Source organism: Sneathiella aquimaris, from assembly GCF_026409565.1.
Classification (GTDB): domain Bacteria; phylum Pseudomonadota; class Alphaproteobacteria; order Sneathiellales; family Sneathiellaceae; genus Sneathiella; species Sneathiella aquimaris.
On sequence record NZ_CP112881.1, the window covers coordinates 3,524,317 to 3,751,309 of the forward strand.

At 49.6% G+C, this 226,993-nt stretch carries 236 protein-coding genes, 2 tRNA genes and 2 riboswitches (2 of these 240 running past the window's edge); of the genes, 101 read left to right on the top strand and 137 right to left on the bottom strand.

All coding sequences use genetic code 11. From position 1 onward, the window contains the following. Positions 1-613 carry the beginning of a chromate efflux transporter gene (gene chrA, locus OIR97_RS16575; protein ID WP_169543325.1) on the bottom strand. The gene continues 755 nt to the left of window position 1, outside the view, so the window shows 613 of its 1,368 coding nt (coding positions 1-613); it begins with the start codon at positions 611-613; the stop codon falls past the left edge of the window. Between the two features lie 94 nt (positions 614-707). Continuing rightward, complete coding sequence (locus OIR97_RS16580; RefSeq protein ID WP_169543326.1) at positions 708-1,061, bottom strand: MarR family winged helix-turn-helix transcriptional regulator; 354 nt, start codon at positions 1,059-1,061, stop codon at positions 708-710. A gap of 107 nt (positions 1,062-1,168) precedes the next feature. Between OIR97_RS16580 and OIR97_RS16585 the strand changes: the two genes are divergently transcribed. Continuing rightward, on the top strand, positions 1,169-1,783 hold the full coding sequence (locus OIR97_RS16585; protein ID WP_169543327.1) for a LysE family translocator: 615 nt from the start codon (positions 1,169-1,171) through the stop codon (positions 1,781-1,783). A gap of 15 nt (positions 1,784-1,798) precedes the next feature. Here OIR97_RS16585 and OIR97_RS16590 read toward each other — a convergent pair whose 3' ends face one another. The 9 genes from OIR97_RS16590 to OIR97_RS16630 form a co-directional block, all read right to left on the bottom strand. After that, positions 1,799-3,178 carry a leucyl aminopeptidase family protein gene (locus OIR97_RS16590; RefSeq protein WP_407696685.1) on the bottom strand — a complete coding sequence of 460 codons (1,380 nt, stop codon included), beginning with the start codon at positions 3,176-3,178 and terminating at the stop codon, positions 1,799-1,801. 117 nt (positions 3,179-3,295) lie between these two features. After that, a complete protein-coding gene (locus OIR97_RS16595) occupies positions 3,296-4,348 on the bottom strand; it encodes a TAXI family TRAP transporter solute-binding subunit (RefSeq protein WP_169543328.1) in 1,053 nt (350 codons plus the stop codon). 126 nt (positions 4,349-4,474) lie between these two features. Further along, positions 4,475-5,356 carry a response regulator gene (locus tag OIR97_RS16600; protein ID WP_169543329.1) on the bottom strand — a complete coding sequence of 294 codons (882 nt, stop codon included), beginning with the start codon at positions 5,354-5,356 and terminating at the stop codon, positions 4,475-4,477. 66 nt (positions 5,357-5,422) lie between these two features. Continuing rightward, entirely contained in the window at positions 5,423-5,821 is a 399-nt protein-coding gene (locus tag OIR97_RS16605; protein ID WP_169543330.1) for a PilZ domain-containing protein, read from the bottom strand. 194 nt (positions 5,822-6,015) lie between these two features. Continuing rightward, entirely contained in the window at positions 6,016-6,504 is a 489-nt protein-coding gene (locus OIR97_RS16610; RefSeq protein WP_169543331.1) for a GFA family protein, read from the bottom strand. Between the two features lie 174 nt (positions 6,505-6,678). After that, complete coding sequence (locus OIR97_RS16615; protein WP_169543332.1) at positions 6,679-7,383, bottom strand: hypothetical protein; 705 nt, start codon at positions 7,381-7,383, stop codon at positions 6,679-6,681. 17 nt (positions 7,384-7,400) lie between these two features. Continuing rightward, entirely contained in the window at positions 7,401-8,018 is a 618-nt protein-coding gene (locus OIR97_RS16620) for a hypothetical protein (RefSeq protein ID WP_169543333.1), read from the bottom strand. 177 nt (positions 8,019-8,195) lie between these two features. Continuing rightward, the gene (locus tag OIR97_RS16625; protein ID WP_169543334.1) at positions 8,196-8,378 is read right to left on the bottom strand and encodes a hypothetical protein; all 183 of its coding nucleotides are present in this window, start codon (positions 8,376-8,378) and stop codon (positions 8,196-8,198) included. Positions 8,379-8,653: 275 nt separating this feature from the next. Next, positions 8,654-9,262 carry a cysteine hydrolase family protein gene (locus OIR97_RS16630; protein WP_169543335.1) on the bottom strand — a complete coding sequence of 203 codons (609 nt, stop codon included), beginning with the start codon at positions 9,260-9,262 and terminating at the stop codon, positions 8,654-8,656. A gap of 93 nt (positions 9,263-9,355) precedes the next feature. On the opposite strand from OIR97_RS16630, the gene OIR97_RS16635 reads away from it, so the two are divergent. Then, complete coding sequence (locus OIR97_RS16635; RefSeq protein WP_169543336.1) at positions 9,356-10,231, top strand: LysR family transcriptional regulator; 876 nt, start codon at positions 9,356-9,358, stop codon at positions 10,229-10,231. On the opposite strand, the gene OIR97_RS16640 is transcribed toward OIR97_RS16635, so the two are convergent. Together OIR97_RS16640 and OIR97_RS16645 are read right to left on the bottom strand one after the other, a co-directional pair. Continuing rightward, positions 10,228-10,701, bottom strand: a complete 474-nt coding sequence (locus OIR97_RS16640; RefSeq protein ID WP_169543337.1) for a MarR family winged helix-turn-helix transcriptional regulator — start codon at positions 10,699-10,701, stop codon at positions 10,228-10,230. The two genes, OIR97_RS16635 and OIR97_RS16640, sit on opposite strands and share 4 nt — an antisense overlap. 205 nt (positions 10,702-10,906) lie before the next feature. Continuing rightward, positions 10,907-13,075, bottom strand: coding sequence for a malate synthase G (locus OIR97_RS16645; RefSeq protein ID WP_169544323.1), 2,169 nt, complete (start codon positions 13,073-13,075; stop codon positions 10,907-10,909). A 131-nt stretch (positions 13,076-13,206) separates the two neighbouring features. Between OIR97_RS16645 and OIR97_RS16650 the strand changes: the two genes are divergently transcribed. Further along, entirely contained in the window at positions 13,207-14,022 is an 816-nt protein-coding gene (locus OIR97_RS16650) for an IclR family transcriptional regulator (protein ID WP_169543338.1), read from the top strand. On the opposite strand, the gene OIR97_RS16655 is transcribed toward OIR97_RS16650, so the two are convergent. Together OIR97_RS16655 and guaD are read right to left on the bottom strand one after the other, a co-directional pair. After that, positions 13,953-15,200, bottom strand: coding sequence for an ATP-binding protein (locus tag OIR97_RS16655; protein ID WP_169543339.1), 1,248 nt, complete (start codon positions 15,198-15,200; stop codon positions 13,953-13,955). The two genes, OIR97_RS16650 and OIR97_RS16655, sit on opposite strands and share 70 nt — an antisense overlap. A gap of 156 nt (positions 15,201-15,356) precedes the next feature. Then, positions 15,357-16,694, bottom strand: coding sequence for a guanine deaminase (gene guaD, locus OIR97_RS16660; protein ID WP_169543340.1), 1,338 nt, complete (start codon positions 16,692-16,694; stop codon positions 15,357-15,359). 201 nt (positions 16,695-16,895) lie between these two features. Between guaD and OIR97_RS16665 the strand changes: the two genes are divergently transcribed. Next, positions 16,896-18,014: an acyl-CoA dehydrogenase family protein gene (locus OIR97_RS16665; RefSeq protein WP_169543341.1), complete on the top strand. Its 1,119-nt coding sequence runs from the start codon at positions 16,896-16,898 to the stop codon at positions 18,012-18,014. A 20-nt stretch (positions 18,015-18,034) separates the two neighbouring features. Here OIR97_RS16665 and OIR97_RS16670 read toward each other — a convergent pair whose 3' ends face one another. Together OIR97_RS16670 and OIR97_RS16675 are read right to left on the bottom strand one after the other, a co-directional pair. Then, positions 18,035-18,958 (bottom strand): DMT family transporter, encoded by a 924-nt coding sequence (locus OIR97_RS16670; protein WP_169543342.1) that lies wholly within the window; start codon positions 18,956-18,958, stop codon positions 18,035-18,037. Beyond that, positions 18,948-19,541, bottom strand: coding sequence for a nitroreductase family protein (locus tag OIR97_RS16675; RefSeq protein WP_169543343.1), 594 nt, complete (start codon positions 19,539-19,541; stop codon positions 18,948-18,950). Before OIR97_RS16675 ends, OIR97_RS16670 begins: the two co-directional genes overlap by 11 nt. 114 nt (positions 19,542-19,655) lie before the next feature. Between OIR97_RS16675 and OIR97_RS16680 the strand changes: the two genes are divergently transcribed. The 4 genes from OIR97_RS16680 to OIR97_RS16695 all read left to right on the top strand — a co-directional run bounded on the left by OIR97_RS16680 (position 19,656) and on the right by OIR97_RS16695 (position 23,801). After that, positions 19,656-20,171 (top strand): MarR family winged helix-turn-helix transcriptional regulator, encoded by a 516-nt coding sequence (locus OIR97_RS16680; protein WP_169543344.1) that lies wholly within the window; start codon positions 19,656-19,658, stop codon positions 20,169-20,171. Between the two features lie 451 nt (positions 20,172-20,622). After that, on the top strand, positions 20,623-21,624 hold the full coding sequence (locus OIR97_RS16685) for an ABC transporter substrate-binding protein (RefSeq protein ID WP_169543345.1): 1,002 nt from the start codon (positions 20,623-20,625) through the stop codon (positions 21,622-21,624). A gap of 73 nt (positions 21,625-21,697) precedes the next feature. Beyond that, complete coding sequence (locus OIR97_RS16690; protein ID WP_169543346.1) at positions 21,698-22,597, top strand: ABC transporter permease; 900 nt, start codon at positions 21,698-21,700, stop codon at positions 22,595-22,597. Next, positions 22,590-23,801, top strand: coding sequence for a quaternary amine ABC transporter ATP-binding protein (locus OIR97_RS16695; protein ID WP_169543347.1), 1,212 nt, complete (start codon positions 22,590-22,592; stop codon positions 23,799-23,801). Before OIR97_RS16690 ends, OIR97_RS16695 begins: the two co-directional genes overlap by 8 nt. Here the strand turns inward: OIR97_RS16695 and OIR97_RS16700 are convergent. The 10 genes from OIR97_RS16700 to OIR97_RS16745 form a co-directional block, all read right to left on the bottom strand. Continuing rightward, entirely contained in the window at positions 23,798-24,637 is an 840-nt protein-coding gene (locus tag OIR97_RS16700; protein WP_169543348.1) for a hypothetical protein, read from the bottom strand. The two genes, OIR97_RS16695 and OIR97_RS16700, sit on opposite strands and share 4 nt — an antisense overlap. A 30-nt stretch (positions 24,638-24,667) precedes the next feature. Then, complete coding sequence (locus tag OIR97_RS16705; protein WP_169543349.1) at positions 24,668-25,333, bottom strand: class I SAM-dependent methyltransferase; 666 nt, start codon at positions 25,331-25,333, stop codon at positions 24,668-24,670. Positions 25,334-25,434: 101 nt separating this feature from the next. After that, a complete protein-coding gene (locus tag OIR97_RS16710; protein WP_169543350.1) occupies positions 25,435-26,286 on the bottom strand; it encodes a glycosyltransferase family 2 protein in 852 nt (283 codons plus the stop codon). Positions 26,287-26,318: 32 nt separating this feature from the next. Beyond that, positions 26,319-27,212, bottom strand: a complete 894-nt coding sequence (locus OIR97_RS16715) for an NAD-dependent epimerase/dehydratase family protein (protein WP_169543351.1) — start codon at positions 27,210-27,212, stop codon at positions 26,319-26,321. 37 nt (positions 27,213-27,249) lie between these two features. Then, positions 27,250-27,777, bottom strand: a complete 528-nt coding sequence (gene rfbC, locus OIR97_RS16720) for a dTDP-4-dehydrorhamnose 3,5-epimerase (protein WP_169543352.1) — start codon at positions 27,775-27,777, stop codon at positions 27,250-27,252. Continuing rightward, positions 27,774-29,012 carry a class I SAM-dependent methyltransferase gene (locus OIR97_RS16725; protein ID WP_169543353.1) on the bottom strand — a complete coding sequence of 413 codons (1,239 nt, stop codon included), beginning with the start codon at positions 29,010-29,012 and terminating at the stop codon, positions 27,774-27,776. Before OIR97_RS16725 ends, rfbC begins: the two co-directional genes overlap by 4 nt. Further along, a complete protein-coding gene (rfbG, locus tag OIR97_RS16730; protein WP_169543354.1) occupies positions 29,009-30,085 on the bottom strand; it encodes a CDP-glucose 4,6-dehydratase in 1,077 nt (358 codons plus the stop codon). The genes OIR97_RS16725 and rfbG overlap by 4 nt, the downstream gene beginning before the upstream one ends. Further along, on the bottom strand, positions 30,085-30,858 hold the full coding sequence (rfbF, locus tag OIR97_RS16735) for a glucose-1-phosphate cytidylyltransferase (protein ID WP_169543355.1): 774 nt from the start codon (positions 30,856-30,858) through the stop codon (positions 30,085-30,087). Before rfbF ends, rfbG begins: the two co-directional genes overlap by 1 nt. A 68-nt stretch (positions 30,859-30,926) precedes the next feature. After that, the gene (locus tag OIR97_RS16740) at positions 30,927-31,739 is read right to left on the bottom strand and encodes a glycosyltransferase family 25 protein (protein WP_169543356.1); all 813 of its coding nucleotides are present in this window, start codon (positions 31,737-31,739) and stop codon (positions 30,927-30,929) included. A gap of 59 nt (positions 31,740-31,798) precedes the next feature. Continuing rightward, a complete protein-coding gene (locus OIR97_RS16745) occupies positions 31,799-32,086 on the bottom strand; it encodes a DUF1330 domain-containing protein (RefSeq protein WP_169543357.1) in 288 nt (95 codons plus the stop codon). A 142-nt stretch (positions 32,087-32,228) separates the two neighbouring features. On the opposite strand from OIR97_RS16745, the gene OIR97_RS16750 reads away from it, so the two are divergent. From OIR97_RS16750 to OIR97_RS16815, 14 genes are all read left to right on the top strand, one after another. Next, complete coding sequence (locus tag OIR97_RS16750) at positions 32,229-33,545, top strand: ArgE/DapE family deacylase (protein ID WP_219821581.1); 1,317 nt, start codon at positions 32,229-32,231, stop codon at positions 33,543-33,545. A 206-nt stretch (positions 33,546-33,751) separates the two neighbouring features. Next, on the top strand, positions 33,752-35,047 hold the full coding sequence (gene urtA / locus OIR97_RS16755) for an urea ABC transporter substrate-binding protein (RefSeq protein ID WP_169543359.1): 1,296 nt from the start codon (positions 33,752-33,754) through the stop codon (positions 35,045-35,047). 75 nt (positions 35,048-35,122) lie between these two features. Then, on the top strand, positions 35,123-36,736 hold the full coding sequence (urtB, locus tag OIR97_RS16760; protein ID WP_169543360.1) for an urea ABC transporter permease subunit UrtB: 1,614 nt from the start codon (positions 35,123-35,125) through the stop codon (positions 36,734-36,736). After that, complete coding sequence (urtC, locus tag OIR97_RS16765) at positions 36,733-37,896, top strand: urea ABC transporter permease subunit UrtC (protein ID WP_169543361.1); 1,164 nt, start codon at positions 36,733-36,735, stop codon at positions 37,894-37,896. Before urtB ends, urtC begins: the two co-directional genes overlap by 4 nt. After that, positions 37,893-38,642: an urea ABC transporter ATP-binding protein UrtD gene (gene urtD / locus OIR97_RS16770; protein WP_169543362.1), complete on the top strand. Its 750-nt coding sequence runs from the start codon at positions 37,893-37,895 to the stop codon at positions 38,640-38,642. Before urtC ends, urtD begins: the two co-directional genes overlap by 4 nt. 1 nt (position 38,643) lies before the next feature. Next, entirely contained in the window at positions 38,644-39,345 is a 702-nt protein-coding gene (urtE, locus tag OIR97_RS16775) for an urea ABC transporter ATP-binding subunit UrtE (RefSeq protein WP_169543363.1), read from the top strand. Then, complete coding sequence (locus tag OIR97_RS16780; RefSeq protein WP_169543364.1) at positions 39,320-40,174, top strand: urease accessory protein UreD; 855 nt, start codon at positions 39,320-39,322, stop codon at positions 40,172-40,174. Before urtE ends, OIR97_RS16780 begins: the two co-directional genes overlap by 26 nt. Before the next feature lie 17 nt (positions 40,175-40,191). Then, entirely contained in the window at positions 40,192-40,494 is a 303-nt protein-coding gene (locus OIR97_RS16785) for an urease subunit gamma (RefSeq protein ID WP_169543365.1), read from the top strand. 11 nt (positions 40,495-40,505) lie between these two features. Then, on the top strand, positions 40,506-40,811 hold the full coding sequence (locus OIR97_RS16790; protein ID WP_169543366.1) for an urease subunit beta: 306 nt from the start codon (positions 40,506-40,508) through the stop codon (positions 40,809-40,811). Then, complete coding sequence (gene ureC / locus OIR97_RS16795; RefSeq protein ID WP_169543367.1) at positions 40,811-42,523, top strand: urease subunit alpha; 1,713 nt, start codon at positions 40,811-40,813, stop codon at positions 42,521-42,523. The genes OIR97_RS16790 and ureC overlap by 1 nt, the downstream gene beginning before the upstream one ends. Positions 42,524-42,538: 15 nt before the next feature. Continuing rightward, complete coding sequence (locus tag OIR97_RS16800) at positions 42,539-42,982, top strand: urease accessory protein UreE (protein ID WP_169543368.1); 444 nt, start codon at positions 42,539-42,541, stop codon at positions 42,980-42,982. After that, positions 42,972-43,667, top strand: coding sequence for an urease accessory protein UreF (locus OIR97_RS16805; RefSeq protein WP_169543369.1), 696 nt, complete (start codon positions 42,972-42,974; stop codon positions 43,665-43,667). The genes OIR97_RS16800 and OIR97_RS16805 overlap by 11 nt, the downstream gene beginning before the upstream one ends. Further along, positions 43,664-44,317, top strand: a complete 654-nt coding sequence (gene ureG / locus OIR97_RS16810) for an urease accessory protein UreG (protein ID WP_169543370.1) — start codon at positions 43,664-43,666, stop codon at positions 44,315-44,317. Before OIR97_RS16805 ends, ureG begins: the two co-directional genes overlap by 4 nt. A gap of 140 nt (positions 44,318-44,457) precedes the next feature. Beyond that, the gene (locus tag OIR97_RS16815; RefSeq protein WP_169543371.1) at positions 44,458-45,252 is read left to right on the top strand and encodes an HAD-IIB family hydrolase; all 795 of its coding nucleotides are present in this window, start codon (positions 44,458-44,460) and stop codon (positions 45,250-45,252) included. Here the strand turns inward: OIR97_RS16815 and OIR97_RS16820 are convergent. Then, complete coding sequence (locus tag OIR97_RS16820; RefSeq protein WP_169543372.1) at positions 45,244-46,611, bottom strand: sigma-54-dependent transcriptional regulator; 1,368 nt, start codon at positions 46,609-46,611, stop codon at positions 45,244-45,246. The two genes, OIR97_RS16815 and OIR97_RS16820, sit on opposite strands and share 9 nt — an antisense overlap. Next, entirely contained in the window at positions 46,611-49,007 is a 2,397-nt protein-coding gene (locus OIR97_RS16825) for an ATP-binding protein (protein ID WP_169543373.1), read from the bottom strand. Before OIR97_RS16825 ends, OIR97_RS16820 begins: the two co-directional genes overlap by 1 nt. Positions 49,008-49,410: 403 nt before the next feature. Here OIR97_RS16825 and phnD point away from each other — a divergent pair, with 403 nt between their 5' ends. The 4 genes from phnD to phnE (OIR97_RS16845) all read left to right on the top strand — a co-directional run bounded on the left by phnD (position 49,411) and on the right by phnE (OIR97_RS16845) (position 52,974). Then, complete coding sequence (gene phnD / locus OIR97_RS16830; RefSeq protein ID WP_343052795.1) at positions 49,411-50,370, top strand: phosphate/phosphite/phosphonate ABC transporter substrate-binding protein; 960 nt, start codon at positions 49,411-49,413, stop codon at positions 50,368-50,370. A 185-nt stretch (positions 50,371-50,555) separates the two neighbouring features. Then, complete coding sequence (phnC, locus tag OIR97_RS16835; RefSeq protein WP_169543375.1) at positions 50,556-51,359, top strand: phosphonate ABC transporter ATP-binding protein; 804 nt, start codon at positions 50,556-50,558, stop codon at positions 51,357-51,359. Then, positions 51,356-52,150, top strand: coding sequence for a phosphonate ABC transporter, permease protein PhnE (phnE, locus tag OIR97_RS16840; protein ID WP_169543376.1), 795 nt, complete (start codon positions 51,356-51,358; stop codon positions 52,148-52,150). The genes phnC and phnE (OIR97_RS16840) overlap by 4 nt, the downstream gene beginning before the upstream one ends. Continuing rightward, positions 52,147-52,974 carry a phosphonate ABC transporter, permease protein PhnE gene (phnE, locus tag OIR97_RS16845; protein WP_169543377.1) on the top strand — a complete coding sequence of 276 codons (828 nt, stop codon included), beginning with the start codon at positions 52,147-52,149 and terminating at the stop codon, positions 52,972-52,974. The genes phnE (OIR97_RS16840) and phnE (OIR97_RS16845) overlap by 4 nt, the downstream gene beginning before the upstream one ends. Positions 52,975-53,057: 83 nt before the next feature. On the opposite strand, the gene OIR97_RS16850 is transcribed toward phnE (OIR97_RS16845), so the two are convergent. The 9 genes from OIR97_RS16850 to OIR97_RS16880 form a co-directional block, all read right to left on the bottom strand. After that, positions 53,058-54,473: a cryptochrome/photolyase family protein gene (locus OIR97_RS16850; protein WP_169543378.1), complete on the bottom strand. Its 1,416-nt coding sequence runs from the start codon at positions 54,471-54,473 to the stop codon at positions 53,058-53,060. Positions 54,474-54,701: 228 nt separating this feature from the next. Then, positions 54,702-54,965, bottom strand: coding sequence for a hypothetical protein (locus tag OIR97_RS16855; RefSeq protein WP_169543379.1), 264 nt, complete (start codon positions 54,963-54,965; stop codon positions 54,702-54,704). A gap of 1,995 nt (positions 54,966-56,960) precedes the next feature. Continuing rightward, complete coding sequence (locus OIR97_RS16860) at positions 56,961-57,425, bottom strand: hypothetical protein (protein ID WP_267177739.1); 465 nt, start codon at positions 57,423-57,425, stop codon at positions 56,961-56,963. A gap of 360 nt (positions 57,426-57,785) precedes the next feature. Continuing rightward, positions 57,786-58,250: a helix-turn-helix domain-containing protein gene (locus OIR97_RS16865; protein WP_169543381.1), complete on the bottom strand. Its 465-nt coding sequence runs from the start codon at positions 58,248-58,250 to the stop codon at positions 57,786-57,788. Further along, the gene (locus OIR97_RS18830; protein ID WP_343052738.1) at positions 58,231-58,533 is read right to left on the bottom strand and encodes a winged helix domain-containing protein; all 303 of its coding nucleotides are present in this window, start codon (positions 58,531-58,533) and stop codon (positions 58,231-58,233) included. Before OIR97_RS18830 ends, OIR97_RS16865 begins: the two co-directional genes overlap by 20 nt. Positions 58,534-58,780: 247 nt before the next feature. Continuing rightward, complete coding sequence (locus OIR97_RS18835) at positions 58,781-58,990, bottom strand: helix-turn-helix domain-containing protein (protein ID WP_181017837.1); 210 nt, start codon at positions 58,988-58,990, stop codon at positions 58,781-58,783. A gap of 126 nt (positions 58,991-59,116) precedes the next feature. After that, the gene (locus OIR97_RS16870) at positions 59,117-60,139 is read right to left on the bottom strand and encodes a hypothetical protein (protein ID WP_169543382.1); all 1,023 of its coding nucleotides are present in this window, start codon (positions 60,137-60,139) and stop codon (positions 59,117-59,119) included. A gap of 30 nt (positions 60,140-60,169) precedes the next feature. After that, positions 60,170-61,405, bottom strand: a complete 1,236-nt coding sequence (locus tag OIR97_RS16875) for a tyrosine-type recombinase/integrase (protein WP_169543383.1) — start codon at positions 61,403-61,405, stop codon at positions 60,170-60,172. Positions 61,406-61,550: 145 nt separating this feature from the next. After that, positions 61,551-61,641, bottom strand: a tRNA-Ser gene (locus OIR97_RS16880). A gap of 183 nt (positions 61,642-61,824) precedes the next feature. Here OIR97_RS16880 and OIR97_RS16885 point away from each other — a divergent pair. Both OIR97_RS16885 and OIR97_RS16890 read left to right on the top strand, forming a co-directional pair. After that, a complete protein-coding gene (locus OIR97_RS16885; RefSeq protein WP_169543384.1) occupies positions 61,825-62,145 on the top strand; it encodes a hypothetical protein in 321 nt (106 codons plus the stop codon). Between the two features lie 2 nt (positions 62,146-62,147). Further along, positions 62,148-62,516, top strand: a complete 369-nt coding sequence (locus tag OIR97_RS16890) for a GFA family protein (protein ID WP_169543385.1) — start codon at positions 62,148-62,150, stop codon at positions 62,514-62,516. Here OIR97_RS16890 and lepA read toward each other — a convergent pair. From lepA to rpmI, 6 genes are all read right to left on the bottom strand, one after another. Next, complete coding sequence (gene lepA / locus OIR97_RS16895; protein WP_169543386.1) at positions 62,513-64,315, bottom strand: translation elongation factor 4; 1,803 nt, start codon at positions 64,313-64,315, stop codon at positions 62,513-62,515. The two genes, OIR97_RS16890 and lepA, sit on opposite strands and share 4 nt — an antisense overlap. A 62-nt stretch (positions 64,316-64,377) precedes the next feature. Beyond that, positions 64,378-64,827 carry a PaaI family thioesterase gene (locus OIR97_RS16900; RefSeq protein WP_169543387.1) on the bottom strand — a complete coding sequence of 150 codons (450 nt, stop codon included), beginning with the start codon at positions 64,825-64,827 and terminating at the stop codon, positions 64,378-64,380. Between the two features lie 64 nt (positions 64,828-64,891). Continuing rightward, on the bottom strand, positions 64,892-67,297 hold the full coding sequence (gene pheT / locus OIR97_RS16905) for a phenylalanine--tRNA ligase subunit beta (protein ID WP_169543388.1): 2,406 nt from the start codon (positions 67,295-67,297) through the stop codon (positions 64,892-64,894). Next, positions 67,294-68,370, bottom strand: a complete 1,077-nt coding sequence (pheS, locus tag OIR97_RS16910; protein WP_169543389.1) for a phenylalanine--tRNA ligase subunit alpha — start codon at positions 68,368-68,370, stop codon at positions 67,294-67,296. Before pheS ends, pheT begins: the two co-directional genes overlap by 4 nt. A gap of 115 nt (positions 68,371-68,485) precedes the next feature. After that, positions 68,486-68,848 (bottom strand): 50S ribosomal protein L20, encoded by a 363-nt coding sequence (rplT, locus tag OIR97_RS16915; RefSeq protein ID WP_169543390.1) that lies wholly within the window; start codon positions 68,846-68,848, stop codon positions 68,486-68,488. A 12-nt stretch (positions 68,849-68,860) separates the two neighbouring features. Continuing rightward, on the bottom strand, positions 68,861-69,058 hold the full coding sequence (gene rpmI / locus OIR97_RS16920) for a 50S ribosomal protein L35 (RefSeq protein WP_169543391.1): 198 nt from the start codon (positions 69,056-69,058) through the stop codon (positions 68,861-68,863). Between the two features lie 224 nt (positions 69,059-69,282). On the opposite strand from rpmI, the gene OIR97_RS16925 reads away from it, so the two are divergent. After that, the gene (locus tag OIR97_RS16925) at positions 69,283-70,287 is read left to right on the top strand and encodes a hypothetical protein (protein WP_169543392.1); all 1,005 of its coding nucleotides are present in this window, start codon (positions 69,283-69,285) and stop codon (positions 70,285-70,287) included. Positions 70,288-70,330: 43 nt separating this feature from the next. Here the strand turns inward: OIR97_RS16925 and OIR97_RS16930 are convergent, their stop codons facing one another. From OIR97_RS16930 to OIR97_RS16950, 5 genes are all read right to left on the bottom strand, one after another. Next, positions 70,331-71,191 carry a crotonase/enoyl-CoA hydratase family protein gene (locus OIR97_RS16930; protein ID WP_169543393.1) on the bottom strand — a complete coding sequence of 287 codons (861 nt, stop codon included), beginning with the start codon at positions 71,189-71,191 and terminating at the stop codon, positions 70,331-70,333. Positions 71,192-71,315: 124 nt separating this feature from the next. Continuing rightward, positions 71,316-71,858 (bottom strand): translation initiation factor IF-3, encoded by a 543-nt coding sequence (gene infC, locus OIR97_RS16935; protein WP_169544325.1) that lies wholly within the window; start codon positions 71,856-71,858, stop codon positions 71,316-71,318. 120 nt (positions 71,859-71,978) lie between these two features. Further along, positions 71,979-73,919: a threonine--tRNA ligase gene (gene thrS / locus OIR97_RS16940; RefSeq protein ID WP_169543394.1), complete on the bottom strand. Its 1,941-nt coding sequence runs from the start codon at positions 73,917-73,919 to the stop codon at positions 71,979-71,981. A gap of 149 nt (positions 73,920-74,068) precedes the next feature. Continuing rightward, positions 74,069-75,010: a glycosyltransferase family 9 protein gene (locus OIR97_RS16945; protein ID WP_169543395.1), complete on the bottom strand. Its 942-nt coding sequence runs from the start codon at positions 75,008-75,010 to the stop codon at positions 74,069-74,071. A 3-nt stretch (positions 75,011-75,013) separates the two neighbouring features. Further along, on the bottom strand, positions 75,014-76,228 hold the full coding sequence (locus OIR97_RS16950; RefSeq protein ID WP_169543396.1) for a glycosyltransferase family 4 protein: 1,215 nt from the start codon (positions 76,226-76,228) through the stop codon (positions 75,014-75,016). Between OIR97_RS16950 and OIR97_RS16955 the strand changes: the two genes are divergently transcribed. Next, positions 76,220-76,987, top strand: coding sequence for an alpha/beta fold hydrolase (locus OIR97_RS16955; RefSeq protein ID WP_169543397.1), 768 nt, complete (start codon positions 76,220-76,222; stop codon positions 76,985-76,987). The genes OIR97_RS16950 and OIR97_RS16955 overlap by 9 nt on opposite strands. 208 nt (positions 76,988-77,195) lie before the next feature. Here OIR97_RS16955 and OIR97_RS16960 read toward each other — a convergent pair whose 3' ends face one another. Next, entirely contained in the window at positions 77,196-77,396 is a 201-nt protein-coding gene (locus OIR97_RS16960) for a DUF2842 domain-containing protein (protein ID WP_169543398.1), read from the bottom strand. A gap of 182 nt (positions 77,397-77,578) precedes the next feature. Here OIR97_RS16960 and OIR97_RS16965 point away from each other — a divergent pair, with 182 nt between their 5' ends. From OIR97_RS16965 to OIR97_RS16985, 5 genes are all read left to right on the top strand, one after another. Continuing rightward, positions 77,579-78,163 (top strand): bactofilin family protein, encoded by a 585-nt coding sequence (locus OIR97_RS16965; RefSeq protein WP_169543399.1) that lies wholly within the window; start codon positions 77,579-77,581, stop codon positions 78,161-78,163. Positions 78,164-78,370: 207 nt separating this feature from the next. Beyond that, the gene (locus OIR97_RS16970; RefSeq protein WP_169543400.1) at positions 78,371-78,904 is read left to right on the top strand and encodes a sigma-70 family RNA polymerase sigma factor; all 534 of its coding nucleotides are present in this window, start codon (positions 78,371-78,373) and stop codon (positions 78,902-78,904) included. After that, a complete protein-coding gene (locus OIR97_RS16975) occupies positions 78,901-79,350 on the top strand; it encodes a hypothetical protein (protein ID WP_169543401.1) in 450 nt (149 codons plus the stop codon). Before OIR97_RS16970 ends, OIR97_RS16975 begins: the two co-directional genes overlap by 4 nt. Continuing rightward, positions 79,337-79,813 (top strand): periplasmic heavy metal sensor, encoded by a 477-nt coding sequence (locus OIR97_RS16980; protein ID WP_169543402.1) that lies wholly within the window; start codon positions 79,337-79,339, stop codon positions 79,811-79,813. The genes OIR97_RS16975 and OIR97_RS16980 overlap by 14 nt, the downstream gene beginning before the upstream one ends. A 15-nt stretch (positions 79,814-79,828) precedes the next feature. Then, entirely contained in the window at positions 79,829-80,455 is a 627-nt protein-coding gene (locus OIR97_RS16985) for a DUF938 domain-containing protein (RefSeq protein ID WP_169543403.1), read from the top strand. A gap of 53 nt (positions 80,456-80,508) precedes the next feature. On the opposite strand, the gene groL is transcribed toward OIR97_RS16985, so the two are convergent. Both groL and OIR97_RS16995 read right to left on the bottom strand, forming a co-directional pair. Further along, positions 80,509-82,164 (bottom strand): chaperonin GroEL, encoded by a 1,656-nt coding sequence (gene groL / locus OIR97_RS16990; protein WP_169543404.1) that lies wholly within the window; start codon positions 82,162-82,164, stop codon positions 80,509-80,511. A 55-nt stretch (positions 82,165-82,219) separates the two neighbouring features. Next, a complete protein-coding gene (locus OIR97_RS16995) occupies positions 82,220-82,507 on the bottom strand; it encodes a co-chaperone GroES (RefSeq protein ID WP_169543405.1) in 288 nt (95 codons plus the stop codon). A 288-nt stretch (positions 82,508-82,795) separates the two neighbouring features. Between OIR97_RS16995 and argS the strand changes: the two genes are divergently transcribed. After that, the gene (argS, locus tag OIR97_RS17000) at positions 82,796-84,565 is read left to right on the top strand and encodes an arginine--tRNA ligase (protein ID WP_219821582.1); all 1,770 of its coding nucleotides are present in this window, start codon (positions 82,796-82,798) and stop codon (positions 84,563-84,565) included. A gap of 111 nt (positions 84,566-84,676) precedes the next feature. On the opposite strand, the gene ggt is transcribed toward argS, so the two are convergent. The 3 genes from ggt to OIR97_RS17015 form a co-directional block, all read right to left on the bottom strand. Next, a complete protein-coding gene (gene ggt / locus OIR97_RS17005; protein WP_169543407.1) occupies positions 84,677-86,266 on the bottom strand; it encodes a gamma-glutamyltransferase in 1,590 nt (529 codons plus the stop codon). 108 nt (positions 86,267-86,374) lie between these two features. Then, positions 86,375-86,596 (bottom strand): DUF4170 domain-containing protein, encoded by a 222-nt coding sequence (locus OIR97_RS17010; protein WP_169543408.1) that lies wholly within the window; start codon positions 86,594-86,596, stop codon positions 86,375-86,377. A 152-nt stretch (positions 86,597-86,748) separates the two neighbouring features. After that, a complete protein-coding gene (locus tag OIR97_RS17015) occupies positions 86,749-87,327 on the bottom strand; it encodes a hypothetical protein (RefSeq protein ID WP_169543409.1) in 579 nt (192 codons plus the stop codon). A gap of 176 nt (positions 87,328-87,503) precedes the next feature. Here OIR97_RS17015 and OIR97_RS17020 point away from each other — a divergent pair, with 176 nt between their 5' ends. Continuing rightward, complete coding sequence (locus OIR97_RS17020) at positions 87,504-89,342, top strand: adenylate/guanylate cyclase domain-containing protein (protein WP_169543410.1); 1,839 nt, start codon at positions 87,504-87,506, stop codon at positions 89,340-89,342. An 18-nt stretch (positions 89,343-89,360) separates the two neighbouring features. Here OIR97_RS17020 and OIR97_RS17025 read toward each other — a convergent pair whose 3' ends face one another. Beyond that, complete coding sequence (locus tag OIR97_RS17025) at positions 89,361-90,173, bottom strand: NifU family protein (protein WP_169543411.1); 813 nt, start codon at positions 90,171-90,173, stop codon at positions 89,361-89,363. A gap of 106 nt (positions 90,174-90,279) precedes the next feature. Between OIR97_RS17025 and OIR97_RS17030 the strand changes: the two genes are divergently transcribed. From OIR97_RS17030 to folE, 7 genes are all read left to right on the top strand, one after another. After that, positions 90,280-91,050: an enoyl-CoA hydratase gene (locus tag OIR97_RS17030; RefSeq protein WP_169543412.1), complete on the top strand. Its 771-nt coding sequence runs from the start codon at positions 90,280-90,282 to the stop codon at positions 91,048-91,050. 145 nt (positions 91,051-91,195) lie between these two features. Next, positions 91,196-92,365, top strand: a complete 1,170-nt coding sequence (locus tag OIR97_RS17035; RefSeq protein ID WP_169543413.1) for a GGDEF domain-containing protein — start codon at positions 91,196-91,198, stop codon at positions 92,363-92,365. 12 nt (positions 92,366-92,377) lie between these two features. Beyond that, positions 92,378-92,548 (top strand): hypothetical protein, encoded by a 171-nt coding sequence (locus tag OIR97_RS17040; protein WP_169543414.1) that lies wholly within the window; start codon positions 92,378-92,380, stop codon positions 92,546-92,548. Between the two features lie 89 nt (positions 92,549-92,637). Next, positions 92,638-92,715: riboswitch (SAM riboswitch) on the top strand. 47 nt (positions 92,716-92,762) lie between these two features. Further along, on the top strand, positions 92,763-93,953 hold the full coding sequence (metZ, locus tag OIR97_RS17045; RefSeq protein WP_169543415.1) for an O-succinylhomoserine sulfhydrylase: 1,191 nt from the start codon (positions 92,763-92,765) through the stop codon (positions 93,951-93,953). A 127-nt stretch (positions 93,954-94,080) separates the two neighbouring features. Beyond that, positions 94,081-94,887: an OmpA family protein gene (locus OIR97_RS17050; RefSeq protein ID WP_169543416.1), complete on the top strand. Its 807-nt coding sequence runs from the start codon at positions 94,081-94,083 to the stop codon at positions 94,885-94,887. 110 nt (positions 94,888-94,997) lie between these two features. Beyond that, complete coding sequence (gene apaG, locus OIR97_RS17055; RefSeq protein WP_169543417.1) at positions 94,998-95,405, top strand: Co2+/Mg2+ efflux protein ApaG; 408 nt, start codon at positions 94,998-95,000, stop codon at positions 95,403-95,405. Between the two features lie 37 nt (positions 95,406-95,442). Next, on the top strand, positions 95,443-96,048 hold the full coding sequence (gene folE, locus OIR97_RS17060; protein ID WP_169543418.1) for a GTP cyclohydrolase I FolE: 606 nt from the start codon (positions 95,443-95,445) through the stop codon (positions 96,046-96,048). 19 nt (positions 96,049-96,067) lie between these two features. Here folE and OIR97_RS17065 read toward each other — a convergent pair whose 3' ends face one another. The 8 genes from OIR97_RS17065 to OIR97_RS17100 all read right to left on the bottom strand — a co-directional run bounded on the left by OIR97_RS17065 (position 96,068) and on the right by OIR97_RS17100 (position 105,943). Beyond that, positions 96,068-99,187, bottom strand: coding sequence for an efflux RND transporter permease subunit (locus tag OIR97_RS17065; RefSeq protein ID WP_169543419.1), 3,120 nt, complete (start codon positions 99,185-99,187; stop codon positions 96,068-96,070). Continuing rightward, positions 99,187-100,431, bottom strand: coding sequence for an efflux RND transporter periplasmic adaptor subunit (locus tag OIR97_RS17070; RefSeq protein WP_169543420.1), 1,245 nt, complete (start codon positions 100,429-100,431; stop codon positions 99,187-99,189). Before OIR97_RS17070 ends, OIR97_RS17065 begins: the two co-directional genes overlap by 1 nt. Further along, complete coding sequence (locus tag OIR97_RS17075) at positions 100,432-101,106, bottom strand: CerR family C-terminal domain-containing protein (protein WP_169543421.1); 675 nt, start codon at positions 101,104-101,106, stop codon at positions 100,432-100,434. A gap of 142 nt (positions 101,107-101,248) precedes the next feature. After that, entirely contained in the window at positions 101,249-101,842 is a 594-nt protein-coding gene (locus tag OIR97_RS17080) for a hypothetical protein (RefSeq protein ID WP_169543422.1), read from the bottom strand. A gap of 65 nt (positions 101,843-101,907) precedes the next feature. Beyond that, positions 101,908-102,834, bottom strand: coding sequence for an Hsp33 family molecular chaperone HslO (locus tag OIR97_RS17085; RefSeq protein ID WP_169543423.1), 927 nt, complete (start codon positions 102,832-102,834; stop codon positions 101,908-101,910). A gap of 18 nt (positions 102,835-102,852) precedes the next feature. Then, positions 102,853-103,788, bottom strand: coding sequence for an ornithine carbamoyltransferase (gene argF, locus OIR97_RS17090; RefSeq protein WP_181017838.1), 936 nt, complete (start codon positions 103,786-103,788; stop codon positions 102,853-102,855). Further along, entirely contained in the window at positions 103,788-104,957 is a 1,170-nt protein-coding gene (locus OIR97_RS17095) for an aspartate aminotransferase family protein (protein WP_169543424.1), read from the bottom strand. The genes argF and OIR97_RS17095 overlap by 1 nt, the downstream gene beginning before the upstream one ends. Before the next feature lie 149 nt (positions 104,958-105,106). After that, positions 105,107-105,943 (bottom strand): ABC transporter permease, encoded by an 837-nt coding sequence (locus tag OIR97_RS17100; RefSeq protein WP_169543425.1) that lies wholly within the window; start codon positions 105,941-105,943, stop codon positions 105,107-105,109. A gap of 116 nt (positions 105,944-106,059) precedes the next feature. Between OIR97_RS17100 and arsC the strand changes: the two genes are divergently transcribed. From arsC to OIR97_RS17125, 5 genes are all read left to right on the top strand, one after another. Further along, positions 106,060-106,407 (top strand): arsenate reductase (glutaredoxin), encoded by a 348-nt coding sequence (gene arsC / locus OIR97_RS17105; RefSeq protein WP_169543426.1) that lies wholly within the window; start codon positions 106,060-106,062, stop codon positions 106,405-106,407. A 20-nt stretch (positions 106,408-106,427) separates the two neighbouring features. Then, entirely contained in the window at positions 106,428-107,354 is a 927-nt protein-coding gene (gene meaB / locus OIR97_RS17110; RefSeq protein WP_267177834.1) for a methylmalonyl Co-A mutase-associated GTPase MeaB, read from the top strand. A gap of 127 nt (positions 107,355-107,481) precedes the next feature. Further along, positions 107,482-108,666, top strand: coding sequence for an acetyl-CoA C-acyltransferase (locus OIR97_RS17115; protein ID WP_169543427.1), 1,185 nt, complete (start codon positions 107,482-107,484; stop codon positions 108,664-108,666). A 313-nt stretch (positions 108,667-108,979) separates the two neighbouring features. Further along, positions 108,980-109,471, top strand: coding sequence for a hypothetical protein (locus tag OIR97_RS17120; protein WP_169543428.1), 492 nt, complete (start codon positions 108,980-108,982; stop codon positions 109,469-109,471). Between the two features lie 118 nt (positions 109,472-109,589). Beyond that, on the top strand, positions 109,590-110,492 hold the full coding sequence (locus tag OIR97_RS17125; protein WP_169543429.1) for a DMT family transporter: 903 nt from the start codon (positions 109,590-109,592) through the stop codon (positions 110,490-110,492). A gap of 66 nt (positions 110,493-110,558) precedes the next feature. Here the strand turns inward: OIR97_RS17125 and OIR97_RS17130 are convergent, their stop codons facing one another. From OIR97_RS17130 to OIR97_RS17150, 5 genes are all read right to left on the bottom strand, one after another. Continuing rightward, entirely contained in the window at positions 110,559-111,431 is an 873-nt protein-coding gene (locus tag OIR97_RS17130) for a 3-hydroxybutyryl-CoA dehydrogenase (protein ID WP_169543430.1), read from the bottom strand. A 65-nt stretch (positions 111,432-111,496) separates the two neighbouring features. Then, positions 111,497-112,426, bottom strand: coding sequence for an electron transfer flavoprotein subunit alpha/FixB family protein (locus tag OIR97_RS17135; RefSeq protein WP_169543431.1), 930 nt, complete (start codon positions 112,424-112,426; stop codon positions 111,497-111,499). After that, complete coding sequence (locus tag OIR97_RS17140) at positions 112,426-113,175, bottom strand: electron transfer flavoprotein subunit beta/FixA family protein (RefSeq protein WP_169543432.1); 750 nt, start codon at positions 113,173-113,175, stop codon at positions 112,426-112,428. Before OIR97_RS17140 ends, OIR97_RS17135 begins: the two co-directional genes overlap by 1 nt. Before the next feature lie 199 nt (positions 113,176-113,374). Further along, positions 113,375-113,938 (bottom strand): cob(I)yrinic acid a,c-diamide adenosyltransferase, encoded by a 564-nt coding sequence (locus tag OIR97_RS17145; protein WP_169543433.1) that lies wholly within the window; start codon positions 113,936-113,938, stop codon positions 113,375-113,377. A gap of 8 nt (positions 113,939-113,946) precedes the next feature. After that, entirely contained in the window at positions 113,947-114,141 is a 195-nt protein-coding gene (locus OIR97_RS17150) for a twin transmembrane helix small protein (RefSeq protein WP_169543434.1), read from the bottom strand. Positions 114,142-114,212: 71 nt separating this feature from the next. On the opposite strand from OIR97_RS17150, the gene OIR97_RS17155 reads away from it, so the two are divergent. Genes OIR97_RS17155 through OIR97_RS17170 form a run of 4 tightly spaced genes read left to right on the top strand, consistent with a single transcriptional unit; the run spans position 114,213 to position 117,044 of the window. After that, complete coding sequence (locus tag OIR97_RS17155; protein WP_169543435.1) at positions 114,213-115,385, top strand: NAD(P)/FAD-dependent oxidoreductase; 1,173 nt, start codon at positions 114,213-114,215, stop codon at positions 115,383-115,385. A 12-nt stretch (positions 115,386-115,397) separates the two neighbouring features. Further along, positions 115,398-115,592 (top strand): 2-hydroxymuconate tautomerase, encoded by a 195-nt coding sequence (locus tag OIR97_RS17160; RefSeq protein WP_169543436.1) that lies wholly within the window; start codon positions 115,398-115,400, stop codon positions 115,590-115,592. 31 nt (positions 115,593-115,623) lie between these two features. Continuing rightward, positions 115,624-116,493 (top strand): YhjD/YihY/BrkB family envelope integrity protein, encoded by an 870-nt coding sequence (locus OIR97_RS17165; RefSeq protein WP_169543437.1) that lies wholly within the window; start codon positions 115,624-115,626, stop codon positions 116,491-116,493. Next, the gene (locus tag OIR97_RS17170) at positions 116,490-117,044 is read left to right on the top strand and encodes a nucleotidyltransferase family protein (RefSeq protein WP_169543438.1); all 555 of its coding nucleotides are present in this window, start codon (positions 116,490-116,492) and stop codon (positions 117,042-117,044) included. The genes OIR97_RS17165 and OIR97_RS17170 overlap by 4 nt, the downstream gene beginning before the upstream one ends. A 71-nt stretch (positions 117,045-117,115) precedes the next feature. Here OIR97_RS17170 and OIR97_RS17175 read toward each other — a convergent pair whose 3' ends face one another. Both OIR97_RS17175 and ccrA read right to left on the bottom strand, forming a co-directional pair. Then, positions 117,116-118,795, bottom strand: a complete 1,680-nt coding sequence (locus OIR97_RS17175; protein ID WP_169543439.1) for an acyl-CoA dehydrogenase family protein — start codon at positions 118,793-118,795, stop codon at positions 117,116-117,118. 58 nt (positions 118,796-118,853) lie between these two features. Further along, positions 118,854-120,158 (bottom strand): crotonyl-CoA carboxylase/reductase, encoded by a 1,305-nt coding sequence (gene ccrA / locus OIR97_RS17180; protein WP_169543440.1) that lies wholly within the window; start codon positions 120,156-120,158, stop codon positions 118,854-118,856. A 252-nt stretch (positions 120,159-120,410) separates the two neighbouring features. Between ccrA and OIR97_RS17185 the strand changes: the two genes are divergently transcribed. Continuing rightward, a complete protein-coding gene (locus tag OIR97_RS17185) occupies positions 120,411-122,426 on the top strand; it encodes a protein meaA (protein ID WP_169543441.1) in 2,016 nt (671 codons plus the stop codon). A 48-nt stretch (positions 122,427-122,474) separates the two neighbouring features. Here OIR97_RS17185 and gluQRS read toward each other — a convergent pair whose 3' ends face one another. Then, on the bottom strand, positions 122,475-123,326 hold the full coding sequence (gene gluQRS, locus OIR97_RS17190) for a tRNA glutamyl-Q(34) synthetase GluQRS (RefSeq protein WP_169543442.1): 852 nt from the start codon (positions 123,324-123,326) through the stop codon (positions 122,475-122,477). A gap of 129 nt (positions 123,327-123,455) precedes the next feature. On the opposite strand from gluQRS, the gene OIR97_RS17195 reads away from it, so the two are divergent. The 4 genes from OIR97_RS17195 to OIR97_RS17210 all read left to right on the top strand — a co-directional run bounded on the left by OIR97_RS17195 (position 123,456) and on the right by OIR97_RS17210 (position 126,881). Next, positions 123,456-124,736 (top strand): S41 family peptidase, encoded by a 1,281-nt coding sequence (locus OIR97_RS17195; protein ID WP_169543443.1) that lies wholly within the window; start codon positions 123,456-123,458, stop codon positions 124,734-124,736. Positions 124,737-124,776: 40 nt separating this feature from the next. Beyond that, on the top strand, positions 124,777-125,370 hold the full coding sequence (locus tag OIR97_RS17200) for a DNA-3-methyladenine glycosylase family protein (protein ID WP_267177740.1): 594 nt from the start codon (positions 124,777-124,779) through the stop codon (positions 125,368-125,370). Between the two features lie 133 nt (positions 125,371-125,503). Continuing rightward, complete coding sequence (locus OIR97_RS17205; protein ID WP_169543445.1) at positions 125,504-126,055, top strand: HNH endonuclease; 552 nt, start codon at positions 125,504-125,506, stop codon at positions 126,053-126,055. A gap of 97 nt (positions 126,056-126,152) precedes the next feature. After that, positions 126,153-126,881, top strand: coding sequence for a hypothetical protein (locus OIR97_RS17210; RefSeq protein WP_169543446.1), 729 nt, complete (start codon positions 126,153-126,155; stop codon positions 126,879-126,881). A 20-nt stretch (positions 126,882-126,901) separates the two neighbouring features. Here the strand turns inward: OIR97_RS17210 and OIR97_RS17215 are convergent, their stop codons facing one another. Genes OIR97_RS17215 through OIR97_RS17225 form a run of 3 tightly spaced genes read right to left on the bottom strand, consistent with a single transcriptional unit; the run spans position 126,902 to position 128,614 of the window. After that, the gene (locus tag OIR97_RS17215; RefSeq protein WP_219821583.1) at positions 126,902-127,480 is read right to left on the bottom strand and encodes a demethoxyubiquinone hydroxylase family protein; all 579 of its coding nucleotides are present in this window, start codon (positions 127,478-127,480) and stop codon (positions 126,902-126,904) included. A gap of 45 nt (positions 127,481-127,525) precedes the next feature. Then, the gene (locus OIR97_RS17220) at positions 127,526-128,011 is read right to left on the bottom strand and encodes a disulfide bond formation protein B (RefSeq protein ID WP_169543448.1); all 486 of its coding nucleotides are present in this window, start codon (positions 128,009-128,011) and stop codon (positions 127,526-127,528) included. A 21-nt stretch (positions 128,012-128,032) separates the two neighbouring features. Next, entirely contained in the window at positions 128,033-128,614 is a 582-nt protein-coding gene (locus OIR97_RS17225) for a YqaA family protein (protein WP_169543449.1), read from the bottom strand. A 347-nt stretch (positions 128,615-128,961) separates the two neighbouring features. Here OIR97_RS17225 and OIR97_RS17230 point away from each other — a divergent pair, with 347 nt between their 5' ends. Then, complete coding sequence (locus OIR97_RS17230) at positions 128,962-129,672, top strand: response regulator (protein WP_169543450.1); 711 nt, start codon at positions 128,962-128,964, stop codon at positions 129,670-129,672. Between the two features lie 90 nt (positions 129,673-129,762). Continuing rightward, a tRNA-Leu gene (locus OIR97_RS17235) sits at positions 129,763-129,848 on the top strand. 139 nt (positions 129,849-129,987) lie between these two features. Here OIR97_RS17235 and OIR97_RS17240 read toward each other — a convergent pair. The 6 genes from OIR97_RS17240 to OIR97_RS17265 form a co-directional block, all read right to left on the bottom strand. After that, entirely contained in the window at positions 129,988-130,761 is a 774-nt protein-coding gene (locus tag OIR97_RS17240) for an SDR family NAD(P)-dependent oxidoreductase (RefSeq protein WP_169543451.1), read from the bottom strand. A gap of 30 nt (positions 130,762-130,791) precedes the next feature. Next, the gene (locus OIR97_RS17245) at positions 130,792-131,190 is read right to left on the bottom strand and encodes a Zn-ribbon domain-containing OB-fold protein (protein ID WP_169543452.1); all 399 of its coding nucleotides are present in this window, start codon (positions 131,188-131,190) and stop codon (positions 130,792-130,794) included. Positions 131,191-131,195: 5 nt separating this feature from the next. Beyond that, a complete protein-coding gene (locus tag OIR97_RS17250) occupies positions 131,196-132,365 on the bottom strand; it encodes a thiolase domain-containing protein (RefSeq protein WP_169543453.1) in 1,170 nt (389 codons plus the stop codon). Positions 132,366-132,494: 129 nt separating this feature from the next. Then, the gene (locus tag OIR97_RS17255; RefSeq protein WP_169543454.1) at positions 132,495-132,917 is read right to left on the bottom strand and encodes a response regulator; all 423 of its coding nucleotides are present in this window, start codon (positions 132,915-132,917) and stop codon (positions 132,495-132,497) included. A 15-nt stretch (positions 132,918-132,932) separates the two neighbouring features. After that, positions 132,933-133,469 (bottom strand): hypoxanthine phosphoribosyltransferase, encoded by a 537-nt coding sequence (gene hpt, locus OIR97_RS17260; RefSeq protein WP_169543455.1) that lies wholly within the window; start codon positions 133,467-133,469, stop codon positions 132,933-132,935. A gap of 46 nt (positions 133,470-133,515) precedes the next feature. Next, positions 133,516-134,238: an MJ0042-type zinc finger domain-containing protein gene (locus OIR97_RS17265; RefSeq protein WP_169544328.1), complete on the bottom strand. Its 723-nt coding sequence runs from the start codon at positions 134,236-134,238 to the stop codon at positions 133,516-133,518. A 125-nt stretch (positions 134,239-134,363) separates the two neighbouring features. On the opposite strand from OIR97_RS17265, the gene ftsE reads away from it, so the two are divergent. The 8 genes from ftsE to OIR97_RS17305 all read left to right on the top strand — a co-directional run bounded on the left by ftsE (position 134,364) and on the right by OIR97_RS17305 (position 141,583). After that, on the top strand, positions 134,364-135,062 hold the full coding sequence (gene ftsE / locus OIR97_RS17270) for a cell division ATP-binding protein FtsE (RefSeq protein WP_169543456.1): 699 nt from the start codon (positions 134,364-134,366) through the stop codon (positions 135,060-135,062). Then, positions 135,059-135,946, top strand: a complete 888-nt coding sequence (locus OIR97_RS17275; RefSeq protein WP_169543457.1) for a cell division protein FtsX — start codon at positions 135,059-135,061, stop codon at positions 135,944-135,946. Before ftsE ends, OIR97_RS17275 begins: the two co-directional genes overlap by 4 nt. Before the next feature lies 1 nt (position 135,947). Next, entirely contained in the window at positions 135,948-136,499 is a 552-nt protein-coding gene (locus OIR97_RS17280; protein WP_169543458.1) for a D-glycero-alpha-D-manno-heptose-1,7-bisphosphate 7-phosphatase, read from the top strand. Next, a complete protein-coding gene (locus tag OIR97_RS17285; protein ID WP_169543459.1) occupies positions 136,496-137,104 on the top strand; it encodes a YdcF family protein in 609 nt (202 codons plus the stop codon). Before OIR97_RS17280 ends, OIR97_RS17285 begins: the two co-directional genes overlap by 4 nt. 53 nt (positions 137,105-137,157) lie before the next feature. After that, entirely contained in the window at positions 137,158-137,829 is a 672-nt protein-coding gene (locus tag OIR97_RS17290; protein WP_181017840.1) for a lysophospholipid acyltransferase family protein, read from the top strand. A gap of 104 nt (positions 137,830-137,933) precedes the next feature. Further along, the gene (locus OIR97_RS17295) at positions 137,934-140,255 is read left to right on the top strand and encodes an adenosylcobalamin-dependent ribonucleoside-diphosphate reductase (RefSeq protein ID WP_169543461.1); all 2,322 of its coding nucleotides are present in this window, start codon (positions 137,934-137,936) and stop codon (positions 140,253-140,255) included. Between the two features lie 51 nt (positions 140,256-140,306). Continuing rightward, positions 140,307-140,484, top strand: a riboswitch (cobalamin riboswitch). Between the two features lie 49 nt (positions 140,485-140,533). Continuing rightward, positions 140,534-141,229 carry a 5,6-dimethylbenzimidazole synthase gene (bluB, locus tag OIR97_RS17300; RefSeq protein WP_169543462.1) on the top strand — a complete coding sequence of 232 codons (696 nt, stop codon included), beginning with the start codon at positions 140,534-140,536 and terminating at the stop codon, positions 141,227-141,229. A 129-nt stretch (positions 141,230-141,358) separates the two neighbouring features. Then, a complete protein-coding gene (locus OIR97_RS17305; RefSeq protein ID WP_169543463.1) occupies positions 141,359-141,583 on the top strand; it encodes a DUF1127 domain-containing protein in 225 nt (74 codons plus the stop codon). Positions 141,584-141,694: 111 nt separating this feature from the next. Here OIR97_RS17305 and OIR97_RS17310 read toward each other — a convergent pair whose 3' ends face one another. Then, entirely contained in the window at positions 141,695-142,288 is a 594-nt protein-coding gene (locus tag OIR97_RS17310; RefSeq protein WP_169543464.1) for a gamma-glutamylcyclotransferase, read from the bottom strand. Then, positions 142,288-143,190: a DMT family transporter gene (locus OIR97_RS17315; RefSeq protein WP_169543465.1), complete on the bottom strand. Its 903-nt coding sequence runs from the start codon at positions 143,188-143,190 to the stop codon at positions 142,288-142,290. Before OIR97_RS17315 ends, OIR97_RS17310 begins: the two co-directional genes overlap by 1 nt. Positions 143,191-143,292: 102 nt before the next feature. Between OIR97_RS17315 and OIR97_RS17320 the strand changes: the two genes are divergently transcribed. After that, a complete protein-coding gene (locus tag OIR97_RS17320) occupies positions 143,293-144,330 on the top strand; it encodes a DUF2125 domain-containing protein (RefSeq protein ID WP_169543466.1) in 1,038 nt (345 codons plus the stop codon). On the opposite strand, the gene OIR97_RS17325 is transcribed toward OIR97_RS17320, so the two are convergent. The 3 genes from OIR97_RS17325 to OIR97_RS17335 are packed head-to-tail and all read right to left on the bottom strand — an operon-like array spanning position 144,327 to position 147,267. Continuing rightward, a complete protein-coding gene (locus tag OIR97_RS17325; RefSeq protein WP_169543467.1) occupies positions 144,327-145,271 on the bottom strand; it encodes a prephenate/arogenate dehydrogenase family protein in 945 nt (314 codons plus the stop codon). The two genes, OIR97_RS17320 and OIR97_RS17325, sit on opposite strands and share 4 nt — an antisense overlap. Before the next feature lies 1 nt (position 145,272). Next, a complete protein-coding gene (gene hisC / locus OIR97_RS17330; protein WP_169543468.1) occupies positions 145,273-146,367 on the bottom strand; it encodes a histidinol-phosphate transaminase in 1,095 nt (364 codons plus the stop codon). 36 nt (positions 146,368-146,403) lie between these two features. Then, positions 146,404-147,267, bottom strand: coding sequence for a chorismate mutase (locus OIR97_RS17335; RefSeq protein ID WP_169543469.1), 864 nt, complete (start codon positions 147,265-147,267; stop codon positions 146,404-146,406). 222 nt (positions 147,268-147,489) lie between these two features. Here OIR97_RS17335 and metX point away from each other — a divergent pair, with 222 nt between their 5' ends. Beyond that, a complete protein-coding gene (gene metX, locus OIR97_RS17340; RefSeq protein ID WP_169544329.1) occupies positions 147,490-148,575 on the top strand; it encodes a homoserine O-acetyltransferase MetX in 1,086 nt (361 codons plus the stop codon). 62 nt (positions 148,576-148,637) lie between these two features. Beyond that, positions 148,638-149,204: a methionine biosynthesis protein MetW gene (metW, locus tag OIR97_RS17345; protein WP_169544330.1), complete on the top strand. Its 567-nt coding sequence runs from the start codon at positions 148,638-148,640 to the stop codon at positions 149,202-149,204. Here metW and OIR97_RS17350 read toward each other — a convergent pair. Next, positions 149,201-149,968 carry a class I SAM-dependent methyltransferase gene (locus tag OIR97_RS17350; RefSeq protein WP_219821586.1) on the bottom strand — a complete coding sequence of 256 codons (768 nt, stop codon included), beginning with the start codon at positions 149,966-149,968 and terminating at the stop codon, positions 149,201-149,203. The two genes, metW and OIR97_RS17350, sit on opposite strands and share 4 nt — an antisense overlap. Positions 149,969-150,018: 50 nt before the next feature. Between OIR97_RS17350 and gloB the strand changes: the two genes are divergently transcribed. The 3 genes from gloB to OIR97_RS17365 are packed head-to-tail and all read left to right on the top strand — an operon-like array spanning position 150,019 to position 151,660. Beyond that, positions 150,019-150,789, top strand: a complete 771-nt coding sequence (gene gloB, locus OIR97_RS17355) for a hydroxyacylglutathione hydrolase (RefSeq protein WP_169543470.1) — start codon at positions 150,019-150,021, stop codon at positions 150,787-150,789. Beyond that, entirely contained in the window at positions 150,789-151,214 is a 426-nt protein-coding gene (locus OIR97_RS17360) for a cupin domain-containing protein (RefSeq protein ID WP_169543471.1), read from the top strand. Before gloB ends, OIR97_RS17360 begins: the two co-directional genes overlap by 1 nt. 26 nt (positions 151,215-151,240) lie before the next feature. Next, positions 151,241-151,660 (top strand): VOC family protein, encoded by a 420-nt coding sequence (locus tag OIR97_RS17365; RefSeq protein WP_169543472.1) that lies wholly within the window; start codon positions 151,241-151,243, stop codon positions 151,658-151,660. Here the strand turns inward: OIR97_RS17365 and yddG are convergent, their stop codons facing one another. The 5 genes from yddG to OIR97_RS17390 form a co-directional block, all read right to left on the bottom strand. Continuing rightward, positions 151,661-152,554, bottom strand: a complete 894-nt coding sequence (gene yddG, locus OIR97_RS17370) for an aromatic amino acid exporter YddG (protein ID WP_169543473.1) — start codon at positions 152,552-152,554, stop codon at positions 151,661-151,663. Positions 152,555-152,696: 142 nt separating this feature from the next. After that, positions 152,697-153,419, bottom strand: coding sequence for an acetoacetyl-CoA reductase (gene phbB, locus OIR97_RS17375; RefSeq protein ID WP_169543474.1), 723 nt, complete (start codon positions 153,417-153,419; stop codon positions 152,697-152,699). A 35-nt stretch (positions 153,420-153,454) separates the two neighbouring features. Then, positions 153,455-154,633 (bottom strand): acetyl-CoA C-acyltransferase, encoded by a 1,179-nt coding sequence (locus OIR97_RS17380; protein ID WP_169544332.1) that lies wholly within the window; start codon positions 154,631-154,633, stop codon positions 153,455-153,457. Positions 154,634-154,777: 144 nt separating this feature from the next. Beyond that, positions 154,778-156,001 (bottom strand): alpha/beta fold hydrolase, encoded by a 1,224-nt coding sequence (locus OIR97_RS17385; RefSeq protein ID WP_169543475.1) that lies wholly within the window; start codon positions 155,999-156,001, stop codon positions 154,778-154,780. Between the two features lies 1 nt (position 156,002). Continuing rightward, complete coding sequence (locus tag OIR97_RS17390) at positions 156,003-156,197, bottom strand: hypothetical protein (protein WP_169543476.1); 195 nt, start codon at positions 156,195-156,197, stop codon at positions 156,003-156,005. A 140-nt stretch (positions 156,198-156,337) separates the two neighbouring features. Between OIR97_RS17390 and phaR the strand changes: the two genes are divergently transcribed. Both phaR and OIR97_RS17400 read left to right on the top strand, forming a co-directional pair. Then, positions 156,338-156,937, top strand: coding sequence for a polyhydroxyalkanoate synthesis repressor PhaR (phaR, locus tag OIR97_RS17395; protein ID WP_169543477.1), 600 nt, complete (start codon positions 156,338-156,340; stop codon positions 156,935-156,937). Positions 156,938-157,217: 280 nt separating this feature from the next. Beyond that, positions 157,218-157,670 carry a hypothetical protein gene (locus tag OIR97_RS17400; protein ID WP_169543478.1) on the top strand — a complete coding sequence of 151 codons (453 nt, stop codon included), beginning with the start codon at positions 157,218-157,220 and terminating at the stop codon, positions 157,668-157,670. 24 nt (positions 157,671-157,694) lie between these two features. On the opposite strand, the gene msrA is transcribed toward OIR97_RS17400, so the two are convergent. Further along, complete coding sequence (gene msrA, locus OIR97_RS17405) at positions 157,695-158,177, bottom strand: peptide-methionine (S)-S-oxide reductase MsrA (protein ID WP_169543479.1); 483 nt, start codon at positions 158,175-158,177, stop codon at positions 157,695-157,697. 135 nt (positions 158,178-158,312) lie between these two features. Between msrA and pdxR the strand changes: the two genes are divergently transcribed. The 3 genes from pdxR (at position 158,313) to yaaA (ending at position 162,452) form a co-directional block, all read left to right on the top strand. Further along, positions 158,313-159,800: a MocR-like pyridoxine biosynthesis transcription factor PdxR gene (pdxR, locus tag OIR97_RS17410; RefSeq protein WP_169543480.1), complete on the top strand. Its 1,488-nt coding sequence runs from the start codon at positions 158,313-158,315 to the stop codon at positions 159,798-159,800. A 14-nt stretch (positions 159,801-159,814) separates the two neighbouring features. Then, complete coding sequence (locus OIR97_RS17415; RefSeq protein ID WP_169543481.1) at positions 159,815-161,614, top strand: extracellular solute-binding protein; 1,800 nt, start codon at positions 159,815-159,817, stop codon at positions 161,612-161,614. 64 nt (positions 161,615-161,678) lie between these two features. Further along, entirely contained in the window at positions 161,679-162,452 is a 774-nt protein-coding gene (yaaA, locus tag OIR97_RS17420; protein ID WP_169543482.1) for a peroxide stress protein YaaA, read from the top strand. Here yaaA and OIR97_RS17425 read toward each other — a convergent pair. The 5 genes from OIR97_RS17425 to argH all read right to left on the bottom strand — a co-directional run bounded on the left by OIR97_RS17425 (position 162,449) and on the right by argH (position 168,846). Beyond that, positions 162,449-163,450, bottom strand: a complete 1,002-nt coding sequence (locus tag OIR97_RS17425) for a glycosyl transferase family protein (RefSeq protein ID WP_169543483.1) — start codon at positions 163,448-163,450, stop codon at positions 162,449-162,451. The two genes, yaaA and OIR97_RS17425, sit on opposite strands and share 4 nt — an antisense overlap. Before the next feature lie 78 nt (positions 163,451-163,528). Continuing rightward, on the bottom strand, positions 163,529-165,994 hold the full coding sequence (locus OIR97_RS17430) for a TIGR02302 family protein (RefSeq protein WP_169543484.1): 2,466 nt from the start codon (positions 165,992-165,994) through the stop codon (positions 163,529-163,531). Between the two features lie 40 nt (positions 165,995-166,034). Next, positions 166,035-167,303, bottom strand: a complete 1,269-nt coding sequence (lysA, locus tag OIR97_RS17435; protein WP_169543485.1) for a diaminopimelate decarboxylase — start codon at positions 167,301-167,303, stop codon at positions 166,035-166,037. A 20-nt stretch (positions 167,304-167,323) separates the two neighbouring features. Beyond that, positions 167,324-167,455 carry a lipoprotein gene (locus tag OIR97_RS17440; protein ID WP_267177741.1) on the bottom strand — a complete coding sequence of 44 codons (132 nt, stop codon included), beginning with the start codon at positions 167,453-167,455 and terminating at the stop codon, positions 167,324-167,326. Beyond that, on the bottom strand, positions 167,452-168,846 hold the full coding sequence (gene argH / locus OIR97_RS17445) for an argininosuccinate lyase (RefSeq protein WP_169543486.1): 1,395 nt from the start codon (positions 168,844-168,846) through the stop codon (positions 167,452-167,454). The genes OIR97_RS17440 and argH overlap by 4 nt, the downstream gene beginning before the upstream one ends. A 39-nt stretch (positions 168,847-168,885) precedes the next feature. Between argH and OIR97_RS17450 the strand changes: the two genes are divergently transcribed. Beyond that, positions 168,886-169,467, top strand: a complete 582-nt coding sequence (locus tag OIR97_RS17450) for a TlpA disulfide reductase family protein (protein ID WP_169543487.1) — start codon at positions 168,886-168,888, stop codon at positions 169,465-169,467. Positions 169,468-169,470: 3 nt separating this feature from the next. Here the strand turns inward: OIR97_RS17450 and OIR97_RS17455 are convergent, their stop codons facing one another. From OIR97_RS17455 to OIR97_RS17470, 4 genes are read right to left on the bottom strand one after another with little or no spacing between them, the layout of a single operon-like run. After that, a complete protein-coding gene (locus OIR97_RS17455; RefSeq protein ID WP_169543488.1) occupies positions 169,471-169,863 on the bottom strand; it encodes a hypothetical protein in 393 nt (130 codons plus the stop codon). A 5-nt stretch (positions 169,864-169,868) separates the two neighbouring features. After that, positions 169,869-170,450 (bottom strand): TetR/AcrR family transcriptional regulator, encoded by a 582-nt coding sequence (locus OIR97_RS17460; RefSeq protein ID WP_169543489.1) that lies wholly within the window; start codon positions 170,448-170,450, stop codon positions 169,869-169,871. Between the two features lie 47 nt (positions 170,451-170,497). Further along, complete coding sequence (locus OIR97_RS17465; protein ID WP_169543490.1) at positions 170,498-171,358, bottom strand: SDR family oxidoreductase; 861 nt, start codon at positions 171,356-171,358, stop codon at positions 170,498-170,500. A gap of 9 nt (positions 171,359-171,367) precedes the next feature. After that, entirely contained in the window at positions 171,368-172,102 is a 735-nt protein-coding gene (locus OIR97_RS17470) for an SIMPL domain-containing protein (protein ID WP_169543491.1), read from the bottom strand. 169 nt (positions 172,103-172,271) lie between these two features. Between OIR97_RS17470 and OIR97_RS17475 the strand changes: the two genes are divergently transcribed. Further along, a complete protein-coding gene (locus OIR97_RS17475; protein ID WP_169543492.1) occupies positions 172,272-173,060 on the top strand; it encodes a tetratricopeptide repeat protein in 789 nt (262 codons plus the stop codon). A gap of 6 nt (positions 173,061-173,066) precedes the next feature. Here OIR97_RS17475 and OIR97_RS17480 read toward each other — a convergent pair whose 3' ends face one another. The 3 genes from OIR97_RS17480 to OIR97_RS17490 all read right to left on the bottom strand — a co-directional run bounded on the left by OIR97_RS17480 (position 173,067) and on the right by OIR97_RS17490 (position 176,037). Continuing rightward, positions 173,067-173,780: a substrate-binding periplasmic protein gene (locus OIR97_RS17480; protein WP_169543493.1), complete on the bottom strand. Its 714-nt coding sequence runs from the start codon at positions 173,778-173,780 to the stop codon at positions 173,067-173,069. A 220-nt stretch (positions 173,781-174,000) separates the two neighbouring features. Beyond that, on the bottom strand, positions 174,001-175,527 hold the full coding sequence (locus OIR97_RS17485; protein WP_169543494.1) for a YifB family Mg chelatase-like AAA ATPase: 1,527 nt from the start codon (positions 175,525-175,527) through the stop codon (positions 174,001-174,003). Between the two features lie 84 nt (positions 175,528-175,611). After that, complete coding sequence (locus OIR97_RS17490) at positions 175,612-176,037, bottom strand: PACE efflux transporter (protein ID WP_169543495.1); 426 nt, start codon at positions 176,035-176,037, stop codon at positions 175,612-175,614. A 94-nt stretch (positions 176,038-176,131) separates the two neighbouring features. Between OIR97_RS17490 and OIR97_RS17495 the strand changes: the two genes are divergently transcribed. Further along, complete coding sequence (locus OIR97_RS17495; protein WP_169543496.1) at positions 176,132-176,635, top strand: MarR family winged helix-turn-helix transcriptional regulator; 504 nt, start codon at positions 176,132-176,134, stop codon at positions 176,633-176,635. A 20-nt stretch (positions 176,636-176,655) separates the two neighbouring features. On the opposite strand, the gene gshB is transcribed toward OIR97_RS17495, so the two are convergent. The 3 genes from gshB to OIR97_RS17510 all read right to left on the bottom strand — a co-directional run bounded on the left by gshB (position 176,656) and on the right by OIR97_RS17510 (position 178,709). Beyond that, positions 176,656-177,594 (bottom strand): glutathione synthase, encoded by a 939-nt coding sequence (gene gshB, locus OIR97_RS17500; protein WP_169543497.1) that lies wholly within the window; start codon positions 177,592-177,594, stop codon positions 176,656-176,658. Between the two features lie 66 nt (positions 177,595-177,660). Next, positions 177,661-178,257: a BON domain-containing protein gene (locus tag OIR97_RS17505; protein ID WP_169543498.1), complete on the bottom strand. Its 597-nt coding sequence runs from the start codon at positions 178,255-178,257 to the stop codon at positions 177,661-177,663. 71 nt (positions 178,258-178,328) lie between these two features. Beyond that, positions 178,329-178,709: a YraN family protein gene (locus OIR97_RS17510; protein WP_169543499.1), complete on the bottom strand. Its 381-nt coding sequence runs from the start codon at positions 178,707-178,709 to the stop codon at positions 178,329-178,331. A gap of 117 nt (positions 178,710-178,826) precedes the next feature. Between OIR97_RS17510 and OIR97_RS17515 the strand changes: the two genes are divergently transcribed. Then, on the top strand, positions 178,827-180,308 hold the full coding sequence (locus OIR97_RS17515; RefSeq protein WP_169543500.1) for a penicillin-binding protein activator: 1,482 nt from the start codon (positions 178,827-178,829) through the stop codon (positions 180,306-180,308). On the opposite strand, the gene hemW is transcribed toward OIR97_RS17515, so the two are convergent. From hemW to rph, 3 genes are read right to left on the bottom strand one after another with little or no spacing between them, the layout of a single operon-like run. Continuing rightward, positions 180,301-181,482 carry a radical SAM family heme chaperone HemW gene (gene hemW / locus OIR97_RS17520; RefSeq protein ID WP_169543501.1) on the bottom strand — a complete coding sequence of 394 codons (1,182 nt, stop codon included), beginning with the start codon at positions 181,480-181,482 and terminating at the stop codon, positions 180,301-180,303. The genes OIR97_RS17515 and hemW overlap by 8 nt on opposite strands. Then, the gene (gene rdgB, locus OIR97_RS17525; RefSeq protein ID WP_169543502.1) at positions 181,460-182,080 is read right to left on the bottom strand and encodes an RdgB/HAM1 family non-canonical purine NTP pyrophosphatase; all 621 of its coding nucleotides are present in this window, start codon (positions 182,078-182,080) and stop codon (positions 181,460-181,462) included. The genes hemW and rdgB overlap by 23 nt, the downstream gene beginning before the upstream one ends. Beyond that, a complete protein-coding gene (rph, locus tag OIR97_RS17530) occupies positions 182,077-182,796 on the bottom strand; it encodes a ribonuclease PH (RefSeq protein WP_169543503.1) in 720 nt (239 codons plus the stop codon). The genes rdgB and rph overlap by 4 nt, the downstream gene beginning before the upstream one ends. 155 nt (positions 182,797-182,951) lie before the next feature. On the opposite strand from rph, the gene hrcA reads away from it, so the two are divergent. After that, positions 182,952-183,977, top strand: coding sequence for a heat-inducible transcriptional repressor HrcA (hrcA, locus tag OIR97_RS17535; RefSeq protein ID WP_169543504.1), 1,026 nt, complete (start codon positions 182,952-182,954; stop codon positions 183,975-183,977). 27 nt (positions 183,978-184,004) lie between these two features. Further along, positions 184,005-184,664, top strand: coding sequence for a nucleotide exchange factor GrpE (gene grpE / locus OIR97_RS17540; protein WP_169543505.1), 660 nt, complete (start codon positions 184,005-184,007; stop codon positions 184,662-184,664). Positions 184,665-184,712: 48 nt separating this feature from the next. On the opposite strand, the gene rarD is transcribed toward grpE, so the two are convergent. Further along, complete coding sequence (rarD, locus tag OIR97_RS17545; protein WP_169543506.1) at positions 184,713-185,657, bottom strand: EamA family transporter RarD; 945 nt, start codon at positions 185,655-185,657, stop codon at positions 184,713-184,715. A 269-nt stretch (positions 185,658-185,926) separates the two neighbouring features. On the opposite strand from rarD, the gene dnaK reads away from it, so the two are divergent. The 3 genes from dnaK to dapB all read left to right on the top strand — a co-directional run bounded on the left by dnaK (position 185,927) and on the right by dapB (position 189,989). Continuing rightward, positions 185,927-187,849, top strand: a complete 1,923-nt coding sequence (gene dnaK, locus OIR97_RS17550; RefSeq protein ID WP_169543507.1) for a molecular chaperone DnaK — start codon at positions 185,927-185,929, stop codon at positions 187,847-187,849. A gap of 106 nt (positions 187,850-187,955) precedes the next feature. After that, entirely contained in the window at positions 187,956-189,089 is a 1,134-nt protein-coding gene (gene dnaJ / locus OIR97_RS17555; RefSeq protein WP_169543508.1) for a molecular chaperone DnaJ, read from the top strand. Positions 189,090-189,185: 96 nt separating this feature from the next. Further along, positions 189,186-189,989 (top strand): 4-hydroxy-tetrahydrodipicolinate reductase, encoded by an 804-nt coding sequence (gene dapB, locus OIR97_RS17560; RefSeq protein WP_169544333.1) that lies wholly within the window; start codon positions 189,186-189,188, stop codon positions 189,987-189,989. On the opposite strand, the gene OIR97_RS17565 is transcribed toward dapB, so the two are convergent. Continuing rightward, positions 189,986-190,480: a DUF2244 domain-containing protein gene (locus OIR97_RS17565; RefSeq protein ID WP_169543509.1), complete on the bottom strand. Its 495-nt coding sequence runs from the start codon at positions 190,478-190,480 to the stop codon at positions 189,986-189,988. The genes dapB and OIR97_RS17565 overlap by 4 nt on opposite strands. Before the next feature lie 69 nt (positions 190,481-190,549). Between OIR97_RS17565 and nth the strand changes: the two genes are divergently transcribed. Continuing rightward, on the top strand, positions 190,550-191,188 hold the full coding sequence (nth, locus tag OIR97_RS17570) for an endonuclease III (protein ID WP_169544334.1): 639 nt from the start codon (positions 190,550-190,552) through the stop codon (positions 191,186-191,188). Positions 191,189-191,191: 3 nt separating this feature from the next. Here the strand turns inward: nth and OIR97_RS17575 are convergent, their stop codons facing one another. The 3 genes from OIR97_RS17575 to OIR97_RS17585 form a co-directional block, all read right to left on the bottom strand. Further along, positions 191,192-191,713 carry a hypothetical protein gene (locus OIR97_RS17575; RefSeq protein WP_169543510.1) on the bottom strand — a complete coding sequence of 174 codons (522 nt, stop codon included), beginning with the start codon at positions 191,711-191,713 and terminating at the stop codon, positions 191,192-191,194. Beyond that, the gene (locus OIR97_RS17580) at positions 191,710-192,411 is read right to left on the bottom strand and encodes an EI24 domain-containing protein (protein ID WP_169543511.1); all 702 of its coding nucleotides are present in this window, start codon (positions 192,409-192,411) and stop codon (positions 191,710-191,712) included. Before OIR97_RS17580 ends, OIR97_RS17575 begins: the two co-directional genes overlap by 4 nt. 87 nt (positions 192,412-192,498) lie before the next feature. Further along, positions 192,499-193,899 (bottom strand): amidase, encoded by a 1,401-nt coding sequence (locus OIR97_RS17585; RefSeq protein WP_219821589.1) that lies wholly within the window; start codon positions 193,897-193,899, stop codon positions 192,499-192,501. Positions 193,900-194,022: 123 nt separating this feature from the next. Here OIR97_RS17585 and OIR97_RS17590 point away from each other — a divergent pair, with 123 nt between their 5' ends. Together OIR97_RS17590 and OIR97_RS17595 are read left to right on the top strand one after the other, a co-directional pair. Next, complete coding sequence (locus tag OIR97_RS17590) at positions 194,023-195,015, top strand: adenosine kinase (RefSeq protein WP_169543513.1); 993 nt, start codon at positions 194,023-194,025, stop codon at positions 195,013-195,015. 81 nt (positions 195,016-195,096) lie between these two features. Further along, the gene (locus OIR97_RS17595; RefSeq protein WP_169543514.1) at positions 195,097-196,812 is read left to right on the top strand and encodes an adenylate/guanylate cyclase domain-containing protein; all 1,716 of its coding nucleotides are present in this window, start codon (positions 195,097-195,099) and stop codon (positions 196,810-196,812) included. A gap of 27 nt (positions 196,813-196,839) precedes the next feature. Here OIR97_RS17595 and OIR97_RS17600 read toward each other — a convergent pair whose 3' ends face one another. From OIR97_RS17600 to OIR97_RS17635, 8 genes are all read right to left on the bottom strand, one after another. Beyond that, positions 196,840-197,169, bottom strand: a complete 330-nt coding sequence (locus tag OIR97_RS17600; RefSeq protein WP_169543515.1) for a phosphoribosyl-ATP diphosphatase — start codon at positions 197,167-197,169, stop codon at positions 196,840-196,842. Positions 197,170-197,177: 8 nt separating this feature from the next. Continuing rightward, positions 197,178-197,936, bottom strand: coding sequence for an imidazole glycerol phosphate synthase subunit HisF (gene hisF, locus OIR97_RS17605; protein ID WP_169543516.1), 759 nt, complete (start codon positions 197,934-197,936; stop codon positions 197,178-197,180). Continuing rightward, on the bottom strand, positions 197,929-198,663 hold the full coding sequence (hisA, locus tag OIR97_RS17610) for a 1-(5-phosphoribosyl)-5-[(5-phosphoribosylamino)methylideneamino]imidazole-4-carboxamide isomerase (protein WP_169543517.1): 735 nt from the start codon (positions 198,661-198,663) through the stop codon (positions 197,929-197,931). The genes hisF and hisA overlap by 8 nt, the downstream gene beginning before the upstream one ends. Continuing rightward, positions 198,660-199,217, bottom strand: a complete 558-nt coding sequence (locus OIR97_RS17615; RefSeq protein WP_219821590.1) for a GNAT family N-acetyltransferase — start codon at positions 199,215-199,217, stop codon at positions 198,660-198,662. The genes hisA and OIR97_RS17615 overlap by 4 nt, the downstream gene beginning before the upstream one ends. 11 nt (positions 199,218-199,228) lie before the next feature. Beyond that, positions 199,229-199,867, bottom strand: a complete 639-nt coding sequence (gene hisH / locus OIR97_RS17620; RefSeq protein WP_169543518.1) for an imidazole glycerol phosphate synthase subunit HisH — start codon at positions 199,865-199,867, stop codon at positions 199,229-199,231. Then, positions 199,851-200,300 carry a DUF2628 domain-containing protein gene (locus tag OIR97_RS17625; protein WP_169543519.1) on the bottom strand — a complete coding sequence of 150 codons (450 nt, stop codon included), beginning with the start codon at positions 200,298-200,300 and terminating at the stop codon, positions 199,851-199,853. Before OIR97_RS17625 ends, hisH begins: the two co-directional genes overlap by 17 nt. A gap of 24 nt (positions 200,301-200,324) precedes the next feature. After that, positions 200,325-200,924 carry an imidazoleglycerol-phosphate dehydratase HisB gene (hisB, locus tag OIR97_RS17630; protein WP_169543520.1) on the bottom strand — a complete coding sequence of 200 codons (600 nt, stop codon included), beginning with the start codon at positions 200,922-200,924 and terminating at the stop codon, positions 200,325-200,327. Positions 200,925-201,047: 123 nt separating this feature from the next. Next, entirely contained in the window at positions 201,048-201,275 is a 228-nt protein-coding gene (locus OIR97_RS17635; RefSeq protein ID WP_169543521.1) for a hypothetical protein, read from the bottom strand. A 163-nt stretch (positions 201,276-201,438) separates the two neighbouring features. Here OIR97_RS17635 and hslV point away from each other — a divergent pair, with 163 nt between their 5' ends. From hslV to OIR97_RS17650, 3 genes are all read left to right on the top strand, one after another. Further along, positions 201,439-201,987 (top strand): ATP-dependent protease subunit HslV, encoded by a 549-nt coding sequence (gene hslV, locus OIR97_RS17640; RefSeq protein WP_169543522.1) that lies wholly within the window; start codon positions 201,439-201,441, stop codon positions 201,985-201,987. A gap of 4 nt (positions 201,988-201,991) precedes the next feature. Further along, the gene (gene hslU / locus OIR97_RS17645) at positions 201,992-203,302 is read left to right on the top strand and encodes an ATP-dependent protease ATPase subunit HslU (RefSeq protein WP_181017842.1); all 1,311 of its coding nucleotides are present in this window, start codon (positions 201,992-201,994) and stop codon (positions 203,300-203,302) included. Positions 203,303-203,445: 143 nt separating this feature from the next. Next, positions 203,446-204,216, top strand: a complete 771-nt coding sequence (locus OIR97_RS17650) for a response regulator (RefSeq protein ID WP_169543523.1) — start codon at positions 203,446-203,448, stop codon at positions 204,214-204,216. A 17-nt stretch (positions 204,217-204,233) separates the two neighbouring features. Here OIR97_RS17650 and OIR97_RS17655 read toward each other — a convergent pair whose 3' ends face one another. Continuing rightward, positions 204,234-204,992: an enoyl-CoA hydratase/isomerase family protein gene (locus OIR97_RS17655; protein WP_169543524.1), complete on the bottom strand. Its 759-nt coding sequence runs from the start codon at positions 204,990-204,992 to the stop codon at positions 204,234-204,236. Positions 204,993-205,093: 101 nt separating this feature from the next. Between OIR97_RS17655 and OIR97_RS17660 the strand changes: the two genes are divergently transcribed. From OIR97_RS17660 to OIR97_RS17670, 3 genes are read left to right on the top strand one after another with little or no spacing between them, the layout of a single operon-like run. Beyond that, positions 205,094-205,648: an O-methyltransferase gene (locus OIR97_RS17660; protein WP_219821591.1), complete on the top strand. Its 555-nt coding sequence runs from the start codon at positions 205,094-205,096 to the stop codon at positions 205,646-205,648. Beyond that, entirely contained in the window at positions 205,629-205,928 is a 300-nt protein-coding gene (locus tag OIR97_RS17665) for a hypothetical protein (RefSeq protein ID WP_219821592.1), read from the top strand. Before OIR97_RS17660 ends, OIR97_RS17665 begins: the two co-directional genes overlap by 20 nt. 56 nt (positions 205,929-205,984) lie before the next feature. After that, on the top strand, positions 205,985-207,340 hold the full coding sequence (locus OIR97_RS17670; RefSeq protein ID WP_169543525.1) for an adenylate/guanylate cyclase domain-containing protein: 1,356 nt from the start codon (positions 205,985-205,987) through the stop codon (positions 207,338-207,340). A gap of 20 nt (positions 207,341-207,360) precedes the next feature. On the opposite strand, the gene OIR97_RS17675 is transcribed toward OIR97_RS17670, so the two are convergent. Genes OIR97_RS17675 through OIR97_RS17725 form a run of 10 tightly spaced genes read right to left on the bottom strand, consistent with a single transcriptional unit; the run spans position 207,361 to position 218,901 of the window. Beyond that, positions 207,361-208,548: an ABC transporter permease gene (locus OIR97_RS17675; RefSeq protein WP_169543526.1), complete on the bottom strand. Its 1,188-nt coding sequence runs from the start codon at positions 208,546-208,548 to the stop codon at positions 207,361-207,363. Continuing rightward, positions 208,545-209,573, bottom strand: coding sequence for an ABC transporter permease (locus tag OIR97_RS17680; protein WP_169543527.1), 1,029 nt, complete (start codon positions 209,571-209,573; stop codon positions 208,545-208,547). The genes OIR97_RS17675 and OIR97_RS17680 overlap by 4 nt, the downstream gene beginning before the upstream one ends. A 60-nt stretch (positions 209,574-209,633) precedes the next feature. Beyond that, the gene (locus tag OIR97_RS17685; protein ID WP_169544337.1) at positions 209,634-211,514 is read right to left on the bottom strand and encodes an ABC transporter substrate-binding protein; all 1,881 of its coding nucleotides are present in this window, start codon (positions 211,512-211,514) and stop codon (positions 209,634-209,636) included. 32 nt (positions 211,515-211,546) lie between these two features. Further along, positions 211,547-213,439 carry an ABC transporter ATP-binding protein gene (locus OIR97_RS18720; protein ID WP_169543528.1) on the bottom strand — a complete coding sequence of 631 codons (1,893 nt, stop codon included), beginning with the start codon at positions 213,437-213,439 and terminating at the stop codon, positions 211,547-211,549. 3 nt (positions 213,440-213,442) lie between these two features. Continuing rightward, positions 213,443-213,961 (bottom strand): hypothetical protein, encoded by a 519-nt coding sequence (locus OIR97_RS17700; protein WP_169543529.1) that lies wholly within the window; start codon positions 213,959-213,961, stop codon positions 213,443-213,445. A 55-nt stretch (positions 213,962-214,016) separates the two neighbouring features. Beyond that, entirely contained in the window at positions 214,017-214,775 is a 759-nt protein-coding gene (locus OIR97_RS17705; protein WP_169543530.1) for a polysaccharide deacetylase family protein, read from the bottom strand. Beyond that, entirely contained in the window at positions 214,768-215,931 is a 1,164-nt protein-coding gene (locus OIR97_RS17710) for a glycosyltransferase family protein (protein WP_169543531.1), read from the bottom strand. Before OIR97_RS17710 ends, OIR97_RS17705 begins: the two co-directional genes overlap by 8 nt. Next, on the bottom strand, positions 215,928-216,509 hold the full coding sequence (locus tag OIR97_RS17715; RefSeq protein WP_169543532.1) for a histidine phosphatase family protein: 582 nt from the start codon (positions 216,507-216,509) through the stop codon (positions 215,928-215,930). The genes OIR97_RS17710 and OIR97_RS17715 overlap by 4 nt, the downstream gene beginning before the upstream one ends. Further along, positions 216,506-217,633 carry a glycosyltransferase family 4 protein gene (locus OIR97_RS17720; RefSeq protein WP_169543533.1) on the bottom strand — a complete coding sequence of 376 codons (1,128 nt, stop codon included), beginning with the start codon at positions 217,631-217,633 and terminating at the stop codon, positions 216,506-216,508. The genes OIR97_RS17715 and OIR97_RS17720 overlap by 4 nt, the downstream gene beginning before the upstream one ends. Next, positions 217,630-218,901, bottom strand: a complete 1,272-nt coding sequence (locus OIR97_RS17725) for a glycosyltransferase (protein WP_181017843.1) — start codon at positions 218,899-218,901, stop codon at positions 217,630-217,632. Before OIR97_RS17725 ends, OIR97_RS17720 begins: the two co-directional genes overlap by 4 nt. Positions 218,902-219,139: 238 nt before the next feature. On the opposite strand from OIR97_RS17725, the gene OIR97_RS17730 reads away from it, so the two are divergent. Genes OIR97_RS17730 through OIR97_RS17745 form a run of 4 tightly spaced genes read left to right on the top strand, consistent with a single transcriptional unit; the run spans position 219,140 to position 225,197 of the window. After that, positions 219,140-221,788, top strand: coding sequence for an ABC transporter transmembrane domain-containing protein (locus OIR97_RS17730; RefSeq protein WP_169543534.1), 2,649 nt, complete (start codon positions 219,140-219,142; stop codon positions 221,786-221,788). Between the two features lie 25 nt (positions 221,789-221,813). Next, on the top strand, positions 221,814-222,284 hold the full coding sequence (locus OIR97_RS17735) for a cyclic nucleotide-binding domain-containing protein (RefSeq protein WP_169543535.1): 471 nt from the start codon (positions 221,814-221,816) through the stop codon (positions 222,282-222,284). A 40-nt stretch (positions 222,285-222,324) separates the two neighbouring features. Further along, on the top strand, positions 222,325-223,650 hold the full coding sequence (locus OIR97_RS17740; protein WP_169543536.1) for an AmpG family muropeptide MFS transporter: 1,326 nt from the start codon (positions 222,325-222,327) through the stop codon (positions 223,648-223,650). 29 nt (positions 223,651-223,679) lie between these two features. Beyond that, complete coding sequence (locus OIR97_RS17745; RefSeq protein ID WP_169543537.1) at positions 223,680-225,197, top strand: AMP-binding protein; 1,518 nt, start codon at positions 223,680-223,682, stop codon at positions 225,195-225,197. Here OIR97_RS17745 and OIR97_RS17750 read toward each other — a convergent pair. Beyond that, positions 225,194-225,793, bottom strand: a complete 600-nt coding sequence (locus tag OIR97_RS17750; protein WP_169543538.1) for a GNAT family N-acetyltransferase — start codon at positions 225,791-225,793, stop codon at positions 225,194-225,196. The two genes, OIR97_RS17745 and OIR97_RS17750, sit on opposite strands and share 4 nt — an antisense overlap. A gap of 149 nt (positions 225,794-225,942) precedes the next feature. Further along, positions 225,943-226,993 carry the final stretch of an NADP-dependent malic enzyme gene (locus OIR97_RS18725; protein WP_169543539.1) on the bottom strand. It continues 1,214 nt past the right edge of the window, so only the last 1,051 of its 2,265 coding nucleotides appear in the window; its start codon lies off the right edge, out of view — the gene reads right to left on this strand; the stop codon is at positions 225,943-225,945.

Below are 226,993 nucleotides of genomic sequence, written 5' to 3' on the forward strand. Positions count from 1 at the left end.
GCGGTGGAGGAGACGTATGAAACGCCTTTAACCCTTTTTTTCCGGCGAAATATCCCAATAAACCTGCGCACAATATGATTGCTGGAAACGGGACGGAAAAAGCAAACAACGCGACAAATGACATCACGCTTATGGTAACTTTCAGCCTGTTTGTCAGCGCTTTCGATCCAATTTTCACGACGGCCTGAAAGACAATTGCGAGAACAGCGGCCTTTAGCGTAAAGAAAAGTCCATCCACCAACCCGCTTTCACCAAAGGCGGCATAGATCCAGCTTAAAACCATCATTGCGACGGCACCCGGCAGCACGAATAATAAACCGGCTGTCACCCCACCAATTACCCGATGGGTGAGCCAGCCTGCGTAAATAGTCAATTGTTGAGCTTCCGGGCCCGGCAGCAACATGCAAAAATTGAGAGCATGCAAAAATCTGTCTTCGCTCAGCCATTTCTTTTCGTCGACCAGCAAACGATGCATGACCGCAATCTGTCCGGCAGGGCCTCCGAAACTCAATAGCGCAATCCGAAGCCAGACAATCAAGGCTTCAGAAAATCGCACAGAAGGCACAATATCATCTGACGAAATATTTGACGGTGGCACCTTGGCTTTGGCCATAACGCTGGAAACCTGATAAAAATTGAACTGTGATGAACAATACTTGCCTTCCCCATATGACAGGAAAAAGACAGGGCACAAGTTTTAATCCCTCTTATTCAGCGAGATGATGCCACGCCGATTGTTCAATCACCTCAGAAAACTCACTCAGATATACAGAGCCTTTGACAGTTCGTGCCACGGTTATTGATCGCTTATCCCGTTCATCGGGACGGCGTTTTAAAAGGTCTAGCTTGCTGAGCGTATCAAGTGCGCGGGTTACGGCTGGTTTGGAAATTTTCAAATGCGCCGCCAATCCACGAACTGTATGGGGCGGAGGGTCCAAATACACGATAAGCATGATCGCCATCTGGCGTGCGGACAGATCCGGGCCATCCCGCCGGATTAACTCCGTAAGGGATTGCTCCCATAATTTCAGAACCGCTTGAGTATTACTGTGTCCCTGCATTGTTGAATGGTGCCACAGTTGTTTTCATTACGCAAGCGAAACAGAAACAACCTTGCTTTTTTACAACAAATGGAAAAGGGTCAACAGGTCGCAAAAAGGAATAAAAAGTGAGTCCTGAATTTTTAATAACGTCATTTATCGTCGTTCTGGCACCCGGAACAGGCGTTTTATATACCATTGTGTCCGGTTTATCCCGAGGCCGCGCCTCTTCCGTTGCGGCTGCCTTTGGCTGCACTCTTGGAATATTACCGCATCTCTTAGCAAGCATCATCGGGTTGGCAACCCTGCTTCATACCAGCGCCCTTCTTTTTCAGGGGGTCAAATATGCTGGTGTGGCATATCTTCTTTATCTTGCTTGGAAAACCTTGCAGGATAAGGGCAGCTTAAGTTTTACAAATCAGGAACCAAGCCGGAAAAGCGTAATTTCAACCATCGTTACCGGTTTTGCGATCAACTGCCTCAATCCCAAATTATCAATTTTCTTTTTGGCCTTCTTGCCTCAATTTGTCCCCATAAACAGCCCTTCCCCGACCGGCATGATGGCTGGCCTTGGGGCCATTTTTATGGTGATGACTTTTGCCGTTTTTATCCTCTATGGTGTCTTTGCCGCCCAGTTACGGCATCAAATTACCAGTCGACCCAATGTTTTGGCGTGGTTTCGGCGAGGCGTTGCCGGGGCCTTCACGGCCCTCGGCACAAAACTCGCTTTCACGGATCAGTAACCCCCTGTTCCTTTTTTAGCGGGCATACCGTTCTTTGAGATAGGAATAAACAGCGCGGATCGCGAAAGCTTCACCGCCAATTGGACGGCCTGCGCGGGCGCGATTGTTATACGCCATGATATCAAAATGAACCCAGCTTTTGCTTTTTTCAACAAACTCTTTCAAGAAAAGCCCCGCTGTAATTGCTCCCCCAAAACCGGTAGAGCCACTATTGTTGATATCAGCAATTTTACTGTCGATCAGCGATCGATACTCCGACCAGAGAGGCAACCGCCAGACAGGATCATTAACCGCTTTTGCATGCTTTTCAATCCCGTCAAACAGGCCTTCATCATCCGTGAATGTTGCTGCCAATTCAGTACCGACCGCAACCCGTGCAGCGCCTGTCAACGTAGCAAAATCAATCAACAGATCAGGCTCTTCCTCGTCCGCTGCGGTCATGGCATCAGCAAGAACCAATCGACCTTCGGCATCCGTATTGCCGATTTCAACAGTTTTCCCGGACCGACTGACCAGAACATCCCCGGGGCGATACGCATTTCCAGATACAGCATTTTCCACAGCCGGTATCAAAACCCGCAACCGGACGGGCAAATTCGCATCCATAATAAGATGGGATAGCGCGAGGGCCATTGCAGCGCCGCCCATATCTTTTTTCATCATCAACATCGCCGCTGAAGGCTTAAGATCCAGGCCACCTGTATCAAAACACACACCTTTGCCAACGATGGTCACCTTTGGTGCATCGCTGTCTCCCCAAACCATGTCGATCAGCCGCGGGGCCTCGGAAGAGGCGCGGCCCACCGCATGAACCATCGGGTAATGATAGGTGAGCAAATCATCCCCCACGATATTGGTCTGACGTGCTTCAAACTCTCCCGCAATTTGAGAAGCTGCCGCTTCCAAGGCACGTGGTCCCATATCGGAGGTTGGGATATTGACCAGATCACGGGCGAGATTGGTCGCGAAAACCAGTCTTTCAACTTCGTCAGCATCTGCATTTTCAGGCATCACCAGCGTGGCAAATGTGGCTTCGCTTTTTTTATAGCGATCGAAGATATAAGTGCCAAGCGACCATCCTGCGGCAACTTCCGTTGCGAGGTTCGCCTCCAGCTCCATAGCAAGATGATAGATGCCTTCCGGCAGATTTTCCGGTAAACCGGCAAGTGACCAGATATCCCAGCTATTCGTTTCTTTCATTAAAACAACTGAGCTAATCGTGCCATCATCCCCTGGAACAATCAGGTGCTGCCCTTCTTTTCCGGTAAAACCGTTTGCATCAATCCAAGTCTTCACGCGGTCAGATTGACCATCACACCAGCCCGAAAAAGCGGTTGGTGCAACAAGATTAATCGGAATTGAGGATGCAACCTCGTCTTGCGTTACATGCGGGATCACAATTATCTCCTTGTCATTTTTTTATACATTTATAGAACACCGCCAACACAGCATGATCGGCTGGGATCTTTACCATTTTACACATTATGTCATGAGAAAATAAATCAGGATGAATTAGCCGTCCTCTTCGGACCGGATTTCCATATAGAATTTTCGCGCGCCGGAATGAAGAAGATTACCAACGCCCTCCAAGGCCGTTTCCAGCCGGATCAACCTGCCTTTTGCATGCCCCCCATCCAGAAGCACACGGTTTCTAGGGTGCCATAACGCCCGGGTAATAGCATAGACAAGATCATCATCCATTTTGGCACTAACAATCCATTGCGTACTCACCGCCAGGGTTTCAACCTCCCCTATACCAACATATGTGCCTGCAGGAATATTGCTGGTGGAAAAGAACGGGTGGGCCTGAATAAGGTCCTGTGCTTCTTTCCCCGTGATCGGCAAAAGGTCTACAAGGCCATTTGACGCCAGTTCCGCGACAGCTATTGCCGGATAGCCTGCAACAAAAAAGAACGCATCCAGCTTATTTTCCTGCAAAAAACGGATAGATTTATCTGGATTAGCGGTGACCGGAATATAGTCTTTTTCACCGATTTTATAAGCGGACAAAATCGCCTTGGCATTTTCGCGCGTGCCCGACCCGGACAAATCAATGGAAATGCGTTTTCCCTTCAGGTCCGCAACAGTCTTGATATTGGCGGCTTTTCTGACGACCAAGTGAACATTTTCAGGGTATAGGTTGGCGATAACGCGCAGATCCTTCTGCGCCTGTTTGTTTCCTTTAAAGACGCCCTGCCCCTTGGCCGCCGCATGAACGATATCGGACTGAGCCAAGCCTGTTTCCAGATTTCCGGATAAAACACCTTTAATGTTGGCAACGGAACCGCGCGTGGTTTGTGCGGCAGCAATCAAACCGGGGACCCCACAACTTCCGCCGTCTTCGCAGGAACGACTACCGGGCGGTCCTGTAATTGTCGTACCAATAAGTGTACCAATCGGGAAATACGTGCCTGACGTTGAGCCTGTGCCGATCCTGAAAAACGTTACTGACTGGGCCGGAGAGAGAGCGGTTAATGCAGACATCCCCAATATAAAACTAAGACAAAAAATCCCGATGACAGACCTGCGGCGGCACCCTTTTTCCTGTCTTGTTTTTTCAGTCATACCTGTTTTTTTTCCACTTCCCAATTTGGCTTTTACACCAATACATTTCTAGCCCTGTTTATAATATAGGTCGACCGAAATCCGGAAAGTAGTCCATATTGGACAAATTCCCGCTCATTCAGGGAATTATTGACTAGCCGTTTTCAAAATGCTCGTTAAATCCTGGATATCAAATGCCAGATCCGCAGACTGTCGTAATTCTTTGCATGCTTTGTGAATGGCAAATGGAATTTGCATCAGCAGTTCCTGTTCCTGTTCTTTCAGATCCTCGTTAGAGGTCAATAAACGGCGCAGCAGATCCCGCAACGCATCACAAAATGCTGCAACATGATTAAATTCACTTCCGAGAATCCGGTGCTCCAAATCTTCGTTCATACTCAGCATGTCCTTGATCAGTTCCTGACGTTCCTGCAATTTACTGGGATCTGCCCCCAACGATAAAATTCGGGAAGAATGATGAAGGAACAGTTCGGTATAAATTGTAACCTTTCGATCATTCACCGCCTGCAGAGCATGTTTGATATTTTCCGGCGTGGCATCCAGCTCCGGTTTATTCTCAACCTTGGCCTGAAGAGAGTTAGGGACTACCATCTGAGACACACGGGACATCCCCCGGACGATCTGACGCCGTTCTGGTCCAATATAGTCACTTGTCACAATAAACGGCTTTCTGGCCGCCACCAGCCCGCTTACGCGGTCTCGCAGATGGGCGTTCGACATCGGCCGGATAATCAGATCATCCGTCCCTGAATCAATCGTACTGTGCACAACATCGGGCGACGCATCCCAAAGCGTCACGATCACATTGACAAAAGGGTTATGACCAATCGCGTTATGGCGGATTTGCTTAATCAGATCACAAGTATCCTCGCCAACACTTCGGCTGTCTCCTACGATCAGATCGAAATGTTTCTTTTCCAATCGCTCCATGAATTCTGAATGATTGCTAACCGCCTCGACTTCACCAAAGCCGATATTCAACAAAGCAACACGCGTATTATATCGCATGGAAGATTGCGAATCCAAAAGAAGCGCTGATGCCGGTTGAAAGCGATGATCAAACATGAATTAGGGTTACGCTTTCGGTAAGATCCGCGTTAAGTGAGCAAAGATTGTATCTGGGTTGTCGACAAATTGTATACCCACCCGTGTGTGATCCTGCCAAACCACGTTACAGCGGAACATCCCCAATTTCGGGATATGAAGTTCAAGATCCGTCTTTTCGAAAATGGGCTCGCTCAAATCAACTTTTGCCCCGTTTGCAGAAATATCCCGAACAACGCCCGTTATTTCCCGCACTTCACCTTTCAGTGTGACCTGATTGAAGCACAACTTCAATTTGGCTTCCCACACAACACGGCTGCGTCGGAAGGCCCTGTTTTCTGCGTAAACTGTCTCCCCAGAAGCACCGGCGGAAGCGCGCTCACTTTCCAGTTTCGACAGCATTTCCTGAATGTCTTTGCCAATAATCATCTACTCTTCTCCGGGCCAACGAGCCCTTTGCTTATGCTGCAAACAGACTGACAGATTATTTAAACCGAAATAGATTAATAAAAGGCAAAAACAACTGGTTTGGAGGATAGGATCCGCCACCGCAAAACACCAAGGTTCTATTACTCTGAACCTTCAAAGCCCTATAACCAATGCGAAAAGAACCGACCAAGGTACTATTCAGTGCCAATAATATGCGGTTCAGCAAAGATCGTCGCGGCGTTCGGGGTGCCGTCATTTTCGGTTGCGTGCTTTTTGAATGTGTCGAAATGCGGCGGCACAACAGTGCCCTGCAGCGCATCCGCCAAGAAAATATGTTTGGCATTTTCCGGAGTGATTTTCAGCCAGTTGGGGTCATCTAACGTCCCACCGTAAACGCCGACAACGCCATCAAATCGCTCGAAAGTCAAAAACAACTTGGTCCCGCAATTGTCACAGAAATGAATGTAAACTTCCTTCCCGCTGCCCTTAGATAAATGCGTGTAACGCTTTGGTGCCCCCAGGGTTATCTTGACGTCCGCATTTTCGAATATCGGCTCCACCAGATAAGCCGAGCCAGTGGCACGCTGGCAGAATTTACAATGACAAATGGTCGTTCGTGCCGGTTGCTTTAATACTTCGTATCTAAGTTTTCCGCACAGGCATCCACCTTTGGCATTCGTCATTTTCTGGCCTCCTGACCGTCAATTTTCTGACAATAACACAGAATTGCCCGAACTTCTCACTGCAGAATCGGATCTGAATGAAATTCTCGATCAAGAAAATGTTTGGCGTGCATTCAGGGGATTGCAACTAACCTATTGGGGAGAAAGAAATTTTACTTTAAGATATTCCGATTGCTACCAACCGGCACAACGGGACTGTACCTGTTGATAACTTTTGGGTGTGTCAATCTTCAAATTGGCTTTTCTTTTTTGTTTTTGAAACTCTCGAATAACCGGCTTCAAATCATGATAAAGTGAATTTTCCATTGAATCTGCGGCTCTTTGCACCGAACCGGAAATGACAGGGCGTAATCGATCCGCTATTTTTCGCAACGCACCATCAATCATTTTCGTGAAGTTTTTCTGAACCGCCATATTGATTTTCATATGTTCCTGTTCATGCGCCAGAATGACCTTGAAATTACAGCTGCCTGGTTTGTATTTACGGTCAATGAAAATCTGCGCTTCTCGCATGCCGTATTTGAAATCGATTTGCGTCAACCGTACACAATAACGGCCATCGGCCAGTTTTCTTCCCTGAACCTTCAGGCTGAATTCGTACCCATCATTTGTATAGGTCAACCCGCGAAGCTGTCCTGCCGTTGTTGGCTTGAAAGCACCCGTGCGGTTGGCGATACGCTTTATTTGCGATGAAGATTTATTGGTTATGAGTGCAGTTTTGGCGTTTGTCAGAAGAAGCCGGATTTCAGGAGTTTTGTATGTGTCTCTGCATTGTCCGGCAGATAATGCGCGCGCTTGAGACAGGGGCAGGAGCAGGGCACACACGATCACCGCGCTAATCCAAAGAATTTTTGCCTCTGAAACATACCAAATGTTCATAACCTTACCGTACCAGATTAATCGAACAATGCATCAATATCAGACTGGTCCAACAGCTCTCCACCAGAAACTTCGATAACCTCCGGCGCTGGTTTGGGCTGTGGGCGGGCGGGTGTCGCGGGCTCAACCGGTTTCTCCTGACCCGTCCAGGTCTGTCGCTGAGCGTCTTTATTCGGGGCGGCTTTTTCAGTGACCTGACCGTTTATTATACCACCAATTCGGTCTATCAACCCACGAATTAATGAGCATTTCGCCCCAATGAACTCACGTTTTTCAGGAGTTTGCAATTGATCGCGATCACTATCAAGAGATTTTTGAAGCAGGCTTAGCTGCTTATTCAGGATTTTAACATTGCTCTCAAACGGCACACGATATTCAGGCGGCGAGACGTCATATGCATCGATTGCCAACTCTTTATCTGCAATTCCACTCTCGCGGAAATGATCCCGGTAATGTTTGGGCAGCCACATCAGAAAATCGTCCAGCATTTCGGGCATATCTGCTACCAATTCCGCGAGCATCAAGGCCTCGTTAAAATGGTTCAGATAATCTGTCGCCAATAAAGACACGGCATTGACATTCGTGCCAATCGCTTTCGCCCTATATCGTTCTAACTGACTTATTGTTTCCGCCATACACACTATCGCTATGCTTACTTCCGAAAATATTTTTGTGTCTAGCGTATCTTAGGATGAGAATCTTAAATAAAAGTGAGGAACAACCTGTCGTTCCAATAAATTCTAATGAATACTTTAAATAACATGCGTGTAGACGAACAATCCAAACGGCATTTAGGCAACCTCAACAAAACCTTATTTTTGGACGAGCAAAACCGTTTCATTTTGCGCAGTTTCCTGCAATCCGTCCCCGTTATTCAGTAATAGAACCGTCGACAGAAGGAGCATCAGGGTCAATACAGCGGCGGAACTCAGGAAACGAGAGTAACAGGTTTTAATTGAGATCGTATTTCCAATATCTTTGAACATCAGCTGCATTTTGCCCTCCCAATAAGCTAGTTGATGAGGCAGAAAGTAACGCACTTTAAAAGTGAATAACAAGCGTATTGATTGAAAATTATTTTCCAAAATGCACGATAAAAGTTTAAATTGTAGGCCTGACGCCTCTTGCCCGACATAACCTACTATATCTTGAGGGTTCCCGATCATACCATCATGTGGATTTTCAATTTTTTCTTTAGCAACTAATAGTATGCAGAAGAAAATGTAGCGGAAAAGCCGAATCGCCGATGCAATTCGACTGAAATTGAAGATCAAGATGCCGCTGCAAATGATGTATGCGTTGGCACCAGTATAGAGAAACGATCCGCAAGACCGGCAAGACAGGTCTGGTGAAGCTGGTCGGCCTTGATAATTGTCCCCTCTGGCCCAGGAAGATCCCGCGTAGCGCAGGCCTCAGTTACAATCGTTGTCCGATATCCCAAATCCAAAGCGGCCCGGGCAGTAGAACTCACACACATATGTGTCATGAAGCCAACAAGAATAAGGTTGGTTTTCCCCAACCTTTCCAAAAGAGTATTTAATTGAGTACCTGCAAAGGCATTCGGTAACCCCTTTTCGACAATCAACTCATCCCCTTTGGGCGCGACCAGCGCGGCTATTGCTCCCTTTCCGCCTTCAGATCGGTCAAAAAGCCCGCCCGCTTGCCCTTTATGGGCAATATGAATGATGTCAGACCCTGCAACGCGACAGGCTTCCAACATTCTCGCAGCTTCTTGCAAAGCAACATGGGCATTGGGAAGCGCAAGGGCCCCATCAATATATTCCTGCTGGCAATCAATCAGAATTAAAACTGCCTCTTCCAGAGCGGGCGGTGTCATATCCGCACCAGATAGCGATAATAGTGTTTCAGGCATCTTCATAAATCCATCCCTTTCAAGTGAACCAACAGCATAAACCTGCAATTTTGCATTTATATTCTTTATAATGCCGATCCGTTATGCAAATATGCATGCATGGACTGGAATGATTTACGATACCTGCTTGCCGTTCATCGATGCGGCACGTTATCTGCGGCCGCCAAGGCGCTAAAGGTCAATCAAACAACAGCAGGGCGAAGGCTTCAGAAACTGGAAGCAGACCTGCAGCAAAAGCTATTCAAACGATCCGAAAACAGAATGTCACTGACGGAAGAAGGGCACATCCTTTTGCGCGCGGCAGAAAGCATTGAACAAACCGCGCTTTCCGTTGAAAATCAACTGAAAGGAAGTAATGCGCTGACTGGCCCTGTACGCGTTACAGCTGTTGAAAGCCTGATCAATCAAATCATCATGCCGTCACTGTCTGAATTTCAGGAAACCCACCCGAATATCGAGCTTTCGCTTATTGGCAGTAGCGAAAATCTGGGTATTGATCGCTTTGAAGCTGACATTGCTGTTCGTTTGGCTCGGCCCGAGAGCGGAGCAATGACAATCCGAAAACTGGCCGATATCGGTTTTTCTGTTTACCATCACAGAAGCCATGACGTTAAGACGCTTGCCACCAACGGTCCGGCCTGGGCTGTTTATGATAAAATATATGAAGACCTTCCTGAAATGAAATGGATCCACACCAATTACCCGAATGTCCATATTGGCCTTCGGTGCCCGTCAGCGGCCTCCATCCTGAACGCCGTTCTGCACACAAAAATGTCGGGTATTCTACCCTGTTTCATGGGGGACACCCATCCGGACCTTATCCGTCTAAGTGGCGAAAAGCCGATCCTGTACCGGGAAGCCTGGATTGCAACGCATCCGGATCTTTACCAAACACAGAGAATACAGGCCGGTTTTAGTTGGCTAAAAGCCACATTTTTCGCTCAACAGGAAAGACTACGGGGGCTTCGATCTTAAAGGATGTCCTGAAACTTTTTTAGCAAGTTAATCAGTTGCTGGTGATTGCGGGCCCCTAATCCATCGATAAACTTCTGTTCCATTTTGACCACCTGTTCCCGTAAAACTGCAAGTTCCGACTGGCCTTTTTCAGTTAAGGACACAGCATAAGCACGTTTATCGCGCTCAACGGGTTCGCGGGTGATCAAATTGTTTTTTTCAAACTGATTTAAAATTGGTACCAGCGAAGAACGGTCCAAACCTGCTGCCCAAGCAATCGCGGACTGGGTTCGGCCGGGATTTTGCGCAATAATTTCCATGACGGAATATTGCCCTGTCAGCAGCTTTACGCCTGATTCTTTCAAAAAACTACTTTGCGCCGCCAACACTGATTTCCGCATAAAATAGCCGACATTTGTCTCGAGTGGGCCAAGCTCCATAGCCTTATGTGCAGACTCTGATGTTTTCTTCTGACGACTCTTTACGCTCAACTACTTGCTCCCAATGCCCCATTTTCCCGCCGCTCAGTTTCGCATTGAACCCCTTTATTTCATTTTTATCTGGGGTACAATTAAGCGAAACTGAAACGCTATTCGGATAGCATATACATTTATCAGTAGTGTTGAAACACAATTTACAACACCTATAAATAGCATTTTTTAGGAACAAAAAATCGGAGAGCTACAAAGCAGGGCTCTATTGGGCCTTCGCTATCAACCGGCATGCATGCAGGATCGGCTCTGTATAGCCACTTGGCTGAACCCGCCCTTTAAAGACCAGATCACACGCCGCTTTAAAGGCGATGGAACCATCAAAGTCTTCTGCCATTGGCTGGTATAATGGATCGCCCGCGTTCTGATCATCCACAACTGCGGCCATTCGTTTCATAATCTGCATAACCTGATCTTCTGTACAAATGCCATGATGCAGCCAATTGGCGATATGCTGGCTGGAAATGCGCAGCGTGGCCCGATCTTCCATCAGTCCCACATTATTGATATCCGGAACCTTGGAACATCCAACGCCCTGGTCAACCCAGCGCACAACATAACCCAAAATACCCTGAGCGTTATTTTCGATCTCTGCCGTGATTTCTGCATCTGACAAATTCTGACCGGCCATCAGAGGCGGGGTTAGAATATCATCAAGGCTTGCGCGCGGACGATTTGCCAATTCCGCCTGACGGGCGGCAACTGAAATCGTGTGATAATGCATCGCATGCAAGGTCGCCGCTGTCGGCGAAGGAACCCAGGCACAATTTGCACCGGCCATTGGATGCCCGGTTTTAGCAGTCATCATTTCTGCCATCTCATCGGGCTTGGCCCACATTCCCTTACCAATCTGGGCATGTCCGGGCAGACCCGCAGCCAAACCGATATCCACATTCCAGTCTTCATAGGCAGCAATCCATGCCTCCCCCTTGGCATCATCCTTTCTCATGAAGGGGCCCGCTTCCATACTGGTATGGATTTCATCACCCGTTCTGTCCAAAAATCCCGTATTAATGAAGAAAAGCCGTTCAGATACAGCGCGAATGCACTCTTTCAAATTAACGGTTGTCCGCCGCTCTTCGTCCATGACGCCTACCTTCAAGGTATTGCGTGCGAGACCAAAACCATCTTCAACTGCCGCAAAAAGATCGTTCGTAAAAGCAACCTCTTCCGGGCCATGCATTTTGGGTTTCACAATATAAACACTGCCAGCCCGACTGTTTCTAAGACCTGACGTTTTATTGAGGTCATGTAGCGCGCAAGCTGTTGTCATAACCGCATCCAGAATTCCTTCCGGCACTTCTCGTCCGTCTTTGTCCAGAACGGCCCCATTTGTCATCAAATGCCCGACATTCCGAACCAGAAGCAGACTGCGGCCATGCAGAACAATTTCTGAACCGTCTTTGCCCGTATAGACACGATCTTCGTTTAATTTTCGACTGACCGACGTCCCGCCTTTCTCGAATTTGTCGGCAAGATCACCTTTCATCAGGCCCAACCAGTTTCGATAAACCAGAGCCTTATCCTCTGCATCAACCGCAGCAACAGAATCTTCACAATCCTGAATGGTCGACAGTGCCGATTCTACCAACACATCTTTCACATTGGCCGGGTGGTCCTTACCAACAGGATGGGCCGCATCAATTTGAATATCCAGGTGCAAACCATTATTTTTCAATAGAACTGAGGTTAAATGTCCGTTTTTTATATAACCAACAAACTTGTCTGGATCGGCAAGGCCAGTTTTCGAGCCGTTCAGCAACGTGACCTGCAACTCACCCTCGCTGTCGAGGGCATATTCTTTCGCATCTTTATGCTGACCGGTCGCCAATGGGGCCGCATCGTCCAGAAATGCTGATGCATATTCAATAACCTTTGCTCCGCGCACAGGGTTATAACCCCCGCCTTTTGTCGCGCCGGCATCCTCCGAGATTACATCGGTGCCATACAGCGCATCATACAGACTGCCCCAGCGGGCGTTTGCTGCGTTGAGGGCATAGCGCGCGTTCATAACAGGGACCACCAGCTGGGGGCCCGCAACGGACGCAATTTCGGGATCGACATGATCGGTTGTTACCCTGAAATCATCGCCCTCAGGTACAAGGTAGCCAATTTCCATCAGAAACGCTTTATAGGCTGCCGGGTCCGGGGTCTCGCCTTTTTGAGCGAGATGCCAGTTATCAATCTTCTCCTGCAGGAGTTCGCGTTTTTCCAGCAGCGCCCGATTGCGCGGTGCAAAATCGTTGAGAACTGTTTCCAGAACCTGCCAGACCTTATCCGCCTCAAGATCCAGACCAACGGTGATTTCATCTTTCACCAACGAGACTAATTCTTCTGCAACCTGCAACGTTCCGATCTGCATGCGGTCTGCCATTGCGAACCCTTTCTTTGACATAGTGGGCATCACTCAAACAGTGAGCCAGTAAATTTTACCCATATTGACAGTTTCTTTCTTTCAGTGGAATATAATTTGGAAATGTTTTCACAATACGGAAAAATCCACCTATGGCACCCGAAACCAGCCCGACAAAATCCCGTACCGGCCAAGTCCAGTCTCTGACCAGAGCCCTAAGCGTGCTGAATGTCATTGCGGAAAATCCACCCGGCATGACACTTACGGGTATCTCCCGTGCTTTGGGTCTTGCCCCCTCAACCAGCCATCGATTACTAACCACCCTTCAAGAAGAACGTTACGTTCAATATGATCGCGATAGCAGTCATTGGCAAATTGGCATTCAAGCCTTTGTTACCGGAAACGGTTTTCTTTCCTCTCGCGACCTTGTCAGTGTCGCTCGCCCGTTCATGAGAAGAATGATGGAGGAAAGCGGGGAAACTGTTAATCTTGCAATTAGCGAGGGCGACGATGTCATTTATATGGCTCAGGTGGAAAGCCGCGAAATGATGCGGGTATATTCAAAACCGGGCAATCGGGTGCCTCTTCATTGCTCCGGGGTCGGCAAAGCCATCATGATGCTTATGAATGACACCGATATCGACAGAATAATATCTCTTCGAGGACTTCCCAAACTAACAGAGAAAACATTCACTGACAGCGACCAGTTAAAAAGGGAGCTCCTTCAAAGCAGGCGCCAGCGTTTTGCTATCGATGACGAAGAGCATGCGGTGGGCCTGCGCTGTGTGGCCAGTGTAATTTACGACGAATATGCTGAACCATTAGCAGCGGTTTCCATTTCCGGTCCGGCCGCCCGTATTTCCACAGAGCGTCTCCCGGTTCTCGGCCAAACAGCCTTTCAATTTGCGCAAGAAATCACCGCGGCTTTGGGCGGCAGGACACCGGCGGACGCGGCAGACGTTAAATAATGCCATTCCACCCGTGATTGCGGCACGACGAGGCGAGCTGTCGTTCCGGCATCCGCCTCGCTGATCAACTGAAACGAGACCTGGTGCAACTCTGCCAACGCTTTCACAATTGGCAATCCTAATCCGGTACCCTGGGTTTTGTTATTGATGTCCGTTCCAGCCTGTGCAAATGGCTCCAGCATCTTGGAAGTCATGGCTTTGGGGATCCCCACGCCGGTATCAATCACGTCGATTTGCAAATCGCCGCTTTGCAGCTCCTGACACTCAACAAGAACCGTCCCGCCCGGCGGCGTATATTTTATCGCGTTTGAAATCAGGTTCAACAGCATCTGTTTAAAGGCTCTTTCATCTGCCCGTAAAATCGGCGTCCCTATCTTACACTGGCAACCCAGATGAACGCCTTTTTCCACTGCCAGAACATGGCACATCTTGACCACGTTCGCGGTTAGACGGTTCAGATCAACTGAATTTTCCTGAAGCTCATAACGCCCCGCTTCGATCTTGGACATATCCAGAATATCGTTAATCATGGAAAGAAGATGACGTCCACTGTCCAGAATATCCTGTGCATAGTCCTTATATCGCGGCTCTTCTAATTTACCGTAGGCTTCAGAGGCGATCAGTTCAGAAAAACCAATAACCGCATTCAGCGGCGTTCGCAGCTCGTGACTCATATTTGCCAAGAACTGGGTTTTCATCTGATTGGCCTGTTGTGCCTGTTGACTGATTTTGACAAGATCCGCATTTCTGACACGCGTTCTTTCCACCCCGGCTCGCAACAAAGACAGACCGGTTCCCATCCCTAGATACAAGCCATCCCTGATAATAACGAAACCTGATAAAAGGGCTTGCGGATACCCGTTCGCAATACACCTTTCCACATCATCCAGCGGGGCCTGCACATCGACAATCAATGGATTGGTATCCATGAGTTCACTTACCGGCCGTTTCCCATAAACAGCGTGACCATATTGGGTGGCCATTTTTATGATCAGCTCGTCTCTGGAAATGACCCCCACTGGAACCCCAGAACGTAACACCGCCACACCGCGAACGGTTTCGCGTTGACGGAAAAACTCAGCCACATCCCGACATAGCATCGTTTCCTGTACTGGCGAAACATCCTGCAGGATTTCCAGCATTGCGGGCCGGTGCCAGTGTTTTTCTTGCCTACTCATTGCAATCCCCTGCGCAATCACACTACTCAAGAGGGTGTACGGTAGGGCCGCAAAGGTTAACAAAGTCCAACAGAAAAATGACAGTTTGATGAAATTAGGCCAGTCCGATGCGACGCCGATCACACAACTGGCTCAAGGCTCCTGAACGGCGGCTCTTTAAAGATGCGTAAACGACATTCTTTTCGTTTCCATGCTTCGTTCCGCAGCCAGCGCACCCCCTACATATGTTGCCCGAACCGCGTCCGCTGGTGCCAATGTCATCAGGACAAACAGGATTTCATGCAAGTCAGCCGCATATTTCAAACGGTGCGCCAATAAATCCGTCGCTTTCAAATCGATAACCACCATGTCCGCCTCCATCCCCGAGGCAATCGATCCGATTTTATCATCAAGATAAAGGGCCGTCGCTGCCCCCCGTGTCGCCAGATAGAAAGCCTGCCAGGCAGTAAGCGCAGAGCCGCGCAACTGGGCAACCTTATAGGCCTCCCCCATCGTGGAAAGCATCGAAAAACTGGTTCCAGCCCCCAGATCTGTTGCCAGCCCCACCCGTACTGGTCGTTTCTCATCACTGGCTTTTTTAAGATCGAATAAGCCGCTCCCCAGAAACAGGTTTGACGTTGGACAATGAGAAATCGCTGCACCCGCTTCATGCAACCGCTGAAAATCGCTTTCACCCAGATGAACCCCATGACCAAAAATGGCGCGCGGGCCAACATGCCCGAACTGATCGTAAACATCCAAATAGTCTTTATGCCCCGGAAACAGATCACGCACCCATTCTATCTCGCCTTTATTTTCAGAAATATGGGATTGCAGATATGTGCCCGGATGTTCCTGCCAAACAGCCCCAGTCATTTCCATCTGTTCAGCGGTACTGGTCGGCGCGAATCGAGGGGTTACGCTATATAAAGAACGGCTGTTACCATGCCATTTTTTAATCAGCGCCTTTGTTTGATCATATCCGGTCTGTGCCGTATCCAGCAATTCTGGTGGAGCATTTCGGTCCATGAGAACCTTGCCTGCAATATTCCGCATTCCTGCCTTGTTGGATTGCTCAAAAAACGCATCCACAGACGCGGGTTCAACCGTACAAAAAACTGACGCTGTAGTTGTTCCGCTTGCGAGGGCCTCTTTTAGGAAAAGATTTGCTGTCAGCTCAGCATGCGCCTTATCCCCAAATTTCTGTTCTGCGACAAAGGTGTATTTGTTAAGCCAGTCAATCAACTGCTCCCCAAACGCGCCGATAATTTCCGTTTGCGGATAATGGACGTGACAATCAATAAAGCCAGGTAAAATAAGCGAGTCCCGGTAATGGACAACTTCCACGTCTGCGGGTAACGTTTTTAACAGCACTTCTGCCGGGCCGACCTGCTGTATTTTGCCGTTCTCCATGACCACTAAACCGTCGGATTCATAGAACAGGAAATCCTCCGTCGTAGTAAAAAACGGATTATCCCGAAAGGAAACAACAGTTCCGCGAATGGCACATATCATGGCTTGCCCCAAGGCTGATAAAAATACAAAGGCCCTTCAGTGGACCGAACAGACAATACTATCTGATTTTAGGCCTTAAACGCAGGGCTTTTTTATAAATCCATGCGTTCCTGCCATGGGATTTGGTGATTTTTTCTCCATGCGGAAAGTTTGATGACATTTCTTCAAGAAGCTTTTAGGCTAAACCGAAAAAGGTGATTGATGAACTATTCCACACCAAGGCTCGCAGAACGCGTTGCCCACTATACGCAAGAGATCATTCTTCCAAATATCCTGAACTGGGAAAAAAACCGAACAGCCGACCGGTCTTTCCTGACGGCCGCAGCTGACTTTGGACTTCTAGGCTTGGAAACCCCACTCGACAAAGGAGGGTTAGGGGGAAGTTTCCTGGACAAGGTTGCTATGGCACGGGAGATGTCTCAAGCCTCAATGGCTGTGACCTTTGCCCTCATCAACAGTCAGAATATTGCAGCCCGGCTCAGTGGAAGCCCCGTATCCCGTCATGCCGAAGAGATTGCACCGCTTTTAAGGTCTGGCAAGCTGGTCGGGTGTACCGCCCTTACGGAACCCTCGGCCGGAAGTGACTTCGCAGCCATTCAGACTTCCGCCACGAAAACAGCGGGAGGCTGGATATTGAACGGCGAGAAGGCCTGGATTACCAATGCCGCCCATGCGGATATTATCATGCTCTATGCCCAGACAGATCCGGAAAAAGGCTGGCGCGGCATTGCCTCTTTCCTGATAGATGCCAGAAACCCGGGCTTTAAGCGGGGAGACTGTCATGACATTTTGGGCGGCCATTCAATCGGTGCTGGCGGTTTTTCCCTTACGGATTATTTTGCGCCGGATGAAGACAGGCTCGCCGCGCCAGGAGACGCTTTTAAATATGCCATGACAAGCATTAATGGTGCCCGCACATACGTTGCGGCCATGTGTGCCGGGATGCTTCGAAATGCATTGGATCAGGCCATCACTTACGGAAAAGAAAGAACCAGTTTCGGGCAACCCTTATTGCAGCATCAGGGATTAAAATGGACTTTGGCAGATCTTGCGACGGAACGGGAATGCCTTGATCTTTTAACCGCAAAAGCCGCGCACCACATCCACACCGGTGCCGATGCGGTTTTAAGTGCAGCCTATGCCAAAAAATATGCAGGAGAAATTACAGTGCCCGGCGTTACAGCCTGCATTCAGGCAATGGGGGCCAATGGATTAAAGGCAGATACGTTACTTGGACATCATCTAGCCTGCGCAAAAATTGCCGCCTACACAGATGGCTCGACCGAAATGATGAAAGAAAGAATTGCCGCTTTCTTTTGATCGCGGCAATTCTGGAAGGTTTACTCTTTCATTTGAGCAACAACTGTTGTTGCAATACCAAGTGCAATCACGGCCGCCCCAACCCAGGTTAGAAACGCATAGCTCTCGCCCAACAAGAGGGTCGCGGCAATCAATCCAACCGCAGCAGCAACATACCCTAACTGGCTCAGAAGAACCGGCCCCCCTTTTTGCTGCAATCTGAAAAACACGGGAAATGTCAAACCACCGACAACAAGCTGGGCGAAAGCCGCCCAAGGCGACAGCGCCAGTTCGTCAACGGAAACAGTCCCATCAACCGCAACCATTAACACAAGAAACACGACCACTGAAAAGAGGTGGCTCCAAAACGCCAATGTGTCAGGCAGTGCCCCGTCTGGCCAGTCCATAGTTCTATAAATATTGCCGCACGCCAAAGTCATCGGAATGGCCAGCGCTGCCAGAAGCCACATTACAGGTGGCGCTTCGGGTGCAGATCCTCGTGTAACGCTTACGATTGAGGCCCCGACAAGGCCTACGGCAATACCCATCAATCCGATTTTTCCCGGTGTTCTTAACCGAAAGACCGTTGCCAGCGAAAGTGTAAAAACGGGAGACAGGGCAAACATCAAACCCGTATAGCCTGATCCAGCATGCGGGATCACACTAAACAGCAGAAGATTGGGGATAATGAAAGAAATCACCGCTGAAATCACCACATAACGGATCATCCGACCCCGCGGCCAGGCAAGACGTTTCTTAAGACCCAGTACAGGAAACAGGATAAGGCAAACGCCAAGAGATACCAGCATTGCCCAGAGCATGGGGGATACCCCTGCCTCCCCTCCGATTTTACCCAATGGAAAGTTTAGACCAACCAATATCCCGGTAACCAAAAGCAGGATCGCCGGGTTTTCTGAAATTAACTTTGAGCCTGAATGGGCGGCGTCTGGCGAGTTAGCTGTCATCGGAATATAGTCCTTCAAAAGCAAGTTCCTGTACAGGCATTCTTGAACTGGGCATCTCGCGTTCCTGCAAAAATTCTGGCAATAGGGAAACCGACGCTCGTTTTCCAATTGCAACAACGGCCTCCAGCTGCAACCTGTCTGGTAAATTCAGTGTCCGAACCGCTGTTTCTAAATTCTGAATGGCCATCGCATGGGCAGAATATCCTGAAACGGTTGCCTGTAATGCCAGCTGTGCCCATGCTGCACCTGTATCAAAACTATGGGTTTGCGACGGCTTATCATCGGCGTCGGCACGGGTGATCATCCGATCAGAAGCGATATAAATCAATGCAGAAGCGTTTTTCGCCCATCCTTTATTAAAATCATCCAGAATATCCAGATGCCCTTGCCAATGGACATCATTTCGCCGGGAATAAAAGAAACGCCAAGGCTGGATATTGTAGGCAGATGGCGCCCACCGGGCTGCCTCAAGCATTGTTAGCAAGTCAGACTGAGGGATCTCAGCCTGATCAAAAGAACGAGGAGACCAACGGTTCATGAAAACAGGATCAATGGGATATTCAGAAACACGGGACTGGAACATGATAAACTCCTTCACTTTCACAAATAATTTGATTAGTTTGAAATAAGATAATTTGACAACAAATATTTTGATATCAAATAATTTGATATCGAACCATATGGAAAATACCCCACGATGAGTCAAGAGCAAAAAAACCGGACGCCTGCAAAAAAACAGGAAGGTTCAACAACTGAGAGCATCGTCACACAATGGAATAGGGAGAGACCGGACCTTGATGCGTCCCCAATGGCGGTGTGCGGGGATATATGGCGGGCCGGCATTCGCCTGAACCAGGCAGTAATTGAAAATGCCTCCCAATATGGTCTCGATTTCGCTGGCATGGACGTGTTGCTTACTCTCCGCCGGCAGGGAAAGGGCGAAACCTTAACCCCCAAAGACCTTGCGAAAGATATGATGCTGTCAACCGCAGCAATGACAAACAGACTGGACCGACTGGAAAAACGGGGCCTTATTGTTCGAAACAGCGATCCTCAGGACCGACGAAGCCTCAAAGTCTCGCTCACGGACGAAGGGTTTGATATGGCAGATGAGCTGGTCACGACCCACACAGCCAGAGAAGCAGAATTGATAAAAAATTTAAGCAAAGAAGAACAACAGCTTCTGCAACAGCTTCTTTCAAAAGTTGGATAAACAAATGGGCAGAATCACCTCTTCATCTATTCATTGCGGACGGTCATTGCCGCACTGTCTTCGATTTTCAGGTCATCTTCTTAGCCCGGTGTTTTTTGCCGCAAACTATCCGGGTCATTTTATCGGCCTGTATAGGCTGCCTTAAACCATCCAAGTATTGGCATAATAAATAACAGAAAAAATAATAATTTTCTTTTTAAAACAAATAAACAAAAATATAAATTTCTACAAATACTTTAAAGATCTAATTTATAAATAAACCTACATGTATAAATCAACCTTTTACCTCTTACTTGTCAGTAATTACCAGAACCCGACAAATTTTCTGTGATACTATTTGATTTTTTCCCTCTGATCGATATCATTACGGACAAGCCTTTCCACTATAATCGTTCTTTTTCTTGTTCGTTATTTAGAAACGAAGCAAGAGACATGAAATTGGGAGATACAAATGAAACGCGTACTGGGCGCCGCCCTTTTAGCCGTAGGTTTTATGGCATCGACAGAAGCAAGTGCAGCCTGCGGTAAAATTACGATTGCCGATATGAACTGGAACTCCGCCAGCCTTATCGCCAATGTCGACAAATTCATCCTGACCCATGGTTACGGATGCGAAGCGGAGCTCGTCCCTGGCGACACCATGCCAACAGGCACGTCCATGATGGAAAAAGGCGAACCTGACATCGCTCCGGAGCTATGGAGTAACTCCATGAAGGAAGCGCTGGATAAGGCTGTCGCTGAAAAAACCCTTCGCATTGCAGGTAAATCGCTGTCCGACGGTGGTGAAGAGGGTTTCTGGGTCCCTGAATATATGGTCAAAAAAGACCCAAGCCTTGCAACAATCGAAGGTGTTTTGAAAAACGCTAAAATGTTCAAGCATCCAGAAGACCCTGATAAAGCGGCCTTTGTGGGCTGTCCTGCCGGCTGGAACTGCCAGATCAGCTCTGGCAATCTTTTCCGCGCCATGAAAATGGCGGATGCCGGCTTTGAACTGATTGATCCGGGCTCAAGTGCAGGTCTGTCCGGCTCTATCGCAAAAGCATACGAGCGCGGCGAAGGCTGGTTCGGATATTATTGGGCGCCAACGGCGGTTCTTGGTAAATACAAAATGGTAAAAGTCGATTTCGGCTCAGGTGTTGATTTCGAGCATTTCACCAATTGCACAACCCAAAATGACTGCGCCGATCCAAAACCAACGATGTATCCACCGTCACCTGTTCACACAGTGACAACGGAAGCGTTTGCGGACAAAGCTCCTGAAGCTTACGCCTACCTTTCTCGTCGCTCTTTCAAAAATGCCCAAATGAACAGTTTGCTGGCATGGATGGAAGACAACCAGGCGGAAGGCGATGTTGTCATGGAAGAATTCCTGAAAAACTACGAAGAAACCTGGACACCATGGGTGTCTGCTGAAGTTGCTGCAAAAGTTAAGAAAGCACTCTCCGAGCTTTAACAACGTCAAGCCCCTGATCTTCGGATCAGGGGCCATTCAAATATTTTTGAAATAATATCGGACCCCCCCTCACATGGCAGATGCTTCTTGGCTGACTGAATTTCCAGCAATGGACCGACGCGACCTGACAGCAATCAAAAAAACACTGGATGGCGCTTATCGAGAATTTTCCCGCAGCTACGGGGATATTATCGAAACCTTTTTTGACCCCCTCCTCTATTTTCTGGTCTGGTTTGAAAAACTCCTCATCAACACCCCGTGGTGGCTGATGATCATTATTGTAACAGGCATTGTGCATCTCTCCGCACGATCGTGGAAACTGTCTGTCGGTGTTGTCGTGGCTTTTTCCCTGATCGGATATTTCGGTATGTGGGACAACACGATGCGTACAATGAGCATCATTTTTGTCTGCACGTTGCTCTCCATTGTTCTTGGTATTCCGATTGGAATTGCCATGGCCCGTTCCAACCGGGTACAGGCTGTGGTGACACCTATTTTGGACGTCATGCAAACGATGCCCGCCTTCGTTTATCTCATTCCTGTGGTCATGCTGCTTGGAATTGGTAAAATTCCCGGCGTTATCGCCGTTGTCATTTATGCGATCCCCCCTGTAATCCGTCTGACCAATCTGGGTATACGACTGGTTGACAAAGAAGTACTGGAAGCCGCGACAGCTTATGGCGCCAATTCGTCGCAACGCCTTTGGAGCGTTCAGATGCCGCTGGCCATGCCAACAATCATGGCCGGCATCAACCAGACAATCATGATGGCCCTTGCCATGGTGGTGGTTGCGTCGATGATTGGTGTAAAAGGCTTGGGCCAACCCGTTCTGAAATCGATTACAAACCAGTATTTTACCTTGGGCCTCTTTAACGGGCTTGCCATTGTTGCATTGGCGATCATTTTTGACCGCGTATCGCAAGCCTATGCCAAGAGAACCCAGAAACATATGGAGGGCATGCATAGTGACTGAGCCACTGATAAAAATTGAAAACCTGTATAAGGTTTTTGGTTCAGATCCTAAATCTGTAATGCCCCGCGTTCTTGAAGGGCAGTCAAAGGATGATATTCTGGCCGCAACCGGTCATACGGTGGGCCTTAAAGACATCAACCTGACCATTGGGCAGGGCCAGATCTATGTGATCATGGGCCTGTCCGGCTCCGGAAAATCCACTTTAATCCGGCATTTAAACCGGTTGATTGATCCTACGGAAGGGAAAATCCTGGTCGGTGATGTTGACGTCATGAAACTTGGCAAAAAAGAATTGCAGGATTTCCGCCGTCATAAAATGTCCATGGTGTTCCAGCGATTTGGGCTCATGCCCCACCGTACCGTTCTTCAAAATGTAGCCTATGGTCTGAAAATTCAGGGCATCGACAAAAAAGATCGGGAAGAAAAAGCGTCAACCTGGCTGAATACTGTTGGTTTGGAAGGATATGGTCAACAATATCCCTCCCAGCTTTCAGGGGGCCAGCAACAACGTGTCGGTCTGGCACGGGCACTTTGTACAGATGCTGAAATCCTGTTAATGGATGAAGCCTTTTCGGCACTCGATCCGTTGATCCGCAGCGAAATGCAGGATCAATTGATCTCCTTGCAGGAAGAACTGCACAAAACCATCGTCTTCATTACCCATGATTTGGACGAAGCGTTGCGGATCGGAGACCGGATCGCCATCTTGAAAGACGGCGAACTGGTTCAGGAAGGACCGCCTGAAGAAATTCTCCTGCATCCCGCGACCGATTATGTCGAGGCATTTGTAAAAGACGTTAATCGCGCCCGCGCCCTGACCGTGGAAAATGTGATGAAACCACCCGGGTCACGCATTACGTCCTCGACGATCGATATCGCCTTGAAGCAGATGTTGAAGTTTAAGGACGACTACGGCTATTACGTGAACGAGGATGGCTATCAGGGCGTTGTTTTGCAAAAGACACTGGAAGACGCGCTCAAGGATGGAAATGCTACTCAAATCAGCAATGGAATGCTGGAAGAAGTTCCGCTGATCTCACCCGATTCCGCGTTGGAAGAAATTATTCCGGAAACCCTGAACGCAGATTATCCCTTACCTGTGGTCAGTGAAGAAGGAGAGCTTCAAGGGCGTTTATCCCGGAATTCACTTGCAGAGGTTTTAGGCGGCGATCAGCACAGCGAGAACACGCAAGACAAGTCCTAACGCAACGGTTTTTTCTTTTCAAAAAGCCGGCGCAAACGATGACGGATTTTATGCCGCTTTAACGGATTGGCTTTGGACGGTTTTCCCGTCCAGGCCAAGTCGTAAAGATACTCCCTAGTCCAGTTATCGCCTTGCTCATAGGCTTGTGTGCGGTTGTCGCGCACAAGCAGCCCCTCTTGATTTTTACTCCGGTAAACACGACTTTTTGGCCAGTCTTCTTCTGCCCAGACCCCACCTTTGTTATCGGCAAGATACAGCTTTTTCCCCATCCCTTTTATTTGCCGGGAAAGGCCGTCTGCACCGGACTCAACCGCCCGCGCTGTGTCTTTATCATACACATCAATAAATTTGACTTTCGCCATTAAAGACGCAGGGATCAGGAACGCATTTGTCCGAATATGGGGATTTGGGAAAGGTGGATCCGTCTCAGAGGAGCTTTCCCAACTTCCTGTCGCACCCACTATTCCTGCATCTGAGAATTGCTCGAAACCGGACAGCAAAATAGAAAGCCATCCGTCACAGGCGATTTGACTAAAAGAATTGAGGAAACAGAAATAGGAGTAAGAAAGGGTGCGGCTTACCTTTATGTATGGATCCAGATCGAGTCCACCGTCGCCACCATAATCAAACCGGACAAATTGTGTATCTTCAAGAATTGCCAGATATGGCGCATCGTCACCCAGTTCGAAATCCTTGAAAATCAGCACCAGATCGTGTGCATATGGTTCAGGATGCTGATGGTAGGATTGCAAAAAGGCCTGAAACGGTTTCAGGCCATTTTTCTTGCGGATCAGATGTACGACAGCCACTGATGGGTTTTCTTCATTCTTCATCATACGGGCCGCCATACAAACGATCTGAATTAATCAGGAGAACAGGTTCGCCACCTTTTTGCGCCAGCCCGTTTTAGGACCATTGACCGCGGTATATTTCCATACAGAAATACCAAAGCGGGTATCAAAATTGGCCAGCATTTCGAAATCCGGGTCTTTTTGAAGTTCTTTGAACACGCGAACGCAATCTGGAACAGCACCAGTGTCATGGAAAACGAAGGTGCATCCATCCTTCACAATTTCCTTGGCAAGTTCAATATCCTGCATCAATCCTTTATAGCTGTGATCACCATCAATAAAGGTGAAGTCGATCTGCCCCTGATAGGGAAGAAGCGCCTTTCGGGCTTCTTTGATGTGAGAATCCATGATCAGTTCAAGCACAAGGTTTGTTTTAACCATTGGCTTGATGCGTTCCCAATGAACAAACGCTTCATGCTCGCCGATATCAAGAACGATTGTTTTTTCAACCGGATAATAATCGCGGAGAAATTTCGTTTGGCCGCCTGATGCGATACCAATATCCAGACTGAATTTGGCTGGAGGCATTTTAGTTGCCATAAAATGTACGAAATCAGCATATTCATCTGGATCTTGCTGCAGGTACAACCCATCCTTCTTTTCAGGAAAATGGAAAAAGGCTTCATCTGAAGACCCTGCATCAATGATAGCCTGCTTAATTTGATCGCGTGATATGTCCACTTTTCAATGCCCGTCCGACTGTATATGTCAATAATTTACTCTAGAATTGATGTTCACCTATAAACAAACAATCCCTTATTTGCAATGATCTTGCCTTGTTTTTAGGGTTTGCGTAAACGCAATAAAATTCGAAGCGTTCGAGAGAATTTTTCCGTTCGGCTGCTGGTAAATTTCAATAGGTAAACCGACATCCAAAGGGTTTGGAAAAAACCAATTTCACAAAGCCTTAACTGCCGTTGGCAAAATCTGTAAAAATCATTTGCCAGTCTGATTTGAGCCCCTGCTGTTTTGGGACGAAAAACACTACTGGAAATGCCGGTTTCCCGCTGGAAAAAAGTGGTCGAATAATCCGTCGTAATCGTGCCCTTCAGGGCAAACGGAAACAAGACAAGATAATCCCACGCCCAGACATGCGGATATGTATCCAGCACCGCATCAATCGCTGTTTTGACAGCATTCCGCCGAAACAGGCCGTACATCCAACTGGCATGAGATGATTTAAGCAAATACATTCGTGTGAGCAGGCGACCATCAAAGCCGTCATAATCAAGTTCATGCCCGGCTATTCGCTGCCGAGTGCCATTGTCTTGAACCAGCCTTGCAACGGCCAGTTCCGCATCCGTATTTTTATCCAGTGCCGATGACAGCCGTTCCAGGTAGTGATCGTCAGACCAATCATCATAAGAGCGCCAAAGAAAATACTCTCCTTGCGCCTGATGAAGGACAAATTGAAAATTTCGCAAAGGACCCAGATTTTCTGACTGTTTGAAAATTTTAATCCGATCATCTTTTTCCGCAAAGCTGGCAACAATCTCTTGTGTTCGGTCTGTTGAGCCATTGTCAGAGATAATGATCTCGAAATCAGTATGCGTCTGTTTCAGCAAGCTGCCCAGCGCTTCTGCAACATATTTTTCCGCATTATAAAGCGGCATACCAATCGAGATCAGGGACACAGTTCAGCACTCATTTTTGAATTTGTCATAGGTTAGCGGCTTTCCAGATAGGATTTAAGCCCCTGCTCAAAAGACCGAATGTCAGTGTCTTTTAAAACAGATTTCAACCGGTGTGTATCGCCCATAACGGATACCGATGCTGTTGTCTCGGAAGCGCGTTTCTGCAAAGCAGTTATTAGATCCTGCTTACCCAATAAAGAGGCACAGATAAGCGCAATTTCGTCTGGGAGCATGGCAACGCCTGAGCCAATATTAACGGCCCCTTCCAAGTCGCTTGCCAGCACGCGATTAAATGCAGCGGCAACATCTGCAACATGAACGAGATCAATCGCTCTGTCTGGTGTTTGAAACGTCGGGAGTTCATCATTTTTAATGGTGGAATAGATATGCGAGACCAGCTTTGCCGCCGCTTCATCCGGCCCATAGGGGAAAAAGATCCGTCCCCAGACCACCGAAATATCTTTCGCGATCACCTGGGCCATATCGTGAAACGCGCATTTAGAGACGGAATAATAGGTTGTGGGATGACGGGGAGTACGGGTCTCGTGAAGAGGCTCATTTCCCCATTTATATTCGGCGCAGCTCCCAGCAAGCATAGCCCGCTCACCGCCCGCTTCTACAAAATTCTTCAAAAGATGCGAGCTGGCTGAGACCCAGTTAAAATTATCGGGTGAATGCCAGAATTTTCCGGGTGTCGCCTCCCAGGCCAGATGAACTAAATAACTGGGTTTATGGGTCGAGAGGAATTCAGAAACGGCGTCTGTGTCCTGCAGATCCAGCTCAAAATATGTCAGACCGTTCTGCTCCAAAAACTGCGGCGCAGCAGAACGCCCAACGGCCAGCACCTCATAGCCATCGCCGAGCAGACTGCTTATCACATGGCGTCCCAGATAACCTGTTGCACCGGTAATCAGACATTTCTTCAAGGACGTTTCCCTTCAGCAGGCATTTGAACGGTTCACATTATACCAGAAACGGCAAGGCCTGATCTTTTTCAGAAATCACGCGAGGTGTCGCGGGCCATTGAATATTAATCGACGGATCATCCCAGCGAATACCCATATCATGCCCGGGTTCAAACTCAGGGCTCATCTGGTAACTCACCTCGGTATGTTCTTGCAGCGTCAAAAACCCGTGGGCGCACCCGGCTGGAATAAAAAAACCGCGACCATTTTCCCGGCTAAGCTCTATTCCAAACCACTGTCCATACGCCGGTGACTGAGGCCGTAAATCAACCGCCACGTCGAACACTCGCCCAGACGTACAGCGAACCAGCTTTGTTTCTTCAAACGGTGCGGCATGGAAATGCAACCCCCGCAATGTCAGGCGTTCCCTGTTATAGGAAATGTTACTTTGAACAGGTGAAAAATCCAGCCCGTGATCCAAAAACTCCTGACGGCAGAACGTGCGGGTAAAATACCCTCGTTCATCTTCATGCCGTTGCGATTCTAAAAGCCACGCACCCGGAATTTTTGTTTCAGTAAAGATCATGGCAATAAATGCAAGGTGGGAACGGGGATTGCAAACCGGCCGCCCCATTCTGAAATATGGCGCATATCCGCAGATATTTCTGCCGCCAGGTTCCACGGCAGGATTAAGACGTAATCCGGTTTTTCTTGCGCGATATGCTCAGGCGCAAAAACGGGAATATGGCTACCCGGCAACAACGTATTCTGTTTTTCCGGATTCCGGTCCACCACAAAGGAAATCAGATCCGTCCCCACATTACAGTAGTTCAGCAATGTGTTCCCCTTCGCTGCCGCCCCGTAGGCCGCAACTTTTTTACCTTTTGCTTTGGCGTCCTTCAAGAAGGCCAACACAGACCGCCTTGTCTCTTCGACTTTGGGGGTGAAACCTGCATAGGCATCCAGTGTCGCCATACCGGCCGCGGCTTCTTTTTTGCGAACAGACCGCAGGCCTTCCCCATCCGGATAAACAGAACAGTCAGACTTGCAGGCGTAAATTCTAAGCGAGCCACCATGAGTGGGAAGCTCTTCAACATCAAAGACCTTCAGACCATGCGCTGCCAATATTTTTTCAACCGTGACCAATGACAGATAGGAATAATGCTCGTGATAGATTGTGTCGAACTGGACTTTGTCGATTAAATTCAGCAAATGCGGGAATTCAATCGTCAAAACACCCTTGTCTGCCAGCAGAATGTTAAACCCTGAAATGAAGTCATTGATATCGGGCACATGGGCCATAACATTGTTTGCCGCCATCAGATCCGCTCGCAGACCTTGCGCCGCCAACCGGTCCGCCGTTTCCTTACCGAAAAAAGCCACCTCGGTCTTCACACCAGATTTTTCTGCCGTTTTGGCCACATTCGCTGCCGGCTCAATGCCAAGGACCTGCACCCCTTGCGCCACAAAATGCTTCAGAAGGTAGCCATCGTTACTGGCGACTTCCATGACCATGGAGGCATCCGTCAGGCCGAGCATATCTGTCAGTTTCACTGAATATTGACGAGCATGCTCAACCCAACTGTCTGAAAAGGATGAAAAATACGCATAGTCAGAGAAGATATCTTCTGCCGGGACCGCATCTTCAACCTGCACAAGAAAGCAATTGCCGCAAACCCGTGCATGTAACGGATAGGATTTTTCGCCGGCAATCGCCTCTTCATTTTTCAGATAGCTATTGGCCAGAGGCGTGTTGCCCAAATCTACAAATGTCTGCGTCAGGGCGCTATCACAAAACCGGCACTGCAATCCATCACTCATGTCTTTTGGCTTTCATAGTCTTCAATTTGCGACAGGGTCATCTGAGACATATCCTGACCGCCCGTATAGGCTGCATACCATGCAACTGTTTTTTCCAAAGTCTGTTCGGGCTTCCACCGCGATTGCCATCCTAGAGTAGCTTTCGCCAACGAAACATCCAGGGCCAGATAGGATTTTTCTGGTGGTTGTTTCGTTTGGTCAAGATTCCAGTCTGAATTTATACCAAAAGCGGCCTGAACTTCGGCTGCAATTTTTCCAACCGTAATCACCTCGCCGCCGCGCGGCCCGAAATTTAACGCGGCAGGCAACCGGTCCGCATCGTCGAACCATAATTGCTGTAAATAGGTAAGATATCCAGACACGGATTCCAGGACATGCTGCCAAGGCCGCGTTGCTTCCGGAAAGCGCAAGGTAACCGCCTGTCCCTGTTCAGCGGCCCGCCAGATATCCGGAATTAACCGGTCTTCCGAGAAATCTCCGCCGCCAATCACATTCCCGGCGCGGCCCGTTGCAATCTTTACAGGCCGTTCGGCAAACAGGCTTTTGGCAAGAGACGCCGTGGCAATCTCACAGGCCGCCTTGGAGGAAGAATAAGGGTCATCACCGCCCAACTGATCCTCTTCAGTAAAGGCATGCCCGTCATCGTTATTCTGATAGACTTTATCACTGGTCACAATAAGAACGGCCTTCACGGCCTCACAGGGCACAAGGGCGTGCAATAAATTGACTGTCCCCATGACATTGGTTTCATAGGTCTCGACCGGCTCCTTGTAGGAACGGCGCACCAGCGCCTGAGCCGCCATATGAAGAACGATTTCCGGATCCGCGTCTTTCACCACTTTTGCCAACGCCTCGCGGTCCCGGATATCCAGAATATGAGACGTGATCGGTAACGGTTTTACAACCGTATCGAATAGTGAATGATCCCCTTCAGGCGGCAAGGAAATACCCGTTACCTCTGCGCCCATCCGGTTCAACCAAACGGCGGCCCACCCGCCTTTAAAACCAGTATGGCCGGTCAGTAAAACCCGCTTACCCTTCCAGAATGTCGGATCCACCAACCTGTCAGTCATCAGGACCAGATCCGCCAAGGGGCCTTACCGGACGCCCACAGCTCTTCCAAATGATTACGATCCCGCAACGTGTCCATCGGTTGCCAAAAACCGCCATGATGAAAAGCTGACAACTGCCCGTCCGCGGCAAGTCCCGACAAGGGAGCATCCTCAAACGGCATGGCATCGCCCTCGATACGATCGATAACAGAAGGCTCGAGGACAAAGAAGCCACCATTTATCAGACCATTGTCGCCTTTTGGCTTTTCGACAAATTCCGTGACTGCGCCGTCCTTAATAATTGTCGCACCGAACCGACCGGGCGGCGCAACCGCCGTCAGTGTCGCTTCGCGGCCCTGCTCCTTATGAAAGGCAATACTGGCGCCAATATCCACATCGGAAACGCCATCCCCATATGTCATGCAGAATGTCTCACCCGGTTCCAGATGATGGGCGACCCGCTTCAGGCGCCCTCCCGTCATCGTATTGGCACCGGTTTCCACCAGTGTCACCTTCCATGGCTCTGCTTTGGCATTATGATATGTGATTTGATTTGCCTGTAGATCAAACGTAACATCGGATCGGTGAAGCACATAATTGGCGAAATATTCTTTCACCACATAGCTTCGGTATCCCAGACAGATAATAAAATCAGTAACACCGTGATGCGCATAGATTTTCATGATATGCCAAAGAATAGGATTGCCCCCGATCTCAATCATCGGCTTTGGCTTCAGGTGGGATTCTTCAGAAATCCGAGTTCCTAATCCACCTGCAAGAATTACTGCTTTCAACGATGCCCCTCCAAAAATGCGTCATCAGCTTTGGTCATTTCTAACCATTCTCCAACAAAATATCCACCTCAGATTCCAGCGTTGGAGCTCTTTGCGTCCTTGCGGGACATAAGCCAGTAATGAAAACGCTTTCCAAGGCCATTTTCACACTTAAACCAAAACCGGAATAATGGAAAAACCAGACGGGTCAGGCCGGTTACAGTTGCCTTCTTTTCAAAACGGCCTTCACCAATGGTTGATGGCACATCGAAATCCGCAGCAACGGGCGAAGGCTTGGTCACCAGAACGTTCAGGCCGGTTTGCCATCCACGCCCCTGCAAAGAGTCAATTGGCAGCCAGTTCCGTTCCGTATGGCGGACCATCTCTTCCGCGGCGTGGCGGGTTAGCAGATACGCATAAGCACCGCCCGGCGTCGCCTGTATGCGGGCCAGTTCATAGCCGGAATTAAGAGGTCCAAGCACCCGGTGCGCCCCTCTGAAAATCTTATCCCAGTTCAAAAACCGGATCATGTCCCATGGCACATCAGTTGCGAGAAGACTTTCAAGAACCTGAGGGAAATCAGGCTTGAAAAAGGTGTCATCTTCCAACACCAATGCCAGCGGAATATCTTCCGCTACCATTTTTTGACAAACGCCACGATGCGAAAGCAGACACCCGATCTCACCGGATGAAAGATCGCGACCAAAATGCAGGCGTCTTTTCCGACCATCATATTCAGGCGCCTCATGGGCGTTAAATGAATGACCGTCAACGGCCTCAAAAAACTCATGACGCAGTCCGAGGGCATTTAGCCTTTCGGTCATCACCTGACGTCGGTCCACATCCTTCGCACGATTAATTACAATGACCCGGATTTTGTCTGAAAGCGCGTTGTTCATCATGGGCCTTTTATAGGGAAGTGCATCACCCAGAACAACAACAATACCCGCTTTGGTGCCTGTCAGGCACCTTCGACGATGACGATTTCGGCAATCCCGGCATCTTTACGATGGGCTTTTGCACGCTGATAATCTTCCGAATGATAGCAGGCAAGCGCCTGCTCCATACTGTCAAATTCAATCACGACATTCCGTGGGCGCCCCTCCCCTTCCAGCTGCTCCGCCGGACCGCCACGGGCGAGCACACGGGCATTAAATTTCTTAAAGGCTTCGGACGCACCAGTTGCATATAATTGATAAGGGTCCGGGTCAGTGACTGTGACATGTGCGATCCAATAAGCTTTTGGCATAAAATTTTTCCTGTATTACTGCTCTGCAATTTCTGAGCTGCCAGTATCGGGCCAAAGGCCACGTTTGGCAAACCGCAAAAAATCTGTTTTACTCTTAAAAAACAGCGCCCCCATTGGCCAGCAAAAAAGAGGCATGATCGATATGATCCCCACAGAAACCAAGAAAAAAATCATTACAGCCGTCGACAGCCTCTTTGACCAGCAGATTGATTTTCTGCAAGACCTTACCCGGCACCCTTCAACCCGTGGCAACGAACAATCTGCTCAACATTTCATGGCAGACACCCTGCGAGCCCGAGGGTATGAAATAGATCAGTGGAATGTAAATGTTGACGATATCGCTCATCTTCCCGGCTTCTCACCGGTGATCGGAGATTATGAAGACGCCATCAATGTTGTGGCCACCCATCATTCTCGCGAAAAAACCGGCAAATCACTTATTCTGAATGGCCATATTGACGTCGTTCCTGTTGGTCCGCTCGATATGTGGGACCGCCCTCCGTTTGATCCTTACATTAAGAACGGCTGGATGTACGGCCGCGGGGTTGCGGATATGAAAGCAGGCATCGCTTCAAATCTTTTTGCTCTGGACGCTCTCACTTCACTTGGTCTCGCTCCCGCCGCAGACGTCTATTTTCAAACAGTTGTTGAAGAAGAATGCACAGGCAATGGCGCGCTTGCCTGCCTCCAACGCGGCTACACGGCAGATGCGGCACTCATTCCAGAGCCACTAGGGGAAACACTTACCAGCGCCCAGATCGGCGTTATCTGGCTTCAGGTCCATCTCAAAGGACGCCCCGTCCACGTTCTGGAAGCAGGGTCAGGCGCCAATGCAATCGAAGCTGCGATCCCCCTCATTTCTGCGTTGCACCGATTGGAAGAACGCTGGAACCGGGCTGAAAACAGACATCCAGCCTATGCCGCCCACAATCATCCTCTTAATCTGAATATTGGGAAAATTGAAGGCGGTGACTGGGCAAGCTCTGTGCCCGCATGGTGTGTCTTCGATGTTCGCATGGCTATCTTCCCGGGCCAGGATATCGAGCGTGCCAAAAAAGACCTTGAAGAGACCCTATTGTCGGCGGCGAACGAAAGTGATTTTCTTAAAAAGAACAAACCCGACATAATTTATCACGGGTTTCAGGCAGAAGGATACTCGCTGGCTGATCACGACAACGAAAATACCCCTCTTGCCATATCCGCGCTTGAAAACGCTCATCAATTTGTGACTGGAAAAGAACTTCCTTTTGTACCAACAACAGCAACAACAGATGCCCGCTTTTTTGGCCTCTATGCGGATACACCTGCCCTTGTCTACGGCCCGAACAGTGATGCCATCCACGGCTTCAACGAACGGGTGGAGCTGGAAAGCATGCGACGCATTACGCAGTCGACAGCGTTGTTTATTGCCGACTGGTGCGGACTGGAAGAAACCGACCCGACTTTGCCAAAATTTTGATCGCACAATTTTTAATCATGGCTAAAAATTAATCAATCGTGCTTAAAAATGCACCGAAACGCTTTATACAAATTTTATAATATTCTAATTAAAGAACGATATTTTTATATTTTATTACAACACCTTAGAACAAATTAACAAATAATAAATATTTTGGCACAGCTTTTGCGGATTACTCCTCATTACAACAGAAATGGAGAAATCACGTGTCATTCAAACTGTCTCGCTTCGCGACAACCCTAGCAATCGGCGCTAGCCTGCTCACAGCTACTGTGGCCAAAGCCGACGATGAAACTATCAAGGTCGGCGTCCTCCATTCTTTGTCCGGGACCATGGCCATCTCAGAAACCACGCTAAAAGATGCCATGCTGATGCTCATCGAAGAGCAGAACAAAAAAGGCGGCGTTTTAGGCAAGAAACTGGAACCTGTTGTTGTCGATCCGGCTTCCAACTGGCCACTTTTTGCAGAGAAGGCGCGTGAACTTATCGATGTGAATAAAGTATCTGCCGTCTTCGGTGCCTGGACTTCTGTATCCAGAAAATCAGTTCTTCCAGTTTTTGAAGAATTAAACTCCATTCTGTTTTACCCTGTACAATACGAGGGTGAAGAATCTCAACGCAATGTGTTCTACACAGGCGCGGCGCCTAACCAGCAGGCAATCCCAGCTGTTGATTACCTGATGAAAGAAGAAGCTGTAGAACGGTGGGTACTGGCCGGTACAGACTATGTCTATCCAAGAACGACCAACAAAATCCTCGAAGCCTATCTACAGGCCAAAGGAGTCGCAAAAGAAGACATTATGATCAGCTATACACCGTTTGGTCATTCAGATTGGCAGACAATTGTATCTGACATCAAATCATTCGGTTCTGCTGGCAAGAAAACGGCTGTCGTTTCAACCATCAACGGGGACGCCAACGTTCCTTTCTATAAAGAACTTGGAAACCAGGGCATTAAAGCAGAAGACATTCCGGTTGTTGCGTTTTCGGTAGGTGAAGAAGAGCTTGCCGGTCTGGACACAAGCCCACTGGTCGGTCATCTGGCAGCCTGGAACTATTTCCAGTCAGTGGACGCCGATATCAACGCAGAATTCGTAACAGCCTGGAGAGCCTACACGAAAAATCCACAGCGGGTTACAAATGATCCAATGGAAGCCCATTTCATCGGCTTCAATATGTGGGTAAAAGCGGTTGAGAAAGCCGGCACAACAGATGCGGACGCTGTCATCGACGCCATGATCGGCATTGCGGTTCCAAATCTGTCCGGTGGTTATTCTGCCATGATGCCAAATCACCACATCACGAAACCCGTCCTGATCGGCGAAATCCAGGAAGATGGACAGTTTGAAATTGTCTACGAAACTCCTGGTCTGGTTCCTGGCGATGCATGGTCCGATTTTCTACCAGACTCAGCCAAGCTGATTTCAGACTGGCGCGCACCAATGTCTTGCGGAAACTTCAATACAGAAACCAAACTTTGCGGCGGTAAAGGGACTAACTAATCCCATCGACGTCAAGACTTTCCTGGCGGCTGCGGCCGCCAGGCTTTCTCATCCCAAAACGAATGCGAATTGATTATGTTGAACCTGCGCATCCTGATTGTGGCCATTGCACTGACTTTTTGTTCATCGATATCCGCCATCGCCCATCATGACGACCTGAACGCTCACATCACCGCTTTAGCGAAAGGCGGATTGAAAGATCGGGCCAAACAGGTGGATCATCTTCTCAAAACCGGTGACCCGAAAATCATCCCGGTCCTTGAGCATTTGGCCGACGGCACACTTTTCATGCAAAAGGCAGATCGCGCGGTTGTCCTGACCGAAAAAAACGGCAAAAAATACACGACAACTGATCCGCTGACAGGTGAACGCAAAACCGATATAACCAAAGGGGCCCTCAAGAAAATCAAGACGAATAACAGCCTGCGCCGCAAGATCAACGAAGGGTTGAACCTGTTTTCGCTCTCTAGCGCAGACCCGGCGGTTCGTTTGGATGCGGCCCAATCTCTTTTAAAAACACGAACCGAAACGGCACTGGCTTTTATTAATGTCAGCGTCGAAAAAGAAACAGTCGAAGAAGTAAAAACGGCGATGGAAAACGTTCAGGCGGTACTGCGACTGTCGATCGGTAAAGACACCGCTGAACGCCTTGCAGCCCTTGAAACAATTGCACAAATGGGCGGGCGCGAAGCACTGCCAATTCTGGCACAGATTTCTGATGACCCCAATCCGTACATTGTCGCCCGCGCCGCCAAAATCGAAGCCACCATCTTAAAAGAACTCAAACTTTGGGACAGCCTGCAAAATGTTTGGTATGGCCTGTCGCTGGGCTCGGTCCTGCTTCTCGCCTCCATCGGCCTTGCCATTACCTTTGGCGTCATGGGCGTTATCAATATGGCTCATGGTGAAATGGTCATGATCGGGGCGTATTCAGCCTATGTCGCCCAACAGGTGGTTCTTGCCCTTTCTCCCACTCTGGTCGGTTACTCACTTGTTCTGGCATTACCGCTGGCATTTCTGACGGCAGGGACCATCGGTTTCGTCATGGAACGCGGCATTATCCGTTTTCTTTACGGACGCCCGCTGGAAACCCTGCTCGCTACCTGGGGGGTCTCCTTGTTTCTTCAGCAAACCGTCAGAACCGTATTTGGACCAACCAATCAGGAGGTCGCCAATCCCGACTGGATGTCTGGTGCGCTTGCGGTGGGCGAAATCTCACTGACCTGGAACAGGATCTGGATCCTGCTCTTTGCCGCGGCTGTTTTTGCTTTTCTGTTTTTCCTTCTCAAAAAGACCCGAATGGGGCTTCAGATGCGCGCCGTTACCCAAAACCGCAGCATGGCCTCCTCGATGGGAATTAAAACACCGTGGGTGGACGCCTTCACCTTTGCACTGGGCTCCGGTATTGCCGGCATTGCAGGCGTCGCCTTATCGCAGATCGGAAATGTGTCCCCCAACCTTGGGCAAACCTACATCATCGACAGTTTCATGGTTGTTGTTTTTGGAGGCGTCGGAAACCTTTGGGGAACTTTAATCGGCGCCCTATCCCTCGGCATTGCCAATAAATTCATCGAACCATTTTCCGGCGCAGTCCTTGCAAAAATCATGGTTCTGACATTCATCATCTTATTTATCCAAAAACGTCCTCGCGGATTGTTTGCGCTTAAAGGGCGGGCGGTAGAACAATGATTTCTGGTTTTCTTTTCCGTAAAATGGATCAGCGCATTATCTGGGTCGCCAGCATTCTCGGCTTGCTGGCCATTCTGGCCCCTGTCCTGAACCTGATGACCGACCCGCAGAGCCTGTGGCACCTGCCTGATTACATGATTTCCCTTGCCGGAAAGTACCTGACCTATGCTCTGCTGGCACTCGCCCTCGATCTTGTTTGGGGTTATTGCGGTATTCTCTCGCTTGGGCATGGCGCTTTCTTTGCCCTTGGCGGATATGCCATGGGTATGTATCTGATGCGTCAAATCGGAACCCGGGGTGTTTACGGCGATCCTATCCTTCCTGACTTTATGGTATTTCTAAACTGGTCAGAATTACCTTGGTACTGGTACGGATTTGATCAGTTCTGGTTTGCTGGTCTTATGGTGTTTGCCGTTCCGGGATTGCTGGCATTTGTTTTCGGCTGGTTTGCCTTTCGCTCTCGCGTTACCGGTGTTTATCTATCAATCATTACACAAGCCCTGACCTATGCGCTTCTGCTGGCCTTTTTCAGAAATGATATGGGGTTTGGCGGCAATAACGGCCTGACAGATTTTAAAGATATTCTTGGATTCACCTTGCAAAATTCCGGCACCCGTGCGGCCCTGTTCTCCGCGTCTGCAATCGCCCTGTCGCTTTGCCTTCTTTTATGTTCAGCGATCATTCGTTCGCGATTTGGAAAGGTCCTGATCGCCGTACGCGATGCGGAATCCCGAACGCGGTTTTTGGGCTATCGGGTCGAAAATGTGAAACTGTTCGTCTTTGTGCTCTCTGCCATGATGGCGGGACTGGCAGGGGCGCTTTACGTCCCGCAAGTCGGCATCATTAATCCCGGCGAGTTCGCTCCCGCCAACTCAATTGAAGTTGTAATCTGGACGGCGATCGGCGGCCGCGGAACCCTTATTGGTCCCATCCTTGGGGCGATAACCGTTAATTTAGGCAAAAGCTGGTTTACCGCCGCCCTGCCTGATTACTGGCTATTTGTCCTTGGGGCGCTTTTTATTGCCGTCACTCTTTTCCTACCTAAAGGCCTTATGGGGCTCTTCAACAAGATTTCAACAATGATACGGCAAAACACCTTTACCAACACCCACCCTTTGATACCCGCCCCTTCTGAACAGGGAGGAGAGAAAACAAAATGACTTCTGTTTCTTCAAGCCTGCTCTATCTGGATGATGTTCATGTGGCCTTCGATGGGTTCAAGGCGATTAACGGCTTATCGCTGGTGATCGAACCCGGTGAAATGCGGGCGATCATTGGCCCCAACGGTGCAGGCAAAACCACCATGCTGGATATCATCACCGGAAAAACCCGCCCTGACACCGGCGACGTTTTATTCGAGGGTGAAATCGACCTGACAGAGAAAGACGAAACCGAAATCGCACAGGCGGGGATCGGCCGAAAATTTCAGAAACCGACAGTTTTCGAAGGTCAAACTGTGCGCGAAAACCTGGAATTGTCCCTCGCTGGCAACCGAAATATTCTGGCCTCAATTCTCTATCAGGAAAATACAGAAGATCATGATCGGGTGACCAGCATTCTGGAAACAATCCGCTTGCTTGAGCGCCAAAACGATCTTGCCGCCGACCTTTCTCATGGCCAGAAACAATGGCTTGAAATTGGCATGTTGCTAGCTCAGGACCCCAAGCTTCTACTGGTCGATGAGCCGGTCGCCGGGATGACAGACGCCGAAACGGTCGAAACCGCGAAACTTCTCAGAAATATTGCCAAAACACGATCTGTCATTGTTGTCGAGCACGATATGGGCTTCATTCGCGATCTGGGTGTCAAAGTGACAGTTCTCGCGGAAGGATCCGTTCTGGCAGAAGGATCCCTGGATCATGTCAGTGCCCATCCTGCCGTCATTGAAAGTTACCTAGGAAGATAAAATGAGCGCCTTGTCAATTGAAGCGGTAGATTTGCACTACGGTGCGGCACAGGTCCTTCGGAACATTTCCTTTTCGGCAGAAGCTGCCAGAATCACCTGTATCCTTGGACGCAATGGTGTTGGAAAAACATCGTTGCTAAGAGCCATTACCGGTCAGCATCCTGTTTCCAAGGGAGACATTCGAATTCAAGGGGATATTGTGACCAAAACGGCCCCTTATAATCGGGCAAAAAAAGGAATTGCCTATGTCCCGCAGGGCCGCGAAATCTTCCCGCAATTGACCGTCCGGGAAAATCTGGAAACAGCTTTTGCCCAGCTGGCCCGACGCGATCGGTTTATCGACGAAGAGGTCTATCATCTTTTCCCTGTTCTCAAGGATATGCTGAGCCGAAGGGGAGGCGACTTATCGGGCGGGCAACAACAACAGCTTGCCATCGCCCGGGCGATGACAACCCGTCCGTCAATCCTGGTTCTGGACGAGCCGACGGAAGGCATTCAGCCCTCGATCATCAAGGATATTGGCCGCGCCATCCAGTATCTAAGAGATGAGAAGGGAATGGCAATATTGTTGGTCGAACAGTATCTTGATTTTTGCCGGGAACTGGCTGACACTGTGCATATTATGGACCGCGGGGAAATCACTCATTCGGGTCCCTCAACAGATCTGGATCGGGACGATGTACGCCGCTATCTCACCGTCTGATAGACTAAGAACGCCCCACCAGCGGACAGATGGTTCCGGTCGGATACGGTTTAAAATATCGCCTTCGGGTAAAACCGTTCTCGATCACCTGTATCAACGCGGCGCGGCCAAAATCAGACTACCCAAGACCTACACCAAGCACAGCAAAGAAGCCGTATTGATTAACAGTTCCGGTGGGTTGACCGGCGGTGATCTACTTGACTGGCAGATAAGCGCCGGAGAAGACTGTTATGGTGTCATTTCAAGTCAGGCCTGCGAGAAAATTTATAAATCGACCGGTGATACCGCCGTCGTCAAAACCACAATTTCGGTTGCTGAAAATGCGCGCGTTGACTGGTTGCCACAAGAAACAATCCTTTTTGATCGGGCGAAACTAAGCCGTGATCTGATTGTCGATCTTGCAACGAACGCACGCTTTCTTGGCGTGGAAGCATCTGTCCTTGGGCGCGCCGCGATGGGCGAGCAGGTCCGGTCACTTTCATTTGGCGATCAATGGCGCCTTTATCGAGAGGGTGTGCTGGTCCACGCCGACAATGTCCGCCTTTCAGGCGACATGACCGTTCATGTTAAAAACCCCGCTGTTCTTGGCGGTGACCGATGTTTTGCAACACTTGTTTATTGCGGGCCGGAGGATTTGGATCAATTAAAGCATCTGGCATCAGAGATCCGGGACAGCAGTACCGCTCAAAGTTTCGGTGTCAGCGCTTTTAACGGCAAAATTGTTGCGCGCCTAACTGCACCAGACAGCCTGTTGCTCCGCCGCGCCCTCATTCCGATCCTTCAAATATTAAGACCCTCGGAGGCACTTCCAAGGGTCTGGACGACATAAGAATAAAGGGAAACGTCATGAACCTGACACCAAGAGAGAAAGACAAGCTTCTCATTGCCATGGCTGCAAATGTTGCGCGGCGCCGATTGGAACGCGGGGTAATTCTCAACCATCCAGAGGCAATTGCCCTGATCTCGGACTTTATCGTTGAAGGTGCCAGAGATGGGAAAACGGTTGCCGAGCTTATGGAAGAAGGGGCCCATATCCTGACCCGTGATCAGGTGATGGAGGGGATCCCTGAAATGATCCACGACATTCAAGTCGAGGCGACATTTCCAGATGGGGTGAAACTTGTCACTGTCCATGAACCCATTCGATAGAGGAACACACTATGATCCCCGGCGAAATAATTACCAAAGACGGCAATATCGAATTGAATGCCGGTCTGGACGTTACAGAAATTTCTGTCTCAAATACAGGCGACCGCCCCATTCAAGTGGGCTCGCATTATCATTTTTACGAAACCAACCCCGCGCTTGAATTCGATCGCCCGAACGCTCGCGGAAAACGGCTTGATATTGCAGCGGGCACGGCGGTTCGTTTCGAACCGGGACAAACCCGACTTGTGACACTCATTCCCCTGTCCGGCAATCGTGTTATTCATGGTTTTCGCGGCGAAGTTGAAGGGAAACTCTAATGGCAAATTCAATTTCACGGGCAAGCTATGCGGACATGTTCGGACCGACCACCGGCGACAAGATCCGGCTTGCCGATACAGAACTCTTCATTGAAGTTGAAAAAGACTACACTCGATATGGCGAAGAAGTAAAATTTGGCGGCGGAAAAGTTATTCGGGACGGCATGGGGCAAAGTCAGGTTTCCCGGGCAGACGGTGCTGTGGATACTGTCATTACAAACGCTCTTGTTGTCGATCACACTGGTATCTTTAAAGCCGATATCGGGCTGAAAGACGGTCTGATCAAAGCCATTGGCAAAGCCGGAAACCCCGACACCCAATCCGGCGTTGATATCATCATTGGGCCCGGAACTGAGGTCATCGCAGGCGAAGGGAAAATCCTGACCGCCGGTGGCATGGACGCGCATATTCACTTTATTTGTCCCCAGCAAATAGAAGAAGCCCTGATGTCTGGAATTACTACCATGTTAGGCGGCGGCACCGGCCCCGCCCATGGTACTCTTGCGACAACCTGCACACCCGGTCCCTGGCATATTGCCCGCATGATAGAAGCCGCGGACGCCTTTCCCATGAACCTGGCATTTGCCGGCAAAGGAAATGCCACACGGCCGGAAGCCCTTGTGGAAATGCTGAAAGGCGGGGCCGCAGCCCTTAAATTGCATGAAGATTGGGGGACAACACCCGCGGCCATTAACAACTGTCTTGCGGTTGCCGATGAACATGATGTTCAAGTCATGATCCATACCGATACGCTGAACGAGTCCGGTTTTGTGGAAAGCACCGTAAAAGCATTTGATAATCGGACCATCCACGCCTTTCACACCGAAGGGGCAGGCGGCGGTCACGCACCGGACATCATCAAGATCTGCGGCATGCCCAATGTGATCCCATCCTCGACAAACCCGACCCGCCCTTACACGGCCAATACGGTTGCCGAGCATCTGGATATGCTGATGGTGTGCCATCATCTGGATTCCAATATTCCCGAAGACATAGCCTTTGCTGAAAGCCGGATCAGAAAAGAAACCATTGCAGCAGAAGACATTCTGCATGACATCGGGGCATTTTCGATCATTTCATCTGACAGTCAGGCAATGGGCCGGGTTGGTGAAGTTCTTATTCGAACCTGGCAAACGGCCGATAAAATGAAACGGCAACGAGGGCCCCTTGCCGAAGAAACCGGCGACAACGATAATTTCAGGGTCAGGCGGTATATCTCCAAATATACGATCAATCCGGCAATTGCACAGGGTCTGTCGGCTCATATCGGCTCCATTGAAGTTGGGAAACGGGCGGATCTTGTGCTTTGGAACCCTGCATTTTTTGGCGTAAAACCAGATATGATTTTGCTTGGCGGAACGATTGCGGCGGCCCCTATGGGGGACCCGAACGCCTCAATCCCAACACCGCAGCCTGTTCACTACCGGCCAATGTTTGGCTCATTTGGTAGATCGCTGACCAACAGTTCCGTAACTTTCGTATCGAAAGCCGCCTTGGAAGATGGATTGCACGGAAAGCTGGGAACACAAAAGGCGATGCTCGCCGTTGAAAATACCCGCTCCGGTATTTCCAAGGCCAGCATGATCCATAATGACGCAACCCCGGACATCACGGTTGACCCTGAAACCTATGAAGTGACCGCCGACGGAGAAATCCTGACCTGTGAACCTGCAGAAACGGTCCCTATGTCCCAACGCTATTTCCTATTTTAAGGCAGGATAAAAAAGATGATTATCGCGTATAAAGTTCTCAAAGAAGAAAAATGGCCCGGAATTCCCGAGGATCAGATTACTTTGGAAGAAGAAGACCGCCATCGCCGTCGCCTTCTGCTAAAAAGCGATGCAGGGCTGGAATTTTTGTTGTCGCTTGAACATGCAGAACGCCTGGACCATGGCGATGGTCTGCTTTTGGACAACGGGCAAATAATTGAAGTCCTGGCGAAACCAGAGCCTTTATATGAAGTCCGAGCGAAAGACCCCTTGTCCCTGATGAAGCTTGCCTGGCATCTTGGAAACCGGCATCAGCAAACAGAGATCATGATCGATCATTTCAGAATTCGGCAGGATCATGTCATTGCTGATATGCTAAAAGGGTTGGGCGCAGACGTTACCGAAATTGAGGCGCCATTTTCTCCAGTTATTGGGGCCTATGCCAAAAAACATGAACACTGAACATGACCTTAAGGACAGCCGAGCGTTAATCCGACTTTTAACCTGGATGTCGCCGGCATTTCCTTTAGGCAGCTTTAGTTATAGCCACGGTTTGGAAACAGTTATTCAGGATGGCCGCTGTCACTCTGCCGCCACCCTGCAAAACTGGTTGGAAACACTTTTACGCGAAGGCGGAGCGTGGAGTGATGCGGTCTTTCTCTGTCATGCGTGGCAAATAAAAAGCAACCGATTTCAAAACCTCAAAGAATTAAATGACCTTGCACTGGCATTCGCACCGTCCCATGAGCGTTACGTGGAAACCGTGCAGCAGGGGAACGCCTTTTTTACAGCCAGTAAAGCTTGGCCCCGCCCCTTGCATGAAACATTGGAAAGACAGGGTTTAAAAGAACTCGCCTTTCCCGTCGCCGTTGGCGCCATTGCGAAAAGCAATCACATCGACCAACAATCGATCCTGCTTGCCTATTTGCACGCTTTTGTTGCCAATTTATGCTCAGTCGCGATGCGCCTTGTTCCTTTGGGGCAAAGTGATGGACTTGCCGTTCAGGCAGCCCTCGAAGGCGTTCTTCTCGATGTTGCTGATACAGCAAAAACAGCCTCTCTTGACGCATTAGGAGGCTCTGCAATTCACTCTGATATAGCGGCCATGCGCCATGAAAATCTAACAACCAGGATATTCAGATCATGACTTCCCCCTCGCCTGCCAAATCATCCTCTGCCCAACCAAACGGTCCAATGCGTATTGGTATTGGTGGCCCTGTTGGCGTTGGAAAAACAACATTAACTGAAAAACTCTGCCTTGCTCTGCGGGATCATTTTTCCGTCGGTGTCGTGACCAATGATATCTATACCCAGGAAGACGCAATGGCCCTTGTTCGCCGGCAGGCTTTAACCGAAGATCGGATTGTCGGTATTGAAACCGGGGGCTGCCCCCATACGGCCATTCGCGAAGATGCAACCATCAACCTGCAAGCCATCGATACGCTGAATGAGCGGCATCCAGATCTGGATATCATTTTCATTGAATCCGGCGGTGATAATCTGGCAGCCACTTTTTCGCCAGATCTTGCCGATTTGACACTTTATGTCATTTCAGTCTGTCAGGGTGATGACATCCCCCGTAAAGGCGGACCTGCGATTACGCGATCTGACCTTCTGATCATCAATAAAACTGATCTTGCCCCCTATGTTGGTGCAGATCTGGATCGCATGAAAGACGATGCGGCGAAACTGCGTCAATCCAAACCTCATCTTTTTACTGACCTGTCCCGTAATCAGGGGACTGACGAAATTCGGGATTTTATTTGCAAGATGTCGGGTTTACCCATGATCAACTGATCGCAATTTGAAAGGCGTTGGTTGGTGAAAGCCTTGCTTCACAAATCAGAATATGTGTAAAGACATGCGAACCTTGGCATAAACATTGCGTAATGTTACGCACTCTGTTTTTCACGACACCCAAAAGGCCTGTAATTAAAATGACCGCGTTTCAGAATGTTCGCTTTATTCTTACCGATGTAGACGACACCCTAACCTATGAAAGTTCTCTGCCTGCGGAAACGTTTCAGGCTCTCCATAATCTGAGGGAGGCTGGTTATATTGTCATCCCGGTGACGGGAGGGTGCGCAGGATGGTGTGATCAAATGGCACGGATCTGGCCGGTAGAAGCGGTCATTGGTGAAAACGGGGCCTTTTATTTACGCAAAGACGAACAGGGCCATGTTCATTATTGCCATTGGGAGGATGCTGCGAAGCAGAAGCAACTCCAGCAAAAGCTGCTGTCTTTGGCGGCCGACGCCCTGCAACTGGTTCCAAAGGCACGATTAGCCAAAGATCAGGCTTACCGTCTGGCTGATGCGGCCATTGATTACAATCAGGATGTCTCAGGTATAACGAAAGAAGAAGTCGCAAAAATCGTTTCCGTGTTTGAAACGGCAGGGGCAAATGCACGTCCAAGCTCAATTCATGTAAACGCCTGGTTCGGGTCCTATAACAAGAAGATGATGGCCTTGAAATTACTGAAGGACTGTTTTGATCTGGACGCGGAAAAAGCCAAAGAACAAGTTCTTTACATTGGTGATGCGCCGAATGACGAGCCAATGTTCGAGTATTTTCCGATTAGCTTCGGTGTTGCCAACATCCGCAAGGTCTGGGACAGTTTACATCATCGCCCTCGCTGGGTGACCCAATCCAGTGGTGGATATGGCTTTGCTGAAATGGCCGACGGTTTATTGTCCACGGATATGGCCTCTGCCAAATTCAGCCTAGCTTAACTCCTTTTTATCAATCCCGTATTTGCGCAACCGAAGATAAAGCGTTTTATACGGGATTCCCAAACTGTCTGCTGTGCGTTGCATGGAGCCTTCTGTTTCAGCAAGAGTTTTCATGATTATCGCCTTTTCATAGGCTTCCAGACGGGCTTTCAACTCAGTACTCTCTTCCTGCGGCAGTCCTTCGTCATGTGGCATGCGAACTGCCGGTAGACCAAGAACATGCCGTTCCGCTGCGCTGATCAGTTCCCGTACATTACCGGGCCACGCATATTCAATAATTTCCAGATCTTTCAAACTGCTAATCGGGGGAGGGGTTTTGCCAAGACGCCGCGCAGCCTTTTCAACAAAAAAGCGAAACAGCAGCGGAATGTCTTCTTTACGATCGCGAAGCGGCGGGATGCTGAGTTCAGCGACATGGAGGCGATAATACAAATCAGCCCGAAAGGTTCCCTCCTGAGCCAGCTGATAAAGATCAGCCTTAGCCGCAGCAACAACCCTGATATCCAGTGGCACACTTCTGTTCCCGCCAATTGGCTCAACAACCCGGTCTTGTAATACCCGCAAAAACCTGACCTGGATATCCATGGGCATTGATTCAACTTCATCCAAAAACAACGTCCCGCCATTGGCGTGCTCAAGACGGCCGACCCTCCGATTTTGCGCCCCGGTAAACGCCCCCTTCTCATGCCCGAACAACTCGCTCTCTATAATGCTCAACGGCATTGCCCCGCAATTCAAAGCGACAAAATTCCGGTCTTTGCGTGGACCACTGTCATGTAACCGCCGGGCAACGGCTTCTTTCCCCGCCCCCGTTTCCCCGCGAATCAACACATTGGCATCGACCTGAGCCAAGTTTTTAATCGCGTCTTTCAGCGCCACCATCGACGGAGCATTGCCGATCAGCCCCCCATACAAAATGCCATTCTGTTCAATCTCCTGCACTTCCCGATGTAAGGATCGGTTCTCCAGGACTACCTCTCGATGCAGAACAGCTCGTTTGACAGACTCAATCAATCGCGACGGTTGAAGAGGTTTTTGCAGGAAATCCCAGGCGCCCATCCGCATGGCACCAACAGCCAGTTCAACATCGCCGTGCCCCGTCAACAGAATGACCGGCAATTCAGGATCAAAGTCAACAGCCTGTTTTAAAAGCGCCAATCCGTCCATTTCAGGCATACGAATGTCACTGACGATAATTGCCGGGCAGTTTTCCTGTAAATTTCCGAGCGCCTGTGCGGCCCGGTTAAAGGTTCTTACAGGAAATCCGGCAAGTTGCAGGCTTTGTGCACAGCTGCTTAAAATTGCCTGATCATCGTCAACCAAATAAACACCTACTGGCATTTCGTGTCCAGCGCTCATTACCAAATTTCCTCTGCTTGTAATGGAAGATTTGCGGCCTTTGTATTCTTCGGTAAAATCAGGGTAAAGCACGCGCCGCCTTCCGCACGATTGCTAACTGTCAGGCTTCCGCCCAGTGTCCGCACAATATTGTAGGAAATTGACAATCCCAGCCCCATTCCCTTACCAACCTCTTTAGTTGTGTAGAAGGGATCGAACACATTTTTCAGCGTCTCTTCTGGAATTCCGGGACCATTATCATAGACTGAAATGGCAACCTGACCTTCCTGATGCTCTTGTAGATCGAGGCTTAAATGTTTGTCATTTTGCCGGGACGTTGCATCCAGTGCGTTGGCAATCAGGTTGATAAAAACCTGCTCCAGACGCAGACCATCCGTGGTCACAAATATCCCGTCAAGAATATGGGAATTGTGAATAACAGCACCTTCCTGCGCGATCCGAACCTGAAACAAAGAGAGCGCCCGACCCAAAACATGACCAAGATCGGTTGGCGAAAAATTCAGGACCGGTTGTCTGGCCAATGTCTGAAGATGGGATGCAAGTTCAATCATGCGCTCCACCTGGGTTTGAATATTTCGCAATGCTTCTCCAGCGTCTGTATAGTCACCTCGTTCCAAAAGCAGATTCACATTATGAAGCCACGATGCGACCGCCATCAGGGGTTGGTTAAACTCGTGTGAAATACCAGATGCCATTTTACCCAACGCAGCCAGTTTACTGGCCTGTATCAGTTCCTCCTTTGTGCTTCGCAGAGCACTTTCCGTACGTATCCTTGTCTCATTTTCATGGCGGAGTTCCTCGTTGGCCCGACGTAACTCGGTGGTTCTGTCCGCGACTGTTTGTTCCAGATTTTCTTGTGCCTGTTTGCGATCTGTAACGTCATAAATCGTGAAAATAAACTTTTGTCCACTACGCTGCTGAATACCGCGAACCGCCACATCACTGGGGAAATTGCTTCCATCTCGCCTGCAGGCCTTAAACTCCCGAACCACAGGCGTCGGCGTTGCCTGTTCTTCCCGGTCAAGTTCAGTGCGACTTTCCTCCAGCATCTTCAATACAGCTGTCCCTTCGGCTGGCGCCACCAGCGCTGTAATATCAAGGTCCGGGGTTGGTCCCTGCCTTGCATAGGCATATCCAAACAATGTACGCGCGGTATGACTGAGAAACTCGATTTTGCCCCTGGCATCCGTCATCACAAGACCTGCAACAGAACTTTCAATAATGGCACGAGTTTGCTGTTCCTCCACTTCCCGTGCTGTCGTTCTAAAGACTTCCAATGCTTCGGCCATGTGCGAAATTTCATCGGTCCCGCTCGTATCAATCATCGTATCCAGCTCGCCCGCAGCGATACGGTTCATCTTATCCCCCAACTGGGTCAGCCGACGAACAATCGACCGTCGCACAAAAATCAAACTGGCGATAAATGAAAGAACGAAAACAATACCGACAGACAGGGCCAATTGTGTTGTTCTTAGTGAAATAAGCTTTCGGGCTTCTTTCGAGGATTGCGCAATTGCGTTCTGGGTCGCCTTCATATTCAGCGCCAGGATCAGGCGGATCTGAACAATTTTAACCCGTGTTTTTTCCAGACTTCGATCAATATTAAGCGCCGTTTTCAATTGCTCCCGACGTAAAAAAAGAAGGTTACCATCCCCTTCCAGATGCTTGATCAGTTGCCGGGCGGGTCTTGTCAGGAAAGGCGTCTGCCTTTCAGAGGCTGCAATATCAGCAAGCAATTCCTGTCCCTTAGCCGCCAGCGCGGCGGAAACCACCTCCAGCCTTTCCAGCGATTTAACGTCCGTCAGATAATACAAATCATCATAAAAATCGCGGGCCAAACGTTCAATTTGCAAGATTTCTAATGGCAGAACCTTAGATTCCTGTGCGCTGACAATCTTGAAAACCGTATCTTGAAACTGACGGTAGCTTTTTTTCAAGCGCTGTAACGCCTCATCTTGAGAGGCCTCTAACCGCAATCGGTATTGTGCAGTTCCGTTCAGGAGTGCCAAACTTGTATGCAGATTTTCAATCAGCGCCTCAATACGTTCGCGATTTCCCTGTTCCTCATGTTCGATATTCTGCAGCTCGTTCAGTTTACTCAGGCGGTCCAGATAATCGGTCATGCGGGCTGAGATCGCCTGCCGTTCGCTTTCTGATCTCGCCTCTGCCAGATCGGGTCCAACATCCAGAAAATCGTCGGCAATACTGAACAGATTAATGGTTTTTGATAACGAGGGAACGCGGACTTCGTTAATCTCATTGATTTGACCGCCCAGCTCTTCAAAGGCAAGCCAGGAGAGCAGCATGACGACGAGCATGATCGCGCTGATAGCGGCAAATACAAGATTTACACGAGCCCCAATTCCAGAGAACGAGCGCGGCGAAAGTGTTTTCATCGGTTAATCCGAGCAATCCATCAGCGGGGTCCAATTCATATCGCCTAAGGGAGAAGAGGTTCAGCAAACAGGAAACTGCAGCCGGCGTCCATCTTCAGATATATTCCATTGTGGCGCAGAATTAGTCAATCTGTCAAAATTGTCAGATCAGCGGACTGTCTATCTGACAATTTTGACTGAACTTGAAAAGTTTTCTGACTTAAGGCCGTCCGAAATATCTGTTTTTCAGCGTTTTTAAAAGTTGGCCCGACGTTTGCGTAAATAAAGTGCATCACTCCTGAACCAAAAAACAAAAATCAAGAGTTGATGAAACAAAATATTAAAAGCTGATGGGAGGCTTATTAAAATGCGCTCTAAATTATTACTCTGCTCGGCATTGCTGGGTGGCTTCCTGGTTTCAGGTATGACCACTCCCGCACATGCTGATTGTGCTCGTGGCTCACTTGATGAGAAATTTTGCGACGTTGATGGCGATCTGGTTGCGGATCCGCCAATGGACGAGTCAAAATGGAAGGACCCAAGCACTCTGGTGTTCACCTATACACCGGTTGAAGATCCTGCTGTGTATCGCGATGCGTTCGCTGATTTTCAGGAATATCTAAGCAAAGCAACAGGTAAAAAAGTTATTTATTACACTGTGCAGTCAAACTCTGCTGAAATTGAAGCCATGCGTTCTGGCCGTTTGCACATTGCCGGCTTTTCAACAGGACCAACAGGCTTTGCTGTAAATCTTGCCGGTGCCGTCCCGATTGCGGTTAAAGGTGGCCCGGATGGTTTCCAGGGTTACAACCTGATCCTGATTACCCGCAAAGACAGTGGTATCAAGTCACTGGCTGACCTGAAGGGCAAGAAAGTCGCGCACACGTCTCCATCGTCAAACTCCGGTAATCTTGCGCCACGTGCCTTGTTGCCAGATGAAGGCATTACACCGGACAAAGACTATACTGTTGCCTTCTCAGGCAAGCATGACCAGTCCATCCTGGGTGTTGTCTCTGGTGACTATGATGCGGCCCCTGTGGCCTCTGACGTTTATGAGCGTATGGTTGCTCGTGGTGTTGTCAATGCAGACGAGATTGAAATTCTATATCGCAGTCCAAAATTCCCAACTTCGTCATTTGCATATGCACATGATCTGAAGCCGGAACTGGTTCATAAAATTGTGGGTGCATTCCATACTTACCGTTTCCCTGAATCCATGCAAAAAGCCTTTAAAGGGGCTGATCGGTTCTATCCGATTACCTATAAAGCTGACTGGGAAGTGATCCGGACAATTGCCAATGCAACCGGCGCCTCATACGACCGTAAAGGGTTGAGTGCAATGGCCCAGAAAGAAGCGGCTAAACGCGCGAAGAAAAAACAATAGAAACGAGGAAATTCCTCCTAGATTGTTGAGCTAACCGCTCAGCTTTCGAACTGCTGGATTGCCTGGACGCCGAATATCCTTGCAATCCAGCTTTCGTTTTAACAATACGACAACTGCCACCGATTGCCGTGGAAAGTCAAAGAGACGCGCTTCGAAGAACGTCTGATGGATAGGATAGTAAGATTATGGCCGAACCCGCAAGCCACACCCATGAGTCCCCGACGGCGGTGTCCGACCGCCAACTTGTCATCAAAGAACTGACCAAAGAATACAAACCCGGTTCGCCCGTATTGAAGGGCATCTCCCTCACATTGGATGCGAACGGGATTACCGCCATTATTGGGCCCAGCGGAACGGGTAAAAGTACTTTAATCCGCTGCATCAATCGCCTGATTGACCCCTCTTCCGGAGAAATCCTGTTTCAGGGCAAAGATCTTGCCAAATTGCGCGGCTCAAGCCTCAGGCAGGCGCGCTGCAATATCGGGATGGTTTTTCAGGAATATAATCTTGTGGAACGCCTGAGTGTCATGGAAAATGTCCTTAGTGGGCGTTTGGGATATGTCTCTGCTTGGCGCGCCTGGCTGCGTAAGTTTTCTGCGGCCGATGTCCAAACAGCTTTTGATCTTCTCGATCAGGTCGGGATGTCTGATTTTGCCGACCAGCGCGCAGATGCTCTTTCGGGAGGCCAAAGGCAGCGCGTCTCGATTGCCCGCGCGCTGATGCAATCACCTGCGATTATTCTGGCGGATGAGCCAACCTCCTCTCTTGATCCGAAGACATCTGTCGAAATTCTCGAACTTATGACCGAGCAGGCGCGGAACCGCGAGATCCCTGTTATCATTAACATTCATGATGTTTCCCTCGCCAAACGGTTCGCCGATCGAATTGTCGGGATGTCAAATGGGCATGTGGTCTTTGACGGGAAACCTGAAGACCTTCAGGACGAGCATCTAAAAGCCATCTATGGCGGTGAGGATTGGTTGTCATGAGCCAGATATCAACCACAGGAAAACGCAAATATGTCCCAAAGCGGAATTGGCTTGCGACCATAAGCTGGGTCGTTCTTGCGCTTTATGTGATGTATGTTTTCAGCCTGTTTGAACTTAGCGGCGAGCGGTTTGTTGCAGGTCTGGGCAACGGCGCCGATTTTATTGGCCGTATGTTCCCTCCCAATTTTGAGCGGTATAACCTTCTGATCGAAGGGCTGCTGGAAAGTTTACAAATTGGAATTATCGCGACAACTGCGGGTGTCCTGTTTTCGTTGCCGCTTGGTTTTCTGGCGGCCCGAAACCTGATGCCCTCCTGGATTACCTGGATCGCCCGCGGTATTATTGTCGCTTGTCGGTCTTTCCATCCGGTGATTGTCGCAATCCTGTTTGTTAAAGCGGTTGGTTTTGGTGCACTAGCTGGTGTGTTGGCACTGATTGTTGCGTCAATTGGCTTTATCGCAAAACTGTTTGCCGAAGCCATCGAAGAAATTTCACTGAAACAGATTGAAGCCATCCGGGCGACGGGTGCTTCGTTCCCAAACATCATTTTGTTTGGCGTTCTGCCGCAAGTCATGGGCCGCTTTATCGGTTTTGTCTCCTATCAACTGGATTCAAACTTGCGGAATTCGACCATGGTCGGATTGGTCGGCGCAGGCGGCATTGGCGGCACTCTTTTCGCAGCCTTCCAGCGCTTTGATTACGATTTCGTCGCAGCCATTCTAATTTCAATCATCGCCGTTATCATGGCCGGTGAAGGCATCAACAATATTATGAGGAAACTGTATCGATGACAGACACAACGACTGTTTCCCAAAAGGGCAACCTTGAAAAGCGTCAATGGACCCGCTTCACACCCTTCGAACGGACCGCCCGCTTTCTGTTTTATATCCTTGTCGTCTCGGCCATTGTCCTCTCTTTGCGGACAATCGAAATCATCCCGGAATTCCTGTATGATGCACCGGAACAAATTGCGGATATGTTTAATCGGATGTGGCCGCCAGATCAGAGTTACTATCCGGACACCATCCATGCTGCATTGATGGAAACGCTTCATATCGCGACGCTCGGCACTCTTTTTGCTGTCCTCTTTGCGATCCCAGTGGGCGTGATGGTGGCCGAAAATGTCACCCCGTATAAACCGCTGAACTGGCTGGCCCGATTTATTCTCGTGTCCTCGCGCAGTATTAACTCATTGGTCTGGGCGTTGTTATTTGTTGCGATTTTCGGCCCCGGCCCGCTAGCGGGTGCGTTGGCCATTGCCTTTCGTTCCATTGGCTTTATCGGAAAACTGTTCGGTGAAGCGCTGGAAGAAAGCAACAGAGGCCCGATTGAGGCGCTTCAGGCAACGGGCGCGTCGAAACTCAGCATCATGTTCATGGGCTACTGGCCGCAGGTTCTGCCAACCTTCTGGTCTATTCTGCTGTTCCGCTGGGACATCAATATCCGGGAATCTGCGGTTCTTGGGCTTGTTGGTGCGGGCGGTATTGGCGTTGCCTTAAGTACAGCCCTGGAACTGTTCTATTGGGACAGGGTTGCCATGGTCCTGATCAGTATGTTGGTCGTGGTCGCCGCCGTAGAACTTCTGGTCACCCAAATTCGGAAACGAATTATCTGATCAGGATCTTAAAATTTTTTTTAAAGGGCGGTGTCCCGACTTCGTCTGCGGCCCGCCCTTTACTTGGACCTTTCCCACCCGTATCACCCCTTTATTGTCTGATAGGCTTCCAAAGCCCTGTTTCTTGATTTCTTCAGGTCAACAATAGGCGCCGGATAGGTTTGTCCAAGAACCACATCTGCGTCCGCCAACGCCTCCTTAGGCGCGTCCCAAGGGCTAAACAGGTATTTATTCTGAAGATCCGCGAGTTCCGGCACATAGCGGCGAATATAATCCCCATTCTCGTCAAATTTCTGGGCCTGCATGACCGGATTAAAGATCCGAAAATATGGTGCCGCATCAGCGCCACAGCCGGCAATCCATTGCCAGCCCGCACTATTATTGGCCAAATCAGCATCCACCAGACAATCCCAGAACCAACGCTCTCCTTCCCGCCAATCCACCAACAGGTTTTTCACCAGAAAAGAGCCGACCACCATTCGAACACGATTATGCATATACCCGGTCTGCCACAACTCCCGCAGCCCCGCATCCACCAGCGGTATACCGGTTTGGCCTTTTTTCCACGCCTCCAACCCGTCAGGGTTCTTGTCCCAGGGGAAAGCGTCAAATTTCGATTGAAGGTTTTTGCGCGGCAGTTCCTTATTATAATAAAGCAGACTATAGGAAAATTCCCGCCACCCTAGCTCACGACAGAAATGATCGACTTGATCGCTTTCTTCCAGCGCCCGCGCCGCATACCAGGCCTGATTGGGTGACAGCTCGCCGAAATGCAAATGGGGCGAAATTCGCGACACGTAAGGCAGCGAAGGATGATCACGGCCTTTTTTATAATGCATCACACCATTATCCAGAAAATCAGCCAGCCGGACCTGTGCCGCTTTTTCGCCAATGGACCAGTCAGAAAGCATTGCCTGATCCCATTTAACATCCGGCAGCAAAGACAGCGCATCAAGGGTGCATCCTTTGTCCTTCGGGACACCATAATTGGCGTTTTCCGGGGCTTCAAGAGGTCGCCTCGGGGGCTCAGTCGCCAAACAGCCTTTCGTGTAGAAGGGTGTAAAAACCCGATAGGGCGTGCCGTCTTTCTTTGAAATCGTCCAAGGTTCCCACAACAATGATCCGTTAAAACTGCTCACAGTAATCCCGCCCTGTGTCAGTATCTCCTTCAGGGCCCCATCTCTGGATATCTGCCAAGGTTCATAACAGCGGTTCCAGAAAACTGCCTCAACGCCGTTCTGTTCACAAAGCGCCGGCAATATAGAGAGGGGATCTCCTTTGTAAAAAGAAAGATGACCATCAAACTGTTCCTTTAGTACGGCCAGCGACCGGTGCAACCAAGCCCGGCTGGCCGCGCCCAATGCGCATTCTCCGGCATTTTCATCATCCAGAATATACACCGGCAGCACGCGCCCTTGCTGAACCGCATGATGGAGCGCCGGATTATCAGACACCCTTAAATCCTGACGGAGCCAATAAATAACGGGAGAAGAAGACATAAAGGCAAAACTTCCTGTTTACTAATCTGACAGATTTAAATGTATTTAAGTGTACGCTGCAAACTGACAATCGGATCAAACCATAATCAAATCAAGAACCTGCCGATACGATACGCACAACCCGCCCTTCTCCCTGCACAGCCTGTAACCCCAATGATTTTTTTTACGATTGGAATGGTACATTTCCTGCCAATAAAGACTGGTTTGTCCGCATTGAACAAACAAAATCTACAGTATTCCCACAGGATCGGACAGCGTCACAAAAACGCTCAACAACAACCAACCCACACAGAAAATCCACAATTCCATGAAATTACTGAGAATTTTCAGTAACGAACAGGCGCCTGCCAATAACTTGCGTAACACCTTATGCGACATGACCAACAAACTAATGAATAGCCCGATGTTTTGCAGACACCCTGCGGGTTCAGCCTGTACTGTTTTTCGGCATCTTAAATCACCATGCACGGTGTGCCGTTGCAGGGGAAACATGACATAGACCCTCAACAATTCGGCCTTTATTCAGCAAACTAAGTGAAACACTCAGTTTGACAGACCCGCCCGGACAGGGTGCACTGCAAATCCTTTTCATCTTTTCAGAGTCATTAAAAAATGGTCGAAAAAAACGGTATCAGTAAGATGGCCTGTGAGTGTCCTTAATTTGAAAAGCGTTTATGGGAAGGTCTCCTTGGGAGTCCGCGGTTTTATGATGATTTAATTTCATCGATAATAACGCCACTGATGGATTCACGTATGAACGCGGAAACATCCCTCAGTCATACAAGGAAAATTCGGTCACTCTCTTGATATCTATTGAAGTTCCCTCAAGTGTATATTTCAATACTCAAATATCCGCTCGAATACAGAGTGCTTTACCTGTTGGTCATTTACCATACGCAACTTAAATATTAACTGATATTAAGCGTCGCGCTGATAAAAATTCCGTCGATCATTGTAATATCTCCGTTCGCCATTGGTTTCAGCATGCCTGATACAAGCACTTGAACAGATAATCCCAAACTGTTCCTGAAGAGCTAATCCGCCTGGCCGTAAAAAGTAGAAACGCATGCCCAAAGGCTCTGGAGGAAATATCAGATTTTATTTCGCCTGAAGTATATTTGGAACCTGTACTTCTATTGAAAAAAAGCGAACCATCTAAGCGGTTCGACTCGATACATTAAAACGGATATAGAAAACAAAATCTGGCAAAAATGAAAAATCAACATATCGCAAACCTCTTGAATAAGATCCAAGACGCGGCTCCGGTGCCTGAAGAAAGCGAAGAGTTTCAAAGGCTCTTATGAAATGTAACTTACCACAAGCCCTGGGACCTAATGTGGGTCTGATCCTCATTTTCTGATTTTCATAAATGGAAATCAAATCGATAAGAAGAAATAATGGCGGAGGGAGGGTCCGCCTGCATTTACTAAATTCCAACAAATTCTGACAATATTTTAACTCTACCCATACTTCTACCCATATTTAAAATCGACGTACAACCTATTCCGCTACTAAGGAAGCGCGTTCAATATCTGTTCCTTTCTACTATAGATAAACGCAGGCCCGCAGCTCAGTTGGTAGAGCAACTGACTTTTAATCATTGGGTCAAGGTTCAAGCCCGAGTGAGGGCACCAAAATAGATTTCCCTCGCGCGTGCGCACGTACTGGTCCGAAAATCAATTAAGCTTTCGGCAATATGTAAGTAACATTGAGTGAGACACTTTTTTAGTGACCCCAAAAACTCCACACACTGGAATTTAAAAACCTAGCATTTAAGAAAACCATAAGTTCAACATCTATAGTTTTCCCTAATTGATTGGGCTTGTTCAACTTCAAGTTTTTTGAAGTTTTATCTTACCTAGATGTGAGGTTTTGTGAGGCTTCATTAACTGAAAGTAGTATTGATTAAAGCTCGCCAAGAATACCTCAGGCTATTTTACCGTTTTCTCACAAATTCGAAGCTCACCATATCCTTTCTTGTACTCACAATTAAGGCCACATTCATAGTCTCCTTTTTGAAGAGAACTAATTTGATTGAGCAAGCTAATTGAATTAACTCTGCATTCGTCTAGTGTCGCGAAGACACCAACAAATTTATGAACCGTTAGATTACTCCGGTCCGGATAAGCGTAACCTTCCCATTTATCATCGTCGCAACCAGTAAGGACAAACAATGAAATTGCAGCCCAAAATATTACATTGTTCATGGTTACTCTCTCTAGAGTTAAAAATATTATTAAACCGATAGTTATCTTGCATGAAAGTTCACAAATCCTTATATTTATTTTTAAGCGCCTTCGGGGGTTACCAGCTTGCTGGTTTCGGTGTAGGGAATTGGACCTGACGTGCCGTTCGTACTCCGAAGCGCTTCCCTATTTCATAACCTTCTGAGTTAAATTTTAAGCTCTAGTTTCCCCTGTGCTGTTCCACTGCATACGAACGTTGCGGCAAGCAAAGTAATTAAAACGTTTGAGTAATTTTTTAGAACTACCAGCCAAAATAGGCAGCCGCTGCCAAGTTACTTCTCTGTGCCGCTCGCTCAGATTTATCTTTCAATTTCCTATAGGTTTTCCAATGCATTCCCTTGGGCTTTGCAGGGAATGGGTCGCCCGTGTAGGTGCTGCCACCCAAACGCTGGCGGATGTCCTGAGCGGTCGTTAAGTGCCGATACATTGGGGTTTCATGCTGGCTTTGATAAGCAAGGTTATAGGCTTTACGACTTGCGAAGATATCACCGTTGGGGGGAGCATATAGTTTTGCAACCCGAGTACCATTGGACGGACATAGAAACCACCAGCGTAAGCCACCGTAATTAGGGCGCGTGGTTGTTAGGTGGACTCGATAATCTATAGGCTTTCCCTTGTGGCTGTAATGCAGTCGCATCCAAGCGGTATCCGGGGTAATCAGGTTTGCTTCATATCCAATGCTGGCGACTTTTTCTCCATCGCTCACCCTGTTCCAAATGAGGGGACCAGAAACATGCTTACCAGGTACAACGAGTTTTTGACGTATCAATTTGCATAGATCGATTGTTAGTCCATCTTCAATAGTCGTTTTTGTATTCCATCTATACCAACTACCAGAACCGCTACCGCCCATTTGTACGCCTTTCTTTATTATCGAAATCAATAGGAAAAATAGTGCCTAGTGCCTTCAAGGGGTTTCTGTTTTATGAGATATGATTTCACCCCCTTATAAAACTCACTTTCGTCTTTCCCCATGGGTATATGGTTATTATATACGTTCCCGAAATAGGACCATGAGGACCCCTCAAAAAGGCCCTCACGGTTCCTGAAACAAGACAGTAGAAAATTAGCGTTCCTTAGATAGGACCGTTAGAGGGTCGAGGTGGCTCATTTCGGGACCTATCTCTGTTTTTCGAAAGCACATTCCTGGCTTCCAATTTCGCCAATCGTTTGTTGCCTGCTTCCCATTGCAGCCTTGATCCGTGATACGCCACAAAGTCGCCTTCCGACCCATCATGTGACCAATCTTCATAAGCTCAATAAATCCTCTCTCTTCCAGCTCATAGAAAGCTGTCTGCACGCTGCTTCTGCCCACGCCAAGGCACTTGGCAGCCTGCCTGTAAGAAAGATGGACCTCGCCATTGTTAAAACCATTAAAACGGCTCCTCAATTCAAGCCACACTTTCACAGATACGGGTTTCAAACTCCTAAAAGCTTCACTCTGAGCCATTGAATAAGGAACCGGAATGAATTGTGGATTAGCATTCCGGCCCTTGGCATTTACCTTGGCTTTACTGCGCCTTCGCGTCATCAAACTCTCGCTCAAGCAACCTGACATTCGACCTAAGGACATAACGTGCATGCCTACCCGGAAACTGGCCTGTATGCGACTCATTAATCGTTTGGATATCTATATGATACTCGTGCCTCAAATTATGCACATAAGCGCTCCAGCGTGGCCCTGGCGTATCAATGGGGCTACATCCCCTCTTACCTGCCTCAATCATAGACTTCAGAGCCCAGGCATTGCGGCCACTAAGCGTGATAATCTGAGACTCACTCAGACACCTTTCAATGGAGAATGTCAATTTCATTTGACACCTCCAAACTTCATTAGCTCTGCGTAAAAAGCGGCTTGTGTAACTGGCAGGCCATGTTGGTGGGCGAGTCGTTTAACCTGCCACCTTTGCCGGGAATCTCGCACCATCGTTGACTTTGGTATTGGTGAATTGAAATTGAATGATAATTGGGGTAGGCTACGCATGTTTTTCGTTCCTAATGAAAAATAAAGTTTCAAGGCCCCCATGCGTTGCAGCGCGTGGGGGTTTCTCCACGAATATCTCAAGAGTTTGCTCCCTTTAATTCAGGAAGGCTCTCGAGCCATTTCTCCAATTCTGATGTGGGAATTAGGGTACGCCGACCTGATTTACGGGCGACAATACGCCCAGCAGCGATTTCCTGATAAAGTTTGGTTCTTCCAATACCAGCCTCGGCACAAAACTCAGATACAGAAAGAACAGTTCGTTTAACTAGATGAGTTGATAGGTTCAAAATGTTTCCTTTCTAAACAATCTCATAACGGACATTTAGAAAGATAAACGAACAGAATGGAGTCAAGTAGTCTCTAAGGTTAAGCAACCTTAGAGAGGTTTGCCGTAAGCGGGAGAAAACTAGGCCCTAAAATTCACCGCCATGCATATTGTGAAGTATAAACTTGTATTGGTACTCAAAAACCATTTTGGAAAAGTAATTTTGATTCATTAGATTCTTCGCATCTAACCAAGATAATTCTGATACGTTTTGGAGTTTATTCACCGATGGTGGGCATCCATGATTCATGTAATACATTGCGTAAAACGATACGGCTTTTTCAATTTTGTTAAAATGCTCAAACTGTCTATTTGCATCTATCACACCCAACAACTCCAAAGCCAAGTATGTTCCAACCAAAATTTCCGAAGGTTGTTCATGCATATACTCAGGCTTACTCGCCGCTTCCATGTAATTCAGCATTCTTAAGGCTTTTCCATTTTTAACGCTTGCTGTCGGGTTGCCAGGAATCGCTGCAATTAGGTCAACTAATTCAATTGGAGGCGCTTCATTATTGTCGCTGCACGTTTTAAGCAGAAATACGCCTAGCCTATGCAACCAACTATTTCCAATTTTAGCTTGAGAAGAACAAGCAGGGTCTCCATGCACAGTTACTATATGCACATATCGCGATGCGACTATCGATAATAAAAAGGTCCAATCACCGGAATAGGGAGATCTGCGTATCAACCATGCCAACGCCCTCAGTTTACAAGCATAGCATGGATTTATCAGAAACTTCGTGATTGCTATCAACGCCTCTAAATCTTGATATATCTTATATTTTTTGCTGTAGAACTCTTCGTCATTCGATTTGATAGTTATAAACTCGGTACAATCAACCATAAGCATACTCAGCTCTTGATAAATGTTACTCAAGGACTCGCCTTTATTATTTGGGCTGCGATTTATCTCAATTTCTAATATTTGCTGAACTGCTTCCGTAGACTCCTTCGAATAACAACTATGCTGCGCTATTGTTCCAATAAATTCCAGAGTAACAAAAACACGCTTGTTTACCGTCTCTTCTAAATCATCTTCACTTGTCCATTCTAAACAGTAGTCCTCCAGCTCGATAATGGCGTGGTACAATTTCTCTTCTTCTTTCAAGGAGTCTATTCCTGATTTGCTTGACATAATCTAACTGGAACCAGCTTCAAACTTAACAATTTCACACTTTCCTGACGCAGAGAGTACAAACAAACTCCAATCCCTCATGAGCCAGACACGCTTCTGAAATAAGTCCCCACGCCTATATGCAGCCTCGACTTGAGAACCTACCGCATGGGCCAATGCCATCTCGGAAACCTCGTTAGGATAATTTGTGCTTTCAGAAACCCAGTCTTTGAAGGTTGACCGGAAGCCATGAACCGTTAAACCTTTCCGCTTCATACGCTTAAGCAGATTTAGAAATGCCATATTAGAGAGATGACCTCTCCCTCCTTGCCCTGGTAAAATGTATTTTGATTGCCTTACTTCTTCCAGATTCTGCAGAACCTCCAGCGCACTCTCAGACAGGGGAACACGGTGTTCTTTTCCACTCTTCATTCTTTCGGCAGGAACAACCCACAAGGCTTTTTCTTTATCAATTTCTGACCATTCGGCTTCAATGACTTCACTTGTTCTCGCGGCTGTTAAAATCAGAAACTGGAGACCCAGAGAGGCAATCCCATCTTGCTCCTTCAACTCTATCATGAGTTCTGCTATTTCAGAATATGGAAGGGCTTGATGATGCTTTACTTTCTGCACTCTGTTTCTTGCAGGCAGGAGGGTTTTCAGATTTCCTTTCCAGCGCGCTGGATTCTCGCCCTCCCTATATTTCCGAACGGAGGCCCAATCAAGTATGGATTCTATACGACCCCTAACACGACTAGCTGTCTCGGGTTTGCTAGTCCAAATGGGTTCTAATATTTTCAGGATAAGCCCAATATCAACATCCGCAACAGACAACACCCCAATATGGGGATACACATAGGTGTCAAGCGTATTCGTCCACTGCTGAGCATGCTTAACACTTTTCCAAGAGATGCTATGGCTAGAAATGTATTTCTCAGCACACTCCTTGAATGTAACTGTTTTGAGGGTTTCCGCATTAAGAGCCAGCTTATCTGCCTTCCTCTTTTCTATAGGGTCTACCCCTTCTCTCACTAGGTCACGAGATTTATGAGCCTCGTCCCTTGCCCTAGCTAGGGAAATGTCTGGATATGGCCCTAACCCCATGTCTCTTTTCCGCTTATTCAAGGTGAAGCGAAATATCCAGGACTTAGTATTATAGCTACTAACCTGTAGATAAAGCCCCCCTCCATCAGAATAGAGTCCTTTTTTGTTCTCCGATTTAATGCCTATTGCATTCAGTTTATGAAGTTGTCTCGCCACCTACCCATCCTCCTACCCATACTTTAAAGAAGGATGTAAGCACACATTAGAAATTATCAATGAACAGAAGCGAATTAAAGGCCTTTTATAAACTGCTCTTTAGTGGATGCTGGTGAAAGTAGTTGGATGTAGAAAATCAGGATAATGGCGGAGGGAGGGGGATTCGAACCCCCGATACGGTGTTGCCGTATACACACTTTCCAGGCGTGCGCCTTCAGCCACTCGGCCACCCCTCCGCAGGGTCCCATAAAGGTTTGGGACCGGGGGAATATACCCAACAAAACGAAGAAAGCAAGCCCGCATCACAGCTTTTAAGGAAAATCATTGTGTGGCGACGGGGTTTGGCGTTAGTCTGCTGCCTTGAACAGGGGGTTAGGCTGACCTTCAGCCTGTAATCAATAAGTGTATTGGGGTTTATTGTGATAGTTGGACGCGTTATCGCCTGGATCTTGGTGATCATTGGCTTGTTGCTTGGCGGAGGAGAATTGGTTTCTTCATTGCAGGCTGGCGAATGGGCGCCGCAACTATTAGGCCAGCTTTGGTTTGAGTTTGATTCTGAAAGTCTTAACCTGACACAGGCCATTGTTCAGCGATACCTGCACCCGTTCTTATGGGATCCGATCATCATTACCCTGCTTTTATGGCCGGCCTGGATCGTCTTCTTTGTCCCGGGTATCCTCTTATTGATCCTGTTCAGAAAACGGGAAAACCCCTACGCTCCCAAACGATTTCTGGACTAATTATGAGCCTGAGCGGAAGTTGCCATTGCGGCACTGTCAAATTTCATCTTGAAGCCTTGCCAAACTGGCTGACCGCCTGCAATTGTTCGATCTGTCGGCGGCTTGGTGCATTGTGGATCCATTCAGAATATCAGCAGATTACCCTTGAATGCCAGCCCTCAGACACACTGGGATACAGCTTCGGGCCCAGAAACCGGGCCTTTCATTCCTGTATTTTATGTGGATGCACCACCCACTGGGAAGGCCTGACGGAAGAGACCGAAACCAGGATTGCGGTAAACGGCCTGTTACTTCCATCCGCAGTGATCGAACCCTTGAAAATCCGGCGTTTTGACGGCGCGGAAACCTGCCAGTATCTGGATGAGGCTTAGTCGTCGCCCATTTTAAGGGCTGCGAGGAAAGCTTCTTGCGGAATGTCAACATTTCCGACTGACCGCATCCGCTTCTTACCCTTTTTCTGTTTTTCCAGAAGTTTCTTCTTACGGGTTATATCGCCCCCGTAACATTTCGCGGTCACATCTTTGCGCATGGCGCTAATGGTTTCACGAGCAATCACCTTACCCCCAATCGCCGCCTGAAGCGCAATCTTGAACAATTGGCGCGGGATCAGGGTTTTAAGGCGCTCACACAGATGACGGCCACGGGCTTCAGACTGGGATCTGTGAACCAGCATGGCCAACGCGTCAACCGGCTCCGCATTCACAAGAATACTGAGCTTCACAAGATCACTTTCTTCATAAGCATACATTTCGTAATCGAAACTGGCATAGCCGCGACTGACGGATTTCAAACGGTCATAGAAATCGAAAACCACTTCGTTCAGGGGCAACTTGTAAACAACCATGGCCCGATTTCCAGAATAAGTAAGGTCCAGCTGAACGCCGCGTTTTTCTTCACACAGTTTCAGAACCTGCCCGAGATATTCATCAGGCACCATGATCGTCGCCTTGATCCAGGGCTCCTCGATACGGTCTACCTGCATGATGTCCGGCATATCTGCCGGGTTATGCAGGGCCATCATCTCGCCGTTCCTCATATACAGATGATAGACAACCGACGGAGCCGTGGTAATCAGATCCAGATCAAATTCCCGTTCAAGACGTTCCTGAATGATTTCAAGATGCAACAACCCCAGAAAACCACAGCGAAAACCAAACCCGAGAGCCGCAGATGTTTCTGCTTCAAACGAGAAGCTGGCATCGTTCAGGCGCAACTTTCCAAGGCTTGCTTTCAATTCAGTAAATTCGGCTGAGTCAACCGGGAAAAGGCCGCAGAACACAACCGGTTGATTTGGCTTAAATCCGGGAAGCGGTTCACTTGCGGGCTTTTTCTCGTCCGTAATGGTATCACCGACTTTTGTATCCGCAACTTCCTTGATCGCCGCTGTCATGAAACCAATTTCGCCCGGCCCCAACTCATCGACAACAAGCCCTTTTGGTGTAAAAACACCCACCCGGTCCACAAGATAGGAGGCTCCGGTTTCCATCATCCGGATTTTCTGACCTTTACGAATGGTCCCTTCGCGCACCCGGAACAAAACCACGACCCCCAGATAGGCGTCATACCAGCTATCAATCAACAAAGCCTGCAAAGGTTTGTGTCGGTCACCGGTCGGCGCCGGCATCTGTTTGACAACAGCTTCCAGAACCTCGGCGATCCCCAATCCTGTTTTCGCGGACACCGCAATTGCCCCGCTTGCATCAATCCCGATCACTTCTTCGATTTGCTCGGAAACACGGTTGATATCTGCCGCGGGCAAATCGACTTTGTTCAGAACCGGAACAATTTCATGATTGACTTCAATGGCCTGATAGACATTTGCCAGAGTTTGCGCCTCGACACCCTGGCTAGCATCAACGACCAGCAAAGACCCTTCACAGGCCGACAAAGAGCGGTTCACCTCATAGGCAAAATCCACGTGACCCGGTGTATCAATGAGATTAAGCGTGTAAGTCTCGCCGTCCTCAGCCTTGTAGAGAAGGCGAACAGTCTGGGACTTGATCGTAATTCCCCGTTCTCGCTCGATATCCATGCTATCGAGAACCTGCTGCTGCATTTCCCGTTTGTCTAATCCCCCGCAATCCTGAATAAGGCGGTCAGCGAGTGTCGACTTGCCGTGATCGATATGGGCAATGATCGAGAAATTTCTGATTTTGTTAAGATCTGTCATCTTTGTACTTTATCCGAAGCAGGAACAGGGCTGATACGCCTAATCCGGTCCTTATACTATGCCTAGCCGCGCGATGGCAGGACAATATCTTTAAATTGCCCATTATCACCCGGAATTTTCATAATTCCTGTGCCACTGAAAACATTTTCGCCATCCGCGGTCAGAATACAGGTTGCAAAAATCGTTTTTCGCGTCTGTTTAATAACCGTTGTACGCCCCTCAAGCCAGGCACCGTTAGGGGCTGGAGAAACAAAATCGCAACTCATGTGAACAGTTGGCAGGAATTTACCAATTTTATTGGCCACCTGCGAGCCGATCCCCAATTGCATATCTGCAAATGTCATCAGCATGCCGCCGTGACAGATATTGGCTATGTTGCAATGTTTATCCTGGATGCGCAGACCACAATAGGCCTGCCCCCCTTCATATTTTACATAAAGGGGGCCGGTTGTTTCCACAAACCCGACAATCCCATTAAACAGCTCAAATCCTTCGGGAACAGAAGTTTCCATTTATCGTCTCTCCTGACAAAGTTGAAGGGGCGCATTGCGCCCCTTTCCTTGTTTCTTGTTTGTCCTAGCGACGGAGAATGCCGCCACTCGTTTTTTCAACATTCTGAACGACCTTCTGCGAGACCGCTTCAATCAGTTCGTCGGTCAATGTTCCGTCCATTGGTTCAAGACGAATGGAAAGAGCCACTGACTTCTTACCTTCCGCAACTTTATCACCTTCGTAAATGTCAAAGATCGTTGCCTCGGCAATAAGTTTCTTATCTGCGCCCTTGGCCGCCTTCAAAACTTTATCGGCAGAAACGCCTACATCCATCAAGAATGCAAAATCCCGGTCAACCGCCTGATAGTCAGACACTTTAAGCGGCTCTTTCGCTGTTTTCGCAACCCCTTTTGGCTTAGGAATAGCATCGAGATACAATTCAAAACCAACCACAGGACCTTTCACCTTCATGGCTTCCAGCACGGCTGGGTGAAGTTCACCAAAAACAGCCAGTCGGTTCTTGGGCCCTAATTGAAGAACCCCGGAACGACCAGGGTGATACCATTCAGGCGCACCCGTCACCACTTGGGCCGTCGCAGCCGGACCACCAACAGCATCTAACAGAGCAAGAACATCTGCTTTGGCATCGAACACGTCATAATCCCGGCCATTTCCGGCCCAGTGACGTTCACTGGTGCCACCAACCCGAATACCGCCGGCTACAGTCTGTTGTCCATCAGGCTTATCCGAATGATATTCGCCCGCTACTTCAAACAAGCTGATATTCGTAAAGCCACGGGACTGATTCCGTCCAGCCGCAGCAATCAGATTGGGCAGCAGGGACGGCCGCATGGCATCCAGATCAGAACTGATCGGGTTATCCAGAACAATGCTGTCATCAACGCCGCCAAACAGGTCCGCATGAGCCCTCGGCAGGAAGGAATAAGTGACCGCTTCGATCATGCCCCGGCTGGCCAATGCCCGGCGGGCAGTGCGCACACGCCGCTGAGTAAAGCTAAGAGACGGCGTTGCAACAGCGGTTGCCCGTGGCAAGGGCACCGTTGGGATGGCATCATAGCCATGCATTCGCATGACCTCTTCCACCAGATCCGCTTCACCATCAATATCCATCCGCCAAGACGGTACATCTGTCTCGATGGTCTCGCCGTTATCAACAGGCTTGAAACCCAAACGGTCAAGAATGATCATCATCTCGTCAGAGGGAACATCCACGCCGCCCAACTGCAAAACCCGTGCTTTGCGAAGTGATACTTTCTTCTGCCAGTCCGGACCAGCACCATCAGAAACAACATGACTTGGTTCGCCGCCGCAAAGATCGATGACCAGACGGGTCGCAATCTCCATGCCGCTTTCAACAAAATCCGGATCGACGCCCCGTTCAAAACGATACCGCGCATCAGATTCGATGCCCAGTTTGCGGCCTGTCGTTGCAACACAAATTGGATCAAAAAGCGCTGCTTCGATAAAGACATTGGTTGTCTCTTCTGTGCAGCCGCTTAATTCGCCGCCCATGATACCGCCAATACCTTGCGGGGCCGCATCATCGGCAATAACGCAATCTTCGCTGCCCAATGTGTATTCTTCACCGTCCAGTGCAAGCAGGGTTTCCCCGTCCTTGGCCAACCGCGGTTGAATATTTCCGGTCAATTTGTCTGCATCGAAAACGTGAAGCGGACGGCCCAGATCAAAGGTCACAAAGTTTGTGATATCCACCAAGGCAGAAATAGGCCGCAGTCCAATGGACATCAAACGGTCCTGCATCCATTTAGGACTTGGACCGTTCTTAACACCTTTCACATACCGACCCAGAAATTTAGAGCATGGCAGCGGGCTTTCATCATTGAATTTCAACTCAACCTTGATGGGGCTGTCGAAATGCCCCGGAACCGCTGATACATCCAGATTTTTAAGCGTTCCGAAACCGGAGGCTGCCAGATCCCGGGCAATACCGTACACACCCAAGGCATCCTGATGGTTTGGTGTGATCGCAATTTCGATCACAGGATCATCAAGACCCGCCAAAACCGCATATTGGACGCCGATCTCTGTTTCCGCAGGCATTTCAATAATGCCATTATGTTCGTCAGAAACACCCATTTCACGCTCTGATACGAGCATGCCGTTGCTTTCAACACCGCGAATTTTTGACGGCTTCAACAGCAAATCAGTACCGGGGACATAAACACCGGAAGGCGCGAAAACCCCTTTCATTCCTGATTTGGCGTTAGGGGCACCACAAACAACCTGGACCACTTCGCTGCCGGTATCCACCTGACAAACCCGCAAACGATCTGCATCGGGATGCTGTTCAGCCTTGATCACGTGACAGACCCGGAAGGCTTCCAGTTCTTTGGCGCGATCTGTAATTTCTTCGACTTCCAACCCGATAGCGGTCAGTTTTTCTGACAATGCCTCGAGCGTTGCATCAAAATCCAGATGTTCTCTTAACCACGAAACAGTGAATTTCATCGGGACAACCCTCCCCCTAGTGTTGGGACATCCAGCGGAACAAATCCGTAATGTTTTAACCAGCGTAAATCTGAATCAAAGAAAGCCCGCAAATCTGGGATGCCATATTTCAGCATGGCAATCCGGTCGATTCCCATGCCCCAGGCGAAGCCCTGATACTCGGATGAATCCAGCCCGCAATGTTCCAGAACCTTAGGATTGACCATGCCGCAGCCCAGAATCTCCATCCAGTCATCGCCTTCCCCGATCTTGATATGATCACCGGCAAAAGTGCACCGAATGTCCATTTCTGCAGAAGGTTCAGTGAACGGGAAATAAGACGGGCGGAACCGCATTTCCACATCATCGACCTCAAAAAAGGCTCGACAGAATTCTTTCAAAACACCTTTCAAGTGCCCCATATGGCTTGTTTTATCAATCACCAAGCCTTCGATCTGATTAAACATTGGCGTATGGGTCTGATCTGAATCGCTGCGATAGGTACGACCCGGCACTACAATACGATGCGGCGGCTCGACAGTTTCCATTGTTCTGATCTGAACAGAAGATGTGTGGGTCCGCAAAAGCTGACGGCTACCATCTTCCTTCTCAGGCAGGTAAAACGTGTCGTGCATCTGACGGGCAGGATGTTCTGGCGGGATATTCAGGGCGGTGAAGTTATGGAAATCGTCTTCGATGTCCGGGCCTTCCGCAATGGTGAACCCCATATCCGCGAAAATTTCTGTAATTTCATCCGTCACCTGACTGATCGGATGAATGCGGCCCTGTGTTTCATGACGAACAGGCAGTGTCACATCGACACTTTCTGTTGCAAGCCGTGCTTCCATAGCAGCCCTGTTCAAGCCTTCTTTGGCCTGATCAATTGCGTCCAGCAGCGTTTGCTTCATCTTGTTCAGTTTCGGTGCGACAACCTGGCGTTCCTCTGGTGCCATTTGGCCCAGTCCGCGCATCATCAAGCTGACCTCACCCTTTTTTCCAAGGGCTGCAATCCGAATGGCTTCCAGCGCATCCAGATCCTGTGCGGCGCTGATTTTTGTCAGTAACTCGCTTTCAAGCGTTTCAATATCCTGCATAATCACTCGCAATAAAAAAAAGGGGACCCGAAATAAACCGGGCCCCCTTTTCATAAAGTGGTCGTCGAATAAATTCAGTACGCTAACAGCGCTTGAATTCGAGGGCCCGACAAAATCAGGCTTTGGCAGATGCCTTTTCAGCAGCTTCAACCAATGCCTTGAAGGCCTCAGGCTCGCGGACGGCAATGTCAGCCAGAACCTTACGGTCCAGGTCGATGCCAGCCAGCTTGAGGCCGTGCATAAAGTTGCCGTAAGTCATTCCAAGCTCACGAGACGCTGCGTTGATACGCTGAATCCAAAGGGCCCGGAAGTTACGCTTCTTGACGCGACGGTCGCGGTAAGCGTACTGGCCGGCTTTTTCAACAGCCTGAACGGCAATGCGGAAAGTGTTTTTACGGCGACCGTAATAACCTTTTGCTGCCTTAATAACTTTTCTGTGGCGGGCGTGAGTAGTCACACCGCGTTTAACACGTGCCATGGTCTACTCTCCTTAGCCGTAAGGTAAAAACTTTTTGACGATCCGTGCATCCTGATCAGAGAGAACTGTTGTTCCCCGCAGGTTACGGATCTGTTTGTTGGTGCGCTTGATCATACCGTGCTGTTTACCAGCCTGGTTGGCGCGGACCTTGCCTTTGGCCGTCAGAGAGAAGCGTTTTTTGACACCGCTCTTGGTTTTCAATTTGGGCATTTTGGCTTCCTTTAAATTACCGTTGAAGCGAATGAGCAAACTCGGCAGCCCTTCTTGGCCGGAATGCTCGACGAAGCGAGGGTTATAACCGCGGCCCGATCAGAATACAAGCCCTGATTTACACGGCAACGATCGTCATAAAAATTTCGCGGAAAACAAGGTATAGCCGTCCTTAAATTATGATTATATCCTTCAAACAGGCAACATATGCGTGGAGACAGACAATGAAAGCCGGTCGTTTAAACACTCTGTTGGTAAAAACCTTCCTTTTATCAAGTATGATTCTTATGCCCTTCACTCAGGCAACTGCAGATTCGGATGCTTCCTTTCAATTCTACGCGATATCCGATTTCCCCTATTCTGCAGATCAGGAAATCCTGCTGACTGAGGAAATAACGCCTGCAATACGGCGCGCCAGGAGCCCTTTTGTAGTTCATATGGGCGACTTGAAATCTGGGGGTGCTTCATGCAATACGGAGTTACTGCAAAAACGTGCGGCACAAATCCATAAACTTCATGATACCGCCGTTTTCTACACCCCCGGCGATAACGAGTGGACGGATTGCGACCGCGACAAGCTGACCAACCCGGCATCAGAACTTGAAAAGCTGGAAGAAATCCGAACCCTGTTTTTTCATAACAGGCCCCCTTTTCCAAACCATCTTTCGGTGATGCAGCAGCCCCTCTATCCCGAAAATAAAATCTGGCATTACAACAGAACGATGTTTGCGACCCTGCATATGGTTGGCACGAATAATGGCCGCGCCCAGATCCTTCTGGACAATGTGAACTTCGCCTTAAGTCAGGTCAAAGCCAGAGATGTAGCCAACCGATTTTGGTTAGAAACAGTGTTTACACAGGCAAATTCACAGAACGCCGATGCCATCGTCATTGCCTTTCAAGCCGATATCAGCAAGGCGCGCCATTCCGGAAAATGCACGGACGAAGAGCCTATTGCCTGTGATGGCCACGCCGGTTTTAAAGAGCAAGTCAGATCTCTTGCTGCCGACTATGCTAAACCCGTTCTGCTGCTGCACGGGGATACATCCGACTATTGCATGGACAAAGAGTTTGGCGGCAATCGGGCCCCCAAACTATGGCGCTTCAACAGTGCGGGGGATTTCAAGATACTGGATGGCGTTAAAATCACGGTCCAGCCAGACAACCCGGCTGAACCTTTCACCATGTCAACAATCCTGGGGGACCTTCGGCCAGACGATGGCTGCTAGCCTCCAGCCATGTTGACGGGGTCGGCTGATAAGGGGCCAGTCTTTACGACCAGCCTGGTTCCTGATCCCAATCGAACCCTGCGGGCGCACCATCGGAAACCTTATCCGTAAATTCCGGTGTGCGCTTTTCAAGAAAAGACTGAACCCCCTCTTTTCCATCCCGCATGCTGGAATGCAGCATGGTCCGACTTTCAATTTTGTGTGCTTCCATTGGATGCTCTGCTCCCATCATCCGCCAAAGGAGCTGACGGTTGGCAGCGACAGACATTGCACTGGTGCCTTCGGTGAAACTTCTGGCGATTTCCTGCGCGCGATCCAGCAGGGCATCGGGGGCCAGAATTTCACTGATCAAACCACCTGCCAAAGCGTCCTCTGCGCCAAACACCTTCCCTGTGTAAGACCATTCCAATGCCTTTGGAAGACCAACCAGGCGCGGCAAGAACCAACTTGCGCAACTTTCCAATGTCACACCCCGCTGGGAAAAAACAAACCCAAACTTTGCTTTCTCGCTGGCAATACGAACATCCATCGGAAGCTGCATTGTCGACCCCACGCCAACAGAGGCACCGTTGATAGCGCCAATCAACGGCTTTTTCATTCGAAACATGCGCAGGGTAAGAATACCGCCGACATCCCTGTTTTTCACCATATCCGCAGAATTTGGGTCAACGCTTTCATCCAGTCCAAACACATTCCCGTCACTTGATAAATCCATGCCTGCACAAAAGGCCCGCCCGTTGCCCGTAAAAATAATCGCACGAACAGCATCATTTGCATCCGCCTGATCCAGCATTTCAATGAGGGCTTCGCCCATCTCGATTGTAAAGGCGTTCATCTGATCGGGGCGATTCAACCGAACGGTTAGAATTCCGCTTTCAAGACTTGATTGAAGTGTGTCTGTCATTTTCGTTTCTTTCTTTTGAGCCCGTTTGTACGCACATATCAAAAGGGCTGGTTTTCACAAGACAAAGAAAAAGCCCTCTGAAAAAACAGAGAGCTTTTTTATTCGGATCAATAAGGAGCGGGCCTTATTTTGCCTGCACTGGCGCGATAACCATTGTCATCTGGCGGCCTTCCATTTTTGGATGCTGCTCCACCTTTGCAAGTTCTTCAGTTTCAGCTTTCACCTTATTCAGCAGGTTCATACCCAGTTCCTGATGGGTCATTTCACGCCCACGGAACCGCATGGTCAGCTTTACCTTGTCTCCAGCAGTCAGGAATTTATTCACGGCGCGCATTTTGACTTCATAGTCATGCTGGTCAATGCCAGGGCGCATCTTGATTTCCTTGATCTCTACTGTTTTTTGTTTTTTACGGGCTTTCGCTGCCTTTTTCTGCGCCTCGAACTTGGCACGGCCATGGTCCATGATTTTACACACGGGGATCTGTCCCGGAGATACTTCCACGACATCCAGACCAACTTCGTCCGCAAGACCGGTCGCAGCAGTTAATTTCACCAATCCAATATTCACACCGTCTTCCGTGATCAGGCGAACTTCAGGATTATCGATATCTTCATTCGTACGGGGGCCTTCCTTGACCGGTACCGTATTTCTCTGTGGACGAGCTATTTACTTTCTCCTTAGCAGTTCAAATAAGGTAGGGGCTTGTGTAACACATTTACCCCTACCACTATTTTACAGTTTTACCGGAAGAGTTCCAATATTTTCGTAACTTCCTGACAACGAACGTCAAGAAACTCTGGAACCCGGCACTTTTGCTTCTTCAGCCAAGGCGTCCAGCGCTTCTTCCAGACCCATGACTTTCTGATGTTTTTCCCCAAGTCGGCGAACAGAAATTGTATTTTCTTCTGCCTCACGTTTACCTGCAACCAGCAAAGCAGGAACCTTGGCCAGACTGTGTTCGCGAACCTTATAGTTGATTTTTTCATTCCGCAGATCAAGAATCGCCCGCAAGCCCCGCTTTTCAGCAGCTGCAATAACGGCACGCGCATAATCGTCGGCTTCATCTGTAATGGTGGCGACGGCAACCTGAACCGGTGACAGCCATAATGGGAAACGGCCCGCATATTCCTCAATCAGAATACCGATAAACCGCTCCATTGAGCCAAAAATCGCCCGGTGCAACATGACTGGACGGTGTTTTGCACCATCTTCACCAATATAATTGGCGTTCAGGCGCTCCGGCAAAACAAAGTCCACCTGCAAAGTACCGCACTGCCAGTCCCGACCGATCGCATCCGTCAGCACAAATTCAAGCTTCGGACCATAAAAGGCGCCTTCACCAGGATTAAGACTATAGGACAAACCAGTTGCTTCGACGGCATCCTTCAAGGACCCTTCGGCCTTATCCCAGATACTATCATCCCCCGCCCGTGTTTCCGGACGATCGGAGAATTTGACCTTTACCTCTGTAAAGCCAAAGTCTTTGTAGATATCAAGCAGCAATTCACAGAAAATCTCTGTTTCAGAAGTAATCTGGTCTTCCGTGCAGAAGATATGCGCATCATCCTGTGTAAACCCGCGCACCCTCATGATCCCATGAAGGGCACCAGAAGGTTCATACCGATGGCATGATCCAAATTCGGCCATACGAAGCGGAAGCTCCCGATAGCTTGTAATGCCCTGATTGAAAATCTGAACATGGCAGGGACAATTCATCGGTTTCAACGCAAAAGTGCGTTCTTCTGATTCCGTTGTGTACATATTCTCGCGGAATTTATCCCAATGGCCGGAATCTTCCCACAACTTGCGATCAACCAGCTGAGGTGTCTTGACCTCTTCATAGCCAGCGATTTCAAGCTTGTTGCGAATATAGCTTTCCAGTGTCCGGTATAATGTCCATCCCTTATTGTGCCAAAAGACCATACCGACGGCTTCTTCCTGCATGTGGAAGAGATCCATTTCCTTGCCAAGCTTACGGTGATCGCGGCGCTCCGCTTCTTCCAGCCGGTGCAAATAGGCCTTTAGTTCTTTTTCGGTCCGCCACGCAGTGCCATAGATCCGCTGCAGCATTTCATTTTTTGAATCGCCGCGCCAATATGCACCCGCAAGCTTCATCAGCTTAAACGCGTGGCCCAGTTTTTTCGTGTTGGGTAAATGCGGTCCCCGGCAAAGATCCTGAAAGTTTCCCTGCCGATAAATACCGATCGGTTGATCTGCCGGAATTGAGGCAATGATTTCCGCTTTATATTTTTCGCCCTGATCTTCAAAGAATTTGACCGCTTCGTCCCGATCCCATTCTTCACGATCAATGGATTCGTTCCGATCAACGATGTCGTGCATCCGTTTCTCGATCTTATCCAGATCTTCCGGTGTAAACGGTTTTTCACGCGCGAAATCGTAATAGAACCCGTCATCAATCGCAGGCCCGATTGTCACTTGGGTTTCCGGGTATAATTCTTTAACAGCTTCTGCCAGTACGTGAGCGGCATCATGGCGGATCAATTCCAGAACCTCATCGCTCTCTTCTTTTGACGTCACAATTTCGACGGTCGTGTCTGTATCAAGGGTCGTTTTAAGATCTTTCATCTCACCCTGAATTCGCAAAGCCAATGCTGCTTTCGCAAGACCAGGTCCAATATCCGCTGCTAATGCTTCGCCAGAGATCGGGCCTTCAAAGACACGCACACTTCCATCAGGAAGAGTGATGTTTACATTTCCGTTTTCCAAAATTTACCGCCAATATGTTGGGTTCCGAACAATACCCTGAACTGAACCATGAGTTTCGAGAAACGTGACTGTAGAAATCTACTACCGTATGTCAAGGGATTGCAGGCTCTGCTGAAATTTTTTGTGCTTAAAATCCAGTAGAATGTCTTTTAGGCCTCACCCTTTTCAATTTTAAGGCTTTCAAGCACGGTTTCAAGCGCCAGATTCTCAAGATTGTCTTCCTGCAAGACAGTAACAGCCCGACCGCGCGGTCGGGCGCGCACCGGATTGGACGCATTTGAAAAAAGAACTGTGACAAAACAGCCGACAGCCGCGATCAAATGCAGCGGCCCTGTATCATTTCCGACCGCTAACGCCGCCCGCGTTCCAAGAGTGGCCAGATCCTCAAGTTGTGTGCGGCTCGATAAATCAACGGCCTCCGGGCAGTGCGCCTGAATAAGGGTAATTGCCTCTGCCTCAGCCGCCCCGCCGATCAAAACTGGCGTCATTCCCTTTTCTGTCAGCGCAACAGCAAGCGCCGCATATCGATCCGCAGGCCAGCGTTTCTCCGGTCGGTGCGCTGATCCCCCCGGAACCAAAAGTGCAAAATTCTCTGGCAGATCAAAACCGGTCAGATCGGAGTTTGCCCAAGAGAAATCAGGCGCAGGCACCTGTTCAATACCGGCTTGCCTCAATTGTTCTTTTTGTCGTTCAATCGTATGGATGACCTTGCGCTGCGGATTGTTATCAAAATGAGAACATCCTTTTGCGATACCGGACCATTCTGGCCTGCTGCCTGCGGGGAAAAGCTTAAAATACGAACTGGAACGCGAAGATGTCTGCAAATCGTAAACGCGGGTAAATTGCCCTTCCCGCAGATTTTTCCGTAAAGCCGTCAGCCGTCCCAACTGCCATAATTTTGGTTTTTCATCGACCCAGATCTCGTCAAACAGGCCCGACCTTTCCAGGAACGGTTTGAACATGGCGGTTGTCAGCAACGTGATTTTTGCATTCGGGTGGTGGGCCCGAATAGCCTGAAACGGCGATTGCGCCAGAACCACATCCCCAAGCGCCCCATGCTTGATAACAAGAATATTTTCTCGCGCCCCCATCTGCTACTCTCCGGTCAACAGATCTTGATATACAGCGAGCGTCGATTGGCACATTTTTTCGATTGTAAAATTCTCAACAACATGTTGACGCGTCCGGGCAGCAACAATCTCCCGCTCTGACGATGTCATTCCCAATGCCAGATCCAGCGCCTCGGCCAGCGCGGTTTCATCTGTCACAGGCACCAGCCAACCGGTCTCTCCGTCCAGAACAGTCTCTAGTGAACCACCATGTCCCGTTGCAATCACCGGACGGCCCATCGCCTGGGCCTCCACGGAAACCCGGCCAAACCCTTCAGGTACTTGTGTTGCAGACACGACCACATCGGCCAGCATCAGCGCCGCTGGCATATCACTACAGTAATCCTTGATTTGAACCTTGCCCTCCAGATGCAGACTTTTGACAAGTTCATTTAATTCTGTGCGATAGGCTTCTCGCCCTTCACCAGCCCCAACAAACAGGGCCAGAACATTCTTGTTCTGCATCGCCGCCAGCGCCCTGATCAACATTTCATGCCCTTTGAGACGTGTCAGCCTTCCGGGTAACATCACCACAGAAACACCGTCGGGCAAGCGCCAGTCTGACGCCATTTTAATGATCCGTTCTGCACTGACAGCCGCTGGATTAAACTTTCTGCTGTCAACACCTCGCGGAATAGTAACAATCCGATCCGCGTCGATGGTGTAATTTTCAGCAATATGCCGCGCGATAAAGTCGGAAATAGCGATCACCTTTTCGCCCCGGGCCATCACACTGTTATAGGTATTCTTGAAAAATCCCCCGCGGGTATAGGCGGCATGAAAAGTGGTCACGAAATGAACGCCGGATTTACGAGCCGCCGCCATAGCACTCCAGGCTGGAGCTCGACTGCGGGCATGCACGATATTCACGTCATACTCTTCTATGACCTTCATCAGGCGTTTGACATTCCGGCGCATAACAAGCGGGTTCTTCGAGGCAACGGGCAATGTGACATGCGGAACGCCCAACTTTTCGAGCTCATACACCATTGTCCCCCCGGCAGAGACCACAACGCTCTTCCAACCAGCCGCTTTCATTGCAGACGCCATCTCGATGGTTCCGCGTTCAACGCCACCGCCGTTTAAGTTTGGTAAAACTTGCAAAACTGTTCCAGGAGAGCGTTCCCTGTCCTGATCAGGAATGGTAGAGTGTGTCACAACATTCTTCTTAAACGGCAAACTGATAATTCCATGACCCATCCAAATACGCCAGATATGCTCCAGCGTCCAGACGGACAATCCATAGCCTACCATCACACACCAGGTGACGCACCTGGCGTTCTTTTTTGCTCCGGCTTTATGTCCGATATGGATGGCACGAAAGCAACAGCACTTGAACAGGCGATGAAAGACCTTGGCCGAAGCTATACACGTTTCGACTATCTAGGGCACGGACAATCGACAGGGCTTTTCACGGATGGGACAATCAGTCGCTGGACAGATGATGCCTTGGCCGTTCTGGATGAATGTACAGCGGGACCACAGGTTGTTGTCGGTTCTTCCATGGGAGGCTGGATCGGCCTTCGCATGGCACTGTTGCGCCCGGACAGAATAGCCGGATTTGTCGGCATTGCAGCCGCCCCGGATTTCACCGCGCGCATGAAAAAGGATCTGCCCCCTGAAGGGCATGCGGATCTGGAAAGACAGGGATATTGGGAAGAGCCTTCTGAATATTCAGATGAACCTTACATCATTACAAAAAAGCTGCTGGATGATGGCCAGCGTAATTTCGTGATGACGGGACCGATCGACATCACATGCCCCGTCCATCTGTTACAAGGCATGAAAGATGACAGCGTCCCATGGGAAACCGCCCTTGATATTCAAAAGGCTCTGGTCACGGATAATGTGGTCGTTTCGCTGATTAAGAACGGCGACCACCGTCTGTCCGAAACGGAAGACCTAAATCGATTGGTGTTAGCGACAGAACGGATTTGCAGCCAAATCGAGTATAGCTGATGGTTCTCTCTCGTTCTTAACGAATTTCGCGACGAAACTCACAGATTCTTGACCTTAACGGCTGGAAAACAGTTTTTCCGAACCCTATATCAGTAGAACAGATGACTTCTAAAATCTTTTGCTGATCAGTGAGAAACTCCCCTCTCCCACTGAATGGCAACAAAGCCGGGTCGACTCCCCCCTCTCGATCCGGCTTTTTTTTGTAAAATTACTCTGGATCCTTTGGTTGCATCCAGGCAATAATTTTCATGGCCGGGAAGATCCACATAATACCGATAACCGGATAGTAAATCAGTTCTGCCCACTTGCTATCCGGCAGCAGATGGATCGCCATCAACATTCCGGCAAAGGAATAAACGACAACCAATAATAACAGCAGCATCAAACCTGCCAATTTACGCCCGTTCATATTCGACCTCACTTTTCCAGACGCTTTTACGCATAGAAACACGGCTTGGAAAGTCCCGTCATCACGCTTGCCACAAAAAAACCAAAAATTTGCCCCGTTTATTTCCTCAACTCGCCTTTTTAATCCTGTCTACTCTTCTATATCGACAACCGATCAGGAACATATTTAACAGGAGAGACGCGGTGTTTAACAAAAAAAGAACCGACGATAATAACGAAACCAATCCAAAGCAGACCACAACAGAAGCCGCGAACCCAACCAGCCGGGTAAAACCGCTCTCCTCACCGTCACAGGCGGCTCCTGTTCCGGCCTCGACCAAATCCCCTTTTCCGCTTGCCAAAGAGCCTGAAAATACAAAACCCGAAGAGAAAGGCAGCCGCCTGCATGTGGGAAAAGACATTCACCTGAAGGGCGAAATCACCGCCTGCGATCGGTTGATCGTTGAAGGAAAAGTCGAAGCCTCAATGAATTCGAACGAAATCGAAATCACGCAAAGTGGTATTTTTAATGGTGAGGTAATTATCGACACAGCGGATATTTCCGGTGAATTCGAAGGAACACTGACTGCACGGACAAAATTGATTATCCGTAAGACCGGACGGGTCAGCGGATCCATCGAATATGGCGAGATCGAAATTGAGCCGGGCGGAGAAATTTCTGGTCATCTGTGCAAAACCGGAACCGCAAAATCAGACCTCAGTCTCAGCAAAAAAGTGATCGCAAATAAAATGAAAGAGCCGCAAACCGCTCCAACAGCGCATCATTAATCCAGACCAACTTCAGTTCCCCAAAGTATCTCCGGATACTTTCCCCAAGGACGGCCTCGCCATAGGGCCGTCCTTTTTTTTATGAAACAGCGACGGATTTCCCAACCGTCTGCGTTATACTCATACAACCGGTCGGAAAGTTTCGCCGAACCCTTGAATCGAATGCCTATGCCAGCAAAATCGCTGATAGAACAAGATGCTGAACTGATGAGCAGAGTAGCAAGCGGCGATCAAACCGCCTGCCGCGTGCTTGCGGGTGCGCATTTGGACAGTATTTACCGAATGGCTTTTCGTATTCTGGGGGATACAGGTCATGCTGAAGATATCGCGCAGGAAGCGTTCTTGAGGCTGTGGAAAGCGGCGGGAGGATGGGAAGCCAAAGCACAGGTAAAAACATGGCTTCATCGCGTGACCCATAATTTATGCATCGACAGGTTACGCAAGGAAAACAGGTATAGCACCAGCGAAGTTCCGGACATAGAGGATCCGTCAAAGGGACCATGGACAGCAAGAGAAGATCAGCAGATGAAAGATCAGATTACACATGCCTTGCAGGAGTTGCCGCCGCGGCAGAGGATTGCTGTAACATTGGTTCATCTTGAGGAATGCGGTAATAAGGAAGCAGCTGAAATCATGCAAATCTCTATAGAGGCTCTGGAATCTTTGCTTTCAAGGGGGCGCCGGAAACTTCGGGCGCTTCTTGGCCCCGCTCGAGAATTACTTGGAAGGGAAGCAGGATGAGCATAAAGACAAAAATGACAGACACCCGGCTTGCTGAAATCCTCGACGCTTACGGAGCCCGCACGACACAGTGGCCAGCGGAAGAGGTCAGCGCCGCGCAGGAACTTCTTCAGCAGTCTTCCGACGCCCGGAAGATGCTTCAGAACGCGGAAACCCTTGATCGCCTGATCGACGACCAAACCGCGCCGGTCTCTGCTTCTGGTGCACTTTTAGGACAGATCCTTGAACAAGCCGATCTTCAGAGAAAAACACCCGCCCCCCTATGGCATGGTCTTATCAGTAGTTTCTTGAAACCCGCCGCGGGACTTTTTCTGGCGACCTGCCTTGGGATTACAGTCGGAATTATAAGGCCCGATCTGATCGACACTTCAGACGAAATCAATTTTGAAGAACTGTCCGTCACAGACCCCCTTCTGGAATGGGAGAATATAAATGACAACGGTTAAATCACGGTGGCTTGTCATTGCCCTCGTCCTTTCATTGGGCATCAATCTGGCGATTGGCGGCTTCTTTTTCAGTCGCACGTTCTGGCACAATTACAAATCTCATTCTCATGCGTCTTTTTCATTTGATCGCCGTGCTGCACTCAATCAGCTGGATAATGAAAACAGAAATAAAATCAAACAATTATGGCGGGATCAACGCCCGGCCATGCGGGATGATTTTAGATCCTATCGCCGTGTAAAACAACAGGTCGCCAATTTAATGGGTGAGGACCCGCTGGATCTGGTGGCCATTGAAAATGCTCAAAAAGAATTGGTGAAACGAAAAAGCAGGATCGAACAATCCGTCTATGCTACTCTTTTTCTAACAGCGAAAGCCCTGCCTGCGGATCAACGGAAACGTTTCTTTGAAGAAGGCTTTAACCCCCTCAACAAAACGCAGGATAAGGCAAAGCGAAAAGAATAAGAGAGACCCCATACGATGACAGAAGACAAACGCCGTTTCGCTCCGGCAACAGAGCGGAACCGAACTGCAATATTGGAACAATTACACACCTATCTTCCCAATAAAGGAACTGTTCTGGAAATTGCCAGCGGTACAGGTGAGCATAGCCACTTTTTCGCGCCTCATTTTCCAGAACTGCTTTGGCAGCCATCAGATTATGATCCTGAAAATTTGCAGAGTATTGAAGCCTGGCAGGCTTTTCAAAGTCATCACAACCTGCTTTCACCGCTTCATCTGGACGCCGCGGCGTCTGAATGGGCGGTTGAAAAAACCGACTACCCTTTCGGGCCCATCCATACAATCTTCAACGCCAATATGATTCATATCTCCCCCTGGATTGTCGCTAAAGGATTGATGAAAGGGGCCGGACGGGTTCTTTCATCCGGTGGGCAGCTTTTATTATATGGCCCCTTTAAAATTAAGGGGCAGCATACCGCGCCAAGCAACGCTGATTTCGAAACATGGCTCTTAGAAAAAAACAGAGAGTTTGGTGTCCGCGACATTGCCGATGTTGCGCAAGAAGCTCTCGAAAACGGGTTAATCCATACGAACAGCCTTCCCATGCCCGCCAATAACTTTCTGCAAATTTTTATCAAGCAATAAAAAAAGGCTGCGAATTTCTTCGCAGCCTTCTTTTTCGTAATGGGTTGGGTTTCTTAGAAGCCCATACCACCCATGCCGCCCATGCCGCCCATGTCAGGCATTGCAGGAGCGCCACCGCCGGCACCTTCTTTAGAAGGAGCTTCTGTGACAGTTGCTTCTGTTGTAATCAACAGGCCAGCAATCGAAGACGCATCTTCAAGAGCAGTACGAACAACTTTAGCCGGATCAACAACACCGTCTGTCAGCAGATTGCCGTAAATGCCGGTCTGAGCATTAAAGCCGAACTTGATGTCGTCCTGCTCAAGCAATTTACCTGCGATAACCGCGCCGTCTTCACCCGCATTTTCAGCGATCTGACGAACAGGTGCCTGCAGAGCACGGGCGATGATTTTAACACCAACGCTCTGATCAGCATTTGCACCTTCAAGACCTTCAAGGGCACGTGACGCATAAAGAAGAGCCGTTCCGCCACCAGGGACGATGCCTTCTTCAACCGCTGCACGTGTTGCATGCAGGGCGTCATCAACACGGTCTTTGCGTTCTTTCACTTCAACTTCAGTTGCGCCGCCAACTTTAATCAGGGCAACACCGCCGGCCAGTTTAGCAAGACGTTCCTGCAGTTTTTCACGATCATAGTCGGAAGAAGTTTCTTCGACCTGAGCGCGGATCTGACCACAACGTGCTTCGATATCATCTTTAGAACCAGCACCATCAACGATGGTAGTTTCTTCTTTAGAAATCGTCACTGTTTTCGCTGTACCCAGCATGTCCAGAGTTACGCTTTCCAGTTTGATGCCCAGCTCTTCAGAAATCAGCTGACCACCTGTGAGGATTGCGATGTCTTCCAACATTGCTTTACGACGATCACCAAAACCAGGTGCTTTAACAGCAGCAATTTTCAGGCCACCGCGCAATTTGTTGACAACCAGTGTTGCAAGCGCTTCGCCTTCAATGTCTTCTGCGATAATCAGAAGAGGCTTACCCGCCTGAACAACAGCTTCCAAAACTGGCAGCATTGGCTGCAGGTTTGTCAGTTTTTTCTCGTGAAGCAGAATGTATGGGCTTTCCATTTCGGCCAGCATTTTTTCTGCATTGGTTACGAAGTATGGGGACAGGTAACCACGGTCAAACTGCATACCTTCAACAACGTCAAGTTCTGTTTCCAGACCTTTGGCTTCTTCAACAGTGATAACACCTTCGTTGCCAACGCGCTGCATGGCTTCTGAAATGATCGCACCGATTTCAGTTTCGCCGTTTGCTGAAATTGTACCAACCTGTGCAATTTCTTCTGCACCGGTTACCGGGTTTGCAGCGGCGCGAATGCTTTCAACAGCTTTCGCAACAGCGAGATCAATACCGCGTTTCAGGTCCATTGGGTTCATGCCGGCAGCAACCGCTTTCAGGCCTTCCTGAACGATAGACTGAGCCAGAACAGTTGCAGTTGTTGTACCGTCACCGGCAACGTCATTTGTTTTTGACGCAACTTCACGCACCATCTGTGCGCCCATGTTCTGGAGCTTATCTTCGAGTTCGATTTCTTTCGCAACAGAAACACCGTCTTTTGTCACACGAGGGGCGCCGAAAGATTTGTCGAGAACGACGTTACGTCCTTTTGGACCGAGTGTAACTTTAACAGCATTCGCAAGGATGTTTACACCTTCGAGAATCTGCGAGCGGGCTTCTGCGCCGAATTTTACTTGTTTAGCCATTCTGGTAATTCCTTAAATTCTGTATCATTTAGCCGAGGACAAAAACCTGTGCCCGTTAGCCTAGGATGCCCATGATGTCGGATTCTTTCATGATCAGCAGTTCTTCACCGCCGAGCTTGATTTCAGTACCGGACCATTTGCCGAACAGAACCTTGTCGCCAACAGAAACGTCAAGAGCACGGATAGAACCGTCTTCCTTAACAGTGCCGCTACCAACAGCGATGACTTCACCTTCCATTGGTTTTTCCTGAGCGCTATCCACGAGGATAATACCACCAGAGGTTTTCTCTTCGCTTTCTAAGCGCTTGATCAGCACACGGTCGTGCAGTGGACGAAATGACATAAAAGCCTCTCCCTAAATTTTGAGGTCAAATCAATTTTCAGCTTTGTTTTAGCACTCACCAGCGGAGAGTGCTAACAAATTACCTACTCGATTTATGCAATGGATGCCGGAGAGTCAAGGGATGGGGTAAAAAAACCCGGGAAATTTTTCTCAAACGACTATTTAAGCCGCCTATTTCCTTGGCCTTCAAACATTTTTACAGTAGATAATACCAGCTCGTTTGAAGTCCAAACCATGAGGCCCTGTTATAGGGCCCTTAACAAACAGTGTAAATCGAAAGATAGTCCTGTGACCACATCACTTCTTAATCAGCTTAGCGCCCTCGTGGGCGACGTTTTTTCTGCGCAAGGCCTGGAGGCGTCGCTTGGTCGGGTCGTAATTTCTCAGCGCCGGGAACTTGGTCAATTCCAATGCAACGGGGCACTGGCGGCCGCAAAAGCTGCAAAGAAGAACCCGCGGGACATTGCACAAGGGATTGTGGCTGGCCTTGAAGAAACAGGACATTTTTCTGACCTGTCTCTGGCAGGCCCGGGCTTCATCAATATGCGCCTGACAGACGACTATCTGTCCCGCCATTTTGCAGCACTGTCCTCAGATCCCTATTTTGGTGTCCGGGCAGACCACACTCCTGAAAAAGTTATTCTTGATTTTGGCGGCCCCAATGTGGCCAAAGCCATGCATGTGGGTCACCTGCGTGCGACCATCATCGGTGAAAGCCTTCGTCGCCTGCGTGTTTTCCTTGGCGATTCTGTTGTTAGTGACGTTCATTTCGGGGACTGGGGTCTTCCAATGGGCTTGCTGATCAAGGAAATCGAGCTGGCAAAACCGGACCTTCCGTATTTTGACACCAACAATAAAGGCCCGTTTCCAGAAACGTCACCGGTCACAGTCGACGAATTGCAGGAACTTTACCCCGCGGCTTCCAGCCGTAGTAAAGAGGATCCTGCATTTTTGGAGGCGGCGCGCGCCGCGACTTATGAATTGCAACAGGGGCATGCAGGATACCGGGCTCTTTGGCAACATATGCTGAATGTCTCAGTTGCTGAGACCAAGATCGACTTTGATTTGCTGGGCGCGTATTTTTCTGAATGGAAAGGCGAAGCGGACACCAACGAACATATCCCCGTCATGCTGAAACGACTGAAGAACGAGGGACTGTCCGAAATTTCTGACGGCGCCGTTGTTGTCCGTATCGAGGAAGACGACGACAAAAAGGACATGCCCCCGCTTATTCTGCAAAAGTCGGATGGGGCTGTCATGTATGGCACTACCGATCTTGCAACCATTGAAATGCGGGAAGCGGATCATCAGCCGAACACAATTCTGTATGTTGTGGACGCCCGGCAAAGTCTTCATTTCGAACAGGTCTTTCGGGCCGCCCGCAAATGCAAGAGTGTCAACGAAAACGCCCATCTTGAGCATGTCGGTTTTGGGACGGTAAATGGGAAAGACGGCAAACCGCTAAAAACCCGCGATGGCGGCGTTGTTCGGTTGCGCAATCTGATTGAAGACGCCATTGCAGAAGCCCGCAAGGTGGTCGTGGATGCCGGGATGGGCGACAAATTTGATGCCGCAACCCTGGATGACATCGCAACCAAAGTTGGTATCGCCGCAATCAAGTTTGCGGATCTGTCGAACCAGCGGATGTCCAACTATGTCTTCGATCTGGAACGCTTCACAAAATTTGAAGGGAAAACGGGTCCTTACCAGATGTACGCTGCGGTTCGGATCAAATCGATGTTGCGTAAAGCAAAAGAACAGGGTCTTAATCCGGGCGACCTCAAAATCACAGCGGATGCAGAGCGCAACCTGATTTTGGCCCTGTCCCAATTGCCTGAAGCGACCGAAGCGGCCGCCGAGAAAAATGCCCCGCATATTCTGTGTGATCATGTGTATACACTGACCCAGGAATTCAACAGCTTCTACCATGACTGTCATGTACTGGGGGAAGAAGACCCGACCGTAAGGGCGTCTCGCCTGACCCTTTGCGCGATCACGTTGCAACAGATCGAAGCCGTTTTATCTCTTTTGGGAATTGATGTACCGGAACGGATGTAACCGTGATCCCCGGCTAGTCCAAAGATCATCCCCTCGCACACAAAAAAGGCCTGGCGACTTTTCGCACAGGCCTTTTTTCAGACTTCCAGATTATCCGAAAGCGTAAAACCTTTAATAGGCTAATGCACACCCGTCTTTACGCGGCTCAGATGCGGCGGACAATACACCGGTTTCTGAATCCATTGCGATCATCTGGCCGCCGCCCATTGCTATTTCTGGGATCTCGATCTCGTAACCCATATCTGAAAGTTCACTCAAAACTTTCTCATCAACGGTTTCTTCGATCTCCAACACGCCTTCGTTATAAAACGCTCTGGGGCAATCGATTGCTTCCTGCACATCCATTCCGAAATCATACAGGTTCGACAGAACATGCGCATGGCCAACCGGCTGATACGCACCCCCCATAACGCCATAACACAAGCTTGGGACACCTTTTGTTGTTACCATTCCGGGAATGATCGTATGCAACGGCCGTTTGCCCGGCGCAACACAGTTCGGATGATCTTTATCCACAACAAAGCCGGCACCCCTGTTTTGGAAAATCACACCCGTTTCAGCGCAGGCAATACCGGAACCGAAGGGATGGAACAGCGAATTAATAAAAGAAACGGCCGTCCCGTCCTTATCCACCACACTCAAATAAACAGTATCTTTATGCTTATCAAAAGCGCCAGCACCACCCGGATCACCGGCTTTTCCAACCTCGATAAAGCCGCAGAGATGGTCTGCGAACTCTTCTGATAACAACATCTCAACAGGAACCTCGGCATGTGCCGGGTCGGCAACATATATATCCCGTGCCAAATAGGCCAGACGTGCCGCTTCCGCCTGCAAATGAAGCCGCTTGGATCCGACGGGATCAAGATCTGCCACATCATACCGCTTCAGGATATTCAGCATAATCAGCGCCGTTATACCCTGTCCGCTTGGTGGAATTTGCCAGACTGTATTGCCCTGAAATTCTGTATTGATCAGATCCACATAATCGGCAGAGGTTTGACCAAAATCATCAACCGTATGCCGCGCCCCCGCCGCGTTCAGGCAAGCGACCATTTTTTCAGCAATCACTCCGTCATAAAAGGCCGAACGTCCCTGCTTGGCGATCGCCTTCAGGGTTTTGGCAAGTTCAGGCAAATGCCATTTAGTGCCCGCATTCGGGGTTTTGCCATTTTTCAGATAAAGTGACGCTGCCGCTTTATTAGCTGACAGTTTGTCTGCCGCGCTTTGCCAGTCATAGGCTGTCCGTTGTGTTACAATGAAACCGTTCTCGGCACAATCAATGGCAGGCGCCAGCAGATCGGCAAAATCCATTGACCCGTATTGCTCATGCAACCGGGTCCAGGCGTCAATCGCCCCCGGTACTGTAACCGCGTGGGGACTGGTCAGTGTAATCTCGTCAATGCCCTGCCCAAGCAGTAAATCGGCATCAAGACCACCTGGCGCTTTACCCGAACCGTTCAGCCCTTCAATTTTTCCAGAGCCCTTCGGTGCGATCAATGCAAAACAATCGCCCCCAATACCGGTTTGCATTGGGTCAACCACGCATTGCACCGCACAGGCGGCGATAGCCGCATCCATGGCATTACCGCCTGCTTTCAATATAGACAGACCGACCTGTGATGCATGCTGGCTGGAAGATGCGATTGCACCATTTAGTCCGTATGTTACGGAGCGTCCGGGATAAGAAAAATTTCGCACGGGTACCTACCTTGAACAATGTTTTTTTCAAACAATAATCCAGTTGGACTGATTGTTCCAATTAAGAATTAAATTTTTCGACAATCAGCAGGAACAACCGCTGAAAACCTACCAGACCCGTACAATTACATATTTAGTAAACGCGTCATCCACATTCATTTGACTGGCGGCCCGCCATGCACCCAGCGCCTCTTCATGGCTTTCGTAAAAGCCTTTCACATCCATTTTTGAAGGATCGATAAAATCACGCCCTCTAGTGTCGGTCACTTTTCCACCGAAAACAACAAAAAGTTCTTTTTTCGAAACGTTCGCGGACGGCAATTCAGTCATTTCTAATGCTCGCTATAAAATAAATTTGTCCCTGTCCGTGGCTCGATCAAAGCCTTCCGCAGAGTAAAATTAGATATAAAGGTTTCTTCTGAAATTTTGATTAATGCTCTTAACCCTATGCCGTAGCGTTTGCAAGGCTCTTTAAGCGCTGCCTATTCCTTCGCGGCAAAGGCCCCAAAACTCAGAACACCAACAGACAGTAATATATGATACACATTCAAAGATTGCATTTGCGCCAAAGACGAAATCCAATGACTGGCAAGACCGGCCCCCGCAAACGCGGCAACACCAAGTACCAGAAAGACACCGGAGCCGGGACGCATGAACATGCGATATAACGCGCATAAGCCGAGAATACCGACCAGCGCGTACTGACCTTCTTTTGGTAAAGCCCATTTATCAAACAACAGAATACCGATCAGCACACAAACCGAGATCAAAACGATCCACCAGCCGGCGGCATGAAACTGTCTGGCGAACACCCCCCCCAAGGCGGCGAGGGCAAAACTGGCCAAGCCGATTGACCCCGCAAAAGCGGACAATTCAGTGTGATAAGATTTAAAGCCTGCGATCCCACCGTAAACCAACGCACCAAGGCCTGCGGCCGCGCCGATAAGAACAACCCCGACCGCCCAAAAAAGGTTCATCGGGAAATAGGTGCGGCGCATCAGGAACAGAGCAACCAAGGATGAAAGAACGAGGACAAGCTCGAATATGACCAATGTATTCATGACCCATACATACCCAGAAGAAACAACAATGTCCAACATCTCCGTTTACAACACAGAAGCCCCCCAAAAACGGGCTTCGAACTCGTGAAATGAAACGACCATCACAAGTTGTACAATAGACCTTATTGGCAAAAGGTATTAAACTGCAACGAATACAGGGATGAAGGAACGGCAGTGTGGGCCAACCGTTCCGAAGCGGGAGCAAAAAAATTTCAGTTGATCAACAAAAGCGCCGCAGTCGGGTGACCATTGCCTCTGCTCTGGCCATGAGTTTTGGCCCTCTCATTTGTATTGCGATTTTGGCCGTTCTTGGTGTCAGCCTGATTACAGGCCTCACCAATACGCGTGACCTTTTGTTGGAAAAAGTAACCGCTGAAATGTCCGCGGTTCGATCCAACCTGACCAATCTCCTGGATCCGGTAGAATTACAGGTGCGCTATTTGTCCGACCTGATTTACAGCGGTCAGATCAACATTTACGAGGAAAAAAGCTTTGATGAAGCCTTGCTTGCCGGATTGGCCGGGAGCCGGAAAATCAAGGGCCTGATCTTTGTATACCCGGATTTTAAAGTAAAGATTGCAGACAGAAGTAAGCGTAAAGTCACAAATTTCAACAAAGCCAATGACCCGGTTGCCAACGCAACGATGAACGAAATGTCCCACGACCGTGTCGGGTCCTGGGCGAAACTGATTTATACGCCGGAAACAAGAGAAACTGTACTGAGCTTCAGACAGCCAATCGTCAAGGAAGGTGTCTTTATCGGTGTTCTGATCGCAGCTATTCCCGTGTCTTCAGTGAATGACATCGTTAAAACCGATGGCCTTGCCCTCGACGAGGATCGTTTTATTCTGTACGGACGCGATCATGTGCTGACGCAAAAGAACCTGAGCTATGATACGGCGATGCTTGTAACGGAAGGTACCGTACCCCGGCTAGACGAAATTGCCGATCCAATACTGTCGTCCATATGGACCGCACCCCGCACCCCGTTTCGCCTGTTTGGGGATAAACTGGATTTTGAAGGCCATTTCACAAATCTGAACGGCGAACGCTATCAATTCTTTTATGCAACCCTGGAGGGCTATACAGATCGTCCACTGATCATTGGCTATCGTGTCAAATATGAAGAAGCCACCCGTGAAATCAGGCGTCTCGCTTATGCCGGAATGGTGGGTCTGGCGATCCTGATAATTGGTATCATTATTTCAGTCGTTATCGGCCGTAAAATATCGCAGCCGATCCGCGCCCTTTCCCACGCTTCCAGAAAAATATCAGATCTGGATTTTCGCAATGTGAAAACCCTGCCATCCAGTCGATTGAAAGAGCTGGACGAGGCCAGCGAGGCCTATAACACAATGCTACGGGGCTTAAGCTGGTTTGAAAACTACGTTCCCAAGAGTTTGGTGCGCAAATTGATGGAAACTGGTGATGCCCATTCGGAGAGTCGTTCCGTTACCGTAATGTTCACTGATATTGTCAGTTTCACCCCCCTTGCGGAAAGAATGAGTTCTGAGGAAGTCGCCGACATGCTCAATCATCATTTCGAGCTGGTGACCCGCTGCATCGAAGACGAAGGCGGGACGGTGGACAAGTTTATCGGGGATGCTGTCATGGCTTTTTGGGGCGCGCCCGAAAATCAGACTGACCACGCGGCAAGAGCCTGCAGGGCGGCCAAGGCAATTCGTGAAGCCATTATGGCGGACAACAAAATACGCCGGGAAAAAGATCTTGATCCCATCCGGATGCGTATCGGCATTCACTCCGGGACACTCGTTGTCGGGAATATTGGCTCATCGGGCCGGATAAACTATACCGTGGTGGGGGATACCGTAAATATCTCCCAGCGTATCGAACAGCTGGGAAAAACCCTCTGTAATGATGACGGTCAGGAAGTGACTATCCTGTTGTCAGAAACGACAATGAACCAAAGTAATGACTGCCTTGCTCTTGAAAGCGTAGGCAGTCATCCGATGAAAGGGCGTAATCAAAGCATTGTTTTGTATAAAGCTTCGTAATCTACAGAGCTGATAAAATCAGCCCGGTTGATAATACGGATTTGTTCCGCCTGCATGATCCGTAACATCCAGAACTTCTTCAATGCTGGGGATAAGACTCTTGATCTCGGTGGCAACACCCTGCTTCAATGTAACGTCAGCCATCCCACAGCCCTGGCATCCACCTTCCAGCCGGACATAAGCTTTGCTGTCCTGAACATCCACCAGCGTGATATGACCACCATGGGCCGCAATGGACGGATTGATTTTATCCTGCAAAAGTTCCCGGATGGCTTTGCCTTCATTAGTCTGCAAACCAGGGCGCGGAAGCGCTTCCCGGTGATCCAGGATCGCTTGGATTTCCGGCACATAATGTTTCAGCATGTTTGTAATACCGTTCAACATGCCAAATGCGGATCCCTGCAGCTTCAAATACAGATTGCCGTCCTTGTAACTGTGAAATTCAACATCACCGCCTGATTGCGTTACCGCTGGAACAATCCGGGTGGCCAGCAGATCTTTTATCTGTGTGATAATTTCCGCATCGAACTCACCGGCAGGCTCTGTAGTAACAACAGCTTCTTTGCCGCTTTGGTAATGCGCAACAATTGCTGAAAAGATTTCAGTCCGGCACTGATCCCAATCCGCAGCCTCTATTTTTGTCAGCACGATACTGTCCGGTTGCAGCTCAACACCCTCAATACCGTCGACCGCATAAAGGCGTTCTGCAAGAGGAGAGCGCTCGGCTGCTTCCTCTCGGGACACACGCACGGGTCCTGATTGGGACACTGCTTCTCCGGGGAAAAATACCATTTCAGCCGATGTATCGCCGGCTTTTGTCTGTATAAACATTGCTTCTTCTCTATTTTCTTTACACGCGTTAGGGTACCACAAACACGCCCTGAATTTGTGGTGTATACCTAATATATAATGCCAAATAATAAAAAAGGAGAGAAGAATGGCAGAATTTGTGACTACGGTACGTTCAGAAACTGATCGAGGAGCCGTCTACACGGTAACAATCGACAATCAAAAAAAGCTCAATACGCTGAATTCTGACATTCTAGCTGCCCTCAAATCGAGTTTTGAAAATTTAAAAACCAAGGAAGATCTGGCCGTTGTAATTTTAACGGGAGCGGGGGAGAAATCCTTTATCGGCGGAGCCAACATTTATGAAATGGCAACCCTCAACCCTGATACGGCCCGCACTTTTATCACAAACCTCCATCATGTTTGTGCCGCCATCCGCGACATTCCCGCCCCGGTTATCGCCCGGATCAATGGACTTTGTCTTGGAGCGGGTATGGAGATCGCAGCGATTTGCGACCTTGTGGTTGCCATTGACAGTGCAGAATTTGCCATGCCCGAAGTACGGGTCGGCATCCCTTCTGTCATTGAAGCGGCCGTTCTACCGCAAATTCTGGGCGCAAGCCTGGCCCGCGATCTTGTGATGACGGCCCGCCCGATGTTTGCCAAAGAAGCCCATCGTGCGGGTTTCGTTCATAGACTTGCAACCCCGGAAAATCTCGACGAGGTAACACAGTCTGTTGTGAACGATCTGCTTGCCGGGGGACGCAACGCACTACGCCTTCAAAAGGCTCTGTGCAACGCGTGGGAAAACCTGCCAACCGACAAAGCAATCCAGCTCGGGATCGATCATTTTTCCGACGCCTACACCGGACCGGAACCGCAGGAAATGATGAACGCGTTTATCAATCGAAAACGATAAACAGGTTTCTGTCGCCTTCTTTTGTTGCACCTTCGAGGGGAGAATCTACCAAAATCCTGTTTTTTGGTACGCTTTTCGGAAAATTTTTGGTACTACTTTATCCCCATAGGGTAATTTTCTTATCCTGTGGGGGATTTTAAGCGCAATGTTTGGTTTTCTGTACAGTGCTTTAGCGGGTAAGCACCATACACCATTATCTGATGAAAAAATTGCAAACCTGCTTTCAAGTCAAGGGCATAGTCCTTTACTGGGTCGGTATCGGGCAACTGTCATTTTGTCTCGGATCCGGATCATTGCTCTCGTCGCGGCTGCTCTTTATATTGGCGGCATCGCCATCGACCGAACAGCCTTCGATGGGGACCACTTTGAACTGCTTGTCATTTTTCGTGCAACCGGTGCCCTTCTTCTCATCGCATTGGTCTTTGCCATCCGCAAAAGCGAAAGCATGGCTTCCGCCTATCGGGCCATTGCCCTGTTTTTCTCGATTAATCTCGTATTCCAGGCGCTAAGCCAGCCACTGATCCTGCCGCAATATATTGCGTCAATCGATAGCCTGCCAACCGCAGGATATGCACTCTTTCCTTTCTTGATTATCTGCTGCCTAGCCATCTTTCCGCTAACCGCCAAAGAAGGTTTTATGGCGGCTCTTCTTTGTTTTTTGGGAGAGTTGATTGCGATCAGCTTAATGCCCAATCAGGTGAACCCGGCCCCTGGGCTGGGCGTTTTAGCGTCTTTGATCATTGCAAGCGCCATCTGTTCGTTTTCTGCAATCAGCCAGCTGGCCTATATGGTATCCCTGATAGAGCAGGCGTCCGTTGATGTTCTGACCCATTGTTTCAGCCGCAACAGCGGTGAAGAAATTCTGGAAGTCCAGTTCAGGATCGCCCGGCGCCAAAAAACGCCGTTATCAGTGATTTTCATGGATCTGGATGATTTTAAAGAAGTAAATGATCATCACGGCCATGATGCAGGCGACAGAGTTCTTTCGGCCGCATCGGCCGCCCTTCGGCGAAACTTACGGGATTCTGATATTCTTATTCGGTGGGGCGGTGAAGAATTTTTGATGCTGCTTCCCCATACGGACGCAAAAGGTGCAACAAACGCGATCCGACGCATGCGCACCAACGGGCTTGGAACCCGCCCCGATGGCCGCAAATTAACGGCCAGTATAGGTATCGCGGAATTGCAGGAATCAGAGGCGGAAACCTGGATGGATCTTGTCGATCTGGCGGATGAACAGATGTACTGTGCGAAAACCAGTGGTAAAAATGACTATTCTGTCTACCAGCCCCGTAAAAAAATGGCCCTCGCCTGAGAGACTTCGTAAATGTTATTAAAACTCCTGCTGTTGGCGTTCATCGCCCTGTTCATCGGCCGCATTCTTTTTGCCAAGAAGTTGAAAGAAATGGGAAAAGCGGCGGACCGCACACTCAATCTTTGCATTATTGCGATTGCGATCTATCTGGCTTTACAGGCAGTGCTTTTTTATACCTTTTAGAATACCTCTACTATTCAGGCGAAACGTGATCTGTTTTTTTGAAACCTGTCACGGCAGCAGGCTTGACAAAAATCTGTGTATTTTATATCCATCTCATTCGTGGTGATTTGTGCCGACCGGCTTGCGGCCACGTTAAATGAACGCTAAAAGGTCGGGGCTCGTATGAACCCTGACTGATGGTCGGGGTTTTTTTATGCCTCGAGGATCTGACTAAATGACAAAAGATACGCCCAAAAAACCTCAGCTGGGGGTTGCAACCAAACTGGTCCATGGTGGAACCAACCGTTCTCAATTCAAGGAAACATCAGAAGCCATTTTTATGAATTCCGGCTTCGTATACGATAGCGCCGAAGAGGCTGCAGGACGTTTCAAAGGCGAGAATGAGGGTTTCATTTATTCCCGGTACGCCAATCCAACTGTCAATATGTTTGAAGAGCGGATCTGCATTTTAGAAGGGGCTGAAGCCGCAAGAAGCACCTCAAGCGGCATGGCTGCCGTCAATGGCGCCTTGATGAGTTTCCTGAAAACAGGTGATCATGTGGTGGCGCCCAAAGCCATGTTTGGGTCCTGCATTTATATCATTGAGCAAATTCTGCCCCGCTTTGGTATTCATTATACTCTGGTTGACGGTACTGACATTGATCAATGGCGTAACGCGATCACCAGCAAAACAGCGGCGCTATTTTTGGAAACGCCCTCCAATCCTACGTTGGAAATCGTCGATATTGCGGCCGTATCCGAGCTTGCCAAAAAAGTCGGCGCCAAGGTTATTGTGGACAATGTTTTTGCGACACCCGTTTTCCAGAAACCGCTCACCTTAGGGGCCGATATCGTTGTTTATTCTGCAACCAAGCATATTGACGGACAGGGACGGGCGCTTGGCGGCGCTATCCTTGGAAGCGAAGAATTTGTTGAAGAGACATTGGCACCGTATCTGAAACATACGGGTCCTGCACTCAGTCCATTTAATGCCTGGAACCTGTTAAAAGGGATGGAAACACTGGACTTGAGGGTCAACAAGGCTACTGATAATGCGGAAGCCGTCGCTGATTTTCTAGCGGGTCAGGACACTATAAAAATGGTCCGTTATCCAGGTCAGGAAGGCCATCCCCAACGGGCGTTGGCCAAACAGCAAATGAAACGGGGCAGTACCCTTGTCAGCTTTGAACTTAAGGGCGGACAGGAAGAAGCTTTCGCGTTTCTCAACCGGTTAAACATTATTGAAATCAGCAATAATCTGGGCGACTCCAAAAGTTTGATCACCCATCCAACAACAACAACCCATTCCAGTGTTTCAGATGAGTTGAAGCAGCAGTTGGGCATCACGGAAAGCCTTGTGCGCCTATCCGTCGGGTTGGAGGATGCAAATGATCTTATTCAGGATTTAGAAGCCGCCCTCGCCTGATCCAGTCCCACCAGAAAGGTCGGCAATCCGACCTTTTCCCGCCACATTTTTTCATATCCCCACCAGATTTGCGCCAAACATTACCCCCAATTCTTTTTTATTCTTTTCCTAATAAAGGAGAAAGAACATGAAGAATATCCGCCACACCAATACTGTTTTGGTTCTCAGCATAACGCTTTCCAGTCTACTCGCCGCATGCGGCACCGGCCCCGGTCCCTATAACGCGCTGAAAGAGAGCGAAAGCTATCCGGGGTCCTTTTCAAAGGCGCTGGCTCAGGAATATCAAGCCTTTGCCCAGTCTGAAATCGAACAATATGACTGGCCCGATCAGTACTATATCGCACAAAAAGGCCTTAATGCGGTGTCAGGTACCCAGCCGCTACCAGAGAACCTGGAAAACTGGCGCTTATCAGAGGATGATAAAGCGTTCATGATCCGGTACCGGAATGATCTTGTCCACTGGCTGAATACCGACGCCCGAATAAAAGCTCCTCTCCGTTCAGCCCGGGCGCAGGCGCGATTTGACTGCTGGGTTGAACAAAAAGAAGAAAACTGGCAAACCGCTGACATAAAAGCCTGCCAAAATGACTTGCAGCAAGCCTTGCCGAAAATCTCTAAAGTTCACTTCGCGTTTGATAGTAGTCAGCTCAACCAAAAATCACACGCGGCCCTTGAAACGATTGCCAGTGACTGGCGCAAAAACCCTGGTGATCTCATTATCCTGCAGGGCCACACGGACCAGGTGGGCAGTATACCTTACAACTACAAACTGTCTCGAAAGCGTGTTATTGCGGTAAAAAAGCAGCTTGTCGAAGCTGGTATTCCAGAGCAGCGTATTCAGATGGAAATTTGGGGGAAAACACGCCCACGGCAAGAAGAAGGCCGTCACCTCAACAATGAAATGAACCGTCGGGTTGAAATTCTGAAACTTTAGGATCCACTGGCTTTTTTTGACCCTTTTGTTTTTTCCGTGTAGGTATGATCCATAGCACTTTTAGACCCGTATTAATTCCATGATCGGGTTGTTTGGGAAAGGATGGTTTCATGAACTGGGGAACTGCCTATAAAAAAACAACTGAAAATATCGAGGTATCGGTTCAACCCATTTTTCTGAGTGATCGCTCCGAACCGGAAGATGAACTATTCGTGTGGGCTTATAAAGTGCATATTCAAAATAACAGCGATCAACAGGTAACACTGCGTCAACGCTGCTGGCACATTACGGACGCTTATGGAAACACCGAGGTGGTTCGTGGGGAAGGCGTAATAGGGGAACAACCGGTTCTGGAACCTGGACAGTCTTTTGAATATACAAGTGGGACACCTCTTTCAACACCATCTGGTATCATGGTAGGTACTTATGATATGGAGGTTGAAGGCGGGGGCTGGATTTCGGTGGAAATCCCGGCCTTTTCACTGGACAGCCCTCACGAGTCGTCTCGGCTCAATTAATGTTGTTAATTTCAACATCCTAACTTGATGGAATAGTATGGAAAAGAATATCCCGGCCCTCGTTGACACCGACAACAAGCCAACAAAAGAAGAAGCAGAAGAAGCGGTCAGAACCCTTATTCGGTGGGCTGGCGATGACCCGAAACGTGAAGGTTTGCTTGGCACCCCAGACCGGGTAACGCGGTCTTATCTTGAATTCTTTGCCGGCTATGAAGAAGACCCGGCCGCTTATCTGGAACGCACCTTTGAAGAAGTCGCCGGATATGATGAAATGATCATCCTCAAAGACATTCGTATGGAAAGCTATTGCGAGCATCATATGGTGCCCATCATTGGTGTCGCCCATGTTGCCTATATGCCAGACAACCGCGTTGTTGGTATATCCAAGCTGGCGCGGGTCGTGGATGCCTTTTCAAAACGCCTGCAAATACAGGAAAAGCTCACCCAGCAGATCGCTGACACCATTGATAAGGCGCTAAAACCAAAAGGGGTTGCGGTTATCATCGAAAGTGCCCATCAATGCATGACCACGCGCGGCGTTCATAAAGACGGCGTGACCATGATCACCAGTTCCATGCTGGGTTCTTTTCGAAAATCAGACATTACACGCAAGGAATTGCTGGCGTTTATTGATCGTCGGTAATGTGCCGCTGAACCGGATATCAAACTTCGGCCGGCTGGTTCTTTTTTCCCGTTACGAAGTTTGACATCCGCCTGAAATCGTCTTGAATAACCAGCAAGGCGGGCACAAGAAATAAAACCAGAAATGTAGCAATCATTAACCCAAAGACCAGCGTAATGGCCATTGGGATCAAAAACTGCGCCTGTAGGCTGGTTTCAAACAACAGCGGTGTCAAACCGCCAATTGTTGTAAGCGACGTCAGCAGAACAGCCCGAAGCCTGTCGCAGGTACCATCAATTACCGCCGCCCTATATTTTTCTCCCCGGCTCAGACGTTCATCGACCACACTCACCAGAATAATCGAATTATTCACAAGGATCCCTGAAAGACCCAGCAAGGCAATCAACGACAGGATCGTCAGGTTGTAGCCAAGCAGGTAATGCCCGGCAATTGCTCCAACAACACCAAAGGGGATGATCGACATCACCACAACAGGCCGCCAATAGGACGCGAAGACCCAGGCGAGGATCAGATAGATCGCGGTCAGGCCGATCATGGCGCCCAACCGCATATCTGCAAGGGTTTCTGCCTGTTCTTCTGATTTTCCAGCAAACCGGTATTTCAATCCATATTTTTCAGCAATGGCAGTCAGCCCATCTTTTGGCAGGACAGCCAACACCTCGTCAGAAGAGGTTGTCTCTTCATCAATTTCCGCTGTAATTGCCACTTCTCTGACACCATTTTCCCGCTTAATACGGGCGTATCCCTGTTCGGTATAGGTCGTGACAACTTCAGACAGGGGCACTTCAGATCCATCAGCGCTGCGCAGGTAGAAATTCTGCAATGCGTCCGCTGCGACCTGTTCGCGAGGATACTGAACACGGACCGTTACTTCTTCTTCGCCGCGGGCAAATTTGCGGGCGACCACCCCTTCAAAAGCGGCGCGAACCTGAAGGGATATGTCTTCGGTCGTAAAGCCCAAAGACCGTCCCTGGGGCGTCAATTTCAAAATGACTTCCTGTTTACCGTTCGGCAGGTCATCTTCAATATCCGACACGCCCTTATATCGTTTCAGCAGTTCTTTGACCTCCAACGCGGCGGTCTTGAGATCGTTCGTATTTGTGCCTTTCAGACGTATATCCAATTCACGGCCGGGAGGACCGCCAATCCGTTCAGTCAGTGCAATCCGTTCAAGGCCCGCAGCTGGAACAATCTCAGCGCGCCAAGCGTCGATAAAATCAGCTGTCCGTATACTTCGCTGATCCGCAGGGACAAGTTCGATCTGCATCCCGGCCCGGTGATCACCGGAAACAGAGGTAAACTGGCTGCCGACGCTTATTCCAATCTTTGCAAAGGAAGATACGACCAGGCCGCCTTCTCCGCCCGTCAGATCCTGTTCAACCTTCAGCAACGCACGGTTCATTTCCGAAATCATATCTTCCGTTGCGTCCCGCTGTACACCTGGTGAGAACACGATATTGGCGTTCACCACATCCGCCTCAGGTGATGGGAAAAAATTAAACCCGATGCGGCCCCCAGCCAGAAGGCCAAATGCAACGAAGAGCAACGCGACAGCCATTGCAAGCGTCGCATAACGCCAACTGACAACGGTACTGACGGTTCTGCGAAACAGGTGCGTCTGAAAATAGGTGAATTTCGTATCAAACCAGATCCGGGCTCGGCTGTCGGTTCCTTTATGGCGCAGCGCGCCCCGCATATGCCCCGGCAACACGAAAAAGCATTCGATCAAGCTGGCGGCCAGTACAGCCACAACGACCGCTGGGATGGCTGAAATAATCTGCCCGATGACATCCCCGATCATGAAAATCGGTAAAAAAGCGGCAATCGTCGTAAGGCTGGATGCAAATACAGGCGCCAGCATTCGAAGCGCCCCTTTTTCCGCTGCTTCAAGCGGCCGCAACCCCTGCGCCTTCAGGTAACTGCTATGTTCGCCCACCACGATCGCATCATCCACGATAATGCCCAAACTCATGATAATGGCGAACAGGCTGATCATATTGATGGACTGGCCTGTAAATAACATCACGCCTGCCGTTGCGAGGATAGCAACCGGAATACCGACAGCAACCCACAGGGCAACCCGGATATTCAGGAAAATAAACAAGACCACAAGAACCAGCGCCAGCCCCCCCAGACCGTTATTCAACAACAGGCGGATCCTGTCTTCAATAAGGTTCGCCTGAACATCATATTGGGTAATGGTCAGTTGTTCGGGCCATCTCTTTCGTTCGGTCTCGATATACTCACTCACGATTTTGGATGCCTCTAACGCATCTGTCGACTGGGAGCGTTGAATAAAAATCTCAACGGCTTGCTGACCGTTCAGCAAGCCAGTTTTCCCCGTTTCAGAAAATGCGTCCGTCAGAACCGCAATATCCCGCAAATATACAGTTTGTCCGCTGGGGGTCGCCTTGATCTCAAGCTGTCCCATTGATGGCGCATCATTTTTTTGCTCAAGGGATCGTAACTGGCGTTCATACTGCCCGCCCATCGTTCCGAGCGGAACATCTTTTGAATTATTGCGGATAACCGTCGCGATATCGCTTAAGGTAAGATCATATCGGCGCAACGCCCGATCATCGACCGTCACCCAAATTTCCTCATCTCGGGCACCAAACAGGCTGATTTTATCAATCCCCCGATCCAGCAAATCATCTCTGATCGTTTTGGCAATCGCTTTTAACGACGCTTCAGAATAAGGTCCGGAAACGGACAGCCGGGAAATCGGGTCATAGATCACAATTCTTTTCGTAACGGGCGTTTCAATGGTTTCAGGAAAAGTCGTAATCTGCGAGACCCCCTGCTCAACATCAGAAAGGGCCTCCTGCATATCAGTGCCCGCCTCAAACTCAACAACAACCGTACTATTCCCTTCAACCGAGAAGGACTGCACTTTCTTCACCCCGTTGAGAAAACGCACTTCAGGTAACAGGGCTGTTGTAATATTAGTATCAACATCCTCTGCGCTCGCCCCGGGCCAAGTAATCGAAACACTGACAATTTCTGTTCCAAAATCAGGAAAAAACTGGGTGTTTAATCGCATCAGGGAAAAGCCACCGACGACGATCATCATGATCATCAACAGATTTGCAGCGTTCTTGTGCTTTACAAAAAGCGAGACAAGGCGTGCGAGGTCCATTAGCGCACCTCGACCTTAAGGCCCGGGCCAATTTCTGCAAAGCGTGTTGTGATCAACTGTTCACCGTCTTTCAGGTCCCCAGTGACCAGAAGGGTCGCACCATTATTATAGACAATCTCAACGCTGCGCTCTTCAATACGCCCGTCAACAATCACATATACTTTTTTGCCTTCATAAACGGCATGCTCAGGCAACTGAAGGGCGTTTGGAAATTTTTCACCGCTTAAAATCACATCAACGAAGGCGCCGGGGCGCACCTTGTTGGTTCCACCATTTGGTTGCAAAACAGCATATAACTGAATTCCGCCGGTGCTTGCACTGATCTGTGATCCGATGCGGGCGATCCGGCCGTCAAACAAATGCTCTTTGTCACCCGCAACCCATTTTACAGTGACAGGCCGCCCAATCACACCCTCTTTTGACGCCTGCAAAAGACCAAATTGCCGGTCGGACAGATGAAACTGGGCTTCAAGACTACTTGCATCAATTAGCCGCGCAACTTTATCGCGGGCGTCCACGCGCTTGCCAAGCTCCACCTCGATCTGGTCCACATATCCTCTGAAAGGCGCACGAAGTTTCGTATTCTTCAAATCCCGCTCGGCCCTTTTGATACCGATTTCCAACCGGGCCAGCACCGCTTTCTGCTGGCCGATGCGGGCCCGCTGGATATCCAACTGGGCCGCCCTCTGTTCAACTGTCTGGCGTTGGCGACTAAGGGCGTTCTTGGCGTCATCCAATGATTTAACCGAAATATTTCCCTTTTTTCTAAGGGTCTCAGATCGTTCAAGGTTTCGAATTTCCAGCGCCAAAATCTCTTTATCACGAACCAGAGAGGCTCTTTCTGAACGCGCCACCGCCTGCAATTCCTCCAGTCGGGATCGCGCTTCAAGGGCACTCGCTTTTTTCTCGGCTAGACTGGCATCATATTCGAACGGGTCGATTTCGATCAAAAGATCCCCTTTTTCAAGGATCGAACCTTCTTTCAATTTGTCACTTACGCGGATAATTTCACCTGCAACAAGTGAGCGTAATTCTACTTCGCGCGACGCCATTAATGTTCCAAACAGCGAAATACGGGGCGCCAGGGTTTCCCGTTTTACGGTTTTGACGGCAACATTCCAGACACGTTCTTTTACCGGGACTGGCGTTTCTTCAACTTTTGTAAGTTTTAGATACGAATATGCACCGAAGCCGACGGCCAAAATCAACACAGGAAGAACGATTTTAAACTTACCACTAAGCATCTACGGATCCTCTTGTGCAGTCATGGGAGGGAGTCCCAGCATCCGAAACACCATGTCAACGGTTTCTCGTTTCAAAATCGCGATTTCCGGTTCCTTGAACCCCGCCCAGCCCAACCGGTGGGAAAGCAAATGTTCGTTCAAAGAATATTGAAGGCACAAACTGATCAGGGAATGACTGACCAGTTTGACAGTCACACTGTCTTCAGGTTCCTTTTTGATCACAGAGACCAGGCGTCCCGCCAGATCATGCATAATATCGATATGACCGGACATGACCTTTTCAAAACACGGTCCAACGCTTTGGATTTCACGTAAGATCAAACGCATCTTCCATCTTGGCTGCAAATTAGATGTGATCGCATCGATTAGCAGACAGACAAATGTTTTCAGTATTTGACGTTGCAAGGCGGGATTATCCTTGGCGGCAGCGAGACCCGCATCCAAAAAATTCTTAAAACCATTCCGCACTGGGGCTAAGTCGTCGATTAGGGTCGAAAAAACTGCGTCATACAGGCCTTCTTTACTGCCAAAATGATAGGAAATTGCGGATAGATTAACCGACGCGGCCCGCGCAAGTTCGCGTGTCGAAACGGCGTCAAAGGGACGGTCGGCAAATAACGGCCCTGCCATCTCAATCAGGCGGGCAGCAGCCGGTTGTTTTTTGGTTGCTTGCATAATTAGGTCAATCGTTTGATCTATTTTAACATACATATAAAGGGCCCGCTGAAAAATCAAGTTTTCCAAGGGGCCCTTTTTTATACGAACGGAATAGTGATCAGATGTGTGATGTCTGTCACACCGACCCGCGGAGCGTGATCTAACGCAGGAAAGGTGTTAGAAAGTTCCGGATATTTTTTTCCATTTCCTTGTCGAAGTCCTGCATGATTATTTCTGTTTGATTGAAATAAAGGCGGTCACGTTCGTTCAAGGTCGCCTCTTCCGAAATGGATTTCTCGCGGCGGGCTTGTGCCAGTGCCAACCCTTTTGACCCGTTTATTGTGACCACCTGCAATTCAACATTTACGTTAAACTCGTACGAAACCACCTGATCTTTCGTAAAAAGACCAGTTAAACCTGTCGTTTTTGGCAATTCTTTTTCAATAACACTGGCATCTTTGATGGTTAAAACCGCGTACGCATTGCTATTGCCTACGGCACGCAGCCGGTCCTGCGACCAGCGTTGGATGGACTTGTCCAGTTTTACCGGCAGTTCATGTTCAACATTCGGTGCTTTCAGCGGCGAGCGAAACTCATTGACCACGCGAATTTCACCAACATCCAGCCTGATAGGGGCCAGATGCTGAAACGTAATATCCGCATATTGCTGTTTTTCAGGAACCGACACACAAGAGGCCAAAACCACCCCAAGGATACCCACGACAACAATACGAAAAATAGAAATTATGGCCATTATGTACCTCTTGGTCCTGAACTCACTTTAATCATCAAGCAGTGTGAAGAAGAAAAAAGGCAATCCTATGATCCCTGATCGGCCCCGACAATGTCAGACATTTTAAAGACATACTGCGCACTACAGAACTGGCAATCGGTTTTAATAACGCCGTCATCCGCAAGATCTTCAACTTCGGTTGCTCCGAAAGTCTGCAGGGTTCGGAAAAACCGCTCTTCACTACAACTGCATTTATCCTGCAAAATCTGGGGATCATGAAGCCAGACGCCATCTTCATGAAACAACCGATAGAGCAGCTCTGGTGATCGCATATTCCGATCCGTCAATTCCCCAGACTGAACCGTACTCACAAGGGCCTCTGCATTTCGCCAGGCTTCGTCATGCGCATCCTGATTGAAGATACGGCCATCTTCACTCGGCAGTCGCTGAATCATCAACCCGCCGGCCCGCCATTTACCATCGCGTTTTTCAACACTCGAAATAAGCTTTGTTTCCAGTTGCTCGGATTTATCGAAATAGTCTTCCATACACTGAGAAAGACTTTCCCCTTCCAGCGCGACAATCCCCTGATAGCGTTGATCCGTATCTTTTGCATCGATCGTAAAGGCGATATATCCCTTGCCCAGATACTGTTTGACCAGATCCGTTGACGGGGCTCCTTCTGCCTCTGCAAGCTTGTCAGGATCGAAGGCTGCGTATCCGCGCAAATGACCGGGCGTCGTCATGTCTGACGCCAGCATGGTAATGGCACCGTCGCTTTTCGTCTGAACCGTAAAAATACCCTCAAATTTCAGCGCCCCGCCAAGGACCGCTGACAAAACAAGCGTTTCCCCCAAAAACCGAGCAACGACCTCGGGGTAGTCGTGCCTGTTCAATATATCATCGACACATTTTCCAAGCCGAACGAGACGTCCGCGAACACCCGCTTCAGCCATCTGGAAAGGCTGAATGAGATCATCCGTTAAAATGACTGTATCCTGTTTGTCAGACATTGGTAGGTCCTACCTGTACTATTCGCCGATTTTACCAAGGCACCAACGCAGCACGGCCTTTTGGGCGTGCAAACGATTTTCGGCTTCATCAAAAATTACCGATTGCGGACCGTCCATCACGGCCGCAGTTGCCTCCTCCTCGCGATGCGCAGGGAGGCAATGCATGAATATGGCGTCTGTCGCCGCTTTTTCCATCAATTTTTCATCAATCTGAAACGGCGCGAGCATATTGTGACGATCGCCCGCATCATCACCCATGGAAACCCAGGTATCTGTAACCAGACAATCTGCCCCTGCGGCGGCTTCTTCGGCGCTTTGGGTTACGTAAACCGAAGCCCCCATTTCCTTGGCCCAGTCCAGCGCCCGTTGATCTGGTGTCAGCTCTTTCGGGCAGGCAATGCGAAATTCAAAGTCAAACTGGCCGGCCGCATGGATCCACGAAGTAACCATGTTATTACCATCCCCGCTCCACGCCACAACCTTATTGGTAATCGGCCCTTTATGTTCTTCAAACGTCATGACATCCGCCATCAACTGACAAGGATGACTGTTGTTGCTCAGACCATTAATGATCGGGATAGACGCATTCTCGGCCAGTTCAATCAATTTTGAATGGTTATCTGTTCGCAACATGATCGCATCCACAAAGCGGGACAGAACCTGCGCCGTATCCGCAATGGATTCGCCGCGTCCCAATTGCATGTCTGCGCTGTTCAGAACCATCGTATCGCCGCCCAGCTGACGCATGGCCATATCGAAAGAAACACGGGTCCGTGTTGATGGGAACTCAAAAATCGCTGCAAGCGTATGCCCTTCAAGGGAACGCCCGGTATCTGCTGTGCCTTTAGGAAAACCCGCTCGTGCTTTTTTAACGGCGATGCCGTCATCAATCATCGTCCGCAGGTCACTTTTCGATACTTCATGCAAATCCAGAAAATGTGTTGGGTTCGTCATCAGGCCAGCTCCTCACAGGATTTTTCCAGTGCCGCAATAAATTCGTTTATCTGTTTTTCTTCAATAATGAGCGGCGGCAAAAGGCGCACCACGTTGTCCCCCGCTTTTGCGGTTAAAACGCCATGCTTTTGCAGCGTCTCGATCAGCGTTCCATTCTCGACCTTACATTTCAGGCCTAAATGTAAACCAACACCGCGCAATTCTTCCAGCACCGTTGGATAACGATCTACAACGCCGTTTAGAGACTGCTTCAAATGGCCTGAGATCCGCTGGACATTTTCCAGAAATCCGTCTTCCGTCATGACATCAAAAACCGTTGTCGCCACCGCCATGGCAAGCGGGTTTCCTCCATAGGTTGACCCATGGCTCCCAACGGTCATGCATTTGGCGACTTTCTCCACGGCCAGGCAGGCCCCGACAGGAAATCCGTTCCCCAGGGCTTTGGCCGATGTCATGATATCCGGCTCAACGCCAGTTTGCTCGTAGGCAAAAAGGGTTCCGGTTCTGCCCATACCCGTTTGAATTTCGTCAAACATCAACAGCAATCCTTGTTCGTCACACAGGGCGCGCAATGCTTTCAGAAAGGCAGGGTCCACAACTTTAATACCGCCTTCCCCGAGGATCGGCTCAATAATGATCCCGGCGGTCTCTGGCGTGATCGCAGCTTTAACCGCTTCGATATCGCCAAGCTCAACATGATCATAACCGTCGGCAACCGGTCCGAACCCTTCAAGCAGTTTGTCCTGCCCTGCGGCGGCAATCGTTGCCAGTGTGCGCCCATGAAACGATTGATTAAAACCGATCACCCGGAATTTTTCAGGCTGCCCGTTTGTGCTGAAATATTTACGGATCATTTTCAGACCGCATTCGTTGGCCTCAGCCCCCGAGTTACAGAAATAAACGGCATCTGCAAACGTCGCATCCACCATTTTCTGGGCCAGAATTTTCTGTTCCGGGATGGTAAACAGGTTTGCAACATGCATCAGCCTGGATGCCTGTTCCTGAACTGTCTTGACGATCGCCGGATGGGCATGCCCCAGTGACGTGACCGCAATTCCGGCGTAAAAATCGAGATATCGTCGGCCATCATTTCCGATCAAGTACGCGCCCTCTCCTTTTTCAAAGGAAAGTTCTGCAGGGGCATAGTTTGATAACAAAGCGGGAATCATGTGCCTTCTCCACGACAAATCGACAAAATGTCATTTAGTGAATGGCTCCGAATCATCCTGTTTGATGAATTATCGGAGCCCAGAAAGCGCGGAAGTATTGACAGGCGGATCTATCCTGTCAATCAAACTCTGCTTTTGAAGGCTGTTTTCTATGCTTTTAGTTTAAAACCTTTGCGAAAAAGCAACCAAACGACAGCGTAGAGGAATAAATCAAGCAACCCGACGATGATGGCACCCTGCACAAGAGAGCTGTCAGATGTCCCGATAAACCCATACCGGAAACCGTCGATCATGTAGAAAAAGGGATTGATATGGCTGAGGTCGTACCAGATGCCGCTCAATCGCTCGACCGAATAGAATGTTCCTGAGAGAAAGGAGAGCGGCATAATCACAAAATTCGTCACCGCAGCAATATGATCGAATTTGTCTGAAATGATGCCACCAATAATGCCAAGCAATGACAGCATCAAACCCGCGGCAACCAGGAAATACAAAATGGCTGGCAGGGAATGGATTTGAAGGTCGATAAAGAACCACATGCACACGGTCACAACCAGCCCGACAACCATTCCCCGGGCGAGGCCGGACAACGCATAGGCCAGTGTCAGCTCAGACGCCGAAAGCGGTGGCATCAGGACGTCCACAATATTCCCTTGAACTTTCGCAATCACCAGCGAAGAGGATGTATTTGCAAAGGCGTTTTGAATAACCGACATCATGATGAGGCCCGGCGCCAGAAAGTTGGCAAAACTGACGGCACCGTCATAGCGTTCGCCATTCCCGAAAGCGAGCGTGAAGATGGCCAGAAACAGCATAGTGGTCATCATAGGAGCAAAAACGGTTTGCAGGGGAACCTTGAGGAACCGTTTAATTTCCTTCGAAAGGAGCGTATAAAGACCCAGCCAGTTTAAAAAAGCGGCGCGACCTGTTACCGGCCGGTCAGCATTTGAAAGGGCGGTCTGATTTTCTGTTGTGCGGATTGTCATGGGCCTTTAAATATTCCCTATAGACAAAAGGTGCAAGCTATCCTTGTCACAGTTTTTGTGAAAATTGGAACAATCAAGCATATAGACACCATCATTACGACAGGTTGGAGAAGGTTATGTCCGTTAAAATATTACACAATCCAAGATGCAGCAAATCCCGCCAGACACTCGATCTTATTCGGGAAAAAGGGATTGAGCCGCTGGTCATCGAATATTTAAAAACCCCGCCAACCAAACAGGAATTGACTGAAATTCTGTCAAAGCTTGGTATTAAACCCCGGGATTTAATGCGCAAAGGGGAAGCCGAATACAAAGAAAACAGCCTTTCAGATCCCTCTCTTAGCGATGAGCAGCTTATTGACGCAATGGTCGCAATTCCCAAACTGATTGAGCGTCCCATTGTTCTTAACGGGGACAAAGTGCGCATTGGTCGCCCGCCTGAATCTGTCCTTGAAATTCTATAAGAGAAACGGCTCAGACTTTGGTGGACACAACAGACGATCTCGTCATCGGCCTGCGAGCAGGGAACCGCGCGGCCCTGGCACGCGCCATAACCCTTGTTGAAAATAATGGCAAGGGAACCGGCGACCTGCTGCAAAAGCTGGCACCCTCTCTTGGTCATTCGATGGTTGTTGGCTTCACCGGGGCCCCGGGGGCTGGCAAGTCGACGTTGGTTGGCGCGTATGTCAGGGAATTGCGAAGCCGGGGAAAATCTGTTGGTGTGATTGCGGTCGACCCGTCCAGCCCGTTAAGCGGCGGGGCCGTTCTTGGCGATCGCATTCGGATGAGTGAACATGCGACCGATCCCGACGTTTTTGTGCGCAGCCTCGCCTCTCGCGGACATTTAGGGGGCCTGAGCCGATCCGCGTCCCATGTAATCGACATAATGGATGCCTTCGGCAAGGACGTTATTGTTCTGGAGACTGTGGGAGCAGGTCAGTCTGAGGTTGAGGTGGCCGATATTGCCGATGTCAAAGTGGTGGTCTGCGCCCCCGGCCTTGGGGATGATGTTCAGGCGATTAAAGCCGGCATTCTGGAAATTGCGGATATTCTTGTGGTCAACAAAGCGGATAATCCGTTGGCAGAGCGCACCGCCCGCCAGCTTGAAGCCCGGACAACCGGTGCGTTAAGCCGCAAAATCCCGGTCCTTAAAACAATTGCCGTGGAAAATCAGGGACTGGACCTATTATCGGAAGCGATTGAAACACAGCATCATTTACGAGATCACGCCCAGAAAGAAAAAGACCGGCCCCGAAAACTGCTTAAAACCACGACACTGGAATTTCTGTCGTCAAAACTGGACGAAGACAATCAAGCTCTTGATTTAATATCAGAAAAACTAGTGCGGGGGGAAATCAGCTTTGAAGAAGCGGCCCGTCAGTGCCTCGAAATCGCCTCCAAACAAGTGTGATCTACGCCTCTTTATGTGCATTTCTCAACTTCCAGCTTTTCATTGCAGCGCACAATATATAAGCTGTCGCACAAGCCAGGGCGCAAACACCCCGGAATGATAATAAAACATAAAGAGGAGATTTCTCATGGCAGAAGCCGTCATCGTTTCCACAGCACGAACCCCCATTGGTAAAGCCTATCGCGGCGCCTTCAACAACACCCATGGCGCAGATCTGGGTGGCCATGTGATCAAGCATGCCGTCGAACGGGCTGGAATTGATCCCGCTGAAGTAGAAGACGTCTTAATGGGTGTTGCCAATCCAGAAGGTGCAGCAGGCGGCAATATTGCCCGACAGGCCCTTTTGCGCGCCGGCCTTCCAATCACAACATCCGGTGCAACCGTCAATCGCTTTTGTTCCTCAGGATTGCAAACAATCTCGATGGCCGCTCAGCGCGTGATTGCAGACGGGGTTCCGGTAATGGTTGCCGGTGGTCTGGAAAGCATCAGCCTTGTTCAAAATGAACATATGAACCAGTTCCGCTATCAAAATGAATGGCTGGTCGCGAATAAACCTGCCATTTACGACCCAATGCTGAAAACAGCTGAAACTGTTGCAACACGGTATGGCATTTCTCGCGATGCGCAGGACGAATATGGTTACCAGAGCCAGATGCGAACCGCTGCGGGGCAAGAAGCCGGCCGCTTCGACAAAGAAATCGTGCCAATGACCACCAAAAAACTGTTGGTCAACAAGGAAACCGGCGAAACACTTGAAGAAGAAGTGACCCTGACCAAAGACGAAGGCAATCGCCCGGAAACAACACTCGAAGGCTTGCAAAGCCTGAAACCTGTTATGGGTGAGGACTGCTTCATCACCGCCGGTAACGCAAGTCAGCTTTCTGACGGTGCTTCCGCCTGTGTTGTGATGGACTCAAAACTTGCCCAACAGCGCAATATCGAGCCACTCGGCACTTACCGCGGACTTGTCGTCGCTGGTTGTGAGCCAGATGAAATGGGAATTGGTCCTGTCTATGCTATCCCAAAATTGCTGGAACGCAACGGTCTGAAAATGGATGACATTGGTCTTTGGGAACTCAACGAAGCCTTTGCTGTTCAGGTTCTGTATTGCCGTGACAAACTGGGTATTCCAAACGAACTGCTGAACGTTGATGGTGGCGCAATTTCCATCGGCCATCCTTACGGTATGTCCGGTGCCCGTATGACAGGCCACGCCTTGATTGAAGGAAAACGCCGCGGCGCAAAATATGTCGTGACAACAATGTGTATTGGCGGCGGAATGGGCGCAGCAGCTCTGTTCGAAGTCAACTAAGCAACGCACCAACCCATAAAACCGGCCCCGTAAAAAGGGCCGGTTTTTTTGTGCCTTCACAGGAAATAATCAATCCTTGCGTCATCATAGGGCCACCATTTTTTGAACGTTTTCCCCCTCAGAGAAATGGCCTTAATGGCGGACACATCCACTGATCGGCCCAAGACCTTTTGGCTAGGGTACAAACAAAACTTTGAATACAAGGATCCTTCTCTCATTTTCTGAAAAACGCCAAAAAGTGTTAATCGCTTTCCGGCCCCCGCCTTTTGTATTTCTTTATAGTTTTTTCATTATATTAGAGTACCTTAGAAAGATGGCACAGGATTTTGAGGATACAGAAGAGGCGCTTGACCTGATCCCTTCTGATTTGGACGAGGCAACCCATGCGGAAATGCTGGCGCTTTACCGGGAAAGTACGCGAACCATGCTGTTTGCAAAAACCCGGCAATGGCGGACGCTAGGGGCGGCGTGCCTGTCCCATGCTGCGTTGGTAACAATCGGACATTTACTCGCCAAAGAAACTTTTCATCATCAGGCATTGGTCATTCTCTCATTTTTGATTTCTGCCATCAGTGTGTGCATTTTGGTCATCTATCAATTTTGGCAGCATACTGAAATGCAAAAGCTGCGCCGGATAACAGGTTTTCTGTCCAGTTATTTTCAACATATCCGGCATATCAAATCGCGGAGTGAAGCAAACATTCACCGTTATATCCTGCTGGTAATCATGATTATTTCCATCGTCGTGTCGAATACGATTGCGTATATTGCCTACCTGCCATTACTGTCTGTTGGCACCCCGTAGCATCAGTATTTGGTAATTTTTTCGCTGTATCACTTCCCCATAACGCCCTATGACAAGAACCGTCAGGTGACTTCCTTCTACTGGTGAAACGCCTAATAATAAAAAACAGGGATCACGAATGCGCCCCGCACCAACAAAAAAAACGCTTGGCTATCTTGCTGCTTTCACAATTGTATTTCTTTGGTCCGGATGGATCGTGACCAGCCGTTTCGGCGCAACCTCGGCTCTAACCATTTATGATATTACCGCCATGCGGTACGGTATATCCGGACTGATCGTGCTTCCGATCGCTTTTTATTATAAGCCATGGCGAGGTTTAACAATCCGGCGGATTGCCGCCGTTTCATTGTTCTCCGGCTTTCCTTACACCCTCGTGGTCTATCAAGCCTTCACATTGGCCCCCGCCGCCCATGGCGGGGTCTTCATGAACGGGGTTCTCCCGGCCATTACGGTAGGACTTGGCTGGCTTTGGTTTAAAGATAAGCCACACCGGGTTCAAATAGGAGGAACCGTCTTGATCATCATCGGGGCCTCGGTGACATTGTTTGGCAGCGATGCCAACCAAATGGATACCAGTTGGCAGGGCGACCTGTTGTTTATGCTGGGGGGCTTATGCTTCGCCCTTTACATGGTAATGACCCGACTTTGGTCGCTTACAGCAACCCAGGTTCTTTTCTGCTCCTCCGTTGTGAACGGGGTTATTTTTACGCCCCTCTGGTTTTTCTTCCTGCCAAGCGGGCTTTCCGAAGCAAGCGCCCTGGATATTGGGTTGCAGGCCCTGTATCAGGGAATATTGGCAACATTGTTCGGTATGGTCATCGTGGCGTTTGCTGTCCGTCATATCGGTGCGCCGCCAACCGCCGCTTTTATGTCAGGCGTGCCTGCCATTGCGGCGTTTCTTGGGGTTCTTCTTTTGGGGGAAGAATTTGGTCTGATGGGCTGGATCAGCATTCTCATTCTGACGCCCGGAGTGTTAATGACAGCCCTTTGGAACAGCCACGCACCCACACAGAAAACCTGAATAAGTCCAATAAAAAGCCCCGGCAAACTGTCCGGGGCAATCCATCATTTTTAATCGGTGACGTCCCTAGCGAGTAGGTGTCGGAACATCTGTCGTGTAATCGTAAAAACCACGACCGGTTTTTTGGCCCAGCCAACCAGCTTCAACATATTTCACAAGAAGCGGGCAAGGACGGTATTTCGTATCCGCCAGCCCTTCATACAGAACCTGCATGATCGAGAGGCACACATCCAGACCGATAAAGTCCGCCAATTGCAACGGCCCCATTGGGTGATTTGCACCCAGACGCATCCCGGAATCAATTGCTTGAACAGATCCCACACCTTCATACAGCGTATAAATCGCCTCATTGATCATCGGAAGAAGGATCCGGTTCACAATAAAGGCAGGGAAGTCTTCTGCCGGTGTTGGGGTTTTGCCCAGTTTAGCCGTCAATTCGCGAATGGTCGAAAAAGTTTCCTCACTTGTCGCAATTCCGCGAATAAGTTCGACAAGTTTCATGACCGGCACAGGGTTCATGAAATGCATGCCCATGAACTGCGCCGGACGATCAGTGACCGCGGCAAGCCGGGTCACTGAAATCGAGGATGTATTGGTCGCGATAATTGCCTCTGGCTTCAACTGCGGTCCGAGAGGAGCAAGAATGGCTTTCTTGATTTCCTCATTTTCGGTGGCCGCTTCGATGACCAGATCAATTTCCGAAAGATATGTATCGTCCAAGACCGGAGATATCCGACCGAGCGCCGCCAGCATATCTCCTTCATCAAGCTTACCGCGGCCAACCTGCCGCTGCATATTCTCTTCAATAACCTTCAGACCTTTGTCCAGTTGATCCTGGGAAATGTCTTTCAAGAAAACGTCGAGACCAGCAATGGCCATCACATGGGCAATACCATTGCCCATCTGACCCGCTCCGATAACGCCTACTTTTTTAATCATGCTTGCTGTCCTGTCACATCCAATTCAAACGGATCATGCGCCGGAATTATCGCTATTACAACCCATTAAAGGGCTTCTTCCAATTCAGGCAGAGCCTTGAAGAGATCTGCAACAAGACCATAATCAGCCACCTGGAAAATAGGGGCTTCTTCGTCTTTGTTGATCGCAACGATCACTTTACTGTCTTTCATACCGGCCAAATGCTGGATCGCACCGGAAATACCAACAGCAATATACAGCTCGGGCGCCACAACTTTACCGGTCTGACCAACCTGATAGTCATTGGGCACAAACCCGGCATCCACCGCGGCGCGACTTGCACCAACAGCAGCACCCAGTTTATCTGCAACAGCTTCGATCAATGGGAAGTTATCGCCAGACTGCATACCCCGACCACCAGAAATCACGATCTTGGCAGCGGTCAGTTCAGGGCGCTCGGATTTAGAAAGCTCTGCACCCACAAATGTGGCAAGACCACTATCTGCTGCAGCTGAACCATTTTCGACCGTGGCAGACCCACCTTCAGCCGCCGCCGCAGCGAAAGCAGTTGTCCGGACGGTAATGACCTTCTTGGCATCGGATGACTGAACCGTCGCCATCGCGTTACCCGCGTAGATCGGACGGACAAAAGTGTCAGCAGAGACAACGGCTGTGATTTCTGAAATCTGTGCCACGTCCAACAAAGCGGCAACACGCGGCAAAATGTTTTTGCCGGATGTGGTTGCAGGCGCAACAACAGCATCATATTCAGCCGCAAGGCTAACAATCAGATCGGCTGTATTTTCAGCAAGCGCATTTGTGTATGCAGCGTCGTCAACAAGAACAACCTTTGCAACACCCGCAACTTTCGCAGCTTCGTCTGCAACAGCAGAACATCCACTACCAGCAACCAAAATATGGACGTCGCCGCCCAGTTCAGTCGCTGCCGTAACAGCGTTCAGGGTCGCCGCGCCCAATGCGGCGTTATCATGATCCGCAAATACAAGAACAGTCATTAGATAACTCCCGCTTCATTTTTGAGTTTCTCTACCAACTCAGCAACACTTTCAACCATAACACCGGCTTCGCGTTTTGCTGGCTCTTCGACTTTCAGTGTCGTCAAGCGCAGACCAACATCCACACCAAGATCCGCAACTGATTTTTCATCAATTGGCTTTTTCTTGGCTTTCATGATGTTTGGAAGGGAGGCGTAACGAGGCTCGTTCAGGCGCAGATCTGTCGTAACAACAGCGGGCATTTTAAGATCAACGGTTTGCAGACCGCCATCAATTTCCCGGGTTACCTTGACAGAGCCTTCGCCCAGGTCAACTTCAGATGCAAACGTACCCTGAGACCAACCGAGAAGCGCAGACAGCATCTGACCGGTCTGGTTGCTATCATCATCGATGGCCTGTTTACCAACAATAATAAGATCGGGTTTTTCTTCCTCGGCAACCGCTTTGATCAGCTTGGCAACACCGAGAGGTTCAACCTCATCATCGGTTTTCACAAGGATACCGCGATCAGCACCCATCGCAAGCGCGGTGCGAATGGTTTCCTGAGCCGCTTGCGGGCCAACAGAAACGGCAATAACTTCAGTTGCTTTGCCAGCTTCTTTTAAACGGAGGGCTTCTTCAACGGCAATTTCGTCGAAGGGATTCATAGACATTTTAACGTTTGCTAGGTCTACACCTGTGTTGTCCGCTTTAACACGGATCTTCACATTGTAGTCTACGACACGCTTTACAGCGACGAGAACTTTCATGGATCGGTTATCTCCCAAGCCAAATTTACCCTTCGGTCCTGTTAGTCTTTCACAAACCAACATCCGTTAAGGGGGGGTTTTACGGTTATTTCGGCGGTGCACAATAATTAGCAAATGACAATCTGTCAAATTACTGACGCTGCCTTTTTATTCATTGGCCCCGACAGTACTTTTAACGGACATTTCAAGCCTGTAAAGACTATCTATTTTCTCCCGGAACCCAAAGAACGTCCTTTGCCCCTTTTTTATTGTTGTAGCGGGCCAAAACAAACAAAAGATCAGAAAGCCTATTCACATAACTTATTGAAATACTGTTTATATTTTCAATTTCTGAAAGTGAAACCATTCTGCGCTCTGCCCTGCGACAAACTGTCCGGGCATGATGAAGATGCGCTGAAAGCGCCGATCCTCCGGGAAGAATAAACGAATTCAGAGGGGCCAGGTCGGAATTTAGCGAATCAATTTCCTGCTCAAGCCGATCGACCTGGACCTGAACTATCCGTAGAGGTGGATATTTGGGATTCTCGACTTCAGGGGTACAAAGGTCCGCCCCCAAATCAAACAAATCATTCTGAATACGGCTCAATAACCGATCCATGTCGCCATCTGCGTGAAGGCGTGCAAGGCCAATGACAGCGTTAAGTTCATCCACATCACCGTAGGCATCCACGCGAACGCTATCTTTGGAAACACGTTCGCCAGAGCCAAGAGACGTTTGCCCCTTATCCCCACCACGGGTATAAATTTTCGTAAGTTTCACCATTTTACTTTTTATCCACCGGACGATTTCAGCCAAATGCTGATCATGATGAGAAGGATCGCCAGCGCCTGAAACGCAATTCTCCAGCGCATCAAAATATTACTGGTACTTCGATTGTTATCTTTCCTGCGGCCAAGGTTTAGTATACCCAGCAGAACAACAAGTGCGGTGGCAGCGAAGGCTGCGATTATAAAATAGTCAAGCATAAGGGTTCGAATAGCATATTATCCGGCCTCGACCAAGAACAACGCAGACAAAAAAGGACAGCGATCACAGAATGAAGTTTGATATTGTTATTATAGGCGGTGGGGTTATCGGATCAGCGATTGCGTATTTTCTATCTGCTCAGGCCCCAGCTTCTGTTAAAATAGCCGTGATCGAAAAAGACCCGAGCTATCAGGAAGGCTCCACTGCACGCTCTGCCGGCGGTATTCGCCAGCAATTCTCCACACCGGAAAATATTCGAATTTCGCAATTTGCGACCCAGTTTCTGCGTAATATCAACGACCATCTGAGGGTAAATGATGATCCTGTTGATGTGTCTTTTCAGGAAAAAGGGTACCTTTTTCTGGCACAGGATCATCAGATTCCAGTTCTGTATGGCAACCATCAGGTCCAAATCCGTGAAAATGTGCCTGTTCAACTGCTTGATCCGGAAGACCTTGCCCGCGCCTATCCGTGGATGACGGTATCCGATCTGGCCGGAGGGTCAATCAGCGCGGATGGGGAGGGCTGGCTTGATGCCTATGGTTTAAATCAGGCATTTCGAAAAAAGGCAATCTCTCAAGGGGTCCAGTATATCCGGGATACGGCGCAGGGTTTACTGCGTCAGGGCCAGAAGATTGACGCGGTGCTGCTTGAAAATACAGGGGCCGTTCACTGCGGAACCGTTGTAAACGCGGCAGGCCCTCATGCTGCCACAATTGCCGAATGGGCGGGCATATCCCTAAATGTGCGACCCAGGAAACGGTTCATCTATTCTTTTACCTGCCGAACAGTCATTGAAAACTGCCCCCTGACAATTGATCCAAGCGGCGTTTATTTCCGCCCGGAAGGGCATCAATTTATTACAGGCTGCTCACCCGCGCCGGAAAACGATCCTGATTGTCTGGATTTCAACATCGATTATGGCTGGTTTGAAGAACATATCTGGCCCATTCTGGCACACCGGGTACCCGCGTTTGAAGCCATTAAACTGGAGAATGCCTGGGCCGGACATTATGCCTATAATATATTGGATCAAAATGCCGTCCTCGGCCGTCATCCTGACGTTCAGAATTTTATCTTTGCCAATGGCTTTTCCGGCCATGGGTTGCAACAGGCCCCCGCTGTAGGGCGCGCCCTCTCGGAACTTATTCTACAGGGCCAGTACCAAACGCTTAATCTTGACCGCTTTTCCTATCAACGTATGGTAGAAGAAAAACCGCTTTCCGAAATAAACGTCGTTTAAAGGATACCTTCAATGCCCATGATCCGCGTTGAAATGTTTGCCGGCCGGTCCGCCGAACAGAAAAAGACATTGATAAAATCGCTCACTAAGGCAACATCAGAAGCAATCGGTGTTTCCGAAGCCAGCGTCGATGTTGTGATTACAGAGGTCGCAAAAGAAAACTGGGGATTAGGCGGCGAACCTGCCAGCGAAAAATTCCCGGACTGATGCTCCAAACCAGCAGGAACTTTTTGGGGAAATGGGAAAAGAACTTTTAAACCTCATGCTCTCGATCGCGCGGCACTTTTCGAACCAAAACTGCCCGCGGATGGCAACGGCGCTCAGCTTTCAAACGCTTCTTGCCATTGCCCCGGTTGGTATTCTTGCGCTGTCGATGCTGACTTATGTGGATGCCTATTACAGTTTCCAGGAAGACCTGATTTTTTTCCTGTTTGAAAATTTACTGCCTGGCGCCATTTCTCAAGTCCATGACTTTTTACAGGATCTGATCCTGAACGCGCAAAACCTGACTTATCTGGGTATCGCTGGTCTTTCCATCACCGCCTTTCTGCTGCTTTCGAGCATTGAAACCGTTTTTGCACAAATATGGCAGGTCAAAACAACACGAAACGTCTTTAAACGTTTTCTGGCTTATATGCTGACTACGCTCCTTGGACCGATCGCCCTCTCAACAAGCCTGACCCTTGCCAAATGGATCGCAACCCTGACGCAGGAAGCAAGTGGTGTCGACTTTACCTATCTGGTTTCCTATTTTCGTTTTCTGGTGCCGTTCCTTGTCATTTTCTTTGCATTATTTTTGCTTTATCGATTGGTCCCCGCAAGCAAAGTCAAATGGCGCCATGCCGCCATCGGTGCGGCGATTGCGGCAGCCCTGTTCATTCTGGGAAAATATTTTTTCCGGCTCTATCTTGTTTATTTCCCAAGTTATGAAGTCATTTACGGGGCTTTGGCGATTTTGCCCTTATTCCTGATATGGCTGTATTTCAGCTGGGCAATTGTTCTGTTAGGGGCCAGTGTAACCGCCGTACTTGGCTTTAACTATACCGGAAAAATGACCAAAAAAGGCGAAGTGGTCGATGTAGACAAACTTCCCAAAGCCAATTCATGACCCATGCCGAAACCTTGCGAACCCTGATCCAGACAGACCCTCTTTGCATGACGGTCTTGAAAAATGCCCGACAATTGACCTTATTGGACTGGGCAATCGGCGCGGGCTTTATTCGAAACCGTGTTTGGGACCACCTTTATCACAAGGATCCCTGCCTTCCTGATGATATTGATTTTTTATATTTTGACGCGTCTGATGTTTCTCCTGCCGCCGATAAAACAATTGAAAAAAAGGCCCTGACACAGGCGCCTGATTTTCCGTGGTCCGTCAAAAATCAGGCTCGTATGCATCTTAAAAACAAAGACGCGCCCTACAGGAATACGGCAGACGCAATTGCCCACTGGCTGGAAACCCCAACCGCTATTGCTGTCCGGCTTGAAGCAGACGATCGCCTCACTATTATGGCGCCGTTTGGGTTGGAAGATCTGTTTTCGGGAACTGTCAGACCAACGCCTTCAGGACAAAAGAAAATGGATCAGTATTCAGCGCGCCTTAAGGGGAAAAACTGGCAGGCCCGTTGGCCGGACCTTACCATTATCAAAGCCGCCTGAAGATCAGGCAGGAAAGATCTGCTTTGAAAACTGGATATGGCCAACAGATCGGCCATATCCAGAAACAAGTATCAGTTCGCACCTTCAAGAAGACGGCGCGCAATAACCTGGGCCTGAATTTCGCCAGCCCCTTCAAAAATGTTCAGGATCCGGGCATCACAGAGAACCCGACTGATCGGATATTCCAATGCAAAACCATTCCCGCCGTGAACCTGCAAGGCGTTATCAGCCGCCTGCCATGCGACACGCGCACCCAGAAGTTTTGCCATTCCGGCTTCCAGGTCACACCGCCGACCCTCGTCTTTCGCACGGGCCGACGCATAGGTTAATTGACGCGCCATCATGATCTCAACAGCCATCCAGGCCAACTTACCGGCCACCCGGGGAAACTCAATAATCGGGCGGGAGAACTGAATACGGTCCAGCGAATAGCGAAGGCCAAGCTCCATGGCGTTCTGGGCAACCCCCAGCGCACGCGCGGCAGTTTGAATACGGGCGCTTTCGAACGTCTGCATCAACTGTTTAAAGCCATTACCTTCCTCTTCGCCCAGAAGATTTTCTGCCTTCACCTCGAAGTTATCGAAGCCAAGTTCATATTCCTTCATTCCGCGATATCCAAGGACTTCAATTTCGCCCCCGGTCATCCCTTCCGTTGGAAAGTCCTCGTCTTCGGTCATATGCTGTTTTTCAGCAAGGAACATGGACAATCCTTTATAACCGGGCTCATTGGGATTGGACCGCGCCAGCAACGTCATAACATCCGCACGGGCCGCGTGGGTGATCCAGGTTTTGTTACCGGTGATTTTATAGACATCCCCGTCTTTCACCGCCCGGGTTCTCAAAGACGCAAGATCAGACCCTGTATTCGGCTCGGTGAACACTGCCGTTGGCAAAATCTGACCGGTTGCGATCTGAGGCAGCCATTTGGATTTCTGTGCATCTGTACCACCGGTCAGAATAAGTTCTGCCGCAATTTCAGAACGCGTACCCAAAGAACCCACACCGATGTAACCGCGGGACAATTCTTCCGACACCACACACATGGACATTTTGCCAAGGCCCAGTCCGTCATATTCTTCAGGCACGGTTAGGCCGAAAACACCCAACTCGGACATCTGATCGACAACGCTGCGCGGAATAAGTTCATCTTTTAGATGCCATTCATGGGCGTAAGGAATAACCTCTTCATCAGCAAATCGACGGAATTGGTCCCGGATCATGGAATATGTCTCGTCCAGACATGGATTTCCGAAATGACCCGTATCCATCCCATCGGCGATCAAGCTTGCAATACGTTCCCGAACGGCAGGTGTATATCCCTCTGCCATTAAAGTCTTTACCGCGGCGGTTTTGAACGCGTCCACATGCTCAGATGCAACCCCCAAATCAAGAGGGCGAATAATTTCACCCAGCGTCATTGGGATACCGCCTTCAAGCTGGTGAAGATATTCGGCAAAACCGGCCTGAAGCATCAACTGCTCCAATTCCCCAAGCTTGCCTTCCGCCTTGAGCGCGCGCGACCATTTCAAGGTTTCTTTCAATGTTTCCACATAGGTAACAAGCCAGGCGAGACCATGGGTCGCATACTGGTTTTGTTCAACCAACTTGGCACTAATTCGGCCATTTTCTCCGCGGGTAAAAGAGGCGACAGACTGAATGGCTTGCTGTTTTAAAGTTTCAGCCGCATTCAAAGCCTGAGCGCACAGGTCATCCAACCCATCCAGAATGAGGGGCGTGTTCTGATCAGTCATAATATTCCAGTTACTGTTTTTCTTATTGTTTCATCTACCAAGAGAAACTGGAACGCCCTTAGGCGTTCCCTGCTTCGATTGCATCCTCAATGGTCCGCATTCCAGGATACTTGGCAGATACCAGAACAGCCATGTTACCCGGTTTATGCTCGTTCTTCATCATTTTTGTATGTGCCCGCGGAATATCCTCCCATGCAAAAACTTCAGACATACAAGGATCGATACGCCGCTCGATAACCATGTTGTTGGCTTGTGCTGCCTGTTTCAGGTTCGCAAAGTGGCTACCCTGAATACGTTTCTGACGCATCCAGACAAAACGAGCATCCATTGTCAGATTGAAACCGGTTGTGCCTGCACAGAAGACAACCATGCCGCCCCGCTTCACAACATTACAGGATACTGGGAAGGTTTTCTCGCCGGGATGCTCAAAAACAAAATCAACATCGTTGCCTTTGCCTGTAATTTCCCAAATGGCTTTACCGAATTCACGGGTCTTTTTCATATAAGCGCCGAAACCGTCACCGTTCACTTCTGGAAGCTGCCCCCAGCAATCAAAATCATTCCGGTTAATAACGCCCTTGGCCCCCAATGACATCACAAAGTCCCGCTTTGATTCGTCTGAAATAACACCGATTGCGTTTGCCCCTGCTGCGGCACAAATCTGAATAGCCATGGATCCAAGGCCGCCGGAGGCTCCCCAAACCAGAACATTATGACCAGGACGCAGGATGTGAGGCCGATGACCAAACAGCATCCGATAGGCCGTCGCCAATGTCAGTGTGTAACAGGCGCTTTCTTCCCATGTCAGATGCTTTGGACGTGGCATTAACTGCCGGTCCTGTACGCGAGCGAACTGGGCGAAAGACCCATCCGGCGTTTCATAACCCCAGATCCGCTGGCTAGGTGAGAACATCGGATCGCCGCCGTTACATTCTTCGTCGTCACCATCATCCTGATTACAATGGACAACAACCTCATCACCGATCTTGAACCGGGTTACCTTGCTGCCAACCGCATAGACGACACCAGACGCATCAGAGCCGGCAATATGGTATGGCTGTTTGTGAACGTCAAAAACAGAGATCGGCTCGCCGAGCGCGGCCCAGACACCGTTATAGTTGACCCCTGCCGCCATCACGAGGACCAGCACATCATGGCTGTCCAGTTCCGGCGTATCCACGACTTCTTCCAACATGGCGTCTTCAGGCTCGCCGTGACGATCCCGGCGAATAGCCCAGGCATACATTTTTGATGGTACATGTCCCAGCGGTGGAATTTCACCGACTTCATAAAGATCTTTCAACGGAGCCTCCGCATTTTTTTCGGAAGGTGAACTTGTTTTGGCAACTTCTTTAGCAGACATCACAACTTATCCTCAAACTAGTGTCAGCGCGCATAAGCGGTCCCAACTTTACGTCTTCGACGAAAACAATTCCGCAGCGCATCATTTTTTTTCTCGCCAGATCTGCCTCCAGCGTCAATAATGGGGATGATTACTGACCTTAAGCGCGTTAGCAAGTTTTTTTTGCACTGCAAAACAAAGTTATGTTATTGCTTATGGAGCACCAAAAAAGAAACAAGCGTCCATTTTATTGAGTGAAGACGAAAGAATATTATGAGCGAAACTACGCCTACACCCTCGGGAAACGCTCCGGAAGCCAAAAAAGACCGGCCCTGGCTCTTTAGAACCTATTCAGGTCACTCCTCGGCCGAAGCCTCCAATGAGTTATATAAAACAAATCTCGGCAAAGGCCAGACAGGTCTTTCTGTCGCGTTCGATTTGCCCACCCAAACCGGATATGATTCGGATCATATCCTGGCAAAAGGAGAAGTAGGCAAGGTCGGCGTCCCCATCTGTCATTTGGGAGATATGCGCACCCTGTTTGACGGAATCCCGCTCGAGAAAATGAACACGTCCATGACCATTAACGCCACTTCTGCTTGGTTATTGGCGCTTTATGTTGCCGTTGCTGAAGAACAGGGTGCGGACAGAAGTGCCCTGCAGGGGACCGTTCAAAACGACATTATTAAAGAATATCTGTCCCGCGGGACCTATATTTTTCCGCCTGCGCCCAGTATGAAACTGATCACCGATGTTGTCAGTTTCACCTATCAGGATATGCCAAAATGGAACCCGACAAATGTCTGTTCCTATCATTTGCAGGAAGCCGGAGCGACACCGGTTCAGGAACTCTCCTTCGCACTTGCAACAGCGATTTCGGTTCTCGATGCTGTCCGTGATTCAGGACAGATCAGCGCCGCCGATTTTCCGGCGGCAACGGGTCGGATCAGTTTTTTTGTAAATGCCGGAATTCGGTTCATTACCGAAATGTGTAAAATGCGCGCGTTCGTTGATCTGTGGGATGAAATCCTGCTCGAACGCTATAATGTGGAAAATGAAAAATTTCGCCGGTTCCGCTACGGCGTTCAGGTGAATTCACTGGGTCTGACTGAACAGCAGCCCGAAAATAACGTTTATCGCATCCTTCTGGAAATGCTCGCGGTTGTCTTGTCCAAAAAAGCACGGGCCCGCGCCGTTCAGTTGCCTGCCTGGAACGAAGCCCTTGGATTACCCAGACCCTGGGACCAGCAATGGTCTCTTCGCCTGCAGCAGATTGTTGCTTTTGAAACAGACCTTCTGGAATATGGCGACATCTTTGAGGGCTCTGTTGAAATCGACAAAAAGGTTGAGGCCTTGAAAGCGGAAACACGCGAAGAACTTGCGCGGATCGAAAAGATGGGCGGCGCCGTCAGTGCGGTGGAATCAGGATATCTAAAAGAATCACTGGTGCAGTCCAACACCAACCGCGTTCAGTCGGTTATTTCAGGTGACATCCCGGTAATCGGCGTAAACAAATTTACGGAAAGCACCCCTTCTCCCCTTACGCAGGAAGGGGACGGCGGCATCATGACAGTCGATCCGAAAGTAGAAGCCGAACAGATCGCCCGCTTGCAGGAATGGAAGGCAAAACGCAATCAGGCTGAAGTCGACGACGCCCTGAGAGCGCTCAAAAATGCTGCGGTAAACGGCGACAATATTATGCCCGTCTCGATTGACGCGGCAAAAGCAGGCGTTACAACCGGCGAATGGTCTGAGGCGTTACGATCAATTTATGGCGAATATCGGGCACCAACGGGTGTAAGCGGTGCTATTTCAAATGCGGCAGGGGATGCCATTGACGCTGTGCGCGCTGAAGTGTCCAAGGCAGCCGAAAAATTAGGCCGCCCCTTGAAAATTCTGGTCGGCAAACCGGGTTTGGATGGGCATTCAAATGGCGCCGAACAGATTGCGGTTGCCGCGCGAGATAGCGGCATGGAAGTGGTCTATGAAGGCATTCGTCTGACCCCGGAACAAATTGTCAACGCCGCGCTTGAAGAATCGGTTCATCTTGTAGGCCTGTCCATCTTGTCCGGTTCCCATATTTCACTGGCCTGCGATGTGGTGGAACGCCTGAAAGAAGCTGGTTTGTCGAACCTGCCGGTTGTCGTGGGCGGTATCATTCCACCCGAAGACGCCGCAGAATTAAAGTCTCGAGGCGTTGCTGCGGTCTATACCCCAAAAGACTTTGATATGCTGGGCATCATGTCAGACATGGTTGGTATCATTCTGTCCCATGACGAAGCCGCATAAAAACGGTCAAAAAAGGCATAATCGGACCGGCTCTGAAAGGTCGGTCCGTTATTTGTTATTAAAGCCCGCCAATTTTCGAACTTCTTCCGGCGAATAGCCATTTTCTCGCATGGCACGAATGGTGGCATCCTTATCCCGCTTGGAAAGCCTGCGTCCCTTCATATCAGACACCAAGCCATGATGCAGATAGTCAGGGGTCGGCAATTCGAGGAGATGCTGCAACAAGCGGTGAAGATGAGTGGCTTCAAATAGGTCCTGACCCCGAACAACCAAAGTCACCCCTTGCAAGGCGTCATCCAGCGTAACGGCAAGATGATAACTGGTTGGCGTTTCTTTGCGGGCAAGCACCACATCCCCGAATTTTTCTGGCTGGCATTCAATGACCCCTTTGTCAATTTCCCGGAAGGTCAGGTGACGGGCGCCCGGCTCGTCCAATGCTTTTTGCATATCCAGTCGCAGCGCGTAAGGTTTTTCCTCGGCGAAATGCGCCTGCTGTTCAGCCTCTGACAAGCTTTTGCAGGTCTGTGGATAAATCGGCCCGTCCGGACCATGCGGTGCAGAATCGCTTTGCGCGATTTCCGCTGCGATTTCCTTTCGCGTGCAAAAACAGGGGTAAATCAACCCTCTTTCATGCAACCTTTCCAAAACGGCTGCATAATCCTCCATATGATCGCTTTGCCTGCGGACCGGTTCTTCCCAGTCTAACCCTAGCCATTTAAGGTCTTCCAGAAGGGCGGTTTCGAATTCATGGCGGCATCGAACCCTGTCGATATCCTCAATCCTGAGTAAAAAATGACCCTCTGTCTCAACGGCTTTCTGATAGGCCAAAGACGCCGAATAGGCGTGTCCAATATGCAGATATCCGGAAGGGCTGGGCGCAAATCGAGTGACTGTTTTCATGGGCTTAACTTACGGTAAGAATTAGAAATTAACAGAAAAAATCGCGTTTGGCAGGTTGTTTTCCTTGCCACTGGGCCTGGCAGTGATTAGCTTAGTTTAACGAATTGTTAATAATGTAAACTGTGATTGATGCTGAAGAAACCTCTCGCCTTTTTGAGTTTAGTTCTGTTTCTCGCTGCCTGCGCCTTGCCGTCTTCCGAAGACAAGGCGATTGTCAGCGCGCTCGATCGCTATGAAAAAGCCTATTTTCAGATTATCGGAAAATCAGACAACTGGCCCGAAGAGCGGGACACGATTTCGACAGCTTTGCAACGGATCAATCTTCAGTATGTGGATGCCGTTGATACAGATCTTTTGATCGATGAAGCAATAAACGGGCTTCAGGATACGAATTCATCCATTGAATCGCCAACAGAACGCGCCTTGACCGCCTTGACCGCTTCGCTCGACAAAAATTCAGGATACATGACCCCTGCGGCCTATAAACGGTATCAGGAGAATCTGGATGGGCATTTTACCGGATTTGGTTTTCGGATTGAAATGCGGGACAATCGAATCACTGTAATCACACCGTTGGAAGGGTCCTCAGCGAAAGAAGCAGGGATCTTACCGGAGGATGTCATCACTCACCTCAATGGTGAAGATCTGTCAAAATACAGCTTTCAGGAAGCCATTGCCAAAATGCGGGGGCCGGAGGGAAGCCATGCTGTTCTCACAATCGAACGCCCGGGTGTAGACACCCCTATCAAGCTTGGATTGGTGCGCCGTCCAATCGATATCACAGTTGTCGAGTATAAAGTTGACGGGACGGTCGGCTACATCCGTATTCACACGTTCAACCGCAAAACAGCGGACAAAGTCGATGAAGCCCTGACCCATTTCAGCGAAAAGCTGGGAACGAACCTTTGCGGCGTTATTCTGGACATGCGCAACAATCCAGGCGGGCTGGTAAACGCCGCTGTCGATGTTGCCGACCAGTTCCTTGAAGAAGGTAATATTTTTGCGGCCATCAACCGGGGACGGAGTTTCTCAACAGAAAATGCGCATGCTGGTGACCGGATAAATGGCCGTCCGATTTTAGTCATGCTGAATAAAGGCTCCGCCTCAGCCGCAGAGATTGTCGCCGGCGCGTTGCAAAGTCAGGATCGCGCGAAAATCTTTGGTCAGACAAGTTATGGCAAAGGCACCATGCAAACATTGTATGATCTGGACAATGGCGGCGGCCTTAGACTAACAACCGGCCGTTTTACCGCAGGGGGCGGTATTTCTTTCAACGGGACCGGCCTTAATCCCGATATCCCGGACAACGTTGTCAAAGGAGAAAGTACCTTGGCACCAATTGCCCGGGCCGGGAAAGCGTTGGCCTGCGCTGTGTCCGTCCAAACAGCTGCCGCGATGAATGCCCAATAAGCCCCTTTTTTATCCCGAAGAACACCATCTTGGGGACGGTTTGGATTATATCGCACGGCAAGATCCAGATTTTGCCTTCGCCCTTCAACAGATTACCCCCATTCCGCCCCGTACAAAGCCGGCAGGCTTTGAAACGCTGGTTCGAATTATTGTCGAACAACAGGTCTCTCTGGCCAGTGCCGCCGCGATTTGGAAGCGCCTGAAAGCCGCCATTGACCCTTTCACTCCTACCGTTACATTGACCTTGGACGAATCCGCCCTTCGCGCGTTGGGGCTGAGCAAACAAAAAGCGGTCTATACCCGTGCCCTTGCGGAACAGATTGTAGCCGGGCGTCTAATTTTAGAAAAACTCGATACCCTGAGTGATGCGGAAGCGATGGAGACGCTCATGCAGGTCAAAGGGATTGGTCGCTGGACGGCGGAGGTTTACTTGATCGCCTGCCTTCAACGGCAGGACATCTGGCCTGCCGGGGATGTGGCCCTTAAAATTGCCATGCATCATCTTAAAGCCCTGCCGGAAAGACCTTCTGTCAAAGAAATGGATGAGCTCGCGGCGCCCTTGCGCCCTTACCGCACGCTCGCAGCCCGCATTTTATGGCGATATTATGCAGATGTGGTCAAAAGGAAATCCTGACACTTTGTTGATGGCATCGACATACAGTAGGGTCATAAACATTTAACACAAAATACTGTATTAGCATTTGATTTTTCTCGCAAAACGCGCCACACTTACTTTTAGAGACCATCGCAATGAAGGCCTTCTGAAAATGCTCGCAAGTGCAGAAAAATTTCCGGCACTCGTTTTAAATGCCGACTACAGACCACTGAGTTACTTTCCTCTTTCTTTGTGGTCATGGCAGGATGCACTCAAATCCGTTTTTTTAGAGCGAGTAGACATCGTTTCTGAATATGACCGGGTGGTTCATTCACCCAGCTTTGAAATGCGCCTGCCAAGTGTTATTTGCCTGAAACGCTACATTCAACAGGATAAACGTCCCGCCTTTACCCGGTTTAATCTTTTTCTCAGAGATGGCTTTCGCTGCCAATATTGTGGCTCTTTTGACGATTTGACGTTTGATCATGTTCTACCGCGCCGGCTGGGCGGTCAGACAAGTTGGGAAAATATTACAACAGCATGCGCGCCTTGCAACATGCGCAAGGGAGGGCGCCTCACCAGAGAAGCCCATATGTTCCCCGAAGTAAAACCCTATATCCCCACAATGCAACTTTTGAATGAAAAAGGGCGTGGTTTTCCGCCCAATTACCTGCATGAAAGCTGGCGGGATTTTCTGTATTGGGATGCTGAACTGGAAGAATAGAAGAAACGCCCAATTCTCCTCTCTTGCTATTGGCCGTTCAGATGGTTAAATAACAGGAGTTGATGTTCCCGTTTTTTTTCACCAGATGTGATGGACTATGAGTTACGGATTAGGCCTTTCCGAGAAAAAGAGAGCGCGCGAGCGTCGCAATCGTTTTCTCAAAACAGTATTTTATCTTGCACTGCTGAGTGCTGCAGGGGCGTATGGCTATTTTGAAGGCCAGGCGCAGGCAGATCGGCGTGTTGCAAATGTAGAAGACCAGGTTAAGGTTTTATCGCTGAAAAATCAGCGCCTGACAGATCAGACAAGAGACGCGCTGGAAAAACAGAATTCGGCACTTGCAGAAGCCCGGGGCTGGCGCCATAAATTTGAGCAGGAAATTCCGACAGGAGCGACCCTCGAAATTCTGGAACTTGTCAAACAGCGGGTGGATGAAGGACTGGACCCGGAACGCCTGATCACATTGATCGGTCTGGCCCAAAATCAACAAAACTGCGATCCAACGCCAGAAACCAAACGATTTATTGTCAATACACCCATCTACACACAAATCGGCAATTCGATCAGCCTTGCAGACGGCTCCATTACGGTCACTGGCAACGGCATTTCCACTCTTAATGCGGAAGGCAAGCCTGAGGCATGGTACGATCCTGCCAAACCGGTCAGCATAACGTTCACGAAGATTGGCGGAAAATCCGAAAAGGTCGAAGGCGTCCTGCCTATTCACAAAAGTGTTGTGTTTGGCGGTAAGGAATATCGCTTCAGCATTCTAAGCGGTAAACAGAGTTTCGCCAGTATTTCGGCGACGCGCTGCGATTTTCCATAGGGCCTGTATAAGACGAAACCTTATACCCGTGACGACAGCCAAATCGCGAGTTTTGAGCCTGTTTTCACCGCCGTAGTCAGCAGTTCATAACCAGGGGCCTCATGGGCCCCTTTTTCCCGGGCGATGTCCCGGTGCTCAATTTCTTCATCGCGAAACTTTTTGATCGTTTCCTTCAATTCGGCTTCGTCGTCACCCAATTGCTCAAGCTGGTGTTGATAATGTTCGTCAATCACCTCCTCGACCGCTTCAGTACACGCCATTGCCGCTTCTTTTCCAAGCAAGGCCGTTCCTGCGCCAAGTGCAAAGCCTGCCACATTCCAAAAAGGGGTCAGCACGGTTGGGCGAACCCGCCGATCTGCAAGAAGCTGTTCAAATTTCTCCCTGTGAACCTCTTCCTGTTCTTTCATATGTTGAATGGTTTCGGCTTCTTCAGAATTTTTCAGAACCGCATATTGCCCTTCATAAATTCGAACGGCCCCAAACTCTCCTGCATGATCAACCCGGATAATCCGCTCTATCAATTCTTCGGCACGCAGATCTCCTGGTTGACGGCCCGCGGCCGTCTTGGAAGAACCTGCGTCACTGGAGGATGTTGTCATACTAAGTCCCTCACTCATAAAAAGAGAATACGAAAGCCATTTTCATCACGCACGATTATTGAAAAAGGCCTTGATCATGAAAATCATTAATAGAGCTGCAAAAAGAGTATTATAGCCTGCCATTGACACGCCGAAAAGCTCCCAGGCGATTTCATCGCATTTGACGACCGGGGCCGACATGATTTGCGATCGTAACTCCGCCATGCTGGACGTCACTGATGTATCAGCCACACACCCATCAAAACCTTCCCACCAGCCCTGTTCAACGCCCACATGAAACGCACCGATTGCCGAAGTTGCAAAAAAGCCAAGGGCCGCCAACGCGTCGAACACACCCCGAAAGCCAAATTTACGGCTTACCAGCAAACCGGCCCCAGACACAACAATCACGGCGGCATAGGGCCAACGTTGATACAGGCACAGGACACAAGGGTGCAGGCCAAACGCAAACTGCGCGACAAAAGCCGTTGCCAACGCCCCGACGCTCGCAAGCAAAGCGATATGCAGAGACTTTAGATAAAGAGCAATCAATGTGTTTTCCTCACCCAGATTTCACACAACATATTTAAGGACGACAAAGGATCCAAACAACAGGACGAAAAAAAGAATGGTCAAAAGGCCCAGATATTTCTCAATGAACATCCGGATAGGTTCACCGAAATATCTCAGCAGTCCTGCAACCAGAAAAAACCGCGCACTTCTGGAGAGAACCGATGCCGCGATAAATACCGCCAAATTAAGCTGGACAGCCCCGCTGGCAATCGTAATCACTTTGTAGGGAAACGGTGTCAGGCCGAAAAAAGCAACAATCCACCCCCCCCATTCCGTATATCCATCACGAAAGCCCGCAAATTTTTCTTCATACCCGTAAAACCCAATGATCGCTTCTCCGACGAGTTCGAAAAAATAGTAGCCGATCAGATAGCCCAGAAGCCCGCCCAGAACAGAACAGACTGTGCAAATCATTGCAATCCGCCAGGCCTGCGCCCGGTTCGCCAGAACCATCGGGATCAGCATGACGTCAGGGGGAATCGGAAAAAGAGAGCTTTCAATGAAGGCAACGCCGCCAATAAATGTTTTGGCCCGCGGTCTGGCCGCCAGAGACATCGTAAAGTCGTATAATCTTCTAAGCATTAAAAACGGATCACTCTCTTTGGCGGTATGGTCTTGGCATTGTAGAAGATGCCTGACAGATTTCACTCTATTTTACGATATTCCGGTTTTTTATCAGCCCGCCTTCTTTTTATGGCGTGCGCCTCCTCGCACTTAACAGGATCTTAATGTTTTTTCCAGTTATGTGAGAGAGGCAACAAAAATGCAGGAATTTTTGTATTTTTTCTTGTTACTTAAAACGCTATGAAAGATCGCCAATATAGTGAAGCAATCTAATTTGTTGATCTTGTAACTTTTTTATTACATCATGGCACATGTGATTGGATAACTCGTCAGTTATTTAAATAATTAGGGAAACACCGGCAACTATGAAACAGAAAATTCTGGTCGTAGATGACGAGCCTGAACTACGACAGGTATTAAGAACCACGCTGGAAAAAGAAAACTACGAAGTTGCCGAGGCAGGCGACGCCGAAGAAATGCGGCAAGTCTTTGCCTCTGATGATTTTGATCTGGTTATTCTGGATCTTATGTTACCGGGTGAAGATGGCCTGAGCCTTACTCGCTATCTCAAAGAGCGTTCAGACGTAGGTGTCATTATCCTGACAGGCAAAGGGGAAAGCGTTGACTTGATCATCGGCCTGGAAATGGGTGCCGACGATTATGTGGCAAAACCCTATAACAGGCGTGAGCTTCTAGCCCGCATAAAAAGTGTCATGCGACGCAGCAACAGACAGGCGGATGTTGCTGCTGCCGGAAGTGTCAAATCTCAAATTGTCTTTTCCGGATGGTGCCTTGATCTTCCGCACCATAAGCTGGCCTCTCCTGAAGGGGATGACATCCCTTTGACAATGGCCGAATTTCAGCTTCTTCGGGTCCTTTTGGAAAATCCGGGCCAACCGGTCGACCGAGAAAAGCTCAGCTTGAAAATTTTCAACAAGGAACTGAAAGAAAACAGCCGTAACATTGATGCGCTGGTCCGCCGTCTTCGCCTGAAACTGGAAGCCGACGAAAACCAACCTCAGATGATCAAATCGGTGCGTGGTTCCGGCTATACCATATTAACAACATTGGCGTGATATTTCGCCAAATGCGTAGAAAATAAATTTCACGCATTTGCTCTATTGACCCGCGAGTTTTCATCGCTATAGTGCTGCTACTTCCACACAGCCCCTGTGGCGGAATTGGTAGACGCGACAGATTCAAAATCTGTTGTCCTTAGGGCGTGCCTGTTCGAGTCAGGCCAGGGGCACCATCCACTTCGTGGATCATTTCCAAAGACCAATATGTGTAAAAATGCAAATGCGCACGGCATATGAATGTGCCTTTGCGCAACGCTATACGGGGATCCGCCCTGATCAAACAATGTGGGACTGATGCGCCCCACACACAGTTTAAAAGCCGATATGCAGGCCGCCATCAATCGAAATATGCTGGCCAGTAATATAGCTTGCCGCATCGCTTAGCATGAATACAACGGACTTCGCGACCTCTTCAGGATCTGAAAAGCGCTGAAGAACAATTTGCTTCATATAGGCATCGCGAAATTTTTCAGACCGGACAACCTCTGTCATTTCAGTTGAAACAACTCCAAAACAGGCGCTGTTAACACGAATACCATGCCGCCCCCATTCTTTTGCAGCGGCCATGGTCATCCCCAGAACACCCGATTTGGCTGCGGCATAGTTAATCTGGCCAACGGCCCCGCGGCGCCCTGCAACAGACGATACATTCACAATGGCGGCAGGGGCTGTGTCACCGTCCTTGATCCGCTCCAGCATATGACGGCCCACTGTTTGCAGGCACAAATAAACACCCGTCAAATTAACGTCGATAACCTGATCCCAATATTCCTTGGACATCTTCTCAATCATCGCTGTTCGAATAATACCAGCATTGTTTACCAAGCCGGTAATGGCGCCATATTTTTCAGCAGCCTGCCGAACGGTCGCCTCGACAAAGGCGGGGTCTGTGACACTGCCGACATAGGCCGTTGCATTTTCCGAACCAAGTCTGTCAGCAAGCGCGCGGAGTTCGTCTTCTTTAACGTCGAGTAAAACAACCTTACCGCCAAGCTCAATAATCAGTTCTGAGACCGCGGCCCCGACCCCTTGTCCAGCACCGGTAACAAGAACGGTCTGGCCCTGCATGCTCATTGGATTTTTCATGCCATTTTCCTTTTTTTATTATCGTCACATTCAACGGGGTGTGAATGTCGGCACAGGTGGCCCGCCCCCTTCTGTTTCAGAAAAGACAAGCTTAACCGGCTGGCCGATTTCCAGTCCATCCAGATCACAATCAACCAGATTGGTCATCATTGATATATCTGTTTCATCAAGCGTCACATACGCAATAGCATACGGCACGGGAACCCGTCTCATCACACTATAGGAATAGATAACCCCGGTTCCTTTGCTGGGACGGTATTCCGTATCATCACTACCGCAATGCGGGCAAATTGTCCGCGGATAATGGTGTGCAGACTGACATCCATTGCAGTACCGGATCAACAAAACGCCCTCTCGCGCGGCTTGCCAATAGGCCTCCGTTTCAGGATCAACATGCGGCGCAGCAATTGTTCTTTTTTGATCTACCATGATGCTTACTCCCGCTCCAGAATTAGGGTTGCGCTGCCGTGTCTTGTTCCCAGCGACCCGCCAGTTCCCTGAGCAATGGCCAGATCGCAATTGGGCACCTGAACCGCCGGATGTGCTTCCCCGCGAAGCTGGCGAACGGCCTCGACGACCTTGGTCATCCCGCCGCGATTGGCCGGATGATTATTACAAAGTCCGCCGCCATCCGTGTTAAACGGCAATTTTCCAACACCAGAAATCAAATTGCCATCGGCAACGAACTTTCCGCCCTCACCCTTGGCGCAGAAACCCAAGTCTTCCAGCTGCATCAGAACCGTGATGGTAAAGCTGTCATATATGGACGCATATTTAATGTCTGCGGGGGTAACACCCGCTTCTTCAAACGCCGCGGCCCCCGACCAGGCGGCGCCGGAATAGGTTAAATCAATACGGCCGCCGTTCTGATGTTTCGGTGCTTCACCCGCCCCTTTTAACTTAACCAATGGCCGGTTCAGGGATTTAGCAATCTCAGGCGCAACAACAACCAACGCACCGCCGCCATCACTGATCACACAGCAATCCAGACGGTGCAAAGGGTCGGAAATCATCGGTGAATTGACCACCTCTTCAACCGTCACCACCTTTTGCAACATGGCATTTGGATTGTGCTGCGCATGATGCGACGCAGCCACTTTAATCCAGGCAAGTTGCTCGCTTGTCGTTCCAAACTCATGCATATGCCGTTTGGCGCACATACCATACATATTTGAAATCGTTGGGGAAAACGGAAATTCAAAAGCGACATCCGGCGCAGACATTCCGTAATTGCGCGGTGCCGTGCCTGTCGCCATCCCTTCCGCCCGGGGCCGTCCGGCCAGCGTTATCAGGGCGACCTTGCATTTTCCAAGGGCAATGGCTTCCGCCGCATGGGCGACATGAATAAGATACGAAGACCCTCCGGTTTCGGTGCTATCCATATGACGCAGCTTCAGGCCCATATAGTCGGCAAGCGACAGGGGCCCAAGGCCGGGAGCATCTCCTGCGCAGAAATATCCGTCTACATCGTCTTTAGTAAGACCCGCATCTGCAAGAGCACCTTGGGCGCATTCAGCATGTAATTGGGCAAGTGATTTATCGACGGCCTTTCGTGTCGGATGCTCGAAAGCACCCGCAATATAAGCCTGACCATTTAAAGACATGGTACATCATCCCTTTCTCTCATTTATTGTTGTTTATTGACGCTAGGGAATCGCGTTTTCATGCATTAGCGGTATCAAAACCACTATCATTTATCAATAGTTTATTCGGTTATTCGAACCGGGCAGCTCTTAACCTTTATGGTCACGAAGCCCCAGATCTTTTGTGGAAACCGGAGAGGATGCCTGTTCCGAGCCTTGCAACGCTTCTTCTACTTTTTTGCAAATCTCATCGAGCGTAAAAGGTTTCGGGACCACATCATAAATCAAATCTTCAAGATTATAGGCCCGCTGACGCTCCGCCGCATAGCCGGTCATGAGAAGGATTTTAAGATCAGGCTGTTCTTTTGCCACCTTCAGGGATAGTGCAATTCCATCCATAATCGGCATCACGATATCGGTCAGCAGTAAGTCAAACGGCTCTTCTTCCTGCAACGCATGAAGCGCCTCTGCCCCATCCCGCACGGACACCACCTGGTGCCCGTGATGGGTCAGTGCACGTTCGACAAATTCCCGCAATGAAGCTTCGTCATCTGCAACAAGTATCCGTGCCATCGAATGCTTAAACCTTCATTTATCCAGGATATGGCCAATATACGGCAATTCCCGGTAATAATGCGCGTAATCCAGACCGTAGCCAATAACAAAAAGATCGGGACAGTCAAAACCCACAAAATCAGCTTCGAAATCAACGACCCGTTTACCTTTTTTATCCAGCATCAGGCAGGTTTTTACAGTTTCCGCACCGCGAGACATCAGTTCGTCCCGTGCAAATTCCATGGTCCGACCGGATTCCAGAATATCATCAATCAACAGAACTTTCCGTCCTTTGACCGTGTCCATGATATCGCGTGTGATGACAACCGTACCGCTACTGATTGTTTTATCACCATAGGACGACAGGGCCATAAAATCGATTTGGGGGCGGACGCCAGCATGATGCAGGGACCGGATCAGGTCCGCTGCAAAAACAAAGCTTCCCTTCAGAACCGCAATAACCAGAATGTCCCGACCCAGATCAGACGCAATCTGCTCAGCCAGTTCTTCATTTCGTTTTGCGATCTGTGCACTTGAAAACAGGGTTTCAATATTTGGCTCAGAAGCCATTTTATTCTCCAACTCAGGTTCGGCGATTAGCCTTCATAAATTCAGTTTATTGCGTAGCTTCTGGTTTCTTTGGAACCACAAGATCCGCCTTAACGCGTTTGGCCTCTTCAGGGGGCTGGTTCATACTGGACGAGAATTCCACTGTTCCCCATGGCGCAATTTCTTTTTCATCAAGTTCTTTGCTCCAGCTGTAAACATGCTGTTTTTTAGCATCGAGCAATTGAATGGCAACTCGGGGAAGCGGTCGCACCGTTCCGGTAACATTCACAATTTTTCCCGTAACGGTCAGGCGAACTACCCCTTTTTCCAGAATTGACTTGGATGTTACTTCCCGAATTTCCAAACCAAGCTTATTCGAGGTTTGCACATCAATTTTGAGCATCTGATATAATTTTGCAGACGCCGGCAGGAACTTCACAACGTAATCACGCCCATAAAATACGCCGGCGCCAATCCCGCCCAGAATCACCAGGAACAATAGCCAGCCGATCCAGTTTCTTTTTTTCCGGGGCGGTGCTTCCGTCGTCCGGCGACGGGAAGACGACGCCGACATCTCGCGAATACTCATCTCCGGAGTGGGCGCGGCTCCTTCTTCAACAGTGTCCGTAATTTCGACACTCTCTTCTGTTAGCACTTTCGGGACATCAGCAGGAGGATACTCCCGCCATTTATGACCACATTTGGCGCATTTGACTGTTCGGCCATCTGGTCCGACAGAAGCCGCGTCGATCAAATAACGCGTTGAACAGGAAGAACAAGTTAATATCATGAGCAGGAAACATTCAGTCCACGGGTTAAACGTACTTTTTTATAGGCATTTGATTGAACATGCACAAGACTGGCTGATAAATCTACGTTAGTTTATTGTTCAATTGTGTTTTTGGGGAGGCTTTATTGATCAGATTTGAAAATGTCGGCATGAGATACGGCATGGGGCCGGAGGTTCTCAGGGATATTAATCTTCATCTGGGACCTGGCTCGTTTCATTTTCTGACCGGCCCTACCGGTGCTGGCAAAAGCTCTTTGCTCAAACTTCTCGCTCTTTCCCATCGACCAAGCCGCGGGTTGCTGACATTGTTTGGACAGGAAGTCAGCAGTTTAAGCCGAAAGGATCTGCCTTCATTTCGACGCAAGATCGGCGTGGTATTTCAGGACTTCAGATTGCTCGATCATCTGTCGACTTTGGACAATGTGGCGCTTCCCTTGCGAATCGCTGGTGCCGACGAAGACCAGATTTATAAAGATGTTGCTGAACTTTTGGATTGGGTGGGTCTTGGTGCCCAGATCGATGCCAAGCCCCCCACGTTATCTGGCGGTGAAAAACAACGGGTTGCGATTGCCCGGGCCGTGATCAACCGACCTCAGCTTCTTATTGCCGACGAGCCAACCGGCAGCATGGATCCGGAAATGGGACTTCGGCTCATGCATCTTTTTCAGGAATTGAACAAAATCGGTACGACCGTTGTTATTGCAACCCATGACATCGGACTGATCCGACGTTTTTCCAATCCCGTGATGTATCTGAAAGACAGCACCCTTCATTTCAGCCGGTCAGACGAGTATCTGGAACAATATCATCGGAGTACCTTGTGATAAGTGTATTTGGTAAATCCGCAGAATTGCAGCTGGAAAAGGACGTTTCCAGTAAATATCTGCCTGTCGTCATTTCCTCCATGATTTTTCTGGCGAGCCTTGCTCTGGCCGGGCTTTTTTCCATCCATTCTGCTGTTCAGGACTGGTCGAACGCGGTTAGTGGCAACCTCACGGTCGAGATTGCTTATGAAGAAGGCACCAATCTGGATAAGAAAGTCCGGATCGCAACCGATTTTCTAAAAACCTTTCCGGGCCTTGAAAAGGTGCAGCCGTTAGACAAGTCAGATACAGCCAAATTACTAGAGCCATATCTGGGACGGGCCGACGTGATTAAGAACCTGCCCCTTCCCAGGCTGATTGAAGTTACCATTGCAGAAGGGAGTTCTGTCGATTTACTGGCTGCTGCCAAGAAATTGTCGGATGCCGTTCCGGGCGCTGTTTTAAACACCCACCGGCCTTGGTTGAACAAGATGATCCTGCTGGCCCGCTCGGTACAAATCCTTGCCGGTGCCATCATGCTGCTGATCAGTATTGTCACGGTCATTATCGTTATTTTTGCCGCGCGAACGGGTATGGTGATGCATCAGGACATCATTGAAGTTCTTCATCTGATCGGTGCTCAGGACAAATATATCGCTCGCCAGTTTCAGAATTATTTTACCCGGCTCAGCTTTCTGGGTGCCCTGCCCGGCCTCTTTCTTGCGCTTCTGGTTATGCAGATCTTTTCCTTTCTCGCTGGCCGTCTGGATGCCAGTTTGATCACCGCGCCAACAATGATATTGGAAGGATGGGTTGCTTTGTCTATGCTTCCCGTTCTGGTAGCACTTCTGACGAGATATACAGTGCGCTGGATCGTATTGGGCTCACTAAAACGGATGATGTAGCGTGCTGGTTTTACTGGATAGAGATGGCGTCATAAATGAAGACCGGACCGATTTTGTCAAATCACCGGACGAACTGGTTTTTATTCCCAACGCCCTTGAAGCCATTGCCGCACTCAATGCAGCCAGACATTATGTTGTGATCGTTACAAACCAATCCTGCATTGGCCGGGGGCTTATTACGGAAGAGACCCTGACCAGCATTCACAATAAACTGCGCACGGAATTACGCCGCCAAAACGGGAAAATCGATCAGATTTTCTTTGCCCCGGATACCCCGTGGGAAGCGACTGAAAACAGAAAACCCGGTGCTGGCATGATCAGGAGTGCACTTAGCCAATTTCGGACAGCCCCGGAACACGCGGTCATGATCGGGGACAGCCTGCGGGATCTGCAGGCAGCACAAAAAGCGGGGTGCCATCGCATTCTGGTACAGACGGGCAAGGGACTTAAAACCCAGAAAGATGGATTTGATCCTGAAATACTTCCCATCACCGTTGCGAAAGATTTATCTGAGGCGACCCGTTTCATTCTGGATGGACGTTTTAAGCCATGAAACCCAGATCCCGAATCTTCATACAGCTTCTTTTGATCCTGATCGCGCTATGGGCTGGTGCCTTTCTGTTTTATGTCCGGGAAATTACGAGCGGGATATATTCCAATAGCACCAGCGCTGACGGAATTGTCATCCTGACCGGTACCCCCGGACGCCTGAAACTGGGCTTTGAATTGCTGAAAACAGGGGCCGGAAAGCGCTTACTGGTATCGGGCGTGCATACCAGCGTTACAAAAACGCAACTTGGTAAAGCAATGGGAGAAAGCACCGTTCTTATGGATTGCTGTGTCGATCTTGGCCGAATTGCAAAAGATACGGTTGGAAACGCCTATGAAGCATCGCTCTGGGCCGAGGAGCATGGCTTTAATGACATTCTGGTTGTGACCAGCGCCTATCATATGCCCAGATCCCTTGTTGAGTTGCGTCGGCAACTTCCGGACAAAAACCTGATCGCCTATGCTCCCGCTGATGATACCGATGCACTAAAACGCTGGTGGCGCAGCCCCAAGTTACTGTATGTACTGGTTGCTGAGTTTAACAAATATGTCATCAGTCTGGTTCGAGCCAGAATTGAAATGATTGCTATGAGTGGACCCGATACGTGACTTTTTTAAGATCAACTCTCTTTTTTCCGTGTTTTTGGCTTTGGTCCATTTTCATGAACCTTCTGTTTTTGCCTGCCCTGGCATTTGACAAAAAATGGATTGTGCTGGGCCAATCAATCTGGACCCGCGGGATAATGTTCCTGATGCGCACGATCTGTGGCCTTAAAGTCGAGATTCGCGGACAGGAATATATTCCAAAAGGGGCTGGCCTCATCGCCGCAAAACATCAGTCCGCATTTGAAACCATGGTTTTTCACGCGTTGCTGAAAGATCCAGCCATGGTCTTGAAAAAAGAGCTGTTGAGCATCCCGATTTACGGGTGGTATTGCAAAAAGACCGAAATGATTGCGGTTGACAGAAACGGCCATGCTGCCGCTTTAAAAGCGATGATCAAACAGGCACAGGATGCGCTGTCAAATGACCGGCCAATTGTCATTTTCCCAGAGGGTACGCGCAGCGCGCTGGACAGTGATCTTCCCTATCAGCCGGGTATTGCGGCCCTTTATTCCAAACTGGATACCCCCGTCACACCGATGGCCCTGAACACCGGTGTTTTCTGGCCACGGAAACAGTTCGTCTGTAAACCCGGAACCATCATAATCGAATTCCTTCCACCAATTCCCGCTGGTTTGAAACGCAAAGACTTCATGGCGCAGCTGAAAGAGACAATCGAGCCGAAAACAAAAGAGCTGGTTGAAGAAGGACGCAAAGCCCATCTCTCCTAAGGCAACCAACCAAAACGGTTTAATATATGGATCGATCATTTCATTTATCGGGGTGTTTACTATATACTGTCGTAAATTAGAGTTTTGGTTAGCCAGGAGTTCCCATGTCTTCAGTCGCCCCGATCTCACAGCAAATCTGGGATATGAAATATCGCTTTAAATCTGCCGATAACAAACAGGTTGAGCGATCCATTGAAGATACCTGGAAGCGCATCGCAAAGGCACTTGCGGCCCCTGAAAAAAGCCCTGAAAAATGGGAAAGATCTTTTTACGAAGCGCTTGAGGATTACAAATTTCTACCCGCTGGCCGAATCATTGCCGGGGCCGGCACCAAGCGAAAAGTAACCCTGTTCAACTGTTTTGTGATGGGGGATATCCCGGATGATATGTCCTCCATCTTTGACAATCTGAAGGAAGCCGCCCTTACCATGCAACAGGGCGGAGGAATCGGTTACAATTTCTCGACATTGCGGCCTAAAGGCGCCCCTGTTCACGGAATGGGGTCTGATGCATCCGGTCCCTTAAGTTTCATGGATGTTTGGGATAGTATGTGCCGCACCATAATGAGTGCGGGATCCCGTCGGGGTGCGATGATGGCGACCATGCGCTGCGATCATCCGGACATTCAGGATTTCATCACTGCCAAACGCGAACCGGGCCGCCTTCGCATGTTCAATTTATCGGTTCTGGTGACCGACGCCTTTATGGAGGCGGTAAAGAAAAACGATTCCTGGGATCTTGTATTTGAAGGGACCTTGTATAAAACGGTCAGCGCACGGGCCCTGTGGGACGAAATCATGCGCTCCACCTATGCCTTTGCTGAACCGGGGGTCATCTTTATCGATCGGATCAATCGGCGTAACAACCTGCATTATGCGGAAACAATTTCGGGCACCAACCCGTGCGGCGAACAACCTTTGCCACCCTATGGTGCCTGCTTACTTGGCTCTGTCAATCTGACAAAACTTGTCAAAAAACCTTTTGAAACAAGTGCCCATCTGGATCTGGAGCAATTGGACAGCCTTGTTCGCACAGCAATTCGTATGATGGATAATGTGATTGATGTGTCTGGTTTTCCGTTGGAACAGCAAGCACAGGAAGCCAATGCAAAACGCCGGATTGGTCTGGGTATTACCGGGTTGGCCGATGCCTTGATCATGTGCGGCATACGCTATGGATCAGATGAGGCCGTTTCCATAACCCGCCAATGGATGGCGGCCATTCGGCGGTCCGCCTACCTTGCCTCTACCGATCTGGCCAAAGAAAAAGGCGCGTTTCCTCTCTTCGACAAAGACCAGTATCTGGCCGGGGAAACCGTTCAGGAACTTGATGCAGACATTCAGGACGCTCTTAAAAAGCATGGTATTCGAAACGCACTTCTGACCTCCATCGCCCCCACAGGAACCATTTCCCTGCTGGCCAATAATATCTCCAGTGGATTGGAACCTGTCTTCAGTTTTTCATATACCCGGAATGTCCTGATGCCGGATGGCACCCGCAAGGCCGAAGAGGTTACGGACTATGCGCTCAGGTTATTCCGAAGGTTGAAGGGCGAAAATGTACCGCTTCCCGATTATTTTGTGGACGCGCAGATTCTAAAGCCGATGGATCATGTCAAAATGCAGGCGGCCGTTCAGGAGTTTGTTGATAGTTCCATCTCGAAAACCATTAATTGCCCGGAAGATATCAGCTTTGAGCATTTCAAGGATATTTACTTGAAAGCCTATGAAACCGGCTGCAAGGGCTGCACCACGTACCGCCCCAACGACATCACGGGCGCCGTTCTGGAAACCAGCAAAACAGAGGAAAACCAATCGCAATCCTCGCTACCTCTGGAGGAACCAACACCCCGGCCAAAAGACAGTTTTGAAGCCGGCGGTATTGTTTACATGACCCGCCCGCTTGACCGCCCCGGCACTCTGCCCGGCCAGACTTATAAATTGAAGTGGCCGGAAAGCAATCATGCAATGTATATCACCCTGAACGATGTTATTCAGGATGGTCGGCGCCGACCCTTTGAAATCTTCATCAATTCCAAAAATGTCGAGCATTTCGCCTGGACAGTGGCTCTGACGCGAATGATCTCAGCCGTTTTCCGGCGTGGCGGTGATGTCAGTTTCGTCGTTGAGGAATTGAAGGCTGTTTTCGACCCCCGCGGTGGTGCCTGGATGCAAGGGCGCTATGTGCCTTCACTACTGGCTGCCATTGGAGATGTGGTTGAAACCCATCTTGTTCAAATTGGTTTCTTACCGGATCCGGCCAAACGGGATCCGGAAACAAACTCAAAACGACAAAGCGTCGGCAGTTCCCAAATGCAGGATCGAACCGGTCTACAACGGCAATGCCCCGAATGCGGTGAAGCGTCCTTAATCAAGAGTGAGGGCTGTGATACCTGTGCTTCCTGCGGATTTTCAAAATGTAGCTAGCGGTCCGACAAAGATGTCCGCCCTTTGTCCTTGTTTTCAGAAAATAACCGTGCGCATATTAAGGCGTCTGGTGCCCGCGTTGTCGGGAGAATCGGGAATCCGGTGATACTCCGGAACGTGCCCAACGCTGTGATGGTGATGGTTAGGGAAATACCACTGGAGCAATCCGGGAAGGCCCATCAACCAAACGACCCTTAGTCAGAAGACCGGCCAGACACCATAGCCCTACTGCGTGGACAGCAGAACGGGTGTCTTTGCAAGTTGTTGGGGATCGAACAATGAAAGAACACATCATGCTGACGGATGCAGACCGTTTTACCACGGAAGAACGGGATGCGGTTTATAAAGCTATCTTCACGCGGCGGGATGTCCGGGATCAGTTTTTACCCAAAGAAATACCGGACGATGTTTTACAACGGATTTTACTGGCCGCTCATCACGCACCCTCTGTTGGATTCATGCAGCCATGGAACTTTATTTTAATCCGCGACCAACAGAATCGGAATCGGATCTGGCAGGCCTTTTCAAAAGCAAATGATGAAGCTGCCTTAATGTTCACCGGCGAGAAAAAATCAAAATATCAATCCCTGAAGCTGGAAGGCATTCGAAAAGCGCCGATCAATATCTGTATCACCTGTGATCGAAGCCGCGGCGGCAAGGTGGTTTTGGGCCGTACCCATAACCAGAATATGGATGTTTACAGCACCGTTTGCGCGATACAAAATCTGTGGCTGGCGGCGCGGGCTGAAGGTATTGGCGTTGGTTGGGTCAGTATCTTTCACGATTCCGACCTTAAATCACTTCTGGATATCCCCGAAGACATTGAAATCGTTGGATATCTATGCCTTGGATATGTGGATGAGCTTTATTCCCAGCCAGAGCTGGAAGCAAAAGGCTGGCGAAAACGGTTATTGTTAGACGATCTGATCTTTGAAGAAAGCTGGCAGGAAAATTCGCCGGATACACCAAAATAAATAATTAATCCTTAAATCAGAAAGCTCTAAGATATGCAAAAACTGCATAGGTGAAGTGCCATAATTCTGAATCTCATTTCGAAAGAACTGTCTTATATGTCGGTCATCGAATTTAGTGAGGATTGAGCGATGACTGTCTTACCATTTAATACATCCTATAATGCCGCTGAAGAAATTCAACGGGCTGTTCTTTTTGTTGTCATTCGTGCTGAAAAGCTGGTTGATGCCTTTCAACAGCAACGTCGTTACAGAAAGACAGTAAACGCCCTGAATTCACTGGACAGTCGTTGTCTTGCAGATATTGGTCTGGATAAAGCGGATATCGAGCCAGTCGCAAAATCACTGTTCAAATAGGGAGCACAGGGACAGATTCCCCCCCTTTTGTCTGTCCCCACCCTGTTTGTTTTGAAAACACCCTCACGCATTTTTGGCTGGGGGTGTTTTTTTGTCTGCAAACATGCCGCCCTAGCCTTCAACCAAAGCCAAAATCTTATGCAACGGGCCGTCTGCAATACCGAATTCGTCCAAATGATCTACGGTGCTTTTCAGATAATCCCGATTGGGACCACCGCGGCCTGACGCCGACGCAATAATACGCGCCGCTTCTTCTATCGTTGGGCGGCCACAATATTGTTCATGCTTTGGATCCGCAACAAAAGTCAGCGCTGTCACCCTTTCATCTCGATCCAGCAGTTTTAACTGCACCATCTTGGGGACATATACGCGCGTGACCATTTCCCGCCGGTATAAATAATCGATCACAGGCTCCCGGATATCGGACGGGCACAGAATTGCTTTTCCTCGGCAGGAACCACCCGAGTCCAGCCCCAAAACCAAACCCGGTTTTTCTCGGGTTCCACGGTGCACAACCGAAGAGACGCAAAAAGACCGATGATATCCATACACCTGTGCATCTGCCGTCCCTTTGTGATCAAATCCCGGCCGCCACATCAAAGAGCCGTAGCCAAATATCCACAAATCCTCTCCTTCTGGTAAGTCAGGAAGCGGATGATCAACCGGCGGCAGGTCCGGTTCTATTACAAGGTCATATTTACGCATCAAGAAGCCGTTCTGGGTTTAATATTCACAAGAGCCACCCCAACAATTGTTATTCCCATTCCAAGAAGGGAAACAAATGCCAGGCGTTCGTCAAATAATAGGAAAGCAACGACAGCCGTACAAGGTGGCACAAGATAGAAAAGACTTGAGACATTAGCCGCCGCTCCATTTCTGAGGAGAATGTAAAGCAGACTGACAGCCCCCAAAGAAAGAACAAAGACCAACCAGGCTAAAGCGAACACCAGCTCCCCGCTCCAGACAATGATACGGTCTTCCAAGAGAAACGACATGCCCACAAAATAGGCCGTTGCAACAATGAACTGGATGAAATTACCGCTCTTCAGGCTCATGCCGGAGCAATATTTTTTCTGGTATAGGGTGCCAAAAGATATGGATAACAAAGCCAAAAAACTAAGACCAATGGCGAAAACAGACCCCTCCCCCAGTGACAGTTTTTCCGCGACGACCAGAAAGACGCCAAGCAAACCGAATAATAGCCCCGCCCATTGTATCCGGCTTACTTTTTCAGAAAGTAGAATTCCGGCCATCGCTCCGACAATAAGCGGCTGAATTCCGACAATAAGGGCCGATGTTCCTGCCGGAACACCCAATCCAATTGACCAGAAGACGAACCCCAGATATCCCCCATGCATCAGCAGGCCGGCAAATCCGATATGCCCCCAATCCTGCCAGCGGTCCGGCCAACGCGTCCGCGTTAGCGTTACCAGAGGTAAAAACAATAAAACACAAATTCCAAAACGCACCGCAAGAAATGTCATGGGTTCGATATATGGTAACCCAAGCTTTGCGCCGATAAAGCCCGTGCTCCACAAGAAGACAAAGACCGCGGGCATCATCGTCAGCATAATCGTGTTTTTACTCGCAGGGTGAGCGTTCGGCATAATGGGTTAAACTTTTCATTGGAAAGTCAGTGACAGACAGGCTCGTAAACTTATAGAGTGCCTGCACAAAGCTCAAGCGTTAGAAGAATTGGGAACTATTTCATGCGTATCATCCTATCCTCGTTGATTGGACTTGCTGTTCTTATTGGGGGATATGCCCTGTGGTGGAAAAGTGTTGCCGACACCGCAGAACAGGCCTATCACAACTGGAAAAAGGCCAAAACCGAACTGGGATATGTCATTGAAAACAGTCCTATAGAGATATCTGACTTCCCTTACAGAGTACGGCTTTCATTTGCCGACTTCTCCATAAAAGAACCCAATCCGGATAGACAGGCCCGAATTGAAGGGAAGGATTTATGGATTGTCATGGAACCCTGGAATGTGACCCATGTGATCTTTGGCGCCAAGAACACGCTCAAGACAAACTGGCAGGACAAGGGTATAAGCCGGTCCGCAACCCTAAATTCAGACTCGCTTCTTGGTAGCGCAACTCTGACCCTCTCCGGACAATTAGAGAAGCTTGCGCTTGATGGCACCAATCTTCGACTTGAGCCTGACTGGCGCGCACCGATAACAGTGAACCGGCTTCAAATTCACGAGCGTGAACAGCCAACCACATATTCAGATAAGGATCACAAAGAAACATCCGTATCTGGCCGTCAACTTGTCCTGCGAGCGGATCAGGTCAAGTTGATTGATGACAAAAATCATTTCTTAGGCGAAACGATTGAAAAGCTGGCTATCTCTGCCGTTCTCGAAGGCTCGTGGCAGGATTTCAGGAACGCGGGCACTATCACTGCCTGGCGGGAAAACGGGGGCTCTATCGACATTCAGGAGCTGCTATTCTTAAAAGGGGATACCGAGATCGTGACCAACGGGACTTTGGCGTTAGACGAGGCCAACCGCCCAATAGGTGCCTTTTCGGCCAATATCAAGGGGTTCAATGATCTGATCGAAGCGTTCGTTGATGCAGGCCGCCTTAACAGAAAGAACATTCAAACCGTCGAGTTTGCCGTAAATTTGCTCGCCCGCGAAAACGAAGAAGGTGTCCGTGTTCTTAAGATACCGCTGACATTTCAAACCGGAGGGATCTATCTGGGCCCAATTTTCCTTGGCAAAATTGATCCCCTCTTTTAATCGGATTGATCCTCAACATGGGCGGTCCGTCCGAAATCTGCTTCTGCGGTTTCCTGACCGGCATCAATAATCTGGCGACGAATAGCCCGGGTGCGGGAAAACATCTGAAACAAAGCATCCCCGTCGCCCCAGCGGATTGCCCGCTGCAAAGCTGTCAGGTCTTCTGAAAACCGACCAAGCATTTCCAGAACGGCGTCTTTGTTATTCAGAAAAACATCCCGCCACATTGTCGGATCAGACGCCGCCAAACGGGTAAAGTCCCGGAAACCACCTGCAGAATATTTGATCACTTCTGATTGTGTGACCTCCTGCAAATCATCAGCTGTTCCAACAATATTATAGGCTACCAAATGCGGAATATGCGAGGTAATAGCGAGAACAAGATCGTGATGTTTAGCATCCATATTCTCAACGCTACTGCCCATTCCGCGCCAGAAATCGGAAAGCTTTTCGATGCCGGCCTCCGTCGATTTTTCTGACGGCGTAAGAATACACCAGCGTTTCTCGAACAATTCAGCAAATCCAGCGGCCGGTCCGGATTTCTCAGTACCCGCAATCGGATGCCCGGCCACGAAATCAACACCCTCCGGAATAAACGGCTCAATGGCTTCGACTACCATTTGTTTGACTGACCCCACATCCGTTACCAGTGCCCCCGGTTCCAGATGCGGCTGTATTTCTTTGGCGAGCGCCCCATAGGTACCAACAGGGGTACATAAAATGATCAGGTCTGCGCCGGCCACAGCGTCCGCTGCGCGCTCATAAGCATGATCAACAATGCCCAGTTCAAGCGCTACCCTTCGGGTGTCGTGTGTTCTTGCTGAACAGACAATTTCGCTGACCAGATTTTTCTGACGCGCGGCGCGGGCAATGGACGATCCGATCAAACCGATACCGATCAGGGCCATCTTCTTAAATTTAACGGTGGTCTCTTTCGACATTTTACTGTTCCAGAAATTCGCGAAGGGCCTCTATGACGGCCCGGTTATCATCATCCAGCCCGATCGACATCCGTAAACTATCTGGCAAACCGTAAGAAGCGACACTGCGCAAAACAAGTCCACGCGCACTTAAAAATGCCTCAGCATCAGCGGCTGATTTACCCGTATCCTTGAAATTCATCAGAACAAAATTGCCAACACTATCCGTGACATCAAGCCCCAGCCCACGAAGGCTTTGGGTTAAGATCGGCAACCATTTATCATTATGTTCCCGCGCTTTTTGCACGAACTCCTGATCTCGTACGGCTTCCACAGCCGCTGCCTGTGCAATCGCGTTTACATTAAAAGGGCCCCGGATCCGGTGCAAAACATCGATCACGGCCTGTGGTCCAAACGCCCATCCAACCCGCAGGGCAGAAAGACCATAAATCTTGGAAAATGTCCGTGTCATCACGACATTTTCAGACCGTTCTACTAATGAAATACCAGCCTCATAATCGCTTTTTGTCACATATTCTGCATAGGCCGCATCCAGCACCAGCAAAATATCAGATCGCAACCCCGCCTGCAGGCGTTCTACCTCAGAAAACGGGATATAGGTGCCGGTCGGATTATTGGGATTCGCCAAAAACACAATTTTCGTTTTATCTGTTACGGCGGCGAGCAATGCATCAACATCTGTAGTCAGGTTTTTCTCAGGCGCCTTTACAGGGGTTGCCCCATTGGCCAGAGCAGCAAGCTCATAGACAAGAAATCCATGCTCGCAAAACAGGACCTCATCCCCAGGCCCGGCATAGGCGTTAGTCAAAAGGGACAACAACTCATCCGAGCCATTCCCGCAAATCAAGGACTGTGGGTCCAGACCATGAATATCGCCAATTGCCGCCAGCAGAGCAGAAGAGCCGCCATCCGGATAAAGGTGAAGACTGTCTGCCAGATCTTTCAAAACGTCTTTCGCCTTTGGGCTTGCCCCTAAAGGTGTTTCGTTTGAAGAGAGTTTTACAACTTTTCCTGTCCCCGTACCGGCTGATTTTCCGCCAACATAGGGAGTTATATCCAAAATACCGGATTTAGGAGTAGGGGTAGCGACAGACATCGACTTTCTTTCAGATCAGAGGATAAAGGGTGATAATTATTCCGATTTCATGGGAACCGCAAAGGCTCCCAAAATGACCAGTTTTATGACACCACTGCCGACGAGTTCCTTAAAGTCGACCAGACGCGGATCATCTTCCGGTACAAATTCGGGGATCTGGAATAGGTGGAGCCAGTCCCCCTCTTCCGCAACGGGAGAGCGAGAGTCAATGCAGTAACCGGGGATACCGGTTTTTTCCAGATATTCGTTAAGACGGGCGCGACTGACTTCCTCTTGCGTCACCAACACCATGAGGGTTTCATCATTGCCTGAAGGTTCCGGCTCGGCCTGCCCGATCACCAAGGCAGTCAGATCCTCAAAGCTGCCCGATCTGTTCGGTGTAAAAGGAAGGCATGCCAGCACTTTAGGAACGGTTTCGCCTCCTTGTGCCAAATGGACCCACCAGGTATCCCGCTCCAGATTTAGCCACGGCATAACACCCAGGGTCGAGGGATCGCTGGAGACTTCACGCAAAACAACCATCGGTGACTTATGCAGCGTCATCGGGGTCGCAGACCCAAAATGACAGCGCGCCAAGTCCCAAAACCCTACAGATTTTTCAGGGGCTGTGATCGCCACAGAATGTGGTTTTTGCATTCGGCACACCGCCGAAATCATCTCACGCCAGATACGGGCAACAACTTCATCCGCCAAATCGCTGGAATGCTTTTCAAGAATCCGGCGCATCACGTTAGCTTCGCGGCCCGGCCGAAAAATCGGCCCGTCCACTTTTTCTTCCCGTTTGGCCGCAGCAATATCCTTGACGATACTAACGCGGCGTTCAAGAACCTCTAAAAGCTCATCATCCAATCGATCAATTTCGGTTCGGAGTGCTTCCAGTTTTTTATTTGTTTGTGTCACATTCTATACCTGAAATTATCAAGCCCAGTGGCATATCTTGTACTATTCGATGGACAAATGATAAGTAATTATTGACATATATTGCCCGACAGCCCTAGCTATCAGCAATATAACCCAAAACAAAGATTTTTCTATCAAACCAGTGCGAAAAGAGTTCTGATCGTGTCAAATACCTCATCTGAAGCAAACCATCATTCCGTGATATTGGGAACAGATCAACCCATGCCACTGGATTGCGGAACAATGATGCGGGATATTTCGGTCTCTTACAACACTTATGGTACGTTAAATGCAGATAAATCAAATGCGGTGTTGGTCTGCCATGCTCTTACGGGTGACCAATATGCAGCAAGTCAGCAACCTTTAACTGGTAAGGATGGTTGGTGGACCATCATGATCGGACCGGGAAAAGTGCTGGATACCGACAAATATTTTATTGTCTGCAGCAACGTTCTAGGCGGCTGCATGGGAACAACCGGCCCCAAGGATATCAATCCCGAAACCGGAAAACCCTATGCCCTTGATTTTCCGATTATTACGATCGGTGACATGGTCCGTCTGCAAGCCTTGTTGCAGGATTACCTTGAAATTCCTGACTGGTTCTCCGTCATAGGTGGTTCCATGGGTGGCATGCAGGTGCTGGAATGGGCAAGTTCTTATTCTGAACGATGCTTCAGCGTCATTCCGATTGCAACTGCGGCCAAACATTCCGCACAGAATATTGCCTTTCATGAAGTCGGGCGGCAGGCAGTGATGGCAGACCCGAACTGGCATGGCGGACACTATCAGGAACAAAATTCCAAACCACGGGCAGGCTTGGCGGTTGCCCGGATGGCGGCCCATGTCACCTATTTGTCCGAGTCTGCCCTTCACCGCAAATTCGGCCGTAATCTTCAGGACCGGGACAAACTCGCCTATGGGTTTGACGCTGATTTTCAGGTTGAAAGTTACCTGCGGTACCAAGGGATCAATTTTGTCGATCGATTTGATCCCAATTCGTATCTCTATATTACTCGAGCAATGGATTATTTTGATTTGGCAAGAGACAATGGCGGTTCACTTGCAAAAGCATTTGAAGGGGCTGACACCCGCTTTTGTGTCGTCTCTTTTTCCAGTGACTGGCTTTTTCCGACCACTGAAAGCAAGGAAATTGTCCGCGCTTTAAATGCGGTTGCAGCGAATGTCAGCTTTGTTGAAATTGAAACTGACAAGGGACATGATGCCTTTCTACTGGACACACCTCATATGCTGGAAACCATCGGTGGCTTCCTGCAATCGACAGCGCAACGCAGGGGGATTGCCGCGTGATTGAAAAAACAAGTCCCGTCCGTCCCCAGGATATTCGCGTTGATTTTCAACTGATTGCAGAAATGGTCGCACCGGGTAGCCGGGTACTTGATGTCGGCTGTGCGGAAGGCACACTGCTTGCCCATCTGATCGCCACAAAAAATGTCGATGGACGGGGCGTGGAATTAAGCCAGGAAGGGGTGAATGCCTGCGTTGCCAAAGGTCTTTCTGTTGTTCAGGGCGATGCCGACCTTGATCTGGTGGATTATCCGAATAAAGCGTTTGATTACGTCATTTTGAGCCAGACCCTGCAAGCGACCCACAATCCAAAAGCAGTGATGGAGCAATTGCTTCGGGTTGGAAAAAAAGCGGTTGTCTCTTTTCCGAATTTCGCTTTTTGGCGGTGCCGGGCGTATCTTGCCTTTAAAGGAAGGATGCCAATGACAAGCGAACTGGATTACGCTTGGCATGAAACGCCGAATATCCACTTTTGCACGCTCCTTGATTTCACCGCCTTGTGCCGTGAACTGGATATAACGATCGAGCAATCGGTCATCGTGAAGGAAAACGGGTCAATTATGAAAGATGGACCCTTAGGGTTTGCTGCCAATTTTTTTGGTGCTCAATGTGTTTTTCTATTATCCCGTTAATCTGACTCCGACGCATCGCGCCCCATAGAGCGTCCCGCACCTATGGGGCGGGCCGCGGGCGCAATGACCGGACGGAAACGACGCTCTTTCTTCGTTCCCTCTGACAACGCAAAGATCTGTTTTTCGGCTTCGATAATCCGCACGCCGCTGAAGCCCGGCCACCACCGTTCGCCCAGATTTTCAACAAATCGCGCAGCCCGCAAATTCATCCGCGCCCCACTTGGCGGGAAATACAAGGCCCCGGCGACATCACTTGTTGTAAAATGGTTCTGCCGCAGGATCCGCTTCAACTGCTTGTCACTGTAAGGATAACCATAGCCGAAAGGTGTTTTTTCCAACCGTGCCCAGACGCCCCGGCGTCCCGGAACAATGACCATCAACTTACCGCTGGAGGTCAATACACGCCAGATTTCCTGCAATGTTGCATCGGTAAACCGACAATTCTCAAGACCGTGGACCCATAAAATCCGATCAACAGAGCTGTCACCAAGTGGCAAGGACCCTTCATCGGCCAGACCGACTAGACCGGGGCCTTCATGCGGCCATTGGATGACCCCTTGTTCTGCAGGCATAAAGGCGATGGTTCTTTCTGTTTCTGAACGAAAGGGAAACAGGTAAGGCGTTGCATATCCCAGACCCAGAAGACGAAAGTTGGAGATATCCGGCCACAACTGGCGGATTTTCCGCACTAGCGCCCGCCTGACCACGCCCCCCAAATGGCTGTGATAAAATTTCCGTAATTCGATGACATCAGGCCGCATCATGATGTTATACTCCCCACCAGAGCCAGAAATTAGAATAAAGTCAGAAATCCATGAGTAAACTGGAAATACATCAGATACCCGTTCTAAATGATAATTATCTGTATCTTTTTAAAGATCCAGACAGCGACGCCGTTGGGATTGTCGATCCTGCGGAAGCAGAACCGGTTCTGGAAAAACTGAATGAACTGGGTTGGACCCTGACCCATATCATAAATACCCACCATCACTGGGACCATACCGGGGCCAATCTTGAACTGAAAGAAAAAACCGGCTGCATCATCGTTGGTAACAAACATGATTCGGAACGGATCCCTGGTATCGATATTCAGGTTGAAGACGGGGATCTTTTTGAGTTTGGGACGCAAACCGCCAAGATTATGGCCGTGTCCGGGCATACCATCGGACACATCGCCTACTGGTTTAAAAACTCCGAAGCGCTGTTTTGCGGCGACACACTGTTCGCCCTTGGATGCGGGCGTTTGTTTGAAGGAACCCCGGCTCAGATGTGGGAAAGCCTGTCGAAAATCAGAACGCTTCCGGATGAGACCCGGATTTATTGCGCCCATGAATATACCGAAGCAAATGCTGATTTCGCGGTAACGATTGAGCCAGACAACAAGGCCTTGCTTTCACGCGTAAAAGAAATCAAACAAAAACGGGCTCAAAATATTCCAACGGTCCCTTCTACCTTGGCAATTGAAAAAGAAACCAACCCTTTTCTAAGACCCGATAGTGACCATATCAAAGAAACGCTTTCCATGGTCGGTGCTGACTCAGTCAGCGTTTTCGCAGAAATTAGACACCGCAAAGACACCTTTTGATGCAGGCAGAAGACATTATCAAAACGTTGGGGCTGACACCGCATCCCGAAGGCGGGTATTATGCCGAAACCTTTCGTGATCTTTCGGGCGACGATGAAGGCGGCCGTGGGGCGTCAACCGCCATTTACTACCTTCTTCGCAACGGCGAGAAATCACATTGGCATCGCGTTGATGCTGCCGAGGTCTGGCATTTTTATGCCGGTGCCCCTTTGGAATTAAGCCTTGCGGATGCGGGTGGCACCCGGACGGAACGTCTGGGGCCTGATCTTTTATCAGGAGAGCGCCCCCAAATCATTGTCCCAAAGGATGTCTGGCAAGCCGCCCGTTCAACAGGGGACTGGACATTTGTCGGGTGCACTGTCGCACCGGCATTTGACTTTGCCGGTTTCGAAATGGCGCCGGACGACTGGTCGCCTAACCGTTAATCACTAGCCACAAGCAGGAACAAAGAATGAAATATCTTCACACAATGGTGCGCGTTAAAGATCTGGATGCCAGTCTGGACTTTTACTGCAACAAACTTGGCCTTAAAGAGGTCAAACGCAAGGATATCGAAGCCGGGCGTTTTTCTTTGATCTTTCTCGCCCCTGAAGGTCAGGAAGACGCGCAGGTTGAACTAACCTATAATTGGGATCCGGAAGAATATGGAGAAGGTCGGAATTTTGGGCACCTCGCCTATGAAGTCGACGACATATATGAAGCCTGCCAGAAACTGATGGATGGTGGCGTCACCATCAATCGCCCGCCCCGTGACGGACGCATGGCCTTTGTCCGGTCCCCCGACAATATCTCTATTGAATTGTTGCAAAAAGGCGACGCCCTTAAACCAGCTGAACCGTGGTCCTCAATGGAAAATACCGGTCACTGGTAATCAGGCTTGTTGTCTGAATACCGCCTTCAAAAGGTGAAGCGAACCGATAACGGCGCCGGATGTAATCAACAGACATCCGGCGACCAATGACCAGGAAAACACAGCCGCGCCTAAAGCAACAAGGATCAATGTTGACAGCAGTGGGGCCAAATAGGACAGAACACCGAGCCCCTGAATATCTCCGTGTTTGACACCCATATCCCATAAAAAGAAGGCACCGCCCACAGGTCCAACCCCCAGCGCCAGAACGGCCAGCCATTCTCCGATCGTGGCGGGAAACTGGGTTTGCTCGAAAGCAAAATGGCAAAGGGCTGCAAGAATAGCCGTCACCCCGCAAAATGTTCCAATGACATCTGTCGAAACGCTCGCAAAATAACGACTGAGAACCGAATAGCCGGACCAGATGAAAGCACAGGAAAAGGCCGCGAGATAACCTGTCATATAGGCCGGATCCAGATCCAGGCTTTTCCCTTTTGTAATCAGCAAAGACGCCCCGAACAAACTCAACAAGGCCCCTGCAATATGGAACCAGCGTAGTTTTTCTCCCGGCAGGAGAGCTGAAAAAATTACTATCAGCAATGGCCATAAATAAGCGATTAGACCCGCTTCAGCTGCTGGAGCAGACTTCAAAGCCATAAAATAAAAGAAGTGATACCCAAACAGTCCCCCGACACCAAGGACCCATAAAGCCGGCGGCAAAATCAAAAACGGAATGATATTTTCTCTATGAATGATCCATTTCGCAAGGGCCAGACAAAACGCCACCGCAAAAGTCATGGCGGTCAGCTGGAATGGGGGTATTTTCCCCGTATAGACGGTGAATAATGCCAATAAAGACCACAGTAATATCGCCGCAAGACCACAAAGGGTACCTGCATTCCGTGATATTGGCATTTGTGTTTTTTCCTTCCGCTGAGCTGAAGCTGCATCATGCCTCGCGCTCCTGAAAAACACAAAAGAAAAGGCATGTCCCAAGGGAGCCAGGGACATACCTCTTCAAAGCCGGCAGGAAGTTCCGACTTATAATACTGATCAATCAGTACATATGCTGACCACCGTTGATGGACAGAGTTGAACCCGTCACAAAACCGGCTTCATCAGCAACAAGGAAACAAACGCCCCGCGCGATTTCACTGGCTTTACCCAGTCGGCCAACCGGGATCTTCGCAACAATTTTTTCCAGAACCTGTTCAGGAACCGCTGCGACCATATCGGTATCGATATAACCCGGTGCAATCGCGTTCACCGTAATGCCCTGACCCGCACCTTCCTGGGCCATGGCTTTTGTAAATCCGTGAATACCGGACTTCGCTGCGGCGTAATTCACCTGTCCATATTGGCCCGCCTGGCCATTAATGGAACCGATATTAACGACCCGGCCGAACTTGTTTGCCCGCATGTCATCTATGGTCGCCCGGCACATGTTGAAGCAGGATCCCAAATTGGTATCGATCACCGCCTGCCACGCATTTTGATCCATGCGGTGCAACGTGCCGTCCCGGGTGATGCCTGCATTATTCACAACGATATCGACGGTTCCCAAATCTTCTTTGACTTTGGCAACCCCGGCAACACACGCGTCAAAATCCGATACATCCCACTTGTAGGACGGGATACCAGTTCGTTCTGTAAATTCACGTGCACGCTCGTCATTACCGCCGTAATTGGCGGCTACTTTGTACCCTTTTTCCTTCAGCATTATGGAAATGGCCTCACCAATTCCACGTGTACCGCCGGTTACAATCGCTACTCTGCTCATATCCCTGTTCCCTCAAGACTAAATGTCGTTTTCTGTTACCGCTCCACACACATCGCAATACCCATACCACCACCAATACACAAAGTGGCCAATCCGCGGTGAACATCGCGTTTCTCCATTTCATGAAGCAACGTTACAAGAACCCTTGCACCGGAAGCCCCAATTGGATGGCCAATCGCGATGGCTCCACCATTGACATTCACTTTGTCCGTATCCCATCCAAGATCTTTATTCACGGCACACGCCTGTGCTGCGAAAGCTTCGTTCGCCTCGATAAGATCCAGATCATCTTTCGTCCAGCCAGCCCGTTCCAACGCCATACGGCTTGCTGGAATAGGACCCGTTCCCATGATCGCTGGATCGACACCGCTCTGTGCCCATGAAACGATCTTGGCGAGCGGCTTTAATCCTCTTTCTGCCGCTTCCTCGTCACTCATCAGGACAACGGCGGCCGCACCATCATTAATTCCCGACGCGTTCCCTGCCGTAACCGTTCCGTTTTCTTTCAGAAAGGCCGGGCGAAGGTTTGACAATGTTTCTACAGTTGTCTCAGCACGAATATATTCGTCTTCTGAAACCGTCATCTCGCCTTTCCGGGTTTTAATTGTTACAGGGACAATTTCCTGTTCAAACCGGCCTTCTTTTTGTGCTTTTGCTGCTTTTGCCTGAGATGCTGCGGCAAAGCTGTCCTGCTGATCCCGGGTAATCTGCCACTGAGACGCCACATTTTCTGCTGTATTTCCCATGTGATATCCATGGAAGGCATCCATTAAACCGTCTGTCAGCATTGTATCTGTAAATTCAAGCGCGCCCATTTTCTGGCCATTGCGCAGATGCGCGCAATGAGGTGCCTGACTCATGCTTTCCTGACCACCCGCAACAACAACCTTGCTATCGCCGTTGGCAATCGCCTGAAACCCAAGCGCCACGGCCCGGAGGCCCGACCCGCAAAGCTGATTCACACCCCAAGCAGGCACTTCTGCGGGGAGGCCTGCAGCAATGGAGGCTTGGCGGGCCGGATTCTGTCCCTCACCAGCGGCCAATATCTGTCCCAGAATAACTTCCGACACATCCTTGGCTTCTGTCTGAGATCTTTTCAGTGCTTCCCGAATAACGACTTCCCCCAGTTTATGGGCTGGAAGAGAAGAAAGACCGCCGTTGAAAGAGCCAACTGGCGTGCGCACTGCACTGGTAATCACCACACTCATTTTTATGTCCTTTCATTCGACAACACACAACATAAATACAAAAATCGATTTCTGCATGTAATTATCGAAACAAAAACCTGTTAAATACGAAATAACGTTATAAATTCGCAAGTGCAACAATAATATTGCAAATGCGTAAAAAAAGCCAGCTCAACCCGTAACCCAGTCAATAACATCTTGCCAGAGTCCACGCGCTGCCTGACGCCCGACAACCATTCCAATATGGCCCGAAGGCGGTGTAACAACCGTCGGTTTGCTAAGTTGCTCGGCCAGCCCCAATGCAGAAGCGGCCGGAACAATTCTATCTGATTTCGGAACCGCGATCATAACAGGAATGTTCAATTTTTCGGGATTAATCGTCTGCCCGCCAACTGTCCACTTCCCCCGGTACGGGCGATTGTCGGTATACCAGTCTGTAAAGCAATCCATGGCGGCCCGCCGGGCAAGTGGAACACCATCGTTAAGCCAGTCTTCAATGGCGACAAACTCGCGGGCTTTTTGGCTGTCCATGTCCATGCGGTTAAAAAGGCCAAACTTTTTGAGACACAGATTTGGATCCAGACTGGCAAAGAAAGATTGCAAAATATCAACCGGCATACTGCCCTGCTGCTCCACCACAGCAGACCACAGCATTTTTTGCGATAAAAACATTTTCGCCGCCGCCCCTAAATCCGCATGGAAATTCCACGGCGAGGCCAATGTTATAAGAGAGCTTAGTGCGGATTGGCGTAACTGGGCTGCGGCGACGGCCAATGTCCCCCCCATGCAATATCCAAGCATATGAATTGTTTGACCCTGATTTGCCTCGCAAACCACATCAAACGCCGGCAAAAGCTGTTTTAAAAGGTAATCTTCGATATTGTAAGACTGCTCTGCGTCCCCCGGCGCGCCCCAGCTGACGAGAATCGGTCGAAGACCAGCCGCCGCCAATGCCCGCACAAAACTACGCCCTTCCATTAAATCAAGAATATAATCGCGATTGACCAACGACGGCACAATAAAGACGATCGGTGATCCGGAGGGTGCGTCTGGTGCGTAATCCAATAGACGCATTGCCCCCACCTGATGCAATAAAGCAGGCTCTTCCATCGCCCGTTGATAGGGATGCGCGTGATATTTTTTAATACCGCTTAACATTTCGGAGACATGGAAATGCGCCCGTTCACCCACGACCTGCATCAGATGTGCAAGATCATGGCTTTTCAGATCCTCTGCCAGAGCGTCGGCCTCTTCCTGCAGTCCGTCAAGCCAGGGGATTTTGTTTTCCCGTGCCAGTGGCAGGGCCGCAAGCGCGCTGCTTAGTGTTGAAGAAGATAAGCCCAGATGGAGCCCTAAAGGTCGTGGACCAATCCGTTTGAAAGGTGGTCCAGACATTTTATGTTTCCTCCGACGGCGGTTTGTGGACGTCCTGAAACGGGTATTCCTGCCCCAAGGCTTCTGCCAGTTTTCGTCCCTTTACCATCAATTCGTCAAATCCCGAATCCGGGGATTGCGCCAACATGGAAACCTGTTGTTGCCACAAATGAAAGTACCTGTCCGCGACGGCCTGAATAGAGGTGTTTTTTGACATACAGGCAGTATAGACCGACAGGGCTTGTGATACCAGCCGACCATTTTATTGATCCCAACAGAAATAAGATTGCCAAAACCCCAACCGCATTGCACAATAAAAAACTTGCGGCGCAACATTACGTGGGAGTGAGCGTTACCTTGGCAGACAAAAATACGGAGACAACAGACGCGATTGTTATCAAGAAATATGCAAATCGCCGTTTATACAACACAGCAACATCTTCTTATGTCACGCTGGACCACTTAAGCCAGATGGTCAAAGAGGGCAATGATTTTGTCGTTTACGACGCCAAATCAAACGAAGACATCACTCGATCCGTTCTAACTCAGATCATTTTTGAGGAAGAAGCAAAGGGGCAAAACCTTCTTCCGATCAACTTCTTGCGCCAACTCATTCGATTTTACGGGGACAGCCTTCAGTCCGTCGTCCCCGATTATCTGGACATGTCCATGAGTTCTTTTTCCAGCAATCAGGAAAAAATGCGCGAAGTGCTGCCGGAAAACGTTTTAGACAACCCGCTGTATCGCCAGTTCGAGGAAATGGGCCGTCAGAATATGGCAATGTTCACTAACGCCATGAAGATTTTCTCTCCAAATGGGCTGACAACCCCCACGGAACCGGCCAAATCAAAAACGCCTGAATCTCAGGAAGATGCGACCGAGATGATGAAGGAACTAAAAGATCAGCTGGCCAGTATGCAGCAGCGCATCAATGATCTTGATAAGAAAGACGGGTAACCATTAACGACCAGTCCAGCAAGTGATCAATCAAGCCTGATAACAGATATGTTATCGTCCTTGAATATAATAATATTTTGATTATTTATTCTTGATATGGTTAACGTAACCGAAATTTTTCGTTTACTTTTCGTTAATATTTGTCCAGCAGAATATGGATCACCATTCTGATCGTCGACGGAGAACCCGAAGGACAAGATTATCGATTAACCGCACAAGAATTGTGTTGTTACTTTTTTTGTGTTTCTGAATAGTCACGTCGTCAGGTTAATTGGAAGTAATGGAAGTCGTCCGCTCTGTTTCATATCCGGTAAAAACACTCAATCCGTCTGCACATCCGCAGAGGGAAGAGCGCGCCTATGTCGAGGCGCGCCTTGAAGAGCAACGCGTTCAGCGCCTCAACCGGGAAATAGAGCAGGAAAGTCAGCAAAATATTTCGGGCCGCAGACATCACGCTGTTGTTGTCGCGCCAGATGATCGCCGGGCAAATGTCACATCGATCTTTCTTCAGCAAAATTCCACTCCGCTGCGCAAGCTGGAAGGGCTCTCTCATCCCCCTCTGGGTCAGTCATCCAGTGCTTTTGTTGCCCAGCAATTGTCACAGGCGTCAGCCCAAGAAACGGACATATCAGCGCATAACCCTCACCATGAGGCTGTAAATGCCTATGTTGATACCAAAAATCTGACAGCCACCATTATGGGTTTTCAGGGATTTAGAGAACGGCTGGCCTAATCCAGCCCTTCTCTCTTGTCATAATCACAGACTGCAAGTCGCCAATCCACGTTTTTCAAGATACTGCTGATGATAATCTTCAGCCATAAAGAAATCCGGCGCTTTCAGAATTTCGGTAACAATCGGCTTTGAGAAAACCTTGGCCTGTTCCAGCTGACTTTTTGACTGCTCAGCCAGTTCTTTTTGCGCATCATTCACGTAAAAAATCGCAGAACGATACTGAGTTCCGATGTCTGGGCCCTGACGGTTAAGCGTGGTCGGATTGTGATTGTCCCAAAAGACCGACAGCAGCTTTTGATAGTCAACGCGGGCAGGATCAAAGATAACGCGCACGACTTCTGCATGATTGGTATCTCCGCGGCAAACGTCCTGATAGGTTGGGTTCAAACTGTCTCCCCCCTGATATCCAACCGCAGTTGAAATAACACCGGATACATTTCTAAAGGCGGCTTCCACACCCCAGAAGCAACCGGCGGCAAAATAGGCAATTTCGGATTCTGCTGGCATTGTTTTCTCCTTTTCATCCTGCTCAAGAGATAGTTAGTTTTGCCCGCGTGAACAAGAAAGGAATGATAACATTGTTGTAATTGGCTCCAATAGGTAGATAATAAAATCGAAACAACAGTACCAATTGATGCCGCCATGACCTATCGCCGAAACAATGCCTATCTGGCCAGTTTATCGCTGGATCCACAAAGCGGATCTCCGCTTCATAAGCAGCTTTTTCTCGCCTTGCGTGAAGCCATCCTGGATGGACGGATCAGGGCTGGCATTCGACTGCCCTCCACCCGGTCTTTAGCAAGCGATTTGCAGATTTCCCGGAATACGGTCCTGTCGGCCTTTGATCAGCTTCTTGCAGAAGGATATATCGTCAGCAAGGTGGGGGCCGGGTCTTTCGTATCGGATCAATTGCCTGAGGACTTTTTAAAAAGCCAAAGCCTGAAAACCAAGCCCGGTGAGCCCCTCCGCAAAATAAATGTATCCGCACGGGCCCAGCGCATCGCCGGGGCCCAACTTGAAAAACCTAATCATGGGAAGAGTTTCTCTCCTGGAATGCCTGAGCTACAACAATTTCCCTTTGAAGACTGGGCCCGACTGCTGGGACGGCACTGGCGGCACCCTAAACGGGAATTCCTGGTCGGCAATCCGATTGGCGGCTCTGTCGTTCTTCGAAAAGCCCTAGCGGATCATTTGGGACAGACCCGATCGGTCAAATGTGACGCAGACCAGATCCTTGTTCTTTCAGGATCACAGCAGGCAATCCATCTTGTTATCAAGGCGTTTGCTGATATCAACGATCCCATCTGGATGGAGGAACCAGGATATCCGGGAATACGGGATTCCATTATATCGGCCGGGGCAAAACCCATTTCTGTCCCCGTGGACGAAGAAGGGTTTCAACTGGATCGCGCATTGGAGCTTGCACCGCAAGCCCCGCTTGCCTGCATTTCGCCGTCTCATCAGTACCCGCTAGGGCATACGATGTCATTGGCCCGGCGCATTGATTTACTGGGATGGGCCAAAGAAAATGATCGCTTCATTCTGGAAGACGACTATGACAGCGAATATCGGTATACTGGAAGGCCGTTATCGTCGTTGCAGGGTCTGGATAACGACAACCGGGTTTTATATATTGGAACAATGAGCAAGGTCATGTTCCCCGGCCTGCGCATCGGATATCTGGTGGTTCCGCCCGACCTTGTCGATCTTTTTTTATCGCTTCGTAAGGGCGAGGACGGCCATTCCCCCGCCGTCGCAGAAGCGGCACTTGCAGAATTTATTTCAGAAGGCTACCTCGCCTCCCATATTCGTCGCATGCGCCTGCTTTATCAAAAGCGTCAGCAAACACTGGTAACCCTTCTTCAGAGGGAGGCAGCGCCGTGGCTTACTGTGGTACCACAGGAGTCTGGAATGCATCTCATCGCCCACCTGACGCCGCGAATGTCTGATAAAAATGTGGAACAAAAAACCCGAACTGCGGGAATGTTGCTCCGATCACTATCCAGTTTTTATCAGAAAGAGACAGCCGCAAACGGCCTTATTATCGGGTTTGCCGGAACGGATGAAAAAGAAATGCCACAATTGGTTCATAAGCTTGTTAGAATCCTCCAGGAACTGGATAACCCATAGGAAATAGTCTCTTGATGCTCACCCCCTCCCAGCCGGTTAAGGCGCTTGCCATTTTGGTCCTTGCGGCCAGCTTTTTACTTTTCACCGGTATTGCCGCCCGGGCAGACACAGCCCTTGCCATGCATGGTGCTCCAAAATATGCACAGGATTTTCAGCATTTTGATTATGTTAATCCAAAGGCGCCAAAAGGCGGGACGCTCAACCTTGGTGTGATCGGCAGTTTTAATAGCCTCAATCCCTTTTTGATCAAAGGGGTTCCAGCGAAAGGACTGCGGCTTGTGTATCAATCTTTGCTTAGCCGATCCCGCGATGAGCCTTTCACTTTATATGCCAATCTGGCACGGACATTCGAGATCGCCCCTGACAGACGCTGGATCACCTTCACCATCGACGAACGTGCTCGTTTTTCCAACGGAAAGCCGGTCACCATAGACGATGTATATTTTTCATTTGAAACCCTGCGGACCAAGGGACGGCCTAACCATCGAAACTATTATAATCAGGTGGCAAAGGCTGAAAAACTGAACGGCAACCAAATCCGGTTCACCTTTAAAGGGGAACAAATCTGGGAATTGCCCCTGATCATTGGATTGATGCCGATCGTTTCAGAAGACTTCTTTGACAAAATTCCATTTTCAGAAACCAGCCTTGTTCCGCCGATTGGTTCCGGCCCCTATTTGGTGGAGGCGATTGATCCCGGACGGCAAATCCAATACCGGCGCAATCCTGAATTCTGGGGTGCCGATCTTCCCCATAATCGCGGCCGGTATAACGTTGACCTGATCAGCTATGACTATTTCAGGGATCGGGATATTGCGTTGGAAGCCTTTAAGTCAGGGCAACTGGACGTCTGGTTCGAAACGGATCCCGGTCAATGGAAAGAACTGCAAGAACTGGCAACAGAAAACGCAAACCTGAGCAGCCATATTGTGCCCATGAAGATCCCGGCGCCCATGCTAAGCGTTGCTTTCAACACCCGCAGATCCTTGTTTAGTGATCCAAAAATACGGGAAGCCTTGATCACCGCATTTGATTTTAACTGGATCAATAAATCCCTGTTCCACGGCCTGTATCAGCGGACCAGCAGCTATTTTCAAAGTTCAGAACTCGCGGCAACAGGGTTGCCCAGCCCTCAGGAAATTGCTCTTTTAAAACCTTTTTCCAAAGATCTGGACCCCCGCCTGTTTACGCAGGCCTACCAATTGCCGCAAAGCGATGGAAGTGGGCGGGATCGTACGTTGCTGCGCCTGGCCAAGCAAAAATTCAAAGAAGCCGGTTTTCGGTATAAAGATGGCCTGATGATCAATCCGGATACGAAACAACCTGTAGAAATTGAAATTCTGGTGAAGGCTGCTGAGGAAATTCGGCTTCTATCATCCTACCAGAAATCCTTGAAACGATTGGGAATTGATCTGCGGTTACGCCTCATGGATAGCGCCGGGTACCAAAACAGATTGAACCGGTATGATTACGATATGGTAGTGACAGATTGGGGGCAAAGCCTTTCCCCCGGCAACGAGCAGGAATTTTACTGGAGCAAAAACGCCGCAAAAACAGAAGGGACGAGAAACTATCCGGGCATTGAAAGCGATGCAGTCGACCACCTGATCAACATCATACGGGATGCCCGGGACAGAGAGACCCTGGTTCAGGCAACACGCGCGCTGGATCGGGTACTTTTGTGGGGCCAGTACGGGATACCCCTTTATCATGTCAACGAACAGTGGCTGGTAACATCACCGACTGTGAGGCTGCCCACACAACCTTCCTTTTGGGGCACCCGGCGGGACCTGTGGTGGCAGGCCGCCTATTGACGGCATGCTTGGAAAACGCGATAAAGGAAGCGCTCATTTGATTAATTTTAGTTGGATTTAGTTCATGCTCGCTGTTATTTCACCTGCAAAAAAGATGGACTTTGACCGGTCCAACCTGCCTGATCTTCATACAGAACTTTCCTTGCAGCCGGACACGGCGGAACTTCTGGAAACAGCGCGAAAATTAACAGCCGCCGACCTTCAGTCCCTTATGAAAATCAGCGAAGATCTGGGGGAATTGAATTACCAGCGTTTTCAAGCAATGAAATTCCCGTTCACACCTGACAATGCAAAACAGGCGGCTTTCGCATTTAATGGTGATACCTATGCAGGTTTTGAGGCAGCGACGCTATCCGACGACGATCTGGCCTATGCACAAGACCATGTACGCATTTTATCCGGCCTATATGGGTTGGTGCGCCCGTTAGACCTAATTCAGCCTTATCGGTTGGAGATGGGAACACGATTGCGGAACAGTCGCGGGAACACTCTGTATGAGTTTTGGGGAGATACCCTCACAGATCAGTTGAACGCTGAACTGGAAAAGCAGAAAAACCCTATATTGGTCAATGTGGCATCCAACGAATATTTTAAAGCCGTCAAACCGAAAAACCTTAAATTCCCGGTGATCACACCCGTATTTAAGGAAGTAAAAGGCGATGTGGCTAAAGTCATCGGTTTTCCGGCTAAAAGAGCCCGCGGAATGATGGCCCGCTATATCAGTCAGAATCGGGTCGAGACAGCAGAGGGGCTCAAAGATTTTTCAGAAGCCGGATATGTGTTCCAGCCCGACCTGTCCAGCGAAACTGAATACCAGTTTCATCGTCGCGTCGACTAATCAAACCGCATTTTATCTCTTGTCTGCCAGATATCCGTTGCCCGGGCATCCAGCTCAGTAGGGGACAGATCCGGCAGCGCCATTTTTAACGCAACGGCAAGCGTTCCAATGATCCCAAGTTCAGGGACCGGCAATGAAAGCGATCCGTTCCACATTTTTTTCAACTGCGTCGGTGACAAATCTTCTTCGCGCCATTTATAGGTTGTAACAGTGGTAAGGGCTGGCCAGACAATTTCGTGACTAACCTCCCCCACCAGCATGTCAACACGCGATGGCTTCATCGGGTTGCGCATCACCTCGCCGCCGCCGCCTTTAAAAACCATGGCTTTGGGCTGGCCCAGAAACCGGGCTGTGTCCACATGCATGGCTTTATAGGGGGGATGAAAAACACCCTGCATTTGATACGGCGCATTTGCCGGGTTTAAGTCCCGTCCAAAGGTATTAACAGCCGTTCGAACCCCCAGCAACGGCCGCAACTCAAACAAATCCTGTACAGCGGGGCAGAATTTCTCAAGACCGATATAAACAAGATTATTCGTTTCAAACGCTTTCGCTGCCTTCCCAAAGTCTGAGACCATGGGAACATTCAGCATATCCAAACCGGGCCGGGTGGGGGCTAAACCATCTGAATATCCCTCAATGCCATGCATCAGTATTTTATAGCCCTGATCCGCTAACAGAAGGGCCGCAAGAATAAACCATGGTTGCTGACGGTGTCGGTCCGCATAAGACGGCCAGTCATAATCAACATCAGGCAATAACGACGGCTGCCCGATAAACGCCTCACGGGCGGCAGCTGTCATCCCAGCAAGCTCTTCCCCTGTCTCGCCTTTCCGGCGCAGCAATAAAAGAAAAGCCCCCAGTTGCAGCCGATCAACAGATCCCTGCAAAATCAGGGACATGGCATCTTTTGCTTCATCGAAGCTTAGATTTCGCCACATGTTCGGACCCTTTCCCAGAGCCCGTACATATTGCGCAAATGGATGATCTGTTGTCATAACTGCCTGTACTAATAAGTGATGGGAAATAATTAGAAGAAACAGCCAAGCCGCGCAACCAAGAGATCCGCTATCTGGTTAAAACTGCTCAATAAGTCGCTTTAAATATTCGGTTTCCAGCAGGTTCCTGCGCGGATCAGACAGTCGTTTTTGCAACTCTCTTTGAATAATCTTGGCGCGCATCAGGGCGTTTCCATCGATGTTGGCACGCCCAGAAAGATTCTCCAGGAGTGAATTCCCCGGGTCACCAAAAGGATCGCTTTGACCCGTTGTAGGACCCCGACGCACGAGCTGCCCGCCGCGGCCCTGCTCTTGCATCTGTTGCGCCAATCCTTCGCCGGCTTCCTTCAACATCTGTAACGCATCACTTTGGGATTGCATGGCCCCTTTGCCCGCCCCCTGTTCCAAAGATTGCCTCGCTGAATTCATTGCCCGCTCTGCTTTTCCAAGCGGGGCTGGAATTTCGGCATTAAGCCCTAACTTGCCCATGATATCACCCAGCATCTGACGCAGGGCTTCCTGACTTCGCGCCAATCCGTCATAACTTCTGGGCTCGCCTTGCTGTTGGCCTTTCCCCTGCCCCGGTTTATTTCCTTCTCCCGGTTGAGAGCGAGAAGGCGCCTGTCCTTGCTGCGCGGCATTACCTTCTCTGGACTTTCGAAATGTTTCATCCAGCAATTCCTGCTGCCGTCGCATCATTTCACTCAGCTGGTCAAGCATTTCCTGACCCTGTTTTTGCGCTTCAGAAGCCACGTTTTGTCGGGCCGATTTCAGATTTTCAAACAAATCCTGCAATTCACTCAACAATTCACGCGCCGCATCCCGGGCACCGGAGCGTGCAAATTGATCGACTTTATCCAGCAGCTCTTCAAGATTTTGCTGGCTCATTGTCGGCTCACTCGGATCCTGAGCCATTTGCGGGTCAGATTGATTTTGCTGCGCAAGGGCCTCAAGAAACGCCGCCATGGCTTTCTTCAGGTCTTCCACCAATCGTTTGATTTCATCGTTATCCGCATCGCTGTTCAGGGCTTCCATCAAGGCACGTTCAGCTTCCCGCAGGGCAATTTCGGCTGCGCTCAAATCACCATTTTCAAGACGGAGGGCCGTGTCCCAAAGAATATCAATTACTTCGTCGACTGCACCCTGATCCGCCCCATATGCCAGTGTCCCACGGGCGATCGACAGCAAAAGCATAACGGTTATGTCATTGTTCAGGCTTTCCGGTAACTGGCTTATCGCCGACAGGGCAATCACGACGGTGCGTTTATTACCATCCGGATCCTCAACCAGTTTTTTTCGTTGCTCGATCAATGCCCGGGCGATGGGGTGCGTGAATATTCTCTCCGGCAAAACAAAAGACAGTGTATCGGAAAAGCCGACCTGCCCTGCGGCATCCTCTGCGATTAATTGCAAATCCACTTCCAGTCCAGCCCATGGATGTGCCGTCAGATCATGATAGCTCTTGCCCTCTACTTCTTTGTTGCCAGCAACCAGTGTCAGCTTTAGTGGTACCTTTTTTTCAAATCCCGCCCGGCTTAACTGACCTTCCAGACCCATCAGTCCATAATCGTCAAAAGCAGAATATTGTAACCGGAAAGCAAGTCGCTCTGTGACTTGAGGAAGCGCAAGAATTTTCACCGTTGGTTCTTGGTCATACACAATATCCAGCTGCCATTGGCCCAAGGGCTCCCCGTTTTTTTCAACGGTCAGAAAGTCGCTTTCCGTCAAGGTGGTTTCCAGCGTGAAGTTATTACCTTCAACATTCGTAAAATCCTGCCGCTCCCCTTGATAGCCGACCGATGGTACGCCGTCGCTACCTCCGGACACCCGGGCAATCAACCGACTATTCTCGGGCACGACAATAACCGGGATCTGCGTTCCGATCTCGGTTGTCTTTTGACGTGCCAGCAAAATAGGGGCTTTACCCGTATAATCAGGAGGCGTCACCCACATATCAAGGTCTACAAGATCATTTTCGCTGACAAATTGGGGGGTGAAGGCGCCAATGATGCGTTCTGACTTCTGCGACCCGGCCATAAAAAAGCCCGCGCTCAATATCAGAATTGACGCCACACGGAACGCCATCCGATCCCCCTCGGCGAGCCCGAGCCTTGCAAATCCCGGTTTTAAGGCCTTGCTTAGAACACGCTGGCGCTTGAGATGCGCAAGCCACAAAGCGTTGCTTTTCTTATCCCGAAGCGTGTCCGTTCTTTTTGGTTGTGCCAACGTTCGGAGCGGGCGGTGGCGCACGGCGTTGCGCTCCTCCAGACAGCGTAAAACTTCCTCTTTCGTCGGCCAGTGGAAGTCTCGCCAGATCCGATAGTAGCCGTATATTGCCGCGACCAGAAAACAACCCAGGCCAGCGGCGTGATAAATCCCGGTCACCAGCGTCCAAAGTCCGGCGTAACTGACCCCTAAAAAACAGAGGATCGTGCAGACGAAAAAAAGCGACGCAACCCAAAGCCGCTCCAGCACGAGGTTTAACGTGACCAGAAACAGCTTTCTTTTCAACTGTGTTTCGAACTCGTTGGGCGGCGTCCGCATTCATCCTCTTTTCAAGAGAAGGAGAAGGCAACAGTCTCGTTTATTTCTTCTCCAACCACGGTGGCATCTTATCAAGGTCCAGCAGGGCTTCCAAGGAGGGTCGTTCACGGATCACTGCAAATTGATCACCGCGAACCAGAACCTCTGGTACAAGGGGCCGTGTATTATAGGTCGACGCCATCACCGCGCCGTAGGCACCTGCACTTCTGAAAGCAACCAGATCGTCCGCCTGTACTTCCGGTATATCGCGCTCCCGCGCGAAGGTATCGCCAGTTTCACAAACCGGTCCAACAACATCCGCCGGGCTTATCACGGTCGAGGCATCAGGCTGCTTGATCGTATCAATCTGATGATACCCTTCGTACATTGCAGGACGAATCAAGTCGTTCATGGCGGCATCCAGAATAACAAACTTACGTTCGGCTCCCTGTTTCACATAAATCACCTTAGAAACAAGAATACCCGCATTCCCTACAATTAGGCGTCCAGGCTCAAAGATCAACTGGCAACCCAGATTTCCAATGCTGTTTAGCGCAACCGTAGCGTAGGAACTCGGGCTTGGCGGAATATTGCCGTCATACGGAATACCCAGACCGCCCCCCAGATCAACCCGGGTTATGTCATGCCCTTCGCTCCGCAATTTCTGAACAAGTTCCCGAACCCGGTCAAAAGCATTTCCAAAAGGCTCTAGATCAGTAAGCTGGGATCCAATATGAACATCCACACCTTTAATCTCGATGCCCGGAAGCTTGGCAGCCTGCCCATAAATCCGGGATACATCCTGCCAGGGCACACCAAATTTGTTCTCTGCTTTACCTGTTGAAATCTTGGCATGGGTTTTCGCATCCACATCCGGATTAACCCGAAAAGCAATCTGTGCGGTTTTACCAAGCTCGCTGGCAACTCTGGACAGAACCTGAACCTCCGGCTCGGATTCCACATTAAACTGGTGAATCCCGACTTCCAGAGCCAACGCCATTTCATGGGGCTGTTTTCCAACACCTGAAAAAACGATTTTTGACGCCGGAACACCCGCTTCCAATGCCCGGCGCAATTCGCCTTCGGAAACCACATCCGCACCGGCACCAAGATCAGCCAATGTCTTGATAACAGCCAAATTTGAATTCGCCTTTACCGCAAAGCAAACAAGGTGATTGACCCCATCAAACGCGCCTGAAAATACGTTATAATGGCGTTCCAGTGTCGCTGTGGAATAACAATAGAACGGTGTGCCGACTTTCTCTGCGATTTCTGATACTTTCAGATCTTCAGCATAAAGCTCGCCAGCTCGATATTCGAAATGGTCCATATCTGTCCCTTAACTTTGCGTCAGACGCTTTGAACGATAACCACATCATTCGAAAAAGATGATTGATATTTAGGGGCGCCTTTTTTACCGCAGGCGGACAAGGTCGCAGCCATTATCAACGCGACGGAGATATAAAGAATTCGCTGTTTCATTCAGCTTCTCCCGCCAATTGATTTTTCCATTTTTTGACCTGCTCAATAACATTGGACGGCGCCGTCCCACCATAACTCACCCGGCTGGCAACAGACTTATCAACGCCCAAAACATCAAAGACCCCGTCATTGATGGTCGGCTCGACGGTTTGCATCTGGGCCAGAGATAAATCCTCAAGGCCACAGTTATTGTCTTCGGCAAGTTTAACAAGGGCGCCCGTCACATGATGGGCATTTCTAAACGGCATATCCAGCTTCTGAACCAACCAGTCCGCCAGATCAGTTGCCGTTGTGAATCCCGCGCCCGACGCTGCCGTCATGACATCCCCGTTCACTTTAATGTCGCGGATCATGCCGGACATTGCAGCAATGCAGAGCTGTAGATTATCTGCTGCATCAAAGACGGGCTCTTTGTCTTCCTGCATGTCCTTGCCATAGGTCATCGGCAAACCCTTCATCATCATAAGAAGGGTATGAAAGGCCCCTGAGCTACGGCCTGCTTTACCGCGGATCAATTCGGCAGCATCCGGATTTTTCTTCTGCGGCATAATTGAAGAGCCGGTCGAAAAGCTATCAGAGCATTCAACAAAGCGGAACTGCGCACTGGACCAGATCACAATCTCTTCGGCAAGCCGGGATAAATGCATGGAGCAAATGGAAGCAAAACTTAAAAATTCCAACGCAAAGTCCCGATCGGAGACACCATCCAGCGAGTTGGCTGTCGGCCGATCAAACCCAAGGGCGGCAGCTGTCATGTCCCGGTCAATCGGGAACGAGGTTCCAGCCAGCGCGGCAGAACCCAGCGGGCATTCGTTCAGTCTTTGCCGGGCGTCTTTCAATCGAGATCTGTCGCGGCCAACCATTTCGACATATGCCAGCATATGGTGGCCGAAGGTAACGGGCTGCGCGGCCTGTAGGTGAGTGAAGCCGGGCATGACTGTCGCCGCTTCGGCTTCGGCTTGTGACAACAGGGCTTCCTGCAAGTCTTTCAGTTCGCCGTCCAGAAGGTCCATTGTGTCCCGAACCCAAAGGCGCATATCCGTTGCCACCTGATCGTTTCTGGAACGCGCGGTGTGCAAGCGGCCGGCCGGCTCACCGATAATTTCGCGCAACCGAGCCTCAATATGCATATGAATATCTTCAAGGGCAGGATCAGTTTTAAAATTACCCGCTTCAATCTCACGAAGAATTGTCTGCAATCCGTCCTGTATTTTTTCGCAATCAGCCTTATTTATAATACCTTGTTCGAGTAACATACTCGAATGAGCCATGGATCCGGCGATATCCTGTGCATAAAGGCGGCGATCGAAATCAATGGAGGCATTGATACGTTCCATAATTTCGGCGGGACCTTTGGCAAATCTGCCACCCCAAAGCTCATTGGCGCTCATGTGTCGGGCTCTCTTTTAACTATTGGACCTAATTATAATATGACCACAAGAAAGTTCTTCTCTATTTCCCTTCTCGTGTTGCTTACATTTACAAGCCTTGGGATGGTAACATCAACCGCTTTCTCCCAAAATGTTGAGAGCCTGAAGGTCGGTGAAGTTAAAAACTTTATTATTTCCTCCAAAAACCCTGAAATAAAAGACTTCTCTTTCATTGATGGTGACGGCAAGACCCACCAGCTTTCTGACTATCGCGGCAAAACCCTGTTGCTGAATTTCTGGGCGACATGGTGTGCTCCTTGCCGCAAGGAAATGCCTGCAATCGACCGTCTGCAAGGAGAAATGGGCTCTGATGACTTTACCGTTCTCGCCATTGGTCAAGACCTTCAGGGTATTGAAAAGGTGAAAAAATTCCTCAAAGCGCTGAATATAAAGCATCTGGGCGCATATAACGATAAAACTGTCACCTCCGGCCGCTCCACTGGTGTTTTTGGACTACCTGCAACCCTGATACTGGACAAAAACGGTCGGGAATTTGGTCGATTGATCGGTCCAGCGGAATGGGATTCGGAAGAAGCTAAAAATCTGATCCGCTATGTAATGGAAAATCCCAGTTCGCAATAAGACTTATTTTTTGGTGTCATCGAGATTTTTCAGACCCCTGAAATTTCGGTCATACCGCGTGGCCATTTCCTCGTCACGCCATTCTTTGTGGGTGTTTTTTTCCTTGGAACGCTGAAAAAAGGTCCGAAATATTTTTTCGGCTGCATAGCTGATCAAAAAGAAGAAGACACCCTTTAAAACAGTCAACAGCATAAGGTCGGATGCCAGATCATAATCGTTCGCGTTGACACCTACATAGAAATCGAAACCCAGCAGCACCACCAGCCCGCCAACACCGATCAGCATCACGACAGGCTTGAATTTGCCCACTGACCACGGAATTGCGATCAGGCTCAGGAAAATAGCCGCATTTAAGAGTGAGGACCAGAAAGCAAGCGTTGTTTGAGAGAAATCCACTGCCGTTACCCGTCGATCGATGCTAAGGCAACGTCAACCAGCGGCCGTAAATATTCTTCCGTGGGGTTCACTTTGGCCACAACCCGAATACCCTGCATCACGCCAATAAAAAACGCCGCCAGCGTCGCGGAATCGCGGGAAGTTTTAATTTCGCCTGCCGCCTGTCCGCGCGCGATCAATTGCTCCAGATCTTTTTCAACACTGGAAAAATAATTACGGATGCGGGTCGCACAGTCCTCGTCATGAGAGGATCTTTCAATGGCCGTATTTGTTATAAAGCAGCCGCGCCGATCCTTATCTTCAATATTACGCAGCATAAAAGCCTGCAGGAATTCTGTCAGGATTTGTTTGGCGTTTCCGTCTCGCTGCAGCGCCGAGCTTCGCGTGACCGATGTTTCTGTATACTGATCCAAAGCCGCGAGAAACAAAGAGTGTTTGTCACCAAAAGTATCGTAAAGACTGCCGCGGTTAATCCCCATACAATCCACGAGATCCTGTATTGAAGTCGCTTCATACCCCTGAGACCAGAAAGCGGTCATCGCTTTTTGTAACGCGTCTTCACGGTTAAAACACTTGTTTCTTGCCATCACTATTCCTAATCAAAACCCTCTTGGGCAATCTTTTACTTATACACTCATGCCTCCCCTGACAAGGACTTTAGACCTTCCTTATATGTGGGATATTTAAATGAAATCCCAAGCTCTTCCTTTATTTTTTTGTTCACAATGGTTTTGCTGTCGGAATAAAAACTGCGCGCCATCGCCGACATTTCAGCGGTGTCAAAATCCTGATACGGAGGTGGATCAATCCCTAACAATTCCGCGGCATAAGTAACAACATCCTGCGGCGGAGCGGCCCGTTCGTCGGCAACGTTATAAACGGCTCCCGGATGCGGTTTCTCCATCGACGCAATCAGAATTCTCGCCAGATCATGGACATGGATACGGGAAAAAACATGGCCTTCCTTGACAATTCTATGCGCTTTTCCTGACTTTAAGGAAACCAGCTGGTTGCGACCCGGACCGTAAATGCCCGGCAATCTGAAAATATGAACGGGCAAACCCTGTTCTTGATAAAGACTGGTCCAGGCCCGCTCTGCGTCCAACCGTCGCTGTCCTCGAATTCCAGACGGATTACAAGGCGTCTCTTCAGTCGCTGCGCCGCCGCCCAGATCGCCGTACACGCCCGTCGTCGACAGATACCCCACCCATTTCAGATTGGGCAGGCGACACAGCAATTCACCCATGACCCGATAAACCGGATCACCGCCTTCACCGGGTGGCACGGAGACTAAAATGTGGCTGATATCCTGTGCAATTTTCAGAAAATCCGTGATGGGTGCCTGCCCATCGAACTGCAGAAGTGGCACTCCCTCTTTTTCATTTGGCGGGGCGGTCAATGACCGTTTTGTACCCCGAATACGCCAATCTGGTTGAAGACGGGCTATTTCCCCGGCGGTATAGCCAAAACCGAAACAAAAAAGAGAGGTCACCATAAATCCTAATTACTTGTCTGTGTTTTTATCAGACGTCAAAATGATTGTTGCCGACATGCTATGACGTCTGGAAACAGCAAGTTCCGCGGCACCATTGCCACCCCCTGCGTTGGCTGACGAGGCATCCATTTCCATCCGTGGAGCAGCAGGTCGCGCCATCATTTTCATCATCTGCGGTGGTTGGTAGCCAATATTCTGGAAGTCCACCATCTGAATCCGATAAGAACGATTTGGTATAACTTTGGTCAAACGGTTCGCTTCGTCAACCGCCGCGGCATAAATTTTCGCCCGCAAATCACTTTTAAGCTTTTCAGTCTCTGCAAGGGATGGGGAATAATCGACCTGTCGAACGGTCATTTTGAAACCGGGGCGGCCCGCTGCTTCTGCACGGTCAGCAAGACCCGCAATTGCATTTTCTGCCACTCTCGCCTCAGCTGCAACAGACCAGCGCGTCAGACCGGTTCGATCCTTGTTTTCCCGAGAAGAAGTAATATGCCAGTCCGTTTCGGCAGAAAGCTTTTTCAGCGAACTCATAATCTGTTCTTTGAGTTCAGAAGCCGTTTCTTTCTGTTGCGTGATTTCAAAGCCGACGAATACCCGTGCTGAATTTGTGGTCACCCAACCGTCTTTGGTCACGCTCAAGATAATCTGGTCGCTCAGCGCAGCCTTGCTATCATCCGCCAGTGCAATACTCGTTGGTGCCAGCATCATAACAGCCGCTGTTGCAAGAACGATTTTCTTCATTGGATATCCTTCCATTAAATGTCCTGTCTTCGCATTTAGGAACGAATTGAGACCCTTTTATGGCAATTGCACTCCTGTAAGACAAATGAATTCCCAGACAGAGGGTGAATTCTTTTCTTCCTTCCTATATAGAAATTGATATTCCGGAATTGTCGTCAGGTAGGCCTCTATGAAATCTCGATTTCTTTGTTTCAATCAAAGCGAAGCAATCCAAAAACAGCTCCTCGGTTTGGGGGTTGTTCTGTTTCTGTCAACGACCGGTAGCGTCACTGTCATGGCAAACGACGCAGCAGAATACGAGTCCTGTATCAAGCTTACCAAACGAGAGCCAGAGATGGCGTTTGAATCTGCATTAAGCTGGCGCGACCAAGGGGGTGGCTTTCCAGCCCGTCATTGCGCGGCCCTCGCACTGGTCGGCATGAAAAAGTACCATCTGGCGGCGCCTCGGCTGGAGAAACTCGCTCACGAAATGCAACAGGCAGGCTCTGATTTCGTCATTCCCATCCTTAGTCAGGCTGCCAATGCGTGGCTATTGGCAGAGGATTATCCGCGGGCCAACGCCGTTGCCTCAGCCGCCCTGGAATTGGAACCGGGAAATATTGAACTCTTGATAGATCGAAGCCACATTCTGGCGAAGGCAAAAAACTATCAGGAAGCCTATGACGATTTGGACCTTGCCCTCCGACTTGATCCAACCCGGCCCGACGCTCTGGCGTATCGGGGAGCCACCCTGCGTCAGCTGGGAGACAACAAAAGGGCTCTGGAAGATATCGAACTGGCTCTTTCATTGCAGCCCGACTTGACCGACGCCCTGATTGAACGGGGAATTCTACGTCGGTTGACAGGGGATAACGATGGGGCCCGTCAGGATTGGCTGAAGGTTCTGTCTCTTTCGCCCCATAGTCCTGCAGGAGATACAGCGCGAAAGAATATTGAAAAACTGGATGTTCAGCAATAATCGCGCCTATCGCTCGCGCTCGCGATACCGCCCTTTGATCTTTTCAAGAAGGCGGAGGTTCGCAGGGTCTGCAAAAGCCTTGTTCAGAAACACAACGAAATCTGCACTCCAGCTGAGTTTGGGGTTCACCGCCAAATAGAAAGGCTGGGGATCAACGCACCCCACAATTTGAAGATCGGGATTTTTAACGCTGTTTCTTTTCAGATACCATTGATAAACATTTCGTTCTTCCATCAACAACGCCAATCGCCCGCGCGATAGCATCTCGATCAATCGCCCCGTCCCATTAATATTGTTCACTTTTTGGGTTTTCAATGACCCGGTATCATCGGCGATTAATTCATCGACTGGATGACCATAGGAATACCCCTTGATGACACCCAGCCTTTCTGGCATTGATGCAAGAGATCGAACCCCTTCGTATCGCCACAGCTGGTCTTTTTTCCCATAAAAACAATTTTGATAATATGCCGTTGGCGTATTTGTCAGCAATAAATCAGGGGCCTCCGCAAAAACGGCCGTCAACAATCCGTGGACGTCCTTTCCGGTTGTTGCCAATTGTACGGCACGCGCCCATGGATAGGTCGTTACAGTGACCTCAATGCCCATCGGTTTCAAAATGGCTTCAAGATACTCATGAATAATTCCGGGACGATCCGGATCGTTCTGGCATGAGAACGGACACCAGTCTGCTTTGGCAAGGCTTACATTAGAGGGCATGCTTGCTTGTGCCGACGACAAACCAAACAAAATCAAGAAAACCGCAGCGACAGGATAAAAATATCTCATTTAACGAATATATAGATGAATGCCGCATTCATCACGTAATTTTTTAGTGTTCTAATGCAATGAAACGCCTAAAAATCAGGCACTTCAACCTACAGTAAGCTGCCCACCCTCCGGTGGGACAAGCCTTCGGGCCTCCAGATTCTCCAGCCTGTTAGTTTGTTTTTTGGAATAGTGCCCGGCGATACCCCAAGGCTTCTGCGATGTGATTATGATGAAGGGTTTCCGCCTGTTCCAAATCCGCAAGCGTGCGGGCCACCTTTAACACACGGTGATACCCTCTTGCTGAAAGCTTTAAAACCCCGATGGCTTCTTTGAGCAGTTTCTGCCCTTCTCCGTCGGGAATTGCTATTTTCTCCAGCAGGATCCCTTCGGCCTCCGCATTGGTTCGAACATGGTCCGGAGCACCCAATGATTTAAAGCGGGATTTCTGGATGGCGCGGGCGTCAGAAACCCGTTTCGCTATTATCATTGTTGTCTCCTTTGGCGTGGACAGGGTGAGATCCAACGCAGAGACTGGCGGAACATCCACAAATAAATCGATTCTGTCCAACATCGGTCCAGAAATTTTTGACCGATAATCAACCGCACATTTCGGTGCTCTGGCGCAGGCTTGCTCAGCATCATCCAAGTGACCGCACCGACAGGGGTTCATCGCTGCGACCAGTTGCACTCTTGCAGGATAAGTCACATGGGCATTTGCACGCGCGACAACGGCTTTTCCTGTCTCCAGTGGCTGACGCAGGGACTCCAGAACCTGCCTTCCAAACTCTGGTAGTTCATCCAGAAAAAGGACCCCCAAATGGCATAAGGAAATCTCGCCGGGTTTGGCCTTTCGCCCACCACCAACCATTGCCGCCACAGAAGAAGAATGATGGGGGTCCCGAAATGGACGGTTGCGGGAAAGGGCGCCATTTTTCAGCATTCCTGACAGACTTGAAATCATGCTGACCTCCAAAGCCTCCGAAGCATCAAGCGGGGGTAAAATACCGGGCAAGCGGGCTGCAAGCATTGATTTTCCAGATCCAGGCGGGCCGCTCATTAAAAGATTGTGACCCCCTGCGGCGGCGACTTCCAGTGCCCTTTTTGCCGTCTCCTGACCTTTAATATCCTCCATTTTCAGGAAGTCTGAAGAACTCTCAATCGCTCCCTGCTCCGGCGGCGAGAGAACCTGACTTCCCTTAAAGTGATTTATCAGCGCCAACAGGGTCCCCGGTGCAAGTATTTCAAGATCCCCCGCCCAGGTTGCCTCGCTTCCGCAGGATTGCGGACAAATCAGATCAAGCCCCCTTGATACGGCCTCAACAGCAGCCGGTAGAATACCCGCAACAGGCTGACAACTTCCATCAAGCGACAATTCACCGAGAACAAGGAACCGCTCCAACTCATCTGCCGGTAAAATCCCCATCGCCGTGAGTAAACCAAGCGCAATAGGCAAATCATAATGTGCGCCTTCTTTTGGAAGGTCAGCAGGGGCCAGATTAACCGTAATTCTTTTAGGCGGCAGCCCCACCCCAAGGGATGTCAGGGCCGCCCGCACTCTTTCCCGGCTTTCAGCAACGGATTTATCCGGTAGTCCGACAAGCGTAAAAGCGGGTAGCCCCTGCGCCATCAACACCTGAACGGAAACTGTTTTAACTTCCAGTCCTTGAAACGCGACTGTCGTGATCCGTGCCTGCATTCTTCCCCCCAAGAAGAATTGATTTCATTTTTCAATCCTAGCACGAATATTGTGAAAAATAATTCACTTTTTTAGAAAAATCTTTTAAACGGGTGATGGAGCGGGTCTTGGAAAAACCTGATCATAAATCAAATTATAAACGAAGGCATAAACCAAGAAGAATATGGCAAAGCCAGCATCCAGAAGGATCGCTTCTATAACGCCGATCTGCAGCCACCATATTATAATCAATAACCCAGCGGCAAACATTCCCGCTTCAAACAAAACAGCATGTATAACGCGCAACAAAACGGTTCTCGGAGCCAAGTTCCGAAATTTCTGATCCCACAAATCAAAGAGATAATTAAAGAGCATATTCCAGACCATTGCCAGCGCGCTCATCATAATGCCCAAGGTACCGATCTCTGCTACTGGACGGCCAAGGACCCACCCGCCGATCACCGCAACAACACTGATGGCGATCAGTTCAAACAACACTGTATGTCGCACACGGTCCCAAAATGTTCGCATTAATTTGTCTTTCTAAAAAGCTTTCTAGAAAGACATATAGAGAAATCTATCTTTCTGTCAAGATACCTGTATTGTGATTGCAAGGAGGACTTTTGTGACACATCAGATTGCTAAAATCCCGTTGGCGGACCTTATTCACCGGATGAAAGAAAACTGGCCGGAGGCAGTGACACCCGAGACGGAAGCCGTCCTTGGTATCATTCGGCTAAATGATGTTGTGCGGGAAAAATCTGACAAAATCATGGCTTCATTTGATCTGACACCCGGCGCGTTTGAGGTATTGACCACGTTGCGGGCCATGCCAGCGCCGCATCAGCTTACACCAACCGAATTATACCGATCTATTCTGATTTCTTCTGGCGGGATGACAAAAATCCTCAAAACCTTGGAAGAAAATGGTCATATCGAGAGACCTGACACTAGTGAAGACGGCAGGAGCAAGCCCGTTCGCCTGACCCCTTCAGGCGCCCACCTTGCTGAACGATCAATGGCCGCGGTTATCCAAGGGGATCAAGCCATATTGACCAAATCGCTGTCGTCTAAAGACACGGATCAACTTCGCTTGATTTTGCTGCAAACTCTGGCCAAGCTGGAATAGCGGACAGATCCCCAGTCCGTTTACAACTTGCTTTCAATACAGTCCCAGATCGTTGCTTCCAGCTTCACATCATCATATCGATTGATTTCCTGCAAACCGGTGGGCGAGGTGACATTAATTTCGGTCAAATAGTTCCCGATCACATCAATCCCGACAAAAATCTGTCCCTGCTCCTTGAGGGACGGCCCGATAATCTCGCACAATTCCTGCTCCCGTGGCGTTAATGTGGACGCAAAAGCCTGACCACCAACATGCATATTTGACCGGCTTTCCCCTGCTTCCGGTACTCGGTTAATAGCGCCGACCGGCTTGCCATCTACCAGAATAATCCGTTTATCTCCCTGCCGTACTTCCGGCAAATAACGCTGAACGATCATTGGTTCGCGGTAAAATTCGGTGAACATTTCATGGACCACTGTCAAATTTTCATCGTCCGGCTTCAGGTGAAAGACGCCTGCCCCGCCATTGCCATACAGGGGTTTTACAATGATATCCTTGTGTTCTTTCCGAAATGCCTTGATTTCCCGCAGATCAGACGAGATCAGCGTCGGGGGCAGAACCCCTTCAAATTGAGTCACGAAAATCTTCTCAGGCGCATTGCGCACACTGGCAGGGTCATTCACAACCAATGTTTGCGGGTGGATCTTTTCCAGCAAATGTGTGGCGGTAATATAGGACATATCAAACGGTGGATCCTGACGCATTAACACCACGTCCGTGTCGGCAAGGTCGATACGCTCCACATCACCGAGGGTGAAGTGATCCCCCAGTTGTTGCCGAACTTTCAAGGGGCGGGCATTCGCAATCACTCTGCCATCCAATAATGACAGATCCTGAGGCCCATAGTGGTACAGGTCGTAGCCACGCGCCTGCGCTTCCAGCGCCAGAACAAAGGTACTGTCTCCGCGGATGTCAACATCTTCAATCGGATCCATCTGGATGGCAACTGTAAGGCTCATTACTCTATTCCTATTATTATCTGCGTTGGCCCCGGTAGGCATATATTCAAGAATGTTATACAGGCTCTATTTTGTTTTTCTGCTGTCCTTCATCACAACATGATTGATAATTTTCCGAACACCGGAAATATCACGGGCATGAAGGTAAACCCGGTCCAGCTCTTTTTGATCCTGTGCAATGCCAAACAAATATACAACCCGGTTAACCGTATCAATGGCATAATTTACATGCTTAACATCCAGATCCTGAATAAGTCGCCCCTTCAGTTTTGTCGTGATCCAGCTATCACCGGCCGTTGACGAAACCGTTTCTTTATTGCTCACCTGAAGCTCGTTCAAAACCTGTTGAACACCATCCACTTGCCAGATCAGGCGCGTCGCAGTAATGCGATCCTCCTCTGTCGGAACTTCTCCCGTCACAAGAACGCGGCCTTCGATTACCGTCGTTGAAACATCAACAAACAGGCTTTCACTTTTCTGGAAAAGGGCATCAATGATCGCGACTTTTATACCTGCGTCTTTCACCGCATCTTCAACGGACCGTTCCTCCACAGCGACAAGCCCCGCTGCTGCGGCGCCCCCCACAACCACACCAAGTGGCGTGCACCCCGTCAATTGAACAAGTGCCAGGATGGCCATTCCGACAAACACAATACTCTTCATACAAACACGCCTCTATTTCTTTGAGACAAACTATATCGCCAAACAGAAAAAGATAAAGCCAGAACCTTTTCCTACCAGGCATTCTCCAGATGAACGGGGAATTTTACAAAGGATGTCACTAACAGAACGTCAAAACGGATATCCAGACGATCCATATCAGGGTGGCCGGCGATAAAGGCTTCCATCGCACGGGATATACGGCGCCTTTGTTTCGTATGAATAGAATGCAGGGCCTCTTCAACAGTGGCGCGGCTTTTAACTTCGGCGGCAACAAGCGTCTTGCCTTTACACGCTATGATATCAATTTCCCCGACCGGCCGTTTAAACCGGCGCGCCAGAATTCTATATCCCTTTAACCGAAGATAAAAAACCGCAAGACTCTCGGCAATTGCTCCTTTCAAAACGGCGAGCTGCCGTCTTCGTTTAAGCTTATTTTTAGAGACTTTCGTCATATAATCGCCCCAGTTCATTGTTTCGATAGGGTTGGACCTTAACTATTTGCTTGCCGCGTTGTACGCTGGGCCCCTATTTTAAAGACTATCAGAGTGAAGTTGTCAGGAGCAAACCCCGTGAAAGCGAGTTTACCATTACAGTGCCGTACAGGTTTAAGGCAATTGATCAACCCCCTTCTGATCGGTGCGCTTATGGCCGGAATACTCAGCGCCTGTCAGACGCTCGGTCAGGATCCTGCGACCAGTACAGAAAAAACAGAAACAACGGCTGAAACAAAGGCTACCACAGACGCGGCACAAAAAGCATCTCCTTCTGAAGCCGATATGCTCGCCGAGAAAAAACGGGCCGAAGCATTGCTCGCGGAACAACTGGCAGAAGAAATTCAACAAAACGCCCTCAACAATCAGCCCGCCTTCTCGTTGCGCCCTCCAGGCTTTTCTGACGAGGCTGGAACAATTCGGATGGCGATCCTGCTGCCCCTGACCGGCCAATACGAGAAAATCGGTAATGACCTTCTGAAAGCGGCCTATATGGCGTTGTTTGATCATGGCAATAAAAAACTTCACCTGTTGCCTTATGACACAAAAGGAACGCCTGAAGGCGCCCGCGATGCTGCCCTCAATGCTACCGGTGAAGGAGCAGAAATTATTCTGGGTCCCTTATTTTCAGGCTCTGTCCAGGCGGTCCGTCCGATTGCCGCTGCCAACAACATTAACGTTCTCGCCTTTTCAACAGATACTGCCGTTGCAGGAGACGGTGTTTACCTGATGGGCCTGACAGCCGGGCAACAAATCAACCGGATTATGGATTATTCTTACCGACAGGGCCTCGCAAGATTCGCGATCCTCGCTCCTGAATCCCCGTATGGCGATACAGTCGTTGCCTCAGTTCAGCAGGAAAGTGCGCGGCTTGGCCTTACCCTTGATCGGGTATTAAGATATCCGGCAAATCTGCAGCCGGGATCGGAAGAACTTCAGGCTATCGCAAAGGATATTGCTAACTACGACGCACGCGCCTGGCAGTTACGTCAGGAAATAAACAAACTGAAAGGAAAAACGGACGCGGCATCAAAGGCCAAGCTGAAGGAATTGTCCAAACTGGATACTATTGGCGATGTTTCCTTTGATGCATTAATCATCCCTGAAGGCGGACAACGTTTGAGAGAATTAGCCCCGCTTCTGTCTTATTATGACGTGGACCCGACGCAAGTCCAGTTCATCGGCACGGGCCTGTGGGCTGACCGGCGCCTGACAACTGAACCGGCATTGGTAGGCGGGTGGTTTGCGGCACCAGACCCGGTCAAAACTGATCAATTCCAGCAACGTTTTGCCGGTTTGTATGGCTACACACCACCGCGTATTTCCAGTTTGGCATATGACGTAACGGCGTTGTCCGGTTTGTTGGCGCTAGAAGAAAATGCTGCAAAATTCAGCCGCGAGGTTCTGGAAAACAAGGATGGTTTTTCGGGCTATAATGGCGTGTTCAGATTTTTACCTACCGGCGTCGCTGAGCGCGGGCTGGCGGTAATGATTGTCGGCCAGCAGGATCTGGAACTTCTTGAAGCCGCTCCCGCGTCTTTCGAAGCCTTGATCAACTAAGAAGATCGGCCAACACCGCGTTTAGAACGAAACGGCCTTCGTCTGTTGCTTTCAGGGCTTTTTCGTCGGCGGCCAAGAACCCGGCTTTTACAAGCTTTTCCAGGCGGTCTTTTTTGACCAGATCATAAAAGGGCTGCCCGGTAGCCGCTTCAAAATTTTCGAACCAGACCCCTTCAGACAACCGAAGGCCCATTAACAACAACTCTTCTGCTTTTTCTTCTGGCGTTTCAACCAAAAAGCTCGCCTTGGTTCCATGACGTTGTTTCTGAACAGATTGAAGCCATTTTTCAGGTTTTTTCTCCTGCTCAAACGCTGTTCGGTCTCCGCCGTGCAAAACCCGTCCATGGGCGCCGGGTCCAATACCGAGATAGGGGCCATAGCGCCAATAAGTCAGGTTATGACGGCATTCAAAACCCGGCCGTGCGTGATTGGAAATCTCATAGGCAGGTAAGCCTGCATCCGCACAAATGTCCTGCGTCCTTTCAAACATCGCTTCCGCAAGCTCGTCCTTGGGCAGGGAAAATTCACCGCGCCGAACGGAACCGGCAAAGCCTGTATTGGGCTCGATTGTCAGTTGATACAAAGACAGATGATCACCAGCCAGTTTCAACGCTTCGCGCAAATCAGCTTCCCACGCGTTCAGGGTCTGACCCGGCAGCGCATATATCAAATCAAACGAGATATTTGGAAAGACAGAGCGGGCAAGTTCAATAGTTTTCAGGGCCTCCTGAACTGAATGTTCCCGACCAAGAAACAGCAACGCGTCATCCGACAGGGACTGCACCCCCATAGACAGACGGGTTACTCCGGCTGCCCTGTACCCATGAAAGAAAGACGCTTCTGCCGATGTCGGGTTGGCTTCCAGACTAATTTCAAGATCATTGGCCACCGAAAAACGCTGTTTAACCCCCTCAATCAAGCGTGAAACGGTTTCCGGCACCATCAGGGAGGGCGTTCCACCACCAAAAAAAATGCTGGTAACCGTTTGGCGATCCGAACGGTCCGTAAACCAGTCCAGTTCCGTGAGAAGCGCATCGGCCCAAACCGCCTGATCGACAGTGTCCCTGACATGACTGTTGAAATCACAGTAAGGGCACTTCTTTCGGCAAAACGGCCAATGGAAATAAATGCCAAAGCCGGGATCTGGTCGGTTATGCCTTTGCAAAGCAGGCATCGATCAACTGCCGAAAAGCATCCGCCCGGTGATTTATCGCTAATTTGTCTTCGGGCTGCATTTCTGCAAATGTAAGGTCATGGCCTGTTGGCGTGAAAACAGGATCATAACCGAAACCATTGTCACCGCGAGGCGGCCAGTTAAAACGGCCATCGATTCGCCCTTCGAACGTTTCAGTATGGCCATCCGGCCAGGCAAGGGACAAGGCACAGAAGAACGAAGCCTTTAAATCACCAGCAGCAAATGCCCCTGTTTCATCCAGCTTTTCCTTTACCAGCGCCATCGCAACCGAGAAGTCTTTGGTCGGCCCGGCCCATCTGGCAGAATAAATACCCGGGTCACCCTTTAACGCTTCAACCGCAAAGCCGCTATCGTCACTCAGCGCAATTTCGCCAGACGCCCTTGCCGCGGCTAACGATTTTATCTCGGCATTGGCAATAAAGGTCGCCCCGTCTTCAATGGGTTCAGGCAGACCCAGTTCTCCGGCTGAAATCGGCTCAACACCATACTCCAGAAGCAAGTCCCGGATCTCCCGGACTTTCCCCATATTGTGGCTGGCAACAACCAGCTTTTTACCGGAAAACTGACGATGGCTCATTTGATACCCAAAACTTCACGTTGCATAGAACAGAGTTCTGTTACGCCACTTTTAGCCAGCGAAAACAAGGACATGAACTGAGCTTCAGAGAACGGATCTTCTTCCGCTGTACCCTGAATTTCAATAATGCGGCCATCTGAAGCCAAAACAAAATTTGCATCGGCCTGCGCATTACTATCCTCAGGATAATCCAGATCAAGGACAGGTTTACCTTTGTAAATACCGCAAGATACGGCAGCAACCTGCGCCTTCATCGGCACTTCAAGAATCTTACCGGCTTCAACCAGGCCTTCAAACGCTTGATACAAAGCAACATAAGCGCCGGTGATGGAGGCGGTTCTTGTTCCGCCGTCAGCCTGAATGACGTCACAATCCACAACAATCTGGCGCTCGCCAAAACCTTCCATGTCAACAACGGCCCGCAGGGAGCGGCCGATCAGACGTTGAATTTCAACGGTCCGGCCCTGCTGTTTTCCGCGGGCGGCCTCGCGACCCATGCGCGACCCTGTTGAACGGGGCAGCATACCATATTCAGCGGTCACCCAGCCTTTACCGGTGTTGCGCAGAAAAGGAGGCACTCGTTCTTCGATACTGGCTGTACACAGAACGTGCGTATCGCCAGCTTTGATGAAGCACGAGCCTTCGGCATTTTTGGAATATCCGGGCTCTAAAGTAATGGATCTAAGCTGGTCAGCCTGTCTACCTGATGGACGCATGTTCTATCCTCGGAAATAATAGCGGGTCAATTTGACTTTCTTGTACTCTGTCGGCCCAATTGACGCAAGGCTCTGCCATCACTACATTTCATTCAACAATCATTGATCGTGACGTGAACCCACAATCAGCATTTTTGTTCATGGAAAAGGCGAAGATGATACAGGAACTTAACGAACGTAGCAGAGAGATTTTCCGCATCATTGTGGAAACCTATGTCCAAACCGGAGAACCGGTTGGCTCGCGGACGCTCTCGCGTCTGGGAACCCTTGACCTGTCCCCGGCATCCATCCGCAATGTAATGGCGGATCTTGTGGATGCGGGCCTTCTGTATTCTCCGCATGTCTCCGCAGGGCGTCTGCCCACGCAGGCCGGAATGCAGCTTTTCGTGGATGGGTTGCTTGAAGTCGGAAACCTAACCGAATCAGAACGGGCCGATATTAAGGCCCGATGTGCCGTCGAGGGCAAAAATCTGGAAGAAGTCCTGACCGATGCGACTACAATGTTATCAGGCCTGTCCAACTGTGCCGGTCTGGTGATGGCTCCCAAAAGTGACAGCCCTGTAAAACAGATCGAATTTGTCCGTTTGGGAGTGAACAAGGCTCTGGTCATTATTGTTACGGCTGATGGCCTGGTGGAAAACCGGACCATTGAAATCCCTCCTGGACTTTCAGTGTCTGCCCTGCAGGAAGCCTCCAACTATATGAACGCCCGCTTGATGGGCCGAACACTCAGTGAGGTAAAGAGAGAAATTGCCTCGGAACTGACCAATCACCAGGCTCAACTTGATGCGCTCACGCAAAAAGTGGTTGAGTCCGGGATTGCAAGCTGGGGAGGCAAGGAAACTCTCATTGTTCGAGGACATTCGAACTTATTACAGGATGTTCATGCACTGGAAGAGTTGGAAAAAATAAAACAACTGTTTGACACCCTTGAAGCTGGCCGAGAACGGATTAAGTTGTTGGAATTGGCAGAGGGTGGCGATGGTGTGCGAATTTTTATTGGGTCCGAGAACAATCTTTTCTCGCTTTCCGGCACATCAATGATTATTTCTCCCTATCAGAACAGTCGTAACCAGGTCGTTGGCGTGGTTGGTGTGATCGGACCTACGCGGTTGAATTATGCCCGGATCATTCCAATGGTGGATTATACGGCAAAAGTTATTGGACGACTGCTGGACTAAAAAGAAGTGTAGACAGGATTGAAGCAGATGAGTGATAAAAACCCGAATTCTCAGGACAAGGATGCCCGTCCCGAAGACCAGATTGATACAGCAAATGCATCAGGTCTGGAAGAGGATCAATCAACCCTCGAGGATGCTGCTGTGGAAGCCCTAAATCAGGCCGAAGAGGCATCAGCGGAAAAAGAACTGTCCGTGGAAGAAACCCAGGCCGCAGAAATTGCGGATCTGAAGGAAAAATTGCTCCGGGCAATGGCGGAAACCGAGAATATCAGACGCCGTTCGGAAAAAGAAAAAGAAGACGCGCACAATTATGCGATCACGAAATTCGCCCGTGATATGCTGAGCGTCTCTGATAATTTAAGACGTGCGCTTGAAAGTGTGCCCGCCGAAAGCCGTGAAGACGAAGCCGTAAAGACACTGCTTACAGGCGTTGAAATGACGGACGCGGAACTGATCAGTACCTTTGGAAAGCACAAAATCGAACCTGTCGAAGCCGAAGGTCAAAAATTTGATCCAAACTTCCATCAGGCAATGTTCGAAATTGAAAATCCGGAAGTTGAACCGGGCACTGTTCTTCAGGTTGTTCAATCTGGCTACGTCATTTCCGGTCGCTTATTGCGCCCCGCTCTCGTTGGTGTCGCAAAAGGCGGTCAGAAAAAGGCCGTTAAAGTCGATCAATCTGCATAAAGTGGCGACCATTACAGACCAAGAGGCGTTGCTTTGCAGCGCCTCTTTTTATGTCTTTTTTCGGTTTCGTATACCGTCCCAGCTATAAATAATCAGTCCGATCCAAATAAAGATGAAAGCCCCGATTTGCGCGTCTGAAACCGGTTCTTTAAACACGAGAACGGCGAGAACAACATGCATGGAAGGGGCAATATACTGCATCAGCCCGACCGTCCCCAAACGCAGACGCTGGGCACCCATTGAAAACAGGATTAACGGCATCGCCGTAACGATCCCGGTGCCAAAAAACAAAAGGAAGTTGGGCAAGTCATAACTATGCGTATTGCCGTCCCCGCCCATCACCGTACCACTCATCATCAGATACACGATATATGCGGCAGAAATCGGGGCAAGCAGAGCTGTTTCCACAGCCAGACCAACCGCTGATTCAGTTGTCAGCATCTTACGCAGCAGCCCATAAAAACCAAAAGAGAATGCCAGAACCAGTGACACCCAGGGTAAAGCCCCCGCCTGCACGGTCAACCAGATCACAGCACAGGTCGCAAAAGCAACGGCCACGATCTGCCACCTGTTAAGCCGTTCTTTCAAAAACAGCATCCCCAGCACAACGCTAACCAGGGGATTGATATAATATCCCAGACTTGCCTCTAACAATCTGTCGACTGAAATCGCCCAGACGAAGGTCAGCCAGTTTATCCCGATCAGCAAGGTCGTCGCCGCAAAGACCATCAGGGTCTTTTTGTTGGTAACAGCCTCTTTCAATTGGGAAATCCGCTTCCCGACAAGAACAATCAGTCCAACGAACACCAAGGACCAGACAATTCGGTGGGCCATGATTTCTAGGGCGGGAACGTCACCGAAGCTTTTAAAATATAACGGGAAAATTCCCCAGCTGAAGAAAGCGCCAAAGGCGGCCAGCAATCCATGGGTGGTTCTTCTTTTATCGGCTGAAGACACAGCGATATCCATATTTTCAGACGATTGTTTTGACACAGAAAATCCAGTTTGCAAAAGCGAGGGATCTTTCGATTATCAAACCCCCGCATTCGCGTAAAGAAAATACGTAAAAGACTGTGAAGCCGCAAGATTATGAAGTATGCGCAAAAATTGTTCGATAAATACAGCTTGCAGGTCTAAACCACATCTTGCACTGAGCATTCAACACACCTATATACTCCATGAAAAGTAATTGTGATTAGTCCCGGGGATCATTGCGGTGCATGAATTGGTCGTAATGGTCTGCCAATTGAAAAGAGGATAAAATGGCTAAAGTAATCGGTATTGACTTAGGTACCACAAACTCCTGCATCTCTGTCATGGACGGCAAAGATGCCAAGGTGATCGAAAACTCAGAAGGCGCCCGCACCACCCCGTCTATGGTGGCGTTCACAGCTGACGGTGAAAAGCTCGTTGGTCAGGCGGCCAAACGTCAAGCGGTCACAAACCCTGAAAACACCCTGTTTGCAATCAAGCGTCTGATCGGACGTCAGTTCGATGACAAGACCACCCAAAAAGATAAGGAAATGGTTCCTTACAACATTATCAAAGCCGATAATGGGGATGCGTGGGTAGAAGCTCAGGGAGAAAAATATTCTCCAAGCCAGATCTCGGCTTTCATTCTTGGTAAAATGAAAGAAACTGCCGAAGATTATCTGGGTGAGCCCGTTAATCAGGCCGTTATTACGGTCCCTGCCTACTTTAACGATGCGCAGCGTCAGGCAACGAAAGACGCCGGTAAGATTGCCGGTCTGGAAGTGCTTCGTATTATCAACGAGCCAACAGCCGCTGCATTGGCCTATGGTATGGATAAAGCCAATCAGGTCATTGCTGTTTTTGACTTGGGCGGTGGTACGTTTGACGTCTCAATCCTTGAAATCGGCGATGGCGTTTTTGAAGTTCGCTCCACCAATGGTGATACTTTCCTCGGCGGTGAAGACTTCGACCTGAAACTTGTTGATTATCTCGCTGACGAATTCCAAAAAGAAAACGGTATTGACCTGCGGGGCGACAAGATGGCGTTGCAGCGCCTGAAAGAAGCCGCAGAAAAAGCGAAAGTTGAACTGTCCTCAAGTCAGGCAACCGATATCAACCTGCCGTTTATCACTGCGGATGCTTCAGGCCCGAAACATATGCAGCTTAAGCTGACGCGGGCCCAGTTCGAAAAACTGGTCGCGGATCTCATCAAACGGACATTGGCCCCTTGTGAAAAAGCGTTGAAAGATGCTGGCTTGCAGAAAGGCGAAATCGACGAAGTCATTCTTGTCGGTGGTATGAGCCGCATGCCGAAGGTTCAAGAAACTGTTCAGCAGTTCTTTGGTCGCGAACCTCATAAAGGTGTGAATCCGGACGAAGTTGTTGCCATGGGTGCCGCCATTCAGGCTGGTGTTCTGCAGGGTGACGTGAAAGACGTTCTTCTGCTCGACGTAACACCATTGTCCTTGGGCATCGAAACTCTTGGCGGCGTGTTTACACGCTTGATTGATCGGAATACAACAATTCCGACCAAGAAAAGCCAGACATTTTCGACTGCAGAAGACAATCAGTCAGCGGTTACCATCCGGGTTTTCCAGGGTGAACGTGAAATGGCCGCAGACAACAAAATCCTTGGCAATTTTGACCTGACTGAAATTCCATCTGCACCGCGCGGTGTGCCACAGATTGAAGTGACATTCGACATCGATGCTAATGGTATCGTGAATGTTTCTGCAAAAGATAAAGGCACCGGCAAGGAACAGAAAATTCAGATCCAGGCATCCAGTGGCCTAAGCGATGACGACATCGAACGGATGGTCAAGGAAGCAGAGGAACATGCCGCTGAAGATAAGCTTCGCAAAGAAAAAGTTGAAGTTTTGAATCAGGCTGACAGTCTCGTTCACACAACAGAAAAAACCCTTGAAGAAGTCGGCGAGTCAATCGGCGACGATGTAAAAGGTCCTGTAACTGAAGCCCTTGACGCCCTTAAGGAAGTCAAGGACGGTGACGATCTGGAAGCTACCAAAGCGAAAATGGAAGCTTTGCAGCAGGCATCCATGAAACTTGGTGAAGCAGTTTATGCACAGGCTCAGGCCGAAGGTGCTGACGCTGCTGACGCGGGCGGCGAAGGGCAGGCAACCTCCTCTTCTGCAGATGATGACGTCGTTGATGCCGACTTCGAAGAAGTCGAAGACGACAAGAAAGACAAGTAAGGTCTTGCCAGCTTGGGGATTTATCCCTGAAACTGCAGCCTTGTTCTTTAACAAACCGCCCCGGACCAGAAACGGTCCGGGGCGGCACTCAGTTAAGTAGGACCTTATGGCGAAACCCGACTATTACGAAACACTCGGTGCAGACAAAAGCGCTGACGCGGCGGCTTTAAAATCAGCCTATCGTAAAATGGCGATGAAATATCACCCGGATAAAAATCCCGGAGATGCAGAAGCCGAAGCAAAATTTAAAGAAATCAATGAAGCCTACGAAGTGCTGAAAGATGATCAAAAGCGTGCCGCTTATGATCAATATGGCCATGCCGCCTTTGAACAAGGCGGAATGGGCGGCGGCGGCTTTGGTGGCATGGGCGGCGGCGCAGGTGGTTTCTCAGATATCTTCGAAGATCTTTTCGGTGATTTCATGGGTGGCCGTCGCGGCGGCGGTGGTCAGAACCGGGGTTCCGATCTGCGCTACAATATGGAAATCTCGCTGGAAGAGGCCTATCACGGCAAACAGACAGAAATCCAGATCCCAACCTCAGTCGAATGTGATGAATGTGATGGCAGTGGAGCCGCTGAAGGGTCCTCACCCGTCAGTTGCGGTACTTGTCAGGGGCATGGCAAAGTCCGCGCCCAGCAGGGCTTCTTTACAATCGAACGAACCTGCCCAAGTTGCCATGGCCAAGGTCGCGTGATCGAAAAACCATGCGGAAAATGCCGCGGTGAAGGCGCGATCGAGAAAGAAAAAACATTATCGATCAATATTCCAGCCGGTGTTGATGATGGTAATCGCATCCGCTTGTCGGGTGAAGGCGAAGCCGGCCGTCATGGCGGTATGCCGGGCGACCTGTATATCTTCCTATCCGTGGCCGATCACAGAATTTTTCAACGCGACGGACAGAACCTGCATTGCCGCGTTCCAATTCCGATGACAACTGCGGCATTGGGTGGTGATATCGAGGTTCCGACACTGGATGGTGCGCGCGCTAAAGTAAGCATCACTGAAGGGTCGCAGTCCGGGCGCAAATACCGGTTGCGCGGCAAAGGTATGCCGATCATGAATTCCTCTGAAAGCGGGGACATGTACATCCACATCACTGTGGAGACGCCGGTTAAATTGAACAAACGTCAAAAAGAACTCCTGAAAGAGTTTGAAGCCGAAGGCGGCGGCAAACATAACCCTGAATCAGAAGGTTTCTTTTCAAGGGTTAAAGATTTTCTTGCTGATCTAAAAGACTGACGAATGACCGGCACAATAAAAACCCCTCTCGTCAGAGAGGGGTTTTTTGTGTTAGACCGCAATAATCAATGAATTTTGGGTGGTGAAATGGGCGATATGAAAATCGGAATTGTTGGATGTGCGGGGCGTATGGGCCGAATGTTGGTCAAACAGATCAGTGAAACCAGTGGCTGCACTGTCGCTGGGGGCACGGAACCAGAGACATCTCCTTTTATTGGTCAGGATATTGGTGAGCTTGCAAATATCGGTGCTTTAGGGATCTCGATTTCAACGGATACGGAACATCTGTTCGAACAGATGGATGCGGTTATCGACTTCACTGCCCCTGTTGCCACCGTCGCCCATGCAAAACTGGCTGAAAAATATGGAAAAATCCACGTCATTGGTACAACTGGGTTGACCAATGAAGAACAGGCCGAGATCACCCAGTGTGGGAATTCAGGCACCATCATACAAGGCGCGAATATGAGCCTTGGCGTTAATCTGCTCGCCCAGCTTACCAAAAAGGTTGCCGCCATTCTCGATGATGATTTCGACATAGAAATTCTTGAAATGCATCACCACCATAAAGTTGATGCCCCTTCTGGCACAGCGCTTCTTCTGGGAAAATCAGCAGCAGCCGGGCGCGGTGTCGACCATGATGCTGTTGCTGATCGTGGACGGGACGGCATTACAGGCGCGCGAAAAAAAGGGGATATCGGTTATGCTGTCTTGCGGGGCGGCAACGTGGTTGGTGATCACACGGTTTTATTTGCAGCAGAAAACGAAATAATTGAAGTGACCCACAAGGCTGGCGATCGGTCGATATTCGCCCGTGGAGCCGTCAGGGCCGCCCTTTGGGCCAAAGACAAACCAGCCGGCAATTATGACATGATGGACGTTTTGGGTCTGTCAGACTAAGGAAAGACGGCGCCATTTCGATATCGGTAGAGGGCCGCATCCAGCTCGCCCTTTACCGCATTCTTTTCGTCTTCAATCAGAAATTCCCCGATTTCAACGCGATCCTGCCGGCATAAAATATACAGTTTCTCTTTTTCAATTTCGGCACGGGCCCAATAGGCTTCAAACGATTGCCGGGTTTCTTTTCCATCCGGCGTGATGTGACGAACGCGCAAATTACCCTCTGTCAGATCAACAATCTGACATTGCCGCCCGGCCTTGTAGTTATATTTAAAGGCAAGGTAAATCAGTAAGACATCCAATCCAAAAAACCCGACGACCGGCCAGGCTCCCATGAGCAGAAACACAAATCCGGTGACAAAGCTGACACCTGCAATAAACAGCATCAAGATCAGAAACGCTTTAGGCGACAGACTGCGATGTGGATGCAGGATAACCGAAAAGTCGGCTCTCACTCCCTCTGTTCGTGCATCATTTGAGGCTGTTGTCATGGCTCACATCTTTCCGGCTACTGGATTACACCATTGCAGAGAAGGCAGGACTATGCCAATAACAATACTATGAAAAAGGCAGATATAAACGAATTTTTTCGCCGTATGAGCGAAGCCAATCCAGAACCGAAAGGTGAGTTGGATTACGTAAACCCGTTTACCCTGCTGGTTGCAGTTGTTCTTTCTGCACAGGCAACGGATGTTGGGGTCAATAAAGCAACCGGGCCGCTTTTCGCGGTTGCGGATACGCCTGAAAAAATGCTGGCTCTGGGCGAGGATACGGTCCGGGATTACATCAAATCAATCGGACTTTTTAAAACCAAGGCTAAAAATGTCATCAAACTGTGCGAAGCCCTGATCCGCGATCACCAAAGCCAAGTCCCGCAAACCCGCGAAGAACTTGAAGCCCTTGCAGGTGTTGGCCGAAAGACAGCCAATGTCGTCCTTAATATCGCGTTCGGCCAGCCCACGATAGCGGTTGATACCCATCTTTTCAGACTGGGAAACCGAACTGGTATGGCCAAAGGAAAAACCCCGTTAGAGGTTGAAAAAAAACTCGCTAAAGTCATCCCAAAAGAATATCTGCGGCACTCTCATCACTGGATGATTTTACACGGCCGATATGTCTGCAAAGCCAGAAAACCTGATTGCCCGAATTGTCTGGTTGAAGACCTGTGTTCCTTTAAAGGGAAAACCACTATCGCGTGATGTCTAGCTCAGAATTTCGGCATGCTCGCCGACTTTTTTCAGCTGACTGCCAAAACAGGCCCGAGCATCCGACAGATAGGCTTTCTTCCGATCATTCATGGCAATATGCTGTACCGTAAGTTTCCCTGTTTTCTTGTCCATTTCCGGATAGAAGATCAGATGCAGGGCACATTCACTGGTTAAATATTGCCAAACCTCTGCTGGCTTATCTTTTCGCCGAAGAGCCGGATCCCCGAAAACGGCTTTGATCTCGGAAATGCTTTTGCCCATTAAAACACTGACTTTCGGGATCTCCGGCTCAGGCTCTTCCCTGATTTGTGGGTCAGTCGCTGGTGGCGTGGCAGCCATCACTTCGGGCGTTGCGTCTCCTTTGGCTGCCGCTTCCTCTTTAGCTTTACTGACTTCTTTCGCTATTATTTGCATTTCCTTCTGCTCTTCCGTCTGCACCGCCTGCTGCGGTGTTCCGCAAGCAGTCAGCGCAAGAAAAGCAAGAGGCAAAACCCATTTTAAAAGAGACAGGATCATACCACATCAACCGCCGTTGCCGTTTTCTTGGCGGCCCGGTTTTTATAAAGATGGACCATCGCAGCCGTTGCAATGATGGGCACAATCAGATTGACGATCGGAATGGTAAGCGAAAAGGTAATCGCGACACCGATCAGGAAAAGTTCAAACCCGTCAATCTTCCGCAGTTTGTTCACTTCTGACATCTCATGATGCCGTATGGCCACTTGTTGAAAAAACTCCCGGCTTAAAAGATAGCCGTTCAACAGGTAATAAACGAACAGATTGACCACAGGAATAAGGTACAGTGGTAAGGCGACAAGATTGCATAACACAATCACCCCAAGAAATTTCACACTATCCCAGATCGAAGACCAAAGCGGAACATCCCGTGCTTTTGAATCGGACGGATAGTGTTTGGCTTCCACAGCATCGGCAATATCATCCAGGAAAATGCCTATAACCGCACTCATCACAATAGGAAAACCAAAGCCCGCAATAATAAAAGCGGCCCCCCCAGTCAGAACGGCAATCAAACCGTTCACAAAATCTGTAAAGAACCCGTCCCCTTCCATGCGCGGAATAAAATCCCCCAGTTCCATCACAGCGATCACTGTAACCGCAAATGCCAGTATGGAAACAAGAATGGATTTTATGAGAACCGACCGAAATTTCGGATCGCTCATCTGTGCAATAGCTTTACCAATAGCGTCAATCACGCGACTGCTCCCCTCCGGAATGTAAAATCATGCTGCATCATGTAGGCGTATCCGACACTCAGTGCAACGTCTTTCCTAACGATCCTGCTATTTTAAAACAGGATCAATCGGTACCAATTTAGAATATTCGTGATCAGCCTCAAAAAGCGCGGCCGCCTGCAAAACCAGATCTTCCCGGTGTGCTGGCGCCATAATCTGCAAACCAACAGGCAAACCGGACCGGGTCATTCCGCACGGCACCGAAATCACGGGACAACTTGTGTTGGTCAGCAGATATGTCATGGCGAGCCACGCGACGTAATTGTCAAACTTGACCCCTTCCACTTCCGACAAGGATCGTATTTCGTGATTGAACGGCGGCACCATTACAGTCGGCGCAATAAGCAGATCATAGGTTCCGAAAAATTCTGCTACTGCCGCATATAAAGCCCCCTGCTGACGCTGGGCCAGGCCAATATCATTGGCCGTGAGTGCAAGGCCAGCTTCAATATTCCAGATCACGTCCGGCTTCAACAGCGACCGGTTTTCTTTTAATTTTGGCGCGTGAGCGGCCGCAAATTGTGCCGCCCGCAACGTCTGAAAAATGTTATCGCCGTCTGATAGATCAAAACAGTCTTCCTCAACAGCGGTCGCATAATCTTTAAACGCCTCGGCAGCCTTTGCGCAGATCACTGCGACTTCACCATCAATCGGGCATTGCCCCAAATTTGGGCTATAGGCAACCTTGCCAAATTTCCGGGGCGCCTTGACCTTATCGAGGTAGGAGTAATCAGGTCTGGGCAGACTGATGGGATCAGCGATATGTTCACCGACCATCATATCCAGCATCAACGCTACATCCGCAACTGTACGCCCCATCGGTCCCTCAACAGACCCGACACCGAACGGCAAGGTTGAGGGGCCGTGTGCGACCCGGCCGGGAGAGGGCCGCAATCCAACGACCCCGGTAAAACTGGCAGGAATGCGCAGACTACCGCCCAGATCACTGCCTTGCGCCAACCAGACCTGACCCGCGGCTAATGCCGCAGCGGAACCACCGGATGACCCACCAGGTGTTTTTGACACATCAAACGGATTGGTCGTTGTTCCCAAAACTTCATTAAATGTTTGCGCGCCGGCTCCAAATTCCGGGGTATTTGCCTTGGCAACCACAATACCACCCCGTTCTTCCAGTCGTTTCACCATAATGTCGGAATGCGCGGCAATCTGATCAGCAAAGATCGGCGATCCCAGGGTAAATCGAACCCCTTCAACTGGCGTCAGGTCCTTGATGGCAATCGGCAACCCATGAAGCGAGGGCCCATCATCGCTGTGCCTTGCTTTTTTCTTCAAGGATTTCGCATGGTCCCGTGCCCGGTCAAAGCATTGAATGGGCAGCGCATTTACAGCGCCCTCTGTTTCACGAATACGCTGTTCACTGGCGTCAATAAGTTCCAGCGGGGTCACGTCCCCCGCTTGCAACTTCTCTACTGCTTCAACCGCAGTCATTTTTATCAGTTCATTCATGTTCTAATTGATGACAAAAATCTTGACAAAAGTACAGCCCTACCTTGCAACTGATCTTTGAAACACTATACTCCGCGCGGGCTTTACTCAAACAAGAGAGACTTCATGGCTGATTATAAATTTGATACCACCTGCATCGGAAATGCCATCGTGGACGTACTGGCGCGGATTGACGATGATTTTCTGACACAGGAGACCCTGGTCAAAAACTCTATGAATCTCATTGATGAAGCCCGGGCGGAAGACCTGTATGCTAAAATGGGAAGCGCGATTGAAATTTCAGGCGGCTCTGCAGGTAATACCGCCGCAGGTGTTGCCTCCCTCGGCGGAAAAAGCAACTATATCGGAAAAGTAAGAAATGATCAGTTAGGTGCCATTTTCGCCCATGACATTCAGGCAATGGGCGTCACATTTGAAACCGAACGCAGCACTGACGGCGCAGCAACAGCCAGAAGTTTTATTCTGGTTACACCGGACGCACACCGAACAATGAACACCTATTTAGGGGCCTGTGTCGAACTGGGTCCGGACGATATTAATCCTGCCATGATTGCGGCCTCTGAAGTGACTTACATGGAAGGGTATCTTTGGGATCCGGACGGCGGTAAAGCCGCCTTCAGAAAAGCCGCCGAGATCGCCCATGAAGCCGACAAACGGGTTTCCCTGACCTTGTCCGACAGCTTCTGCGTTGATCGGTTTCGCGGTGAATTCCAGACCTTTATCAAAGGGGGCGTCGATATCCTGTTTGCCAATGAGGATGAAATTAAATCCTTGTATCAAACAGAAGACCTGTCCGATGCAATCGCCGCTGTGCGCGACACTGTTGAAATTGCCTGCATTACCCGAAGCAACAAAGGGTCCGTTATCATTCAGGGCGACAACACATTAACCGTCGAAGCCGATACCAGTGTGGATGTGGTGGATACAACCGGGGCTGGCGACCTCTATGCCTCTGGTTTCCTTTATGGCTTTACGAACGGTTATAGCCTTGCCGACAGTGGCCGCATTGCGTCGCTTGCAGCCGCTGAAATCATCAGTCACATTGGTGCCCGCCCGGAAACCTCTTTGAAAGATCTGATTGCTCAGAAACTCTCGTAACGCCAGACGGATCAACAGAGAATTACTTGACACTCCAGACGGGACGCCTCACTCTTTTCTGCAGACCATACAGGCGGACTTATGACAGCAGAAAACGACCCGTCCATTGATATTGTTGACAAACACCGCTGGGTAAGGGCCAGTTCACTCCGATTATACAGTGGACTGGTGCTTATGGTGTTTTTATGCATGCACCTTATCAATCACTCATTGGGGCTTATCTCACTGGACGCTATGGAGGCCGGGCGTACCATCTTTGTCGCGGTCTGGCGCAATCCCTTTGGAACAGCCATTCTTTTGCTGGCAATGATGGTTCACGTGGTTCTGGTATTTGCAAAACTCCTCGCTCACCGTTCCTATAAACGCATTCCGGCAAAAGAGGTTCTGCAAATCACAATGGGGCTTGCCATTCCCCCACTCTTGGCCGGACATTTGATCGGCACCCGGATTTCTCACGAATTGATCGGCATACATGACAGCTATGCCTATGTGTTGTTCAACCTTTGGATTGCCGCCCCGGAACAAGCCGCTATGCAAACCGCGGGCACCTTGGTCGCCTGGCTCCATGGATGTCTGGGCCTGCATTTCTGGCTTCGCCTGAAACCCTGGTATGAAGACGCCTTTCCGTATCTCTATACGATTGCGATTATTCTACCGCTTCTGGCTTTGACGGGTTTTGTAAACGGGGCAAACGAAGTTGAAACGCTTCTTAGGGATCCCATCTGGAAACAGAATTTCTTTGATGCCCTTGGCATAACCGATGCGAAATACCAATGGTATCTGCAAGTCCGGGAAGTGACCTATATTGTCATCGTTGTTCTTTTGATGACGTTGCTGCTCAGCCGTATTTTCTGGTTTATTTATTTCAGGCGGGAAACCCTGGTTTCGATTACCTATCCTGATGGACGCATCGTATCCGGAGCGCCGGGGTCAACAATTTTGGAAATCAGCCAGCTTGGCAATATTCCGCATGCGTCTGTTTGCGGCGGCCGTGGTCGCTGTTCGACCTGCCGGGTCCGGGTGATTTCGGGTGAAGATACCCTGCCGCCCCCCTCTGACAAAGAACTTGCTGTTCTGAAACGTGTTGGTGCAGCAGAGGGAACCCGCCTTGCCTGCCAGATTCAAGCGGTTTCCAATCTATCGGTCGCCCCCTTGCTACCAGCCAAGGCAACTGCCCGTCATTCTTTTTCTAGGCCGCGATATTTACAAGGGGAGGAGAAGGAAATCGCGATCCTGTTCGCAGACCTTCGATCCTTTACGAAATTTTCTGAACATAAACTCCCCTATGACGTGGTCTTTGTGATCAATCAGTATTTCCGTCATATGGGCGAAGCCATCGAACGATCCGGCGGACATCTGGATAAGTTTATCGGCGACGGCGTGATGGCGTTATTTGGGTTGGAAGACAAACCGGATATCGCCGCCCGAAAAGCCCTAAGCGCGGCGAAAGAAATGGCCGTCGAACTTGATCTGATGAACAAAAGCCTGAAATCTGATCTAAACGAACCTTTGCAGATTGGCATTGGCGTCCATATTGGATCTGTGATTGTTGGAGAAATGGGATATGGAAAAGCCACATCCATCACCGCTATCGGTGATGCGGTGAATACGGCCAGCCGCCTTGAAAACATGAATAAAGAATATGGCAGTCAGTTGATATTCTCAGAAAAAACGGCGCTCACAGCGGGTTTTGAGGGCAATTCGTCGCGCGAAAAAGTAATGATCCGGGGCCGAAACGAACCGCTGGGCATTCACATCATTAAAGACGCTATGACCCTGCAAATCGACAAAGGCTAACGCGAGAACACCCTGAATAACAACCGATCAGTCGTCGGTGCGCATTGCCTTTTCATCCAGTCCGGACAAGCCTTCCCGCGCGACCAGTTTTGCATATATTTCTGATGGCGCAACGCCGGCATCCGCCCACAAGACACACATGTGATAAAACAAATCAGCACTTTCCGAAATAATCTCGTCACGGTTCTTCTGCACCGCGGCAAGAGCAAGCTCCACACCTTCTTCACCAACCTTTTGAGCGATTTTTGCGGTCCCTTTCGCATACAGCCGGGCCGTATACGAACTGGTGGGATCCGCATCTTTTCGCTCGGCCACTGTCTCAAACAGCCGATCCAGTATATCTGCCTTATATGTCATAACGCCCCTCACAGCCTGACGGCAACGCCTGCCTTTTGCATCGCTTCTTTAGCTTCTTGAATAGAATATTCGCCGAAGTGAAAAATCGAAGCGGCCAGCACCGCTGTTGCGTGCCCTTCCAAAATCCCTTCCGCAAGGTGATCAAGTGTTCCAACGCCGCCCGACGCAATCACAGGAATTGTGACAGCATCAGCTACCGCACGGGTCAATGGGATATTAAAGCCTTCGCGGGTACCATCCCGATCCATTGAGGTCAGCAAAATTTCACCCGCACCATACTCGGCCATTTGTTGCGCCCACTTAACCGCATCGATGCCTGTTGGTTCCCGCCCGCCATGGGTGAAAATTTCAAATTTACCCGGGGCCGTCTGCTTGGCATCCACGGCAACAACGATACATTGATTACCGAATTTTTGCGCGGCTTCACGAACAAATTCAGGATTATGAACGGCCGCCGTATTGATGGAAACCTTGTCTGCCCCCGCAAGCAATAGCTTGCGAACATCGTCAACGGTTCGTACGCCCCCGCCCACAGTCAGCGGCATAAAACACTGCTCGGCCGTGCGACTTACGACATCATAAATGGTTTCGCGGTTATCAGAACTGGCTGTAATATCCAGAAAACAGAGCTCATCTGCCCCTTGTTCATCATACACTCGGGCTTGTTCAACAGGATCACCAGCGTCAATCAGGTCAACAAAATTGACCCCCTTAACTACCCGCCCGTCCTTTACATCCAAGCAGGGTATAACCCGGGATTTAAGCATTTGACAGCTCCACCATTTTGAGGGCTTCAGCCGGATCAATCCGACCGTCATACAGCGCCCGACCAATAATCACCCCTTCGATACCACTGGACTGCACTGCCAGCAGATTTCGAATATCGTCAATAGAGGCCACGCCGCCTGAGGCGATCACTGGAATGGAGATCGCCTCGGCCAACGCGGCTGTTGCCTCCACATTGACACCCTGCAAGGCACCGTCCCGGTCAATATCCGTATAAATAATGGCTTCAACACCCGCATCTTCAAACTTCCGCGCCAAATCCAACGCGGATGTTTCGCTTGTTTCAGCCCACCCTTCAACGGCGACCATACTATCACGGGCGTCGATCCCCACTGCAATATGCCCCGGAAAGGCCTTACAGGCATCTTTCACGATCTGTGGATCACGTAACGCAATTGTCCCTAAAATCACGCGACTAATGCCTTTGTCCAACCACATTTCGATTGTTGCCAGATCCCGAATTCCGCCGCCCAGCTGGGCAGGGACATCTGTTGCTTTCAGGATATTTTCAACCGCCAACGCATTGACCGGTTTGCCTTCGAAGGCACCGTTCAGATCGACAAGATGGATGCGCTTGAAACCCGCCTGCCGAAAGGCTGCTGCCTGATCTGCCGGGTTTTCATTAAACACTGTCGCCGCCGCCATTTCACCGCGCAACAAACGCACACAATTACCATCCTTCAGATCAATCGCCGGATATAAGTTCATGTTGACGCCTCCTCCTGAAGGTCTTTCATATAGTAAAAGCCATCCACGAACTTCTCTCCGTTCCAGGCATATTTTTCTTTTGTCGCCCACCGCTTGAAGCCACTGCTTTCAATCAGGGAAATAGCCGCTTTCTGTGTTTCACGCACATCAACTTCAAGGATCTTGAAGCCCTGCTTGGCGGCGGACTGCTCTATCACGGCCAACAGTCCGATGGCCAGACCATGCCCCCGCGCGTAAGGCGCTATAAAAAAGGTAGAAATCTGCGCAATATGCGCACTGGCTTCATTGTTGGGAAACGGCTTAACAAGCTGGCCTGAGCCAACGATGCAGCCCTCCAGACGTGCGCAATACACTTCACGGACCGGAATAGTGACAACACCTTTCCAGAAGGCTTCCTGAACGGACCGTTGAGGCGGGGTTAGCCAACCAAACCCATTACCATCCACAATCGCCTGGTTGGAAGCATCACACAGGTCATCCATGTCTGCAGCATTCAGTTCCGTCATCAGTTCGATAACCGGCTGTTGGATAATTCTGTTATTGCTGTCGGGCATCCAAATATCCTTTACGGTTTCCAGGTCAGGAAATTACCGATTAGGCGCAATCCCGCTTCCTGACTTTTTTCCGGATGGAACTGGGTTCCAACCATATTGTCTTTTCCAATAATCGCTGTCACTGTGCCCCCATAATCAACGGTTGCCAGAACATCCTTTTGATCGTGGGCAGCAACATGATAGCTATGCACGAAATAAATATGATCCCCGTTTTTCAGGCCGTCCAAAAGAATATGATCTGACTGCAGGTTAAGTTCATTCCAGCCCATATGCGGTATCTTCAGCGACGGATCGTTTGGTTTTAAAGCCGTCACTTCCCCCGGGATCCAGCCAAACCCATCGGTTTCCCCATATTCAAGGCTGCGACTGGCCATCAATTGCATGCCAACGCAGATCCCCATAAAGGGCATCGCACGCGTTACAACAGCTTCCTGCAACGCATCCCACATACCATCCAGGTTATTCAGTCCAACCTGACAATCCCGAAAGGCCCCGACACCGGGCAGTACAATCCGGTCCGCGCGCGCGACAACATCAGGATCGCTGGTCACAACCACAGTATGTTCAAGACCTCTTTCGCGAACGGCCCGTTCAAATGCCTTTGCAGCAGAACGCAGATTTCCAGAACCATAATCAATTATTGTAATCATTTTCTTTTCCACTCGTCCCGGCAAGATCCGGGGCAACAGGTGTAACAGATGCCTTGTATAATTGGTCTTTGAGCGCCTGTATTGCTAATCTTTCCGCCCCGTCGCGTGTATTTGCCATCACCGGGGCGGCTTCCTGATACCCGGCTTTGCGCCTCTGTTCGGCTTTTAACAGGGGTACGGCCCAGGCGAAAATCAAGTTTGTTCCCAAGGACAGTGAAAACGCAGTCGTTTGCGGAACGGATAACATGTTCAACAGGATCGTTGTCAGGAAAATAACCGCGACATACAGAATAAGGGGAAGCCACAGCCGGTTCATCAACGCGTAGAGTGCAGGCAGCATAAAGGCTAACCAGTGAAAGCTGTCGCGGTCAACAATCAACCCCGCACCATCCAACGGTCTGTCCATATGATAAAAGACAGAATAAGTTTTCATCCCATCACTGCCGGGACTGAACCCTTACAGGCTTCCGCCCAGCACTCCCTTTGTCGACGGAACAGCATCCGCCCGCCGTGGATCAATCTCTACTGCATCCCGCAAAGACCGGGCCAGCGCTTTAAAACAGCTCTCGATGATATGATGGTTATTTTCGCCATACAGATTTTCGACATGCAAAGTAATGCCCGCTCCATGAGCAAAGGCCTGGAACCATTCTTTAAACAATTCCGTGTCCATTTCACCCAGTTTGTCGCGGGTAAAAGCAACTTTCCAGATCAGGTAAGGTCGGTTGGAGATATCCAGGGCAACCCTTGTCAGCGTTTCATCCATTGGAATAAGGGCATTGGCATAGCGGCGAATCCCTTTCAGGTCGCCTAACGCCTCTGCAAAGGCGAGGCCCACTGCAATTCCCACATCCTCGGTTGTGTGGTGGAAGTCAATATGCAGGTCGCCTTCAGCACGGATATGAAGGTCAATCAGACTATGTCGGGACAGTTGTTCCATCATGTGATCCAGAAACCCAATTCCGGTTTTCACATCATATTTACCTGTACCGTCCAGATTGAGGCTTACTTCAATCTTGGTTTCGTTCGTAATCCGTTCTTGACGACCTTCACGCATGAAAATTCCTTTCCGGCGCATAAATTGAGACGCAGTCACGCGAGGATATAGCAGGAAGTCCCTATAAATCCAAGCATTGACAGAAAGAGAATGGGTATTCGGTCGTAAAAAATGAAATATTTTTTATAAGTTTGCAGGGATACCTGTGTTCACAGGCGGGATGGTTTGCGCCCGGGAAACGGTTGCAAGCTGCTCTTCGGCGCAGTTCATTGCGAAATCCAGACGAGCGGCCAACTCCTTTTCACCGTCCCGTATGGCATCCACCTTTAAATAGGCAAGGATTTCAAAGATTGCCTTTAAATTCGCCTGTTTTTCTGGGGAAGGCGGGGTATGCTGCAGTGTCGCGTTCATTGTCGTCTCCAATTTTATGCCCCTCCGGGCCGTTTACATACAAACGCCTGACTGTTTCATCTGTGACAGGATTTCTGGTCAAATGGAGGTTCAACCTTGACCGACGAATTAAAATGGTTACATCGTCTTTCATAAAGACACGTTACTGGAAGAATGAAATTAAATGTCTGAACAACTGGAAAGCTGGCACGGGACGACAATCCTGTCCGTCAGAAAAAACGGCAAGGTCGTTGTTGCAGGGGATGGTCAAGTATCCCTTGGTCAAACCGTCATTAAGGGAAATGCGCGCAAAGTGCGCAGAATTGGTGCGGGCGGCCATGTTATCGTTGGATTTGCTGGCGCAACAGCCGATGCCTTTACGCTCTTCGAACGTCTGGAAGGCAAGTTGGAACAACATCCCGGAAATCTGACACGGGCCTGTGTTGAACTCGCAAAAGACTGGCGCACAGACAAATATCTGAGACGTCTGGAAGCGATGATGGCGGTTGCGGATAAAGATGTTTCGTTGACCCTGACCGGGAACGGGGATGTGCTTGAGCCCGATGACGGCATTATCGCCATTGGTTCTGGCGGTAATTTCGCCCTGTCTGCCGCCCGTGCCCTGATTGATATCGACGGACTGGAAGCCGAAGATATTGTGCGCAAGTCCATGGAAGTTGCCGCCGATATCTGTGTCTATACAAACCGGAATTTTACTATCGAGAGTATCTGAGATTATGACCAACCTAAGCCCCCGTGAAATCGTCTATGAACTGGACCGGCATATTGTAGGTCAGGCAGACGCGAAGCGATCTGTGGCCATTGCTTTACGGAACCGTTGGCGCCGCCAGCAACTGTCTGAGGACATGCGCGAAGAAGTGCTTCCAAAAAATATTCTAATGATTGGCCCAACAGGCATTGGTAAAACAGAAATTTCACGCCGTCTGGCCAAACTGGCAAATGCCCCTTTTCTAAAGGTTGAAGCAACAAAATTCACAGAAGTGGGATATGTCGGCCGGGACGTCGAGCAGATCATCCGCGACCTGATGGAAATCGCGATCAACATGGTGCGTGAGGATCAGCGGGTTATGGTCAAGGCAAAAGCCGAACTTGCCGCAGAAGAAAGAGTTCTGGATGCGCTGGTTGGTGAGGACGCCTCTTCAGACACCCGCCAGAAATTCAGAAAAATGCTGCGAGAAGGAGCACTGGACGATAAAGAAATCGAACTGCATGTCGCGGATAACAGCAATGCCGGAATGCCCACTTTTGAAATCCCGGGAATGCCCGGCGCGCAAATGGGCATGATGAACCTGAACGATATCTTCGGCAAACTCGGCCCGCAAAAAACCAAACCGCGCAAAATGAACGTCTCTGAAAGCTATGGTGTTTTAATCGACGAAGAAGGCGACAAACTGCTTGATGAGGACGCGATTATTCTGGAAGCTAAAGAGCTTGTTGAAAATGGCTCGATTGTTGTTCTGGATGAAATTGACAAAATCTGCGCCCGAAGTGATCGGCAGGGTGCTGATGTCAGTCGCGAGGGTGTGCAGCGGGATCTTTTACCGCTCATCGAAGGGACAATCGTAAACACCAAATATGGAACGATCAAAACCGACCATATTCTGTTTATCGCGTCAGGTGCCTTTCACATTGCCAAACCTTCTGATTTATTGCCGGAGCTGCAAGGACGCCTGCCAATCCGGGTGGAATTGCAGGCCTTAACAGAAGAAGATCTGAAGCGCATCCTGACAGAGCCCGAAGCCAGTCTCATCAAACAGTATATCGCCTTGATGAATACCGAAAATGTCACCTTGACCTTCACCGACGATGCCATTGAAAAAATTGCGGCCATTTCGGCGAACGTCAATGCCAGTGTTGAAAATATCGGAGCACGGCGACTTCACACCATTTTGGAAAAAGTGCTGGAGGATATAAGCTTTACAGCAACCGATAGTCCGGACACCGAAGTGATTATCGATGCAAAATATGTTGAAAAACATGTTGGGCAATTGACCACCGATTCCGACTTGTCGAAGTTCATTTTGTAATCCGAAACCGCGCAATGAGGCCTGCCGCAGGTGGGCCTCCTGCCAAACTTTTCTGATCGTCTTCCATCCTAAGGCTTAGGGATTGCTTAATAAAAACATCGTAGATTGAACAACTATCATTTCAATTCCAACGGTGTGCTAAAATGAAAATTCTAACAGAAGCAGAACTGGAAAAGCAGTATGAGATCGAAGCCCTGGATGAGGCCAGAGATGTCGTGGCGGGCTTGGAAGTTCGGATGCAGCAAATAAGGGGCGGAACACTTGACCCCAAGGAAGCTGCGATGCTTCTGGCGCAGGACGCTTCAAACCTGCGCCTGAAAGCCAAGGCCGTTAATCTTCCGGGTCTGACCCCGCTTAGCCATCGTTTGGATGAATATCTGGCCCAGGCTGATCAAATTACCGATAAAAATCTCATGGATCTTCAGCGGTTCAGCGACAGAATCAGTGCGGTTCTGGATGGTGATGTTATTCCGCCAGAAGAGATTGCGACTGTTATTCGGGATCTTCCTCATAAAAGCACCTTTGAAGTCACCGATATTACAGTAACTGACACCGAAGTAACCCTGATTTTACCACAAAAAACAGCGGCCCGTGTTGTCGAACGTGAACTTGCCGCCTGTGGTTATCGTGTTTCAACCGTTCTCGACCCGATTGAAGCGTTTGAAATTGTTCTGGAAACTAAGCCGGATCTGGTAATCACAACCGCGGTTATGCCGCGTCTTTCAGGAATTGATCTGGCCTGTGCCCTCTCAGCAATGCCGACAACCAAAGATATTCCAGTTGCCGTTTTGACCAGTCTGGAACCCAATCATCCAGATTTACGAGCCCTTCCGATGAACGTCGGGATTATCCGCAGGGGTCCAAATTTCGGAAATGACCTTGCTGATACGCTCCAACGATTTGCGATCACCTGATCCTCACAATAAGGGGGTCATACCCCCTTGAACTGTGCCGCCCGTTTTTCGGCGAGCGCCGCCCGGCCTTCCGCAAAATCATCGGATTCCAAACATTTGATTTGGCGCTGGACCGCCGCATCTGCATCGAAGGCGGATCGGGCGATGTCGTTGAACGTGGCTTTCATTCCCCGAAGGCTGAGCGGTGCCAACGCCAACAGATCCGCCGCCAAGGCTTGTGTCTTTTGCTCCAGTTGGTCGGCATCCTGGGCCAGATAATCAAGAAATCCGATCTCTTTCAATTCACTTCCGCGCATTGTCTCCAAGGCTAAAAACAAGCGTTTCGCCGGTCCCAGACCAAGCCTTGAAACGGCCCGCGCCATTCCTGATGCATGATAATGAATACCGATTTTAGCCGGTGGAATAAAACATTTCATGGCCGTTGTACCGACGCGAAAATCACAGGCGAGCGCAAGATCTGTTCCACCGCCATAAACCCCTCCATTTAATTTGCATATGACGGGGAAAGGCAGGCTTTCAATCCGATTGGACAAAATTTCCAAAGGGTTAGCACTAAAATTATAGTCTTTTAATTCACCGAGATCAGCGCCCGCACAGAAACTTTTCCCCGTTGCCGTCAGAACTCCAACCCGGATGTCATCGTTGTTTGCCTGCACCTCAAGATGGTCCGACAACGCCGCCATCTCTTTTGGGTTCAAAACATTATGCTGTTCCGGTTTGTTGAGTGTGACTGTCAGCACATGATCCTTCTGATCGGATGAAAAGAAAGTGCCCATAACTTGATTACCCCTTGTTCTTGGTTTTAATGACTTGTAACACAGGGTTTGATTATTTGACAAAATCTCTGTTCATTCGCGATTTCAACAGCCGGTACCAGATGACTATGCGACGCCTCAAAATGGGATTATCAACGATCCTGGGACTCAAAAAACAGGGTTTCTTTATTCCCTACCGGTATGCGGACACGGTACCGATCCGAGCGCAGGACAGACCGTACGCTGCTTTGCTAGATCTCATGCAACAAAAAGAAGAGCATTTTGGGCGATTTCTGAACGGAATGGGCCGTTATTCAGAAGAATTATCCTCTTTTGGGAAGGAAGGTCCGCCCGCGCCGCGCTGGGAACAGGATTGGTTTCCCCGTCTGGACGGCGCCGCTGCCTATACCATGGTTCGAGACGAAAAACCGGCGACCATCATCGAGGTTGGCTCCGGGCATTCAACCCGTTTCATGATGCGCGCCATTCAGGACGGTAGGGTCAACAGCCGTTTTATCGCAATCGATCCTGCCCCGCGCCGATATCAGCAGCCTTGGTGTCGAAATATTCCCAACAACCGTGCAACAGGTCGACCCCTCCCTCTTTTCGGATCTGACATCGGGCGATATTCTTTTTATCGACAGCAGTCATATCGCCATGCCTGGAACAGATGTTGATTTTCTTTTTCTCGAAATACTACCGGCCCTTCCCAAAGGGGTCATCGTCCATATTCACGATATTTTCCTGCCCCATGACTATCCGGAAGGCTGGCACTGGCGCGGTTATAACGAACAACAGGTTGTCGCCCCGTTGCTAAGCGCAGGCTATGATCTTCTGTTTTCAAGCTATTATGTACAGCGTTATATGGGCGAGGCCCTTAATCGCAGTGTGGTTGGCTCTCTACCAATTCAGGACGGCGCGCATGAAACCAGCCTTTGGCTGAAAAAAGAGACATAACAGGAATATGATGTGTTGTTACTGTTATCTTTCCCAGAACAAGGCATATTAGAAAAATGCTGTCTCTAATAAAGCGCACCCTTCTTGGGAATGATATTGATGGTCAATTACCGGCGCGGGTGCAACAGGCCATACAAACACAGGAAAATCAGTCAGAAATACTGATTGCCTGGGTACAGCTCTTTCTGGTCATGGTTTTTGCGACCCTCTACGCGCTTTCGCCAAAAACCTTTTCTGCTGATGCAATGTTCGCCCCCGTGCCCTATGCGCTTGCCTCCTATTTGATATTCACGCTTATCCGCACGGCCGTTGCCATCACCCGGTATCTTTCCTGGTGGTTTTTATCCCTGTCTGTCATTGCCGATATGACATTGCTTATGTTCCTGATCTGGAGCTTTCATATCCAATATGAGCAAGAACCCTCTTTTTATCTTAAAGCGCCGACCCTGCTTTATGTTTTTATTTTCATATCGTTAAGGGCGTTGCGATTTGATGTGCGCTATGTCCTTCTGGCGGGCCTGAGTGCGGCGCTCGGTTGGACAGTGTTGCTTGGTTATGCTGTTCATTCCGGTAACGGAATGGCCAATATTACCAATGATTATGTCCTATACACCATGTCCCACAATATTTTGCTGGGTGCCGAGTTTGACAAAATCATCAGTATTCTTGTCGTGACGTTTATTCTCGCACTGGTAATTGTCCGGGCAAAACGGCTGCTGATCAATTCGGTTGCGCAGGCGACCGCTGCAGAAGACCTGTCGCGCTTTTTCTCACCGGAAATTGCAGAAAAAATCACCCATTCAGAAGGATGGATCGAGCCGGGAACCGGTCAAACCCGAGAAGCGGCCATCCTGCATTGTGATCTGCAAGGCTTTACCCGCCTTTCCATGGAAAAGCCGGCCAATGAAGTGATCACGCTTCTTGCTGAGTATCAGGCCCGGATTGTTCCCATCATCCAACGCAATGGCGGTACAATCGACAAGTTTCTCGGTGACGGCATTCTGGCTACTTTTGGTGCCGCTGTACAAACGGATCATTATTCTGCCGATTGCCTTCGGGCAATGGAAGAAATGATGGTGGAAACCAGAGACTGGGCAAAAGAGCGAGAAGCCCAAGGCCTTGAACCTCAGGTTATTCGCTTCACCGCCGCCTCGGGATCAATTCTGTTTGGCGCAGTCGGCGACAAAAGCCGGCTGGAATATACGGTGATCGGCGAGCCGGTCAATCTGGCCGCTAAACTCGATAAACATGCAAAAGCCGAACAGGCCATTGCCCTGCTTACCTTGCAAAGCTATGAAGAAGCACTCGCTCAGGGCTTTACGCCATCCACACAGATGGAAATCCGCGCCGCCCGCGATGTCGGCGGCGTGACAGGCCTTGTGGATCTTGTCGTCCTCACCGAAGCCGATTGACGGTAACCTTTCAAAGCCTTTTATTTATATGGATCCGCCGCATCCCGAAGACCATCCCCCAGGAAGTTAAACGCCAAGACAACGATAATGACGGGCACCACCGGATACATAAGCCAAGGTGTCGTCGCAACCGCATTGATATTGGTTGTTTCATTCAGCAATACCCCCCAGGATGTAATCGGCGGTCGCAACCCCAATCCAAGGAAGGAAAGCGCTGTTTCACCCAGAATCATGCTGGGAACGGCGAGGCTGGCGCTGGCGATCAGATGGCTGGCGAATGATGGCAACAGGTGGCGTCCAATAATCCGGGACGGACTGGCCCCCATCAACTGGGCCGCCGTTGTAAAGTCTTCCTCGCGTAACGACAGGAATTTTGATCGAACAGCGCGGGCAAGGCCCGGCCAATCCAGCAATCCAAGGATGACCGTCAGTCCAAAAAATACCCAGATCGGCGACCAGGTCACCGGTAGCGCCGCCGATAAGGCTAGCCACAGAGGCAATTGAGGGAGAGATTTCAACAGCTCGATGGTTCGTTGAATAACGTTATCAATCCAGCCACCATAATAGCCTGAGATACCACCAAGAATAATACCCAGCGTAAAACTGATAATGATACCGATCAGTCCGATGGTGAGGGAAATACGGGTACCATAAATGATCCGGGACAGGATATCCCGGCCCAGCCGGTCTGTCCCAAGCCAGAAGAAGGTTGCTTTACGCTGGTCATCCTGACAGACCAGATGAACATCGGTTTCAACCATTCCCCACAACTTATAGTCGTCGCCGCGGCAAAAATACCGCAGGGTATAAATCTGCTTTGTGTCAATCCGATATTCCCGCTGCAAGGTCTCAAGGTTCAACCGCTGGCGATACCCATAAACAAACGGCGCTCTTATCTCACCTTCGTGAAAGATGTGAATGGACTGCGGCGGCGCAAAAATATATTTCGTATTTCGGCTATGCAACTCATAGGGCGCAAGAAACTCTGTAAAGATGACCGAAAGATAAAATAGCAGCAAAACCAGGCCGCTGATCACGGCCAAACGGTGGCGGCAAAATTTCCACCACATCATTTTCCATTGCGACGCCAGATAGAATTTTTCCTGCTCTGCAGAGAGCTTTTCTACGGAATAGGGGTCAAAAGGTTCTGTCGAATGCCAGTGATCCAGCTTTGTCGTCTTGCCGGTTTCGTTGTTGATATCACTCATTTCGTGGCCCCTCCTGACAATCTGATCCGGGGGTCCAGCATGGCAAGCAGAATATCAGACACAAAGACACCGATGACCGTCAACAAGGCAAGGAACATCAGGAAGGATCCCGCCAGATACTGATCTTGCGATCGTAACGCGTCCAGCAGCATGGGACCGGCAGTCGGCAAACTCAGAACCGCACTCACGATCACCGATCCAGAAATGACATCGGGCAGTAAATTCCCAATATCGGCAATAAAGGGATTAAGCGACATCCTGATCGGATATTTTATAAGGGCCCGCACCTTGGGGACCCCTTTCGCCTTGGCCGTTGTTACATATTGCTTTTGCAATTCATCGAGCAGATTTGCCCGCAGACGGCGGATCATGGCTGCTGTACCACTGGTGCCGATAACAATCACCGGAATAATCATGTGATCCAGAACCGACAGGGCCTTGTCGATACTCCAGGGCTGATCCAGATATTGCTCATCCATCAGCCCGCCAATCGACAGGCCGAGATAGTAGTTGGCGTAATATAAAAGAACCATCGCCAGAAGGAAGTTCGGCGTTGCCAGCCCCAGATATCCGACCAGCGTAAAACCATAGTCCCCAATGGAATATTGGCGGGTCGCCGAATAAACCCCAATGGGAAAGGCCACAATGTAAATAAAGATTATCGTTGAGAAATTAATCACGAAGGTCAGGAACATTCGGTCCCCAAGAACTTCACTTACCGGCAGATCATAGGCAAAAGAATGTCCCCAGTTGCCCTGCAACAACCCGGAAAAACCGTTCGGCCCTGGCCAAAATCCCATCCAGATCGCATATTGCTCAACAAGCGGCTTGTCCAGCGAATACTGTTCCCGATAAAACGCAATCTTCGCCGCCGCCGACGCGGACTCCCCTTGCGCTTTCAATTCCTGAAGCTGATTGGAAAGATAATCACCCGGGGGCAACTGAATAATGATGAAAGTCAGGATACTGACCACCAGCAAAGTCGGGATCATAACCAGAACGCGTTGTGCAAAATAACTGAACATCCGCTTAGTTTCCCCCTACCCCATCAGCCGATAAAATACATATTGCCAGTAAAGTTGGCATTATTCTGCCCCCGTTTTCTGACTGGTATCAAACCAGAACATATCCGGATGATAAATCCCGAACTGCGCGCCAGGATCCCAATTAAAGATCGCCTTTTTCGGTACGTTTTTTAAAATGTTCTTCACAACAATGGGCTGCAATATACCGCTGACGACACCAATGGTATATTGCTCCTCCGCATGGATCCATAACATTTCTGTCCAGATTTTTGTTCGTTCTGCCGTGTCAGAGGCGTTCAGCCATTTGGAATATAGCGCGTTCAACTGATGGACTTTTGGCATGTCCACTTCTTCGCCAGACTGTCCTTTGGTCTCGAAATACTGTCCCCATTTCGGCCATTGATAGCTTTGCTGACTTGTTGTCGCCAGGATTGCCGGGCTGCTTTCCGGCGTTGGCACGCCATTTTCCAATCCGCCCCAAACCGATAAGATTGTCTCGCCTGCGAAAATACGATTTCTGAAGACGGATCGTTGGGATGGTTTGATAAACAGGGAAATACCGATTTCTTTCCAGGAATCCCGGATCAATTCCAAGACATCAGACTGTTCAGAATTTTCGCCCGCCGTTTCCACAATCAACAAAAGTGGTTCACCATTGGGAAGAAGCCGAATGCCATTGTTATCCCGGTCTGTCAGACCTATTTCATCAAGAAGCGCATTTGCTTTTTCGATATCCAGCGTTGCCCATCTGGTTCGCAATTCATCCGAATAAAAAACGCTCTGTTCCTGAACCGTATTATTGCCTTCTTTCGCCAAGCCGAAAAACAGGACATCGTTGATCTCTTCGCGGTCAATACCCAATGATAGCGCCCGCCGGAACCGCGCGTCGCGCATAAGCTTTCGCCAAACAGGATCAGAGGCGTTTAGATTTGGGAATAAGGCAAAATGGGACCCACGGACAGTTGGCCATAAAAGGGTCCTGTATTTGGAGCGTTTTTCATTGGCTTTAAGAAAAGTCGCATCCTGCAAACGAATAGCCCGGGCCTGCAGGTCAACATCCCCGGAAGCCGCCTTGGCGGAAATGAGTTTGCTTTCGGAAATGGATAACACAACCCGGTCAATATACGGCAGCTGGCGACCTTTTTCGTCAACCCGGTGAAAATACGGGTTTCGAACCCCGACAAATCGGTTGGCCGGTGCGGCAGTTGTGTTGCGCCACGGTTGAAGCGTTGGCAATTCAGGATTGTCAAATTTGTACAGATTATCTTTGCGGTTATGATTGGAGGCCCAGGACTTGAACTTGATCTTCTGGATCTTGCTCATCTTGGATTTATCCACATACCGATCATGAAATTTTTTCAAATAATGAGCTGGCCGATAAATCAGCAACGGCGACGCCCCGGCAAGAGACGCCAGAAAATTCGGGTTTGGCCGCGTCCAGGCATACCGAACCGTATACGCATCTGGGAAAGTTACTTCAGGATATTGATCTTCAACCGCCAGTGCGGAGGGCGGACCTGTCGGGGACAGCTTTGGATTGTTCGCGACATCTTCCCACCAATACCGGAAATCCTCTGATGTGAAGGGTGCCCCGTCCGACCATTTATGGCCTTTACGCAAATAAAAGGTAAAGACGCGGTTATCCTGTACTTCAAAATCACGAACGATATCCGCAGCAATTTTCAAATCCTGTGTATAGCCAACCAGACGCGCATACCCATAAACAAACATCAACTTCACATCAGACGCACTGCCAATGAGCGTTTTAAGACTGCCACCATATTCACCAAGTGTCCGACCCTCTCGTAACGGAACGACAAGAGGGGTATCGGGCAACCGTTCTGCCATGGGAGGCAGTTGCCCCATATCCACCTGTTCTTTCAAAGAAGGGATTTCGGCAGCAACCCCGAGACTGGCAAGACACCAGAGACAGGCCGTCATTATTGCCAATTTTATGTTCCTGAAATGAGCAGTCACAGTTTTAACTCCGACATATCAGCATCTTTCTGGACCCGAATAAAATGATCATCCCCCAAATCATACATCATGGCAGGGCTTTCATCACTGGCTGTAAACGGCCTTGCCCAGGCTTTTGGATCAGAAGCTTTTTCTTCCACAAGATGGGCGAAATCCAGTTTATGTTCCGGATCGGGCTCCGGGACAGCCGCCAAGAGCCGTTTTGTATAAGGATGCACCGGATTTTTAAACAAAACATCGCGGGGCGCCGTTTCTACCAGTTTGCCTTGGCACATCACAGCAATTCGGTCCGCGATATAATCCACCACCGCCAAATTGTGAGAGATGAACAAATAAGTAAGGCCCAACTCTTTTTGCAGGTCTTTCAGCAAATTCAGGATCTGCGCCTGAATTGATACATCCAGCGCAGAAACCGGCTCATCACAAATTAACAAATCCGGTTTCAGGGCCAGGGCTCTTGCTATTCCGATACGCTGGCGCTGCCCGCCAGAGAAAGAATGAGGGTAGCGGCGCAGAAAACGGATATCCAGACCCACGAGGTTCATCAATTCCTTGACCGTTTCCTCCCGCTCTTTCTGATTTCCAATATTGTGGATAACCAATGGTTCCGAAATAATATCAAAAACCGTCATCCGCGGATTGAGGGATGAAAAGGGATCCTGAAAGATAAACTGGACTTTTTCGCGATAATCGAACAGTTCTTTTTTGCCAAGATGCAGAACATCCAGATCCGTTCCCCGATCATTATAGGTAACAACCCCTTCTGACGCGGTGACGGCCCGAAGGATCAATTTTGACAAGGTCGTTTTTCCGCAACCGGACTCGCCGACCAGTCCCAGGCATTCCCCCGGCTTTATGTAAAAACTAACATCATCGACCGCCTTCACCGTACCGCCGGGCTTACTGCCCAGCATCGTTGTTTTACGGGTTGTGAATGTTTTGCTTAAATTTTGGACCGATAAAATCGGTGGATCGTCATGTCCGCCCGGCTTGCGTGGATTGGCCTGACTTAAAAACCGGCTGTCTTTTTCGCGCTTGATTTCCCGGATCGGGGTCAACTTTTCCCCTTCTTTCATGTGAAAACGCGGAACAGCTTTCAGAAGAGCTTTCAGGTAGGGATGCCGCGGGTCACCAAAGATATCATCCAGTGTCCCCTGCTCCATGACCTTGCCATGATACATGACGACCACTTCGTCCGCCATACTGGCGACGACACCCAGATCATGGGTAATCATCAAGATGGCCATTTTCAGTTGTTTCTGCAACGATTGCATCAAATCCAGGATCTGAGCCTGGATGGTCACATCAAGGGCCGTTGTCGGCTCATCCGCAATAAGCAGGGCGGGGTTACAAATCATGGCCATGGCAATCATCGCCCGCTGCCGCAACCCGCCTGACAATTCAAAGGGATACGTGCTCAACGCCGCTTCAGGATCCGGAAATCCAACCAGACGGAGCATATCCATGGTGATTTCCTGACCTTCCTGCTTTGTTTTCTTATGATGCAGGTGAAGGGCCTCGGAAATCTGGTCACCGATCGTATGCAACGGGGACAGGGACGTCATCGGTTCCTGAAAAATAATCGTAATCCGCCCACCGCGAATTTCGCGCATTTCCCGGCTGTCTGGTTTCAGTTTTGCAATATCATAAAAATTGCCGGGCTTCTGGGGATCAAAAAATATGATTTCACCTTTTGAAATCCGTGCCGCTTTGGGAAGAATGGACATAATCGCCTGACTGATAACCGATTTACCAGAACCAGACTCGCCGACCAGCGCAACGGTTTTACCTTCAGGCACACGAAAACTCACACCATCGACGGCTTTGACAACACCCTCGGCGACATGAAATTCAACTTTCAGATCACGAACCAGCAACACATTGGACATTCTTTATTTTCTTCCCCAACTAGCTGGCTGTATATCGCCGTGGTTATTGGCGTAGATGCCAAGAATATCCAGATTTTGTGCTGTTGCCGAACTGAAAGAAAGACCTCTGCCCGCAGCAATGGTTGCGCAGATTTCCACCAAATCTTCGAAATCAGTGATCGTGGATTCAATCCTCAATCGAACACCTCTACCTTCCAACTTAAGCTGCATCCATCCCTTTTCTCCATCACGGCGTGTGGAAAAATAGGAAACCGAGAATGCCTTAAGTTCCTCCCAATCAATACATTTAGCCTGTAATCCGGTTATGCAGATTTTATTTTCCGTAATACAGACTTTTGCAATATGCCTGTTTATTGCTCTTAAAGCATACAAGATAAACAGGCAAAGCAAAGCTCCCAATATATAAACAATGACAGATGATGGCCTCAACAACAAGAGGGGAAGCGCGGTTAGTCCAATTCCAATTCCCGCCCGCACATACTCGCGCATCACTTCCTTAAAAGGGTAGGTAAATACTTTCATCGTTTTTCAGGATCAACATCCGCCAGAATTTCAACCCGCCCCCTTGTCACTTTGATTACTCCACTAGCGCCATAGCGCCGGGAAATGTCATCCATCTTACAGCTTTGTGACTGTTTAAAAAGGACAGTAGTTTAAAAGTAATTTCCCAAATCGCCTCGTCATGAACAAGATGATGGGTCAACAGCCCGGTTGGTTCCAGCACATCAGCACCTCCCGACCGCCGCGCCTGCAGATGGCGGATCACAAGAGCAAGCACTTCTTTCTCGTCAAGGGCACTTCTGTTTCCGCGCCAGAAGATAGGGTCAACATGGGTATTTATTTCCACAAGCCCCCCGTTGTGAACCGCATTTTCCCGAGCTCTATAGCGCGACAAACCAATAAATCCCGCGTCTGCAAGCGGGCCGAGCAAACGGGATGTGATCCGGTTCCAGGGAGGAACAAAGACGGGAAGATACTGACCACCGAACAATTCCTCCATCCGTGATTTACCGGACAGTATATCCGACAGGCTTTCGTCCACAGGGCGCGTGTCTGGAAATTCGCACTTCTTTTGTCCGGCATCTGCAAAGTTCTGATGCAGCACCCCATGTTGCAAAAACAGGCAGCCATCGGCCTCGTCTGCAATATGTGGATCAACCCGATCTGGAATAACGGCAAGCCCCAGCGGAATATCCAGCGCAGCCCTTAACTGAAGCAAGCGCATGAACGCATCTGTTGGCTCGTTCAGATCGTCATCGCGCCACCAGAAGGTCGCCCTCTTGCCAGCGTCCAGCCATTGGTCCAGCTCAGCTTGCAATAGATCCCAATCAGCCATTTTTTTCTGCAACCCATTGTTTAAGAAGCGCCGCTGACCGGGTTCCTCCGTCAATATCGATCGATGCTTCAGATGGGGGCCCTTTCAGCGCCCTGTCCACTTGACCCGCCAATATCTCCGGTGTGAGCCCGGCTTCATTAGCAATATGAAGCACGCCTTTTTTCGCCAGCAGCTCTGCCCGTAACGTCTGTTCGGTCTCCACGCCCCCCGCATAAGGCACAATCACCGCCCGGCAACCGGCATAGAGAATTTCCATCACAGTATTGTAACCGCCCTGACTGATCGACAGATCACAATTCATCAGCAAACTGGTAAAATCTTTTCGCGCCCTCTCCACAATAACCCCGGCGGGGGCCATCCCGCGAAGTTCTTGAAAAATCTCATCTTCGACGGTCGTTCCAACCATCATGCGCCAGACCTTATCACGGGCAGAAGACAACGCCTTGGCTTTCATCGCGGTTTTCAAAAGTTCTGTTCCGACGGCTCCCCCGCCGCTGGACACAATCACCTCGCCCGCGCCGACCGGCTCTGCGCCTCCACGGACACCGGTGCGGTCAACCACATATCCGGTGTAGAAAATCTGGCCCTGAATTCGGGCGGTATGCGGAAAGGTCCGGTCGAGTGAAATAAGCTCTGGATCCCCATGAACCATGACTTTATCAAAATAGGTTTCGACAAGGGCCAGCATTTCGTCGTTCCGGCCGGGCTTGGTTTGGGCAACTAGAATATCCCGAACAGAGGAGACAATCAGAGGCGGCTTTCCTGACGCCTTTGCGGCTTTCAACAACGGTAATAATTCAAACCGCATCTGACGGCGCCCAAAAGGAAATAGCTCTGTAATCAGGATATCCGGTTGGATATCGTCATACAGATCCAGCAATTTTCCGGCGCGCATGTCGCGCCAACCATCATCAATCTGATTTCCTTCTTCATCGACAAGTTCTTTAAAGAACAGATCGGTGGCTCGCGTGGCCGGCAGTTGAACAAGGTGCGCCCCGCCCAGATCGATGTCGATCTTGTGCCCACCTGAAACAACGGTGACATCAAAACCGGATCGCACCAGATTTCGGGCAAGCGTCGCGGTTCTGCGAAGATGTCCAATCCCCAGAAGGTGCTGCACATAAAAAAGAACGCGGATGGGCAATAACTCGGTCATGATGTCTCCAACGGAATATTCACGCAGTCAGGAAATATCCTGCCAGACGGGTCTACTTTAAATAAATGCACGCAGGACCAATCGAACGGAACTGGCGCTTTTTCAGTCATGTCCCAGTTGTAAGCCAGGGATTTCAAGGCGCGTATAATCCCTTTATGTGTAACGGCTATTGTTGGTTCAGACAATTCCATAAGCCAGGGTCGCAAACGCTCCTGAACCATGGCTGGGCTTTCCCCGGCAGGCGGCTGCATATGAAGCCCCTTGGCTTCATTCTGACGCATTTCCTCTCCGTAAAGGGCTCGAAGCTCGGACAAGGTCTTACCGTCCCAGTCCCCCCAATCCATCTCAATAATCCGCGGTTCGATATGCGGGGCTTCCGCCCCCAGCAGCAAAGCGGTCTCTTCCGCCCGTTTTAAGGGACTACTGACCCAGTTGAACGCGCGAAACCGGGCCGGGATACGAACCCCTTCAAGCGTTTTACGTCCGATATCACTTAACGGAATATCACGCCGCCCCTGAATACGTTTTTCAAGGTTCCATTCGGTTTTTCCATGCCGGACAAGCAATAAAGGGATCACGATAAAACCTCGCCGAGCTGTTGTTTTAACATGGATGAAGCCGCCTCCAACCCCCGTTTATCACGTGCAAAATTGGCTGCATTTTGTCCCAGCTGAGCTCGTAGATGCGGCTCATCCAGCAATTTCCGAATTGCCGCAGCAAACGCTGGCATATCTCCGGCAGGGCAAAGCAAGCCCGTTTTACCTGAAAGCACAACATCGGGAACACCGCGAATATCTCCCGCCACGGCTGGCAAGCCACAAGAGGCTGCTTCCAGAAATGTCATGCCATACGCCTCCCCATGGGCAGGCCAGACATACACATCCGCTTTTTTATACAAACCGAAAAGCGCCGGAGCCTCCAAAGCACCCAGAAACAAAAGCCGATCCTTTGCCGGTTCAAAGAACGAGCGAATAAGGTCTTTTTGTGGGCCATCCCCGACGACTGCCAATTGCCAATCATCTCCGCCGAGAAACCGGCAAGCCTCAGCAAGTTGTCTGTAGGATTGTAATTTATCGCCGCTTCTCATCATGGCAACAGTCAGTAAGAGCGATTTTTGACAATCCCACCCGGCATTCTCAAGCAACCGTTCCACATCTTTTTCGGCCAGCGCCGCGGGCTGTTCATCCAGAAAGGGCGGCAAATATACCAGAGCGTCCTGTCGGTCGAGCAATGGCTTCAGGCAGGCCCCATCCAGACGGGTCATATGAAACACCCGCGACGCCTGCTTTATCGCCTTTTCCGCGGCCTCATATCCCATGGCCCAAGGCCCCTCTTTCTGTTTAGGCGCATGGCTGGCTTCTGCGACAAAATACGGTATCCCAAAATGCCCCGACACTTTTGGGCCAATCCAGTCCGGAGCCTTGTGATACACATGATAGGTAAACCAGGCCTGTGGCCGCGCGGCGGGTTCTGTGTTTTCCAAAACCGAAATTATTCGTTCCGCCTCAGCCAATCCCGCTAAACGAACCTCTTCTTGGCAGGACTTATCGCCGTTTTTGTCGAAACTTCGAAATTCGCTATAAAGGTCAACCTCAAATCCAGCTTCACGCAATGCTTTCATCAACAATCTGGCCACCCGTCTGTCACCTGATGGGACAGGGTGGTTTGGTGATTTCATTGGTGCGTAAAAGCCAAGTTTCATGATGGATTATCTGTTTTGTCTGGAGCAGTTTTAAGTCCGAATTTTGCCGCCAGTCTGTCAATCCATTTAGACGCGTCAAATTTTTGCCGAAGAATTTCATCCCCGCGATCGGCAAATGCCTGACGTTTAGCCGGAAACACGATCATATTTTCAAGCGCCGCCGCCAAAGATACTGGGTCACGCTGCGGTACAAGAAGACCACTTTCACCGTTCTCAATCAATTCGGGAATAGCGGAAACCTCTGTTGATACTACCGCCACTTTCTGGCTTTGTGCCTCCATCAATACATTGGGCAATCCATCACGGTCGCCATCATCTGCGATCCGACTTGCCAGGACGAAAATGTCGGATGCCTTAAGGTTTTCCAGAACGTCTTTTTGTGACAGCGCACCGCGCCAGGTAATCCGATCAGACAATCCAAGTTCTGCTGCCTGCTGTTTTAAATCCTTTAATAAGCCACCCCCGCCAATATGGGTAAAATGCCACTGCAGGTCTTCTGGCAGAATGGCCAACGCCTTCAGCAGATCATCATACCCCTTTTTTGTCACGGCACGGCCAACAGAAATGATTTTCACGGGTGCGGCAGCGTCCCGCCCATCGTTGACATGGTTTTTATCAGGTGCCACAGGAAAGCGGGACAAATCAAGCCCGTGATATAACAAAGAGACCGTTTCAGGATTTGACGCCAGTTTTCGCAAATAATGTGTGTTGAAACTGGTGCAGGTCACCAGCCATTTCAGATCATCCAGTTTTTCTGACAGTTCCCATTCTTCAGATGTCCAGATATCTTTGGCATGCGCCGAGCAGGACCAGTCCAACCCTGTCATATGTGCCGCATACCGCGCGACAGACGCGGGCGTATGCAAGAAATGCGCATATAATTCGCGGCTGCCTTCCGGCATTTCTGCGGCCAGGACCAACGCCTGCCCAAAGCGGCGTCCACGATTGGAAGTCACTCCCCTTAAAAAATCACGGATCCAGATCGACTTCGCTTTCTTATATCCTGGAAAATGTCTGGCTTTCTTCCATGCGCGCCAGACGCGACCCGGTTCCTGATACAAATATTCTGGTAAATATGTAACAGGCGCCTGAATTTCATCGTGGATCGGATGGGTTGTTTTATCCGTCGGATGACGCAGAGAAATCAGATGCAGCCGCAACCCCTTTTTTTCCAGGGCCAGTAATTCCTGCGCGATAAAGGTTTCAGAAAGGCGCGGATATCCTTTCAGCACAACGGTTATTACATTCTGTGGTTCTGAATTTGACAATCTGCATGCCCTGAATATTTGGATCCTGCTCCCCTGATTAAGCGTAGTTCTGGTGAATTACAACCAACAATCGCGGGCAAAAAAAACCGTTCATAAAAAAGTGTTCAGAGCTTGGAACTTATTTATGGTTGCATCATCTCTAATTTTGAAACAGTGTTAACGGCTATAACCAAATCGGGGAATGGCCAGGACAGGGATCATGCGATGACCTGCAATTGGCTGAAATGGACTGCGTTGTATGGAACACAGCATATATAAGTATATTTTGCGACACAGCAAAAAGCAGCAGATTATTCTGACACTTATGTCATTCGCTTCCTTCCCGTTTCTCTACTACTATCTCGAACTCCCCAAAATCATCATCGATCAGGCAATTCAGGCAAAAGACATTCTGTTCCCCGTTGAAGTCCTTGGCTTTGAAATTGATCAAAAAGAATTTTTATATGTTTCGGTCAGTGCCTTTTTGTTGCTGGTCATTATCAATCAATGTTTTAAATACGCCATCAACGTGTATCAGGGTGTCACCGGCGAAAGAATGCTACGCCGATTGCGCTATGAATTATACAGTCGCATTCTGAGATTTCCCCTGCCGACTTTCCGCAAAAAAAGCTCGGGGGAAATCATTCCCATGATCACGGCCGAGGTTGAGCCGCTGGGTGGTTTCATTGGTGAAGCCTTTGCGCTCCCCGCTTTTCAAGGCGGGTACCTGATTGTCATCATGAGTTTTCTGCTAGTGCAAAATGTTTATATGGCTCTCGCAGCAATTGCCCTGTATCCCGCGCAGGCCTATTTCATTCCCAAGCTACAGAAGAAAGTCAACCAACTGGGTAAGGAAAGGGTGCGCCTGGTTCGCGTCCTGTCTGATCAGATCGGCGAAACTGTCGCCGCTGTACAGGAAATTCACGTCCATGACGGCTCCAATTATCTTCGCGCAAGCTTCACGTATCAGCTGGGTCGGATCTTCAAAGTCAGGTACCGGATTTACCTGCTGAAATTCATCATCAAATTCCTCAACAACTTCATTCAGCAACTGGGACCATTTTTCTTCTACGCGCTTGGCGGCACGATGGTTATCAATGGTAATCTTGAAATCGGTACGCTGGTTGCGGCGATTTCCGCCCATAAGGAGATGGCCGCCCCCTGGAAAGAACTGCTCTCTTATTACCAGCGCCGTGAGGATGCCCGGATCAAGTATGAACAGGTCGTCGAACAGTTTGAGCCAGCTGGAATGCGCGATGAAAGCAACCAGCTTGTCGAGCCTGAAGAAATTCCGCAGCTGAAAGGTGAGTTGGTTGCCAGCAACATTGTTCTTTCTGACGATACGGGCTCGGCCCAGCTGGAAGGCCTGAACCTAAAACTGGCCCTCGACAAACGGGTTGCCATTGTTGGACAGGCAGGCTCCGGCCGTGAAGCATTGACACAGGTTTTATCCCGTCTCATTGATCCTGACCGCGGCAAAGTAACTGTTGGAAATCTTGATTTTTCCGAAGCATCGGAAGCCGTTATCGGACGGAGAATTTCCTATCTGGGCCAAAGTGGCTATGTGTTTAACACCACCATTGGCGAAAATCTGTTTTTCAGCTTAAAGCACCGCCCCTTGCGCGAGGTCCTGTTTGAAGGGGAAGAGCAAGAATTTCGTGAAGAAGATGTCAAAGAAATTCTGTTAACAGGAAACTCACCGGATGATTTTGGTGCCGACTGGATCGACTTCGAAAGTGCGAATGTTGAAGATCTGAAAGGGTTGCATGATCGGGCGATTGACGTCCTGCACATGGTTGATCTGGGAGAAGATGTTTATCAATTCGGCCTGAGAAGCACCCTCGACCCGATAGAAGATCCGGAGATTGCCCAACTGATCCTTGGGGCAAGAAAACGTTTTTATGAAAAGCTGACTGCGGATACGGCATTTGCAAATCTGGTCGAAGCCTTCTCCAAGGAAAAATACAATACCAATGCCACGCTTGGCGAAAACCTGTTATTCGGAACCCCGGTTGATAGTGCCTTCGATATGGAACGCCTTGCTGAGAACTCTTATGTCCAACAGGTCATTGACGATGCTGACCTGACAGACTCGTTTTTGAAAATGGGCTTTCAGGTCGCTTCCCTGATGGTTGAATTGTTTGCTGACCTGCCTCCTGATCATGAATTTTTCCAACTTTATGGATTTATTTCCTCCGACGAATTGCCAGAATATCAGGCTATTCTCAGCCGTGTGAACGCTGACAACCTGCACCAACTGCGCGAAGAAGACCGGCTCCGTTTTATGTCATTGCCGTTCAAAGTGATCCCTTCAAGGCATCGCTTGGGTGTTGTTACAGATGAAATTCAGGAAAAAATTGTCGAAGCCAGAAAACAGTTCGTTGACCATCTGCCAGAAGATCTACAGGGCAGCATCGCGTTTTTTGACGAAAACACCTATAATGCGGCTGCTAATATTCAGGATAATATCCTGTTTGGCAAAATCTCTTACGGCTTTGCACAGGCGGCTGAAAAAATTGGTGGCCTGCTGGCGGCCGTGGTTGATGAAATGGAACTGAAACGGACGATCATTAAAGTGGGTCTGGATTTCAGGGTTGGTGCTGGCGGGGCCCGGCTAAATGAAAATCAAAGACAAAAATTGTGTATTGCCCGAGCCATTCTAAAACGACCAGATATTCTGGTTCTCAGTCAGGCAACAGCAACGTTCGACAACCGCACCCAGCAACGCATCACTGAAAATATTCTGTCAGAATTTGAAGGTCGTTCAGTTATCTGGTCGATTGAAAAACCTGAAATGGCCTATCTGTTTGATCATATAGTTGTCATCAATGGCGGGGTAATTACGGAATCTGGAAATTTTGATCACCTTCAGAAGAACGGCGAGCAATTCAAACTGCTCAGTGCCTGACGAACATTTATAGGAGAGAGAACCGGTGGACTTAAGAGAAGAGGTGGAAACCCTACGACAGATACCTTTGTTCGCAAAAGCAGACCCCTCGAAAGTGAAACTGCTTGCCTTCACCTCGGAACGGGTCATTTTCCAGGCCGGTGATTTTGTCTGTCAGCAAGGTGAAATGGGGGAAGCTGCCTATGTTATCATGAACGGCAAAGCGGACGTCGTGGTCAATACGCCATCCGGTCCGATCACGGTTGCGACAATGAAAAAGAATGATGTGGTCGGAGAAATTTCCATCCTGATCAATATTCCCAGAACAGCAACGATCAAAGCTGCGTCCGAACTGACCACCCTAAAAATTACGAAAGACCAGTTTCTTCGGATGATTACAGAGTTCCCTGAAATGTCGATCGAAATGATGCGTGTTCTGGCGGAACGACTGGTCCGCACAACAGAAGAGCTGCAAAAAGCCAAAGAAAGCCTGCAAAAATACGATGGCGAAGACTAAGTGTCCGTGATTTTTCCCTCTGCCATCAAGAAGTATTAAAATGTCTCTGCCTAACTGGCTGTCAGCCTTTGCCATCTATCGGGATCCCCGCGTTCTGGCGATCCTGTTCCTTGGTTTTTCATCCGGCCTTCCCCTTGCCCTGACCGGGACAACTTTATCTTTGTGGTTACGCGAAGAGGGAACTGCTCTTACGGCCATTGGTTTTCTGTCGAGCGTCGGCACCCCCTATGCCCTCAAATTCCTGTGGGCACCGCTGATTGATAAACTTCCTTTGCCCGTTTTGGGGCCGCTTTTAGGGCGGCGAAGAAGCTGGATGATCCTGACACAGATCTGTCTGATCCTTTCTATCGTCGGGCTGGGTTTGACCAGCCCGTCCGAAAATATTCTTCTGACCGCCAGTCTGGCTTTTCTGGTCGCCTTTTCATCGGCCAGTCAGGATATTGTCATCGATGCCTACCGGGTCGAGATATGTGATGAGCGCAGTATGGCGGCCGGTGCCGCGGCTATTGTTTTTGGCTATCGTATCGGAATGCTGGTGTCAGGTGCCGGGGCTCTTTATCTAGCGACGACAGTCAGCTGGTCGATCACCTTCACCATCATGGCAGCCTTCGTTCTTGTTGGCGTGATCACCATTTTGATGTCCCGCGAACCTGAAACACATAAAGCTTTGACGACCGTTCAGTTTGAGCCCGGAAGCCGCCGGCTTGCTGCCTATAAAAAATGGATTGTCGACGCGGTAGTCAAACCGTTAAGCGAATTCATGTCACGGCCAGGCTGGATACCCATTTTACTCTTTGTCATGCTGTATAAATTCGGGGACAGCCTTGCTGGCGTCATGAGCACACCGTTTTTTTACGATCTGGGTTTCACCAAGATCGACATTGCGAATGTCAGTAAAGTTTATGGCACGATCGCAACTTTTGCCGGGCTGGCCCTTGGGGGCTGGTTAATGGCAGCGACCGGCCTCTACAAAACCCTCTGGGTCTGCGGGTTTCTTCAGCTTTTCTCAAACCTGATGTTTGCTGTTCAGGCTCTAGCGGGCAATGACATTACTGTATTATCCTTAACGGTTGGGATTGAGAATTTGGCGGGCGGCATGGGAACAGCCGCGTTCGTCGCCTACCTTTCAAGCCTGTGCAACATCTCCTACACCGCCACACAATACGCTTTGCTTTCTTCATTCATGGCGACCGCGCGCATCTGGTTTTCAAGTCCGGGCGGCTGGCTTGCTGAACAATTCGGCTGGGTTGAGTTTTTTCTAATAACAACACTAGCGGCGATCCCCGGCTTATTGTTATTATGGTGGCTTACAAAAGAAGGTCATACGACAAGACCGGAAACGGCCATTAAAGAGCCGCTACAATAAAGAGATCCTGAAAGGATCCGGGGGGACACATGAATATCGCTAACTTTTTAGTTCGAACAGCCGTGACTTTTCCAGACCATGCGGCTTTGGCCCACGGAAAAGAAATAGTCGCAACCTATCGCCAATTTGCCGATCAGGTTGCGGCACTCGCTTATGGATTAAGGCACAGCAAAGGTCTTCAAAAAGGGGACCGGGTTGCCTTGATTATGAAAAACCATCCACAATACTGGGTTTCAGTATTTGCTGTTTGGCATGCAGGCCTTGTTGCGGTTCCAGTGAACGCAAAACTCCATATCAGTGAATTCGCCTATATTCTGGAAAATTCCGAAGCCCGCCTGTGTATTGCGACACCCGAATTGGCCAGCACGCTGGCCCCCCTTGGTTCTGATACACCCGTTCTTGATATCACTGACCCAGACTATGCCGCTTTATGTGCAGGACCCGCGCTGCCTCTTGAAGATGCGGCGCCTAATGATCTGGCATGGTTATTTTATACATCTGGCACAACAGGCAAGCCCAAGGGCGCCATGCTGAGCCATAGAAATATTCTTAGCTGCACGACCAGCTATTTTTCCGATGTGACCCCGATTAATCCGGGTGACGCCGTCATCCATGCAGCGCCGCAAACCCATGGATCGGGCATATACGGTATTCCACTTGTTGCCAAAGCCGGTATACAGGTAACGCCGGAAAGCGGTGGCTTTGATCCCGCCGAAACACTGGACCTGATTGCCCATTATCCCAATTCCTGCTTCTTCTTTGCCCCGACGATGATCCACCGCCTGATCGGCAGTAACGCTTTTGCAGGAGCAAATACGGAAAATATCAAGCTGATCGTCTATGGCGGCGGGCCTATGTATGAGGCTGATATTCGACGCGCGTTGGACGCCATTGGCCCTAAATTCTGTCAGATATACGGACAGGGCGAAGCGCCCATGACCATCACTGTCCTGACCCAATGGGAACTCAGCGAGAATCACAACCATCCAAGGCGGGCAGAAAGATTGGCCTCCGTCGGTACCGAACGCACCGATGTGGAGGTTCGGATTGTCGATGAAGAAGGCCGCCCCTGCTCCCCCGGTACTGTTGGCGAAATCATCGTGCGCGGCGATGTAGTGATGCTGGGATACTGGAAAAATGAGGAAGCGACCCGGGATACCGTTCGAGACGGCTGGCTTTATACCGGCGATATGGGATGCTTTGACGAAGATGGCTTTGTTACGTTGAAAGACCGATCAAAAGACCTGATTATCTCCGGCGGCACGAACATCTATCCACGAGAGATCGAAGAAGTCCTGCTCACCCATCCCAAAATCGACGAAGTGTCTGTCGTCGGTCGCCGTCATCCCGACTGGGGAGAAGAAGCCGTTGCGTTCCTTGTTTTGGCAAAAGGCGCGTCTGTTGATCCGCAAACGCTGGACGCCTTTTGCAACGAGCACATGGCTCGCTTCAAGCGACCCAAAGAATATTTCATGCTCGAAGCATTACCCAAAAACAATTATGGAAAGGTCCTTAAAACAGACCTTCGCAAAAGGTTAGAAAACTAACGGATCCTGGGCCGATTAATCTGATAGTCCAGATGCGTGCGAACAGCAGGCCATTCATTTTCAATAATGCTGTAAACACATGTATCCCGCCGGGATCCGTCCGGCAGGATCATGTGGTTGCGCAGGATACCATCCAGTTTAGCGCCCAGCCGTTCGATCGCAGCACGACTTTGCTTGTTAAAGAAATGGGTCCGAAACTCAACGGCCCCGGCCCCCAGTGTTTCAAAGGCATGAGCGAGCAATAACCGTTTGGCGTGGGTGTTCAGTCCGGAACGCTGAACGGATTTCCGATACCAGGTTGACCCGATCTCCACCCGCCGGTTAGCCTCATCAATGTTCATGTAGGTTGTCATCCCGACCACTTTTCCGCTTTCTGTCTGGGCAATGGAAAAGGGCATCATTGTCCCCGCCTCGCGCAACCCCAGCCGCCTGTCGATTTCTGTTCGCATCGTGTGAGGATCCGGAATACTGGTATACCAAAGCGTCCAAAGGTCTCCGTCCTGTGTGGCTTCGACAAGATCATCATGGTGATCGTGGGACAAAGGCATCAACGAGACACGCGCGTCCGATAACGTCACAGGGTGTATCCAAGGCATGGTATTTTCCTAAAAAACAGACATCCGTTGCCTGTGTTTAAAAAGGATTGCCCCGCCGCGAAAGAGCCAATTGACAACTTCATACAGTGCCAAAAAAAAAGCCGCCCTTTCGAGGCGGCTTTTCAAAAGCATCAAATTGATCTGCGGATTTACTGACCAGCCTCATGTGCAGCCAGCGCGGCCATACTAACAAGATCAGAAACCGTCGCACCAATCGGCACAATCTGCACCGGCTTGGACAAACCAACCAGCAGCGGTCCAATAACTTCGGTATCGCCAAGCACTGGCATCAGTTTGGATGTAATATGCGCAGAATGCAGACCCGGCATAATCAAGACATTCGCCGGACCAGACAGGCGGCAGAACGGATAAAGCGCCATGATATCGGGGTTCAACGCCACATCTGCGGACATTTCACCATCATATTCAAAATCCAGTTCTTCCTGATCAAGCATCCGAACGGCCTCCCGGATTTGTTCAGAAGTCACATGGGCTGGATTGCCAAAGTTTGAATAAGACAGTAAGGCAACCCGCGGCTCATGACCAAGCCTGCGCGCAACTTCCGCTGTTTCTTTGGTAATTTTTACAAGCTCGCTTGCATCGGGCAGGGTTGTTACAGCTGTATCGGCAATAAAAACCGTTCTATCCCGGCCAACCGCAATGGATACACCAATAGTATTCTGACCTTCTTTTGCATCGATAACTTTACGAACATCTTTATACGCGCCAGAGAAACGACGGGTTACGCCCGTTACCATGGCGTCGGCATCCCCAAGGGCAACCATGCAGGCACCAAAAATATTCCGATCCCGGTTCACCAGTCGCACGCAATCCCGGAAGATATAACCTTTACGCTGCAAACGCTTGTAGAGAAAATCGTGATATTTCTCGCGATCTTCCATTTCACGGGCATTGTAAATCTCGACACCTTCTAGGCTGTCGATTCCTATTTCCGACATGGTTTCTTCGATAAACTTTTTACGGCCAATCAAAATAGGAACACCATATCCGGCTTTTTGGAATTCAATGGCGGCCCGGATAACCTTTTCTTCCTCACCTTCCGCGAAAACCACACGGCGCGGCGCGGCGCGAACTTCATCCATGATCAACTGCAACGATCCGGCGGTTGGATCCAGTCGTGCCCGCAGAATGTTACGATAGGCTGTTTCATCAATGATCGGCTTGCGGGCAACGCCACTA

What these genes read in the sequence shown, in the direction of transcription:
- OIR97_RS16595 (WP_169543328.1), bottom strand. Translation starts at nt 4,348, where the DNA reads ATGACTGAAAAAACAAGACAGGAAAAAGGGTGCCGCCGCAGGTCTGTC.
- OIR97_RS16685 (WP_169543345.1), top strand. Translation starts at nt 20,623, where the DNA reads ATGAAACGCGTACTGGGCGCCGCCCTTTTAGCCGTAGGTTTTATGGCA.
- OIR97_RS16600 (WP_169543329.1), bottom strand. Translation starts at nt 5,356, where the DNA reads ATGCGATATAATACGCGTGTTGCTTTGTTGAATATCGGCTTTGGTGAA.
- OIR97_RS17720 (WP_169543533.1), bottom strand. Translation starts at nt 217,633, where the DNA reads ATGAAACTTGGCTTTTACGCACCAATGAAATCACCAAACCACCCTGTC.
- OIR97_RS17240 (WP_169543451.1), bottom strand. Translation starts at nt 130,761, where the DNA reads ATGAAAAATCCAATGAGCATGCAGGGCCAGACCGTTCTTGTTACCGGT.
- OIR97_RS16960 (WP_169543398.1), bottom strand. Translation starts at nt 77,396, where the DNA reads ATGAACGGGCGTAAATTGGCAGGTTTGATGCTGCTGTTATTATTGGTT.
- OIR97_RS16630 (WP_169543335.1), bottom strand. Translation starts at nt 9,262, where the DNA reads ATGAAGATGCCTGAAACACTATTATCGCTATCTGGTGCGGATATGACA.
- gluQRS (WP_169543442.1), bottom strand. Translation starts at nt 123,326, where the DNA reads ATGAAAACAGTCACTCGATTTGCGCCCAGCCCTTCCGGATATCTGCAT.
- metX (WP_169544329.1), top strand. Translation starts at nt 147,490, where the DNA reads ATGCCACTGGATTGCGGAACAATGATGCGGGATATTTCGGTCTCTTAC.
- OIR97_RS16945 (WP_169543395.1), bottom strand. Translation starts at nt 75,010, where the DNA reads ATGGGGGCGCGAGAAAATATTCTTGTTATCAAGCATGGGGCGCTTGGG.
- OIR97_RS17125 (WP_169543429.1), top strand. Translation starts at nt 109,590, where the DNA reads ATGCGCCCCGCACCAACAAAAAAAACGCTTGGCTATCTTGCTGCTTTC.
- OIR97_RS17360 (WP_169543471.1), top strand. Translation starts at nt 150,789, where the DNA reads ATGCAGGCAGAAGACATTATCAAAACGTTGGGGCTGACACCGCATCCC.
- metZ (WP_169543415.1), top strand. Translation starts at nt 92,763, where the DNA reads ATGACAAAAGATACGCCCAAAAAACCTCAGCTGGGGGTTGCAACCAAA.
- OIR97_RS16615 (WP_169543332.1), bottom strand. Translation starts at nt 7,383, where the DNA reads ATGAACATTTGGTATGTTTCAGAGGCAAAAATTCTTTGGATTAGCGCG.
- OIR97_RS17685 (WP_169544337.1), bottom strand. Translation starts at nt 211,514, where the DNA reads ATGACGGCCTGTCTCTGGTGTCTTGCCAGTCTCGGGGTTGCTGCCGAA.
- ureG (WP_169543370.1), top strand. Translation starts at nt 43,664, where the DNA reads ATGACTTCCCCCTCGCCTGCCAAATCATCCTCTGCCCAACCAAACGGT.
- OIR97_RS17385 (WP_169543475.1), bottom strand. Translation starts at nt 156,001, where the DNA reads ATGTCTGGACCACCTTTCAAACGGATTGGTCCACGACCTTTAGGGCTC.
- OIR97_RS16605 (WP_169543330.1), bottom strand. Translation starts at nt 5,821, where the DNA reads ATGATTATTGGCAAAGACATTCAGGAAATGCTGTCGAAACTGGAAAGT.
- OIR97_RS17475 (WP_169543492.1), top strand. Translation starts at nt 172,272, where the DNA reads ATGAAATCTCGATTTCTTTGTTTCAATCAAAGCGAAGCAATCCAAAAA.
- OIR97_RS17285 (WP_169543459.1), top strand. Translation starts at nt 136,496, where the DNA reads ATGAAACCCAGATCCCGAATCTTCATACAGCTTCTTTTGATCCTGATC.
- OIR97_RS16635 (WP_169543336.1), top strand. Translation starts at nt 9,356, where the DNA reads ATGGACTGGAATGATTTACGATACCTGCTTGCCGTTCATCGATGCGGC.
- hslU (WP_181017842.1), top strand. Translation starts at nt 201,992, where the DNA reads ATGACCAACCTAAGCCCCCGTGAAATCGTCTATGAACTGGACCGGCAT.
- OIR97_RS17490 (WP_169543495.1), bottom strand. Translation starts at nt 176,037, where the DNA reads ATGCGAACATTTTGGGACCGTGTGCGACATACAGTGTTGTTTGAACTG.
- OIR97_RS17595 (WP_169543514.1), top strand. Translation starts at nt 195,097, where the DNA reads ATGACAGCAGAAAACGACCCGTCCATTGATATTGTTGACAAACACCGC.
- hpt (WP_169543455.1), bottom strand. Translation starts at nt 133,469, where the DNA reads ATGGCTTCTGAGCCAAATATTGAAACCCTGTTTTCAAGTGCACAGATC.
- OIR97_RS17450 (WP_169543487.1), top strand. Translation starts at nt 168,886, where the DNA reads ATGACCACAAGAAAGTTCTTCTCTATTTCCCTTCTCGTGTTGCTTACA.
- argF (WP_181017838.1), bottom strand. Translation starts at nt 103,788, where the DNA reads ATGACGAACCCAACACATTTTCTGGATTTGCATGAAGTATCGAAAAGT.
- apaG (WP_169543417.1), top strand. Translation starts at nt 94,998, where the DNA reads ATGAACTGGGGAACTGCCTATAAAAAAACAACTGAAAATATCGAGGTA.
- OIR97_RS17650 (WP_169543523.1), top strand. Translation starts at nt 203,446, where the DNA reads ATGAAAATTCTAACAGAAGCAGAACTGGAAAAGCAGTATGAGATCGAA.
- phbB (WP_169543474.1), bottom strand. Translation starts at nt 153,419, where the DNA reads ATGAGCAGAGTAGCGATTGTAACCGGCGGTACACGTGGAATTGGTGAG.
- OIR97_RS17295 (WP_169543461.1), top strand. Translation starts at nt 137,934, where the DNA reads ATGTCTTCAGTCGCCCCGATCTCACAGCAAATCTGGGATATGAAATAT.
- OIR97_RS16650 (WP_169543338.1), top strand. Translation starts at nt 13,207, where the DNA reads ATGGCACCCGAAACCAGCCCGACAAAATCCCGTACCGGCCAAGTCCAG.
- OIR97_RS17215 (WP_219821583.1), bottom strand. Translation starts at nt 127,480, where the DNA reads ATGACAACATCCTCCAGTGACGCAGGTTCTTCCAAGACGGCCGCGGGC.
- OIR97_RS17510 (WP_169543499.1), bottom strand. Translation starts at nt 178,709, where the DNA reads ATGACGAAAGTCTCTAAAAATAAGCTTAAACGAAGACGGCAGCTCGCC.
- OIR97_RS18830 (WP_343052738.1), bottom strand. Translation starts at nt 58,533, where the DNA reads ATGAAATTGACATTCTCCATTGAAAGGTGTCTGAGTGAGTCTCAGATT.
- OIR97_RS16970 (WP_169543400.1), top strand. Translation starts at nt 78,371, where the DNA reads ATGAGCAGAGTAGCAAGCGGCGATCAAACCGCCTGCCGCGTGCTTGCG.
- OIR97_RS17585 (WP_219821589.1), bottom strand. Translation starts at nt 193,899, where the DNA reads ATGACTGCGGTTGAAGCAGTAGAGAAGTTGCAAGCGGGGGACGTGACC.
- OIR97_RS17680 (WP_169543527.1), bottom strand. Translation starts at nt 209,573, where the DNA reads ATGTTCAGTTATTTTGCACAACGCGTTCTGGTTATGATCCCGACTTTG.
- OIR97_RS17485 (WP_169543494.1), bottom strand. Translation starts at nt 175,527, where the DNA reads ATGCAGGCACGGATCACGACAGTCGCGTTTCAAGGACTGGAAGTTAAA.
- OIR97_RS17130 (WP_169543430.1), bottom strand. Translation starts at nt 111,431, where the DNA reads ATGATTAAAAAAGTAGGCGTTATCGGAGCGGGTCAGATGGGCAATGGT.
- OIR97_RS17085 (WP_169543423.1), bottom strand. Translation starts at nt 102,834, where the DNA reads ATGTCTGACAAACAGGATACAGTCATTTTAACGGATGATCTCATTCAG.
- OIR97_RS16700 (WP_169543348.1), bottom strand. Translation starts at nt 24,637, where the DNA reads ATGATGAAGAATGAAGAAAACCCATCAGTGGCTGTCGTACATCTGATC.
- OIR97_RS16790 (WP_169543366.1), top strand. Translation starts at nt 40,506, where the DNA reads ATGATCCCCGGCGAAATAATTACCAAAGACGGCAATATCGAATTGAAT.
- OIR97_RS17615 (WP_219821590.1), bottom strand. Translation starts at nt 199,217, where the DNA reads ATGCCCGACAGCAATAACAGAATTATCCAACAGCCGGTTATCGAACTG.
- OIR97_RS17170 (WP_169543438.1), top strand. Translation starts at nt 116,490, where the DNA reads ATGACCCATGCCGAAACCTTGCGAACCCTGATCCAGACAGACCCTCTT.
- OIR97_RS17175 (WP_169543439.1), bottom strand. Translation starts at nt 118,795, where the DNA reads ATGACTGATCAGAACACGCCCCTCATTCTGGATGGGTTGGATGACCTG.
- gloB (WP_169543470.1), top strand. Translation starts at nt 150,019, where the DNA reads ATGAGTAAACTGGAAATACATCAGATACCCGTTCTAAATGATAATTAT.
- OIR97_RS17245 (WP_169543452.1), bottom strand. Translation starts at nt 131,190, where the DNA reads ATGGTAGATCAAAAAAGAACAATTGCTGCGCCGCATGTTGATCCTGAA.
- OIR97_RS17745 (WP_169543537.1), top strand. Translation starts at nt 223,680, where the DNA reads ATGAATATCGCTAACTTTTTAGTTCGAACAGCCGTGACTTTTCCAGAC.
- hisA (WP_169543517.1), bottom strand. Translation starts at nt 198,663, where the DNA reads ATGAACTTATATCCGGCGATTGATCTGAAGGATGGTAATTGTGTGCGT.
- OIR97_RS17425 (WP_169543483.1), bottom strand. Translation starts at nt 163,450, where the DNA reads ATGACAACAGATCATCCATTTGCGCAATATGTACGGGCTCTGGGAAAG.
- nth (WP_169544334.1), top strand. Translation starts at nt 190,550, where the DNA reads ATGAAAAAGGCAGATATAAACGAATTTTTTCGCCGTATGAGCGAAGCC.
- OIR97_RS17145 (WP_169543433.1), bottom strand. Translation starts at nt 113,938, where the DNA reads ATGGTGAAACTTACGAAAATTTATACCCGTGGTGGGGATAAGGGGCAA.
- OIR97_RS17030 (WP_169543412.1), top strand. Translation starts at nt 90,280, where the DNA reads ATGGCAGAATTTGTGACTACGGTACGTTCAGAAACTGATCGAGGAGCC.
- argH (WP_169543486.1), bottom strand. Translation starts at nt 168,846, where the DNA reads ATGAGCGCCAATGAGCTTTGGGGTGGCAGATTTGCCAAAGGTCCCGCC.
- OIR97_RS17165 (WP_169543437.1), top strand. Translation starts at nt 115,624, where the DNA reads ATGGGAAAAGAACTTTTAAACCTCATGCTCTCGATCGCGCGGCACTTT.
- OIR97_RS17655 (WP_169543524.1), bottom strand. Translation starts at nt 204,992, where the DNA reads ATGGGCACTTTCTTTTCATCCGATCAGAAGGATCATGTGCTGACAGTC.
- OIR97_RS17675 (WP_169543526.1), bottom strand. Translation starts at nt 208,548, where the DNA reads ATGAGTGATATCAACAACGAAACCGGCAAGACGACAAAGCTGGATCAC.
- OIR97_RS17010 (WP_169543408.1), bottom strand. Translation starts at nt 86,596, where the DNA reads ATGACTGAATTGCCGTCCGCGAACGTTTCGAAAAAAGAACTTTTTGTT.
- OIR97_RS16665 (WP_169543341.1), top strand. Translation starts at nt 16,896, where the DNA reads ATGAACTATTCCACACCAAGGCTCGCAGAACGCGTTGCCCACTATACG.
- OIR97_RS16890 (WP_169543385.1), top strand. Translation starts at nt 62,148, where the DNA reads ATGAGCCTGAGCGGAAGTTGCCATTGCGGCACTGTCAAATTTCATCTT.
- OIR97_RS16955 (WP_169543397.1), top strand. Translation starts at nt 76,220, where the DNA reads ATGACCCATCCAAATACGCCAGATATGCTCCAGCGTCCAGACGGACAA.
- ureC (WP_169543367.1), top strand. Translation starts at nt 40,811, where the DNA reads ATGGCAAATTCAATTTCACGGGCAAGCTATGCGGACATGTTCGGACCG.
- OIR97_RS17120 (WP_169543428.1), top strand. Translation starts at nt 108,980, where the DNA reads ATGGCACAGGATTTTGAGGATACAGAAGAGGCGCTTGACCTGATCCCT.
- OIR97_RS17575 (WP_169543510.1), bottom strand. Translation starts at nt 191,713, where the DNA reads ATGATCCTGTCTCTTTTAAAATGGGTTTTGCCTCTTGCTTTTCTTGCG.
- OIR97_RS17390 (WP_169543476.1), bottom strand. Translation starts at nt 156,197, where the DNA reads ATGTCAAAAAACACCTCTATTCAGGCCGTCGCGGACAGGTACTTTCAT.
- OIR97_RS17635 (WP_169543521.1), bottom strand. Translation starts at nt 201,275, where the DNA reads ATGAACGCGACACTGCAGCATACCCCGCCTTCCCCAGAAAAACAGGCG.
- arsC (WP_169543426.1), top strand. Translation starts at nt 106,060, where the DNA reads ATGTCCGTTAAAATATTACACAATCCAAGATGCAGCAAATCCCGCCAG.
- OIR97_RS17185 (WP_169543441.1), top strand. Translation starts at nt 120,411, where the DNA reads ATGAGCGAAACTACGCCTACACCCTCGGGAAACGCTCCGGAAGCCAAA.
- hslV (WP_169543522.1), top strand. Translation starts at nt 201,439, where the DNA reads ATGTCTGAACAACTGGAAAGCTGGCACGGGACGACAATCCTGTCCGTC.
- OIR97_RS17230 (WP_169543450.1), top strand. Translation starts at nt 128,962, where the DNA reads ATGAAACAGAAAATTCTGGTCGTAGATGACGAGCCTGAACTACGACAG.
- OIR97_RS17140 (WP_169543432.1), bottom strand. Translation starts at nt 113,175, where the DNA reads ATGAAAGTTCTCGTCGCTGTAAAGCGTGTCGTAGACTACAATGTGAAG.
- OIR97_RS17255 (WP_169543454.1), bottom strand. Translation starts at nt 132,917, where the DNA reads ATGGCACGGATACTTGTTGCAGATGACGAAGCTTCATTGCGGGAATTT.
- OIR97_RS17065 (WP_169543419.1), bottom strand. Translation starts at nt 99,187, where the DNA reads ATGGACCTCGCACGCCTTGTCTCGCTTTTTGTAAAGCACAAGAACGCT.
- urtE (WP_169543363.1), top strand. Translation starts at nt 38,644, where the DNA reads ATGAGCGCCTTGTCAATTGAAGCGGTAGATTTGCACTACGGTGCGGCA.
- OIR97_RS17670 (WP_169543525.1), top strand. Translation starts at nt 205,985, where the DNA reads ATGCTGTCTCTAATAAAGCGCACCCTTCTTGGGAATGATATTGATGGT.
- OIR97_RS16680 (WP_169543344.1), top strand. Translation starts at nt 19,656, where the DNA reads ATGAGTCAAGAGCAAAAAAACCGGACGCCTGCAAAAAAACAGGAAGGT.
- OIR97_RS17265 (WP_169544328.1), bottom strand. Translation starts at nt 134,238, where the DNA reads ATGATATTAACTTGTTCTTCCTGTTCAACGCGTTATTTGATCGACGCG.
- OIR97_RS16780 (WP_169543364.1), top strand. Translation starts at nt 39,320, where the DNA reads ATGTACGCCGCTATCTCACCGTCTGATAGACTAAGAACGCCCCACCAG.
- OIR97_RS16610 (WP_169543331.1), bottom strand. Translation starts at nt 6,504, where the DNA reads ATGACGAATGCCAAAGGTGGATGCCTGTGCGGAAAACTTAGATACGAA.
- urtC (WP_169543361.1), top strand. Translation starts at nt 36,733, where the DNA reads ATGATTTCTGGTTTTCTTTTCCGTAAAATGGATCAGCGCATTATCTGG.
- OIR97_RS17225 (WP_169543449.1), bottom strand. Translation starts at nt 128,614, where the DNA reads ATGCTTAGAAGATTATACGACTTTACGATGTCTCTGGCGGCCAGACCG.
- OIR97_RS16675 (WP_169543343.1), bottom strand. Translation starts at nt 19,541, where the DNA reads ATGTTCCAGTCCCGTGTTTCTGAATATCCCATTGATCCTGTTTTCATG.
- pheT (WP_169543388.1), bottom strand. Translation starts at nt 67,297, where the DNA reads ATGAAATTCACTGTTTCGTGGTTAAGAGAACATCTGGATTTTGATGCA.
- OIR97_RS17205 (WP_169543445.1), top strand. Translation starts at nt 125,504, where the DNA reads ATGCTCGCAAGTGCAGAAAAATTTCCGGCACTCGTTTTAAATGCCGAC.
- ccrA (WP_169543440.1), bottom strand. Translation starts at nt 120,158, where the DNA reads ATGTCTGCTAAAGAAGTTGCCAAAACAAGTTCACCTTCCGAAAAAAAT.
- phnC (WP_169543375.1), top strand. Translation starts at nt 50,556, where the DNA reads ATGGCCGAACCCGCAAGCCACACCCATGAGTCCCCGACGGCGGTGTCC.
- groL (WP_169543404.1), bottom strand. Translation starts at nt 82,164, where the DNA reads ATGGCTAAACAAGTAAAATTCGGCGCAGAAGCCCGCTCGCAGATTCTC.
- OIR97_RS17480 (WP_169543493.1), bottom strand. Translation starts at nt 173,780, where the DNA reads ATGCCCTCTAATGTAAGCCTTGCCAAAGCAGACTGGTGTCCGTTCTCA.
- OIR97_RS17320 (WP_169543466.1), top strand. Translation starts at nt 143,293, where the DNA reads ATGCGTATCATCCTATCCTCGTTGATTGGACTTGCTGTTCTTATTGGG.
- OIR97_RS17440 (WP_267177741.1), bottom strand. Translation starts at nt 167,455, where the DNA reads ATGAAACAGCGAATTCTTTATATCTCCGTCGCGTTGATAATGGCTGCG.
- OIR97_RS17400 (WP_169543478.1), top strand. Translation starts at nt 157,218, where the DNA reads ATGGAAGTCGTCCGCTCTGTTTCATATCCGGTAAAAACACTCAATCCG.
- rfbG (WP_169543354.1), bottom strand. Translation starts at nt 30,085, where the DNA reads ATGACTGACAGGTTGGTGGATCCGACATTCTGGAAGGGTAAGCGGGTT.
- OIR97_RS16855 (WP_169543379.1), bottom strand. Translation starts at nt 54,965, where the DNA reads ATGTTTCCCCTGCAACGGCACACCGTGCATGGTGATTTAAGATGCCGA.
- OIR97_RS17350 (WP_219821586.1), bottom strand. Translation starts at nt 149,968, where the DNA reads ATGATGCGGCCTGATGTCATCGAATTACGGAAATTTTATCACAGCCAT.
- OIR97_RS17660 (WP_219821591.1), top strand. Translation starts at nt 205,094, where the DNA reads ATGACTATGCGACGCCTCAAAATGGGATTATCAACGATCCTGGGACTC.
- OIR97_RS16690 (WP_169543346.1), top strand. Translation starts at nt 21,698, where the DNA reads ATGGCAGATGCTTCTTGGCTGACTGAATTTCCAGCAATGGACCGACGC.
- dnaJ (WP_169543508.1), top strand. Translation starts at nt 187,956, where the DNA reads ATGGCGAAACCCGACTATTACGAAACACTCGGTGCAGACAAAAGCGCT.
- msrA (WP_169543479.1), bottom strand. Translation starts at nt 158,177, where the DNA reads ATGCCAGCAGAATCCGAAATTGCCTATTTTGCCGCCGGTTGCTTCTGG.
- OIR97_RS16865 (WP_169543381.1), bottom strand. Translation starts at nt 58,250, where the DNA reads ATGACGCGAAGGCGCAGTAAAGCCAAGGTAAATGCCAAGGGCCGGAAT.
- urtB (WP_169543360.1), top strand. Translation starts at nt 35,123, where the DNA reads ATGTTGAACCTGCGCATCCTGATTGTGGCCATTGCACTGACTTTTTGT.
- OIR97_RS17160 (WP_169543436.1), top strand. Translation starts at nt 115,398, where the DNA reads ATGCCCATGATCCGCGTTGAAATGTTTGCCGGCCGGTCCGCCGAACAG.
- OIR97_RS17095 (WP_169543424.1), bottom strand. Translation starts at nt 104,957, where the DNA reads ATGATTCCCGCTTTGTTATCAAACTATGCCCCTGCAGAACTTTCCTTT.
- OIR97_RS16975 (WP_169543401.1), top strand. Translation starts at nt 78,901, where the DNA reads ATGAGCATAAAGACAAAAATGACAGACACCCGGCTTGCTGAAATCCTC.
- OIR97_RS16820 (WP_169543372.1), bottom strand. Translation starts at nt 46,611, where the DNA reads ATGAGCGCTGGACACGAAATGCCAGTAGGTGTTTATTTGGTTGACGAT.
- OIR97_RS16930 (WP_169543393.1), bottom strand. Translation starts at nt 71,191, where the DNA reads ATGACAGACACACTTCAATCAAGTCTTGAAAGCGGAATTCTAACCGTT.
- OIR97_RS17250 (WP_169543453.1), bottom strand. Translation starts at nt 132,365, where the DNA reads ATGTCTTTAAATGGTCAGGCTTATATTGCGGGTGCTTTCGAGCATCCG.
- OIR97_RS16655 (WP_169543339.1), bottom strand. Translation starts at nt 15,200, where the DNA reads ATGAGTAGGCAAGAAAAACACTGGCACCGGCCCGCAATGCTGGAAATC.
- OIR97_RS17730 (WP_169543534.1), top strand. Translation starts at nt 219,140, where the DNA reads ATGGAACACAGCATATATAAGTATATTTTGCGACACAGCAAAAAGCAG.
- OIR97_RS17315 (WP_169543465.1), bottom strand. Translation starts at nt 143,190, where the DNA reads ATGCCGAACGCTCACCCTGCGAGTAAAAACACGATTATGCTGACGATG.
- OIR97_RS16620 (WP_169543333.1), bottom strand. Translation starts at nt 8,018, where the DNA reads ATGGCGGAAACAATAAGTCAGTTAGAACGATATAGGGCGAAAGCGATT.
- lysA (WP_169543485.1), bottom strand. Translation starts at nt 167,303, where the DNA reads ATGGACCATTTCGAATATCGAGCTGGCGAGCTTTATGCTGAAGATCTG.
- OIR97_RS16670 (WP_169543342.1), bottom strand. Translation starts at nt 18,958, where the DNA reads ATGACAGCTAACTCGCCAGACGCCGCCCATTCAGGCTCAAAGTTAATT.
- hrcA (WP_169543504.1), top strand. Translation starts at nt 182,952, where the DNA reads ATGATACAGGAACTTAACGAACGTAGCAGAGAGATTTTCCGCATCATT.
- pheS (WP_169543389.1), bottom strand. Translation starts at nt 68,370, where the DNA reads ATGCAGGATATTGAAACGCTTGAAAGCGAGTTACTGACAAAAATCAGC.
- hisH (WP_169543518.1), bottom strand. Translation starts at nt 199,867, where the DNA reads ATGATTACAATAATTGATTATGGTTCTGGAAATCTGCGTTCTGCTGCA.
- OIR97_RS16815 (WP_169543371.1), top strand. Translation starts at nt 44,458, where the DNA reads ATGACCGCGTTTCAGAATGTTCGCTTTATTCTTACCGATGTAGACGAC.
- OIR97_RS16785 (WP_169543365.1), top strand. Translation starts at nt 40,192, where the DNA reads ATGAACCTGACACCAAGAGAGAAAGACAAGCTTCTCATTGCCATGGCT.
- OIR97_RS17460 (WP_169543489.1), bottom strand. Translation starts at nt 170,450, where the DNA reads ATGGCAAGAAACAAGTGTTTTAACCGTGAAGACGCGTTACAAAAAGCG.
- OIR97_RS16750 (WP_219821581.1), top strand. Translation starts at nt 32,229, where the DNA reads ATGATCCCCACAGAAACCAAGAAAAAAATCATTACAGCCGTCGACAGC.
- hisB (WP_169543520.1), bottom strand. Translation starts at nt 200,924, where the DNA reads ATGCGTGAAGGTCGTCAAGAACGGATTACGAACGAAACCAAGATTGAA.
- OIR97_RS17015 (WP_169543409.1), bottom strand. Translation starts at nt 87,327, where the DNA reads ATGAATACATTGGTCATATTCGAGCTTGTCCTCGTTCTTTCATCCTTG.
- OIR97_RS17155 (WP_169543435.1), top strand. Translation starts at nt 114,213, where the DNA reads ATGAAGTTTGATATTGTTATTATAGGCGGTGGGGTTATCGGATCAGCG.
- dnaK (WP_169543507.1), top strand. Translation starts at nt 185,927, where the DNA reads ATGGCTAAAGTAATCGGTATTGACTTAGGTACCACAAACTCCTGCATC.
- rpmI (WP_169543391.1), bottom strand. Translation starts at nt 69,058, where the DNA reads ATGCCCAAATTGAAAACCAAGAGCGGTGTCAAAAAACGCTTCTCTCTG.
- OIR97_RS16850 (WP_169543378.1), bottom strand. Translation starts at nt 54,473, where the DNA reads ATGTCTTCTTCTCCCGTTATTTATTGGCTCCGTCAGGATTTAAGGGTG.
- OIR97_RS16985 (WP_169543403.1), top strand. Translation starts at nt 79,829, where the DNA reads ATGACAGAAGACAAACGCCGTTTCGCTCCGGCAACAGAGCGGAACCGA.
- OIR97_RS16995 (WP_169543405.1), bottom strand. Translation starts at nt 82,507, where the DNA reads ATGTCATTTCGTCCACTGCACGACCGTGTGCTGATCAAGCGCTTAGAA.
- OIR97_RS16800 (WP_169543368.1), top strand. Translation starts at nt 42,539, where the DNA reads ATGATTATCGCGTATAAAGTTCTCAAAGAAGAAAAATGGCCCGGAATT.
- rdgB (WP_169543502.1), bottom strand. Translation starts at nt 182,080, where the DNA reads ATGAGCCATCGTCAGTTTTCCGGTAAAAAGCTGGTTGTTGCCAGCCAC.
- OIR97_RS16805 (WP_169543369.1), top strand. Translation starts at nt 42,972, where the DNA reads ATGAACACTGAACATGACCTTAAGGACAGCCGAGCGTTAATCCGACTT.
- OIR97_RS17115 (WP_169543427.1), top strand. Translation starts at nt 107,482, where the DNA reads ATGGCAGAAGCCGTCATCGTTTCCACAGCACGAACCCCCATTGGTAAA.
- OIR97_RS17325 (WP_169543467.1), bottom strand. Translation starts at nt 145,271, where the DNA reads ATGTCGAAAGAGACCACCGTTAAATTTAAGAAGATGGCCCTGATCGGT.
- OIR97_RS17625 (WP_169543519.1), bottom strand. Translation starts at nt 200,300, where the DNA reads ATGAAAACTTATTCTGTCTTTTATCATATGGACAGACCGTTGGATGGT.
- OIR97_RS16745 (WP_169543357.1), bottom strand. Translation starts at nt 32,086, where the DNA reads ATGCCAAAAGCTTATTGGATCGCACATGTCACAGTCACTGACCCGGAC.
- rfbC (WP_169543352.1), bottom strand. Translation starts at nt 27,777, where the DNA reads ATGATCTTTACTGAAACAAAAATTCCGGGTGCGTGGCTTTTAGAATCG.
- OIR97_RS17025 (WP_169543411.1), bottom strand. Translation starts at nt 90,173, where the DNA reads ATGTTTATACAGACAAAAGCCGGCGATACATCGGCTGAAATGGTATTT.
- dapB (WP_169544333.1), top strand. Translation starts at nt 189,186, where the DNA reads ATGAAAATCGGAATTGTTGGATGTGCGGGGCGTATGGGCCGAATGTTG.
- hisF (WP_169543516.1), bottom strand. Translation starts at nt 197,936, where the DNA reads ATGCTTAAATCCCGGGTTATACCCTGCTTGGATGTAAAGGACGGGCGG.
- bluB (WP_169543462.1), top strand. Translation starts at nt 140,534, where the DNA reads ATGAAAGAACACATCATGCTGACGGATGCAGACCGTTTTACCACGGAA.
- yaaA (WP_169543482.1), top strand. Translation starts at nt 161,679, where the DNA reads ATGCTCGCTGTTATTTCACCTGCAAAAAAGATGGACTTTGACCGGTCC.
- OIR97_RS17080 (WP_169543422.1), bottom strand. Translation starts at nt 101,842, where the DNA reads ATGGCCATAATTTCTATTTTTCGTATTGTTGTCGTGGGTATCCTTGGG.
- OIR97_RS17290 (WP_181017840.1), top strand. Translation starts at nt 137,158, where the DNA reads ATGAACCTTCTGTTTTTGCCTGCCCTGGCATTTGACAAAAAATGGATT.
- OIR97_RS17310 (WP_169543464.1), bottom strand. Translation starts at nt 142,288, where the DNA reads ATGCGTAAATATGACCTTGTAATAGAACCGGACCTGCCGCCGGTTGAT.
- OIR97_RS17700 (WP_169543529.1), bottom strand. Translation starts at nt 213,961, where the DNA reads ATGAAAGTATTTACCTACCCTTTTAAGGAAGTGATGCGCGAGTATGTG.
- OIR97_RS17070 (WP_169543420.1), bottom strand. Translation starts at nt 100,431, where the DNA reads ATGCTTAGTGGTAAGTTTAAAATCGTTCTTCCTGTGTTGATTTTGGCC.
- hisC (WP_169543468.1), bottom strand. Translation starts at nt 146,367, where the DNA reads ATGTCTGTCGCTACCCCTACTCCTAAATCCGGTATTTTGGATATAACT.
- OIR97_RS16980 (WP_169543402.1), top strand. Translation starts at nt 79,337, where the DNA reads ATGACAACGGTTAAATCACGGTGGCTTGTCATTGCCCTCGTCCTTTCA.
- OIR97_RS17665 (WP_219821592.1), top strand. Translation starts at nt 205,629, where the DNA reads ATGCCTGGAACAGATGTTGATTTTCTTTTTCTCGAAATACTACCGGCC.
- grpE (WP_169543505.1), top strand. Translation starts at nt 184,005, where the DNA reads ATGAGTGATAAAAACCCGAATTCTCAGGACAAGGATGCCCGTCCCGAA.
- OIR97_RS17365 (WP_169543472.1), top strand. Translation starts at nt 151,241, where the DNA reads ATGAAATATCTTCACACAATGGTGCGCGTTAAAGATCTGGATGCCAGT.
- yddG (WP_169543473.1), bottom strand. Translation starts at nt 152,554, where the DNA reads ATGCCAATATCACGGAATGCAGGTACCCTTTGTGGTCTTGCGGCGATA.
- OIR97_RS16725 (WP_169543353.1), bottom strand. Translation starts at nt 29,012, where the DNA reads ATGAGTGATGGATTGCAGTGCCGGTTTTGTGATAGCGCCCTGACGCAG.
- OIR97_RS16900 (WP_169543387.1), bottom strand. Translation starts at nt 64,827, where the DNA reads ATGGAAACTTCTGTTCCCGAAGGATTTGAGCTGTTTAATGGGATTGTC.
- lepA (WP_169543386.1), bottom strand. Translation starts at nt 64,315, where the DNA reads ATGACAGATCTTAACAAAATCAGAAATTTCTCGATCATTGCCCATATC.
- pdxR (WP_169543480.1), top strand. Translation starts at nt 158,313, where the DNA reads ATGACCTATCGCCGAAACAATGCCTATCTGGCCAGTTTATCGCTGGAT.
- OIR97_RS17430 (WP_169543484.1), bottom strand. Translation starts at nt 165,994, where the DNA reads ATGCGGACGCCGCCCAACGAGTTCGAAACACAGTTGAAAAGAAAGCTG.
- OIR97_RS17075 (WP_169543421.1), bottom strand. Translation starts at nt 101,106, where the DNA reads ATGCAAGCAACCAAAAAACAACCGGCTGCTGCCCGCCTGATTGAGATG.
- OIR97_RS17590 (WP_169543513.1), top strand. Translation starts at nt 194,023, where the DNA reads ATGGCTGATTATAAATTTGATACCACCTGCATCGGAAATGCCATCGTG.
- OIR97_RS17565 (WP_169543509.1), bottom strand. Translation starts at nt 190,480, where the DNA reads ATGACAACAGCCTCAAATGATGCACGAACAGAGGGAGTGAGAGCCGAC.
- phnE (WP_169543376.1), top strand. Translation starts at nt 51,356, where the DNA reads ATGAGCCAGATATCAACCACAGGAAAACGCAAATATGTCCCAAAGCGG.
- OIR97_RS17135 (WP_169543431.1), bottom strand. Translation starts at nt 112,426, where the DNA reads ATGACTGTTCTTGTATTTGCGGATCATGATAACGCCGCATTGGGCGCG.
- metW (WP_169544330.1), top strand. Translation starts at nt 148,638, where the DNA reads ATGGTCGCACCGGGTAGCCGGGTACTTGATGTCGGCTGTGCGGAAGGC.
- OIR97_RS18720 (WP_169543528.1), bottom strand. Translation starts at nt 213,439, where the DNA reads ATGTCCAATGTGTTGCTGGTTCGTGATCTGAAAGTTGAATTTCATGTC.
- OIR97_RS16645 (WP_169544323.1), bottom strand. Translation starts at nt 13,075, where the DNA reads ATGGCAGACCGCATGCAGATCGGAACGTTGCAGGTTGCAGAAGAATTA.
- OIR97_RS17150 (WP_169543434.1), bottom strand. Translation starts at nt 114,141, where the DNA reads ATGCTTGACTATTTTATAATCGCAGCCTTCGCTGCCACCGCACTTGTT.
- OIR97_RS17600 (WP_169543515.1), bottom strand. Translation starts at nt 197,169, where the DNA reads ATGACATATAAGGCAGATATACTGGATCGGCTGTTTGAGACAGTGGCC.
- OIR97_RS17710 (WP_169543531.1), bottom strand. Translation starts at nt 215,931, where the DNA reads ATGACCGAGTTATTGCCCATCCGCGTTCTTTTTTATGTGCAGCACCTT.
- rplT (WP_169543390.1), bottom strand. Translation starts at nt 68,848, where the DNA reads ATGGCACGTGTTAAACGCGGTGTGACTACTCACGCCCGCCACAGAAAA.
- rph (WP_169543503.1), bottom strand. Translation starts at nt 182,796, where the DNA reads ATGCGTCCATCAGGTAGACAGGCTGACCAGCTTAGATCCATTACTTTA.
- OIR97_RS17050 (WP_169543416.1), top strand. Translation starts at nt 94,081, where the DNA reads ATGAAGAATATCCGCCACACCAATACTGTTTTGGTTCTCAGCATAACG.
- folE (WP_169543418.1), top strand. Translation starts at nt 95,443, where the DNA reads ATGGAAAAGAATATCCCGGCCCTCGTTGACACCGACAACAAGCCAACA.
- guaD (WP_169543340.1), bottom strand. Translation starts at nt 16,694, where the DNA reads ATGATATGTGCCATTCGCGGAACTGTTGTTTCCTTTCGGGATAATCCG.
- OIR97_RS17195 (WP_169543443.1), top strand. Translation starts at nt 123,456, where the DNA reads ATGCTGAAGAAACCTCTCGCCTTTTTGAGTTTAGTTCTGTTTCTCGCT.
- OIR97_RS17465 (WP_169543490.1), bottom strand. Translation starts at nt 171,358, where the DNA reads ATGGTGACCTCTCTTTTTTGTTTCGGTTTTGGCTATACCGCCGGGGAA.
- OIR97_RS16740 (WP_169543356.1), bottom strand. Translation starts at nt 31,739, where the DNA reads ATGATGAACAACGCGCTTTCAGACAAAATCCGGGTCATTGTAATTAAT.
- OIR97_RS17505 (WP_169543498.1), bottom strand. Translation starts at nt 178,257, where the DNA reads ATGAAGAGTATTGTGTTTGTCGGAATGGCCATCCTGGCACTTGTTCAA.
- phnE (WP_169543377.1), top strand. Translation starts at nt 52,147, where the DNA reads ATGACAGACACAACGACTGTTTCCCAAAAGGGCAACCTTGAAAAGCGT.
- OIR97_RS17040 (WP_169543414.1), top strand. Translation starts at nt 92,378, where the DNA reads ATGTTATTAAAACTCCTGCTGTTGGCGTTCATCGCCCTGTTCATCGGC.
- OIR97_RS17415 (WP_169543481.1), top strand. Translation starts at nt 159,815, where the DNA reads ATGCTCACCCCCTCCCAGCCGGTTAAGGCGCTTGCCATTTTGGTCCTT.
- OIR97_RS16825 (WP_169543373.1), bottom strand. Translation starts at nt 49,007, where the DNA reads ATGAAAACACTTTCGCCGCGCTCGTTCTCTGGAATTGGGGCTCGTGTA.
- OIR97_RS17210 (WP_169543446.1), top strand. Translation starts at nt 126,153, where the DNA reads ATGAGTTACGGATTAGGCCTTTCCGAGAAAAAGAGAGCGCGCGAGCGT.
- OIR97_RS17740 (WP_169543536.1), top strand. Translation starts at nt 222,325, where the DNA reads ATGTCTCTGCCTAACTGGCTGTCAGCCTTTGCCATCTATCGGGATCCC.
- OIR97_RS17750 (WP_169543538.1), bottom strand. Translation starts at nt 225,793, where the DNA reads ATGCCTTGGATACACCCTGTGACGTTATCGGACGCGCGTGTCTCGTTG.
- phnD (WP_343052795.1), top strand. Translation starts at nt 49,411, where the DNA reads ATGACCACTCCCGCACATGCTGATTGTGCTCGTGGCTCACTTGATGAG.
- OIR97_RS16625 (WP_169543334.1), bottom strand. Translation starts at nt 8,378, where the DNA reads ATGCAGCTGATGTTCAAAGATATTGGAAATACGATCTCAATTAAAACC.
- OIR97_RS17035 (WP_169543413.1), top strand. Translation starts at nt 91,196, where the DNA reads ATGTTTGGTTTTCTGTACAGTGCTTTAGCGGGTAAGCACCATACACCA.
- hemW (WP_169543501.1), bottom strand. Translation starts at nt 181,482, where the DNA reads ATGCCTGCTTTGCAAAGGCATAACCGACCAGATCCCGGCTTTGGCATT.
- OIR97_RS17305 (WP_169543463.1), top strand. Translation starts at nt 141,359, where the DNA reads ATGACTGTCTTACCATTTAATACATCCTATAATGCCGCTGAAGAAATT.
- OIR97_RS16925 (WP_169543392.1), top strand. Translation starts at nt 69,283, where the DNA reads ATGAAAGCCGGTCGTTTAAACACTCTGTTGGTAAAAACCTTCCTTTTA.
- urtD (WP_169543362.1), top strand. Translation starts at nt 37,893, where the DNA reads ATGACTTCTGTTTCTTCAAGCCTGCTCTATCTGGATGATGTTCATGTG.
- OIR97_RS17470 (WP_169543491.1), bottom strand. Translation starts at nt 172,102, where the DNA reads ATGAAGAAAATCGTTCTTGCAACAGCGGCTGTTATGATGCTGGCACCA.
- OIR97_RS16950 (WP_169543396.1), bottom strand. Translation starts at nt 76,228, where the DNA reads ATGGGTCATGGAATTATCAGTTTGCCGTTTAAGAAGAATGTTGTGACA.
- OIR97_RS17705 (WP_169543530.1), bottom strand. Translation starts at nt 214,775, where the DNA reads ATGGCTGATTGGGATCTATTGCAAGCTGAGCTGGACCAATGGCTGGAC.
- OIR97_RS16580 (WP_169543326.1), bottom strand. Translation starts at nt 1,061, where the DNA reads ATGCAGGGACACAGTAATACTCAAGCGGTTCTGAAATTATGGGAGCAA.
- gshB (WP_169543497.1), bottom strand. Translation starts at nt 177,594, where the DNA reads ATGAGCCTTACAGTTGCCATCCAGATGGATCCGATTGAAGATGTTGAC.
- OIR97_RS17100 (WP_169543425.1), bottom strand. Translation starts at nt 105,943, where the DNA reads ATGACAATCCGCACAACAGAAAATCAGACCGCCCTTTCAAATGCTGAC.